Origin of the sequence: Cellulomonas endometrii (assembly GCF_949769265.1) — a bacterium.
Taxonomy (GTDB): Bacteria; Actinomycetota; Actinomycetes; order Actinomycetales; family Cellulomonadaceae; genus Cellulomonas; species Cellulomonas endometrii.
Map to the genome: position 1 here is coordinate 112704 of NZ_CATKPC010000003.1, position 188892 is coordinate 301595.

A 188892-nucleotide genomic window follows, 5' to 3' on the forward strand; every position below is an offset into this window, starting at 1 on the left:
ACGATCCTGCTCGCCGTGGGGGTGCTCGGCGGCACCCTGGCGCTCACCCCGCGGCTCGAGACCAACTTCCTCGACTCGACGGGCCAGGACACCGTCACGGTGACCCAGACGTTCCCCGCGGGCACGTCGCTCGACGCCCAGGACGCGGGCGCGCGCGACGTCGAGCAGCAGCTCGCCGACGTCACCGGCGTGACCACGGTGCAGACGACGGTCGGCTCGGGCGACGGCATGGCCGCGTTCTTCGGCGGCGGGGGCACCCCGACCGCGACCTTCGCCCTCACGCTCGGGGCCGACGCCGACGCGGCCGCCGTCCAGGACGCGGTCCGGGACGAGGTCGCCGCCACCGGGGGCAGCACCCTCAGCGTGTCCGGCGGCGACGCGGCCTACGGCAGCTCCACGGTCGACGTGATCGTGCAGGCGCCCGACAGCGAGACGCTCACGGAGCTCACCACCGAGGTGGAGCAGGCCGTGCGCGACACCGAGGGCACCACCGACGTCACGAACAACCTGGCCGCCGCCCAGCCCACCGTGCGGGTCGCGGTGGACCGCGAGGCCGTCGCCGCGGCGGGGCTCTCCGAGACGCAGGTCGCCGGGACCCTGGCGCAGCTGCTCAGCCCGCAGCCCGTCGGGCAGCTCGACCTCGGGGACGGCCCGGTCGACGTGGTGGTCCGCACCGGCGCGGCGCCGGCCACGGTCGACGAGCTCCGCGCGGTCGTGCTGCCGACCGCCACGGGCCTCGTGCCGCTGACGTCGGTCGCGTCGGTCGACGTCGTGGACGTGCCCACGTCGGTGACCCGCATCGACGGGCAGCGCGCCGCGACCGTCTCGGCCACCCCCGCCGGTCAGGACCTCGGCACGCTCACGGCCGACCTGCAGGCCGCGGTCGACGGCGTGGACGTCCCGTCGGGCGCGTCGGTCACCATCGGCGGCGTGTCGTCCGACCAGCAGGACGCGTTCGCGGACCTCGGGCTCGCGCTGCTCATCGCCATCGCGATCGTCTACGTGGTCATGGTGGCGACGTTCCGGTCGCTGCGGCAGCCGATCGTCCTGCTGGTGTCCGTGCCGTTCGCGGCGACCGGCGCGCTGCTCGGCCTGCTCGTGACGTCCACCGCCCTGGGCGTCCCCGCGCTGATCGGCGTGCTCATGCTGATCGGCATCGTCGTCACCAACGCGATCGTGCTGATCGATCTGGTGAACCAGTACCGGCGCCAGGGCCGGCCGCTCGACGAGGCCGTCGTCGAGGGTGCCCGCAAGCGGCTGCGGCCGATCGTCATGACCGCGCTGGCGACGATCTTCGCGCTCGCGCCGATGGCGTTCGGCCTGACCGGCGGCGGGGTGTTCATCTCGCGCCCGCTGGCCATCGTGGTCATCGGCGGGCTGCTGTCCTCCACGGTGCTGACGCTGGTGCTCGTGCCGGTGCTCTACACGCTGACGGAGCGCCGGGGCGAGCGGAAGCGCCTGGCGTCCCCGGCGGCGGACGGCACGGACGGCACGCCGGCCCCGGCCACCCCGCCCCGCGGCGCCCACGCGGCCGACACCCCGCAGGACGGCCCGCAGGACGACCGCGCCGCGTCGGACGGCACCCCGCGCCGGCACGCCGCCGACCCCGTCTGAGGCGATCGCCCACCGGAACCTTGGTGCGGGCGCGCACGTCCCCAGGTGCGCGCCCGCGGCGTCCGGGCCGCTCGCGCTCCTCAGACCCAGTAGCCCGACGACGACGAGTACGCCCCCTGGTACGTCCCGTGGCGCAGGTGGATGACGTTGCGCTTCAGGTCGTAGGCGAGCAGCCGCCACTGCGGCACGGTCCACCGGCGCAGCACGGCCGCGGCGGCGCGCGCCCGCTCGGCCGGGGGGACCGGGGCGACGGCCGTCTCCGCGAGCATCCGGTACGCCAGGTACCACTGCGGGAACGCGACGCGCCGCCGGAACGCGGGGTCGTAGCTGCGCACCTGCACGATCGGGTCCGCGCCGACGGCCTTGCTGTTCTGGTTGTCGTGCCGGCGGCAGAAGAAGTGCCGCTCCGGGACGACGACCCACTCGCTGCGCAGGGCCGACCGGATGCCGAGGGCGATGTCGCCGCCGAAGTACCGCGGGTGCCCGCCCATGGCCCGCAGGGGCACGGTGCGCTGGACGCCGCCCCACGCGATCGCCTGGTACACCGACCGCCGCAGCAGCAGGTCCACGCGCTCGGCGGGCGTGAGGCCCTGGAAGACGAGGTCCTCGTCGTCCATGTTGCCGACGACCTCGCCGGCGGCGTCGATCAGCGTGACGCGCGGGAAGGCGATGTCGGCCCGCGGGTGCGCGTCGAGGGCGGCTGCGCAGGCGGTGAGGTGTCCCGGGCCGACGACGTCGTCCGACGCGTTCCACATGAACAGCGGGGCGCGCGCGAGCTGCAGGGTGCGGTTGAAGTTGCGCGGCACGCCGCGGTTGACGTCCGAGCGGTAGTACCGGAACCGCGGGTCGGCGTCGGCGAACGACTGCGCGATCTTCGGCGTGGCGTCGGTGGACGCGTTGTCGGAGACGATCACCTCGATGTCCTCGAGGTCCTGGTCGCGCAGGGCGGTCAGCGCCTCCTCGAGGTACAGCGCGCCGTTGTACACGGGGACGCCGACGGAGACGCGGGGCGCGCGGGCGCTCGGCTGCGGCATGGCGGTCCTCCTGGTGCGCGGCACTGCACGGTGGCGCGGCGCCTCGGCCAGGGCCTGACCGATTTGCGGCAATTGTCCGGATGGTACGACCGGCATGTTTCCGGCGCGCGTCGTGACGACGGCGCGTCGCGAGCGCCGGAGCGCGTCAGCCCGCCTGCCCGCTCAGGTGCACCGCCAGCAGCGCGATGTCGTCCTCCGGCGCCTCGCCGGCGGTCGCCCGGGCGAGGACCGCGTCGGCCAGGTGCCGGGCGTCGAGCGTCGCGGGCGCCGTCGCCCGCTCCTGCGCCGCGGGCACGGCCTCCGCCACCATCCCGGCGAGCCGGTCGATGCTCTCCTGCAGGTGCTCCCCACGGCGCTCGACCAGGCCGTCCGTGAACAGCAGCACGGTCGAGCCCCGCGGCACCACCACCTCGGCGTCCGACCGCGGGCTGCCCGACGTGACGCCCAGCACCAGCTCCGGGGTCCCGCCGCGCAGCTCCCGCACGGTCCCGTCCGGCTCGACCAGCAGCGGCGGCAGGTGTCCGGCGTTCGTCCAGCGCAGCGTGGTCACGCCGGCGACCCGCTGCGCGTCCGACTGCTCCAGGCGCATCACCAGCGCGGTCGCCATGGCGTCCACGCGCAGCGTCTCGAGGGTCGTGTCGAGGCCCGCCAGCACCTCGGCGGGCGTCCCGGAGGTCGTGACGGCGATCCCGCGCAGCAGCGTGCGCACCTGGCTCATCGCGGCGGCCGCGTGCCGGTCGTGGCCCATGACGTCGCCGATGACCAGCAGCGTCGAGCCGTCGGGCTGCAGGAAGGCGTCGTACCAGTCGCCGCCGACCTGCGCGGCCTCGGCGGCCGGGACGTACCGGACGACCACGTCGAGGTCGTCGGGCTCGGCCGGCGCGGACAGCAGGGCCCGCTGCAGGGTCTCGGCCATGCGGCGCTGGCTCTCGTACAGCCGCGCGTTGTCGAGCGCGACGCCCGCCCGGTCGGCGACCTGCATGAGCAGCGCCAGGTCCTCCGGCCCGAGGTCGGCGTGCCCGTCGTCCAGGAACAGGGTGATCGCCCCGACGGTGCGTCCGCGGGCGCGCATCGGCACGGCGTACCCGGTCCGCGGCGCGAGGCCGCGCAGCAGGTCGCGGGCCTCCCCCGTCAGCACGGCGGCGATCTTCTCGGTCGCGTCGGGGACGACGACGAGCTCGCCGGTGCGCAGCGCGCGGTGCAGGAACGACGTCGGCGCGAGCGCCCCGAGCCGCAGCTGCGCGTACCGGGCGACCGTGGGGCGCAGCCGCGGCTCGGCGTGCCAGCCCGCGATGTCCCGCAGGTGCCGCTGCTCGTCCCACAGCGTCACCACGCTCCACGACCCGAAGCCCCGCACGAGGTGCCGGGCCAGCCGGCCGACCGCGTACTCGGTGTCGAGCGTCGCGCTCAGGTCCTCGCTGACGGTGGCGAGCAGCGCCAGGCGCTCGGACGCGACCTCCGCCGCCTCGCGGGCCGCCTCGCGCTGCTCCTCGGCGCGCCGTCGGCCGGTGATGTCGTGGAAGTACACGGACAGGCCGTCGGCCCCGGGGAAGGCCCGGACCTCGTACCAGCCGTCGAGCGGCGGCGGGTAGTACGCCTCGAACGCGCGCGGCTCCCCGGACTCCGCGGCTCCGCGGTAGTGCTCCTCGAACAGGGAGCCCACCGACAGCGGGAACAGCTCCCAGATCACCCCGCCGAGCATCTCGGCCCGCGTGCTGCCCAGGACGCGCTCGGCCTCCGCGTTGACGTAGGTGAACCGCCACGCGTCGTCGAGCAGGAAGAACGCCGTGGTCATCGTCTCCAGCACGCGGGAGATCCGGGCGTCCGCCTCGCGCTCGGCCGTCGTGTCGTAGGCCGCGCCCAGGACGCGCACCGCCGTGCCGTCCGGGCCGGGCAGCGCCATGCCCCGGGCCTTCACCCAGCGGGTCGCCGCGTCGGGGTGCACCACGCGGTACTCGGCGGTGTACTCCGAGCACGCGGCGATCGCGTCCTGGAGCGCCTCGTGGACGCGGCCGCGGTCGTCGGGGTGCACCAGCGCGTCGAACGCCTCGATGCTGCGCGCGAACTCCCCCGGCGCCACCCCGAACAGGGCGTGCAGCTGGTCGTCCCACTCCAGCAGCCCGGTCTGCAGGTCCCAGTCGAAGCTGCCGACGCCGCCGGCGGTGATCGCGAGCTGCCACCGCACGCGGTCGGCCTCGTACTCCACCGACAGCGCGGACAGCTCGAGCTCGGCGACCGCCGACGCGGCGAGGTCGGTCAGGACGAGGACGTCGTCCGTCGACCACGCGCGGACCTGCTCGTCGAACACGCACAGCGCCCCGACGACGTGCCCGTCCTTGCCGACCAGCGGCACGCCCAGGTACGCGCGGACCCGGCCGTCGCTGACGGCGCCGAGGTCGCGCAGCCGGTCGTCGGCGGTGGCGTCCGGCACGACCAGCGGCGAGCCGAGCTCGGCGGTCACGGTGCACACCGAGTCGGACAGGGGGCTGCGGGTGCCGGTCGACCCGGTCACCGACCCGGCGGCCGCGCCGACGGTCTGGACGTCGCTGAGCAGCGACACCTGCGAGGCCGGCGCGGCCAGCAACCGGGACGCGAGCTGCGCGAGCCGCTCGAGGGCGGGGTTGCCGACCGACGACAGCAGGCGCTGCACCGCCGCAGCACGCTGGTCGTCCGGGGTCAGCGGCATCGCGGGGCCCTCCGAGGGGTCGTCCGGCAACGGTCCCCTCCCATTCCGACGCGACCTGTCAGCGAAGCATAGGCGAGCGCGGACCGGGCACCCGGCGCGTTCGGCCGCGCCGGGTGCCCGGTTGCGTCACACCCCGGCGGGCTCGGGCCGACGGGCCTCGTCCGGGCCCGTCTCGCCCGGACCTGCCGCGCCCGGACCCGCGGCCGGCTCCCCGGGCGCGAGCCGGGTCCGGTCGTCGGCCATGAGCATCCGCGCGACCACCGTGACGACGACGATCACCACGGCCATCACGACGTAGGCGCTGGAGAAGCCGATGCCCTCGTACGCGAACCCGAACACCGAGGCGAAGATCGCGACGCCGATCTGCTTGGCGAAGTTGAAGCCGAGCATGTACGCGGTCGCGGAGATCCGGACGTCGAACATCCGGGTGATGTACTTCATGACCGACACCAGCAGGAACGGCATCTCGATCGCGGCGAGCAGGCGCCACGCGATGAGCAGCCACTCGTGCGTGAAGAACGCGGAACCCAGGACGCGCACGAGCAGGACCGCCGCGAAGACCATGAGGCCCTTGCGCGCGCCGATCTTGTTGACGATGAACGGCGCCGCCACCATGAACGCGGCCTCGGCGAAGATCTGCACCGCGACCACGCGGGAGAACAGCACCTCGGCGTCGCCGCTCGTCACGAAGGTGGCGAAGTAGTTCGGGAACTGCTGGTCGAACACGTCGTAGAGGGCGGCGGTCCCGAACATCAGGACGACGAAGCCGAGGAAGTTCCGGTCCCGCAGCAGCGCCACGACGGTGGCCCGCGACACCTTGGTGCCGCCCTGCGCGTCCGCGCCGCCGTCGGCCTCCGCGCCGGCGCGCTCGCCCTCGTGGGGCACCCGCGCGACGAACAGCAGCGTGCCGAGCACGATGGCGGAGACCGACCCGGCCCACCAGATGCTGCTCGGGTTCGCGGCCCAGAGGAACCCGCCCACGAGCGCGGCGGTGCCGCCGGCCAGCGAGCCGAACAGGCGGGCGTGGCCGTACTCGAACCGGTTGGCGCGGCTGGCGCGCTCGTTGAAGGCCTCCACGACGCCCACGCCGGAGTTCAGGCACAGGCTGAGGAAGATGCCGCCCACCACGGCGGCGAGGAACTCGTTGACACCGCTCAGCGGCAGGAACACGAAGGTGAAGAACGGCCCCATGAACGCCGCGCAGAGCACCACGAAGAAGAACAGGTACTTCTTGAACCCGAGGCGGTCCTGCAGGTAGCCGTAGACCGGCTGCAGCACCAGCGCCGTGATCGCCGAGACGGTGCTGACGAGGCCGATGGCGGTCGTGCCCATGCCCGCCTCGTTCTTCAGCCACAGCGGCAGGAACGTGAACGCGAGCTGCCAGATGGCGAAGTAGAAGAAGTACAGGCCGCCGTAGTTCCAGAACACCCCCCGCTTGAGCTGCTCCAGCGCGCGGCGCTGCTGGACGGGTGCGGTCGTGCTGCTCATCGTGCGTCTCCGGACGGGCTGAGGACCTCGGTCGAGGTCGGGGTGGGGCGGGTGTCGGGCACGGGGGTGCCCCAGACGGGTCGGCCGTCGGCGTCGAACGGCAGGACCTGCGCGCGGGCGTGCCGGTTGGGGTCCCACAGCGGGTCGCCGGTGATCTCGGTGTAGGTCCGCGCGTGGTACACGAGCACCGGGGTGCCGTCGGGCAGCTCGGTGAACGAGTTGTGGCCCGGCCCGTACTGGCCCGCGGACGGGTCCGACACGAACACGGGGTCGGGGCTCTTCGTCCACGACGCCGGGTCGAGCAGGTCGCTGCCGAGCTCGGCCGTGAGCACGCCCATGGCGTAGTCGATGCCGGTCGCCGCGCCCGAGTAGGTGAGGTACACCCGCCCGTCGCGCACCAGCACCGAGGGGCCCTCGTTGACCCAGAAGCCCTTGACCTCCCAGTCGAACTCCGGGCGGGACAGCAGCACCGCCGGGGTCGCGAGGGTCCAGGGGTTCGCCATGCGGGCGATGTACAGGTTCGAGTGCCCGCGGACGTCGAACGCCTGCTGCGCCCACACCAGGTACTGCTCGCCGTCGACGACGACGCTGGTGGCGTCCAGCGCGAAGGACTCCCAGCCGGTGTCGACCTGCCCGCGCTCGACCCACTCCCCCTCGAACGGGTCGTCGGCCTCGTTCTCCAGCACGAAGACGCGGTGGTTGAACGTCTCGGCCGTCCCGGGCACGTCGACGGTGCCGTGGTCGTTCGGCGCGGCGGCGAAGTAGACGTACCACTTCCCGTCGACGCGGTGGATCTCGGGCGCCCAGATCAGGTGCGACATCGGGCCCTCGGCGTGCCGCTCCCAGATGGTCACCTCGGGCGCCGCCTGCAGGTCCTCGAGCCGCTCCGCGCGCCGCAGGACGACCCGGTCGTACAGCGGGTGCGAGCCCGTGAAGTAGTACTGCCCGTCGTGGCGCAGCACGCACGGGTCCGCCCGCTGCAGCACGATCGGGTTGACGTCGACGCTGTCCGTCACTGTTCTCTCCTCGTCGAGACCCGGGCGGGGCCCGGGACGCTTCTTCATCGTTGTATGTTAACGCTCACACAGCGTAACCCCCGCCGCGGAGGCACCCGCCGGGACTCACGTCCCCGGCCGGCCGCCGGAGCGACGTCGGCCCGTGACCGGGACCGGTGGGCGGCGCGGTGAGCGGCGCGGTGAGCGGCGCGGTGAGCGGCGCACGGGCCGCTCGCGCCGGTAGCCTCACCAGCGACCTCGCACGACCGCCGACCCGCTCCGGAGCCGCACGATGCCCGTCCCCGTCGTCCCCGACGAGCCCGCCGTGCCGGCGCCCGCACCCGCACCCGGCGGCCGCTGGGCACCCGGCGCCCGCGACTCCCGCATCCCGCCGCGCTGGCTGCCCCGCGCGCTGGTGATGGGGGTGGTCGCCGTGTTCGCCGGACTCCTCGTCTGGCGCGCCGCGTCGATGCTCGGCAACGTGCTGACGATCATCGTGATCTCCTGGTTCGTCGCCCTCGCGATGGAGCCGATGATCCTGTGGCTCGGCCGCCGCGGGATGCGCCGCACCCTCGCCACCGGCCTCACCATGATCGGCTCGCTCGTCATCGGCATCGGCATCCTCGCCCTGCTGGGCGGGCTGTTCGTCAGCCAGCTCGTGGAGCTCGTGCAGTCGATCCCCGGGTACTACGCCGACCTCCGGGCGTTCCTCGGCGACCGGTTCGACATCGAGCTGCCCCGCACCGACGAGCTGCTGAGCAACGCCGGGGACTACGTCGGGGACATCGCCCCCGGCATCGTCGGCGTCGGCACGTCCATCGCCGGCGGGCTGTTCACCGCGACCGCCGTCCTCCTCGTCGTCTACTACATGGCGAGCGCGGGCCCGAAGTTCCGCGCCGCCGTGTGCCGGTACCTCGCCCCGCACCGGCAGCGCGAGGTGCTGCGGCTGTGGGAGGTCTCGCAGGACAAGGTCGCGGGGTTCATCACCTCGCGCATCGTGCTCGCCGCGATCTCCACCGCGACCACGTGGCTGTTCCTGCAGCTGCTGGGCATCCCGTACGCCCTGCCGCTCGCCACGTTCACGGGCCTGGTCTCGCAGTTCATCCCGACCGTCGGCACCTACATCGGCGGCGCGCTGCCCGTGCTGGTCGCGCTGTCGGTGTCCCCGCTGCGCGCGCTGGCCGTCCTCGCGTTCATCATCGCGTACCAGCAGGTCGAGAACCTGTTCCTCACCCCCAAGGTCTCGCAGCGGTCGCTCGCCCTGAACCCCGCCGTGGCGTTCCTGTCCGTGCTCGCGTTCGGTGCGGTGTTCGGCGCGTTGGGGGCGTTCCTGTCGCTGCCGGTCGCCGCGACGATCCAGGCCGTCATGTCGACGTACCTGCGGCGGCACGAGCTGGTCGACTCCACGCTGCTGCAGGAGGAGGAGACCGGGCGCCGCAGGAACGGGGACTCCGGCCACCCGGCGGAGCAGGGGCAGGGCGAGCTGCGTCCCCCGGTCGCGCCGCCCGCCGAGCCCGCCTAGCGTCGACGGCGAGCGGCGCCGCACCCGGGCGCCGGGACCCGATGGGAGGCCGCATGACCGACTCGACCAGCGACTGGATCCCCGACTCCCCCGGCGACGACCCGGACGTGCCCGACGCGGAGCCCGAGCTGCGCCTGGGCGGCGTGGACCGCGGGGACGACGTGGCGCAGGACCTCCAGGAGAACCTGGAGCCGGGCGCGCTCAGCCAGGACCCGGACCCGGTCGAGCCCCCGGACTGACCCCCTCGCCGCACCCGGGTGGACGACTCGGCGCGACACGCCGCCGGCGTGTCCGTCCGGACGTTCCACCCGGGCGGGGCGTCGGAGCGGGCGTCGGGAGCGGGCGTCAGCGGTAGAAGACGTCCTCGACGACCGCGCGGGCGCGGCGGGACGCGCGCAGCCACGCGTCCTCCAGGTCCTGACCGGACCCGGACGGGTAGCCCACGACAGCGGCCAGCCCGGCGACGACCCGGCGGTCGTGCGGGAGCACGTCCGCTCCCCCGGTCCGGCCGGTCCACAGCACCAGCGCGTCGCGCAGCCGCGAGGCCAGGTCCCACGCCTCGACCAGGACCTCCGCGTCGTCCGCGGCGAGCACCCCCGCCTCGCGGGCCGCGGCGAGGGCGTCGAGCGTCGAGGTGGTGCGCAGCGCCGGGACGGCGTGCGCGTGCTGCAGCTGCAGCAGCTGCGCCGTCCACTCGACGTCGGCGATCCCCCCGCGCCCGAGCTTGAGGTGGCGGGTCGGGTCGACGCCGCGCGGCAGCCGCTCGGACTCCACGCGCGCCTTGATCCGCCGGACCTCCCGCGCGCCCGCGACGTCCAGCCCGCCGGCCGGGTACCGCAGCGGGTCGACGAGCTCCACGAACCGCTCCCCGAGCGCCTCGTCGCCCGCGACCGGCCGGGCCCGCAGCAGCGCCTGGCTCTCCCACACCAGCGACCAGCGGGCGTAGTACTCGGCGTACGCGTCGAAGGACCGCACCAGCGGGCCGCTGCGCCCCTCGGGCCGCAGGTCGGCGTCGACCTCGAGGGCCGGCTCCGGCCCCACCGACCCGAGCAGCGACCGGAGCCGGGTGGCGACCCCGGTCGCGAAGTCCTGGGCGAGCACGTGGGGGACGCCGGGCAGCGGGTCGTGCACGAACAGCACGTCGGCGTCCGAGGTGTAGCCCATCTCCCGCCCGCCCAGGCGGCCCATCGCGACGACGAGCATCGCCGTCGGGTCCGCGTCCAGCCGCCGGGCGACCCGCTCCTCCCGCACGGCGACGCGCAGCGCGCCCGCGAGCAGCACGTCGGCGGTCGCCGTCAGGCTGCGCGACGCCCGGGTCCCGGTGACCACGCCCAGCACGTCGGCGACGGCGGTGCGGGCCAGCTCGCGGCGGCGCAGCGCCCGCAGCGCGGTGACGGCCGGGACCGGCTCGGTCGCCCGGGTGAGGATCGCGTCCGCCTCGGCGGCGAGCCGCTGCTGGCTGCGCGGCTCGAGCTCCGCGTCGTCGTCCAGCCACACGACGGACTCCGGGGACCGGGCGAGCTGGTCGGCCACGTACCGCGAGGTCGACAGCGCCCGGGCCAGCCGCTCCGCCGCCGTGCCGGAGTCCCGCAGCATCTTGAGGTACCAGTGGGTGCCGCCGAGCGTCTCGGACAGCCGCCGGAACGCGAGCAGCCCGCCGTCCGGGTCCGGCCCGTCGGCGAACCAGCCCAGCATGACCGGCAGGAGCTGGCGCTGGATCGCCGCCCGCCGGGACACGCCCTCGGTCAGGGCGGCGATGTGCCGCACGGCGCCCGCGGGGTCGCGGTACCCGATGGCGGCCAGCCGGTTGCGGGCCTCCTCCGGCGCGAGGCTCACCTCGGCGGCCGAGAGCTGGGCGGTGGCCGGCAGCAGCGGCCGGTAGAACAGCTCCTCGTGCAGGTGCCGCACGTCGCGCCGCACCTGCCGCCAGCGCTCCAGCAGCCCCTCGGCTCCCTCGGACCGCATCCCGACCGACCGTGCGAGCCGCCGCAGGTCCGCCTCGGCGGTCGGCATGAGGTGCGTGCGGCGCAGCCGGTACAGCTGGATGCGGTGCTCCAGCGCCCGCAGGAACCGGTAGCAGACCGCGAGCTGCGCGGCGTGCTCCCGCCCGACGTACCCGCCCGCCGACAGGGCCGCCAGCGCCGTGAGCGTGTTGCCGCTGCGGATCTCCGGGTCCGACCGGCCGTGCACGAGCTGCAGCAGCTGGACGGTGAACTCGACGTCCCGCAGCCCCCCGACCCCGAGCTTGATCTGCCGGTCCGCCTCGGCCGGCGGGACGTTCTTCTCGACCCGCCGGCGCATCGCCTGGGAGTCCTCGACGAAGTTGTCCCGGCGCACCGCCTGCCACACCATCGGGTTCGTCAGCTCGACGTACGCGCGGCCGAGCTCGCGGTCGCCGGCCAGCGGGCGGGCCTTGAGCAGCGCCTGGAACTCCCAGGTCCGGGCCCACCGCTCGTAGTACGTCCGGTGCGAGTCGAGCGTCCGGACCAGCGGGCCGTCCTTGCCCTCCGGGCGCAGCGCGGCGTCCACCGGCCAGAGCGCGGGCTCCCCGGACGGCCCGCCGCACGCGCGGGCGAGCGCCGTCGCCAGCCGGGTGCCCGCGGCCAGCGCCTCGGCCTCGTCGACCCCCTCGGCCGGTTCGGCGACGTAGACGACGTCGACGTCGCTGACGTAGTTGAGCTCCCGCCCGCCGGTCTTGCCCATGCCGATGACCGCCAGGCGCACCGACGCGCCGTGGTCGTCCAGGTCGGCGCGGGCCAGCGCGAGGCCCGACTCCAGGGCCGCCGACGCCAGGTCCGCGAGCGCCGCCGCGACCCCCGGCAGGCGGGTGAGCGGCTCGCCGGACGTCAGGTCGGTCGCCGCGATCCGCAGCAGCCGGCGCCGGTACGCGCGGCGCATGGCGTCGACCCCGTCCGTGCCGGTGACCGTCGCGACCGGTGCGGGGGACGTGGGGTCGGCACCGACCGCGGTCAGCAGCTCGGCGCGCACCGCCTCGACCGGCACCCCCGTCCCCGGGGCGTCGTCCAGCACGGTGTCCAGGTGCTCGGGGTGCGCGCACAGGTCGTCGCCGAGCGCCACGGACGCGCCCAGCACCGCGAGCAGCCGGTGCCGCGCGGGCCCGTCCTCCGCGAGCGTCGCCGCCAGCCGCCGCGCGCGCGCCGGGTCGCGGTCCACCGAGCCGGCGATCTTCGCGAGCGACAGCAGCGCCTGGTCGGGGTCGGCGGAGTCCGCGAGCGCCGGGAGCAGCGCCTCCGGGCCCGCGCCGTCCCGGTCCCCGACCAGCGCGACGAGCGCCCCGTCGGCGAGCATCCGCTCCGCGCGCGCGACGTCCGCGAACCCGGCGCGGGTCAGCCGACCCGCGAGCGTGCCGCCCCGACCGACCGACGTGCTCATGGCGCGGCGCCTCAGAGCATCGGGAGGAACCGGCGCAGCTCGTACGGCGTCACCTGCGCCCGGTACTCCTCCCACTCCTTGCGCTTGTTCTTCAGCACGAAGTCGAAGACGTGCTCGCCGAGGGTCTCCGCGACGAGCTCGGAGCGCTCCATCACGGCGATGGCGTTCTCCAGCGTGGCCGGCAGCGGCTCGATGCCGAGCGCGCGGCGCTCGGCGTCGGTCAGCTCCCACACGTCGTCGTCGGCGCCCTCGGGCAGCTCGTAGCCCTCCTCGACGCCCTTGAGGCCCGCGGCCAGCAGCACCGCGAACGCCAGGTACGGGTTGGTGGCCGAGTCGACGCCCCGGTACTCGATGCGCGAGGAGTTCGACTTGCCGGGCTTGTACATCGGCACCCGCACGAGGGCGGACCGGTTGTTGTGGCCCCAGCAGATGTAGCTCGGCGCCTCGGAGCCGCCCCACAGCCGCTTGTAGGAGTTGGTGAACTGGTTCGTCACCGCGGTGATCTCCGCGGCGTGCCGCAGCAGGCCGGCGATGAACGAGCGCGCCGTCTTCGACAGGTCCAGGTGGCCGCCCGGCTCGTGGAACGCGTTGCGGTCGCCCTCGAACAGCGACAGGTGGGTGTGCATGCCGGAGCCGGGCTGGTCGGCCAGCGGCTTCGGCATGAACGAGGCGAACACGCCCTGCTCGAGCGCGACCTCCTTCACCACCGTGCGGAAGGTCATGATGTTGTCGGCCGTGGTCAGCGCGTCGGCGTACCGCAGGTCGATCTCGTTCTGGCCCGGGCCGGCCTCGTGGTGGGAGAACTCCACCGAGATGCCCATCGACTCCAGCATCGTGATGGCCGCGCGCCGGAAGTCGTGCGCCGTGCCGCGCGGCACGTGGTCGAAGTAGCCGCCCTGGTCGACGGGCACGAGCGGCTGCGACGGGTCGGCCGGGGCCTCGAACAGGTAGAACTCGACCTCGGGGTGCGTGTAGAAGGTGAACCCCGCGTCGCTCGCGCGGGCCAGCGCGCGCTTGAGCACGTTGCGCGAGTCCGCCAGCGACGGCTCGCCCTCGGGCGTGAGGATGTCGCAGAACATCCGCGCCGTGCCGTGCCGCTCCCCGCGCCACGGCAGCACCTGGAACGTCGTCGGGTCGGGCTTGGCGATCATGTCCGCCTCGTACACCCGGGTGAGGCCCTCGATCGACGAGCCGTCGAACCCGATCCCCTCCGCGAACGCGGACTCCAGCTCGGCAGGCGCGACGGCCACCGACTTGAGGGTCCCGAGCACGTCGGTGAACCAGAGCCGGATGAAACGGATGTCGCGCTCCTCCACCGTGCGGAGGACGAACTCCTGCTGCCTGTCCATGCGGTACATCCTGCCTGATCGCCGGACGCGCGGTGGCACGGCACGCGCCGCTCGCCCGGCTCTTCCGGCACGAATAGGCTCGCGGGCATGTCCGACCAGCACGACTCCCCCGCCGCGCCCGCCGACCAGGCCGGCCCGCTGCGCGTCGCCCTCGCCCAGATCGACACCTGCGTCGGCGACATCGCCGGCAACACGGCGGCGGTCCTCGACTGGGCCCGCCGGGCCGCCGACGCCGGCGCCGACCTGGTGGCGTTCCCCGAGATGACCGTCACCGGCTACCCCATCGAGGACCTCGCGCTGCGGGCGTCGTTCCGCCGGGGCGCCGAGCGCGGGCTGGCCGACCTGGCCGCGGCGCTGGACGAGGCGGGCCTCGGGGGGCTGACCGTCGTGGTCGGCACCGTCGGCGAGCGGACCACCCGCGAGCACGACGGCGCGCCCGCACGGCCGACCAACCAGGCCGTCGTGCTCCGCGGCGGGCTCGTGCAGCAGCGGTACGACAAGCACCACCTGCCGAACTACGGCGTGTTCGACGAGTTCCGCATCTTCGCGCCCGGCGGGGAGCCCACGGTCGTCGACGTCGCCGGGCGCCGCGTCGGCATCCTCATCTGCGAGGACATCTGGCAGGACGGCCCGGTCGCGGAGCTGTCCGACGACGACCTCGACCTGCTGCTCGTCATCAACGGCTCCCCCTTCGAGGAGGGCAAGGGGCACATCCGCACCGAGCTCGCCGCCCGCCGGTCCGCCGAGGTCGCCGCGCCCGTCGCCTACGTCAACATGGTCGGCGGCCAGGACGACCTGGTGTTCGACGGCGGCTCGTTCGTCATCGGGCCGGACGGGACCGTGCTGGCGTCCGCGCCGCAGTTCGTCGAGCACCTGCTGGTGTGGGACGTCCCCGTGCGCGGCGCCGCCCTGGAGCGCGGGCGGCTCAGCCCGCCGCTCGACCCGGACGAGGAGATCTACCGGGCGCTGGTCACCGGCCTGGCGGGGTACGTCCGCAAGAACGGGTTCCGGTCCGTCGTGCTCGGCATGTCCGGCGGCATCGACTCCGCGCTCGTCGCGGCCGTCGCGGCGGACGCCATCGGCGGGGACAAGGTCGTCGGCGTCTCGATGCCGTCGCGCTGGTCCTCCGACCACAGCAAGGACGACGCCGCCGACCTCGCCCGGCGCGTGGGCGCGGACTACCGGGTGCAGGCCATCAAGCCGATGGTCGACGCGTTCGAGGGCGAGATGGCGCTCGACGGCGTGGCCGCGGAGAACCTGCAGGCGCGGGTCCGCGGCGTCATCCTCATGGCCCTGTCCAACGCCGAGGGCCACCTCGTGCTCGCGACCGGCAACAAGACCGAGCTGGCCGTCGGGTACTCGACGATCTACGGCGACGCGGTCGGCGGGTACGCGCCCCTCAAGGACGTCGACAAGTCCCGCGTGTGGGCGCTCGCGCGCTGGCGGAACAACCACGCGGTCGACGCCGGCGAGGTCCCCCCGATCCCGGAGAACTCGATCACCAAGCCGCCCTCGGCCGAGCTCCGGCCCGGCCAGGTCGACCAGGACTCCCTGCCGCCGTACGACCTGCTGGACCAGGTGCTCGACGCCTACGTCGAGCACGCGGAGGGCCGCGCCGAGCTGCTCGCGCGCGGGTTCGACCCGGAGATCGTCGACAAGGTGCTCTCGCTGGTGGACCGCGCCGAGTGGAAGCGCCGGCAGTACCCCCTCGGCCCGAAGGTCACGGCCCTGGCGTTCGGGCGGGACCGTAGGCTGCCGATCACCACGCGCTGGCGCGAGCCGGTCGACACCACCGCCTCGGCGGAGGCCACCGAGCGCGCGACCGGCACGACCACCGACCCCGTGGAGCAGCACTGATGTCCGAGCAGACCCCCGCCCCCGTCCGGCGGGTCCGCGTGCACCACCTCGCCGAGGCCAAGCAGCGCGGCGAGAAGCTGACGATGCTGACCGCGTACGACTTCGTGACGGCCCGCATCTTCGACGAGGCCGGCATCGACCTGCTGCTCGTCGGCGACTCCATCGGCAACACCATGCTCGGCCACACCTCGCCGATCCCGGTGACGGTGGACGAGATGATCCCGCCGACCCGGGCCGTGGTCCGGGCCACCCGGCGGGCGCTCGTCGTCGCGGACCTGCCGTTCGGCTCGTACGAGTCCGGCCCCGGGCAGGCGCTGGCCACCGCGGTGCGGTACCTCAAGGAGGCCGGCGCCCACGCCGTGAAGTTCGAGGGCGGCGTCCGCGTCGCCCCGCAGATCCGGGCCCTGACCGACGCGGGCATCCCCGTCGTCGCCCACCTCGGGTTCACACCGCAGTCGGAGAACGCCCTCGGCGGGCACCGCGTCCAGGGCCGCGGCGACGAGGCCGCCGAGCGCCTGGCGGCCGACGCCGTCGCCGTGCAGGAGGCTGGCGCGGTCGCGGTCGTCCTCGAGATGGTGCCGGCGCCCGTCGCCGCCCGGGTCACCGAGATCCTGCACATCCCGACCATCGGCATCGGCGCCGGCGCGGACTGCGACGGCCAGGTGCTCGTGTGGACCGACATGGCGGGGATGAGCGACTGGTCCCCGCGGTTCGCGAAGCAGTTCGCGGCCGTCGGCGCGCTGCTCGGCGAGGCCGCGCGGTCCTACGCCGCCGAGGTCCGCGGCGGGCAGTTCCCGGACGCCGACCACTCGTTCCTCAGCTGACCGGCCCGGCGTCGGGCGGGTCGCGGGTGGCCGGCGTGCGGGCGGCCGGCGTGCGGCTGCTCGCCGGCGTGCTGCTCGGCCTGGGGGCCGGGGGGCTGCTGGTCCTGGTCCGCCCCGACCTCGTCGGCCTCGCGGGGACCGAGCCGGTCGCGCAGCTCGTGGCCCTCCGGGGCGTGCAGGCGCTGGCGCTGGCGGCCGGGACGCTCGTGCTCGCGGCCGTCGGCGGCGTGCTGCTGCGGGCCGCCCGCGGGACCGACGGCCGGACGCGGGCGCGGCGTCGCCGCGGGGCCACCGTCGTGCTCGCGTGCGCCGCGGTCCTCGGGCTCGCCGCCGCCGGCCACGTGGCGGTCCTGGCCGCCCGGGGGGTCGACGGCTCCGGCCCGGGCGAGCGGGCGGAGGCCGACCTCGTCGTCCTGTCGTTCAACACCTTCGACGCGGTGACCGCCGCCGAGATCGCCGAGCTGGTCGCCGCCCAGGACGCCGACGTGGCCGTCCTGCCGGAGACGAGCGGCGACACCGCGCGCGCCGCCGCCCGGGCGCTCACGAGCTCCGGCCGTCCGACGACGGCGCTCGCCGCCGACGCCGCCGGCACCCGCGTGGAGGGCACCGCGCTGCTGGTCCGTGCCGGCCTCGGGGCGTTCGACCAGGTCACCGAGGGACTGCCGGCCACGGACCTGGGCACGTTCGCCGCCGTCCCCGCCGTCGCGGGCAGCGGGGACGTCACCGCACCCACCGCGCCGACGCTGGTGGCGGCGCACCTGCGCGCACCCTCGGCGCGGGCGTCGATGCCCGAGTGGCGCGCGCACACCGCTGCGATCGCCGCCGTCTGCGGGGACGCCCCGGGGGTCGTGGTCGCCGGCGACCTCAACGCCACGCTGGACCACCCCGGACTGCGCGACCTCGGTCCGTGCGTGGACGCCGCGGAGCAGGCGGGGGCCGCGGGCCTGGGCACCTGGCCCGCGCAGGCGCCGCCGGCGCTCGGGGCGCCGATCGACCACGTGCTCGTCGACGGCCGCGCGTGGCGGGTCACGGGGTTCGCCGTGCTGCGGGGGGTGGGGGGCGGGGCCCCCCGGCCGGGGGTCGCCCCCCCCGCCCGCCGCTGACCCGCCGCGGAGCCGCCGCCGACCCGCCGCCGATCCGCCCGCGCCCAGGAGACCCGCGCGCGCCACGCACCCGGATCGCGCCGTCCGGCGCCCCTGCTCCCCTACCCTCGACCCCATGCGCCGACTCCCCGCCGCCGACCAGCCGCGGGCGGCGCACCCCGGCGACGGCCCGGCGTCCGCGTCCGCTCGGGTCGCGGAGCCCGGTGACCCCGGGGCCCCGCGACCCGCCCGCCGCCCGCCCGCGAGGACCGCGCCGCTGCGCCTGACGCGGCGGGGTGTCGTCGTCCTCGGGACGGCAGCGGCCGTGCTGCTCGGGCTGGTCGTCGCGCTGGTCGTCCTGGTCGTCCGCCTGGTCGGCGGGCCGGCGCCCGCGGCGGACCCGGTCGCCCCGCCGCCCGTCGTCACCTGCGTCCCCGACCCGACGACCACGCAGAACTGCTGGCCCGCCATCACGGAGGGCACGGACTCGCGGCTGGAGGTCTCCCCCTGGGTGACGGGGCGGCTCCTCGCCGGTGACGTGCGCACGGTGCTCGACCACGTCGCCGCACGCTTCGACGCCGAGGTGGAGCCGGTCGACGTCGACAGCTCGTGGGGGTGGGCGTACCGCTCGGTCCGCGGCGAGGGCGGCAGCGACGGCGCTGACGGCACCGAGGGCGAGGGCGACGACGGCACCGCGGAGGTGGTCGGCGGCGCCGAGCTGTCCAACCACGCGTCCGGCACCTCCATCGACCTGAACGCCACCGAGCACCCCCTGGGCGCCACCGACACGTTCACGGACGACCAGGTCGCGGCCGTGCGGGCGATCCTGGCCGAGGTGGCGCCGGTGGTGGCGTGGGGCGGGGACTTCGGCGGCCGGGCGGACGAGATGCACTTCGAGATCGTCGGGGACGCCGAGGCCGTGGCGGAGGTCGCGGCGCGGCTGCGCGGCGAGCCGGCGGCGGGCTGACCCTCAGCGCTCCTGGCGGTCCTCCTCGTCCCACGCCTCGCTGCGGGCGCGGGCGCGGTCCAGCGCGTGCTGCGCCGCCTCCCGCGTCGGGTACGGACCCATCAGGTGCGTCCACGACGACTGCTTGCCCTGCTCGACCTGGCCGGTCCGGGTGTTGTAGTAGAACTCCTCGGCCACGACGCCCTCCCGGTGCGGTGCTCCGCCCCGCGGGTCATCGCGCGGGGCTCCTGGTTCGTACACTGCCAGGTATGACGTCCGTCCACGCGCCGAGGCCGGCGCTCGTGCCGGGCACGATCGGTCCCCGTCGGCCCGTGCCCGGCCACCCCCGCCCCCGGACGGGGCCGCCCCGCCCCGGCGCCGTTCACCGGCAGCGACGTGGTCGCCCCGGAGACGGTCGAGCGCATCAGGATCGCCGCGCGGATCGCCGCCCAGGCGCTGGAGGAGGTCGGCCGGCACGTCGCCCCCGGGGTCACGACGGACGAGCTCGACCGCATCGGGCACGAGTTCCTGCTCGACCACCGCGCCTACCCCTCGACGCTGGGCTACCGCGGCTTCCCCAAGTCCGTCTGCACCTCCGTCAACGAGGTGGTCTGCCACGGCATCCCCGACTCGACCGTCCTCGAGGACGGGGACATCGTCAACGTCGACATCACGGCGTTCATCGGCGGGGTGCACGGCGACAACAACGCGACGTTCCTCGTCGGCGACGTCGACGAGGAGTCCCGGCTGCTCGTCGAGCGGACGCGGGAGGCGCTGCACCGGGCCATCAAGGTCGTCGCGCCGGGCCGGGAGATCAACGTCATCGGCCGGGTCATCGAGAAGTACGCCGCGCGGTTCGGCTACGGCGTCGTGCGGGACTACACCGGCCACGGCGTCGGTGAGGCGTTCCACTCCGGCCTGGTCGTCCCCCACTACGACGCCGCCCCCCAGTACGACCGGGTGATCGAGCCCGGCATGGTGTTCACCATCGAGCCGATGCTCAACCTCGGCACCGCCGACTGGACGACCTGGGACGACGGGTGGACGGTTGTCACCGCCGACCTGCGCCGCAGCGCCCAGTTCGAGCACACCTTGCTCGTCACCGACACCGGAGCGGAGATCCTGACCCTGCCATGAGCCACCACACCTCCACCGACGCCCCCCGCGCGTTCGGCATCGACATCGGCGGATCCGGCATCAAGGGCGCGCCGGTCGACCTGGCCACCGGCGAGTTCGCCGCCGACCGCGTCCGCATCCCGACCCCGCAGCCGGCGACCCCCGCGGCGGTCGCGGCGACCGTGGCGGAGCTGGTCCGGTCGTTCGACCTGCCGGACGACACCCCGATCGGTGTCACGTTCCCCGCCGTCGTGCAGCACGGCGTCGCGCGGTCCGCCGCGAACGTCGACGTGTCGTGGATCGGCACCAACATCGAGCACGTCATCGGTGACGCCGTCGGGCGCCGCGTCCTCGCGGTGAACGACGCCGACGCGGCCGGGTACGCGGAGACGCTGTACGGCGCGGCGCGGTCGACGTCCGGGGTCACGTTCATCTGCACGCTCGGCACCGGCATCGGGACGGCGATCGTCGTCGACGGCGTCCTCGTCCCGAACCTCGAGCTCGGGCACCTGGAGATCGACGGGCACGACGCCGAGACGCGCGCCGCGGACTCGGCCCGCGAGCGCGAGGACCTGGACTTCGAGCAGTGGGCCGCCCGGCTGCAGCGGTACTTCGGCGTCATCGAGGACCTGTTCTGGCCGGACCTCATCGTCGTGGGCGGTGGCGTCAGCAAGCACCACGAGAAGTTCCTGCCGCTGCTGCACCTGCGCGCCCCGATCGTCCCGGCGCAGCTGCGCAACGCCGCGGGCATCGTCGGCGCCGCCGCGCTGGCGGCCCGGCAGGGCGAGCCCGTCGCGGGGGTCAAGCCGGCCTGATCTCGCTGGCGGCCGGGGTCCGCCGGCCCTACCGTCGGGGCATGGGACTCGTGATGAGCCAGCTGTGCGTCGACGCCCAGGACCCCCGCGCGCTCGCGGAGTGGTGGTCGCAGGTCCTGGGGTGGCCGGTCGTCGAGGACGACGGCGAGCTGGCCGTCGAGCCGCCGGACGGCACGGGCCTGTCGTTGCTGTTCGTCGAGGTGCCGGAGCGCAAGCAGGTCAAGAACCGCCTGCACCTCGACCTGCGGCCGCCGGACGGGTCGGACCAGGCCACCGAGCTGTCGAGGCTGCGGGAGCTCGGCGCGGTGCCGGTCGACGTCGGCCAGGGCCCGGAGGTCACGTGGCACGTCCTGGCCGACCCCGAGGGCAACGAGTTCTGCCTGCTGCGCAGCACGCCGTCGCAGCTGGCGGCTCTCCTGGCGGCGGAGCAGGACGGCGCGACCGCGTGACCTGCGCTGCGGATGCGGCGCCGCACCCGCGGGCATAGCGTCGGGAGCGACCCGTTCGAGAAGGAGGACGCATGGGACTCGACGACAAGATCGAGAACGCGACCGAGAAGCTGTCCGGCAAGGCCAAGGAGGGCGCCGGCCGCGCGACGGACGACGAGCGCCTCGAGGCCGAGGGCCGCGGCGACCAGTCGAAGGCCGACCTCAAGGACGCCGGCGAGAAGATCAAGGACGCGTTCAAGCACTGACGTCCGACCACCGCGCACGCCCTGCCCCGGGTCCTCCGGGGCAGGGCGTCGTGCTGTCCCGGCCGGGACCGCGCAGAGCCCGGGTCCCCCGATCGGGTGCACACGGACCTGCGGGAACGCACCGGACCGTCGTAGCGTGGCGGGACCCGAGGTGCGAAGGAGCTCATCGATGTGCGAGGACCCGACGGAGGAGCAGGCGGTGCCCCCCGCCCGGCCGGAGCGCGGCGGGCTGGAGCACGCCGACCCGCCGGAGGTCGCCCGCCGGCAGCTCCCGCGCCAGCGGGGGTCGCTGGAGGATCTGCCGGACGACGCCGACGGGGAGCGCTAGTCCGGCGGTGGCAGGGCCCGCACCGGGGCCTGGAACTGCGGCTCGCCGTGGGCGGTCGGGACCGCCTTCCACTCCCCCGACTGCGCCAGGCCGACGACGTCCAGGTGCACCTGCGCGATGTCCGCCAGCGGCAGCGGGAAGTCCGGGGCCGTCGTGCGGCTCTCGGCCAGCGGCGCGCCGTGGACCCCGAGCAGCGTGAGCGTCCAGGTGACCGCGCCGGGCCCGGCGGCGACGGGCGAGTGCACGACCACGAAGCGGGCGCGCGCCGCCTCGGCGCCGCTCAGCGCGGCGATCCGAGGAAGCCGTCGGCGCGTCATCCACCTGCCCCCCCGTGCGTCCCCCGAGCCGTCTGCTCCGGCCCCGACCAGCGTCGCCGGTGCCCCACCACGTCAGTCGGGACGTTCGTCCCTCGCGGATAGGCCGATCAGGCTAGTGGGCCGAACGGGGCAGCGGGGCCCGCATCAGGCAGGCGCGCCGGGCTCCAGGCGCTTCTCGAGCAGCACCACGTCGCGCCAGCGGCCGGCGAGCGGCCCGTGCGTCATGCGGGCGAGCCGCTCCCGGGTCCCGACGACCCGGAACCCCGCGGCGGCGTGCAGGGCGAGGCTCGGACCGTTCTCCGGGAACACCACCGACTGCACGGTCCAGATGCCGCCGCGGACAGCGGAGGACAGCAGGGCGTCCAGGAGGACCCGGCCGACGCCGCGACCGCGAGCGCCGGCGGACACGTACAGCGACGCCTCGACGACCCCCGCGTACACGGCGCGCGCCGAGACCGGCGACACCGCGGCCCAGCCGAGCAGCGTGCCGTCGTCGTCCAGCGCGACGAGCCGGTGCGCGCGCAGGTGGCCGGCGTCGAACCGCTCCCAGGTGGGCGCCTCGCTCTCGAACGTCGCGTGCCCCGTGGCGATGCCCGCGGCGTACACGGCCAGGACGTCGCGCGCGTGCGCGGCGGACATCGGGACCACGCGCACCGTTCCCGCCGTCGTCGTCATGCCCGGGCGCGTTCGGTCGACATGCCGCCATCCTGACGCACCGGGCGTGCGTGGGCGAGAGCGGCCGCGGTCACCGGTCGTGCGGCTCCGCGTCGCCCACCAGCTCGGCCATCGGGGCCGCGCACGTGTCGCCGCGCCACGCCTCCAGGCCCTCGCGCACCGCGAACCCGGCGATGGCGAGCGCGGCCACCGGGTCGGCCCACCACCAGCCGAGGGCCCCGTTCAGCACGAGCCCGAGCAGGAGCACGCCGGAGAGCCACGCGCACAGCAGGGTCTGCCGGGAGTCCGCGACGGCGGACGCGGAGCCGAGCTCCCGGCCGGTGCGCCGCTCGACCCACGACAGCACGGGCATGACCACCAAACTCACGGCGGCCAGCACGACCCCGACGGTCGACGCCTCGGGCACCGTCCCGTCCAGCAGCGTCCGCACCGCGTCGACCGTCACGAACGCCGCCAGACCGAGGAACGACACCGCGATCACCCGCACGGCCACCGGCTCCCGGGCCTCCGGGTCGCGGCCCGCGAACTGCCACGCGACGGCCGCTGCGGACAGCACCTCCACCACCGAGTCCAGCCCGAACGCGACCAGCGCGCCCGACGAGCTGATCCGCCCGGCGACGAGCGCCACGACCGCCTCGACGACGTTGTAGGCGATGGTCGCGGCCACGACCAGGCGGATGCGCCGCTGAAGCACAGTGCGGCGCGTCACCTCCGGACGGGTTCCCATCAGCAGGCGCAGTCCGGGCCGCAGCAGGCGGGGTCGACCGCCAGCACGAGCGTCAGCAGGTCTCCCAGCGCCGGGCCGAGCTCCGGGTCGGCCAGCCGGTACCAGGTGCGGCGCCCCTCGGGCACCGCGTCGACGAGCCCGCACCCGCGCAGGCAGGCCAGCTGGTTCGACATCACCTGCCGCGAGACGCCGAGCGCGTCGGCGAGGTCGGACGGGCACGCCGGGGCCTCACGCAGGGCGAGCAGGATGCGCGCGCGGGTGCCGTCGGCCAGCGCGTGCCCGAGCCGCGCGAGCGCCGCGGTGTGCGTGAGCGTGACCGTCTCCATGACGGCGACAGTACACGCATCGCTGTACCGTCCGCCGCCGTGGCGGACTTCACCCCCGCTCCCGCTGAGCGTGTCGCGCGCCGGCGTCGCACACTGCCGCCGTGAACCTCGCGCAGACCGTCCCGGGTGGCATGTCCCGGCTGCGCGCCGCCGTCCCGCTGCTGAACGCGCACGCCGTCCCGCCGGGGGTGCACCACGACGTCGACCGCCCGATCCCCGTCACCGTGACCCTGCGCTGGGCCTCCGGCACGGAGCGGCTGGACACCGTGGCCGTCGAGTGGACCGCGACCCTGGTCCGGGTGCGGATCATGGACCTGCGGGTGATGACCGGAGCGGTGTGGGTGCCGGCGTCGGACGTGCGCCGCCGGGTAGGCGACGGCTGACCGCGGGCGCCTGGGGGCTACCGGCGCCTGTCCGGGTCGGCCGTCGGGCGGTAGGCGACACCCAGGCCGCCGGCGATCGCCCCGAGCAGCGACGACACGACGCCGCACGTCGCGAGGATCCGCTGCAGGTCGGTCGTCTCGAGCCAGATCGGCGCGAGCCCGCTGACCAGGAGCACCGCCCACGACGTGATCAGCAGCGTGACGTACGCCACCGTGCGGACGCGGGGCGGGATCGACGGCGCGTCCGCACGACCCGCCGGCGACGTGGCTCCCGGCCGATCACCGGGCGCCTGGTGACCGGGCGGCCCCACGGCGGACGCCACCACCGACGTGCCCGCCTCGGAGACGAGCAGGACGTGCCGCGGCCGGCCGTTCGACGCAGCGGCGACGGCCGCCCCTCCCGACGCGACGGTGTCGGACATCGCGCCACCTCCCCTGGTGCGCACGGGCTTGCCGGCTCACGCGATCATCCCACCGGGGGTCGCGGGGCCTCGGGCGCGCCGCGGCCGGGGTGCTCAGGTGCGGATGAGCTGGCCGGTACGCCGGGTTCTGTCCCCGCGCGCGGTTGCCCCCGCGCGGGTGGCGGCCATCCATCTACGACGTACGTTGCCGCACGCCTCCAGCGGCCTACCCGGGAGCTCGGGCGGGCAGCCCTCGAACGCTCCCTGTCTGGCCTTGCTCCGGGTGGGGTTTACCGAGCCGCGCCGGTCGCCCGGCACGCTGGTGGTCTCTTACACCACCGTTTCACCCTTACCCTCGCCGGCCCGGAGGCCGGTGAGGGCGGTCTGCTTTCTGTGGCACTGTCCCGCGGGTCACCCCGGGTGGGTGTTACCCACCACCCTGCCCTACGGAGCCCGGACGTTCCTCGGCGAGCCCGAGGGCTCGACGCGGCCGCCTGGCCAGCTCATCCGCGCCTGTGAGCCTACCGCCCGCCGGCCGCCGTCTCGACCCGGGCGCTGGCTCGCGTGGCGCACGGCACGCCGTGCGTGCGCGGCTCCCATCGGCCGCGCCGCCTACGATGCACGCCGTGCTCATCCTGCTGCCGCCCTCCGAGGGCAAGACCGCGCCGTCCCGCGGTGCGGCCCTGGACCTCGCCGCGCTGTCCGCACCGGACCTCACGCCGATGCGCGAGAAGGTGCTCGACGCGCTGGTCGCTGCCAGCGCCTGGCCGGACGCGGTGGACGTGCTGGGCGTCGGGGCGGGCATCGCCGCGGAGGTCGCCCGCAACGTCGACCTGCGCACCGCCCCCGCGGCCGAGGCCCGCCGCGTGTACACCGGCGTGCTGTACGCCGCGGCCGGGCTCGACCGGCTGACCCCGGCCGGTCGGCGGAGGGCCGCGGAGTCGGTGCGCGTCGTGTCGGGGCTGTGGGGCCTGGTGGCGCCGGAGGACCGCATCCCGGCCTACCGCCTGTCGATGGGCGTCGACCTGCCCGGCACCGGCCCGCTCGCGGCGGCGTGGCGCGACGCCCTCGCCGCGGAGCTGGATCCCCGCGCACTCGCCGGCGACCTGGTCGTGGACTGCCGGTCCGCGACCTACCTGGCGGCGTGGCGCCCGCCCCGCGCCGCGCACGGGACGTGGGTGCAGGTCCGGGTGCTGCGGGAGCTCGACGGCACCCGGTCGGTCGTGTCGCACCACGCCAAGCACACCCGCGGCGTGCTCACCCGGCACCTGGTGTCGCGCCGCGGCAGGGAGCCGCGCACGCCGCAGGAGCTGGCGCGCGTCGCGGCCGAGCTCGTCGGGACGGAGCTGCTCACCGTCGAGCTCGACGCACCGACGGGGCGGGGCGCGACCCTGTCGCTGGTCGTCGCCTGACGGGCCGGGCCTCAGCCCCGCCCGGTCCAGCCCTCGCTCGGCGCCCCGGCGACGGCGACCTCGTCGCGCTTGTCCTCGAACAGCCGGATGATGCTCACCGACGCCGGGGCGACGCGCAGCTGGCTCCACGAGCCGGGCTGGGCGCCCATCGTGCGGCCGAGCGCCGCGCGGATCGACACGGCGTGCGAGACCACCACGACGGTGCGGGCGGTGCCCGCGGCGAGCAGCCGGTCGAGGGCCGCGCCGATGCGCTCCCCCACGTCGGCGATCGACTCGCCGCCGCCCTCGGGCCGGACGTCGGCGCGCGTGTGCCAGGGCTCCAGCTCGCCGGGCCAGCGCTGCTCGATCTCCTCGGCGGTCAGGCCCTGCCAGGCGCCGAAGTCGGCCTCCTTGAACGCCTCCTCGACGCGGGGCGTCAGGCCGAGGCGCTCGCCGATGATCGCCGCGGTCTCCCGGGTGCGGACCATCGGGGACGCGATCAGCTCGGTCGGGTAGTCGACGTCGCCCCACAGGTCGTGCCCGACCCGGCGGACGAGCTCCCCGGCGGCGGCGGCCTGCTCGCGACCCCGCTCGTTGAGCGACGGGCCGGGCTCGGAGGAGCCGGAGTACCCGCGCGAGACGGTCATCTCGGTCTCGCCGTGGCGGACGAGGATGACGGTCACGGGCTGCTGGTCGTCGAACCGGACGCCCGCCCCGGACGGCCGCGGCCTGCGCGCGGGGGGTGCCGGCGTCCCGGCCTCGGGCTCCAGCGGGGCTGACGTGCTGTCCGGGCCCGGGCCGTCGGCGACCATCAGTAGGCGTCCTCTCCCCGGACCAGGATCCGCCCGGAGTCCTCGCAGTAGACGATCTCATCCTCGGGGGTGGCCTTGATCTTCGCCAGCTCGGTGGCCGGGACGGGCAGGCCGCTGCCCTCGGAGCGCCCGTGCCGGAGCGCCGCGATCGCGACCCCGCCGAGGCGGCCGCGCAGCCGGTCGTAGAGCTGGATCAGCCGGTCCTCGAGCGGCGCGGCCATCGCCTCGCGCTCGGCCCGGACCTGCTCGGCCCGCTTCTCGATGACCGCGAGCTCGGCGTCCCGCTCGGCGATGATCGCGGCGCGGTCGTTCAGCAGCGCGGCGTGCGCGGTGGTCAGCTCGCCGAGCGCCCCCTCGTGCGCCTCCAGCCGCTCCATGGCCTCGAGCTCGACGTCCTCGAGGTCGGCCTGGCGGCGCGCCAGCGAGGCGAGCTCGCTCTGCAGGGCCTGCAGGTCCTTCGCGGACCCGGTGCCGGAGTCGAGCCGCGCCTGGTCACGGGCGGCGCGGTCGCGGACCTGCTGGACGTCGGCCTCGGCCTTGGTGACCTCGCGACGGATGTCCCCGACGGCGGTCCGGGACGCGGCGATCGCGGTGTCCAGGTCGGCGATCCGGCCGTCGAGCTCGGCGATCCGCGCGTGCTGCGGCAGCGAGGTCCGCTTGTGCGCGAGCTGGTCCAGCTTGGTGTCGAGGGCCTGCAGGTCGAGCAGCCGCTTCTGGTCCTGCGGGGTCGCCTTGGTCACGGGTGGTGTCCTTCGGGGTCGGAGGGCGCCGCGATGCGGCCGGTCCACGGATCGGTGCGCAGGGTGCTGACGCGGGTCTCCACCGTAGTGCCGTGCGCGGCGAGGTCGGCGCGCAGGTCCCGCTCCGCCCCGGCCAGCCACGGCCACTCGGACGCGAAGTGCGCCGCGTCGACCAGGTAGGGCGGGCTGGCCGCGGCTCCGCGGGCCTCGAACTCGGCGCGCTCGCGCAGCTCGGAGGCGGGGTGGTGCCGCAGGTCGGCGGTCAGGTAGACGTCCGCGCCGGAGGACCGGACCGCGTCGAACAGGGAGTCGCCGGCGCCGCCGACGACCGCGACGGTCCGGACGGTCGCGTCGGGCGGCCCGGCGTACCGGATGCCCTGCACGGTCGGCGGCAGGGCGGCGGCGACCCGCTCGGCGAACGCGTGCAGGGTCGCGGGCTCCGCCAGGTGCCCGACGCGGCCGGTCCCTGTGGGGCCGTCCCAGCGCGCGAGCTCGAGCACGTCGAACGCGGGCTCCTCGTACGGGTGCGCGGACCGCATCGCGGCGACGACGGCGGCGCGCAGCCGCCGGGGCGCGACCATCTCGACGCGGGCCTCCACCACGTGCGCGGCCTCGCCCGCGCGCCCGATCGTCGGGTCCGCGGCCTCCGACGGCGTGAACGTGCCCTCGCCGGTGCTGGTCCAGGCGCACCGGCTGTACTCGCCGACCGCGCCGGCGCCGGCCGCGGCGAGCGCGTCGACCAGCCGCTCCGCGTCCCCGGCCGGGACGAACACCACGTGCTTGTCGAGGGCCTCGGCCGGCGCGGGCACCAGCGGCCGCAGGTCCTGCAGGCCGACCAGGCGGGCGAGCTCCTCGGCCACGCCGCCCTCGGCCGCGTCGGCGTTGGTGTGCGCGGTGTACAGGGCGACGCCCGCCCGCACGAGCCGGTGCAGGAGCGCGCCCTTGGCGTCGGTCGCGGCCACGGAGTGCACGCCCCGCAGCAGCAACGGGTGGTGCACCACGACGAGGTCCGCGCCCCAGGCGACGGCCTCCTCGGCGACGGCGGTCACCGGGTCGACGGCGAGCAGCACGCGCCGCACGGGCTGCGCGGGGTCGCCGGTGACCAGGCCGACACGGTCCCACGACTCGGCGGTGCGGGGCGGGTAGCGGCGGTCGAGCAGCCGCACCACGTCGGCGAGGGTCGCGACCGGGTCGGACGTCGGGTGGCTCACGCGGACGAACCTACCCGCGGGCGCCCCCGCGCCGCCTCACGGCAGGAGCATCGACTTGATCGCCCGGCGCTCGTCCATCGCGGCGTAGGCCTCGGCGACCTCGGCCAGCGGCAGCACCAGGTCGAACACCCGCCCCGGCCGGATCGCCCCGGACCACACCTCGGGCGCGAGCTCCTCGATGTAGGCCCGCACCGGCGCGACGCCGCCCACGACGCCGACGTTCGTGCCGAACATCTGCCGGACCGGCAGCTCCGGCCCGCCGGCGGGGACGCCGACGAACCCGACGCGGCCGCCGGGGCGGGCCGTGTCGAGGGCCTGCTGCATCGACTCCTTGGTCCCGACGCACTCGAGCACGTGGTCCGGGCCGATGCCGCCGAGCAGGTCGCGCACGGCCGCGGCGCCCTCGTCGCCCCGCTCCGCGACGACGTCGGTCGCGCCGAACTCGCGGGCCAGCGCCTGGCGGGACGCGTGCCGCGACATGGCGACGACGCGCTCGGCGCCGAGCCGGTGCGCGGCGATCACGGCGCACAGCCCGACCGCGCCGTCCCCGACGACCGCGACCGTCGAGCCGGGCCGCACCCCCGCGGACAGCGCCGCGTGGTGCCCCGTCCCCATGACGTCGGTCAGGGTGAGGACGCCCGGCAGCAGGTCCGCGTCCGGGGTGTCCGGCATGGCGACGAGCGTGCCGTCGGCCAGCGGGACGCGGACGTACTCGCCCTGACCCGCGTCGGTGAAGACCCCCTCGGCGTCGTCCCCGCCCCAGCCGCTGCCCCGCTCGCACGACGTGTGCACGCCGTTGCGGCAGTGCCGGCACGTGTTGTCCTGCACGGTGAACGGCGCGACGACGAACTGGCCCGGGCGCACGGTGCGCACGTCGGAGCCGACCTCCTCGACGACGCCGACGAACTCGTGCCCGATGCGGCGCGGCTCCTGAGTCGGCCGCACGCCGCGGTAGGGCCACAGGTCGGAGCCGCAGACGCACGACGCGACGACCCGGACGACGGCGTCGGTCGGGCGCTGGATCGTGGGGTCCGGGACCTCCTCGAGGCGGACGTCGTGGGGGCCGTGGATGAGGGTCGCTCGCACGGGGGCAGCCTACGACGCAGGTCAGGCGCCGCGACCCGGCCGGCCGCTCCCCTGGTCACGGCCGCGGCCGACCCGCAGACTGGGGCGCATGTGTGGCCGATACGCCCAGACCCGCGCCGCGGACCAGATCGAGCGGGATCTCGCCGTCGACCGGATCCTCGGCGAGCACCGGGGACCCTCGTGGAACGTCGCGCCGACGCAGGACGTGCCGGTGGTGCTGGAGCGCGTCGAGGAGGACGGCCCGCAGCGCCAGCTCCGCACCGCCCGCTGGGGCCTGGTCCCGTCGTGGGCCAAGGACGTGTCGATCGGCTCCCGCATGATCAACGCCCGGTCCGAGACGGTGCTCGACAAGCCGGCGTTCCGGAAGGCGGCCGCGAGGCGCCGGGCCCTCGTGCCCATGGACGGGTACTACGAGTGGCAGGCCACCGAGCGGGGCCCGAAGACGCCGTACTTCCTGCACGGGCCGGAGCCGCTGGCCGCCGCGGGGCTGTACGAGCTCTGGCGTGACCACAGCCGCGCCGACGACGACCCCGCGCGCTGGCTGTGGACCGTCACGATCATCACGCGCCCCGCGACCGACGCGCTCGGCCACATCCACGACCGCTGCCCGGTGCTGCTCCCCCGCCCGCTGTGGGACGAGTGGCTGGACCCGGCGATCACGGCGGCGGACGAGGTCGGCGCGATGCTGGTGAACGTCCCGGAGCCGCACCTCACCCCGCGCGAGGTGGGCCGCGCCGTCGGCAACGTCGCCAACGACGGCCCCGAGCTCGTCGAGCCCGTGGCGCCGGAGCCGACGGCCTGAGCGCCCCGCTCGCCGGGCCGCGTCAGCTGCGGTAGCGGCTCACCATCGGGCAGTCGAACGGGTCGCGCGCCGCGAGGCCCACCTCGTTGAGGTACCGCACGACGATCCGGTACGACTCGAGCAGCGTCGTCTCCGTGTACGGGACCCCGTGGGTCGCGCAGTGCTCCCGGACGATCTCCCGGGCCCGCGCGAGGTGCGGGCGCGGCATGCTCGGGAACAGGTGGTGCTCGATCTGGTAGCTGAGCCCGCCGAGCAGCATGCTCATCGGCGTCCCGCCGGAGATGTTCCGCGAGGTCAGCACCTGCTTGGACAGGAAGTCGAGCTTGCTGTCGGCCGGGATGATGGGCATGCCCTTGTGGTTGGGGGCGAACGACGCGCCCATGTAGACGCCGAACACGGCGAGCTGCACCCCGAGGAACGCCGCCGCGAGCCCCAGGGGCAGGAACCACACGACCACGGCGACGTTCGCGGTGAGCCGCAGCGCCAGCACCACGAGCTCGGTGACGCGCTCGCGCGGGTTGCGGTCGTCGGTGCGGGCGATCGACGACCTGATCGAGGTCACGTGCAGGTTCAGGCCCTCGAGCAGCAGCAGCGGGAAGAACGCCCAGCCCTGCACCCGGGCGAACGCGGCGCGCCAGCCCGTGCGGGTGGCGGCGGCGTCCGGGTGGAACGCCAGGGCCTCCATGTCGATGTCCGGGTCCTTGCCGACCTTGTTCGGGTTGGCGTGGTGCTTGTTGTGCTTCGACACCCACCAGGTGTGGCTGACGCCGACGACGCCGTTCGCCAGGACGCGACCGAGCCGGTCGTTCGCGGGGCCGGACCGGAACACCTGCCGGTGCGAGGCCTCGTGCGCGACGAACGCGAACTGCGTCAGCAGCACGCCCAGACCCGCCGCGACCAGCAGCTGGAACCACGAGTCGCCCAGCAGCACGAACGCCACCCCGAGCCCGGCGAGCAGCACGCCGAGCACGACGAGCAGCGTCACGTAGAAGCCGCGGGTGCGCTCCAGCAGCCCCGCCTCCCTGATCTGGGCCGACAGCGTCTGGTAGCTGCCGGTCGCGGCCTCCTGGCCGCGACGAGTCCGGGTGGTCAGGGGTGTGGTGCTCACAGGCGCTCCGGGTGTCGGGTGTCGGCCGGGCCAGCCGATCAGGGGCGAGCGGACGCTCGACGTGCGGACGCCGACACAGTACGTCGGCTGCCTGTTCCACGCGCGTGCGGGCGCGCGCGTCGCGGCGCGTGGTGCGTCACGTGAAGTCGGGCTCCCATCCTCGGGCTGTCCTTGCTAGGCTGTTCCTCGTAGTCGCAGTGTTTCGCTGTGGTCTCTCCCGCGGGTTCGCCCGCGCGGCGCTCTCAGGAGCGGCGGACCACGACCCACCGTGAATACCGGTCCTGGGTCGTCTGGGGTCGCACCAAACCTGAAGGAGTACACATGGCCACCGGAACTGTGAAGTGGTTCAACGCCGAGAAGGGCTTCGGCTTCATCGCGCCCGACGGCGACGGCCCGGACGTCTTCGCCCACTACTCGGCGATCACGACCAGCGGCTACCGCTCCCTCGACGAGGGCCAGAAGGTCCAGTTCGAGGTGACGCAGGGCCCCAAGGGTCCGCAGGCGTCGGAGATCACGCCGCTCTGATCTGAGCGCCGTACCGACAAGAGCCCCCCGCGACCTGGTCGCGGGGGGCTCTTGCGTGTCCGGATGCTGCGTGCCCGGATGCTGCGGGTCCGGCGGCGCCGGGTCCGGGGCTCTGCCCCGGACCCGGCCGGTCAGACGTTGCGGTACTGACGGACCATCGGGCAGTCGAACGGGTCGCGCGCCGCGAGCCCGACCTCGTTGAGGTACCGCACCACGATCCGGTACGAGTGCAGGAGGGTCGTCTCCGTGTAGGGGACGCCGTTCTCCGCGCAGTGCGCGCGGACCAGCCGGCGGGCGCGCAGCAGGTGCGGGCGCGGCATCGACGGGAACAGGTGGTGCTCGATCTGGTAGTTGAGCCCGCCCATGAGCATGCTCATCCACGTCCCGCCGGAGATGTTGCGGGACGTCAGCACCTGCTTGGACAGGAAGTCCAGCCGGCTGTCGGCCGGGATGATCGCCATGCCCTTGTGGTTCGGGGCGAACGACGCCCCCATGTACACGCCGAACACGGCGAGCTGCACCCCGAGGAACGCCGCCGCGAGGCCCAGCGGCAGGAACCACACCACCACGGCGACGTACACCGACAGCCGCACGGCCAGCACCACGAGCTCGATGACGTTCGCGCGGCTGATCCGCCGGCTGCCGGGCTCCCGCTCCAGCAGCGACCGGATCGACGTGGCGTGCAGGTTGAGGCCCTCGAGCGTCAGCAGCGGGAAGAACGCCCAGCCCTGCACGCGCGTCAGCGCCGCGAGGAACCCCGTGCGGGTCGCGGCGGACTCCGGCAGGAACGAGATCGTGTCCATCTCGATGTCCGGGTCCTTGCCGACCTTGTTCGGGTTGGCGTGGTGCCGGCTGTGCTTGGTCATCCACCACGAGTGGCTGATGCCCACCACGCCGTTCGCCAGCACGCGCCCGAGCCGGTCGTTCGCCGGGCCCGACCGGAACACCTGCCGGTGCGACGCCTCGTGCGCGACGAACGCGAACTGGGTCAGCACCACCCCGAGCGCCCCCGCGATCAGCAGCTGGAACCACGAGTCCCCCAGCAGCACGAACCCGGCGACCAGCCCACCGAGCGCGACCCCGAGGGCGACGAGCAGCCCGATGTAGAACGTGGGCGTGCGCTCCAGCAGGCCGGCCTCGCGGATGCTGGCGGACAGCGCGTGGTAGGAGCCGGTCGCGGCCTCCTGCCGGCGCGGGCGCGCGGCGGGGGCGACGGTCGAGGTGGTACTGGTCACTGGCACGCTCCGGGGCGTCGACGTCGACTTCCCAGCCGGGGGTGTGAGCGGGCGCTCGCCGTGCAGATGCCCCCACCCTACGGTGCCGTAGGTTCGCGTGCGGGGTGAACACGCACATGCACAGGTTGCGCGCAGGATCTCCCCGGGACGTCGGTCCGGGTCGGAGCGCTCCCCGGCGTGAGGGGATGGGCGCATGACCGGCGTCGACCTCCTCTGGATCCCGCTCGGCGCGGGCGGGTCGCCGATCGTGCGCCTCAGCGGCCGGCTCTACGAGGGCCTCGCCGCCCGCCGCGGACGGCGACCACCGTGCGGGCTCGTGCACGCGGCCCTGGAGGTGCGGCCCGGGGGGCCGGCCGTGACGGTCGAGGTCACGCCCGTGTGGGGGCAGCCGGCCGGGCCGCGCGGCGTCGTCACCACCGGTCCGGTCGGTGCGCCGGTGCTGGGACGGTCGCGGTTCTTCCGCTACGAGGTGCGTTGCTGGGCGGGCGGCACCATCCCGGACGCGGCGTGGGCCGTCGAGCGCTCGGTCGTCGCCAACGACGCCCCGACGGCCCTGCGGCTGCTCGACGCGGCGCCCGGGCTCCCCCGGCACACCTGGGGACGGGATCCCGGGGCGGCGGGCGACATGTGGACGTCGAACTCGGTGGTCGCGTGGCTGCTCGCGCGAGCCGGGGTCGACACCGCGCGGTGCGGACCGCCGGCGGGGTGCCGCGCGCCCGGGTGGGACGCGGGGGTGGCCGCCGCCCACCGAGGCCCGTGAGCACCGGGGTGCCCGGGCGGCCCGTCAGGGCGTGACGTCGACCGACAGCACGCGGTCGTCCTCCGGCCCCGGCGTCCCGCGGCCGTCGGTGTTGCTCGTGACGAACCACAGCCGACCGTCGGGCGCGACGGTCACGTCCCGCAGCCGCCCGTACTCCCCCGGGTACCGATCCGTCGACGCGCCGAGGTCGGCGACGGGCACCGCCCGCAGCCGGCTCCCCCGGAGGTTCGCGAGGTACAGCGTGCCGTCGAGGTGGGTCATCCCCGACGGGCTCGCCTCGTCCGGGGTCCACTGCTGCACCGGGTCGGTGAAGCCGTCCCGGCGGGCGACGCCCTCCACGACCGGCCACCCGTAGTTGCCGCCGGGGGTGATGACGTTCAGCTCGTCCCAGGTGTCCTGGCCGAACTCGGTGGCGTACATGGTGCCGCGGTCGTCCCACGCCAGCCCCTGCGGGTTGCGGTGCCCGTAGCTCCAGACCGGCGACGCCCGGAACGGGTTGTCGGCGGGGACGTCCCCGTCGGGTGTCAGCCGGAGGATCTTGCCCGCCAGCGACTGGAGGTCCTGCGCCTGCTCGCGCCTGCCGGCGTCGCCGACGGTGACGTACAGCATGCCGTCGGGCCCGAACGCCAGGCGCCCGCCGTCGTGGTGACGCGCGGCGGGCATGCCCTCGATCACCGTGGTCGGCTCCCCCAGCGCGAGCGCACCCGCCTGCCCCGACACGTCGTAGCGCTGGACGCGGTTGCCGTCCTCGGCCGTGGAGTACACGTAGAGCCGGTCGCGCCCGTCGACCGCCAGGCCCAGCAGGCCCGCCTCCCCACCGGGGCGCACACCCGCGACGACCCCGACCTCGCGGGTGGAGCCGTCCGCGGTCAGCTCGACGATGCGTGCGCTGTCCCGCTCGGCGACCAGGGGCGTGCCGCCGACGAAGACGACCGACCACGGGGCGTCCAGGCCGGACGCGACGGTCCGGGGCGCGGGGCCGGACGACGCGGTCGCGACACCCGGGGTCGGCGTCGGCCCGGGGCTGGTGCATGCGGCCAGCACGGACGCGACGACGACGGCGACCAGCGCGGCGGCGGGACCGGTCCTCCTCACGCGACGCCCCCTCCCGCACACCGGCCCCGCGGCGGAGCGGCTCAGCGGCTCCGCCGCGGGGTGAGCTCGACCTGCCTGCGCGCCCCGTCGGCGGTGGCCACCCCGGCAGCGTCCCAGGCCGCCGGAGGTGACGCCAGGTGGGGCCGGCGCCCGCCCCGACCCGCGGCGGACGGACTACGACGTGGGCCTGCTGAACAGGTTCACCAGGTTCCCGTCCGGGTCCCGGAACAGCGCGGACCGGTTCCCCCACGGCATGGTCGACGGCGGCAGGACGACGTCGTGGAGCTCCGGCTGGAGCCGCGCGAACTCCGCGTCGACGTCGGCGACCTCCAACTCGACGACGACGGAGCGGTTCGCCGCCGGGGAGACCGCGCCGCCGAGCATCGCGACCGTCGCCGGGGCGGCGATCGCGAGAGTCGCCCCGGGGCCGGTGAACTGCGCGAAGACAGGTGCCGGGCGCGTGGCGACCTGCCCCGTGACGCGCTCGTAGAACGCGGCGAGCCGGTCGACGTCGTCGGTGATGATGCGGATGGATGCGAACGACACAGGGGCCTCCGGGTGCTGGTGCGGGATCGACCCCACCAGCCTCGACCCGCGCCGCGACACCGTCCTGTCGGTGTTTGCGCGGGACCTCGTCAGGACGCGTCGTCGACGACGGGCCGGAGCGTCCCCAAGGGGATGTCGAGGTCCTCCCACCGGAGCTCACGCGGCTGCGGGTGCTCGTCGGTCAGCTCGACGGACACCATCCGGTCGCCACGGAACGCCCGGACGCCGCCACGGAGCCGGCACCAGGCGACGAGATACCAGTCACCGCCCTTGCCGATCGACCCGAGCGGTTCCACCTCGCGCAGCGTCTCGGCGCCGTCCCGGTCCCGGTACACCAGACGCACGACCCGGTCGCCTCGGAGCGCGGCCCCGAACGCCGCCGGCACCTGGGCGCCGTCCTCCGGTTCGAGCAGGCGCACACGCCCGGCCACAGCGGTCGCACGCCCGGCGTCGCCAGCCGGCATCACCGCCAGGAGCTTCCGGAGCGCCGACCCGGCCGACCGCCGGAACGGTCCCCGTCCCAGCGCGCCGAGGCCGACGACCACGGCCAGGGCCTCGTCGGGCGTGAACGACATCGGACCGAGCGTCGCGGCCGGGTCGAGCGTGTACCCACCGGCGCGGCCGGTGTCCGCCCAGATCGGCACGCCCGCCTGCTGCAGCGCGGACAGGTCCCGCTCGACCGTCCGGACGGAGACCTCGAACCGCCCGGCGAGCCAGCGCGCGCTCCGGCGACGCGGCGACGCGGCACGCAGCTCCTCGACGAGGGCGTACAGGCGGTCGGTCCGGTTCACGACGCGATCATGCCCGCTCGGTGCGTCCGCGCGCCGCTCCGCGTGCGTCACCGGGACGGTGCGGGCCCCGTCACGCCGCGTCCGTCCTCGTCGATCCGGCGTGGCCGGAGCCGCCGCGACGGGCAAGCCGCCCTGCGAGGAGCTGCTCAGCTCGGCTCGGCGAACACGGGCCGCTGGAACCGCCGCTCGTACCGGCGGATGCACCCGGTGCTCCGCGCCAGCTCGTACGCCTCGATGCACTCCGCGTCCGTCTCCGCTGCGGTCCGGTAGCGCTCGTAGTCCGCGAGCGACGGGAACGTGAACAGGGCGAACGCCTCGTCGTTGTCCCCCTCCGCCGGCAGGAAGTAGCCGTGGTGGTCTCCGCCGAGGCGGTTCACCAGCCGGATCCAGCGCTCGGCGTAGTCGGAGAAGACGTCGATCTGCTCGGGGTCGATCTCGTAGCGCAGGTGGATGGTGATCATCGCGCGATCATGGCATCCACCTGCGAGCCGGTCGGCGAGCGGGCCGCCAGATGGGAAGACGACGACCGCGACGCGCGCCCTGCGACGTCAGGCCCGGTGCCCGTCCTGCACCACGCGGGCGATGTGCAGAGCGAGGTACGACACCTCGTCGGGTGTCAACGGTGCCCGCAGCCGCAGCTCGACCAGCTGGGCGAGCCGCTCGGCGGTGTCGACCGCCTCGGGGTAGGTCTGACGGATCGCCTCGCCGACGGAGGAGTGCCGCGCGTCGGCGAGCTGGCGGCGCTGCTCGATCCGGACGAACAGGTAGCGCAGGTGGGTGATGAACCGGCCGACGCTGACCCCGCCGGCGTCGAGCGTGACGTCGTGCGCGCTGGCGACGACGTCGAGGAACTGCTGGATGAGCCCGGTCATCGTGTAGCTGAACGCGAGGTCGCCGGTCGAGACGCCGGCGTTGACGAGGTGCAGGGCCAGCCCGACCGCCTCGGCCACGGGCAGCGGGGTCGGCACCCGGGCGTTGATGGCGGCGACGAGCGCGGAGGCCTGGGCGTGCTCCTGCGCGTACAGGTTGGTGACCTCGGCGAGCAGGGGGTACTCCACGGCCTGGCCGACCTCCGCGCGTCGCAGCGCGAAGCTCACGTGGTCGGCCATCGCGACGATCACCGCCGGTCGGCTCGCGAGCGCCCCCAGGCCGACCTCGACGAGCGCGTCACCGACGAGCTGGACGTGCTCGGGCGGGATGCTCGCCAGCAGCCCCGCCAGGTGGTCGGGGTCCCGGCCGGGGTCGGGCCGGAAGACCCGGACGACCCGGTCGCGGTCGACCTGGTCCCCGGGTCGGCTCTGGAACCCCAGACCGCGGCCCGTGAGGATCACCTCGGTGCCGGACTCGTCGCGCGCGAGGACGAGGTTGTTGTTGAACACGCGGAGGATGTCCACGTCGCTCCTCAGCAGACGGAACCGGGTGGAGGCCGGGGTCCGGGCGGTCGCGCGTGGGCCGCGCCCGGAGGCACGGCCCACGCGGGGCGGTCAGGGCTCGACGTCGATCACGACGGCGCCGGGCACGACGGTACCTGCGGGCCGGGGCGTGACGCTCGCCAGGGTGCGCGCGTTGATCACCGTGACGACGGTGGTCGTGTCGAAACCGGCCGCGCGGACCGCGTCGAGGTCCACGGTCACGAGCCGGTCGCCGGCCGAGACGCGCTGCCCCTTGACGACGGCGAGGTCGAACCCCGTGCCGGCCATCTTGACCGTGTCGATGCCGACGTGGACCAGGACCTCCACGCCGTCGGCCGTCATGAGGCCGAATGCGTGCCCGGTGTCGGCGACGGTGACGAGCTCGCCGGAGACGGGCGCCACGACGACGCCGTCCGTGGGAACCAGACCGACGCCGTCCCCGAGCGCCTTCGAGGCGAACACCGCGTCGTCGACCTCGTCGAGCGGGACGATCGACCCGGCGACGGGCGCGAGCACCGCGCTGGTGGGTCCGGCGTCCGGGGTCCGGGGTGCGCCGGGTCCCGAGGCCGCCTCCCGCGCGAGGTCGGCCTCGGCCTGAGCCCGCTCCGCCAGGGCCTCGGCGCGCTGCTCCGGCGTGCGGTAGTCCGAGACGATCACCAGCACCATCGACACGGCGAACGCCGCCGCGACGGCGATGAGGTACACGGGCATCGGGCTGAACACCGGGATGGTCAGCAGCGAGGTGAACGCGAAGGCGTTGGTGTCCACACCGCCGAGGACGCCGATGATGACGCCGCCGACGAGGCAGCCGACGAGCATCCGCGGGTAGATGCGCTTGAAGCGCAGGTGGATGCCGTAGAGCGACGGCTCGGAGATGCCGCCGAGCAGGCCGGCGGCCAGCGCCCCGGTCGCCGTCTGGCGCATCTGCACGTCCTTGTCCCGCACGGCGAGGACGAGCACGCCGGCGGTGGCGCCGAAGCAGGCGAAGTTCCACGCGCCCATGGGGCCCTGGATGAAGTCGTAGCCGAGGGTGTTGAGGTTCACCAGCATCAGCGCGTTCAGGGGCCAGTGCAGGCCGAGCGGGACCAGGAACGGGTAGATCAGCGGGATGACGATCGCGAACACGATCGGCGCGTTGCCGTTGAGCCACGCGAGGCCGTCGCCGAGTCCCGAGCCGAGCCAGATCCCCAGCGGGCCGAGCAGGAACGCCGTCACCGGGATCATCACGACCATCGACAGGAACGGCACGAACACCATCTGGATGTTCTCGGGGAACACCCGCTTGAGCAGCCGGTACACCGGCGCGAGGGCCGCGACCATGATCAGCGGCACGAACACCTGGCCGCCGTAGTCGTTGAGCTGCATCGGCAGGCCGAACACGTCCGCGACGCACGCCGTGGTGCCGAGGGTCGCGTTGGTGGTGCACGCGGTCGTCGCCGCGTCCGTCAGCGAGAGGAAGTTCGGCGTCATCACGGCCGCCATCACCGTGGCGCCCAGCCACGGGTCGACCTGCAGCTTCTTCGCCGCGTTGTACGCGACCATGATCGGCAGGAAGTAGAACACCGCCCGCCACATCGCGTCGACGAACACCCACGTCGCGGGCTTGTCGTCCGCGCGGAAGTCGACGACCCCGATCGCGTCGAGCACCGCGGCGAACGCGATGATCAGAGACGCGCCGAGCAGCACGCCGAGCAGCGGCCGGAACGAGTCCGACAGGTACTCGAAGACGGCGTCGAGCCAGGCGACCTTGCCCCGCGCCTTCGCCCGGGCGGCCGCCTTCACGTCGGCGTCGGACTGCTGGCCGGCCACCACCCCGGCCATCGTGGGCAGGTGCATGATCTGCGTGAACACCGTCTGCACCGCTCCGCCGATCACCACCTGGTAGCGCTCGCCGGACTGCGGGACGGCGCCGATCACGCCGGGGATGGACTCCACGGCTCGCTGGTCGACGACCGAGGCGTCACGGAGCTCGAAGCGCAGGCGGGTCGCGCAGTGGGTGAGGCTGAGGACGTTCGACGGCCCTCCGACCGCCCTGATGATCTCCTCGGCCCTGTCGCGCGTCGTCGCGGACGTCATGTGCACTCCTCGTCGAGAGTCGTCGTCCGGGCACAAAAAAGACCTGAGTCGCATTGCTGCGGCTCAGGTCTTGCCCCGCGACGACGGCGGGTAACAACCCTGGGAACTCAGGTTCGAGGAAGGACGCTAGCACCCGCTTTCCCGCGCCCACCCGGGACCAGAGTCCTAGGCATCGGCTGCCCTTGATCGCCTTTCGACCGGCGTCCCCGCCGCGTTTGACCCCGCCCGTTCTGACGCCGTACAACTGGCGCACCAGGGTTGTTACTGAGCGGATCAGGCAAGACCTGAGGCACCGGCAGGAGTCGGACGTCTCAGGTCTTTTTTGTTGCCCTGGCAGCGCCGCCCCGCGTCGGGCGGCGTGACGAGAAGGGACTTCCCATGCCTCAGCGACGAGCAGTTCTGGCGACCACCTCGGGTCTGCATGCCCGCCCCGCCGCGCTCCTGACCCGGCGCGTGGCCGACGGCGGCCACCTCGTGCACATCGCGCGCGAGGGCCAGCCGGGCGTGGACGCGAGCAGCATCCTCCTGGTGATGGGGCTGCGCCTGCAGCACGGCGAGGCGGTCGAGCTGACGTGCGACGCACCGGACGCCGAACCGCTGCTGGACGAGCTGGCGGAGCTCCTCGCGACCGATCTCGACGCGGTGGAGCTGGCATGAGCCCCGCGGTCGAGACGACGGCGGACGCGGTGCTGCGCGGGATCGGGGTCGGTCGCGGAGTCGCGCTCGCGCCGGTCGCGCTCGTCGCACCCCCGCCGGACGTGCCCGCGGACGAGCCGGCGCCGCTCGACCCGGTCGCGGCCGAGGCCCGGGTGCGCGCGGTGCTCGCGGACGTCGGCGCCGACCTGCGGACCCGGTCGGCAGCCACGGGGAACCCCGACCTGCGGGACATGCTGGACGCCGCGGCGACGATGGCGTGCGACCCCGCCCTCGCGGCGGAGGCGGCGCGCCTGGTGCACGCCGGCACCGGCCCCGCGGGTGCCGTCGACCGGGCCGTGGAGGGCTTCGCCGCCGTGTTCGCGGCCGCCGGCGGGGACCTGGCCGAGCGGGCGACGGACCTGCGCAGCGTCCGGCACCGCGCCGTCGCGCGCCTGCTCGGCGTGCCGGAGCCGGGCCTCGCGCCGCTGGACGGCCCCGCCGTCGTGGTGGCGGACGACCTGTCCCCCGCCGACACCGCCGCCCTGGACCTGACGCGCGTCGCCGCGATCGTCACCGAGCGTGGCGGGCCGACCAGCCACACCGCGATCGTCGCCGGGCAGCTCGGGCTCCCGTGCGTCGTCCGGGTCGCCGGCGCGACCACGCTGGCCGCCGGGACGCCGGTGCTCGTCGACGCCGCGGCGGGCACCGTCGAGATCGACCCGCCCTCGTCGGCGGTCGATCTGGTCGTCCGGCGTGCCGAGAACGAGCGCGTGATCGCCGGGTCGACGGGGCCGGGGAGCACGGCCGACGGCCACCGCGTGCCGCTGCTGGCGAACGTCGGCACCCCGGCCGACGCGCGGGCGGCCGCCGGCCGGACCGAAGGGGTCGGGCTGTTCCGCACGGAGGTGCTGTTCCTCGACGCGCGCACCGAGCCGACGCTCGACGAGCAGACCGCCGCCTACGCCGAGGTCATCGACGCCTCCGCAGGCCGCAAGGTCGTCGTCCGCACGCTCGACGCGGGCGCGGACAAGCCGCTGGCGTTCGCGAACCAGACGGTCGAGGAGAACCCGGCACTCGGGGTCCGTGGCTATCGCCTGGTCCGGTCGCTCCCGGGGATCGTCGAGCGGCAGCTGCAGGCGCTCGGCGCTGCCGTCGCCGCGCTGCCGGACGCGCGACGCGACGACGTCTGGGTGATGGCGCCGATGATCGCCACCGCCGCGGAGGCCCGCGACTTCGCGGCTGCCGCACGCGCCGCCGGGATCCGGAAGGTCGGCGTCATGGTCGAGGTCCCCGCCGCCGCGCTCCGTGCCGAGGCGATCCTGGTGGAGGTCGACTTCGTCTCTCTCGGCACCAACGACCTCGCCCAGTACACGATGGCGGCCGACCGGCTGCGCGGGGAGCTCGCCGACCTGCTCGACCCGTGGCAGCCGGCGGTGCTCGCCCTGGTGCACGCCACAGCGCGGGCCGGAGCCGCGACCGGCAGGCCGGTCGGGGTGTGCGGGGAGTCCGCGAACGACCCGCTCATGGCCCTGGTGCTCGCCGGGCTCGGCATCACCAGCCTGTCCATGGCCGCGGGCCGGGTCCCCGCGGTCCGGTACGCGCTGCGCGCGCACACGCTCGAGGAGTGCCGCGCCATGGCGGAGGCGGCGGTCACCGCCCCCGACGCCCTCTCGGCTCGCGGGGCGGTCCGCGCCGCCCTTCGCCCGGAGGTCGCCCGGGTGCTGCTCGGCGAGAGCTGACGCCGCTCCCGGCGCCTCGGGTCGAGGCGCCGGGAGCGGTCAAGGTCGAGAGGTTCCGGGAACCGAGGCCGGTCACCGAGCGAGCGACCGCCCTCGTCGGGCTGCTCACCGTGCTGGCCATGGGCACCGCGTCGCCGTGATGGAGGCCGGGTCCGGGGCAGCCGCGGGCGGCGTCCCTGATCAGCTCGCCGCCGTCCGCGTGATCGCGTCCCGCCGCCCCAGGACCAGCGTCAGCAGCACGGCGGCGAAGGTGACGCCCGCGGCGACAATCCCGAGGGCGCCGTAGCCCGGGCCGCCGATCACCCAGCCCCCGAGCAGGGCACCGATCCCGGTGCCCAGGGAGATGACCGAGGAGTTCAGCGCGACGACCAGCTGCCCGTGCCGCCCGCTGAGGGACAGGAGCACGTTCTGCAGCGGCGAGTTCATCGCCCACGCCGCGAAGCCCCAGAGGGAGAACACGGCGATGACCGCGACCGGGCTGACGGCGGCGGGGGCGAGCAGCACGAGGGCCAGCGTGGACGCCGTCAGCGCGATCGTGATGCTGCGTCCCGGGCCGTAGAGGTCGGCCAGCCACCCGCCCGCGACGTTCCCGGCGACGCCGGCGACGCCGTAGGCGAGGAGCACCCCGCTGAGCAGCACGCCCGCGATCCCGGCGGTCTCCGTGAGCAGGGGCGACGCGTACGTCTGCACCATCATGGCGCCCGCGGTCTCGAGCGACGAGACGGCCAGGGCGACCGCGACGAGGCCGACGGCGGCGCGCCGCCCCGGTCCGGGCCCGGACGCGCCGGATCCGCCGTGCGGGTCGGCGCCCCGCGCCCGCGCGTCCGCGCCTGCGCGAACGAGCGTCAGCACGCTCACCAGCGCGACGGCCGCGAGGCCGGCGACGAGCGCGTAGACCCCGCGGTACCCGAGCAGCGGGCCGAGCAGGTTGCCCGCCGGGGCGCCCAGGACCGTCGCGGTGGTCAGCCCGCCGAAGACGGTCGCGACCGCGCGACCGCTGCCGCCGGGTGGGGCGAGCCTCGCGGCGAGCACCGTCGCGGTCGGGGTGAACCCGCCCGCGGCGACCGCCGACAGGGCGCGCAGGACGGCGACGGCCGTGGGGGTGGTGGCGAGCGCCGTGCCGACGGCCGCGAGCGCGAACAGCGCGAGCGCGGTGCCCATCAGCACCTGGCGAGGGACGCGCCGCACGAGGAGGGTGAGCAGGGGCGTCGAGATCGCGTAGGTGAACCCGTAGACGCTCACCAGCGTCCCGACCTGGCTGACCGAGATGCCGAGGTCGGCCGACACGGTGGGGACGAGGCCGGCCATCACGTACGACCCGAACCCGATGGCGAACGTGCCGGTGGCGAGCGGCCAGAGCCGGGCGCGCCGCGCCGGGCCGTCGACCGCGACGGCGGGGTCGGCGACGCCGGCGGTCACGCGGGCACCGGCGTGCGGGTCCGCGGCCCGGTGCCCGTCAGCGCGGCCGCAGCAGCGCCGCCGGTGGGCGGCGGACCGTCGAGCGCTGTCCACGCGCCGGGGCCGGCGACCGTGAGCACGCGCGCCGCCACGTCGATCGCGGCGGCGTCGGCGGACGGCCGGGTCAGCACGGTGACGCCGACGCGCTCGCCCGGGACGCCGGGGTCGACCGGGACGGCGACCGCCGCGTACCCGAACAGGTTGCAGAAGTTGGTGAAGGTCCCGAGCCGCGCGTTGACCGCGACCGGTTCCGCCGCGACCTCGGCGAGCGTCGGGTGGTGGGTCGTGGTGGGCAGCAGCAGGGCGTCGACGTCGGCCAGCGCGCGCTCCGCCTCGGCCCGGAGCTCGGCGAGCCGGACGAGGTCCGCGGCGTACCGGTGGGCGGGCAGGGTGCCGGCCGCCCGGATGATGCCGGCGACGACGGGGTCGAGCCCCGCGGGTCCTGCGTCGACGAGGTGCCCGACGGCGGCGTACCGCTCGGCGACGAACGCGCCGTCGTACAGCAGGCGCGCGGCGGCGAGGAACGGCGTCAGGTCGATCTCCCGGATCGCGTGCCCGGCGGCGCGCAGCGCCAGGACGTGTGCGTCGAACGCCTCGCGCCAGAGCGGGCTCAGCGCGGCGAGGTCGGCGGCGCGCGGGACCGCGAGGACCGCGTGCTCCGGGGCGGCGCGGGGCGCGTCGTCCGGCACCGGGCGGGCCAGGGCGTCGAGGCCGTCCGGCCCGGACATCAGCGCGACCGCTCGCGCCGCCAGCGTGAGGTCGCGGGCGAGGACGCTCACGCAGTCCAGCGACCGGCACGCCGGCAGCACGCCGGTGGTCGGCACCAGGCCGGGGGTGGGCTTCACACCGACGACGCCCTGGAGGGCGGCGGGCACCCGGCCGGAGCCCGCGGTGTCGGTGCCGAGGGCCAGGTCGACGATCCCGAGCGCGACCGCGACGGCCGACCCGGACGACGAGCCGCCCGAGATCCGGTCGAGGTGGTCGGCCGACCGGACCGGTCCGTACGGGCTGCGCGTGCCGACCAGGCCGGTCGCGAACTGGTCGAGGTTCGTCTTGCCCAGCACCACCGCGCCGGCGTCGCGGAGGCGGGCGACGGCGGTCGCGTCGGCGTCCGGTGTCCAGGCGACGCCCGGGCACGCCGCGGTGGTGGGCAGGCCGGCGACGTCGATGTTGTCCTTGACGGCGAGCAGCCGGCCGGCCAGCGGCAGGTCCTCGCCCGCCGCCGCCCGTGCCGCCTGCGCCCGGACGTCCGCCTCGACGTCCGCCCGGGGGCGCAGGTGGATCCACACCTCGGGCCGGTCGACCTCGGCGATCCGCGCGTAGGCGCGCTCCACGGCGGCCAGTCCCGCGGGGAGCACGCTCACGCCGCTCCCCCGGCGGCCGCCGCGGGCTCGGTGACGACCATCCGCACGGGCGTCGGGTCGAACCCGTTGCACGGGTTGTTGACCTGCGGGCAGTTCGACACCAGCACCAGCACGTCGCGCTCGGCCCGGAGCGTCAGGGAGAGCCCGGGCGAGGAGATGCCGTCGACGATGCCGAGCGAGCCGTCGGCCTCCACCGGGACGTTCATGTACCAGTTGATGTTGCTGACCAGGTCCCGCTTCCCGAGGCCCCAGCGGGCGCCCTCGGCGAGGAAGTTCTCGACGCAGGCGTGCTGGTGGACGGTGTGGTGCCCGTACCGCAGCGAGTTCGACTCCTTGCTGCACGCGCCGCCGATGGTGTCGTGGCGGCCGACCTCGTCGTGCACGAGCGTCATGAGGGCGTCCCCGGTGCCGGCCCGCAGGACGGAGCCCTGGACGAGGTAGACGTTGCGCTGCGCCGCGATCGTGTCCGGTGCGGAGTACCGGACGGACGTGTCGTGCGCGTCGTACACCAGGCAGTCGACCGCCTGGTTGCCCTCCAGGTCGACGATCGTCAGCTCCTGGCCCGCGCGGACCACCGCGGACCACGGCGACCGGCGCGGGACGACCTGGTCGAGCACGACGGCGGCGCCGGAGAGCCGCGCGGGCAGCGGCTCGGCGGCCGGGGTGGGGCTGGTGGGAGCGATTGTCATGGTCACAGTCCCCTCGCGCGGGCGTAGTCGGTGGTGGTGGCGAAGGCGCGCGCCGCCTCGGGCGTGGCGGCGGCCTCGGGGGCGTCGGGACCGGCCGGGGCCCCGCGCCAGGCCCGCAGCCGCAGGGGCGTCGACACGTACTCCGCGCGGGGGTCGACCGGGTGCGGCACGTTCGCGAGCAGCACCACGCAGGGCAGCTCCAGCCGCAGCCGCACCCGCGCGCCCGCGCCGACGGACCCGGTGAACTCCGTGGTGCCGTCGCCGGCGATGCGCACCCCCTGGAAGAACGACAGGCTCGGCGGCACGTCGCGCGCGTCGAGCCCGTTCTTCAGCGCGGCGAGCAGGAGCAGCTCCCGCCCCGCGGGGGTCCCGCCCTGCGGCGAGCCGTCGCCGTACCGGGCCTCGTTCGCGGCCTTCGAGGACGTCCCGGCGAAGGTGTCGTGGTGACCCGAGGTGTCCTCGACCACCGTGGCCAGCACGCGGCCACGGTCGGACAGCAGCATCGAGCTGGCGCCGAGGTACGCCTGCCACTGGATCTTGACCGTGTCGGCGACGTTGAGGCGCTCGTCGGGCTGCGCGGCGTTCACCAGCACGAGGTGGGCGCACGCGTCGCCCTCGAGGTCGGTCAGCTCGAGCACGGAGCCGCGGGCGAGCGTCAGGGTGGTGTAGTTCCCGCCGGCGACGGTCTCCGCGTGCAGCCGGTCGGCGGACGCGACGCCGGCGGGCCAGTCGGGCGCGCCGGCGGCCGGCGCGATCGGCATGGTGGCGACGACCGTGCCGCCCTGGGCGCGCGCGTGGTCGCGGGCTCCCAGCGGCGAGGCGGTGGAGATGCTGGTCATCGGGTCCTCCTCAGACGGCCTGGGCGGTGGTGGCGAGCGCGCGCTGCACCTCGGGGTTCGGGGTGGCGGTGGCCAGCCACTCCTGCACCTCGTCCGCCGTGACCAGCGCGTCGCGCTGCAGGTAGTGGATGGCGCGCAGCGCGGCGTCGTGCGCCTCCTGCGTCGAGCCGCCGACCCCGTCGGTGACGACCCGCACCCGGTAGTCGTGCTGGTGGGCGTCGACCGCGGTGTAGTGGATGCACACGTCGGTCAGACCGCCGACGAGGATGACGGTCTCGGCCTGGTACGCCTTGAGCACGATCTCCAGCTCCGTGCCGAAGAACGCGGAGTACCGGCGCTTGCGGATGAGGAACTCCTCCGGCTGCGGGACCAGGCCGGGCGCGAGCTCGGTCTCGGCCCAGCCCTCCACGCAGTGCGGGCCCTCGGCGCCGTCCAGCTCACGGCCGATGTCGATGAGCGAGGGCTTGTGCACCTCCTGGATCCACACGACCGGGACGCCCTGCTCGCGGCACGCCGCGATGAGCGCACGCACCCGCGGCGCCCGCTCGGTGCGGCCGGGCATGTAGGGGATCTCGGTGCGGGACTCGGCGCGTTCGACGTCGCCGCCCTGGATGTCGACGACGATGAGCACGGCGTTGCCGGTGACGTTCATGCGAGTGGTTCCTTCCGGTGGTGCGGGACGGGGGCGACGCCGCTCAGGCGAGGGCGATGCGCCGGTCGGCGGCGGCCTGGAGGCAGTCGACGACCGTGTTGAGCAGGATGTAGACGACGCCGAGCAGCAGCGCGACGCCCGCGATGGCGGGGAAGTCGGAGGCCGCGACGGACTTGTCGAGGTAGGAGCCGACGCCCGGCCAGTCGAAGATCTTCTCGACGACCACCAGGCCGGCCAGGAGCATCCCGGCCTGGATGCCCGCCATCGAGAGGGTCGGGCCCAGGGAGTTGCGCACGGCGTGCCGGACGAGGATCTGCCGCTCGCTCATGCCCGCGGCCCGGGCGGTGCGGGCGTGGTCCGCGCTCATGTTGGCCTTCAGCCCGTCGACCAGCACGCGCCCGATGGCCACGGCCGGGGACACGGCCGCGCACAGGGCCGGGAGCACGAGGTGCGTGACCGCGTCGCCGGCCACGTCGAGGCGGCCGGCCAGCAGCCCGTCGAGGACGAGGAACCCGGTCGGCCCGGCGGGCGCGTCGCGCAGGCCGGTGCGACCGCCCGACGGCATCCAGCCGAGGTTCCCGTAGAAGACCAGCAGGGCGACCATCCCGAGCAGGAAGGTCGGGGCGGCGGCACCGCTGAGCAGGACGACCCGCACGACGCCGGCCCCCCGCCACGCGAGCGTGGTGAGCGCGGCGAACGCGACGCCCAGCAGCAGCGCGATGCCGAGCACCCACGCGGCGAGCTCCAGACTCGCCGGCAGCACCTGGGCGAGGTTGTCGGCGACCGGCGTCCGGCTGCGCAACGAGTTCTGCAGGTCGCCGTGCAGCAGCCCCTCCAGGTACGTGAGGTAGCGCTGCACGAGCGGCTCGTCCAGGCCGAGGCGCTCACGGGCGGACGCGACGGCGTCTGCCGAGGCGTTCGCACCGACGTACGCCTTGGCGGGGTCCACGCCGCTGACCTCCTGCAGGCCGAACAGGGCCATCGTCAGCGCGAGCAGGACCGCGAGGGTGGCGGCGACCCGCTTCACCACGAACATCACCACGTCAGGACCTCCGTCCAGGGGAGAGCACGGGCAGGCTGCGTCAGCGGGGCGGTCATCCACGCCCCCGGAGCAGGTCGCGGACGCCGTCGCCGGCGAGGTTGGCCGCCAGGGCGATGACCAGCACCGCGAGCCCGGGGAAGATCGGCACCCACCACGCCTGCAGCAGGTACGCCATGCCCTGCGCGGCCATCGCCCCGAGCTCGGGGGCCGGCGCGGGGGACGACAGGCCGATGAACGACAGCCCGGACAGGGCGACGACCAGGCCGCCGACGTCGAGGCTCGCGGCGACGACGATCGTCGACCGCACGCCGGGCAGCAGGTGCCGGGTGACGCGCTGACCCCACGGCGTGCCGGCCAGGCGCGCCGCCTCGAGGTGCGGGCGGGCGGCCAGGGCGCGGACCTCGCCGCGCACGAGGCGCGCGTACAGGGGCCACCAGACGACGGCGACGCCGACCAGCGCGCTGGTGAAGCTCGCGCCCAGAGCAGCGGCCACCGCCATCGCGATCACCAGGCCCGGCAGGGCGAGGAACAGGTCGGTCGTCCGCATCAGCAGCGAGTCGACCCAGCCCGGCAGGGCGCCGGCGAGCAGACCCACCAGCCCGCCGATCAGCACGCCCGACGTGATGACGACCGCCGCGGCCAGCAGGCTCGAGCGCATCCCGTAGAGCAGGCGCGACAGGACGTCATAGCCCAGCGCGTCCGTCCCGAGCAGGTGGCCGGGGCTTCCCGGCGCCAGGAACGCCTCCCCGCTGCGCAGCACCGGGGAGTGGGGCGCCAGCACCGGGGCGGCGAGCGCGACGAGCACGATGACGGCCAGGAGGCCGACGGCGAGCAGGTCCACCCCCAGGGCGCGGTGCCGGACGGCGGTCACCCGCGCCCAGCGGCGCGCGGCCCGGCCGGTGCCGCCACCCGCGGTGACGGTGAGATCGGCGGTGGTCACTTCACGGCTCCGATCGACGAGACGGCGGCGACCCGGTCACGGCGGTGCTGCGGGCCGGGGATCGCGCTGAGCAGCGTCCGCGTGTACGCGTGCTGCGGGCGGGAGCAGACGTCGTCGGTCGCTCCCAGCTCGACGATCCGCCCCTCGCGCATGACGGCGACGCGGTCCGCGACGATGCGTGCGGCCGCGAGGTCGTGCGTGACGAACAGCACCGACATCCCGAGCTCGCGGCGCAGCCGCCCGATGAGGTTGAGGACCGTGGCCGCGAGCGACACGTCCAGCGCGCTGGTCGGCTCGTCGCAGAGCAGGACGGTCGGCGGCACGATCACCGCGCGTGCCAGAGCGACCCGCTGCCGCTGGCCGCCCGACAGCTGGTCCCCGCGGGCACGGGCGGTCTCCGGCGGCAGCCCGACCGTCCGCAGCGCGTCGAGGACGCGGTCGTGGCGCTCCGCCCGGGACATGCCGGTGACGTGCGCGCGCAGCCGCTCGTCGAGCATCGTGCCGACCCGCAGCCACGGGGTCAGCGAGGACCCGGCGTCCTGGAACACCATCTGGGGCCGCGCGCCCTCGGCGAGGCTCACCTCACCGGACGTGGTGGTCTCCAGCCCGGCGACGACGCGCAGCAGCGTGGACTTCCCGCAGCCGCTCTCCCCCACCAGCGCGACGGACTCGCCGGACCGGACCTCGAGGTCGACGCCGCGCAGCGCCGGCAGCACCCGGCGGCGCCACGGCGGCCCGCTGCGGAACTCGCGGTGCACGTCCCGGACCGAGACCGCGACGCCGTCCCGCAGGACGACCGGAGGCCAGACGTCGGGCAGGCGCGCCGCGGCGGCACCGGGTGCGAGGTCGAGCACGCCGTCCGCGCCGACCGCGAGCCCGTCGTCGGGGACTGTCCGCTCGGTCGGCTCGGCCGGCCCGACGGCAGCCTCCACCGGCATCGCGGCGAGCGGACGGTCGCGCGGGGTCGACAGGTCGATCCGCGAGCGCAGCAGGTTCTTGGTGTACGGGTGCGTGGGGTTGCTGAAGACCTCGTCCACGCCCGCGGTCTCGACGATCCGGCCGTGCTGCATGACGGCGATCCGGTCGCACACCTGCGCGGCGACACCGAGGTCGTGGGTGACGAACACGATCGAGCAGCCGATCTCCTCGCGGAGCGTGAGCAGCAGGTCGAGGATCTGCGCCTGCACCGTGACGTCCAGCGCCGTGGTCGGCTCGTCCGCCAGGATCAGCGACGGGCGGCGCGCCACCGCCAGGGCGATCATGACGCGCTGGCGCAGCCCGCCCGAGAGCTGGTGCGGGTACGCCCTGAGCCGGTCCGCGGCCCGAGGGATGCCGACGTCCTCCAGCAGCGACAGCGCGTGCGCCCGGTCGCGGGTGACCTCACCGAGCTGGCGGCCGATCGGCATCGTCGGGTCGAGCGAGGTCATCGGGTCCTGGAACACCGCACCGACGTGCGCGCGGCGGGCGGCGCGGCGCACCGGGTCCGGGGCGTGCACCATGTCGACCCCGGCCAGGTCGATCGCGCCGGAGACCACGGGGCGCGCGGTCGCGGGCAGCAGGCCCATGACCGACAGCCCGAGCACGCTCTTGCCCGAGCCCGAGCCGCCGACCAGGCCGACGACCTCGCCCCGCCCGACGGTCAGGTCGACGCCGCGGACGGCGTGCACCTCTTCCCCGTCGCGGGTGAGGCGCACGTCCAGCGCGTCGACGCGCAGCACCGGGTCCGTGGGGGCGTCGCCCATGGCGGTCTCCTTCGCTGAAGAGGGTGGAGGGTGGCCCGGAGCGGGGTCGTCAGGGAGCGACCCCGCCCCGGGGTCGGGTGGGGCCGGGTCAGCCCCGGCCGAGGGCGGCGAAGTGCAGCACGTCGTACTCGAGGACGTTCTGCGCGTCCTGGGTGCCCGTGACGTCCGGCGTCGTCAGCAGCGTCGTGTTGAGCGAGCCGATCGAGTACCAGTACCGCGTCGCGTTGATCGCCTCGGCGGCCGCGGCGTAGGCGGACACGTCCTCGCTGGCACGGGCGGCGTCGAGCAGCTCGGGCAGGCCCGGCACCTCGGCGCCGAACAGGTCGAGGCCGCCGGAGGGCGTGTAGATGATGCTGGCCCAGGCGTCGGGGTGGCCGGCGTCGGGGAAGACCGAGAACACCGCCAGGTCGGGGCCGTCGGCGCCCTCGTCCGCGATGCCGTAGATGGTGCCGGCGGAGTACGCGACGGCCTCGGCGGGGATGCCGGCCGTGCTCAGCCGCGAGCCGAGCTCCTCCGCGACCGCCTTGCCGTCGGCGCTGGAGCCGGCGTACGCGATCCGGACCGTGCCCGAGTCCGGCGCACCCAGGTCGTCCCACGCGGCCTCGTCGTAGGTGATGCCCTGGTCGTCGATGCTCGGGTCGACCATCCCCTGCGGGAAGAGCTGGTCGGTCGGCACCTCGAGGCTGCCCATGGCCTCCTCGATGATCGACTCCTTGTCGATCCCCGCGAACAGGGCCTCGCGGTCCTCGACGTCCGCGAGCCAGGACGAACCCGGGTTCACGTAGATCATCTGCGTCGTGAAGTTCGCGAAGGTGCTGGTCGTCACGTCCTCGCTGTCCGCGAACGACTCGAACGACGTCTTGTTGAGGTTGCCCAGGATCGCGTCGATCTCGCCGCGCTCCAGCTGGAGCTGCGCGGAGGACGCGTTCTCGGCGACCTGGAGCTCGACGGACGTGAGCTCCGGGGCGTCGCCCCAGTAGCCGTCGTACGCGGTGAGCTCGTACCGCTCGCCCATCTCCACCGCGGTCAGCTCGTACGGGCCGGTGCCGGCGTCGTGCGTGGTCAGGTAGGTCTGCGCGACGTCGTCGCCCGCCTGCTCCTCGAGGACCGTCGGGCTGATGAGCTTCACGCCGAACGGCGAGGCCAGGTAGTCCAGGAAGGCGGCGTTCGGCGCCGCCAGCGTCACGACGGCGGTGAGGTCGTCGGGGGTCTCGACCGAGACCACGTCGCCGACCATGTACGCCGGGCCGGCGTCGACCTGCGTGCGGCGCTCGAACGACGCGGCGACCGCCGCGGAGGTGAGCGCGGTGCCGTCGTGGAACGTGACGTCCGGGCGCAGCGTGAACGTGTACGTGAGGCCGTCCTCGGAGACGGTCCACTCCTCCGCCAGCTCGGGGACGATCGTCGGCGTCTCGGTGCCGTCCTCGTAGGCCACCAGGCCCTCGTACGTGTTCTCGATGACGTTCAGGCCCGGTCCGTCGTAGTTGACGTCGGGGTCCGGTGGCGTGGTGTAGCCGGTGAGCATCACCGCGGTGAACGTGTCGTCACCCGACCCGTCGCCGGCCACCGTCCCGCTCTGACCGCAGGCGGTCAGGGCGAGGAGGCCGGCGAGTGCGGTGGTCGCGGTGGCGGCGACGCGGGGGCGGCGGGCGGACCGCGTCGTGCGGCGGGCGGTGCTCGGGCTCATGCTCGGTGCCTCTCGGTCGGGGGCCGTGCGTCGCGCTCGCTGAGGGGGCGGCGACGTCGAGGAGGTGCGGTTCCGCGGCGGGGATCCGCGGGAGTGGAGCGGCCGACTGATTTCCTGTCGGTGACCGAAAACTAGCGACGCGGCGTTGCGGACGGGTTGCCGCGTGTTGCGCGGACGTAAAATCTGTCGGTGACAGGTAATGCGCTAGCCTGACCGCTCCCGACCCGTGAGGAGCCCGAGGTGACCGACCTCCTGCTGCGCGACGTGCGCCTGATCGACGGCACGGGCGCGGACCCCCGCCCCCACGTCGACGTCCTGGTCGCCGACGGCCTGATCGCCGCGGTCGCCCCGACCGGCACGCTGGCCGACGCCGCGGCCGGGACCGAGCGGCTCGCGGTGGTCGAGGGCGACGGGCTCACCCTGCTGCCCGGGTTCCTGGACTGCCACGTGCACGTCAGCACCCAGCCGGGCGGCGACGCGCTGTCCTCGGTGCTCGCGCCGGAGTCGCTGCTCACGCTGCGGTCGGTCCCGCACCTGGCCCGCACGCTCGACGCCGGCGTCACGACCGCGCGCGACCTGGCCGGCGCCGACTCCGGCTTCCGGGACGCCCTGGAGCAGGGGCTGGTGCGCGGCCCGCGGCTGCAGGTCGCGATCCGGATCCTGTCGATCACCGGCGGGCACGGCGACTGGCGCACCATCGAGGGCGTCCCGCTCGACACCGGCCCCGGCGCCGGCGCGGTCGCCGACTCCCCCGCGGAGTTCGTCCGCGCGGTGCGCGAGGTGCTGCGGCAGGGCGCCGACTGGGTGAAGGTCGCCGCGACCGGCGGCATGGGCAGCCCCCGCAGCCACCCGGAGTCGGGCGGCCTGTCCGAGGCCGAGCTGCGCGCCGTCGTGGAGGAGGCGGACCGGCACGGCGGCGTCGGCGTCGCGGCCCACGCCCAGGGAGCCGCCGGCATCGCCGCCGCCGTCCGGGCCGGCGTGCGCAGCATCGAGCACGGCTACCTCGTCGACGACGCCACGATCGACCTCATGGGCGAGCGGGGCACGTACCTGGTGCCGACCCTGTCGACCCTGACGCGGCCCCTCGCCGACGGGCTCGCCCCGTGGGTCGCCGCCAAGCGCCGCGCGCTGCGCGACACGGCGCAGGAGCGGCTGCACGCGGCGATCACCGCCGGCGTCCCGGTCGCGCTCGGCACCGACGCCGGCATCGCGCCGCACGGCACCAACCTCACCGAGCTCGCCCTCCTCGTCGAGCACGGCCTCTCCCCCGCCGCCGCCCTCGTCGCCGGCACCTCCGGCGCCGCGCGGCTGCTCGGCCTCCACGACCAGGTCGGCACCGTGGCCCCGGGCCGCCGCGCGGATCTGGTGGCCGTCGACGTCGACCCGCTGACCAGCATCGACACGCTCGCCGACCCGCGGCACGTCCGGCTCGTGGTGCAGGATGGGCGCATCGTGAAGGACACGCTCGACGCTGCGTGCGACAGGACGGGGGCCCGCCGTGGCTGAGCAGCTCGACGCCGCCCCGCGACGACGCGGACGCCCCCGCTCCGCCCCGCCCAAGGACGGCTCGCTCAGCACCCGCGACGAGATCCTGGCCGCCGCCGCCGCCCTGTTCGGCTCGCAGGGGTACACCGAGACCACGACGCGGCAGATCGCCGACGCGGTCGGCATCAAGCAGGCGTCGCTGTACTACCACTTCGCCGACAAGAGCCAGATCCTGCGGTCCCTGCTCAAGGGCACCGTCGCGCCCTCGGTCCAGTTCGCCGACTGGCTCCGCAGCGGCCAGGCCGGGGACGTGGACCCGGCCGCCGCGCTCGCCGCGCTCGCGCGCTACGACCTGGACGGGCTGCTCCGCGACCGGTGGAACCTGCACGTCGTCTACCGGCTGCTCGACATCGCCGAGACCGAGTTCACCGAGACCCGCGAGAGCCAGCTCGCCCTGCGCCGCCACTACCGCGAGCTGTCCGCGGCCGTGCTCACCCAGCAGGGCGTCGACGTGACGCAGCTCGCCGACGCCGACCTCGAGCTGGTCTTCGGCCTCGTCGAGGGCATCATCTCCCAGCGGCAGTGGGGCGACGACGGGACCCGGGCGGCCTACGCGGACGCCGTCGTGCGGGGCTGCCTGCGGCTCGTGCACGTGCCGGAGCGGGACATCGCCGACGCGGTCGCCGCGGGGCGGAGCGCCATCGCGCGGTTCCGCGCCGAGCGGCCCGAGGTCTGACGCCCTGCTGCTCCGTCTGGTGGCGCGTTCGTCAAGGGAGCTGGCCTGCTAGGGCGTTGCCCCTGGTCGGACGCGTGTACAGCTGGAGGTGGTGCTGTGCGCAGACTGGACCAAGTTGTCTGGTTCATCTCCTCTCGAGCCCCCGCGACCATGGGAGCTGGGCCGGCGCGTGCAGGGCCCAGCAGGGTCCGGCAGACGGCGGCGAGCTCGGTGGTCACGTAGCCCAGCCTGCGCGTGACTCCGACATGGCCGCTCGGGACAGGATCAGGCGGTCCGGCGTGACGCACCGATCTTCATCAGGGTCCCGACCAGCGCCGCGTCGTCGACCGGGTCCACGGCCATGCCCTTGTGGGCCGCCAGCGGCCGCAGCCGCTCGTGGTCCCCAGGGAGCCCGGCCGGTCCGGCGGCAACGTCGCGCGGACGGTCTCGACGACCGCCGCCTGGCGGTCGTGTCGTGGCCGGCTCGCGGTCCGCTCGCAGCCACCCGGGCCGCCTTCCAGACCGCGGCACGGCCTGGAGGCTTACCACCCGTGCAGCGGTCTGGGCTGCGACGGTCTCGTGCGCGGTCCGGCGGGACAGGTACTGGACCGGCCCCTCAGCTTCACGCAGTGGTCAGGAGAGCCTGCTGCTTCGGAGCCGGGAGGCCACGACCGCAACGGCACCAGTGCCCAAGAGAGCCAGCGCGAGGACGAGCGTCGATCCGCCGAAGACGCCCGTGCGCGCCAGCGCAGCGTCACGAGCAAGCGGTGCCGCGGCGGTCGTGATCTCACCCGTCCCGACGGCCGCAACGGTCTCGCTCCCCACCCCCGGAGCGGCAGCGACCACGCGAACCGGAGCGGACGCCACCGACGGAGCAGACGTCCCCACCGCGTTGGTGGCGGTGATCGTCGCCGTGTAGCGCCCTGCCGCCAGGCCGGTGAAGGTCGCCGTCGTGGTCGGGGCGGGGACGTCGGCCGTGCGGGTGGACCCGGACTGGGACGTGAGTGTCACCCGGTACGCCGTGATCGGCGCTCCCCCGTCCTCGGGCGGCGTCCAGCGGACCGTGACGGCGCGCCCCTGCACGGTCAGGGTCGGCGGGGCGGGGACCGCCGGCGCCGCCGCCGCGGCGACCGGCTGCCGCGGCGCGGAGCTGTTCTCCTGGAACGCGCGGAACACCGGCAGCGCGCGCCCGTCGAAGTCGAACATCGCCGAGTTGCTGACCACGTTCGGCTCACCGACGACCCACCCGACGCCGTCCGCCGGGATCATGACCGGGTCCCACCAGATGTCGCCGAGGACGACTCCGGGCTCGAGCGCCTTGAACCGCGCGAACAGCTCCCGCGTGAAGTTGAGCTGCCCCGCCTTGGTCTGGTCGTACTGGATGCCGCCGTTGTCCGTGAGCTGCCCGGGAACGTCGTCGTGGGTGACCGGCGACCAGTTGACGGCGGTCTCCATCACCATCACGGGCTTGCCGTACCTGTCGTGCATCCGCTCCAGGAAGCCCGCGATGGTCGCCGGGTCCTTCTTCGTCCAGAACGGGTAGTACGAGGCCCCGATGACGTCGTAGTCCACACCGCGGCTGACGAGCTCGTCGTGGTACCACGTGTACTTGCCGTCATCGCCTGCGGCGTCCAGGTGGATGATGACCTGCGCCCCCGGGGTCGTCTCGCGGACCGCACTCGACCCCGCGTTGTAGAACCGGGCGAGGTCCGGCCAGTTGCCGCCGTCGAACTGCCAGGAGCGACCCCAAGGCAGGAGCAGCCCACCGGCGGTCTCATTGCCGAGCGCGACGAACGCCGGTGGCGTCCCCTGGGCGTTCATCCGCTCGAGGAAGTCGGCCGTGTAGTCGTGCACCAGATCCTCGAGCCGGTCCGCCGCTGCGGCGGCGCCGGGTCCGTCGGGGTCCCAGCTGCCGTGCTCGAGGCCCTTCGGATCGGTGGCCTCCACCCACAGCGGGTCGAGCGCGGTGATCTCGTCGCGCCACTCGACCGGGAGGTTCTGCAGCTCGCCGTTGGTCCAGTAGTCGCTGTAGTGGAACGTCAGCTGGATCTGCATGCCGGCGTCGTGGGCACGTTGCGCGAGCCGCAGGACGTCCTCGGGGTCCTGGTAGCCGTCCGCGAGGTAGTACTCCGGGTGCCCGATCTGGTGGTGCTCCGGGCCGGTGTCGTTGTAGAGGCGGAGCCGCGCGAGGTTCACGCCCTGGTCCGCCATGTACTGGATGGGGTCCACCTGGTCGCCGTCAGCGTCGAAGTACCGCCCGCCGGCGTCCTCGATCTGGTGGACGTAGTTCAGGTCGCCCCCGCGGAAGAAGTCCGTAGCCTCCTGGTCCGGGAGGAGCGTGACGTCGTCGATCAGGACGCTCTGGCCGGGTGTCCCGCTCAGGTCGAACGCGACCTCCAGCTGCCCGGTGCTCGACGGGACGCCGCGGACGACCACGGGCAGCCACTCCGTCTGCTCCTGCGGGAACCCGGTGCGCCGCCACGTGTCGTCACCCAGAGCGAGGGACGCGCCGTCGACACCCGGCGTGCGGACGTAGGCGCGGACCGTGTACGCGCCGGGGGCGACCCCGTGGAACACCTGGGACACCCGGACATCGGCCGCCTGGTCCCAGCTGACCTCGAGTGCGCCGGACCCGGTCCTCGCGGTGCTGCCGATGCGTGCGGCGTCCTCGGGTCCGGTGACGGTCCAGGCGGCCAGGTCGCTCGGCTGGTCGAGCTGTCCGCCCAGCAGCACGGCACCGGGTCCGGCAGCTGCCGGTGCCCCAAGGTCGGCGACCGCCGACCCTCCCGCACCGGAGACGAGACTGCCCGCGACCACCGTCGCGGTGAGAAGGCGCGCGACATTCCGCGGTGTCATGATCTTCCCCGTTCGTCGACAACTCTGTCGGGCCGGATTCACCCCTTCGGGTGGCGGCCGGCCGAGTCAACGTCTCACGCCCCGAGGGCGGGGATCAGGCCGCGGAGTTCTTCATCCATCAGCTCAGCAAGAATGTCCATGCTCGGTAGCCGCCGTCATTCCGGGGGCGTTTCCGGTCGAGTGGCACCGCGTTCAGCACGTGACTGCGGAGAGCTCCCAGCTGGTCACGACCCGCTCCCCGGGTTCGAGCACCATCAGGTCACGCCCGGATCGCAGCGCGTCCGGCGGGCAGGTCATCGGCTCGACGGCGAGGCCGGCGCGACGGTCGTCACCCTCCTGCAGGTCGGCGGAGTAGATCTGCAGCCACCGGCAGGTCGAGTCCACGGCGAGCTGGACGCCGTGACCGTCCGGGTCGAGCAGGGTCACCCGTGTCATGCCGTCCGGATCCGGGAGCAACCCGGTGAAGGCGTGGTCGAGGACGGTCGTGCCGATTCGCCGCGCGAGCCGGAAGTCCAGCGCACCACCGGCGTGCTGGGCGACCGCGACGTCACGGACGGGAAGGCGGCGTTCGTCGGCGAGCAGGACCGTCTCGGCGGGGACGTGCAGCGACCAGCCGTCCACCGCACCGCGGCGCGCGGACCCGGCGACCAGGTACGGGTGACCGCCCAGGCCGTACGGCGCGGCTGCCGCGCTCTCGTTCGTGGCGGTGACCCGTTGCATCAGCCCACGCTCGCCCAGGTGCAGCGCGACGTCCAGGCGCACCCGCCACGGGTACCCAGGTTGCGGCTGGATCGTCCCGGTGAGCAGGACGTGGTCGCCGGTGGACTCGACGGGGCGGAAGTCGAGCCAGGCAGCCAGCCCGTGGGAGGCGTTGCGGTGCTCCGGTTCGTTCAGCGGGAGCTCGTGGCTCGCTCCGGCGAACTCGTACCTCCCGTCACCCGTGCGGTTCGGCCACGGTGCCAGAAGTGCCCCGCGCATGGCCGGGCGCACCACGTCCGCGCCGAACGGGACGACGAGGTCGCGACCGCGGTACCGCAGCGAGCGCAGCGTGGCGCCGATGCCGGCGACCTCCGCCTCGTAGCCGTGAGCGCGGATCAGGTACTGGTCGCCGGACAGCGGCTTCATGCTCGATCAGGTCCTCGGGTGTCGGAGCAGCAGGACGCCGGGCCGACCACGCGGCGTGGTCGGCCCGGCACGGGCGTCGGGCGGGCGTCGTCGACCCGGGTCAGTCCTCGACGTCCTCGCGGGCGAAGAGCAGCAGGTCGGGCAGGCTGGTGGCGAAGTAGTCCGTCACGCCGTCGTCCCGCACCGCGACCGGCGGGACGTACTGCGCGCGCGCCTCGCCGAGCGTGGCGGGCGGGTCGGTCACCGGCATGCCGAGAGCCGTCAGGGTCGCGTCCCACGCGGCGACGGCACGACCCTCGCCGCCCTCCCAGGGGTGGAAGGAGCGGGTCACGAGGATCTCGTACGCGCGCTGCGCCTGGCCGGAGTCCACCAGGAGACCGACGTACTCGATCGTGAAGTCGTCCCGGGTGAGCACGAGGTGCTCGACGGGCATCAGGCGCGCGAGACGGGTCGCGGCGTCCTGCCCGAGCCGCACCGCGAGCTGGTCCTGCTCGTAGCGCAGCCGCGCGTCGTCCGCGGCGAGGGCGATGGCCTGCTCGTACCGCTGCCACGCGCGGTCGTCGTCGTGCGCGATGTTGTACGCCGCGAGTCCGGCGTCGCGCAGCAGGACGGGGTGCTCCAGGCCGAGGTCGATGGCCTCCTCCCACTGCGCGAGGGCCTCGGCCCGGCGGCCGTGGGCGTAGAGCAGCGTGCCCAGCAGGTAGCGCGCCGTGGCGTCCCGGTCGTCGGCGGTCGTCGCCCGCCGCAGGACGTCGTGGGCGTCGAGCCCGTACGGGAACGCCCACGTGAGGTCGCCCTCGCGGGCCGCCTGCCGGTGCTGCGCCGCCCGCGACGCCAGCCCCAGCTCGTCCAGCACGGCCGCCGCGGTGTAGTGCGCCAGCGGACGGACGTTGCCTGCCGGCGTGACCGGGGCGGCGACGGCCTGCTCGAGCAGAGCCAGGGAGTCCTCCAGCGCCCCCGCGCGGCGCAGGTCGGTCGCGACGTCCAGGACGATGCCGGCGTCGGTGGGTGCGTCCCGGCCGGCGAGCGAGCGCAGCGTCGCGTCGAGCGGGTCGAGACGCAGCGCCTCGTCCAGCAGCGCATCGGCACGGCGGCCCTCGCCGACCCGTCGCAGCACGATCGCGCGCAGGGCGGTGCGTCGGGTGTCGTGCCCGACCACGCCGTCCAGGGTGTCCAGGACACGCAGGGCGGCACGGTTCTGCCCGCGGCGGGCCAGCGAACGCGCCAGTTCCAGGCCCGCGGCCGGCGCCCAGGTGCCGTCCCAGCCGGCCTTGCCGAATGCCTGCTCGGCCTCGACCGTGCGTCCCAGCCTCGTCAGCGCCAGACCGGCGAGGTAGAACGCCTCGGCGTCGACCGGGTTGGCGTTGCGGCTCGTGAGGCGGCGCAGCGCGGTCCGCGTCAGCTCCAGCGCCGTGTCGTACCGCCCGGCACGATAGGCGCGGTCGGCCAGAGCGAGGTTCGTCCGGACTTCGCCGGGGTCCCGACGCAGGACCTCGTGCCAGTACGGCAGCGGCGAGCGGGTGGGGTGCCGGTACTGGCTGAGGTGCAGGCCGGTCAGGTACAGCTCCTCGACCGACTCGATCGCGTCCGGCGACGGCGGCTCGTCCGCGACCCACGGCTCCTCGTCGGTGGTCTCCGTGGGGGTCCACCGCACGAGCAGCCGGCCGGTGGCGTCGACGAGCTCCGCCGCCAGCTGCTCGTCCGGCGTGACGTCGGCCGTGATCTCCGCGACCGCCCCGGGGACCAGGTCCTCGACCCGGGAGGCGACGACGTCCGCGCCGCGCAGGATCCGCAGGGTCGCGCCGGCGCGCGGGGCCGTCACCGCGAACCGTGCGGCGACCATGTCGCCCCGCTCCACGTGCACCGCGGCGTCCGGCGTCGCCTGGTGCGCCGCGCCGATCCCGGGGATCGGGTACCAGTACTGGGTGAAGACTTTCGTCTCGCCCGGCAGCAGCCACGTGAAGTCGGGCTGGTTGTCGGTGTAGACGCCCGCCATCAGCTCGACGTACGGGCCGTCGGCGTCGGTGAGCTGCGCGTCCCAGGCGTGACCGAAGGGTGCGTTGCCCCACGTCCACTGCTTCTTGCCGGGGGACACGCGGCGCTCCGCCCAGTGCACGAACCCGGCCTGGGCGCCGTGGTCGTAGCCACCGAAGAAGTCCTGCTGGGAGTCGACGATCATGTACGACGTGGGCACGGGGATGTTGCGGTAGAAGTCGATGCGGTCGGCGCCCGGCTCCTTGGCGGCCAGCGCCGCGTAGTCGACGCCGTAGTAGGGCCGGTCCGCGTGCGGGAACGACGTCAGCGCCCGGCGGGCGTGGTCCGCGACGTAGCGGACGTCCTCGGGGAAGAACGACTGGTAGTCGTCGTTCACCCGTGCGGCGACGTTCGCCCACCACAGGAAGGTCTGCCGCTCGCTGGTGCGGTTGTGCAGGCGGACCACCAGCTCGACCACCGAGCTGTCGGGGCGCAGGCGCACGCCGTGCTGCGCCGACATCCGCTCGAACGGGTCGTGGTCGTGGCACCAGACGGTGACGGAGCCGTCGTCGTCGTGCTCGATGGTGGTCTCCACCGGCAGGTAGGTCGCCGGTCGGTGGTGCTGCGGCCAGTTGAACTCGACGCCGCCGCTGATCCACGGGCCGCCGAGGCCGACGAGCGCCGGCTTGATGACGTTGTTGCGGTAGAAGAAGTCGTACCCGGTGGTCTTGTCGTACCCGATGTGGATGCGACCGCCGAGCTCGGGCAGGACCACCACCCGCACGTAGGCGTTCTCCAGGTGCACGGCCTGCCACGGACGCTCGACGCCCTCGTCGGCGACGTGCTCGACGAACGGCAGCGGGTAGATCCTGCCGCTCGACCCCTGGTACACGCGGTGGTCCAGGAACATCGGGTACGCGCTAGGCTCGCCCGCCTCGTAGGTGCGGATCGTCAGCGGCTCGCTCCACGCGACGGCACCGCCGTCGCGCACCGCCGTGGCCAGGTCCGCCGGCGGCTCGGGGAGCGAGATGGCGAACGGCTGCCCACCGTCGGTCACTTCGTCGCTGCCCGGGCTCGACGAGCTCGCCGCAGCGGCGTCGCCCGTCGTCGCGACATCCGCGCGCTCCTCGATGGACATCGTCGACCTCTTCCTTCGCGTCGTTGCACTGGACCGAACCTGACCGGGCGGCGACCTCGGCCGGCGCCCTGCGGCGGGCGACGTGCGCCGCCCTCCCGCACGGTTCTCCTCGAACGTAGGCGCGGGAGCGGACCCGCGACATGGGTCGAGCGACGAACCCCATGGACGAATCGGTGGCGCCACCCTCGCCCACCACCGGGCGGCTCGAGTGCCTGGTTCAGTGGAGCTCTCGACGAGCACCGACCTTGCCCACCCGGCGGAGCGACCCCCGCGCGCGGTCCGGGTGGCCACGGGAAACGCCGCCCGGTACCGGTCGGAGATGGACTATCTCGCGGTGCCGGGCGCTGGACCCGCATGGCGGCCCGCGCCGGGTGCCGGCGGGCGGCCCCGGAGTCCCCTCCAGCAGTGCATGGTCGATCGCACGGTCTTCATGGACGAAGCATGTGGATCGACGTCGCGCCGCTGCCCCGTACTCGCGCGGTTCCTAGAGTCACAGCATGTCTGAGCGAGCAGAACCGACGACGGCGTCGAGACCCCGGAGCACGGACGGCAGGAGGGCGGACGTCGCCTCGTGGCCCCTCGGGCTCACCGGCGTGGGCTACGGAGCGGACTACAACCCCGAGCAGTGGGCCGACGAGGTCCGCGTGGCGGATATCCAGCTCATGGTCGAGGCTGGCGTCTCCATCGTGAGCCTCGCGGTCTTCGCCTGGGCCAGGATCGAGCCGCGCGAGGGCGAGTACGACTGGACCTGGCTGGACGACACGATGGATCGGCTCGCCGCGGCGGGGATCCGCGTGACCCTCGCGACCGCGACCGCGAGCCCGCCGCCGTGGTTGTCCACGAAGCACCCGGAGATCCTCCCGGAGCTGGCCGACGGGACCGTCCTGTGGCCGGGGGGACGCCAGCACTACCGGGTCTCCTCCCCCGTGTACCGGGACTACGTCGTCCGGTTGACGCGGGCGATCGCCCGCCGGTACGGCACGCACCCGGCGCTCGCCATGTGGCACGTCGACAACGAGATCGGCTGCCACGTCCCCCACGACTACTCCGACGACGCCGCCCGGGGTTTCCGCCGCTGGCTCGAGAACCGCTACGGGACGATCGAGGCGCTGAACCACGCGTGGGGCACCGCGTTCTGGTCGCAGCAGTACTCCGACTTCGCGGAGGTCCTGCCACCGCGGACCGCGCCGACCTTCCCCAACCCCACGCACCAGCTCGACTTCCGCCGCTACTCGTCGGACGAGCTGCTGTCGTACTACCAGGACATCCGGGCGGTGCTCGCCGAGGAGACACCGCACGTCCCGTGCACGACCAACTTCATGGTCATGGCCGGCTCGGGCCCGATGGACTACTACGGATGGGCCCCCCACATGGACGTGGTCTCGAACGACCACTACGTGCAGTCCGCCGACCCGCACCCGGAGCGCGACATCGCGTTCTCCGCCGACTCGGTCCGCAGCATGGCGGGCGGAGCGCCGTGGTTGCTGATGGAGCACTCGACCTCGGCGGTGAACTGGCAGGGACACAACCGCTCGCGCACCGCCGCGGAGTCGCACCGGCACTCGCTGGCGCACGTCGCGCACGGTGCGGACGGCGTCATGTTCTTCCAGTGGCGCCAGTCCCAGGCCGGCGCCGAGAAGTACCACTCGGCCATGCTGCCCCACGCCGGCACGGACACCGACGTCTGGCGCGGCGCGGTCCGCCTCGGCGAGATCCTGCGGGCGATCGGGGAGGTGCAGGGCTCCCGGGTCCAGGCGCGCGCTGCCGTGCTGTACGAGTACCCCTCGGTCTGGGCCGCCCGCATGGACTCCCACCCCAGCGACGCGATCGACCCGCGTGCCGAGGCCGCCCGCTACCACCACGCGCTGGCACGGCGCGGCATCACCGCCGACGTCGTCCCGCCGAGCAGCGACCTGTCGGGGTACGACGTGGTCGTCGTGCCCGAGCTGTACCTGGTGTCGGACGCCGACGCCGCGAACGTCGCCGCCGCCGCGCGCCGGGGTGCCACCGTGCTGGTCACGTACTTCTCGGGCATCGTGGACCCGGACGACCGCGTCCGCCTCGGCGGGTACCCGGGGGCGTTCCGGGAACTGCTCGGCGTCCGCACCGAGGAGTTCTGGGCCCTGCAGCCGGGCGAGGAGGTCACGCTCGACGACGGGTCGACCGGGACCGTGTGGTCCGAGCGGCTGCACGCCGCGGACGGCACCGACGCCGTCCGGCGGTTCGCCGGCGGACCGCTGGACGGCGGCCCCGCGGTGACCCGACGCCCCGTCGACGCGGGCACCGCCTGGTACGTCGCCACCCGGCCGTCCGACGAGGCCGTGTGGGACCTCGTCGACGCGATCGTCCGCGAGTCGGGTGTCGAGCCGGTGGCGCCCGACCTCGCCGACGGGCTGGAGGTCACGCGCCGGACGGGTCCGGGAGCGTCGTGGCTCTTCGTCCTCAACCACGCGGACACCGCGCTCGACGTGCGGTGCGCGGGCCTGGAGCTGATCAGCGGCGTCGAGGTCGCCGGGGCGCTGACCGTCCCCGCGGGTGGGGTCGCCGTCGTCCGCGAGCGCGCCGCCGGCTGACCGTCCGGACCCGGGCAACGACAGAGGGGCGAGCCGGTCGGCTCGCCCCTCTGTCGTGCCGGGACCTGCTACTCCTTGAGCGCGCCGGTGGACAGCGACGTGACCAGCGACCGCTGGGTGGCGAGGAAGAAGATCATGAACGGGATCGCCACGATGACCGCCCCGGCGGCGAACGTCGTGAAGTCGCTGTTCCGCTCCGAGACGAAGCTGAACAGGCCGAGCGCCAGCGTCTGCTGCTCCGGGCTGCGCAGGACGAGCTTGGGGAAGATGAAGTCCATCCACGGCGCGGCGAACGTCGTCACCGCCAGGAACAGCAGGATCGGCCGGGCGATCGGCATGACGATGGTCGCGTAGATCCGCAGGTGCGACGCGCCGTCCAGCCGAGCCGCCTCGTCCAGACCCCGGGGGATCGTGTCGAGGTAGCTCTTCACCAGCCAGATGCTGTACGGCAGGTTCCCGCCGAGGTAGACGAGCACGAGCCCCCAGAGGGTGTCCAGCCCGCCGATGCGCATGAGGATCACGTAGATCGCGATCATCCCGACGAACGACGGGAAGATCTGCAGCACGATCATGCTCGTCAGCAGGGAGCCCTTGAACGAGAACGCGAACCGCGAGAACACGTAGGCCGCCAGCGACGCGAACAGCATCGTCCCGACGGCCGTGGCGACCGCGATGACGAACGAGTTCCGGAACCACGTCGCGTACAGCGTCTGCGTGAACAGGTACTGGAAGTTGTCCAGCGTGACCCCGTTCGCGAACGGCATCGGCGACAGGCCCGCGGCCGACCGGCCCGGCGCGAGAGCGGAGCTGACCGTGTAGAGGATGGGCCAGATCACGACGACCGACAGGAGCACGAAGCCGATCACCACGACCGTCCGCCACACGACGACGGAGAGCTTGTCGATCCGCATCACATCTCTCCCTTGAACGACTTGGTGCGGCGGAAGTTGAGGATCGCGAACGGCGCCAGGACCAGGAAGATGAGCACGGCCACGACGGCGCCGTAGTTGTACTGCATCAGCCCGATGGTGATCTGGTAGATCCAGCTCACCAGGATGTCGGTGGCGCCGGCCCCCGACTGCGTGGTGTCGGCGACGTTGGGGCCGCCGTTGGTCAGGAAGAAGACCGCGCCGAAATTGTTGAAGTTCGCTGCGAACGACATGATGATCAGCGGCGCCGTCTGGTACAGCACCAGGGGCAGGATCACGTACCGGAACCGCTGGCGTCCGGTCGCGCCGTCCAGGGCCGCGGCCTCCTCGACGTCCTGCGGGATCGCCGTCATGGCCCCCATGGTCAGCAGCATGAAGTACGGGAAACCGCACCACAGGTTGATCAGGACGACCGAGAACCGGGCGAGCATCGGGTCGGTGAGCCACGGGATCGCCTGGTCGACGATGCCGAGGTTCATCAGCGCCTTGTTCACCGCTCCGAACGCGCCATTGAGCATGTTGCGCCACACCAGCAGCGAGACCACAGCCGGCACCGCGTACGGGAGGATGAAGATCGCCCGGAAGACCGGCTTGATCCTCAGCTTGGTCTCGTGCAGCAGGACCGCCAGGATCATGCCGCCGAAGTAGCAGGTCGACACGGCGAGCACCGCCCACACGACGGTCCAGATGAAGACGCGGACGAGCGCGCCGGTCCACAGCTGGTTCCCGCCGAGCATCTCCCCGAAGTTGTCCAGGCCCACCCAGTCGACGGTGTTGCCGGGCGGGACGTGGTTGGGCGCCGAGTAGTTCGTGAACGCCACGAGTGCGGAGAACACGAGCGGGACGAAGACGAAGAACACGATGAGCAGGACCGTCGGCGCCAGTCCCAGCATCGGGAACGCGCGCGAGCCGATCACCGCGAGCTGGCCGCGCGCGCTGCGCGGACGGTACTGGGCGCCGACCTGGTGGTCGACCAGGGCACTGCGGACCGACACGCGGTACACCGCCGCGAACAGGGCCACCACCGTGATCGCGAGGACCCCGTCGATGAGCATGAACAGGGAGTTGTCCCGCATGGTCACCGGCACGTCGGTCTGCGGCGTCCCGAGGGTGATGACGCCGGCGATCCGGCCGATCAGCAGCGGCAGCGCGGCGAGGAACGCGAGCTCGACCAGGGCGAACGCCGCGCCCTTCACTCGCTGGTTCAGGACGGTGAGATGGGCCAGGCCCATGAACAGGCAGGCGAGCAGCCGCACCCGGCCGCGGCCGGACGTGCCGCCGCCGTCCGACGGTGGTGCGGAGCGCTCGGGCACAGGAGGAGCGATCACAGCCATGGGGGGTCCTTCCTCGGGCCGCGGTCCCCGGGGGCGGTTCAGCCTCCCGGGGACCGCGGCGTCGGCGAGCGGCTAGATCACTGAGCGGTGATGACGTCGGTCGCGGCGGTCAGCTCGGTCTGGATGTCGGCGCCGTTCCAGATGTTCGCCACGGCGGAGTCCATCGCGGTCCAGAACTGCGTCATCTGCGGGATGGAGGGCGTGGCCATCGAGTGCGTGCCCTGCTCGACCAGGCCGAGGGTCGCCTCGCTGTCGATCTCGATGTCGGCCGACGGCACCGAGCCGGTGAGGTCGTACGCCAGCTGCAGCATCTCCGGGCTCGCCAGGAACGCGGCGAAGTCCTGCGCCTCGTCCGGGTGCTCGGTGTACGCCGAGACGAACATCGTGCGCGAGTTGGCGAACGAGCCGGACGGCTCGTCGCTGCCCGCGCGAGCCGGCAGGGTGGCGACGCCGAAGTCGAGGCCGGCGTCCTCGAACACCGGGATGTTCCAGGACCCGGTGATCGTCATCGCGGACTGCCCGGACTCGAACAGCGTGTCGACCGAGGCGGTGTCGAGGTCGTCGGCCGCGACATCCAGGACGTCGCGGAGCGCGAGCATCTCCTGCAGTCCCTCGACGGCCGCCGGGGTGTCGGTGTTGGGCGTCGCCGGGTCATCACCTTCGGGGCCGAACAGCATGTTGTCCGGGTCCGTGAAAACGAACGGCGCGGCGTAGTAGATGTTCGGCGAGAACGCGAATCCGTACTTGCCCGGGTTGCTCGCGTTGAAGCCGGCAGCGAACTCCGCGACCTCCTCCCACGTCGTGGGGGGCTCAGTGACGTAGTCCTTGTTGTAGAACAGCGCGTACGTGTCGATGGTGACGGGGACGCCCCACATGTCGTCCTCGTAGGTGACGCTCCGGACGGCCCCGTCCACGAGCTCGGACTCGAGGGCCTCACGGTCGGACACCGGCAGGATGTGCCCGCCGGTCACGAGGTCCCCGGTGATGTTGCTCGGTCCGGCGAAGACGTCGGGACCGACACCCGCCGGGCCGTCGAGCCCGATCTGGCCCAGGGCGTCGCCGATCTCGACGTTCTTGTACTCGATGGTGACGTTCGGGTGCTCCTCGGCGTACGCCTCGCCGGCCTGCTCGATGAACTCCTGACGGCCCTCGAGGGACTCCCAGACCACGAGGGTCACCGGCTCGTCGCCGCCTCCGGCGGCCTCGCCTCCTCCGCCGCTGGAGCACGCGGTCAGGGCAAGCAGCAGGGTGGCGCACGCCAGCGCGCCCGTTGCGGTTCGCTTCACGATTGTCTCCGTTGTCCTCTCGTGGCAGAGCACGAGGTCGCGCAGGGGGGCCTGCGCCGAAGGTGGGCGACGTCGCCCGCCGACTCGGCTCTGAGCATGGGCCGACGCTAGATCCGGCACGTGGTCGTGCACGATGGCGGAATCGACGCCTTTCATGGACGAACTGCTGATCGGTAGGCGACCTCGCGTGCGAACCGGGGGGAAGAGTGCGTACGGATGTCCCCGGTTGACCCGGCGCTTCGGCGCGGGTTCAATCCCGCCATGGACGAATCAGCGCTGGTAACGCCGCAGTCCGTGCGCGAGGGCTTCGCGGGCCAGCGGATGTTCGTGCTGGCGCGTCCGGTAGTGCGCCAGGCGTTGTCCCGGCCCGTCACCGGGCGGCTGCTGGTGACCGACGCCGGCTTCTTCCCGCACGCCGTGCGGCACGGGCGGTCTCGCCCGGCCGGTGCCGCGCAGCACGTCCTCCTGGTCTGCACCGACGGCGCGGGCTGGTGCACCACGCCCGAGGGCCGGTTTCCCGTCCAGCGCGGGGACGCCGTGCTGCTGCCGGCGAGCGTGACGCATGAGTACGCCGCGTCCCAGGACGACCCCTGGACGCTCTGGTGGCTCCACCTCGCTGGTCCTGACGCTGCCGAGCTCGTGATGGCGGCGCGGGCCGCCGCCGGAGGGCCGGTGTCCCACCTCAGGGACGCCGCCCCTGTCGCGAGCCTGGTGTCGCAGGTCATCGACGCGTTGGACGCCGGGACGAGCGGCGGCCTGGTGCGCGCGACGGGCGCAGCCTGGAACGCCCTGACGCACGTCATCGCGACCGGCCGCCGCGCGCCCGGACCCAGCCTGAGCCCGGTGGAGCGTGCAGTGGAGCACCTCCGTGCCACGGCACCGAGACGCACGTCGGTGCAGTCACTCGCGGCGATGGTGGGCCTGAGCGCGTCGCAGTTCGGGGCGCTCTTCCGTGAGCACGTGGGGGTCTCCCCGCTGCGCTACCAGAGCGATCTGCGCATGGCCCGGGCCCGGGAGCTGCTCGACAGCACGACCATGACCGTCGCCAGCGTCGCGGAGGCGTGCGGGTATGAGGACCCGCTGTACTTCTCGCGGCAATTCACCAAGACGCACGGGCAGTCGCCCAAGGCATTCCGCTCGCGGCTCGTGTGACGCCGGTCAGCCCTTGACCGCCCCGGAGGTCAGTCCGCTGACGAGCTGCTTGCGCAGCGCGAAGAACACGATCAGCGCAGGAACGGCGGCGAGGATCGAGCCTGCCATGACGAGGTCGTACTGCCGGCCCTCGGCGCCGAACAGCGCCTGCAGGCCGAGCGGCACGGTGTAGAAGTCGGGCTCCGCGACGATCACCAGCGGCCAGAGCAGGTTGTTGTACGAGTTCAGGAAGCTCCACACGCCGAGCGCGCCGATCGCCGGGCGCAGCAGAGGAAGCACGACGGACACGAAGATGCGGAACTCGCTGCACCCGTCGATCCGGGCCGCGTCCAGGATCTCGTCCGGCACGGACTGCTCGGTGTACTGGCGCATCATGAAGATGCCGAACGCGGGTGCCACCCACGGGACGATCAGCGCGAAGAACGGGTTCGCGAGGCCGAGCTTCGCCACCAGGATGAACAGCGGCACCACGATCACCGCGAACGGGATCGCGAGCGAGGAGAACATGACGTCGAAGAGGACGTTCTTGCCGCGGAACTCGTACTTCGCGAATCCGAAGCCGGCCATCGAGCACAGGAACACCGTGGCGACCGTGCTGATGACAGCGACGCCGGTGCTCATCAGCATCCAGCGCCAGAACGGCTGCGTCTGCAGGAGCGTCGCGTAGTTGTCGAGCGTCGCTGGATCGGGCACCAGCCGAGGCGGGAACGCGAAGATGTCGCTGCGGTCCTTGAACGACGAGGACAGCGCCCACAGCAGCGGGCCGACGTACACGACGACGAGCAACGACAGGAAGGCGTACACCGCGGCACGCCCCCAGCGGAACCGGGACGGACGTCGCGCGGGACGCACGGTGCGCGCCTGGGCGCGGTCAGAGGCGGTGATGGTGGTCACGAGGTCCTCCCGACGCCGAACGCGCGGGTGCCGATGCGGCCCAGCACGAACACGATGACGAACATGACGACGCCGGCGGCCGCCGCGTAGCCGAGCTCCTGACGCTGGAAGCCGGCTCGGTAGACGAACATCGACACGGACAAGGTCGACTCCCCGGGCCCGCCCTGGGTCAGGAGGAACGGCTCCTCGAAGATCTGCGCCGTATTGACCAGCATCGTCACTGCGATGAACGCCGTCACCGGCCGCAGCTGCGGCAGCGTGACCGAGAAGAACCGGCGCACCGGACCCGCGCCGTCCAGTGCGGCCGCCTCGTGGAGCTCGCGCGGGACGTTCTGCAGCCCGGCCAGGAAGAAGATCGTGAGGTAGCCGGTCCAGCGCCACAGCACCAGGACGACCACCACGACGCGCGCCCACACCGGGTCTGTCAGAAAGGAGATGCCCCCGAACCCGAACACGGCGTCGAGCGCGGCGTTGAAGAGCCCGTACTGACCGTCGAAGATCAGGCCGAACACCAGCGCGATGATGATCGGCGACAGGACGACAGGCATGAAGTAGGTCAGCCGGAAGAAGTCCCGCAGCTTCAGCCCGCGGGCATCCAGGGCGAGGGCGATCAGCAGCGACAGCGGCAGCACCACGATCATCGCGAACGCGGTGTAGAACGCCGTGTTGGCCAGCGCCGCCCCGAAGCTCGCGTCGCGCAGCAGGCGCGTGTAGTTGGCCGCCCCGACGAACTCCGGCGTCCCGAGCCCCGCCCACTCCGTCGTGCTGAGGTACACCCCGGCGACGATGGGGACGAGCATGAACACGGTGAACAGGACGAAGAACGGCGAGATGAACGCATACGGCGCGAGCTGGCGCCGGTCGCGCCGGTGCGGTGGTGCGGCCGCCCGCCGCCGGGCGGGGGCGGGACGGGTCTGGGTGCTCACTGCTGCACCTGCCTCTCGTAGGCGCGGATGCCGGCACGCAGCGCGTCCTCCGCGCTGATCTCACCCTTGACCGCCCGCAGGATCGGGCCGCCGAGGCTGTCCCGCAGGACCGTCAGGCCCGCGGCCTGGTAGAAGGTCGGCAAGTCGGCCGCCGCCGCGGCGTAGACCTCGAACACCCGCTGGTCGCCCAGGTACGGGTCGACGATCTCCTGGAACTCGGGCGCCTGGTACAGGTCCACCAGCGTCGGCATGTACGCACCGGCGAAGTAGCGGGTCAGCTGCCCCTGCTCGGTCAGGTAAGCCCTCTGCAGCAGGTCCAGCGCAGCGTCGGTGAGCGGCTGGTCCTTGAGCACCGCGAACGCGGTCCCGCCGAGGGTCGACGCGATGTGACCGCCGCCCGCGAAGCGCGGGATGGTGCGCGCGCGCCAGAGACCGGCCTGGTCGGGGGCGTTCGCCTGCAGGCCGTAGACCTCGTACCAGTTCGGCATCACGGTGGCGACGAGGTTGCTGTCCTTCAGCGCCGCGGCGACCGCACCGCCGTACGGGTCGGACAGGGACAGCAGCGCGCCGGAGGCGACGCCGGTGGCCATCAGCTCGAGGACCTCGACCGCCTCGTCGGACAGGAGAGTCAGCTGCCCGTCGGCGTCGTACAGGCTCCCGCCACGCTGCAGCAGCAGCTGGGTGAAGCCGTTGACGATGGACCCGTTGTCGCCGTTCGAGACCATGCCGATGGCCTGACCGGTCGAGGCCGCGACCTCCCCACCGATCTCGACGAGCTCCTCCCACGTCCCGATGCCCGCCGGGATGCCCAGGTCGTCGAACACGTCCGCGCGGTAGAACATCACCGAGATGGAGTTGTCGGACTCGATGGCGTACACCCTGCCGTCGACCGTGTACGGCGCGGTCTTCAGCAGGCGGTCGCCGAAGGCGTCGGTGATCGACGTGAGGTCGACGAACAGGTTCTCGGCGATACCGGCGCGCATCACCCGGGGGAACTGGTCGATCACCAGGCCCGCGAGGTTGGGCAGCGGCCGCTGGGCGACCGCCTGGGTGATGAGCCGCGACACGATGTCGGCCGGCGCGATCGACGTGACGTCGACGCCGAACTGCCAGGCGCTGCCGGCGACGATCGCGGCGTCGGTCGCGGCCTCGGTGAAGTAGCTGGCGTACCCCGGGTCGTGCGTCCAGAGCTCGAGCGGTGCAAGCCCGGAGGCCACCGGCTCGGAGCCACCTCCCGGACCGCAGGCCGTCAGCGTCCCGAGGCCCGCGGCACCGACGCCCGCGAGGCCCAGGAGCTTCAGGACGTCGCGTCGGTTGAGGTCCATGCGCGTCACTCCACCGCCAGCTCGACGCGCGCCACGCGCACGACGTCCAGGGAGGCGATCGCGGTGCCGTCGGCGACGTCACGGACGGACGGGTCGACCCACACGCCGGTGGCCTTGCGCCACGGGAACAGCTCCAGCGTCAGACCGTCCCGCACGACCTCGTCGCGCCACGGCGTGAGGTCGACGTCCCAGGGGCGCCCGTACCAGAAGTGGTCGCTCACGACGGTGTCCCCGACGAGCGCCCGGCCGACGTCGCCGGTCCAGGTGATCCGGAGCAGCGCGCGGTCGGCACCGGCGACCGCGTCCGCGGGCACCGGCACCGTGACCCGGGCCGCGGCGGAGAAGTCGGTCGGCGCGCTGAGCCGCCCGAGTGGACCGCCGTGGCGCGGCTCGGGAGCAGCGACAGACTCGGGCGTGATCGACCGCGCCAGGTTCACGGCACCCGCGACCGGGGGGCGCACGGTCCACGTGGTCCAGAGGTCGGTCGTGGTGGGAGCACCCACTTCGGCGCCGGTGGACGACAGCGCCGACGGCGCGGGTAGCAGCGAGACGTCGGCGCTCTCGGCGTCGGGGTGCAGGACGAGTCCGCCCTCGAGCGCGTAGACCGGCGCGTCGGACAGCACCAGGCGGTCTACCCCACCGACCGGCAGCCGGTACAGGCGGTTCGCGGTCGCCTCGTCGACGACGAGCAGCCGAGCCCCGGGCACCTGCACGACGGTCTCGGCGCCGGGCGCAGCCGTCAGCTCCACGAGGGTCCGCCCATGCTCGTGCACGAAGTCCACCGGGCCGTCCACCGCGTGCTCGCCCTCGAGGACGAGCTCGACCGGGACGCCGTCGGTGGCTGCCAGGACGACGATGTCGCCCTGGTCGTCGGTGACCCGCGTGAGCAGCTGGGCGGTGGCGCTGCGCAGCACCAGGTCCTGGCTCAGCGGGTAGCGCACGGGCCACGCCACGGAGACACCCGCGGGGAGGTCGACCGGGCGGCTGGGCACGGTCACCGTCTCGTCCGCCAGCTCGATCTCCAGCTGCACGCCGGGCTGGGGCTCCAGGGGCCGCTTGGCCGGCTGGTAGGTCGTCGCGAACACGTAGCCCCGGTGGGCGTCGGACCGCACGGACCACCGCAGCTCCGCCGGGTCCTCGCTGCCCCCGCCGACGGTGGTGCCCATCGCGGCGATCGCGGCCCCGTCCAGGTCGAGCCACAGGTGCTGGCGGCGCAGCAGATGGTGGTGCGGGCGGATCTGCGCGTGCTCGCCGATCGGCGCGTAGAAGTCGTAGGTGCTGGTCGGCACGTCGTTCGGGTAGCCGGTGGCGTGCGACTCCTGCTCGGTGCCGTGCGCACCGACGCGCTGGGTACCGCCGCTGTACATGTAGTAGCCCTGCCAGATCGACCCGCTGCCGACCTTGGCGAGCGCGAGCGACGCCACGTCCTCCGCCGTCACGAGGGGGCGCCGGTGGTAGGCGACGTGCATGCCGCCACCGAGCTCGCACGTCGCGAACGGCAGCGCGTCGTCGTCCTTCAGCGGGACGGCGTCCGGGTCGAGCACGATGCCGTCGAGCGCCTCGCGCAGGTCCTTGCCCACGGTCAGGTCGTCGCGGACCTCGCTGTACCGGAAGTGGAACGCCGCGAACTCCGGCCAGTCGGTGGTGGTCTCCTCCCAGAACCCGTCCGAGTACGCGCTGTACAGCGGCAGCAGGGTCTCGGGGACCTGCGCGCCGCCCCACCCGGTCGCGGTCCAGATCGGCACCCGCAGGCCGAGGTCCTCGGCGATCGTCCGCAGCGTCGCGAGGTGCTGCGGCTGGTCGTACAGCTCGTTGTCCATCTGCACGCCGATGACGGGGCCGCCCTCGGCGTGGGTCAGGCCCTGCAGCTGCGCGACGGTCTGCGCGTACAGCGCCCGCGCGAGCTCGAGGTACTCCGGGTCGTTCGTCCGGGTGGCGATGCCCCGCTCGACGAGCCAGTCGGGGAAGCCGCCGTACCGCGCCTCGCCGTGCGCCCAGGGGCCCATGCGGACGATCACGTCCAGGCCGTGGCGCTGCGCCACCTGGATGAACGACCGCAGGTCGCGGTTGCCGTCCCAGCGGAACTCGCCGGGGTTCGGCTCGTGCGCCTGCCACATGACGTACGTGGCCACGGAGTTCAGGCCGCCGGCCCGTGCGTGTCCCAGCACCTCCGACCAACGGTCGCGCGGCAGCCGGGAGTAGTGGATCTCCCCGGTGATCGGGAACCACGGCTTCCCGGCACGCTCGATCCACCGGCTGGTCACCTCGATCCGGTCGGCGGTGCCCTCCGGCTCCCCGAGGTCCAGGTGCCCACGACGCGGCTCAGCCGGCGGGGACACGCGCACCCGACGCGTCGAAGTGGTGTCCGTGACAGGAACGTCGGTGTTCATCTCTCTCCTTGCCGGTGCAACGCGAGTGACCCGCCACCCGACCAGAGGTCGGGGCGGGCACGCGGTGCGCGGTGATCGCTCTCGGTGGCCAGGACGGTGAGGGACGACGACGTCGCAGCAATCCGGTACGGCGACGGCGACGCAGGCCACTCAGCGTCGAGCATGCAGCGACGGTATGCGGGCGGCCACGGCCTCAGCGATGGGGGAATCGGGGTCGTCCATGGACGAAATCACGGTCCCCCATGTCAGCCGGCAGATCGGTGCCTAGTCTCGCCGACGACGGAGCCGCCCTGCGCCGCCAGCCACGAGTCCCCGTCCCGGAGGTCGGATCCCGCATGGCCCTCTTCGACATGCCGCTCGCCGACCTGCGCGCGTACCGCCCGCAGGTCGAGGAGCCCACGGACTTCGATGCCTTCTGGGCCGAGACCCTGGAGGAGGCGGCACGGGCGGGCGGCGACGTCGTCGCCGAGCCGTACGACGGCGGACTGCGCGCGGTCGAGGTGCGGGACGTGACCTTCCCCGGCTGGGGCGGTCAGCCGGTCAAGGCGTGGCTCCTGCTTCCGCGGGACCGCTCGGGCCCGCTGCCCGCCGTCGTCGAGTACCTCGGGTACGGCGGTGGCCGCGCGCTGCCGTGGCACTGGCTGACGTGGAGCGTCGCGGGCTACGCCCACCTCGTCATGGACACCCGGGGCCAGGGCGGCAGCGGATCCCATGCCGCGCACACCCCGGACATCGCCCCCGACGGTCACGGGTCGTCCGGCCCGGGCTTCCTCACCCGCGGGATCGAGGACCCCCGCAAGCACTACTACCGGCGACTCATCACCGACGCCGTGCGCGCGGTCGACGCGGTGCAGACCTTCGCGGAGGTCGACCCCTCCCGGGTCGCCGTGGCAGGAACCAGCCAAGGCGGCGGGCTCGCGCTGGCGGTCGCCGGGCTCCGGGACGACGTCGGGGCGCTGCTGGCCGACGTCCCGTTCCTCTGCCACGTCCGGCGTGCCGTGCAGATCACCGACGCCGCGCCGTACTCCGAGGTCGCCACCTGGCTGCGCGGGCACCACACCGAGGAGCAGCGCGCGTTCCGGACCCTGTCGTACCTGGACGGCGTGAACTTCGCCGCGCGCGCTCACTGCCCCGCGTGGTTCACCACCGCGCTCATGGACGTGGTCTGCCCACCGTCGACCGTGTTCGCCGCCGCGAACCGGTACGCGGGTCCGTCGGACGTGCAGGTGTTCACCTACAACGGGCACGAGGGTGGCGGGCTCACCGACCTCCCGCGCAAGATCGAGGTTCTCCACACGGCTTTCACACCCCCGGCCGGGGCACCCTGCACGGGCCGCCCCCCCCCCGTGCCCGCCCGCCCGCCGCGGGCATCCCACCCGTGCGCTGCTCTCGTCCGTCCGTCCGTGGGCCCGGCCGGTCTCGAACCGGCGACCTCCGCGGTGTAAGCGCGGCGCTCTGACCAACTGAGCTACAGGCCCGTGATGCGGTGCGCCAGCCTACCGGTGCGCGTCCCGGCGCCGGCGCCGCGCGCCCGGGCCGGGCGTCACAGCGCGGCGACGGCCTCGCGGTACGCCGCGAACGGCCGCGCCTGCCCGCCGGGGTGCACCAGCGACCAGCGCACGACCCCGCGGTCGTCGAGCAGGAACGACCCGCGGCGCGCGAACCCCTGCGCGTCGTCGAACACCCCGTACGCGCGGGCCGCTGCGCCGTGCGGCCAGAAGTCCGACAGCAGCCCGAACGTGTACCCGTCCTGCTCGGCCCACGCCCGCAGCGCGAACATCGGGTCGCACGAGACCGCCAGCACGCGCACGCCCGCGGCGTCGAGCTCCGGCAGCCCCGCCTGCAGCTCGCCGAGCTCGGCGGTGCAGGTGCGCGAGAACGCGAACGGCACGAACACGAGCAGCGTCGCACCGCCGGCCGGTCCCCCGACGGTGACGGACGCCCCGTGGGCGTCCGGCAGCCGGAGGACGGGTGCCGTGGCCCCGACCGGGAGCGGAGCGCCCGGGTCGGTCGTCATGGCCGAGGGGTCAGCGACCGCGGCCGCGGCTGCCGAGGCGCGTCGCCGACCAGTCCCCCGCGATCGAGAAGGTGCTGGTGGCGTGCAGGCCGGCCGTGGTGGCGGCCTCCTCGATGTCGTCGTGACCGACGTGCCCGTCGCGGCCGGGCTTCGGGGTGAACACCCACATCTGCCCGCCGTCGTCCAGCACGGTCATCGCGTCCATGAGGGTGTCGGCGAGGTCGCCGTCGTCCTCCCGGAACCAGATGACCACGCCGTCCACGACGTCGTCGTAGTCCTCGTCGACCAGCTCGGAGCCGGTGACCTCCGCCAGGCCGGAGCGCAGGTCCTCGTCGACGTCGTCGTCGTAGCCGAACTCCTGGACCACCTGCCCCGAGGTGAACCCGAGACGGCCCGCCCCCTGGGGGGCGTCGCCCGTGCTGGATGCCACGTCCTGACCTGTTCCTTCCGTCCCGGCCGTCCGAGGTCGTGACGGCCTGTGATCACCGAACGGTAGCCCACCGCACACCGGGTGCGCGTGGCAAGTGCGGCGTGGCGCTCACCAGGGTGCTCGGCGCGCGCCCACGCCCCGCGGGACGCCCGGACCCCGGCCGGCGCGACAGTGCCGACATGCGGACGCCCGGGCTCACGATGCGGTCGCGCGCCGGGGCGGAAACAGCCGGTGACGTGCCGCGACGTGACCCGGGACACCCGCGGTGGCCGTGATTGTCACGGACGTCACGCATCCCAGGTGCCGGACTGGGAGACTTTCGCGGTCCGGACGGCGGACAATGGTCCTACTACCCGCTGGGCGGCGTGGCGCACCGAACGTGGCGCGCACGCCGGCGGGCCGAGATGCGCACCGGGGCCGATCGGCCCCCGCGTGGAGAGGCGAGGAGCACTGGTGGCTTCCAAGGACGAGCGCGGGCCGCTCATCAACGGCCTGCTGAGCCAGGTACCGGACGTGGACCCGGAGGAGACCTCCGAGTGGGTCGAGTCCCTCGAGGGGCTGATCGACGACAAGGGCGGCCCCCGTGCGCGGTACGTCCTGCTGAACATGCTCAAGCGTGCCCGGGAGCGGAACGTCGCGATCCCGGCCGACCTGAACACGCCGTACGTCAACACCATCGGCGTGCACGAGGAGCCGTACTTCCCCGGCGACGAGGTCCTGGAGCGCCGCTTCCGGTCCTGGAACCGGTGGAACGCGGCCGTCATGGTCACGCGCGCCCAGCGCCCGGGCGTCGGCGTCGGCGGGCACATCTCCTCCTACGCGTCGGTGGCGACGCTGTACGAGGTGGGCCTCAACCACTTCTTCCGCGGCAAGGACCACCCGGGCGGCGGCGACCAGGTCTACTTCCAGGGCCACGCCTCCCCCGGCGTCTACGCCCGTGCCTACCTCGAGGGCCGCCTGGACGAGCACCAGCTCGACGGGTTCCGCCAGGAGGTCTCGCACCCGGGCGGCGGCCTGCCGTCGTACCCGCACCCGCGGCTCATGCCCGACTTCTGGGAGTTCCCGACCGTCTCGATGGGCCTCGGCCCGGCGTCGGCGATCTACCAGGCCTGGACGAACAAGTACCTCGACCTGCGCGGCATCAAGGACACCAGCCAGCAGGACGTCTGGGCGTTCCTCGGCGACGGCGAGATGGACGAGCCCGAGTCGCGCGGCATGCTCCAGCACGCCGCCCAGCAGGGCCTCGACAACCTGACCTTCGTGGTGAACTGCAACCTGCAGCGCCTCGACGGCCCGGTCCGCGGCAACGGCAAGATCATCCAGGAGCTCGAGGCGCAGTTCCGCGGCGCCGGCTGGAACGTCATCAAGGTGATCTGGGGCCGCGAGTGGGACGCCCTGCTCAACGCGGACAAGGACCGCGCCCTGGTGCACCTGATGAACACCACGCCCGACGGCGACTTCCAGACGTACCGGGCCGAGAACGGCGCGTTCATCCGGGAGAACTTCTTCGGGCGCGACCCGCGCACCAAGCAGCTCGTCGAGAAGATGTCCGACGACGACATCTGGGCGCTCAAGCGCGGCGGCCACGACTACCGGAAGATCTACGCGGCCTACAAGGCGGCGCGGGAGCACACCGGGCAGCCGACCGTCATCCTCGCGCACACCATCAAGGGCTACGGGCTGGGCTCCGGCTTCGCCGGCCGCAACGCCACGCACCAGATGAAGAAGCTCAAGGCCGACGAGCTGAAGACGCTGCGCGACTCGCTGCACATCCCGGTCACGGACGAGCAGATCGACGAGAACCCGTACCTGCCGCCGTACTTCCACCCCGGCCAGGACGACCCGGCTATCCAGTACCTCCAGGAGCGTCGCCGTGCGCTCGGCGGGTACGTGCCGGAGCGCCGCAGCACGCACAAGCCGCTCACCCTCCCCGGTGACAAGGTGTACGAGCTGCTGAAGAAGGGCTCGGGGCACCAGGAGGTCGCCACCACGATGGCGCTGGTGCGGCTGTTCAAGGATCTCGTGAAGGACAAGGAGTTCGGCCACCGCCTGGTGCCGATCATCCCCGACGAGGCCCGCACGTTCGGCCTGGACTCGATCTTCCCGAGCGCGAAGATCTTCAACACGAACGGCCAGAACTACCTCGCCGTCGACCGCGACCTCATGCTCTCCTACAAGGAGTCCGAGTCCGGTCAGATCATGCACACCGGCATCAACGAGGCCGGGTCGGCCGCCGCGTTCCAGGCGGTCGGCACGTCCTACGCCACGCACGGCGAGCCGCTGATCCCGTTCTACTTCTACTACTCGATGTTCGGGTTCCAGCGGACGGGCGACCAGTTCTGGGCGGCCGGCGACCAGATGACCCGCGGGTTCCTGATCGGCGCGACCGCCGGTCGCACCACCCTGACCGGTGAGGGCCTGCAGCACGCCGACGGCCACTCCCCGCTCATCGCGGGCACCATGCCGCACGTCGTGCACTACGACCCGGCGTACGGCTACGAGATCCGGCACATCGTCCGCGACGGCATCCAGCGGATGTTCGGCGACGACGACCGCGACCCGAACGTCATGTACTACCTCACGGTGTACAACGAGCCGATGGTCCAGCCGGCCGAGCCGGAGGACGTCGACGTCGAGGGCATCCTCAAGGGCATCCACCTGATCGCGCCGGCCGAGGGCGACGGGCCGCGCGCCCAGATCCTCGCCTCCGGCGTGGCGGTGCCGTGGGCGCTCGAGGCGCAGCAGCTGCTCGCCGACGACTGGGGCGTCCGCGCCGCGGTGTGGTCGGTCACGAGCTGGAACGAGCTGCGCCGCGAGGCGCTGGCCGCCGACCAGCACGCGTTCCTCAACCCCGGCGAGGAGGCTCGGGTCCCGTACCTGACCGCCAAGCTCCAGGGCGCCGAGGGCCCGTTCGTCGCCACCACCGACTACGACCACCTCGTGGCCGACCAGGTGCGCGAGTGGATCCCGGGCCGGTACGCCACGCTCGGCGCCGACGGGTTCGGGTTCTCCGACACCCGCGCCGCCGCCCGCCGGCACTTCAAGATCGACGGCCCGTCGACGGTGGTCCGCGTCCTGCAGCAGCTCGCCCGCGAGGGCAAGGTCGCGCCGGACGCCCCGGCGCAGGCCATCGAGCGGTACCGGCTGCACGACGTCACCGCCGGCACGTCCGGCAACGCGGGCGGCGAGTCCTGACCCGCTGACCCGCTGACATGCGCCGGGCCCCGCACCTGCTGGTGCGGGGCCCGTGGCGTGTCCGGGGTGCGGGGGTCGTGCCAGGTCAGGCGCCCGCGTGGCGCTCCGACTGCTCGACCAGGCGGGACAGCTCCCGGCGCATCTGCGCGATCTCGTCCTGGTGCGGGTAGAGGTCGAGCGAGGCCAGGTGCTGCTTGGCGTCCATCGGCCGGCCGGCCTCGACGGCGGCGAGCACCAGCTCGCGCCCGGCCTCCGGGTCGTGGTCGCGGGGGTGCCAGTGCCCGGTGCCGAGCGACAGCGCGTCGACCGGCAGCCCGGCCTCCCGCAGCAGGCGCAGGCCGGCGACGAGCGCCGTGCCGGACGGGTCCCGCTCGGCGGCGGTGGTCAGCCGGCGGACGGTGCCCTCGAGGTCGTCGCGCACGGACAGCCGCGCCACCTCGACCAGCGGGTACCAGGCCCGCGGGTTGCCCGCGAGCTCCTCGCCCAGCGACCAGACGGCCAGGTCGGCGGCCCGCTGGCGCTCGGCGTCGTCGGCCTCCGCGGTCAGGGGGTCGTCGTCGGAGCCCGTCACGGCGTGCCGGCGGACGATCTCGGCGAGCGCCGCGAAGGCCTGCTCGTCGTTGGGGTCGTCGCCGAGCCGGGACCTCAGGGCGTCCTCCTGCGGGAGGTCGCCGTGCCGGGACGTACCCGTGGGGCGTCGCGCGCCCACACGGGCCGCGGGCACGGGCCGGCCCAGGAGACGGCGCAGTCGGTGCAGCAGAGCCATGGAACGACACTATCCGGTGACTTCCCCGCGCACTCCCCGAACGGGCCCTGCGCCGCTGCTCGGGGGCGTGCCGCTTTGTCGACTCCCCACAACGGGGCCCCTATGCTCGGCGCATGCCTCAGCCTCGCCGCGAGCCCGCGGCACCCCCGGCACCCCCGACGCCGGCCGCACCGCCCTCGCCCCCCCCGCCCCCGCCCCCGCCGCGCCGGTGCCCGCGCCGGGCGCCGCCGAGGGCGTCTCCCCCGCCCGCACCCGGACGCGGGCCGGCCGGATCGCCACCGCGCCGGACGCCAGCAACGGCGAGACGCTCCGCCGGGTGCGCGAGGGCAGCGGGGTGCTGGCCGCCGCGGCGATGCGCCGGCTCGACGAGGACCTCGACTGGTACCGCGCGCTGCCCGCCGACGACCGCTCCTGGGTCGGGCTGGTCGCCCAGGCGGGCATCACCGCGTTCGTCACGTGGTTCGCCGATCCCTCCAAGCCGCCGCACGGCGTCGGGGAGATCTTCGCGACCGCCCCTCCCGAGCTCACGCGGTCCATCTCCCTGCAGCACACGCTGCAGCTGGTCCGGGTGGTCGTGGACGTCGTGGAGGCGCACAGCGACCGGCTCGCGGCGCCCGGCGGCGAGCGCGACCTGCTCGAGGCGGTGCTCCGGTACTCCCGCGAGGTGGCGTTCTCGGCCGCCGAGGTCTACGCCCGCGCGGCCGAGGTCCGCGGCGCGTGGGACGCCCGGCTCGAGGCCCTGGTGGTCGACGCGCTGCTGCGCGGCGACGTGGACGACTCCCTGCGGTCCCGCGTCGCGGCGCTCGGCTGGAGCGGGCGCGGCAGGACGCTCGTCGTCGTGGGCACGACGGCCTCGCCGCTGGACGACGTCCGCACCTCGGACCTGCGCCGGGCGACCCGCCGCGCCGCCGATGACGCGCTCGTCGGCATCCAGGGCGACCGGCTGGTGGTGTTCCTGGGCGGGACCGGCGACCTGCGGGAGGCGGCGGCGTCGCTGCTCCCGCGCTTCGGACCCGGTCCCGTGGTGCTGGGGCCGACGGGCACCGACCTCGCCGACGCCGCACGGTCGGCCCGGGCCGCGCTCGCCGGGCTGGTCGCGATCTCCGCGTGGCCGCAGGCGCCGCGGCCCGTGCTCGCCGACGACCTGCTGCCCGAGCGCGTGCTGGTCGGGGACGTGACCGCCCGCGCTGCGCTGATCGCGCAGGCGTACGTCCCGCTGCTGGCCAGCACCGGCTCCCTGCTGGAGACGCTGACCGCGTACCTGGCGGCGGGCCGGTCGCTCGAGGCGGCCGCGCGCACCCTGTACGTGCACCCGAACACCGTGCGATACCGCCTGCGCCGCGTCGCGGAGGTCACCGGCTGGGACCCGCTCGACCCCCGCGAGGCGTACGTGCTGCAGCAGGCCCTGGCGGTCGGCCGCCTCGACCACCCCGCCTGACCCGGTCCCGCCGCTACGCCCGCCGGTCGGCGAGGTCGTGACATCCGCACGAGGTCGTCCCGCAGGACTGACGACCTCGTCCCGATGTGACGACCTCACGAGCCGGTCCGGCCGGCCTCGGCGTTGTGGGAGGGGTACAAGTCGGGCATCGGAGCTTGGTGTGCGTCGTGAGCGGGCGCGGCGCCCCCCGGCGGGCAGAGTGGTCGGGTGCTCGCACTCGTCTGCCCCGGACAGGGCGCCCAGACCCCCGGCATGCTCAGCCCCTGGCTCGAGCTCCCCGGCACCGCCGACCGCCTGGCGGCCTTCTCGGAGGCCGCGGGCATCGACCTGACGGCGCACGGGACGACCTCCGACGCCGACACGATCCGGGACACCGCGGTGGCCCAGCCGCTGATCGTCTCCACGTCCCTGCTCGCCCTGCGCGCGCTGGAGGACGAGTCCGGCGGGCCGGTCCCCGTCGGCGCGACCGCCGGCCACTCGGTCGGGGAGTTCGCCGCCGCGGCCGTCGCGGGCGTGTTCGACGACGCCGGCGCCGTGGGCCTCGTGGCCCGGCGCGCCGCTTTCATGGCGGAGGCCGCCGCGGCCGAGCCGACCGGCATGACCGCCGTGCTGGGCGGGGACCCGGACGAGGTCGCCGCGGCGATCGAGGCCGCCGGCCTGTGGCCCGCGAACGTCAACGGCGGCGGCCAGACCGTCGTCGCGGGCTCCACGGAGGCGCTGGCCCGGTTCGCGGAGAACCCGCCTGCCCGCGCCCGCGTCGTGCCGCTGCAGGTCGCCGGCGCCTTCCACACCCCCTACATGCGCAGCGCGCTCGAGGCCTTCGGCGCCGTGGCGGCCGACTGGCCGAGCGCCGCGCCGCGCACGGTGCTGCTGACCAACGCCGACGGCTCCGCCTACGGCGACGGCACGACCGGCGCCGACGTGGTGGCCCGGCTGGTGCAGCAGATCGCCGCCCCGGTGCGGTGGGACCTGTGCCAGGCCACGCTCGCGGAGCTCGGGGTCACCGGGCTGCTGGAGCTCGCGCCCGGTGGTGTGCTCAAGGGCCTCGCCCGGCGTAGCCTGCCCGGGGTGGAGACGGTCGCGATCACCTCGCCGGCCGACCTGCCCGCCGCCCGTGACCTGGTCGCCCGCCACGCGACGTCCCCGTCCGGCGACCCGACCGACGACTCCCGGGAGAACGCCCAGTGACCCGTCCCACCCTGACCCAGGCCACCGGTCCCGCGCACACGCGGATCCTCGGCCTGGGCGCCGCCCGCGGCGAGAACGTCGTGCCGAACGACGACCTCGTCGGCCCGATCGACTCCTCCGACGAGTGGATCCAGCAGCGCACCGGCATCGTCACCCGCACGCGGGCCGGCGCCGACACCGACGTGCTGGACCTCGCCGAGCGCGCCGGCCGCGAGGCGATCGCGAACGCGGGCCTGCAGGGCTCCGACATCGACGCGGTCATCCTCGCGACGGTGACGTACTTCCACCAGACCCCGTCGGGCGCCGCGATCCTCGCGGACCGGCTGGGCGCGACCCCCGCGGCCGCGTTCGACATCTCCGCCGCGTGCGCCGGCTACTGCTACGGCATCGGCCAGGCCGACGCGCTGGTCCGCGCCGGCGCCGCGCGCAACGTGCTGGTCATCGGCGCGGAGAAGATGAGCGACTTCGTCGACCCGACGGACCGCAGCATCTCGTTCCTGCTGGGCGACGGCGCCGGCGCGGTCGTGATCGGCCCGTCCGACACGCCCGGCATCGGCCCGACGGTGTGGGGCTCGGACGGCAGCCAGGCGCAGGCCATCCGCCAGACGCACTCCTGGATCGACGTCCGGGACAACGGCGCCGGCTGGCCGACCCTGCGCCAGGAGGGCCCCAGCGTCTTCAAGTGGGCCGTCTGGCAGATGGCCCCGGTCGCCGAGAAGGCCCTCGCGGCCGCCGGCGTCACCGCGGACCAGATCGACGCGTTCATCCCGCACCAGGCGAACATGCGGATCATCGACCAGATGATCAAGCAGCTGAAGCTGCCGGAGACCGTGGCGGTCGGCCGGGACATCGCGGACACGGGCAACACCTCCGCGGCGTCCATCCCGCTCGCCACCGAGCGGCTGCTGCGCGAGGGCCAGGTGTCGAGCGGCGCGCTGGCGCTGCAGATCGGCTTCGGCGCCGGCCTCGTCTACGCGGCCCAGGTCGTCGTGCTGCCCTGACCGGGCGGTCACCCGCAGTACCGTTCATCGACCGACAGACGTCGCCGGGCCCGACGGCCCGGCGCAGCACACAACCAAGGAGACACCGATGGCGCACAGCGAGCAGGAGATCCTGGCCGGCCTGGCCGAGATCGTCAGCGAGGAGACCGGCCTGCCGACCGACTCGGTCCTGCCCGAGAAGTCGTTCACGGACGACCTCGACATCGACTCCCTGTCGATGATGACGATCGTGACCCTGGCCGAGGAGAAGTTCGAGGTCCGCATCCCGGACGACGAGGTCAAGAACTTCGCGACCGTCGGCGACGCGGTGTCGTTCATCTCGAACGCCCAGGCCTGAGACGTACCGACCGGGGTCCGCGTCGCACGCCGGCTCGCGCCGGCATCGTGGGAGCCGTCAGGCTCCCGCGGCGCGGACCCCGGTCGCGTCCCGGACTCCGGGACCGACCGAAGCAGCCGCACCCACACCCCCAGGAGCACTCCGATGAGCACACGAGTCGTCGTCACCGGACTCGGCGCCACGACCCCCCTCGGCGGGGACGTGCCCACCACCTGGCAGGCCGCCCTGGCGGGCACGTCGGGCGCGCGCACGCTGGACAACGACTGGGCGGAGACCTACGGCCTCCCCGTCGACTTCGCCGCGACCCTCGCGGTGCGGCCGGAGGACGTCCTCCCCCGGCCCGAGATCAAGAAGATGGACCCCTCCGCCCAGTACGCGATCATCGCGTCCCGCGAGGCGTGGTCCGACGCCGGCGCCCCGGAGGTCGACAAGGACCGGCTCGGCGTCGTGGTGTCCTCCGGCATCGGCGGCATCTGGACGACCCTCGACGCGTGGGACACCCTGCGCGAGAAGGGCGCCCGCCGCGTCCTGCCGATGACCGTCCCCATGCTCATGCCGAACTCGCCGTCCGCGTACGTCGAGCTGGAGTTCGGCGCCCGCGCCGGGGCGCACGCCCTGGTGTCGGCGTGCGCGTCCGGCGCCGAGGCGATCGGCTACGCGGTCGACATGATCCGCAGCGGCCGCGCCGACATCGTGATCGCCGGCGGCACCGAGGCGACCATCCACCCCATGCCGATGGCCGCGTTCGCGGCGTCGCGCACCCTGTCGACCCGCACCGACGACCCGCAGCGCGCGTCGCGCCCCTACGACCTGGGCCGCGACGGCTTCGTGATCGGCGAGGGCTCCGGCATCGTCGTGCTGGAGTCCGAGGCGCACGCCGCCGCCCGCGGGGCCCGCGTGTACGCGGAGATCGCCGGCGTCGGCCTGTCCTCGGACGGCTACCACATCACCTCGCCGGAGCCGAGCGGCCGCGGGCAGATCGCCGCGATGCGGATGGCCCTCAAGGACGCCGGCGTGGCCACGGGCGACGTGAAGCACGTCAACGCGCACGCGACCTCGACGGTCGTCGGCGACCTCATCGAGGCCCGCGGCGTCCGGGAGACCCTCGGCGCGGACGCGGACGGCGTGGCGCTGTCCGCGACGAAGTCGATGACCGGGCACCTGCTCGGCGGGGCCGGCGCGCTGGAGACGGTGTTCTCGGTGCTGGCGGTGCGTGACCGGACCGCTCCCCCGACGATCAACGTCGAGGACCCGGACCCCGAGCTGGTGCTGGACCTGGTGCGCGACACCCCGCGCGCGCTGCCGACCGGCGACGTCGCGGTGATCAACAACTCGTTCGGCTTCGGCGGGCACAACGTGGCCCTGGTGGTCACGAACGCCTGACGCCCGATCACTGGCACGCACCGCGACGCCAGCACTCGTCAGGTCGCCCTGGTCGCACGCCTGCACACGCGCCCGCTCATGCCTCTGGGGCATGTGGCGGCGGTTCGTCAGCGCTGCGGTCGTGGACGAGCCGATACCGGTCCTGCAACGCCTGGACGAACGCACGACGCCGAGGGCGGCTGATCGGGATGACGGCGCCGTCGACCACGTCGCACCGCAACGAGGCGACCCTGACCACGTGCCGTAGGTTGACCACGCGGCCCTGATGGCACCGATAGAAGCCACGTGCCGGCAGCATCGCTTCGAGCGTCGAGAGCGGACGAGCCACCCGGTGGTCGCCGTCCAGCGTGTGCACGACGACACCACGAGAGACGCTCTCCACATAGGTGATCGCGTCGGTCTCGATCCTGATCGAGCCTCGGCCGTGAGGAAGCGACACGGTGCGCGACTCCAGGCCTCGCGCGAGCTCGGCGACGTGCGCGAGCGTCGCGTCCAGCACGGGCGACGGCACTGGGGTGATCAGGTAGTCGAGCGCCCCGACCGCATAGCCCTCGATGGCCCGCGCTGCCGACTGCGCCGTGAAGACGATCTGCACCGCCTTGTCGAGCCGGCGCACACGCCGCGCGGTGTCGACCCCTCCTGAGGCGGGATCGTCTGCGTCGAGGAACAGCACGTCGTCCTGCGCCCGGTACGAGCACAGCAGCTCGCGTCCGTCGCAGAACCGCCGCACGCTGAGGCGGAGCCCTCGTGCCCGTGCGTGCGCGTCGAGCAGGCGGGCCGTCCGCGCGCTGGATTCTGCGGTGTCGACGATCGCGACACGGAGCGTTGGGGGCATCCGGGGTCCGCGGACTCAGCTGAAGCCGATCACGCGTCGCGCGAGCGCGTACGCGAACCGAGTCGCGCAGGCCCCGGCTCTGCCGGGGAGGTTGGAGACGGCGCCGAGGAGCGACCGACGCAGGCTGTCGTAGAGGTCGGGGCGCTGAGCCTGTACTCCGGACCAGAAGATGCGCCGCTCTCGTAGGTGCCCGTCGGTGCCACCGCGGGCGAGCGTCGCCGAGGTGACCGCGCACAAGCCCTGGACGTAGCGGAGCAGCAGGCCGTGCAGCTCGACGGGCGTGTCACCCCGGAGGACCGAACCGGTGGTCGGCATCGCCGCCAGGGCCAGGTGGCTCACGCGGATCTGCTGGTCCACCCGGCTCACCATCACCGTCGGGTCCACCGACTGCTCTGGTCGGCCGATGGTGTACCGGTACAAGGGGACCGCTAGGTACGACAGGCGCCGCGCCTGGGCCAGCGGGAGCACGACCAGCAGGCTGTCGACGTAGAAGGTGTGCTCCGGGAGGGAGATCCGGTGCTCGCGGAGGAAGGACGTGCGGTAAAGCAGCGCGTGCATCATGAGCACCCTCCGCCGCGGCATGGCCCGGACGTCACGCCAGCCGAAGACCCTCCCCGCAGGCAGCTCTCGCGCGAACGAAGTGGTCCGGGTGCGTCCGGCCAACCGGTCCCGCACGTAGTCGGTCACCAGCACGTCGACTGAGTCGCGCTCGCGCTCGAGGCGCGCGAGGTGCCGCAGGACCTCCCTCAGGGCGATCGGGTCCAGCCGGTCATCGGCGTCCAGGACCTTGACGTACCGGCCGCGAGCGGTCGAGAACCCGGCGTTGATGGCGCCCCCGTGCCCGGCGTTCGCCTGGTGGACGACCCGGACGTTCCAGTGACGCGCAGCCGCATCGTCAGCGATCCGACCGGTGGCGTCGGTCGAGCCGTCATCCACGACGACGACTTCCACGTCCCCGAGATCGACCAGACCGTCGAGGGCTCGCCGAAGGTAGTCCGCGGCGTCGTAGGCGGGGATGACGATCGACAGCAGCGGCGCCATCGCGGTCACCTCAGGCAGTGCGCTCGGTCGCCTCGGAGGAGGTGACCGGGGACGACGGGAAGATGATCTTGTAGACCGGGAAGTAGATGACCATCTGCACCCCGCCGTTCACCACGGTGATCGCGACGTTGTACACCGCTGGGGCCAGATGCTCCTTGAGGAACGGCACGTACAGGCCCATGAGGAAGCTGCACACGACGGTGATGAGCACGAACGCCAGGATGTACCACGCCATCTGGTACCAGATGTTCCCCGTAGATTTGAAGGTGATGTTGCGCTGCATCGGGAAGTTCACGCACTGCGCGACGAACAATGTGATCGCGAAGGCTGCGAAGTAGCCCATGCCCCCGGTCTCGTCGCCCGTCACGGGGTAGTCGAAGACGTACGTGTCGACGGGGCCCAGGCTCAGGTGGATGAGCTGGGCGGGGATCTGCCACCAGTCCGTGGAGCGGTAGAGGACCCCCGGCAGGAAGGTGAGCATCAGGTACTGCAGGACGGTCACGGCGATCGAGAACGCGTAGAACGTCACGAACTGCGCGATCAGGGTGTGGCGCGCGCCGAAGTCGCTCCACCCGGCGTGCAGCGACCGTCGGTCGCGCGTCCGGGCCTCGGCGGTCACGGGCGCACCTCGACGACCGCGCGCCCGTGGCGGATGCCGTCGTCGACGGCGACCTCGACGGTACCGCTCGGGCCCGCCTGGACGACAGCGAGGGCCTCGCCGTAGTAGGTGTCTGTCGTCGTCCCGGTGAAGGACTCGGGGTTGAACGGCGCCGCGCTGCCCAGGCCGAGGAGCGTGCCGCCCGCGACGTCGACTGTCAGGAGTCCGCGCTCCAGCGGCTTGCCGATGCCCTTCGGATCGGCGTAGCGCAGCCGGACGAAGCTCAGGCCACCGGGCTCGACGGAGTCCCGCTCAGGCTCTGCGCGCAGCTCTGTCGTGGCGTCCGCGCTCCGCAACGCGTGCCGGCCGGTCTCCCGTCCGTGCTCGTCGTAGGCGACGGCCTCGACGGTGCCCGGCTCCCACGGAGTGGTGAACCGCGCGACGCAGTCGTCCTGGAGCCGCCGGCGCCCCACGGAGCGCCCGTTGACAAGCAGCTCGACCGCGAACGCCCGTGCGTAGACCTCGACCTGGGCGGGGCGACCTTCGCAGCCGGTCCAGCTCCACGAATCCAGCGCGTCAGACATCTTCCACGCGGACGGCGAGTGCTTCTCCCCGGAGTGGTTGACCGGGCGGACCGCGAGCAACGGTCCCGCTTCCTGCTCCAACGCGACCCGGGTGTACAGGGCCTCGCCGAGCAGCCGGCCCGTGAGGTCGACCCGCCCCGACCCGGCCGTCAGCCAGCCGAAGCCGTCGAACGCGGGCGCGTAGTCCGCGTACTCCCACGCCCCGACGCCTACCTCCCCCAGGTAGTCCATGCCGGCCCACACGAAGTCCCCGATGAGGCGGGGGTTCTTCTTGGCCGCCTCGCGGAACCGGTAGGCGTCCGAGCAGAACGTCTCCGTGCCGAGTATCAGCCGGTGGGGGTACTTCTTCAGGTCGCGCTCGTAGCGCAGGATCCCGTAGTTGTACCCGGCGACGTCCAGTGCGGCGAAAGCGCCGCGGGTCTTGACGTCGCAGGGGTGCAGAGTCGCGCCGCGCTTCATGAAGTCGGCCCCGACGACACCCGCCATGGTGTTGAAGAACTCACTGCCCACGGCCCTGCGCTTGCGCCGGGTCGTCGATCTCGCCTCGCGCGCCGCCTTCTTGTCGCTGTAGACGCCGAGACCGATCGAGCGCAGGAAGTTGAAGAAGATGTTGATCCCACAGGTGACCGGCCGCGTCGGGTCGAGCGCGTGCAGCTGCTCGGTCATCTCGCGCGTGAGCGCGATGCCCCGCGGCTCGGCGGTCTCGCCCACCTCGTTGCCGATCGAGTACATGATCACGCTGGGGTGGTTGACGTCCTTGCGGACCATGTCCTCCAGGTCCAGCCGCCACCACTCGTCGAAGTGCTCGACGTAGTCGTGCTGCGTCTTGTGGACGTACCAGTGGTCAATGTACTCGTCCATCACGAGCACGCCGAGCCGGTCGCACGCGTCCAGCAGCGCCTTCGAGCAGGGGTTGTGCGCGCTGCGCACCGCGTTGTAACCGGTTTCCTTCATGAGTCGGATCTTCCGCTCCTCGGCATCGGCGTAGGCGCGAGCGCCGAGGACCCCGTTGTCGTGGTGCACGCACGCGCCTTGCAGGATCGTGCGCTTCCCGTTGAGAAGGAACCCGTCGTCGCCCCAGGCGAGCGTCCGGATGCCGAAGGTCGTCTCCGCCTCATCCACCCGTCCGTCGCGGGTCAGCCGCACGCGGCAGACGTAGAGCTGCGGGGACTCCGGACTCCACGTGCCCGCTCCGAGGAGCGGCACCTCCAGCTCGAGGTGCCCGTCGGTGGACCCGGTCTCGGCGTGCAGAAGCTCGCCCGGACCCACGGCATCGAGGATCTCCACGGTGAGCGTGCCAGGGGCGCTGGTCTCGACGGCCACGGCGACGCGCGGCGGGTCGATGCTCAGCGTCGTGACCCGCAGCCCGTCCAGCGGGACGTGCGCCCACTCCCCCACCCACAGCGTCACGGGCCGGTAGATCCCGGCACCGGAGTACCACCGGCTGTTCGGCTGGTCGCTGTTGCGGGCGACCACCCGGAGGTCGTGCTCCCGGCCCGCCTGGAGACGGCCGGTGAGGTCGACCGTGAACCCGGTGTAGCCGTAGGGCCGGAACGCGAGGCGGGTGCCGTCGAGCCACACCTCAGCGTTGCGGTAGACGCCCTCGAGCTCGAGCACCACCGTGCCGTCCACTGCACCGTCCGGCGCGGTGAACACCTTGCGGTACTCGTAGTCCCGGCCGTCGAACCAGCCGGCGTTCTTGCCGCTGGCCGCCTCCGCGAACCGCGGCTCGCCGATCATGGCGTCGTGCGGCAGCCTCACGGCTGCGAAGCCCGCGTCACCGCCCCCGGGGACGTCCTCCCCGAGATGTCGCCACGCCCAGTCTGCGTTGAAGTCGATCGCCCTCACTGCCGGCCCTTCTGGTGGTGTCGTGCGACGCCGTCGCCCGCCCGCCGCGCGACGGGAGTGCGCAGCGGGCGGGCGACATGGCGCCCTGATGGCTCGTCCGACCGGCGGTCGCCGGTCCCTCGTCAGGCCGTGGCCACCACTGGTGTCCTGCCCGCGGCCGGACGTACCCGCTTCGCGGCGAATGACTCGACGACCAGCGCCAGCACCGCGACCAGGTAGAGCCCGAGCCCGACGAAGGAGAGGTGCAGCGTCGTCGCCTCCGCCGCCGGGTAGTTGACCGGGATGAAGTACACGTCCGCGGCCAGAGGCACCCGCGCCAGCAGGAACAGGGCCATCCCGGCTGACAGCGCCGCGACCGAGCCGACCAGCAGCAGGTCCCGGACGACGGCGGTGAACCGGTGGCCCGCCGTGAGGTCGAGGACCACGGCGGCCAGCCCGGCAACCGTCAGGACGATCACCAGCGGGTCCAGGGATCGGCCCGCCAGGTACCCGGTCGTCGACGTGACGAGGTAGACCGCCACGCCGCCGACGCCCGCGACCGCCGCCACGAGCTCCGGCACGCTTCGCGTTCGCACGTTCGTTCCCATCTCAGTTCGCTCCCTTGCTGGCCGTGCCGCGGGTGGTGCTCCCAATGCCCAGGTCGGCCTCGGCATCGTCGCCGGTGCGGCGCGACCGCACCGTGGCGACCGTGTACCCGGTGGCGCCGAGCACGATCGCCAGGCCGGCGAGGCCGATCGCGGCGAGGTACGACGCCTTCCACCAGGTCATGACCTCTACCGTCCGGGTGGTCGAGTTGACCCCGTTCATCGCGGCCGAGTTGGCCAGGGCGTACAGGGTGTAGTGGGCGTTCTGCTTGATGGCCCGGAGGATGTCCCGGTCACCGGCCAGGGCGTCGGCGGTCCAGTAGTCGATGCCCTCGATGCCGAACCCGCAGAACGCGGTGGTGCCGGCGAGTAGAGACTCCTTCGGGGCTGCCTTCTTGGACACGCCCGTGAAGTCCGTGACGTTGTAGCCGCGGAATCCCCACTCGTCGCGCAGGATGTCGACCATGACGCCGGTATTGGCGCTCGCAGCGACGGCGCCGATCCGGTTGTACGAGCTCATGATCCCGAGTGCACCGCGCGTGTACGTGTCGGCCTTCGACTCGTCCGCGGCGAACGACACGGGCTTTCCGGCGCCCTCGATGGCCTGCTGCAGGTTGCGCAGCTCGAGCTCACGGGCTTTCTGCTCGGACATGAACACCGCGATGCCGGCCCGGTTGATCTCCTGGTCGTTGAACGCGACGTGCTTGAGGTTGACCAGCGTGCCCTTGGACTGAGCGCCCTGGACGACCGCCGAGCCGATGTACCCCGACAGGACCGGGTCCTCGGAGTAGTACTCGACGCCGCGCGAGTTGTAGGCGTGCCGGTGCAGGTTCATGCCAGGCCCGATCATGATCGGGAGGTTCAGCATGAGCGTGCTCTCACCCAGGACGATCTCCCCGTTGCGGTACGACAGCTCCTTGTTCCAGCTGTAGGCGAGGTTGGTCGGGGCCGGGGCGACGCGGGTGCCGGTCTCGTACTCCGCGGCGTCCTCGAACTCGGCGCCCTGGTACTGCCCCTCGCTCAGGAAGTGCGTGTCCGAGCCGCCCGGGCCGTCGTCCGCCTGCATCTGGAGGAGGCCGACCGACGGGATCGCGGCGATGTTGTGGAACGCGTCCGCCGCGAAGTCGAGGAACTCCTGGACCTCCAGCTGGTCGAGCAGCTCCTCCCAGCGCGGGTCGTCGAACGCGGCGCCCTTGAGGTCGCTCAGCTGCAGGTCGCTCGAGGTGTCCCCGAACACGACGTCCGAGGTGTCCTCGTCGGTCTGCAGCGGGATCAGGTCGTTGCGCAGCAGCCGTGACACCTCGTCGCCCGCCGTCAGACCCACGTAGGTCTCCGGGAACGTGCCGTCCCAGTCGCTGCGGCTCAGGTAGGTGACGGTGCCCGGCTCGAAGACGTTGTAGTCCATCGCCGAGTCGCCCTCGCTGAGGCGGTTGGTGATCTCGGCGCCGGTCGAGCTGACCGAGAACGTGTCGGCGTCGACGTCGCCGCCCCAGGCCCACGTGTAGGTCTTGCCGGCGTCGCCGTCGGCCGTCATGCCGTCGTCGGTGGTCCGGCCCTGCGAGGCGAGCACGTTGTTCAGCGCGTCGTGCACGTCGTCGCCGACCGCGAACGTGTAGTCGCCCGGGTCCACGATGTAGGTGCCTGCTCCCGCGGCGTCGTAGCTGGCGAGGTTCGCCAGGTCGACGTCCATCGTGATCGTCTGGCTCGCGCCCGGTTCGAGGAGCCGGGTCTTCTCGAAGTCCATGAGCTGGATGGCGGACTTCTCGACGCCGTGCTCGCGGTCGTACTCGGTGTACGGGACCGAGGCGTACAGCTGGACGACGCCCTTGCCTGCGACGTCACCGGTGTTCTCGGTGGTCACCGTGACCGCGGCGGTACGCTTGTCGCCCTGCACCACGACGTCTTCGATCGTCTGGGCGAAGGTCGTGTAGCTCAGGCCGTGGCCGAACGGGTACACCACCTCGTTCGCGTAGTCCCAGGTGCCGGCGGAGGTCGCGGGCGTGCCGTCCGGGTTCGCGTACGTCCCCGCAGCCGCCTCTGCTCCCCCGTTGCCGAGCACGATGTCCGCGTACCGCGTCTCGTAGTACCGGTAGCCGGTGTAGATGCCCTCGGCCTGGATGAGGTACGAGTTGACGCTGTCCTCCTCGGCGAACTCGGAGGCGTTCTTCCACGGGAGGTCGCCGTAGTTCGCCATCGCAGGGGCGAGCGCGGAGTTCGTCGCGAACACGTCGCCGAGGTGCGCCGACGGGGAGACGGTGCCGTTCAGCACGTCGGCGAGGCTGAGGAACCCGTAGGCGCCGGGGAAGCCGATCCACATGATGGCGTCGACGTCCGGGTCGTCGGCCAGCTCGGCGATCTCCATCGGGTTGGTGGAGTTCACGAGCACGACCACCGTGTCGAAGTTCGCCTTGGCCTCCTCGACCACCGCGCGCTCCTCGGCGGTGAGGCTGAGGATGTTCCCGGTCGTCGTCGCCACGCCGTCGGCCAGTCCTTCCTCGCCCGGCAGGTAGCCCTGCCCGTTCTCGCCCGCCGCGCGGCCCACGACGACGACCGCCGCGTCGCCGTACTCGGCGTAGTCGGCACGGAAGTCCGGGTTCAGGGCTGCGAGCTCGTCCAGGGTGAGCTCGTGCGCGTCGTCGTACGCCGTGATCTCGGCGTACTCGGGCGTCGTGCCCGAGCCGAACCGCGCTTCCACCCACGCCTTGTCGGCGAAGTACGACTCGTAGGCCTGCAGCACGGACGGGTTGAGCGCGAAGCCCTTCTCCTCGAAGGCGTCGGTGATCTCGACGACCGCGCTGCCGTCCGTGATGCTGCCGCCGGAGCTGCCGTAGACCGGGGCGTAGCTGCGCACCCCGAGCAGCGTGATCTTGGCATCAGGGGCGATCGGCAGCGCGGCGCCGTCGTTCTTCAGCAGGGCGAAGGTCTCCTGCGCCTCCTCCTGCGCAAACGCCTTCAGGCCCTCGTGCGCCTGCTCCGCCGAGGTGAACTCGGACTGGTAGCTCCAGGTGTCGGCCTCGTCCGCCGAGGCGTCGGACACCGTGGTCTGGCTGCGGGGTGCCGAGGGCCTGGTCCACCGCCGAGCGGTACGTCTGCAGGACCTGTCCCGTCACCAGAGAGAGGCTGAGCGCCAGCGCTCCGGTGGCTGTCAGACCGCGCCATCTGTTCGCGGCGTTGAACATCGTTGTCCTCCTTGACTGGGCGACGGTGCGCGGTGGCCGGCACTGGCGGCCGCGTCCGTCGAGGCGCGGGGGGACCGCGCCTCGACGGTGACGCTAGGGCGCGGGGGCCTCAGGAACTGGCGCGCGAGCACGACCGGTCGGTTTTCGGCACCGAACCACCGGGCAGGTCACGCCTTGGTCACGGCGACGGCCGTCAGGAAAGCTGCTCGGCCCCCGGGAGCGGCAGCAGGAGCGTGAGGGCGAAGACGCCGTCGCGCGCCGAGACCGACATGACGCCGTCGTACCGCTCGCAGATCATCCGGATCGACCGCATCCCGAACCCGTGGAACCGGGTGTCCTGCTTGGTGGTCCGGGGCAGGCCGTCCTCGAACGTGCGCTCGCCCTCGTACGCGTTCTCGACGCGGATCGCCACGAGGCCCTTGCGCTCCCGCACGCGCAGCGCGATGTAGCGCCGGTCCGGGTCGGCGACGTCGCCCACCGCCTCGATGGCGTTGTCCAGCGCGTTCCCGAGCAGCGAGTACACGTCCCCCGGCCGCATCCCGGCGAGCAGCCTGCCGTCGACGATCCGGTCGAACGGGATGCCGCGGGTCTCGCAGATCAGCAGCTTCTCCGCCAGCAGGACGTCGAGCGCCTCGTTGCCCGTGCGGGCCGTCGCGTCGTAGATCCCGACCAGACGGCGCAGCTCATCGACCTCGTCCTGCGGGATCCGGTCCCCCAGCAGCGCGATCTGGTGCTTGAGGTCGTGCGTCTTGATGTTGATGAGCTCGATCGTCTCCCGTGAGCTCTCCAGCTGGGTGCGCTGCTGGTGCAGGAGGTGGCGGGTGATCTCCGAGTCCTGCTCGGCCGACCGGCGCCCCACGACCTCGCGGGTCAGCGCGAGCAGGAACACGCAGGTGATGAGGTCCAGCAGGAGGTACACCGCGTCCGCGCCGGCCGGCTCGCCGGGGCGGAGCTCGTCGAACACGAGGGTGAACACGTTGACGCTCAGGAGCATCCCGACCAGCAGCATCAGGAGCGACCCGTGCCGCAGCAGCGCGCCGGCGCGCTCCTGGGTGACCTGACGCACGAACAGCCCGTAACCCGCCGCGAAGAACGGCACCAGGCCCAGCGGGTAGACCACCACGTCGACCCACGCGGCGTCCGGCACTGCCTGCTGCCCCAGCGCGGTCACGATCGACGACCCGCGGAACGCGAAGTGCTGCAGCACCGCGGCGACCACGAGCGTGAACAGCACCTGGGGCGGGCGCAGGCGCCAGCAGGCCGCCACGCCCAACCCGGTGAGCGTGAGGAGCAGCACGAACCGGAGGACGCTCGACCAGATCGCGGCGGGGACGAGCGCGCCCCACACCCACGAAACCGTCACGAGGGCCACGACCACCGCAGCGGACCGGAGGGCGAACCGCGGGCGGCGCGGCAACCGCCACGCCACCAGCACCACCGCGACCAGCAGCTCGGCGAGGAAGCCGTTCGCGTCGAAGAAGGTCATGAACCCGGCGGGCAGCACCTCAGATGACATGGGTCTCGCCCAGGCACGCCGCGAGCTCGTCCATGAAGGAGCGCTTGAAGGCGCGCCCGACGGCGAGCTGCTCGCCGCTGGTCATCGTCAGGGTCGAACCCGCGACCGACCGCACGTGCTTCTGGTTCACCAGGAAGCCCTTGGAGCAGCGCAGGAAGCCCCGGCCCCCCAGGCGTTCCTGCATCTCCTGCAGCGTGCCCTTGCCCCGGACCACGCCGTCCTCGGTCCGCAAGAGCAGACTGTGGCCCCGGACCTCGATGTAGGCGACGTCGCGGAGCAGCACGCGCACCGTGCCGCCCTGCTGCCTCACCACGACGGCCTCTGAGTCGTGGCGGCACAGCCGGACGGCCCGACGCAGCTTCCGCTCGAACTCGGGGAACTGGTACGGCTTGACCAGGTAGTCCAGCGCGTCGACCTCGTAGCCGGTCGCTGCATACTGCGCCGCGTTCGTCACGAAGATCAGCACGACCTCAGCGTCGAGCTCCCGCAGCCGGCGTGCGGCGTCCATGCCGTTCATCGTCGGCATCTCGATGTCCATCAGGATGAGGTCGAAGATCGGGCGGTAGTCCTCCAGGAAGCCGGTGGCCTCCGCGAAGCGGATGACGTGGAAGTGCGTCTCGGTGCGGGAGGTGAACTCGTCCAGGTAGGCGACCGCTCGCTCCGCCGCGACGTCGTCGTCCTCGACCAGCGCGACCGTGAGCATGGACCTCTCCTCGTGGGGACGCCCCACGCTGCCGCGGGGCCCGGCGGGCGCCGGTCCGCGAAGGGTAACCGTGCCGACGGGCCGCGCTGAACCCGAGACTCGGCACCGGCGTTCCAACCCGGGGCTCTGACGAGCCTGGAGCCTGGCCGCCCCACGACCCCACGCTCGCTCGTCCACCGAGCTCGGCTGGCAGAGACCACGCCGCGCCAAGCCCACTCCGTCCGGATTCGCGCGCCCGTTCCTCACGTCCCGCACGACGCATCATCAGGGGCCCGGTCAGTAGCCGCTGAACGCGTCCGTGCGGACGCGGCGCACGCCCGCCCGGCGGAGCAGCGCGCGCGTGTGGTCCACCATCGCCGGCGGGCCCGAGACGTACGCCGCGCGCTGAGTCAGGTCGGGCACGGCCTCCGCCAGCGTCTCCGCCGCGAGGCGCCGCTCCCCCAGGTGCACCCAGCCGCGGGGCAGCCCGTCCCGCTCGGACGTGGGCGACAGCACCAGCACCCGCGCGCCGGTGGCGCTGATCGTGTCGGCGTAGGCGAGGTCGGCGTGGTCGGTGACCGCGTACACGAGGACCACGTCGCGCCGCTCCCCCGCCGCGGCCATCGCCGCCAGGTGGCTCGCGAACGGGGTGACGCCGATCCCGCCGGCGACCAGCAGCAGCGGCTGCTCCGGGTCGCGGGGCAGCACGAAGTCCCCGCCGAGCCCGGTGGCCCGCAGCCGGGTCCCCACCGGCAGCTCGGCGAGCGCCCGCTTGAACGTGCTCGCCCGCTCGGGGACGGTCAGCGCGACGGTCAGCTCGTCCGCGGCGGGCGCCGACGACACGCTGAACACCCGGCGGGTGCCGCGGGCGTCGGGCCGGGGGTGCGGCACGGTCAGCTCCAGGTACTGGCCGGGCAGGAACCGCACGGGCCGGTCCGCGCGGAACGCCAGCTCCACGGTGCGGGGCGTGAGCCGGGTCTGCCGGGTGAGCGTGAGGCGCACGGCGCCGCGCTGCCCCCACGCGAACGCGAGCAGGTTCCCGACGATCAGCGCCGCCTCGGGCGTGCTGTACAGCGGGCCGACGTGGTACGACACCGCGAGCAGCGCCGCGACGACGACCGCCTCGACCAGCTGCTGCCACCGCCGCGGCGGCAGGGTCAGCGGCTCGGTCAGCATCACGCCGCCGAGGAACAGGATCGGGTACGACACCAGCGCGGTCCGCAGCGCGTCGCCGGGTCCCGCCCCCTCGACGACCAGTCGCGCCGAGACCAGCAGCAGCGCCACCACGACGAACGTCCCGACCAGCGCGTACCGCCGGGTCCGGACGACGATCAGCGCGGTGAGCAGCAGCACCGGGACGAGGAGCCACCGGTCGGCCACCCACCACGTGGTCGCGTCCCACCCGGTGAGCCCGACGACGAAGGCCCCGGCGGCGGCCGGGTTCAGCACGTGCCGCCCCCGCCAGGCCAGCACGTACTTCGCCACGTTGGCCACGAGCGCCGCGAGGGCGAGCGTGCCGAGGTACCGCGCCTCGAGCGTCGGCCAGAACAGGAACAGCAGGATGAGGCCGGTGATGACCGCCGACTCGGTGTGCGCCCGGGTGCGGAACGCCAGGGCCAGCAGCCACGCGCTCGCCACCGATGCCGCGACGGCCACGGCGGCGCTGACCAGCAGCGCCCCCGGCTCGACGAAGAGCGCCCCGGTCGCGGACAGCACGAGCGCGACGACCGCCAGCGCGGACAGCCCCAGGGTCAGCAGCCGGTACATCGTCACGCGGCCCAGCCGCTCGTCGAGCCACGCCATCACGCGAACACCTCCCCGTCCAGGTCCAGCGACCAGCGGATGGTCCCGTCGCCGCGCAGGACGACGTACCGGATGCCGAAGCGCGACGCGACGAGGTCGGGCTCGGCGAAGAACAGGGCGGTCGCCGCGAGATCCGCCGCCAGCGCGGTCCCGCCGAGCGCCCAGGTGGCGAGCACGTCCGAGGTCGGCGCGCCGGTGCGGGCGTCGACCACGTGGTGCAGCCCCTCGCCCCAGGCGCGCCGGTTGGTCGCCGACCCGCACAGCGCGGCGTCGGCCAGGCGCAGCACGCCGACGGCCCGGGCCGGGTCCCGCGGGTCCTCGAGCGCGACGCCCAGCGGCGCGCGGGTGGTGCTCCGGAGGTCGCCGCCGGCGTCGACCACGTGCTCGGTGACCCCGTGGGCCGCGAGCACCCCGGACACCAGGTCCACCAGGTAGCCCTTGCCGGCGGCGCCCACGTCGATCAGGGCGGGCTCGTCGAGGGTCAGCGTCCGGCCCGCGCGGTGCGCGACGGTCCGCCACGGCGGCGCCGGCGTGGTCAGGAGGTCCCCGTCGGCATCCCGGCGGGGCCGGAGGGTGTACGCCGCGTCGTACCCGAGCCCCTCGAGCGCGCGGCCGACCAGCGGGTCGACGGCGCCGTCGGTGCAGGCGGCCGCCACGTCGTACGCGTCGAGCAGGGGGGCGGCGTCCTCGGGCAGGTCGTACGTCCCCGCGCCGGACCGGGCGACCTGCGTCACCCAGGAGTCGGCGCGGAACCGGGACCAGTCGCGGTCGAACCGGTCGACCCGGTCCCGCACCGCGGCGAGGACGTCCGCGGGGAGCGGCTCGGGGGTGTCGATCTGCCAGCGGGTGCCGATCGCGTCGAAGGTCGCGCCGGCGTCAGGCCTCGGCATCGGCGCGGATGGAGTCGAGCGCCGCGTTGAAGCCGTCGCCGGTCAGGGACGACCCGGACACCTTGTCCACCGACAGCCCGGCGAGCTCGGCGCCCACGACCTCGTCGGCGATCCCGGACGCGAACTCGCCCTGGAACCGCTCGGCGTTGCCGCCCGTGGCCTGCGGCGTGACCGTCACGTCGGTCACGACGTCGTCGGCCACGGTCAGCTCGACCTGGATCGACTCCTCGCCGCCCGGGGTGCTGTACGAGCCCTCGGCGGTGTAGGTGCCGTCGGTGTAGGTGCCGTCGGTCGCGCCGGCCGTCCCGTCGGTGCCGGCGCCCGCGGTCTCGTCGGCGGTCGACCCGGAGTCCTGGGCGCTCGAGGACTGCGGTGCGTCGTCCTCCGTGGCGGCGTCGGCGCTCCCGCACGCGGCGACCGCCACGACGACGGAGAGGCCGGACAGCAGGCCGAGCGTGCGGCGTCGGATCGAGTGCGCCATGGTCGTGCCCTCCTCGCCCCGGCGGTCGGCCGGGCTGGTTGAATGCGATCGCTCTGGACAGGCACGACGCTAGGGACGGTTCCTGCGAAACGCCTGGGAACGGGCCCTGAACGAGCCTCGACCCGCCTCCATCGTGGTCGATAGGGTCGGTTCGTGCCGACGCTGACGATCGACACCGGCGGCCCCGCGCGGGTCACGGTCCGGACGGACGACGGCAGCTGGCACGCACCCGTGGACGCGGTCCGCGACGGCACCGCGGCGGAGCGCCCCGGCGTCGTCGACATGGATCGCGACCCGCTCGACGCGTCGGGCGTCGTGCCGGGCTACACCGGGCACTTCGTGAGCACGGGGACCGCCGAGGTGGGCGTCCCCCGCGGTCCCTGCGCCGTGCGCGTCGAGCGGGGGCCCGAGCACCTGCCCGTCGAGCGGCTGGTCGACGTGGGCGACAGCGGTGCGTGGGTGCGGGCGGACCCCGAGCGCTGGGTGGACCTCGCGGGCCGGGGCTGGTGGTCCGGCGACCTGCACGTGCACCGGCCGGTGTCCGACGCGGCCGCGCTGCTGCGCGCCGAGGACCTGCACGTCGGCGCCTTCGTCACGCGGTGGACGGGCGCCGCCGACGGTCCCGGCCTGCCCCCGGGCCCGCCCCGCGCCGCGCTGACGGTCGACGGCGACCGGCACGCGGTCGCGCCGGTCACCGAGGACGAGCGCGGCGGCGGCGCGTGGCTCCTGCACGGGGCCGAGATCGGGGCCCTGCCCGGCACGGACGACTGGTGGTTCCCGCCCGGCCGCGACCTCGTGGACCCCGCCCGGCGGGCCGGCGCGTGGTTCGACTGCGAGAAGCTCACCTGGTGGGAGACGCCGGTGATGATGGCGACCGGCGCACCGGACTCGGTCGGCGTGCTCACCAACCACTACCTACCCGGCGGCTTCATGGCCAACGAGGCGTGGGGCCGCCCGCGCGACCGTGCCGCGTACCCCGGCGCCGCCGGCGCGAGCCGGTACCAGCTGGAGCTGTACTACCGGTACCTGGGGTGCGGGCTGCGGCTGCCCGCGTCGGCGGGATCGGCGTCGGGCGTCCTGCCGGCTCCCCCGGGCTACAACAGGGTCTACGTGCAGGCTCCCGGCCCGGTCACCGTGCCGGGGTTCTACGACGGTCTGCGGGCGGGGCGCTCCGTGGTGACGAACGGGCCGGTGCTGACCCTGGCGGTGGGCGACGCGGGGCCCGGTGGCACGGTGCGGCGCGGGCGGGCGCGCGTGCGGGCGACGGCCGCGTCGACGCGACCGGGCCTCGCCGTCGAGGTGCTGGTGGACGGCCGGCCGGCGGCCCGCGCGTCGGGCGCGGTGCTGGACACGACCCTCGACCTGCGGGGCGCGGGCTGGGTCGCGGCGCGGGCGACGACGCCGGACCCGCACACCGTCCGGCTGGCCCACACCAGCCCGGTCTACGTCGAGGGCGACCCGCCGGACGCCGGCGAGCACCGGGCGTTCTTCGCGCGGTGGGTCGACGAGCTGGTCGTCGCCACGCGATCCCGGCCCGCCCCGGGAGGACGGGCCGAGGCGCGGGACGCGCTGCTCGACCTGTACGACCGCGCCGCGCGGTTCTACGGCTGAGCGGCGGGCGGTCAGCCCACCCGGTGCAGCCAGCGCACGGGAGCGCCGGCGCCGGCGTACCGGAACGGCTCCAGCTCGTCGTCCCACGCCTGCCCGAGCGCCAGCCCGAGCTCCTCGCGGACGGCACGGGCGTCGCCCTGCTCCAGCGCGGCGCGGATCCGGTCCTCCGGGACCACGACGTTGCCGTGCACGTCGGTCTGCGCGTGGAAGATGCCGAGCTCCGGGGTGTGGCTCCACCGGGCCCCGTCGCTGCCGTGGCTCGCGTCCTCGGTCACCTCGTAGCGCAGGTGGGTCCACCCGCGCAGGGCGGACGCGAGGCGCGCACCGGTGCCCTGGGCGCCCTGCCACGAGTGCTCGCCCCGCAGCATCCCGGGCGCAGCAGGCTGCTCCGTCCACTCCATCGACACGCGTGAACCCAGCACGTTGCCCGCCGCCCACTCGAGGTGCGGGCAGAGCGCGCGCGGCGCGGAGTGCACGAAAAGAACACCGCGGGTGATCGCACCTGCCATGTCATCCCTCCTGGATCGGCTCGAGGTTCGTCTTCCCCAACGACCTCGTCCCTACCGGGAGCTGACACACGGTCTCGCGGCGTGCAAGGCACAGCATGCCTGATGGGGGCCGCTGCGCACCAGCGCTGCGGCCCCCATCCAGGAAATCGGTCCGGTTTGCCCGGCTCTCAGAGCGTCTCGCGGATCGCCCGCATCGCCTTCTTGCGCACGGTCCGGTCCAGCCGGTCGATGTAGAGGTGGCCGTCCAGGTGGTCGACCTCGTGCTGCAGGCAGCGGGCCATCAGCTCGACGCCCTCGACGACGACCTCCTTGCCGTCCAGGTCGTGGCCGACCACCCGCGCGTACCAGGCGCGCCGCGTGGGGAACCACAGGTCCGGCACGGACAGGCAGCCCTCGTCGCCGTCCTGGAAGTCCTCGGACAGCTCGACGATCGTCGGGTTGAGCACGTAACCCAGCTCGTCGTCGATGTTCCAGGAGAACGCGCGCAGGCCGACGCCGATCTGGTTGGCCGCGAGCCCCGCCCGCCCGTCGTGGTCGACCGTCTCGAGCAGGTCCTCCACCAGGCCACGGACCCGGGCGTCGATCGTGGTCACCGGCTCGCACGGGGTGCGGAGCACCGGGTCGCCCACCACGCGGATCTCTCTCATCGCCATGGGGGCGATTGTTTCACGACCCGGGTGTGATCCGCGGAACGTGGCCAGCGCATGACAGGCGCGCGCGGTCGTCCTATCTTTGTACTGACCAGTCAGTGCGAACCGATCGAGGCGACAGTGTCATCTCCGGAACCCACGCCCCTCCGGGCGGAGCCGCAGCAGCAGACCGGCGCGGACGCGCCCGAGGACGCGGCGCCCGCGCCCGTCCCCACCGCCGTCCGCGCGCGCGGCCTCACCCTCACCGGCTCGCGCGGCCCCGTGTACGGGCCGGTCGACCTCGACCTGCCCGCCGGCACGCTCACCGTCGTGCAGGGCCCCCAGGGCGCCGGCCGGTCCAGCCTGCTCCTCACGCTCGCCGGCCGGATGGTGCCCGACGCCGGCAGCGACCTGACCGTGCTCGGCGAGCCGCTCCCCCGGCGCCGGTCCGCCGTGCAGCGCCGCGCCGCCGTGGCCGGGTTCTCGGGGATCGACGAGCTGGACGACGGCGTGACGGTCGCCGACGTGACCCGCGAGCGGCTCGCCTGGCTGTCGCCCTGGTACCGGCGCACCGGCCGGGTCGACCAGGGCCGGTTCGCCGCCCTGGCCGAGCCCGCGTTCGGCGAGCGGCCCCTGCCGCGCGTGAGCACGGTGATCTGGGACCTCGACGAGGTCGACGTCATGCTGCTCCGCGTCACGCTCGCCCTCGCCCAGCAGCCCGACCTGCTCGTCGTCGACGATCTGGACCAGGTGCACGACTCGCGCCGCCGGCAGACGGTCTGGACCCGGCTCGAGGCGCTCGCCGCCGCCGGCACGACCGTGATCGCGTCCGTCGCGTCGCTCGACGAGGTCGCCCGCATGCGGTGGTGGACGCCGCCGCAGCACGTGAACCTCGCCACCGGCCCGCACGCCGTCCCCGCCGACTGACCCCCTGCTCTTCCTGAGGACCCCCGAGATGCTCTCCTTCCTGTCCACCGGCACCGAGCTGCGCCGGTTCCGCCGCGGCCTGCTGCCGAAGCTCGCCGTCGTCGCGATGCTCGCCGTGCCGCTGCTGTACGGCGCGCTGTACCTGTGGGCCTACTGGGACCCGACCGGCAACCTCGACCGGCTCCCCGTCGCGCTGGTCAACGCGGACGAGGGCAGCACCACCGACGACGGCGACGCCCTGCACGCCGGCGACGACGTCGTCACCGAGCTGCTCGACTCCGGCGCGCTCGACTGGCGCCAGGTCGACGCGACCACCGCCGCGGACGGCGTGCGCGACGGCACCTACTACTTCGCGGTGACCATCCCCGAGGACTTCTCCGCCGACGTCGCGTCCGCCGGCGGTGACGACCCGACCGCCGCGGAGCTCGACGTCACCTACAACGACGCCAACTCCTACCTCGCCTCGACGCTCGGCCGCAGCGCCATGACGCAGATCCGCGCCGCGGTGTCCGAGACCATCGGCGAGCAGGCCGTCGACCAGGTGCTCGTCGGCCTCGGCTCGGCCCGCGACGGCTTCGCCCAGGCGTCCGACGGCGCCCTCACGCTCGCGGCGGCGAGCGGCGACCTGTCCGCCGGCGCCCACCAGGTGGCCGACGGCGCCGCGTCCGCGGCCGACGGCGCGCAGCAGCTCGCCTCGGGCTCCGCCGACCTCGCGGACGGCGCGGGCCGGCTCGACTCGGGTGCGGGGCAGCTGGCGAGCGGGGCGGGCACCCTGTCGTCCGGCGCCGGGTCGGCGGCCGCGGGTGCGGGTGCGCTGGCGACCGCGGCCGGGCAGCTCGCCACCGGTGCGGCGTCTGCCGCCACCAGCGCGCAGACGCTGGCGACCGGCGCCGGTCAGGTCAGCACGGGCGTCGACCAGCTGGCCGGCACCGTCTCGCAGCTGAGCACCGCCGCGCAGGGCCTGCCCGCGCTCCGGTCCCAGCTCGACGCGCTCGCCACGACCGCGGACCCGGCGACGGCCGCGGTGCTCGACCGCATGGTCGGAGCGCTCGACCAGTCGATCGCCGACGCCGGTCTGCCGAGCACGCCGGCCGCCGCGCAGGCGGCGGCGCAGCAGCTGCAGACGCTCGTCGACGGCGCCCACCGGGTCCGCGACGGCTCCGCCGCCCTCTCGTCCGGGCTCGGCACGCTCGCCGGGAAGTCGGGCGAGCTCGCCACCGGCGCGCAGACGCTGTCCTCGGGCACCGCGCAGGTCGCCTCGGGCGCGGCCTCGCTCGCCTCGGCGTCGAGCACGCTGGCCTCCGGCGCGGCGACGCTCGACGACGGCGCGCAGACCCTGGCCGACGGGGCCGGCACGCTCGCGTCCGGCACGTCGACCCTCGCCTCCGGGGCGACTCAGGTCGCCGACGGCGCCGACCAGCTCGGCGACGGCAGCCACGAGCTCGCGGGCTCCCTCGCGGACGGTGCCGGGCAGATCCCCGCCGACGACGACGCGACGCGCACCCAGCGCGCCGACGCGCTCAGCACGCCCGTCCGGATGGACAGCACCGACGTCGCCGCGGCGAACGGGTACGGGGAGGGCTTCGCCCCGTTCTTCATCCCGCTCGCGCTCTTCGTCGGCGGGCTCATCACGTGGCTGCTGCTCCGGCCCCTGCCGCCGCGCGGGCTGGCGACGCCGGCGCGCGGCTGGCGGATCGCCCTCGCCGGGTACCTGCCGGCGCTGCTCATCGGCGTCGGGCAGGTCGTGGTGCTGCTCGCGGTCGTGCACTTCGGCCTCGGGCTGGGGATGTCGACGACCCTCGGCACGCTGGCGTTCACCGTGCTGGTCGCCGCGGCGTTCCTGGCCGTGCAGCAGATGCTCACCGCGGTGCTCGGGTCGGCCGCCGGCAAGGTCGCGATCATCGCGCTGCTCATGCTGCAGCTCACGGCCGCCAGCGGCACCTACCCGGTCGAGACGACGCCGTCGTTCTTCCAGGCCCTGCACCCCGCCCTGCCCATGACCTACGCGATCACGGGCCTGCGCGAGCTGACGACCGGCGGCACCGACGGGCGGCTGTGGTCGTCGGTCGCGGCGCTGCTGGCGTTCCTCGTCGGGTCCCTCGCGATCACGTCCTGGCGGGCGGCGCGGCAGCGCACGTGGACGCTGTCGCGCCTGCACCCCGCCCTGTCGATCTGAGAGGCTGGGACCCATGTCGACGGCCGCCTCCCCCGCCACCGCCCCGGGCGCGCCCGTGGGCACCGGGCGCCGCGACACGCGCCGCGCGATCATCGAGGCGACCGTGGCCCTCATCGCCGACCGTGGCTTCTCGGCCACGTCGGTGGACGACATCGCCGAGCGCGCGGGCGTCGCCAAGGGCAGCGTCTACTACAACTTCGGGTCCAAGGGCGCGCTGTTCGAGACGGTGCTCACCGAGGGGCAGCGCGCCCTCACCGCCGCACTGCGGGGAGCCGCGGCCGGCCGCACCGGCCGGGATGCGGTCGGGGCGCTCGTGCACGAGCTGCTCGCGCAGATCCAGGGGCACCCCGACTTCGCCAAGGTGCTGGTCGCCGAGGTGTTCCGGACCGGGCGGGACTGGCAGGACTCGATCCGTCAGGTGCGGGACGAGGCGTTCGCCGTGTTCGCCGAGGTGGTGGAGGCGTCCTGGCCGCACCGCGACCCGTCCCTGACCGCCGCGGCGATGTTCGGCGCGACGCTGGTGGCCGGCCTGGAGTGGCTCGCGTTCCAGCCGGACCGCCCCGTGGCGGACGTGCGCCGCGCGGTGCTGGCGACGGTCCTCGACCCGCTCTGACCCGGTCCGATCCGGTCCCGGTCGGCGCGGGTTCGCGGCTTGGTCGAGGGTTCGCGGCTTGGTCGAGGGTCCGTGGCGAGGTCGAGGGTCCGCGGCTTGGTCGAGGGTTCGCGGCGAGGTCGAGGGTCCGCGGGGCCAGGTCGAGGGTGTCGATCCCGCGCCGTCGACGCAACCGGTCGACCTCGCGGCCGCGGGGCTACGTGCCTGCGTGCTCGGGCCCCCGGACGCGGAACGGGCCCCCGAGCGTGTGCTCGGGGGCCCGTTCCGGGTGTCTCGGGTGGCTCAGTAGCGGCCGGCCTGCGTCGGGACCGCGCCGAGCAGCTCCATGACCTCGGACTCGAGGAACCGGCGGTGGCCGCCGAGGGTGCGGACCGCGGAGAGCTTGCCCGCCTGGGCCCAGCGGGTGACCGTCTTCGGGTCGACCCGGAACATGACCGCGACCTCACCCGGGGTGAGCAGCGAGGAGGAGGTGGCCTGCGTCGGGAGCTGGGCCTGGAGGGGGAACGTCATGATGACTCCTTGTCGGTTCGGTAGCCCGGCTGGCCCAGAGGGCCCCGTGGCTTTGCGTCCCCGCCTTGCAGCGGGTTTGCCGTTTGTCGCTCAACACCGAGAACTATACAGAAATCGGACAGAACGGCAAGTACCACCAGAGAGCGGACAGATCCGCAGGTCACAGATGTGCGCGTTCACATGGTGGACGGGCCGGCCGGTGCGCGGGCACGTCCACGCCGGTCAGCGCGACTCCGGAGACGATCCGGCACCGTCACCCCCGCCCGCCGGGTCGAAGCGGTACCCCATGCCCGGCTCGGTCAGCAGGTAGCGCGGGGCGGCGGGGTCGGGCTCGAGCTTCTTGCGCAGCTGCGACAGGTACAGCCGCAGGTACCCGGTGTCGGTGACGTGCTCCGAGCCCCAGATGTCGGACAGCAGCGTCTGCCGGGTGACGAGCCGGCCGGCGTTCCGCACGAGGATCTCGAGGATCCGCCACTCCGTCGGGGTGAGCCGCACCGCCTCGCGGGGGGTGCCGTCGCGGGTGACGGTGGTCGCGGAGAGGTCCACCGTGACGTCACCGATCCGGACCAGCGGCTCGGCGTCCTGGCCCGGCACCCGGCGGGTCAGCGCACGGATGCGGGCGAGCAGCTCGTCCACGCCGAACGGCTTGGTCACGTAGTCGTCGGCGCCGGCGTCGAGCGCGTCGACCTTGTCGGCCGAGCCGGTGCGCCCGGACAGCACGAGGATCGGCGCGGTGGTCCAGCCGCGCAGGCCGTGGATGACCTCCACCCCGTCGAGCCGGGGCATGCCGAGGTCGAGGAGGTACAGGTCCGGCTTGTGCTCGATCGCCTGGTTCAGCGCCGCGGTGCCGTCGGTGGCGGTCAGCACCTCGTAGCCGCGGGCGCGCAGGGTGATCCGCAGCGCCCGGAGGATCTGCGGGTCGTCGTCGGCGATGAGGATCTTCACGCGCCCGCCGCCCCCGTCGGCGCCGCCGCCGCGCTGGTGCGCAGGGCGATCACCATGGTCAGTCCCCCGCCGGGCGTGTCCTCGGGCGTGAGCGTCCCGCCCATGCCCTCGGTGAAGCCGCGAGACAGCGCCAGCCCCAGCCCCAGCCCGGTGGCGTTGTCCGTGTCGCCGAGCCGCTGGAACGGCACGAAGAGGTCGGCCCGGCGCTCCGGCGGCACGCCGCGGCCGTGGTCCACCACCCGGATCTCGACCCGGTCGGCGAAGGCGCTGGTCTGCACGCGTGACGGCCTGCCGTGCGGGCTGGCGTGCACCGCGTTGGCCAGCACGTTGACGAGGACGCGGCGGAGCAGCGCGGGGTCGGCCTGCACGGGCGGCAGCGCGGGGTCCAGCTCCAGGTGGACGTCGTCCGGCCCGAGACCGAGCTCGTCCAGCGCCGGGAGGATCACCTCGTCCACGTCGGTCGGCCGGGTCGACACCCCCAGCACCCCGGCCTGCAGGCGGCTGACGTCCAGCAGGTCCGTCACCAGGCTGGTCAGGGTCGCGAGGCTCTCCTGGGCGGTGGCCAGCAGCTCCTCCCGGTCGGCGGACGACCAGTCGACGTCCCGCGAGCGGAGGCTGCCGACGGCGGTGGTCGCGGCGGTGAGCGGCCGGCGCAGGTCGTGGCTGACGGCGGACAGCAGCGCGCTGCGCACCTGGTCGGTCTCCAGCAGCGGGCCGATGGCGTCGGCCGTCCGGGACAGCCGCTGGTGCTCGAGTGCGGCCGCGACCTGGGTGACGACCACGCCCAGCAGCCGGTTGCCGGCGCCGTCGAGGTCGGCCGCGCGGGCGTCGGGGCGGGGCTCTCCGGCGTCGAGGTCGAGCACGGCGTCCTCGTCCACCGCCACCACGGTCGCTCCCGGTCGCACCGTGCCGGACTCCGCGAGCACCTCGTCCCCCGCCCGCAGCCGCACGCCGGCGAGGCCGAACGCCTCGCGTGCGCGGTCGATCAGGCTCGCGAGCGCGTCCTGCCCGCGCAGCACGCCACCCGCGACGGCCAGCATGAGCTCGGACTCGGCGCGCGCCCGCTGCGCCACCCGGCTCCGGCGCGCGGCGACGTCGACGACCGCGCTGACGAGCACCGCGTTCGCGACGTACAGCGCCAGCGCGAGGACGTGCCGCGGCTCCGCCACGGTCACGGTGCGCACCGGCTCGATGAAGAAGTAGTCGAGGCTCAACCCGGACAGCACGGCGGTGAGCAGGGACGGCCAGAACCCGCCCACCAGCGCGACCACCACCACCAGCAGCTGGTACGTCAGCACGTCGCCGACCAGGGACGTCCCGGTCCGCGTCGCCTCCAGCAGCCAGGTGAGCAGCGGGCCCAGCGTCAGGCACAGCACGAGGCCGAGCACGCGGCGCCGGGTCGTCAGCGCCCCGCCGACTCCGGGCAGGGCGAACCGGCCGCCCGCGGCGGCGTGGTTGACGATGTGCACGTCGATGGGACCGGCCTGCCGGATGACGGTCGCGCCGATACCCGGTCCGCTGAGGGCGGCGGCGAGCCGGCTGCGGCGGCTGATGCCGATGACGAGCTGGGTGGCGTCGACGGTCCGCGCGAACTCGACCAGCGTGCGGGGCACGTCGTCCCCCACCACCTGGTGGTAGGTCCCGCCGAGCTGCTCGACCAGCGCGGCCTGCGCCGCCAGGGCGCCGGGGTTCGCGTCCCGCAGGCCGCTCTGGGCGCTGACGTGCACGCCCAGCAGCTCCCCGCCCGCCGACCGCGCCGCGATCCGCGCCCCCCGGCGCAGCAGCGTCTCCCCCTCCGGGCCACCGGTCAGCGCCACCACGACCCGCTCGCGGGCCTCCCACGGAGCGTCGATCGCATGCTCGGCCCGGTAGGTCCGCAACGCCGAGTCCACCTCGTCCGCCAGCCACAGCAGCGCCAGCTCCCGCAGCGCCGTGAGGTTCCCCAGCCGGAAGTAGTTCGACAACGCCGCGTCCACCCGCTCGGCCGGGTACACGTTGCCCTCCGCCAACCGGTCCCGCAGCGACTGCGGCGCCAGGTCCACCAGCTCCACGTCGTCCGCCGCCCGCAGCACCCCGTCCGGCACCGTCTCGCGCTGCGGCACCCCCGTGATCGTGCGCACCACGTCGTTCAGGGACTCGACGTGTTGGACGTTCACCGTGCTCACCACGTGGATCCCCGCGTCCAGCAGCTCCGCGACGTCCTGCCAGCGCTTGGCGTGCCGGGACCCCGGCGCGTTCGTGTGCGCCAGCTCGTCCACCAGCGCCACCTTCGGCCGGCGCGCCAGCACCGCGTCCAGGTCCATCTCCGACAGCCGCACCCCGCGGTGCTCGACCTGCGCCCGCGGCACGACCTCCAGCCCGTCCAGCAGCGCCGCCGTGGCCGCCCGCCCGTGGGTCTCCACCACCGCGACCACCACGTCCTTGCCGTCACGGACCATGTCACGGCCCGCCTCGAGCATCGCGAACGTCTTGCCCACCCCCGGCGCGGCACCCAGCAGCACCCGCAGCCGACCCCGGCTCATCCGTCCATCCCCTCCGAGTCGTCGGCGCCCGGCCCGGCGTCGCCACCGTCGACGTGCCCAAGCGCCGCCCACGTGCCCGGCGCCCAGGTGCCCAGGTGCCAGGTGCCCAGGTGCCCAGGTGCCTGCCGGCGATCGTAGTCGGGACGGGGTGCCCGACCTGGGCACGAGCCTCGGGCAGGCGCCCCGGGCGGGAGCCCGGGCCGGGGACCCCGGGCAGGGGTGGCGGCCACGCGCGGCGCCACCCCCGCCCGTCCAGCGGTCACGTCACGCACCGCTGATCCGGTCCCACGGTCCGGCCTCACCCGGATCGCCGGCAGCGTCGAGCGCCCGCCGCACCCGTGCCCGGTACCCGACGACCACCGCCCCGGCGACCACCAGCACCACCGCGGTGGCGAGCCACCGACCCACGTCGGCGCCCGTGACGGCGAGCGGGGACTCCGGCGCGACCGGCTCGGGAGCGGCGACCGTCAGGGTCTCGGACGGCTCGCCGCAGCGCCCCGCGGACAGCGGCTCGCCGTCCGCGGTGCTGGTGCGCTCGACGAACCCGTACGTGCCCGGCTCGCCCGCGACGTACCGGTCCGTCGCGTACTCGCCCGCGCCCTCCGACAACGCGAGGGGCGCGGACGTCCACACCGGCTCGTCGCACACGAGCTCCTGCCCCGGGGAGGCCGCGAACAGGTCCACGACGGTCACCGCCCCGGCGGGCGGCGTCCCGGTGACGGTCACGACGTCCCACAGCTCGACGCCGGCGACCGGGCGGTCCTGCGCCGCCGTCGCGGTCGTGCGGACCGTGAACCCGTCGGTGACCGTCGTCGTCTCGGACGGGATCCCGCACTCCCCGCGGTGCTTGACCGCACCGTCTCCCCCGATCAGCGTCTCCACCCAGTACACGCGGCCCGGCCGGTCGGGCGCCGGCGTGGTGCCCGACTCGTACAGCCCGGGACGGGCGACCGGCACCGGGTCGGAGACCCAGAGCGACGTCGTGTCGTCGCACCGGGGCGCCGCGGCCGGGTCCTGCGGTCCGAACGCCTCGAACACCAGGTGGTCGCCGTCCGCCGTGGTGCCGGTCACGAGGGCCAGGTCGTGGATCGTCTCGCCCGGCGCGGCCTGCTCCTGCGCCCGGGTGACGACCGTCGGCGGGACGACCACGACCGGGTCGCCCGGCACGTAGAACGCCTCCCGCACGTCGTCGAACCTGCTCACGAACGGCTCCACGCGGTCGTCGCCGGCGAAGGAGTACACGAACACGTAGTAGTCGCCGCCGGGGTGGGTGGCGGTGGCGGGCACCACGATCGGGTCCTCGTAGCCCACCTCGTACACGCCGTTCGCGGCGTCGACCGTGCCGGTCCAGAGCACGGGTGTGCCCGGCGGGACCTCCGCGGTCGTCGGCAGCTGCGCCAGCGGCCCGTGCACCGTGACGGTCGCCTGGCCGAGGTCGGCGCCCCACCGGCCCAGACCGCCGAACTCGCCGTGGTCCTCGGGGTATCCCGTGACCGTGATCCGGTCGAACGCGCGGCCACCGGGCACCACGTTGAACTCGCGGGCCTGCGACTCGTGCTTCAGCTCGAACCGGTTGACCGCCGTCTCGGCCTCCTCGAAGTACGGCGCCGCGAAGTCCTCGCGGATGTACTCGGCGAACGGCCCCGCGTCGGCCTTCCGGATCGTGACGACGGCGGTGTAGAAGCCGTCGCCGGTCGCCCGCACCGTGCCGGGGGTCACGACGCCGCCCGGCCCGTCGGCGACGACGCGCTCGACGCCGGCCACGGGCGCACCCGCTGGCGGCACCGCCGCCTGGGCCTGCGGCTGGAGGAACGGCCCGTACCAGGTGACGTCCGCCGGGACGTCCACGGGGTCGCCGTCCAGGTCCACCCACACGTCGCCGGGCGCCGCGCTGAACTCCAGACGGTCGACCAGGGGGTCGCCGTCCTGCACCCGCACGTCCTGCACGGTGGTCGTGGCCCGCGGCCGGAAGTCCTTCACGACGGGGAACACGGGACCGTCCTCGACGATCTGGCTGGGGTCGTGACCGGGGCGGTTGCCGTAGCTGAGCTGGTCCTGACGGCCGCCGCCCACGTCGAACACCGTGACCGTCGTGCGCCACGCGTCGTCGAACACCACGCGGTAGCTCACGTCCCCGTTGCCGGTGGCGGTCCAGGTCAGGTCCACCGGCGCGCTGCCCGTGGTGCCGCGGAACGTGCTGCCGCCCGAGGCGTCGAGCACCGCCGGGCCCGACAGCGTCACCGTGAACGGCGCTCCGACGACCGGCTGCCCGGCGGCCGACCGCAGCACGATGCCGCGGATGGCGCCGGTGCGACGGCCCTGGCCGGTCACCGTGCCGGCGGTCGCGGCGTAGGGCCCGGCCTCGGCCGCGGCCTGGTTCAGGAGCGCGGCTGCGCGGTCCTTGACGGCCTGCGGTGTCGCGGCGGCGATCAGCAGCTTCACCGACTCGACCACGCCGCCGGCCATGCCGCCGGGGCGCTCCTGGCGCTGGTGCGCCGCGTAGCCGAGGGCCGCCTGGGTGAGGTCGTCGGCGGCGTACCGGTGCCGGGCGAGCGCCGCGGCGAGCGGGGCGTCGTCCACGGCGGTCACCGACAGCGGGACGTCCGACGGCCCCGACGCGGGCAGCCGGGCCTGCAGGCAGTACCCGTGCTCCTCGGCCCCGGACGGTCCGTCGATGGGTCCGAGGTGCACCGGGCCGTAGCCGGCGGGCGTGATGGTGATGCCGGCCGCGGGGATCGCCGCGGTGGCGGGCGGGGGTTCGGGCGCGAGGACCAGGGCGGTGGTCGCCCCGGCCGCGAGCGTCCCGGCCAGCAGAGCGGAGGTCGCTCGGCGGGCGTGCCAAGATGGCCGTGCTTGCATGTCAGGTCTCCAGAGGAACTGTCGAGCGGGCGCGAGGGGTCCGGTGTTCGCGCACCGGACCCCTCTTCTGCGGGGTCTGCGCCGGGGTCAGGTCACGGGCGCCCCCTTCGCCGGGCGGGCCACGCTCAGCAGTCCCACACGTTGCCGTGCTCGTCGCCGCACCAGCCGCCGCCCTCGGTCTCGGTGACGACGGTCCAGCCCTCCGGCAGCGGGTCGCCCGGCGACCAGGTCGTGCCGGGTGCGGTCGGAGTGGCGGGGGCGGTGCGCGAGCCCGGCGCGCTGGGTGGCACGCCGACACGGCCGCGCACGGAGGTCGCACCTCCGGACGACCCGGACGCGCTCCTCCGCCTCGCGGCGGCGGCCTCGGCCGCGATCCGGTCCTGCTCCGCCTGCCAGGTCGCCTCCGCGGCCGCGAGGGCGGCACGGGCGACCGCGAGCGCCTCGGTGTGGGCGGCGGCCTGCGCGGCGGCGCGCCCGAGCGCCTCGACGTCGACCGGGACGGGTGCGTCCCGGTCGGCCGTGGCGGCGTCGATCGCCGCGGCGAGCGCCTGCCGGGGGGCCTCGTCCGGCACCCGGCCCGCCGAGGCGGCGAGCGCCGCCGCACCCTCGTGCAGGGCGGCGTCCAACGCTGCGAGCGCGCCGGCGTGGTCGGCGGTCGCCCGGGCGAGCTCCCACTCCGCCTGCGCCCGCCGCACGGCGCGGGTCGCGGCCGTCAGCAGCCCGGTCCGTTCGACCGCGGCTGCAGCTTGCGCGCGGGCGGACGCCGTGCGCGCCGCCGCCGGGTCGCCCGGCGGAACGGTCGCGGCGGGCAGGGCCACCAGCAGGCCGGCGAGGTCCTCGCGGACGGCGTTGTCGGCGACGCGGTGCGCGGCGGCGGCGAGCGCGTCACGCCCGGCGTACCGGGCGGCGCGGAGCTCGCGCCCGGCGCGACCGAGGTCGGCGAGCGCCGCGGCCGCCTCGCGCTCCGCGGCGGCGGCCGACCGGTGCTGGGCCACCCCGATCCCGGCGACGAGGACCGCCACCGCGACCAGGGCGCCGGTCAGGCGCCGGCTGCGGGTCGTCGGACGTCGGCGGCCGGCCGGGACCGTGTCGCCGGTGTCCCCGGTCGGGGGGAGGTCGTCGGGCAGCGTGCTGGGTGCCGCCCCGGTGGGGGCGGAGGGTGCGCTCATGGGTGGTGCTCCTGGTCGGGGGCGGGTGAGCGCGGCTGAGCTGCCGACTGTAGCGGCCGCCCCCGACCCTGGCGGACTCCGGGACGACGCCCTGTGGACGCACGCCGGCGCGTCGTCCCGGACCGCGCGCCGTCAGCGGCGACGTGCTGGCGGACGCCCCGACGCGACCGGCCTCAGCCCTCCGCCATGGCCCACACCACGTCCTGGGACCCGGGAGGCAGCGTCACCTCGCCCCACGTCCCGATCGCCACGGTGAGGTCGCTCGCCGCGTCCACCGACTCCGGCAGGGCGACCACCGTGGTCGACGGGACGTAGTCGGCGGTGCAGGGGTCGTCCCCCTGCTCCGGGATCGTCACCTCCACCGCGCCGGTCCCGGCGGCCCCGGCCGTGGCGTCCGCGACGTGCGGGCAGGTGCTCGACCCGAACGTCACGACGTACAGCAGGGTGTCGTCGGTGGTGCGCGCCGCGCCGGCGACCGCGTCGGCGGGCTGCTCCCCGGCGCCGGGCGGCAGGCCGAGCGCGGAGGACCCCGCGGTGAGCTCCAGCTCTCCCCCGGCGGTGGCGGTGGCCGTCGTGCCCTCTGTCACCTCGGTGCCCGACGACCCGGGATCGTCGCTGCCGCACGCCACCAGCGCGCCCGCCACGGTGCCGAGCAGCGCGGTGGCAGCCGCCGCCCGCACGACCCGGGCCCGACCGGCGACGGGCTGGGACCTCTGCCATGCGCTCACGGGACCGCTCCGTCCGCCGACTGCCTGGTCCTCGCGAGGCTACCGCCGCGCGGCGCCCGCGCCCAGGCCCCGCGCCCGTACCCATCCGCAACGGGTGATGCCGCGCGTCCGCACCGGCTCCTAGCGTCGAGGCGGGCTCCACCGACAGGCACGACGAGAGGAGAGGTCCCCATGAGCGAGACCCGCAGCACCGCAGCGGTGGGCTTCACCGTCTTCGCCGGGACGGTCATGATCGTGATCGGCGTGCTCCACGCGATCCAGGGCTTCGTCGCCCTGATCAACGACACCTTCTACGTGGTCGGGCAGGAGTGGGTGTTCTCGTTCGACGTGACCACCTGGGGCTGGGCGCACCTGCTGCTGGGCATCGTCGTGGCCCTGGCCGGGGTGTTCGTGTTCACCGGCGCCGTGTGGGCGCGGACGGTCGGCGTGCTCGTCGCGGGGCTCAGCATCGTCGTGAACTTCGCGTGGCTGCCGTACTACCCGGTGTGGGGCCTCGTGGTCATCGCCCTGGACGTCTTCGTGATCTGGGCGCTCACGGCCCACGGACGGGACATCGTGGTGTGACGGGCTGACGGGCCGTCAGGGAACCGACGGGAGGGACGGCTCCCGGCTGCGCGCGTGCGGGTCGCCGAAGAGGGCGCCGAGCGCCGCGCGGCCGGCGAGCGTCGTCGCGCCCTCCACCGTGGCGGCCCCGGCGAACGCGCCCGGGACGATCTCGGTGTGCGGGGCGGACGCCGCGACCTCGGCGCGCACCCAGCGGGCGACGAGCGGGTGCTCGCCGATGGCACCACCGAGGACGACCATCTCCGGGTCGAGCACCGACACGAGCGTCAGCGCGAGCCGGGCGATCTCGACCGAGTGCTCCCGCAGCGCGCGCACCGCGGCGGGGTCGCCGGCGTCGGCGCCGGCGAGCAGCCCGGCGATCCTCGCCGCGGGCGCCCCCTCGCCGTCGCCCGGGCGCCACCGCCGCACGAGGGCGGCCGCCCCCAGGTGCTGCTGCAGCCCGAGCTCCTGCGGCGCCACCCCCGGCGCCCAGGGGAACGGGACGTCCGCGAGCTCCCCCGCGCCGCCCCGGGCACCGTGCACCAGGACGCCGTCGACCACCACGCCCGCACCGATCCGCTCTCCGACCTGGAGCAGCACGACGTCCCGCCTTCCCTGGGCCACGCCCCGGTCGACCTCGGCGAGCACGGCGCAGTTCACGTTGTTCTCGGCGAGCACGCGCACCCCGTGCGGGAGCCTCAGCCGGGCCACGACCTCCTCGGCGGCGAGACCGCCCAGCGACGGCCCCTCGCGACCCGTCAGGCGGTGGTCGGCGCGGACCGGCTTGGGCAGGGCGATCGCGATCGACCGCAGCGGCCCGGCACCGCGGAGCTCGTCGACGAGCTGCGCCACCCCGTCGGCGGCGTCCCGCAGCAGGTCCTCGACGGTGCCCGCGGCGTCGAGGACGCTGCGCCGCTCGGCCAGCGCGCGCTCCCCGAGGCCGCGGGCGGCCAGGCGGATCTGGGTGTTCCCGAGGTCGATCCCCAGCGTCCACCCCGCCGACGGCGCGATCTCGTAGACCGCGGCGGAGCGCCCGGTCGCGCCCGTGCGCGCGGGGAGGCGCCGGACGAGGCCGGCGTCCTCGAGCTCCGCGACGGCGGTGGACACCGTGGGCTTGGACAGACCGAGCCGGCGACCGAGCTCGGGGCGGGTGGCCTCGCCACCCCGGACCAGGGCGAGACCGACCAGGCGGCCGGTCGCGGACAGCGCCCGGCCGGGCGCGGCAGGGGCGTCGTCGAACGCCGACGGCCGCGCGGGCGCGGGGTCCGCGGAGGCGTCCTCGCGGGCGCCCGGAACGGGCCCCTCGGCGGGCGGTCCGACGTCGTCGCGTGCCGGCCCCGCGACCTCGACGACCACACCGGGTGCCAACGTCCGCACCGCGTCGGGCTCCGCGCCCGGCAGGCTCCGGACCTCCAGGCCCGGCAGGCGCACGGTGGTCCGGCGGGCGTGGCGCACCTCGACCACCGTCAGCGCGGGCGGCAGCGGCACGAGCGCACGGTCGGCGTCGGCGAGGTCGGCGAGCGTCCGGGCGGCCGCCCCGAGCAGCACCCCGCCCGGCAGCACGACCTCGAGGAGCCGCGGCCACTCCTCGCGGACGAGCTCGGCGGGGTCGCGGTCGGTGCGGCCGGAGTACACGCCGCGGGCGAGCCGGAGCAGGGTGCCCCGGCGCACCGCCCGGCTCAGGACGGCCGGATCGGTCCCGTCCGCCACGAAGAAGTCGGGCCACGCGCGCCGATTCACCGCACCTCCTTGACCATGAGCCCTTCCTTGACCATACACGAGCGACAACGACCCGCACCGGTCAAGCTTCGTCGCCCGCGACCGTGCCTGCCGCGCGCCGACCCGACGGGCGAGCATCGCGCTCCTTGACCGCGCCGCGCGTGCTCATGCCCGTGCTCCGCCGACCGAGGCGCGGAGGCAGTTGTCCCGACCCCGCTCGGGCCGCTACGGTCCGTGCTTCGTAAGGCAAGTTTACTAACTGAGAGGTGCGAGAGCGATGGCGCCGCACGAGATCCTCCTCCCGTTCCGCGACGGGGTCCGCGCCCAGCCCGCGGCCGTCGCCGGGACGTCCGCCCGGACGCGGGACTGGCTGACGGAGCACCCCGACGTCCTGGACGCCGCCACGGGCAGTGCGCTGCTGGTCGGCATCGGCGCCTCCCACGCGGTCCTCGCCGCGCCCGTCACCGAGCTCCGCCGGGCGGGCGTGCTCGCCGTCCGGTCGACCGGCGAGGACCTGCCCGCCGGCACGGCGCTGCCCGTCGACCTCGCCCTGGCGGTGTCCCAGTCCGGGCGCAGCCCCGAGACCGTCGAGGCGCTCGGCGTCGTCGACCGCGACCGCCGCCTCGCGGTGGTGAACCAGCCGGGCTCGCCGCTGGAGGCCGCGGCCGGTCGCACGCTGGGGCTCGGCGGCCAGGTGGACTCCGGGATGTCGTCGGTCGCCGTCGCCGCGACCGCGGTCGCTCTCGGGATGCTCGTCGAGCGCCGCGTCGCGGGCGCCGTGACGCCGGTGTGGCAGCGGCTTCCCGAGCTGCTGGACGCCGTGCTCGACGACGGGCGCACCCGGGCCGCGGTCGCGGACTTCGCGGCGCGCGCCGCGACGGCCGGCTGCGTCGACGTCGCCGGTCGCCCCGCCAGCGTCGGGGCCGCCGAGCAGGGCGCCCTGCTGCTGCGGGAGGGCCCCAAGGTCGCCTCCCTCGGGACCGGGACGCGCACCTACCTGCACGGGCTCACCGACGCGGTCGGCGGCACGGCCCACGTCCTGGTGGGCGGGGCGCGCGAGGCCGCGCTCGCCGACCAGCTCGCCGCCTACGGGGTGCCGGTCCTGCTGGTCACCGACGAGGACGCGCCGCCGGGCGCCGGCGTGCACGTCGCCGCGGTGCCGTCCCTGCCCCCGCTCGCGGCCGTCGTGACCGAGGTGGCGGTGCTCCAGCTGCTCGCCCTCGACCTCGCGGACGCCCTCGGCACCGACGTCGACGCCGGCACGCTCGCGCGCGTCGACACGAAGCTGCCGGAGACCGGCCAGGACGCGGAGGCGGGCCGGTGACCGCGCTGGTCGCCGGCATCGACGTCGGCGGGACCAAGACGCGCACCGTGGTCGAGACGTCGGCGGGTGAGGTGCTCGTCGACGTGACCGAGGCGACGACCGGCTGGCGTGGCGCGTCCTTCGCGGACAAGGGCGCCCGGACGGCGGCCGCCCTGCTCGAGCGCGTCGCTCCCCTGGGCGGACCGCGCGTCCTCGCCGCGGTGGGCGTCGGCGCCCACGGCTGCGACCTGGTCGAGGAGAGCGAGGAGCTCCAGCGGCACCTCGCCGGTCACCTCCCCGGCGTGCGGTGCGTCGTCGTGAACGACGCCGAGCTGGTCGCCCCGGCGGCCGACCGGCCGACCGCGGTCGGGCTCATCGCCGGCACCGGCTCCGTGGCCGTCGGGCGGACCCCCTCCGGCGACCGGGTGCACGCGGGCGGCTGGGGCTGGCTGGTCGGCGACGAGGGCGGCGCCTCCGGGATCGTCCGCGAGGCCGTGCGCGCCAGCCTGCGGGCCGTCGAGGACGGCTCCGGCGACCCGCTCCCCGCGCTGCTGTGCGGCGCCCTCGGCGTCGACCACGTGCTCGACCTGCCCGGGCAGCTCCTGTCGGGCGACCCCGCCTCGTGGTCCGCCCACGCCGGGCTCGTCTTCGACGCGCAGGCGGCCGGCTCCGCCCTCGCTGCCGGGCTCGTCGACGACGCGGGCGCAGCCCTCGCGGACCTCGTGGCCCGCGTGGTGTCCCGCGGCGCGCTGGGCACCGAGCTGGTCGCCGCCGGTGGCGTCATCACCGCCCAGCCCTCCCTGCGCGCGGCGCTCGACCGCGGCCTGGCCGAGCGCGGCGTCCCCGCGCGCGTCCAGCTGCTGCAGGCCCCGCCCGTCGCAGGAGCCGTGCGCCTGGCGCGCGCGGCCCTGCTCCCGTGACGTCCGTCCCTCCCCTCCCGCACCCACCGAAAGGCCCCGCGATGACGCAGACGGCCCCGCCGGCCACCGCCGACGACACCACCACCACGCCGCCCCGCAGGCGGCGGTTCACCCTGCCGAACACCTACACGATCCTGCTCGGGCTGAGCGTCGTCGTGTGGGCGCTCGGGTTCGTGATCCCGTCCGGCCAGTACGACGTGGTCGACGGCGCCACCGTCCCCGGCTCCTACCACCACGTCGACACCGCGGCCACGTTCGGCGAGCGCCTGATGGACCTCTTCCAGGCACCCGTGAACGGGCTGTACGGCGTCGAGAGCGCGACGTCCGGGGCCGTGGGCCCGAACGAGCAGGGCGGCCTGTTCGGCGCCGCCGGGGTGTTCCTGTTCGTCCTCGCCATCGGCGCGTTCATCGTGACGACCACGCGGACCGGCGCGATCGACGCGGGCATCGGGCGCGTCGCCGGCCGGTTCCGCGGCCGCGGCGCGCTGGTCATCGTCGCCCTGATGGTGCTCATCACCCTCGGCGGCTCGACGTTCGGGCTGGGCGAGGAGACGCTGGGCTTCTACGCGATCCTCGTCCCGCTCCTGCTCAGCCTGGGCTTCGACCGGATGACCGCCGTCGGCGTCGTGCTCGTCGGCTCCGTCGTCGGCAACATGGCCTCGACCGTCAACCCCTTCATGGTGGGCGCCGCGTCCGACGCGGCCGGCATCCCCATCGGCCAGGGCATCGGCCTGCGGGCGCTCATGCTCGTGGTGCTCGGCGGGCTCGCGATCGCGTACGTCGTCCGCTACTCCGTCCGCGTCCGGCGGGACCCGTCCCGCTCCGTCGTCGGGATCAGCCAGGAGGACGCCGAGGTGGCCGCCGGGCTGGACGAGCACGCGCTGTCGATGACCGGGCGCCAGAAGGTCGTCATGGCGCTGTTCGCCGCCACGTTCGTGTTCATGGTGTTCGCCCTCGTGCCCTGGGCGCAGGTCATCTCCGGCCCGGAGGCGGCGTCCTACGCGTGGCAGCTCGACTGGTACTTCCCCGAGCTGACCGCCCTGTTCCTGGTGATGTCCATCGCCGTCGGGCTCGTCGGACGGATGCGCGGCGAGGCGCTCGTGCAGTCGGTGCTGGCCGGGGCGTCCGAGTTCCTCGGCGCGGCGCTCGTCATCGTCCTCGCACGCGGGATCACCGTGATCATGCACAACGCGGTCATCACCGACACCGTGCTGCACTCCCTCGAGGACGCGGTGCAGGGCGCGGGCTCCGGGCTGTTCGGCATCCTGGTGTTCCTGGTGAACATCCCGATGTCGTTCCTCGTCCCGAGCTCGTCGGGGCTCGCGACGCTCTCCATGCCCGTGCTCGCTCCGCTCGCGGACTTCGCCGGCGTCGGACGCGACCTCGTGGTGACGGCGTTCCAGTGCGCCGTCGGCGTCGTGGCGCTCGTGACGCCGACGTCCGCGATCGTCATGGGCGGGCTGTCGCTGGCGAAGGTGCCCTACGGTCGCTACATCCGCTGGGTCCTGCCCCTGGTCGCGATCCTCGTGGCCGGGTCGTTCGCGTTCCTGCTGATCGGCGCGGCGCTCTAGCCGCAGCGTCACGGTGCCCCGGCGTGCTGCACGCCGGGGCACCCGTCGCGCCCGGGGCCTCTCACACCCGCGGCACCTGCACCGCGACGGCGAGCCCCGGCTGGTCGGGGTCGTCGACGATCTCCCGCCCGTCCAGCCACGACCCGATCACGTGGGCGAGCTCCCCAGGGTGCGAGTAGTTCATCGCGTGCGCCGCGCCACGGATCACCACGAGCGTCACGTGCGGCGGGGCGAGCCGGGCCACCTCCATGACCCGCCAGCGCGGCGGCATCATCGGGTCCCGGCTCCCGACCACCGCGAGCGCCGGCACCGACAGCCGCAGCAGCCGCTCCAGCGACGGGTAGCGCACCATCTCGTCGAAGAGCCGGAGCGTGTTCGCGGGCCCGAACCGGAGGTAGTCCGGCACGGCGACGCGCGCCATGGCCGGGCTCTCCCGGGGCCCGTCCTTCGCCAGCTGCGCGAGCCCCCGGGACAGCGGCTGGTTGTACAGCCCGCCGGCCGGGGACGCGAGCACGATCCGCTCGACGCGGTCCGGGGCCACGTGCGCGACCTCGAGGCCGACGGGGCAGCCCATCGAGTTGCCGACCAGGACCACCCGCTCGAGCTCCAGGGCGTCGAGGACGCCCAGCAGCGCCTCGCCGAGCGCCGGGATGCCGAGCGTCGTCCCCCAGCCCTCGCTCCTGCCGTACCCCGGCAGGTCCGGCACCACGTTGGTCGCGCGGTGCGCCAGCAGCCGGGCGGTCGGCATGAGGTACCTGCCGGAGATCGCGAACCCGTGCACGTGCACGACCGGCGTGGCCCCCGGGACGGGGTCGCTGACGCGCACGCGGACCTGGTGGTCGCCGACCCGGACGTCCTGGTCGGCCCAGCCCTCCTCGGCGGCCGAGTCGCGGCCGGGACGACGTCGCGCGGGCATCGGGGCCCCCTCTCGCGGCCCGCCCGGCGGTGGACGGGCGGCCACGGACCCATGCTGCGCGGACCCCGGCCCCCTCGGCCTCATCCGTTCCGGGTGGTGCCGTGCGCCTCCGCGGGGACCGGACGCCGACGCAGAGGACCCCCGGCAGCACGGGGGCTGTCCGGGGGTCCTGGTGCTCCCTCGACTGGACTCGAACCAGTAACCGTCCGATTAACAGTCGGATGCTCTGCCAATTGAGCTACGAGGGATCGCGCGGGAAGAACTCTAGCAGCCCGCCGGGGGTGGTTCCGCCACGTCCGGTACGGGCCGGCTCACCCCCGCAGGCCGGCCGCGGACCGCACCCGCGCCTCGGCCTCGTCCAGCACGGCGGCGACCGCCGGGTCCGACACGTCGACGCGCCCCGACCCGATGACCTGGGTGAACAGGTCGCCGTCCTCGCCCCGCCGCAGCACGACCCGCACGGGGCCCGCGCCCAGGACCGTCACCGTCTCGACGTGCACGACGGAGGACTGCACCCGCTCGCGGAACGTCTGGGCGAACGTGACGGGCACCGGCGGCGCGAGCGGCAGCTCCTGCACGGCACCGGTGACCCAGTGCACGGTGATGGCCGCGGGCTCGGGCGCGAACGACGCCCGGTCGACGTCCGTCCACGGGTGCCGGACCACCTCGGGACCGTCGGCGACGTACAGGGCCCGGCGGGTGGCGGCGAGCCACCGGTCGCCGCTGAGCGCGGCGGTCGCGAGCACGCGGTCGCCCGGCGGGAGGTCCAGCGCGCGGCGCACGTCGTCGGGCAGGACGTGGCGGCGGGAGAAGAGCGGCACGAGGCTCCACGGTAGTCGCCCGCCCGGCGCTCCCGCGCCGCCCGTTCGGTAGCCTGACCCGCGTCGGGGCCAGTAGCTCAGCCGGTCAGAGCAGCGGACTCATAATCCGTCGGTCGTGGGTTCAAGCCCCACCTGGCCCACCTCGTCACCTACGCACCGTCCCGCCGATGCGCCCGCAACCGGGACGCACGTCCCACGACCAGCACTTAGCGGTACGGCAGGGAGCACCCAGATCCGCCGCGGGCGCCACTCAACACGGCGCTCGCCTTGCGAGCGCTCCTGATGCCGTCCCATCCTGGAACGCGGGTCCCGCCGCTCTGCGCGAGCCCCGGGGCCACCTCCTCGCCGGCAGCGGGGACGTGCGCTCGGCAAGTCGAGTGCCTGGAGACGACAGATGAGAACCGCTGTGACCCCTGTGCGCCGCGCCCCGCGCGTGGTCCTCCCCTGCTCGCAGACCGGCGCGGGCCGATGACCGCGACGGGGGCGGCCGCCGGCCGCGACGAGCGCCCCGCCGGCGATCTGGCCGGGGACCGGGCGTTCTTCGGGCACCCGCGCGGGCTGATGACGCTGTTCACCACGGAGCTGTGGGAGCGGTTCAGCTACTACGGGATGCGCGCCATCCTCCTGTACTACCTGACGGACTCCGTCGCCGACGGCGGCCTCGGGATCGACGACCGGACCGGGCTCGCGCTCGTGTCGATCTACGGCACGAGCGTCTACCTGCTCTCGGTCGTGGGCGGCTGGCTCGCGGACCGGGTGATCGGGTCCCGCCGGGCCACCCTGTACGGCGGCGTCATCATCGCCGCCGGCCACGTCGCCCTCGCGCTGCCGAGCGCCGGGACGTCGTACGCGGGGATCGCGCTCGTCGCGCTGGGCACGGGCCTGCTGAAGCCCAACGTGTCGAGCATGGTCGGCGAGCTGTACTCCCGGGACGACCCGCGACGCGACTCCGCCTTCTCCATCTTCTACATGGGCATCAACATCGGGTCGTTCACCGCCCCGTTCCTGGTGGGCGCGGCGCGCGCGTGGGGCGGGTACCACGCGGGCTTCCTGGTCGCGGCGGTCGGCATGGCCGTCGCCCTGGCGTTCTTCGTCGCCGGTGGCAAGTACCTGGGCCGCGCGGGCGGCACGGCGCCGAACCCGGTGCGCCGCGACGAGCGCCCGGCGCTGCTGCGGGGCCTGCTCGTCATCGTGGCCGGCATCGTCGTCGTCGGCGCGATCGCGGCGGTCGTCGCCGGCGGGTTCAACCTCGACACCTTCATCGACACGATGTCGTACCTGGCGTTCATCGCGCCGGTGGCCTACTTCATCGTGATGTACCGCTCCCCCAAGGTCACCGACGCCGAGCGGCCGCGCGTGATCGCGTACATCCCGCTGTTCGTCGCGGCGATGCTGTTCTGGATGATCTTCGAGCAGGCGGCGACCACGCTGGCCGCGTTCGCCGCCGACCGGACGGAGCTCAGCTTCTTCGGGGTGACCATCAGCCCGGAGTTCTTCCAGTCCGTCAACCCCGCCTCGATCATCATCCTCGCGCCGGTGTTCGCCTGGATCTGGACGAAGACGCGGGACCGCCCGCCGACTGCCACGAAGTTCGCGATGGGGCTCGGGCTCGCGGCGGCGTCGTTCCTGGTGATGTCCCTCGCCTCCGCGGCGATCGGCGACGGCAAGGCCCCCGCGTGGGTGCTCGTCGTCGTCTACGTGATCCAGACGCTCGGCGAGCTGTGCCTGTCCCCGGTCGGCCTCGCCGCGACCACCCTGCTCGCCCCCCGCGCCTTCCGCACGCAGGCCATGGCGATCTGGTTCCTGGCCCCCGCGGCCGGGCAGGCGATCACCGCGCAGCTCATCAAGGCCACCGAGGGCACGTCGGACACCCTGTACTTCGGCGGCATCGGTGCCGTGGCGATGGTCTTCGCCGCGGCGCTGCTCGCGCTGTCGCCGTGGGTGACGCGGCACATCCGCCGCGCGGACGAGATGGAGGGCACGGTCAGCGCGGGCGCCTGATCCGGTCCGCTCCCGACGGCGCTCCCGACCGACACGGGGCGCACGGCCTCGGGCCTCGGCGCCCCGGTGTGCGCCGTCCCTGGCGCACCGGCCGTGCAGGCCGCACACTGTGCTCGCCGGGCTCCGCGCCGGCACCGCGACGCCGCGTCCCTCCCCCGCCGAAGGAGCCCCGAGCCCCGTGCTGCGCACCGTGACCTCCCACCTGTCCATGCAGGTGCACGCCCCCGCCGAGCTGGTGCTGGCGGTGACGGTCGCCGAGGGCGCGCACGAGGTCGACGAGCTGCTGCGCGTCACCCGGGACGGCGCCCCGGCCGACGTGGTGGAGGTGAAGGGGCCGCACGGGACCCGCCTGCACCGCGTGGACAGCGGGCCGGGCCTCGTGGAGGTCGACTACCGGGCGACCGTCACCGGCCGGGACGCCGCCCCGGAGGTCACCGACGCGGACCTCATCGAGTACCTGCGCCCGAGCCGGTTCGCCGACTCGGACAGGCTGCTGGCGTTCGCCGGCGACCAGTTCCGCGGGCTGAAGGGCCAGGACCTGCTGGCGGCGGTGGTCGACTGGGTGCACGGGCACCTCGTGTACCTCTCGGGGTCGAGCCAGCCGACCGACGGCGCGACCGACACCCTGCTCAAGAGGCGCGGTGTGTGCCGGGACTTCGCGCACCTCGTCGTCGCGCTGCTGCGGGCGCGCGACGTGCCCGCCCGGCTCGCGGCGGTGTACGCGCCGGGCCTGAGCCCGATGGACTTCCACGCGGTGGTCGAGGCGTACGTCGACGGCGCCTGGCACGTCGTCGACGCGACGCGGCTGGCACCGCGGCAGTCGCTGCTGCGGATCGCCACCGGGCGCGACGCGACGGACACCGCGTTCCTGTCGACGTACCGCGGCGAGGTCACGTTCCAGGAGCTCACGGTGACGGCCACGGTCGACGGCGACCTGCCGCACGACGACGGCACGAAGCCGGCGACGCTCGGCTGACCCTGCCCGCGGAGTGCCGCCGGGAGTGCGCCCCGTAGCCGGGAACGCGCCCGCTGCAGGGGGCGCAGTCCCCGCTACGGGGCGCAGTCTCGACGAGTGGGCGCAGTCGCGGCCACGGGGCGGGCCCCGCCGACGCGCGCGCACGCCCGCCAGCGGGGCGGTCAGGCGTTGCGGGCGATCTGGGTGTTGCTCACCTGCGCGCGGGGGCGGACCACGAGGGTGTCGATGTTCACGTGGTGCGGCCGGGTCAGCGCGAACGTGATGACGTCGGCGACGTCGTCCGCGAGCAGCGGCTCGTAGCCCTCGTAGACCTTCGCGGCGCGGGTGGCGTCGCCGGCGAACCGGACCAGCGAGAACTCCTCGGTCGCGACGTTGCCGGGCGCGATGTCGATGACGCGGACCGGCTCGCCGATGAGCTCGAGGCGCAGCGTGGTGGTGAGCATCCGCTCCGCGTGCTTGACGCCGGTGTAGCCGGCCCCGCCCTCGTAGGGGGCGATCGCGGCGGTCGACGTCACGACCACGACGTCCCCGCGCCCGCTGGCCTTGAGCGCCGGCAGGAGGGCCTTCGTGATGCGCAGGGTGCCCAGCACGTTGAGGTCGTACATCCGCTTCCAGCCCTCGACGTCGGCGTCCTCGACCCGGTCGAGCCCGAACGCGCCGCCCGCGTTGTTCACCAGCGACGTGAGCCCGCCGGTCTCCTGGACGTGCGCGACCAGCCGGGCCACGTCCTCGTCGCTCGTCAGGTCGGCGGGGAACGCCTCGGCGCCGGTCTCCGCGGCGAGCGCCTCCAACCGGTCGGCGCGGCGGGCGACGGCGACGACGTCCCAGCCCTCGGCGCGCAGGCGGCGGACCGTGGCGGCGCCGATCCCGCTGGACGCCCCGGTGACGACGGCGCGGGGCCGGGGGGACGCGGGCGCGGCGGACGTGCTGGAGGACATGCGGGGTCCTTTCGAAGGGGAACGGCGGTGCAGGAACGCACCCTACGACCGCGCGGGCGGGCCGCGAGGTCGTCACTCGTCGGCGAGGTCGTCAGTCCTGCGGGACGACCTCGGGCACGAGTGACGACCTCGCCGACGCGGGCGACGGCGGCCGACGCGGGCAGGTCGGGTCGGCGGGAGGGTCAGAGGGTGGCGTCGAGCGCGGTCAGCACCTCGTCGTACGCCGCGAGCGCCTGGGCGACCTGCGCGTCCGACACGGTGCACGGCGGCACGACGTGGATCCGGTTGTCCTGGACGAACGGCAGCAGCCCGCGCTCGAGCAGCCCGGCCTTCACCGCGGCCATCCCCGCGGCCGGGACGGGCTCGCGGGAGCCGCGGTCGGCGACGAGCTCGAGCGCCCAGAACACCCCGGTGCCCCGGACGTCCCCGACCGAGGGGTGCGCGTCCGCGAGCGCCGCGAGGCCCGGTGCGAGCAGGTCGGTGCCGACCCGGGCGGCGTTCTCGACGATCTTCTCGTCCTCCATGGCCTCGATGGTCGCGACGATCGCCGCCATCGCCAGGGGGTGCCCGGAGTAGGTGAGCCCGCCGGGGAACACGCGGTCGTCGAAGGCCGCGGCGACGGGGTCGGAGATCAGCACCCCGCCAGCGGGCACGTACCCGGAGTTGACGCCCTTGGCGAAGGTGACCAGGTCGGGCACGACGTCGTGCTGGTCGAGCGCGAACCAGGAGCCGGTGCGGCCGAACCCGGCCATCACCTCGTCGAGGACCAGCAGGACGCCGTACCGGTCGGCGAGCGCTCGGACGCCGGCGAGGTAGCCGGGGGGCGGGACGAGCACGCCGCCGGTGCCGACGACGGTCTCCAGCAGGATCGCGGCGACGGACGACGCGCCCTCGGAGACGATGACGCGCTCGAGGTGGTGCAGCGCCCGCTCGCACTCCTGCTCCGGGGTGCTCGCCCAGAACTCGGAGCGGTACAGGTAGGGACCGAAGAAGTGCACGTGCCCGCGGGCGTACTCGTTCGGGACGCGCCGCCAGTCGCCGGTCGCGACCACCGCCGCGCCGGTGTTGCCGTGGTACGAGCGGTAGAACGACAGGACCTTGTCGCGGCCGGTGACCAGGCGGGCCATCCGGATCGCGTTCTCGTTGGCGTCGGCGCCGCCGTTCGTGAAGAAGACCTTGGAGAACCCGTCGGGCGCGTGCCGCAGGATCGCCTCGGCGGCCCGGCCGCGGGGCAGGACGGCGTGCGACGGGGCGACCGTCGTCAGCCGGCCGGCCTGCTCGGCGATGGCCGCGGTGACGCGGGGGTGCTGGTGGCCGATGTTCGTGTTGACGAGCTGGCTGCTGAAGTCGAGCAGGGTGCGGCCGTCGGCCAGGTGCACCTCGCAGCCCTGCGCCCCGTCGACGACCAGCGGCGACAGCGCGCCCTGGGCGGACCACGAGTGGAAGACGTGCGCGCGGTCCAGGTCGTGCGCGAGCCGGCCGTCGGCGTCGAGTGCGGTCATGGTGCGGGTGGCCTTCCGTGGTGGTGGTCGGTGCGGGAGGGGGTGGCGCCCGGGCCGGCGCGCTGCCGGCCCGGGCGCGCGCCCGTCAGTTGCCGCCGGGCTGGAGCTCGACGTCGACCGGCGCGAAGTCCGCCCCCTCGACGTCCTCGCCCTCGGCGGTGAGCTCGTCCAGCGCCTGCTGCACGTACTCGTTGGTGTACGCGGTCTCCGGCGGGTCGGCCGAGATGATGGTCGCGCCGGTCTCGTTGGAGGTCTGCTTCGCCATCTCGACGGTCGAGTCCCAGGCCGCCTCGTCGATGAGCCCGATGCCGCCCGAGGTGGACGGCCAGATGAGCTTGTTGACCTCGTTGGTCATCCAGAGCTGGTGGCTGGTGCCGAGCGTGGAGCCCGCCGCCGTGACGATGTCCGCGGCCTCCTGCGGGTTGTCTCGCGCGTACATCCAGCCCTTGAGCGACGCCTTGATGAACGCCACGGTCGTCTCCGCGTACTCCGGGTCGTCCGCGAGCCGGCCCGCGTCCGCCCAGATGGCGTCCTGCAGCATGGCGGTGCCCTCGTCGTTCCAGTCGATGACCGAGAAGTCGTCGGGCTGGTAGAGCTCGCCGGTCTCCGGGTTCTCGGTCTCCAGCAGCTGCGCGTACTCGTTGTACGTCATGGCCTGCGCGGCGTCGATGTCGCCCGCGAGGAACGCGTTCATGTCGAACGCCTGCTGGACGATCTCGAAGTCCGTCACGCCGGCCTTGTTCAGGCCCGCGAACAGCTCCCACTCGTTGCCGTAGCCCCAGGAGCCGATCTTCTTGCCCTCGAGGTCCGCGACCGAGTCGATGCCGGCGTCCGCGAACGACACCTGCAGGGTCGCGGAGCGCTCGAAGATCTGGGCGACGTCGGTGATGTCCGCGCCCTGCTCGATGGAGCCGAGCACCTTGGGCACCCACGCGATCGCGTAGTCGACCTCGCCGTTGGCCAGGGCGTCCTGCGGGACGATGTCGCCGCCGCTCGGGATGATCTCGACGTCCAGGCCCTCGTCCTCGTAGAACCCCTGGTCCAGGGCCGCGTAGTAGCCGGAGAACTGCGCCTGCGTGAGCCACTGGAGCTGGAGCTTGACCGGCGTGAGCTCGCCGGACCCGCCCGACGACGCCGACTCCTGCGAGCCCGCCTCGTCGTCCGAGCCGCTCGAGCAGCCGGCCAGCGCGAGCGCCGTCACGACCCCGAGCGCGCCTGCGCCCCGCCATGCCCGCCTCGTGTTCCTCATGTCGTCCCCTTCCGTCCTGCCTGTGCTGCGCGTGTGGAGCGTGAACGGCCCTCCTGGCGGCGTCGGCAGGCGGGTGGTGCGACCCGCGGACCCCCGGCCGCGGGACGTGTGGGGGTGGCGCTCAGGTGCGCCGGACCCCGCGGCTCCCCCGCCGCTCGACGGCGAGGGTGACCCCGTAGAACACGAGCCCGACGACGACGCCGCCGAGCACGAACGCCCAGGCGCGGGCGTAGTTGCTGCCCGCCGCGGCCGTCGTGATGAACGAGCCGATGCCGGAGCGCGGGCCGCCGAAGTACTCGGCGACGATCGCGGAGATGACCGCCAGCGACGACGCGAGCCGCAGTCCGGTGAACACGAACGGCAGCGCCGTCGGGACGGTCACCGCGCGGACGGCCTGCCGGGGCGTGGCGGCGTAGGCGCGCATGAGGTCGCGGTGCACCGGTCGCACCTGGCGAAGCCCGCGCAGGGTGTTGACGAACACCGGCACGCCGACTGCGACGGCCACGACGATCTGGCGGCCGGTCTCCACCGACGCCCCGTACATCGTGTAGAGCACGGGCGCGAGGGCCACGACCGGCACGACGGCCAGCCCCGCCACGAGCGGGTTCAGCAGCGCGTCGACGGTCCGCACCGCGGAGGCGAGCACCGCGGCGGCGATCGCCACGACCGCGCCGAGCAGCAGGCCGACGAGCGCGTTCGTGCCGGTCACCAGCGCCGCGGACGCGATCGTCGGCAGGAGCGCGACGAGCTCCCGCGCGATGTCGGCGGGGCTCGGCAGCAGGAACGGCGGGACGTCGCCGAGCGTGACGACCGCCTGCCACGCGGCGACCAGGGCGACGAGCAGGACCACCGGGGCGGCCCGGTGCCCGGCGCGGGACCACCCGGCCCGCGACCGCTCCGCCCGCGACCGCCGCGGCCCGGCGGTGACGGCCCCGCTCACCGGGTCTCCACCCCGCGGCTCGGCACCGCGTCCGCGCCGCCGTGCAGCGCCTCGCGCACGGCCGTGACCGCCGCGAAGTAGCCGGCGTCCTCGCGCAGGTCGTCCCCGCGCTCCCCCGACCGGCCGAGCCGCACGTCGACGACCCCCGCGATCCGGCCGGGCCGGGCGGACATCACCACGACGCGGTCGGACAGGAACACCGCCTCGGGGATCGAGTGCGTGACGAAGACGACCGCCGCCTGCGTCTCGGCGCAGATCCGGACGAGCTCCGACTGCAGCCGCTCCCGGGTCATCTCGTCGAGCGCGCCGAACGGCTCGTCCATCAGCAGCAGGCTGGGCCGCTCGGCCAGGGCCCGGGCGATGGCGACGCGCTGCTGCATGCCGCCCGACAGCTGGTCCGGGAAGCTGTCGGCGAACTCCGTGAGCCCCACCAGCGCGAGCATCTCGTCCGCGCGCTCCCGGCGCGCCCCGCGGCCGACGCCGTGCAGCGACAGCGGGAGCTCGATGTTCGCGCGGACGGTGCGCCACGGCAGCAGGCCCGCCTGCTGGAACGCGATGCCGTAGTCGTGCCCGAGCCGCGCCTGCTCGGCGGACCGGCCGAACACGGTGATCGAGCCCGAGGTCGGCCGGTCGAGGTCCGCGATCAGCCGCAGCAGCGTGGACTTCCCGCAGCCGGACGGACCGATCAGGGACACGAACTCGCCCGCGCCGACGGTGAGGTCGACGTGCTCGAGGGCGGTGACGGCGCCCTGCTGACCGCGGAACACCCGCCCGACGCCCGAGACCTGGACGGCGGTCGCGGTGACGGTCGCCGCGCTCATGCGGTCACCTCCGCGCGGCGGTACCGGCGCAGGGCCGTGCCGAGCAGCGCGACCGCCCCGGAGGCGACCAGGCCGAGCAGCACCGCCCCGAAGATCGGCGCCCACGGCTTGGCGGGGTCGCTGCTGGCGAAGTTGGCGAACTCGAGGATCATGCGTCCGATACCTCCGGGCATCCCGGTCGAGACCTCCGCGACGACGACGCCGAGCACGGCGCTCGTGGCCGCCAGGCGGAGGGCGGGCAGCAGGTGCGGCACGCCGGCAGGCAGCCGCAGGTGGATCAGCTCCTGGGTCCAGGACGCCGCGAACCCCGCGAACAGCTCGCGGTGCAGCGTGTCCGGCGACGTCAGCCCCCGCAGGGCCCCGACCGCCACGGGGAAGAACGCCAGGTACGAGGCGATGACGGCGACCGACATCCACGGCTCCCAGGTGAAGCCGAGCTCGAGCTTGGAGCCCCAGCCCTTGACGAGCGGCGCCAGGGCGATGAGCGGGACGGTCTGGCTGAGGACGACCAGCGGCAGCACCGCGGACTGCGCGACGCGCGACCGCGTCATGACCAGCGCCAGCAGGAACCCGACGACCACCCCGATCACCCAGGAGACCGCGGCGATCCGCAGGCTCGTCCCGCCGGCGCGGAGCACCGCCAGCCAGAGCGGGTCCGCGCCGGGCTGCGCGGTCAGCGGGTCGCCGAGCCGCGCCAGCATGTCGGTCACGTGCGGCATCGCCAGGTCGGAGGTCCGGGGCAGCAGGCGCAGCTCGCCGATGCTCCAGCCGTCCTCCGGGACGACCGCCTTGACGAGCTCCCACAGGACCGCGACGAGGACCAGGGCGGCCAGGCCGAGCGCGACGGGCCGCAGGGCGCGGACCGGCCGGGGCAGCGCGCGGGTGCGGGGCGCGGCGGGGACGGCGGTCGCCTCCGGCGCGTCGCCCACGGTCACCGCGGCCGTCATGCGGTCGCCACGACGTGCTCGGCCATCGCCGGGATGACGCGCTCGCCGTACATGCGCAGGGTCTCGTCCTTGTTGTCGTGCTGCAGGTAGCCCGCGAACTGGGTGACGCCCAGCTCGCGCAGGGCCTTCAGCTTCTCGACGTGCTCCCGCGGGCTGCCGATCAGGCAGAACCGCTCGACGATCTCGTCCGGCACGAACTGCGTGTGCGAGTTCCCGGCGCGGCCGTGCTCGTTGTAGTCGTAGCCCTGACGGTCCGCGATGTAGTCGGTCAGCGCCTTCGGCACGGACGAGCCCTGGCCGTACTTCGACACGATGTCCGCGACGTGGTTGCCGACCATGCCGCCGAACCACCGGCACTGCTCGCGCATGTGGGCCCGCGCCGCCGGGGAGTCGCCGTCGCCGACGTACATCGGGGCGGCGACGCAGAACTTGATCGAGTCGGGGTCCCGGCCCGCGGCCTCGGCGGAGTCCCGGACGGACCGGATCATCCACGCGGCGATGTCCGGGTCCGCGAGCTGCAGGATGAACCCGTCGCCGACCTCGCCGGTGAGCTTCAGGGCCAGCGGCCCGTACGCCGCGACCCACATCTCGAGCTCGCTGCCCCGGCTCCACGGGAACTGCACCTTGCGGCCGTTGTGCTCGACCGCCCGGGAGTTGCCGAGCTCGCGGATCACGTGGATCGCCTCGCGCAGCGTCGCGAGGTTCGACGGCCGGCCGTTCAGGGTCCGCACCGCCGAGTCGCCGCGGCCGATGCCGCACACCGTCCGGTTGCCGTACATCTCGTTCAGCGTGGCGAACGAGGACGCCAGCACCGTCCAGTCCCGGGTGGCCGGGTTGGTCACCATCGGCCCGACCTTGACCCGGCGCGTCGCGGCCAGGATCTGGGAGAACACGACGAACGGCTCCTGCCAGAGCAGGTGCGAGTCGAAGGTCCACACGTAGTCGAACCCGTGGGTCTCCGCCTGGCGGGCCAGGTCGACCACGCGCGACGCGGGCGGGTCGTTCTGCATGACGACGCCGAACTCCATGGCGCGCCTCCTTCCGGGTGTCAGATGAGGTACTGGGACAGGCCGCGCTTGACGTACTGCCCGTGGCCCGCGCGCCCGAGGAACGCGCCGCCGTCGACGACCACCTCGCCGCGGGACAGCACCGTGTCGACGTGGCCGTCGACCTCGAAGCCCTCCCAGGCCGAGTAGTCCATCCGCATGTGGTGCGTCTTCCCGACGCCGATCGACGTGTGGCCCTGCGGGTCGTAGACCACGACGTCGGCGTCCGCACCGGGAGCCAGGACGCCCTTCTTGCCGTACATGCCGAACATCCGGGCCGGGGTCGTGCAGCAGATCTCCACCCAGCGCTCGAGGGTGATCTCCCCGGTCACGACGCCCTGGTAGAGCAGGTCCATCCGGTGCTCGACGGAGCCGATGCCGTTCGGGATCTTCGAGAAGTCCCCGAGCCCCATCTCCTTCTGGTCCTTCATGCAGAACGGGCAGTGGTCGGTGGAGACCAGCTGCAGGTCGTTCGTGCGCAGGCTGTTCCACATCTGGTGCTGGTGGCCCTCGGCCCTCGACCGCAGCGGCGTCGAGCACACGTACTTCGCGCCCTCGAAGTCGCCCCACTCGCTGCTCTGCGCCCCGAGGTGCTCCTCGAGGGACAGGTACAGGTACTGGGGGCAGGTCTCGCCGAACACGTTCTGGCCCTTGTCCCGGGCGAGCGCGATCTGCTCGGCGGCCTGCTTCGCGGAGACGTGCACGACGTACAGCGGCGCGCCGGTCAGGTTGGCCAGCATGATCGCGCGGTGCGTGGCCTCCTCCTCCGCCTGCCACGGGCGGGAGACGCCGTGGTAGTACGGGGTGGTCTCGCCGCGGGCCACGTGCTGCTGCACGAGGGTGTCGATGACCGACCCGTTCTCGGCGTGCATCATGATCATCGCGCCGTTGTCGGAGGCCTTCTGCATGGCCCGCACGATCTGGCCGTCGTCCGACAGGAACACGCCCTTGTAGGCCATGAACAGCTTGAACGACGTGACCCCCTCGGCCACCAGCTCGTCCATGGCGTGCAGCGACGAGTCCTGGACGTCCGACAGGATCTGGTGGAACGCGTAGTCGACCGCGCAGCTCCCGGCGGCCTTCTGGTGCCACAGGGCGTACTGGTCGACCGGGTTCTCGTGCGGGTACTGCACGACGAAGTCGACGATCGTCGTCGTGCCGCCCCACGCCGCGGCGGTCGTGCCGGTCTCGAACGTGTCCGAGGCGGACGTCCCCCCGAACGGCATCTCCATGTGGGTGTGCGCGTCGATCCCGCCCGGGATGACGTACTTGCCCGTCGCGTCGATGACGCGGTCGACCGTGGCGGTCAGGTCGACGCCGAGCGCCGTCGAGCCCGGCTGCAGCAGCGCGACGATCGTCTCGCCGTCGATCAGCACGTCCGCGGCGCCACGACCCGTGGCGTTGACGACCGTGCCGCCGGTGATGAGCGTCTTCATGCGGGGTCCTCCTGGCGGGCCGGCGGGATCAGGGAGCGACGATCGGGCCGTACGCGTCCGGGCGGCGGTCGCGGAAGAACTGCCACCGCTCGCGCACCGTGCGGATCTGGTCCAGGTCCAGGTCGCGGATCAGCAGCTGGTTGTCGGTCTGCGACCCGACCTCGCCGACGTAGTTCCCGTCCGGGCCGACCGCGTAGGACGAGCCGTAGAAGTTCACCGCCTCGTCGCCGTACTCGTTGTCCTCGAGGCCCACGCGGTTGTTCGCGATGACGAAGTAGCCGTTCGCGACGGCGGCCGCGGGCTGCTCGATCTCCCAGAGCTTGTTCGAGATGCCGGGGGCGGTGGCGTTCGGGTTGAACACGATCTCCGCGCCGTTCAGCGCCAGGACGCGCCAGCCCTCCGGGAAGTGCCGGTCGTAGCAGATGTTCACGCCGATCTTGCCGACCGCGGTCTCGAACACCGGGTACCCCAGGTTGCCGGGGCGGAAGTAGAACTTCTCCCAGAACTTGGGCAGGTGCGGGATGTGGTGCTTGCGGTAGGTGCCCAGCAGCGTGCCGTCCGCGTCGATGACCGCCGCGGTGTTGTACAGCACGCCCGGCTGGTCCTCCTCGTAGATCGGCAGCACGATCACGATGCCGAGCTCCTGGGCGAGGGCGGAGAACCGCTCGGTCGTCGGACCGGGGATCGTCTCGGCGTACTCGTAGTAGTCGGTGTCCTGCGTGATGCCGAAGTACGGGCCGTAGAACAGCTCCTGGAACCCGATCACCTGCGCCCCGGCGGACGCGGCCTCGCGCGTCCAGTCCTCGTGCAGCTTGATCATCGACTCCTTGTCGCCCGTCCAGGTGGCCTGGGTGAAGGCGACGCGCACGACTGCCATGAAGTACCTCCGCTGCTGTGGATGACCCGCTGAGGAATGTGACTGTGGGGGTTGAACATTTCTGCGCGGTTTCTGGGCGTTTCGGTCGCGAGAACGCTCGTGACGGGGCTGTAAACACTGCGCACCGAGGCCGTCGGGTGGCGCGGGCGGCGCCGCGGGCGGGGGCACGATGTGCGGCATGGACGTGGCCCAGCACGTGGAGGACCGCAGTCCCCGGGGGATCGCGGCCGCCGTCTCGCGCCTGGTGCGCAGCGGTGAGCTGCGGCCCGGCGACCGCCTGCCCACCGTGCGGCGGCTGGCCGCGGACCTCGGCGTGAGCCCGGCGACCGTGAGCGGGGCGTGGCAGGCGCTCGCCGCCGTCGGCCTGGTCACGTCCCGCGGGCGCGCGGGCACGGTCGTGCTGCCGGAGCCCGCGTCCTGGCTGCCGCCGCGGTACCGCGACATGGCGTCGGGCGGCCGCGTCGAGGCGGTGGGCGCGACGGCCGAGGCCACGGTCGCCGTCGCGGTGCCGAGCCCCCGCCCCGCGCTCCGGCTCGACCTGTCCACCGGCACGCCCGACCCCGAGCTGCTGCCCCCGCTGCAGCGCGCGCTCGGCCGGATCGCCGCGAGCACCCCGGCCGCCGGGACCGGCACGTACCTCGGCACCCCGGTCATCGAGCCGCTGGAGCGCCTGCTGCGCGCGTCGTGGCCGTTCACGCCGCAGCGGGTCACGGTGGTCGACGGCGCGGTGGACGCGATGAGCCGCACCCTGGAGCAGCTCGCGGGGTTCGGGGACCGGGTGATCGTCGAGGACCCGTCGTTCCCGCCGGTGTTCGACCTGTGCGACCAGCTCGGCCTCGAGCGCGTGCCCGTCCCGCTCGACCGGCACGGCCTGCGGCCGGACGCCCTGGAGGCGGCGCTGCGCACCGGCGCGGAGGTGATCGTGCTCCAGCCGCGCGCGCACAACCCGACCGGCGTGTCCATGTCGTCCACCCGCGCCCGGGAGCTCGCCGCGGTGATCCGCCGGCACCTGGCCGCCACCCCGGGCGCCGACCTGCACGTCATCGAGGACGACCACTCCGGCGAGATCGCGTCCTCCGCCGACGTCTCGCTCGGCACGCACCTGCCCGACCGAGTCGTGCACGTCCGGTCGTACTCGAAGTCCCACGGCCCGGACCTGCGCATCGCGGCCGTCGGCGGGCCCGCCGCGGTGCTGGACCGCGTGATCGCCCGGCGGATGCTCGGGCCCGGGTGGACCAGCCGGCTGCTGCAGCACCTGCTGGCCGACCTGCTGGTCGACGGGGAGGCGCTGGCGGCCGTCGCACAGGCCCGGCGCACCTACTACGCGCGGCAGCGGGCGCTCAGCACCGCGCTCGCCGAGCACGGCGTCGTCGTCCAGCCCGGCGACGGGATCAACGTGTGGGTGCCCGTCGCCGACGAGGCGACGGCGCTCGTGCGGCTGGAGGCCGCGGGCATCCGGGTCGCGCGCGGCCGCCCGTTCCGCGCGGCGCCCCCGCCGGAGGGCGGCGCGGGGCACGTCCGCGTCACGGTCGGCGCCCTGACGGGCACCCCCGACGCGATCACCCGCACCGCCCGCGCGCTGGCCCTCGCCGCCGCCCCCTGACCCGCCCGGGCCCGCACGCACGCCCCCACGCACCCGCCCCCTCCCGCGTCCCGCACCCGCCGAGACTGCAGCAGGCGGGCGGTTCGCCGGCCTGAAGCCCCGCCTCCTGCAGTCTCGGTGCCGCCGGGCGCGGGGGAGGGGCGGCCGCGCGGGCGGGGGCGAGGAAGGGGCGGGCGGGCGCGGGCGGCGCGAGGGCGGGCGCGCGCGGGGCGGGCGGCAGGACGGGTGCGGCGGGGCGGGCGTGGGTGGGTCCCGGACCAGGCCGGATGTGGCCTGGACGTCGCCGCCCGCGCATGGACGGCGCAGCCACCGGGCGCGACGTGCACCCCCCTCCCGGCTCGCAGCAGCGGACTGCTCCGCGGCGCGGCCGTCCCCCAGCGTCCACCGTCGGACCGCGGCTCCCCGCACACCGGCGCCGCGGCCGCACCGACCGACGACGTCGCCGCGGTCCCCGCGCGCGCCGCCGTGGGCCGCACCGTCAGGAGTCCTCCGTGCGCAGCAGCACCACCCGCCGTCTCGTCCTCGCCGTCCCCGCCGCGCTGACCGTGCTCGCGCTGGCCGCGTGCGGCGGCGGCAGCGACCCGTCCGCCGACCCCACCAGCGCCCCGGCCACCGCGAGCACCGCCGCGTTCCAGCCCGTCACGCTCGACAACTGCGGCACGGAGGTCACCGTCGAGGCGCCGCCCGAGCGGGTCGTCGCGATCAAGTCGACGTCCATCGAGATGCTGCTCGCGCTCGGACTCGAGGACCGCCTGGTGGGCACCGCGTTCGCCGACGGACCGGTCCCGCAGGAGTACGCCGACGCCTACGACGCCGTGCCGGTGCTGTCGGACCAGGTGCCTGGGCAGGAGGCGCTGCTGGAGGCCCAGCCGGACTTCGTGTACGCGGGCTGGGAGTCGAACTTCTCCGACGACGGCGTCGGCGAGCGCGCGGCTCTCCAGGACCTGGGCATCGGTACGTACGTGTCCCCCGCCGCGTGCAAGGAGGAGGGCTACATGCCCGACCCGCTGACGTTCGACGGGCTGTTCGACGAGATCCGCGAGATCGCGTCGGTGTTCGGTGTGGAGGACCGCGCGGAGGAGGTCGTCGCGGAGCAGCAGGAGCTGCTGGGCTCCGTCGAGGCCCCGGCGCAGGAGACGACGGCGCTCTGGTACTCCTCCGGCTCCGACACCCCGTACGTCGGGGCGGGCATCGGCGCGCCGCAGATGATGATGGACGCCGCCGGGCTGACCAACATCTTCGCGGACGTGCACGACACCTGGACGTCGGCCGGCTGGGAGCAGGTCGTCGCGGCCGACCCGGACGTCATCGTGCTGGTCGACGCGACGTGGAACACCGCCGAGTCGAAGATCGCGATGCTCGAGGGGAACCCGGCCACCAGCCGGCTCACCGCGGTGCAGGAGCACCGGTACCTCACGGTGCCGTTCCCGGCGGCCGAGGCCGGCGTGCGGAACGCGCAGGCCGTCGTCGACCTGTCCGAGCAGCTCGCGGCGCTGGACGGCTGACCGGGGCGCCGATGACCACGACCCCGCCCCGCAGCGGTCCCGCCCGCACCGCGCCGGACCGCACCGCCACCGCCCCCCGCGCGCCGTGGCGCCCGCCCCTCGTGGCGACGCTCGCGCTCGGGCTCGCGCTGCTGGCCGGCACGGTGCTCGTCTGCGTCACGGTCGGCCCGGCGGACATCGCGGTGCCGGACGTCGCCCGCAGCATCCTCGGGCACCTGGGCCTGGGCCCGGCAGCGGGGGCGGACGGCGGCGTACCGGTGCTGACCGACGCGATCGTGTGGGACCTGCGGCTGCCGCGGGTGCTGACGGGTGCGGCCGTCGGTGCGGGGCTCGCGATCGCGGGGGCGGTCATGCAGAGCCTCACCCGCAACCCGCTCGCCGACCCGTACCTGCTGGGGCTGTCCTCCGGGGCGTCGCTCGGGGCGGTCGCGGTGCTGATCGTCGGCGTCGGCCTCCTGCTGCCGGTGGCCGCGTTCGCCGGGGCGCTCGCCGCGCTCGTCGCGACGCTCAGCCTCGCGCGCGTCGGCGGCGTCCTCACCCCCGGCCGGGCGGTGCTGGCGGGCCTGGCGGTGTCGCAGCTCGCGGCGGCCGGCACGTCGTTCGTCATCTTCTGGTCGGCGAAGGGCGACTCCTACCGGGAGATCCTGAACTGGCTGCTCGGCTCGCTGGCCGGGTCGACGTGGCAGTCCGTGGTGATCGCCGGCGGCGCGCTCGTCGTGGTCGGGGCGGCGCTCGTCGCGTCGTCGGTGCGGCTCGACGCGTTCGCGTTCGGCGACACCGCGGCCGCGGCGCTCGGCATCGACGTCGACCGCACGCGGTGGGTGCTCATGACGCTGGTCGCGCTGCTCACCGGGGCGATGGTCGCGGTCAGCGGGTCGATCGGGTTCGTCGGCCTGGTGCTCCCCCACGCCGTGTCCGCGCTCACCGGGCCCGCGCACCGCCGGCTGCTGCCGGTCGCGGCCGTCACGGGCGCGATCTTCCTGGTGTGGGCCGACACCGGCGCGCGGACCCTGTTCGACCCGCGGGAGCTGCCCGTCGGGATCGTCACGTCGCTCATCGGGGTGCCGGTGTTCGCGGTGCTGCTGCGCCGCGGGAGGGGCAGCGCATGGACCTGACCATCGCGGGCGTCGGCACCCGGCTCGGCGGCCGGTGGGTGGTCGACGGCGTCGACGCGACCCCGCCCGCCGGGGCGCTGACCGGGCTGCTCGGCCCCAACGGCGCCGGCAAGACCACCCTGCTGCGGCTCGTCGCCGGGCTGCTCGACCCCGAGGCCGGTGCCGTCCTGGTCGACGACGTGCCGGTGCACACCGTCCCCCGCCGGGAGCGTGCGCGGCGCATCGCCCTGCTGGAGCAGGAGTCGTCCTCGACCGTCCCGCTGACCGTCCGGGAGGTCGTCGCGCTCGGCCGCATCCCCTACCGGACCCTGTGGGGCACGGACGCGGACGACGCCGCGGTGGACCGCGCGCTGGTGTCCGCCGACGCCGCACACCTCGCGGACCGCGCGTGGTCGGCGCTCTCCGGCGGCGAGCGGCAGCGCGTGCACATCGCCCGGGCGCTCGCGCAGGAGCCGGAGCTGCTGCTGCTGGACGAGCCGACCAACCACCTCGACGTGAGCGCCCAGCTCTCGCTGCTGTCGTTCGTCCGCGACCTCGGCCGGACGACCGTCGCGGCCCTGCACGACCTCAACCTCGCGGCGGCGTACTGCGCGCACGTGCTCGTGCTGTCCCAGGGCCGGCTGGTGGCGGCGGGCGACCCGCGCGAGGTGCTGACCGAGTCCCTGGTGCGCGACGTCTACGGCGTCGACTGCGCCGTGCTGACGCACCCGCGGACGGGGCGGCCGGTGATCGCGTTCGGCGACGCCGCCCCCACGCCGTCCGGCACCCCCGACCGCACGCCGGTCACCGAAGGAGCACGATGAGGATCACCGTCCTGTCCGGCGGCGTCGGCGGCGCCCGGTTCACCCGCGGCCTGCTGGCCCTGCTCCGCGACCGGCTGCCCGACGGGCGTGGCGGCACGACCGCCGAGGTCACGGTCGTCGCGAACACCGGCGACGACATGTGGCTGCACGGCGTCCGCGTCTGCCCCGACCTCGACACGCTGATGTACACCCTCGGCGGCGCCGTCCACGAGGACCAGGGCTGGGGCCGGCGCGAGGAGTCGGGCCACGTGAGCGCCGACCTGGCCGCGTACGACGTCGGCTGGGAGTGGTTCACGCTCGGCGACCTGGACCTCGCGACCCACCTGGCCCGCACGCAGTGGCTGCGCGAGGGCATGACGCTGTCCGGTGCGACCGAGCGGCTGGCGCGGCGCTGGGACCTCGCCGGGCAGGGGGTGCGGCTGCTGCCGATGTCCGACGAGCCGGTCGAGACGCACGTGCGGGTCGCGGACGCCGACGGCACCGAGCGGCTGGTCCACTTCGAGGAGTGGTGGGTCCGGCACCGCGCCGCACTGCCCGCGCTCGGGTTCGTGCAGGTCGGTCTGGAGTCGGCCGCGCCGGCGCCCGGGGTGCTGGACGCGCTGACCACGGCGGACGTGGTGATCGTGCCGCCCTCCAACCCCGTGGTGTCGGTGGGGACGATCCTCGCGGTGCCCGGGATCCGCGCCGCGCTGACCGCGACCTCCGCGCCGGTCGTCGGCGTGTCCCCGATCGTCGGCGGCGCCCCGGTGCGCGGCATGGCGGCCGAGTGCCTCGCGACGATCGGCGTCGAGGCCACCGCCGAGGCCGTCGCCCGGCACTACGGCCGCCGCGCGGACGCCTCGCGCACCGCCGGCGACCCCGGCGTGCTCGACGCCTGGCTGGTCGACACCGTCGACGCCCACGCGGCCGAGAAGCTCGCCGTCGACGGCTGGCGCGCCGCGGCCACCGGCACGCTCATGACGGACGTGCCCGCGACGGCGCGGATCGCGGCGGAGGCGCTGGCGCTCGTCGGCCTCTGACAGCCGCTCCGCACAGGGTCAGCCGAGCGGCCCCAGCCGCCGCAGCAGCGCCCCGGTCCGCCCGCCGACGCCCCGCTCCAGGAGCGCGGTCAGGTCCTCCGGCACGTCCACGTCGTGCCGCAGCGTGGAGCCCGCGGGCAGGTCGACGACCACGTGCCCGAGCCGCTGGTGCGCCGCCGCCGACCCGCCGCCGAACGCCGGCTGCAGCCGCTCGCCGGTGCGGGCGGTGAGCAGCGTGGTGCCGGTCCCCTCGGCGTCGGGGACCACCGCGAGCGGGTGCGCCTCGGCCGCCGCGAGCGCCGCGTCGAGCTCCGCGGGGTCCAGCCCGGGCAGGTCCCCGAGCAGCACCCCCACGTGCGCGGTCGGCGCCTCGGCGCGGGCGGCGGCCACCCCGGCGGACACGGCCCGGTCCAGCGAGGCCCAGCCGCCCCGCGCGTCGTCGGCGGCGGCCGGCGGCTCGGGCAGCACCCGCGCCCGCCGCAGCGCCCCGGCGCCCCCGCCCACCTCGGGGTCGGCGGTCACGACCAGCACCCGAGCGACCCGCGGCGCCGCCAGGACCGCCTCGACGGTGTCCAGCGCCATCGCGCGGACCAGCGCGGCGCGGGCGCCCGGCTCGAGCACGTCGGCGAGGCGGGTCTTGCCGCGACGCGCGTCCTTGACGGGGACGACCAGGACCCAGCGACCGAGCAGCACGCAGGCACCTTACGCGCGGCACCGGTCGCCAGCGGGCCGGCGTCCGGCGGTCAGTCCCCGCGCCTCCCCCGGTCGAGCGCCGCGTCGATCTCCGCGCGCCGCTCGCGCACCAGCGCGTCGAACGCCTCGGGCGGCAGCGGGTGGTCCGCGGTGCACCGGATCCCGCCCTTCGTGGCGTCGAAGCCCTCCAGCGTCGCCAGCACGCTCGCGGTGACGTCGGAGCTGAAGGGGTACGCCGTGCAGCCGCGGTCCCCCACGACGACGCTCACGAGCGGCCGCCCCCGGTACCGGAAGGCCGCGAGCCCGTAGCTCGTGCCCTCCTCGACGTCGGGCACCAGCGCCCGCGCCCGGTCCAGCAGTCCGGCCACCACGTCGTGCTCGGGCCCGCGCAGCGAGCTCACGTACTCCGCGACCTCTCCCACGGCTGCTCCCCTCCGGTGCGTCCGTCGATCCTGGCACCGGAAGCGTGCCGCACGACACCCCCCGATCACCCGGTCCAGCCCTCGACAGCGCGCACCCGCGGCCGATGGGGTGAGGTGCAGCGCCCGGCAGCGTGCCCGGCGGCGGAGGGGGGTGACCGGCATGAGCGTGCGACAGCGCGTGATGTCCGTGCTGACCCTCACCGGCTGCCTCGTCGGCCTGGTCGCGATCCCCGCCGGCTGGGGCGCCCACGAGCCGGCGCGCTTCTGCCGGACGGCCGCCGAGTGCCCGGACCTGCGCTGGCCCGCGGCGTCGACCGTGCCGCTCGGCACCGTCGGGCTGGACCCGGTCACCGCGGCGCCCGTCGCCCCGTGACCCCCCGCGGGCGCGGTGCGAGGATGGCCCCATGACGCTCTGGCTCACCGGCGACCCCGACGCGGACCGCCTGCTCGACTCCGACCCGTTCGCGCTGCTCGTCGGGATGCTGCTCGACCACAGCATCCGTTAACCATGAGGTTCTGAATCTCGCCCGGTGGGTGGGGTCGATCCTCTAGTGTCTGGCCATGAGTGTGCCGAGCGCCTACCTGACGAGCACGAAGAACACGGCTGACATCCTGAGCGCCATCCAAAAGGCCGCCGTACCCGAGACCTTCACTTACGAGTTCTTGAAGCAGCTAGGGTACGCCAGCTCCTCCGACCGACCAATGATTCCGGTGATGAAATCCATCGGGCTCTTGGATGCTGGCGGCCGACCCACAGCTCGTTATCGCGAGTACAAGGACTCCACACTCGCGAGGCAGGTGCTTGCCTCCGGCTTGCGCGAGGCATATCGAGATCTGTTCGCCATCGATACGGACGCGCAGCACCGCTCCCTGACTGACCTGAACGGCATGTTCGCGCGACTCTCCGACAAGGGATCGTCGGTCACGCAGAAAATGGCGGCCACTTTCAAGACGCTTGCCGACCTGGCCGACTTCTCAACCGCCGCTGAACCACTTCCCAGCGAGGAGGCGCCTCAGCCTAGTGAGGCCACCACGCCTTCCGAGTCCACGCGCGTCAATGGCTCAGCCGCTGACACCACGGGACCCGCGCACATTTCATTGCGTCACGATGTCCATGTCCACCTGCCGTTGTCCACAGATGTCGCTGTCTATGATGCGATATTCAGGAGCTTGAAGGCGAACCTCACGTGAGTCAGTTCGAAGCCGAGGTTCAAGCATTCTTGTTCCGCGCTATGGCGACGAACCGCAGCGTGGGGGTTCCAAGCAGCAGTAGCTCCTCCGACCGCGCAACTCAGAGCCCGATCGAACAGTTCTCGCCGACTGCTCGCGCCCAGGCGGAAGCTATGGGCCAGGTCTACGAGCTATTGTATTGCCTTGAGAACTCCATTCGCGAACTCGTAGAAGTGACGCTTAGGGAAGCATTCGGCGCCGAAGAGTGGTGGACTCACGGCGTAGATTCGACTATACGAAAGAGCGCCGAACGACGCCAGGTAGATGATCAGAAGGCGCGCTGGCACGGCCCGCGAGGCGACTCTCTTCTCTCGTACGTCGATTTCCCCCAGTACGGGGATATCATTGCAAGTCAGTGGCAGCACTTTGAGCCTCTGCTTGGCGATCAAGCGTGGGTGAACTACTACTTCGCGGAGCTGAACCGAACCCGGCGCGCATTGGCTCACACCGGAACCCTGACCGACGCCGACGTTGAGCGAATGGAGGTCCGCGTACGGGATTGGCTACGAGTCGTCGGCTGACTACGCTCACGCCGCGCCGGTCGTGCCATGCTGGAAGCATGACGCTCTGGCTCACCGGCGACCCCGACGCGGACCGACTGCTCGACTCCGACCCGTTCGCGCTGCTCGTCGGGATGCTGCTCGACCAGCAGGTCACGATGGAGTCGGCGTTCGCCGGGCCGGCGAAGATCGCCGCGCGCATGGACGGGTTCGACGTCCGCCGGATCGCCGAGGCGGACCCCGAGGAGTTCGCCGCCCTGTGCGCCACGCCGCCGGCGGTCCACCGGTTCCCCGGCTCGATGGCCGCCCGCATCCAGGCCGTCGCCCGCGCGGTCGCCGACGAGTACGACGGCGACGTCACCCGCCTGTGGACCGACGGCGACCCCGACGGCGCGACCGTCCTGAAGCGGCTCAAGGCGCTGCCCGGGTTCGGCGACCAGAAGGCCCGCATCTTCCTGGCGCTGCTCGGCAAGCAGCGGGGCGTCGAGCCCGCCGGGTGGCGGGAGGCCGCGGGCGCCTACGGGGACGACGTCCCGCGCTCGATCGCCGACGTCCGCGACGCCGTGTCGCTCGGGAAGGTGCGCGAGACGAAGAAGGCCGCGAAGGCCGCCGCCCGCGCGACCGCCTGATCTTCCCGGTCCGTTCGACCCCGGACCGGGCCCGCCCTGGTGAAGACTGCAGCCATGCCGCACCAGGTCCGGGTCCACGGCCGCGACGTCGTCGTCGAGCGCCCCTTCGGCTCGAGGCCGCGGCTGACGGTCGACGGCGTCGAGCTGCCGCGGGACCGTCTCGGGCGCTACGTGCTCACCGACGACGCCGGGGACGCGCGGGTCGTCGACACCTCGCTCGACTGGAAGCAGCTGGCACCGGTCCTGCGGGTCGGGGAGGAGAAGGTCCTGACCGCCCCGCCCCTGCCGCGCGGGGCGTGGTGGCTGCTGGCGCCCGTCGTGGCGCTGGTGCTCATCGGCGGTGCCCTCGGCGCCGCGCTGGGCATGGGTGCGGCCGTGCTCGCCGCCTCCCACCTGCGGCGGTCCCCGGCCGGCTGGCCCCGGTGGGTCGGGGCGGGGGCGATCGTGCTGCTCGCGTTCGTCGTCCACTGGTGCGTGGTCGCTGTCCTGCGGGACGTCATCTGACGTCACCCGCCCGGCGCAGCCGTCCCGCTCGGCCCGCGTGGGACGATCGGGCGCATGATCGTGGTGACCAGCAACGAGATCCCCGGCTACCGCATCCAGGCGGTGCTCGGCGAGGTGATGGGCCTGACGGTGCGCTCGACGAACATCGGCGCGAACGTCACGGCCGGGTTCCGGTCCATCGGCGGCGGCGAGATCCCGGAGTACACGAAGATCATGTACGAGAGCCGCCACGAGGTGATGCGCCGCATGAACGAGGAGGCGACGCGCCGCGGGGCGAACGCCATCGTCGCGATGCGGTTCGACACCGACTCGATCGGTCAGTTCAGCGAGGTCTGCGCGTACGGCACCGCGGTGATCGCCGAGCCGATCCCGGCCGGCGAGCCGGGGGCGACCGGCCAGTCGGCGCAGATGGCGGCGGAGCAGCCGCCCCGCTGACGCCCCCGCGGGCGCGCGGCCCCGCGGCTCAGCCGGTGAGCCCGTCCGGCAGCGGGAGGTTCACGAGGCGCAGCAGCCGCACCACCGTCTCCTCGACGAAGGTGTCGTCCGGCTCGCGGCCCTCGAGGGCCATCAGCCGCCGGACCTCGCCGGGCTGCACGTCGTCGACGCCCACGAGCTCCGCCCACGCGGCGAAGCCCTCGGCCTCGGCGTCGATGTCGACCGGGTCGCTCTCGGCCGGGTCGTCGAAGAAGTCGCGGGGCTGGAACCCGAGGTAGAACCGGCCGGCGCTGGTCGGCGACGGCGCGTAGTCGACCACGGCGATGTCACCGTGCTGGACCTCGACGGTCAGGCTCGGGGTCGCCGTCGGGTCTCCGCCCCACGTGCCCCCGCTGTACCGGTACGTCGCGCTGTCGCTCACTCCAGTCCTCCTTCGGTCCTGCCCTGCTCGCGCCCGGCGTCGCCGCCTGTCGCGTCCTTCCAGCCCCGGGCGTACGCCTCGGCGGTGCCCTCCGCGAACATGTCGTCCGGTCCCACGCGCACGAGCGCCCGCGCCCCGGGACCGTCCTCGTCGGTGACGGCGTGCGCCATCCCCCGGACCACGGCGAGCGGACGGCCGGTCGCCTTCCCCTTGACGAGCTCGGCGGCTGCGGCGATCTCGTCCGCGAGCGCCGCGACGCTGACCTGCAGCGTGCGGCCGTGGGTGTCCGTCGACCCGCGCAGGTCGTCGAGCACCCGCACCCCCGCGGCACCGATGGCGATGTCGGTCTGCCCCTGCCGCCAGGGTCGCCCGGCGGTGTCGGTGACCAGCACGCCCACCCGCACGCCGAACCGTGCCTGGACCGCGGACCGCAGCGCCCGGGCGGTGGCGTCCGGGTCGTGCGGCAGCAGCAGCACGGTCCCGTCGGGGGTGTTGGACGCGTCGACGCCGGCGGCGGCCATGACGAGCCCCAGCCGGTTCTCGACGATCCGCGTCACGCCCCCCGGGTGCTCCCGGGTCGCGACGACGCGCACGGTCTCGGCGGTGATCGCCGACTCGCGGTCCGCGGCCTGCACGACCCGCCCCTCGGCCTTGGAGACGATCTTGCTGGTCACGACCAGCACGTCGCCGTCGGCCAGCGCGGTCGCGGGCCGGGCGGCGGCGTCGGCCGCGAGCGCGTCCCCGAGCAGGACCGCCAGGTCGTCGCCGGGCTCGACCTCGCCGATGCCCGGGACGCCCCACGCGGTCAGGACGTCCGCCGCACCCGACCCGGGCCCGTCGGACACCGTCAGCGCACCAGCTTCGGGAGCACGTCGCGGCCGAACACGTCGATCCACTCGCGCTGGTTGCGGCCCACGTTGTGCAGGTACACCCGGTCGAAGCCGAGGTCGACGTACTTCTGGATCTCGGCGCGGTGCACGTCGGGGTCGGCGGAGATGACCATACGGCCCTCGAAGTCCTCCGGGCGGACGAGCTTGGCCATCTGCGCGAAGTCGAACGGCGAGCGGATGTCGCCCTTCGGGAACTTCATGCCGCCGTTCGGCCACTCGGTCATGGCGTTCTCCATGGCGTGCTCGTCGGTCTCCGCCCACGACAGGTGCAGCTGCAGCACCTTCGGCAGGTCCTCGGGGTTCCGGCCGGACTCGCGGACGCCCTCGTCGAACTTCCCGAACAGCCCGCTGATCTTCTCGAGCGGCGCACCGACGGTGATGAGCCCGTCCGCGTGCTTGCCGGCGCGCTTGGCGGTGACGGGGCCCGCCGTGGCGACCAGGATCTCCGGGGCGACCTCGGGCATGGTCCACAGGCGCGTGCTCTCGAGCTTGTAGAACTGCCCGGCGTGCTTGACGTCCTTGCCGGCGAGCGAGGCCGAGAACAGCTTCTTGATGATCTCGATGGCCTCGAACATCCGGTTGATGCGCTCCGGCGCCTCCGGCCAGTAGCTCGCGGTGATGTGCTCGTTCAGCGCCTCGCCGGAGCCCAGGCCGAGCCAGTGCCGGCCCGGGTACATCGCGGCGAGCGTGGCGGACGCCTGCGCGACCATCGCGGGGTGCCAGCGGAACGTCGGCGCCGTGACCCCCGGGCCCATGTCGCCGGTGGTGCGCTCGCCGAGCGCGGCCAGCACGTTCCACACGAACGCGGACTGCCCCTGCTGCGGCACCCACGGCTGGTAGTGGTCGGCCGCCATGGTGCCCAGGAAGCCCCGGCTCTCCGCGTAGGCGGACAGCTCGACGGCCTCCGTCGGATGGAACTGCTCCAGCATCGCCGCGTACCCGACCTGCAGGCCCTCGGCCACCACACCCTGTGCCACTGACGCTCTCCCCAGTCCGGCCCGCGCCCGCGGACCCTCTCGCAGCGTAACCAGGCGGTGTGTCGCCCGGATTCCCGGCGCGGGTCGGCGCGGTGTCGCCGCCCGCGCCGGTGTCAGGAGGCGCGGACCACGTTGACGAGCAGGCCCTGCTGCGCGAGCCGCGCGGCAACGGCCTCGCTCACCTCGGCGAACACGGACTCGGAGCGCTGCAGCCCGAACGCGCCGCCCATCCCGCCGGCCCCGGACTCCCGGAAGAACCGCGCGACCGGGGCGCCCTGGTGGTCGAAGAACTGCACCGCGTACACCAGCCGCTGGCTCTTGCGCCCCGCCAGCGCCCCGAGCAGGGCGGTCGCGGCCACGCTGCCGCGGGCGACGGTCCAGGTGCCGTTCGGCTCGGTCGTCACGGTGAAGCCGTGCTCGGCCAGCGCGGCGGCGAGCGCGGTGCGCGCGGCTTCGGGAGACCCGGTCAGGAAGTAGTCGGCGCAGGCCACGGTGGTCCTCTCGAGATGGGGGCCCACGGGCGGGCCGCGCGCGACGTTAGCGCAGCCGTGGCGTCGGCGTCAGCCCTGCTCAGCGCGGCGAGGTGCCGAGGATCGCGTTCGTGAGCGCGGCGATCGGCTCGGCGGCCGACTGGGGGTTCGCGACCAGGGTGATGTCGACGTCGCCGAGCCCCGGCAGGCCGGTCCCCGCGGGGAGCTGGACCAGGTCGTCCGGGATCAGGCTCTGCGGCAGCACGGCGATCCCGATGCCGGCCCGCAGCGCCGCGAGGACCCCGTTCACCTCGACCGTCTTGCAGGTGATGCGCCAGGGCCGGCCCGCGTCGGTGAGCGCGGCGACGGCCGCCTGCCGGGTGAGCGACGTGCCCTGGTAGGTGATGAGCGGGACCGGGGTGTCCGGGTCGACCGTCGTGCCCGGCAGCGCCACCCAGACCAGCCGGTCCCGCCGGACGAGCTGCCCCTCGGCCTGGCCCGCGGCCTCCTTGATGAACACGAGGTCGAGCTGGCCGGCCCGCAGGCGCCGGTGCAGGGCGCCGCTCTGGGCGACCGTGAGCTCGAGGTTGATCCGCGGGTGCAGGCGGCGGAAGTCCCGGAGCACGCGGGGCAGCTGGGCGAGCGCGAGGTCGTCGGCCGCCCCGAACCGGAGCCGCCCGTGCATCGCGGAGCCCGTGAAGTACCGCTGGGCCTCGTCGTGCGCCGCCAGGATGGTCCGGGCGAACGACGCCATCGCCTGCCCGTCGTCGGTGAGCTGCACGCCGCGGGTGTCCCGGTCGAGCAGCCGGCGCCCCGCGGCGTCCTCGAGCTTGCGGACGTGCTGGCTGACCGTGGGCTGCGACAGACCGAGCCGTGCAGCGGCCCGCGTGAAGTTCAACGTCTCGGAAACAGCGAGGAAAGTCCGGAGCTGGTCGGGGTCAAACATGCCGGTCCTCCGATTTGTCCGGATCGTCTCTGACCTGCGACGACGCGTCGCGATCATTACACAACATGATCACACTGATAGCCGTCATGACGTCGAAAAATGAGGCGGTGCGACGTATCGTAGAGGCAACCGACGATTCGGCGGACCCGTCACGAACGCGTCCGCACCCGTTCCGCACGACACCAGCCTCTCCCCCTCAGCAAGGAACACCTGTGTCACCGGCTCGACGCCCGTCCCTGTCCCCGACCCGTACCCGCCGCCCCGCCCGGCCCGCCGGACCCGCCCGCGTCTCCCGGACGCTGCACCGCCCCCGGCTCGCGCTGCACCGCCGGCCCTCGCCCGCCGCCAGCCCGACGGACGCGACCGCCGACGCCCCCGCCCCCCGGGCGCGGAACGCCACGCTCGCTGCGCTCGGCGTCCGGAACTTCCGCCTCTACGTCGGCTCGCAGGTGCTCACGAACACCGGCGGCTGGGCCGCCCGCGTCGCGCAGGACTGGCTGGTGCTCAGCCTCACCGGCTCCGCCGCCCTGGTCGGCCTCACCGTCACCCTGCAGTTCGTGCCGATGCTCCTGCTCGGGCTCGTCGGGGGCGTCGTGGCCGACCGGTACCCGCGCCGCCGGGTGCTGATGGTCACCCAGACGATCTTCGGCCTCTCGACGCTCGCGATCGGCGTGCTCGCGCTGTCCGGGCACGTGCAGGCCTGGCACGTGCTGGTGGCCGCGTTCGTCAGCGGGCTGGCGACGGTCTTCGACAACCCCGCGCGGCAGGCGTTCGTGCACGAGATCGCCGGCCCGCAGCACCTGCGGCAGGCCATCAGCGTGAACTCCGCCGTGTTCCAGCTCGGCGGGCTGGTCGGCCCCGCGGTCGCCGGCGGCCTGATCAGCGCGGTCGGCGAGGGCTGGACGTTCCTGCTGAACGCCACCGCGTGCTTCGTCGCCGTGCTGCTGCTCGCCGTGATGCGCGCCTCCGAGCTCACCGCGGCCCCGGTCGTCGCCCGGGCGAAGGGGCAGCTGCGCGAGGGCCTGGCGTACGTGCGCCGCAGCCCCCGCATCCTGTGGTCGGTCGTCCTGGTCGGCTTCGTCGCGGTGACCGGCGTCAACATGGCGACCGTGCTCGCGTCGTACACCGACCAGGTGTTCCGCACCGACGCCGGCGGGTACGCGCTGCTCACGTCGATGCTCGCGGTCGGCGCGCTCACCGGGGCCCTGCTCTCCACGCGCCGGCGCAGCAGCCGCATCACGCACCTGGTGCTGCTCGCGGGCGGGATCGGCGTCCTGCAGGTGCTCGCCGCGTTCGCGCCCGGCAAGCCGGTGTTCATCGCGGTGCTCGTCGCGATGGGCGTCGTCACCCTGCTGTACCTGACCGGGTCCAACACGCTGGTGCAGACCACCGTCGCCCCGCACGTCCGCGGCCGCGTCATGGCCCTGTACGTGCTGGTGCTGCTCGGGGCGCAGGCCGTGTCGGGCACGCTGATCGGCTGGGTGTGCGAGCACCTGGGCGCCCGCGCCGGCATGGTGGCGTGCGGCGTCGGCCCGCTGCTCGGTGCCCTCGTGGTCGGGGTGGCGCTCGCCCGCCGCAGCGACTCCGGCGTGCGCGGCACGGTGCGCCGGTTCACCTCCCGCGAGACCCTGCGCCACGACGCCCGCGAGGCCGTCGCCGCCTGACGCGCGCCCGCCCGGTCTCCTCGGGTGGACGGTTCGGACGGACACGCCGGGAGCGTGTCGGCTCGAACGGTCCAGCCGTGCTCCGGGGGGCGGCCCGCGCTCCGGGCCGGGGATGATGACGGGCGTGCCCGCGCCCGCGTCCCCTCCCCTGCTGCTCGTCGGCCACGCCGTCGTCCGGCCCGGGCTCGCGCGGCGGCTGACGGCCGACGAACGGCTCCGCGTCGACCGCGCCGCGCCCGCCCACCGGGACGCGGTCGCCACCGCGCTCCTGCTCGCGCGGTGGTTCCTCGCCGACGCGTGCGGCGTGGCGGCCGACACGGTCCGGATCCGGCGACGCTGCCCCCGGTGCGGCAGCACCGACCACGGCGTCCCGTGGGCGGCCCGCGCGGACGGCGGTCCCGTCCCGCACCTGTCCACGAGCCGCTCCGGCGACCGGGTCGCCGTCGCGCTGTCCGACGCCGGCCCGGTCGGGATCGACGTCGAACGCCGCGACGCCGACCCCGGCCGCGCCCTCGCCGCCGTCGTCCTCGCGCCCGGGGAGGCGCGCGCCGCGGGACCGGGCGGGCTGCTGCGGACGTGGGTCCGCAAGGAGGCCGTGCTCAAGGCCGCCGGCACCGGGCTGGCGGTCGACCCCCGCGCGGTGGTGCTCGCCGACGGCGTCCCGCGGCCCACGGTGCGGACCACCGCCGCCGAGCTCGACCCCCCGGCCGGTGCCCGCTGGTGGCTCACCGACCTCGACCTGGGCGATGACCACCTCGCCGCCCTGGCCTGCACGACGCCCGGGTCCGCCGCCCCGGAGGTGCGGGTCGCGGCGGTCGACCTGACGGACGCGTCCAGCGCGGCGTGAGGTCGTCACACCGGCACGAGGTCGTCCCGCAGGAGTGACGACCTCGTGCAGGACTGACGACCTCGTGCAGGACTGACGACCTCGGCGGGCGGGGCCGCGGCGCAGCGGGCGGCGGGCGGCGGCAGAGCCCAGCGGCGCGGCGGTCAGCCCTCGGCCAGGAGCACCCGCCGCGCGCCGCCGCGCAGCCGCGACGCGACCGACGCCCCGGGCAGCGCCGGCAGCGCCGGGCGCGCGAGCCAGGCGTCGAGCGGGCCCGTGACGTCCGCGCCGGTCACGTCCCGCACGCAGCCCACGAGCAGCGGCGTCGTCACCGTGCCGTGCCGGTACCGCTGCGTCCACGCGCGCAGCACGTCGAAGAACTGCCCGTCGCCGAGCGTGCGCCGCAGCACGTGCAGCGTCAGCGCCCCGCGCTTGTACAGCCGGTCGTCGAACATGTCCTCACGGCCCGGGTCGCCGATCACCAGGTCCTGCGGGAGACCGGAGAGCCGGTCGTGCACGGCGCGGGCCTGCGCGTCGGCGGAACGGCCCCCGGCCTCCTCCTCCCACAGCCACTCGGCGTAGGCGGCGAACCCCTCGTGCAGCCAGATGTCCCGCCACGTCGCGGCCGTCAGGCTGTTGCCGAACCACTGGTGCGCGAGCTCGTGGGCGACGAGCCGCTCGGAGCCGCGCCGCCCGTCGGCGTGGTTGGCGCCGAACACGGACAGGCCGTGCGCCTCGAGCGGGATCTCCAGCTCGTCGTCGGTGACCACCACGTCGTAGCGGCCGAACGGGTAGGGCCCGAACCGGTCGGCGAACAGCGCCATCATCTGCGGCTGCCGGGCGAAGTCGTGCGCCTGCGCGGATCGCAGCCGCGCGGGGGCGACCACCTGCTGCGGCACGGGGCCGTCCGCGAGCGTCGTCCGCTCGTACCGGCCGATCTGCACGGTGGCGAGGTAGGGCGCGGTCGGCTCGACCTGCTCGAACTCCCACCGGACCCGGCTGGCGCGCGCGGTGCGGGACCGCAGCGCGCCGTTGCACACCACCTCGTACCCGGTCTCGGTGGTGACGACGATCCGGAACGGGGCCTTGGCGGACGGACGGTCGTCGCACGGGAACCAGGACGGGGCGCCGTCCGGCTGGCCGGCGACGATCACGCCGTCGGTCAGCTCCTCCCAGCCGACCTCGCCCCACGGACCACGCCGCGGGCCGGGCCGGCCGCCGTACTGCACCTCGACGACCAGCGAGGTACCGGTGGGCACGGGCCGGGCCAGCCGGATCTCGAGGCGCCCGGAGCGGTGCGACCAGCGTCCGGGCCGCCGGCCGTCCACGAGCACGCCTGTGACGGTGAGCCCGACGAGGTCCAGGGAGACCCGGTCCCGGTCGCCGTCGGCGGTCGCGTGCACCCGGGCTCGCGCGTCCAGCCGGTTGCTTGCGACGCGGTAGTCGAGCTCGAGGTCGTACCGCGTGACGCGGAGCCCGCCCGGCACCCGGTCGGGCAGGTACGGGTCGGGCAGGTACGGGTCCCGCAGGTCCGGGTCCGCGGCGTCGGCCCGGCCGCTCACGCGGTCACCGGCGCGACCGGGTTGCCGGTCCAGCGGCTGCCCGCGGGGATCGCCTCGCCGCGCAGGACCAGCGACGCCGGGCCCACGGCCGCGCCGGTCCCGAGGCTCGCGGCGGGCAGGATCACGCCGTGCGGGCCGATGCCCGCGCCGGGGTCCAGGCGGACCGTGTCGATGCTCATCACCCGATCATGGAACAGATGCGTCTGGAGCACGCACCCGCGGCTGACCGTGGCGCCGTCGCCGAGGGTGACGAGGTCCGCCTCGGGCAGCCAGTAGGTCTCGCACCAGACCCCCCGGCCGATGCGCGCGCCGAGTGTGCGGAGCCAGACGTTCATCGCCGGGGAGCCGACCGCTGCGGGCCCCAGCCACGGCACGGCGACGCGCTCCAGGAAGGTGTCGGCGAGCTCGTTGCGCCAGACGAACGCGCTCCACAGGGGCTGCTCCCCCGCGCGCAGCCGCCCGACGAGCAGCCACTTGGCCGCGACCGCCACGGCGCAGGCGACGACGGCGGCCGCGAGCACCACGACCGGGGACGCGAGCGCCGCGACACCCAGGCCGGACGACTCCGCCACGACCTGGAGGGCGAGCAGCGCACCGACCCCGATCCCGAACGCGACGATCACCGGCACCAGCCGGCACGCCTCGACGACCGCGCGGGCGACGCGCAGGCGCAGCGGCGGGTCGAACGTCCGGCTCGTGTCGGACTCCCCGGGGGTGCGGCGCAGCGGCTCGGGCGGCGACCCCAGCCACGACGTGCCGGGCTTCGCGCGCTCCGGCGTCGCGGACAGCACCGCGACCAGGCCCCGCTTCGGCACGGCGCGGCCGGGCGCGATCATCCCGGAGTTGCCGAGGAACGCCCTCTTCCCGACCTTCGCGTGCTCGACGCGCAGCCACCCGCGGCCGAGCTCGTAGGAGCCGATCAGCGTGTCGTCGGCCAGGAACGCCCCGTCGCCGACCGTGGTCAGCGACGGGAGCATGAGCACGGTCGACGCCTCGACGTCCCGCCCGACCCGGGCGCCGAGCGCCCGGAGCCAGGCCGGCGTGAGCGTGCTGGCGTACAGCGGGAACAGCGCGGAGCGGGCGTCGTCCATCAGGCGCTGCGTCGCCCAGATCTGCCACCCCGTGCGGCTGCGCACCGGGTGGTACCCCTCGGCCAGCCCCGTGCCGAGCAGCCGCACCCCGGCGAGCGTGGCGAGCGCGAGCACCGCGAACGACACCAGCGCCGCGACCGGCACGGCCCGCGCGGCGTCGTCCCACGCGGCGCCCCACGACCCCGCGCCGCGCAGCCCGGCGCCGACGACGAGCAGCCCGCACGCGGCGGCGGCCACGGGCAGCGCCGCGAGCGCGCCGGCGGTGAGCCCGTAGACCGCGACCCAGCGGCGGCCCCGCGGGGCCCGACCCCCGGGCCAGAGCGCGACCGCCGGTCCCTCGAACGTCGCGGGCGACCCGGCCCAGAGCTCGCCCGGCGCGACGCTCGCGAGCACGGCGGAGCCCGGGGCCACCTGCGCGCCCTGGCCGATCCGCACGCCCGGGCCGATCGTGCTGCGGGTGCCGACCGTGGCGCGCTTGTCGATCCGGACGCGCCCCACGTGCAGCACGTCGCCGTCGAGCCAGTGCCCGCGCAGGTCGACCTCGGGCTCGACGGCGCACCGGTCGCCGAGGGTGAGCATGCCGGTGACGGGCGGCGGGGTGTGCAGGTCGACGTCCTCGCCGACCTTCGCCCCGAGCGCCCGGGCGTACGTGGCGGTCCACGGCGCGCAGGACAGGTTCTCCGCACCGGCGGCCGCCGCCCAGCTCTCCGCGAACCACAGCCGCAGGTGCACGGACCCGCCGCGGGGGTACCGGCCGGGACGGAGCCCGCGCAGCACGGTCCGCGCGACCAGCACGGTGCTGCCCATCCGGCCGAGCGGGCTGATCAGCACCAGCCAGCCCAGCGCGAGCCACCACCAGGCGTGCGGCGCGGGCTCGAGCCACGGCACCAGGCCCGTCACGGCCAGCAGCTGCTCCGCGGCGAGCAGCCACGTGAGCCAGCGCAGCCCGACGAGCGCGGCGAGCGGCACCCCGAGCAGGGTCTGCGCGAGCTGCGCGCGCCGCGGCGTCGGCACGACCTCGCGGTGCTCGACGGGCGCCGCCGGCTCGAGCTCGTCGAGCCGGCGCGCCAGGTCGCCGAGGCGCGGGTACTCGTAGACGTCGGCGACCGTCACGGTGCCGAACCGTTCGCGCAGCGCGGAGACCAGCTGCGCCGCGACGAGCGACCCGCCGCCGCTGGCGAAGAAGTCCTCGTCGGGCCCGGACACCGGGGCCCCGAGGGCGGCCGTCCACCGCTCGGCCACCCAGGCGGCGGTCGCGGTGAGGCCGGTCGACCCCCCGGTCCCGGCCGCGACCGGGGCGGCCCCGGGCAGCGGCCACGGCAGCGCGTCCCGGTCGACCTTGCCGGACCCCCGGGTGGGCAGGGCGTCCACCACGGCCAGCTGCGGGACCAGGGCCGCGGGCAGCACCGCCCGGAGCCGGGTGCGCGCCTCGGCCAGGTCGATCGTGCCGCCGTCCGCGGGCACCAGGTACCCGGCGAGCACGGCCGTGCCCGCGGGCGTGCGCCGCACCGCCGCCGCGGCACCGGCCACGCCGGGCAGCGCCCCGAGCGCCGCGTCGACCTCGCCGAGCTCGATGCGGCGGCCGCCGATCTTCACCTGGTCGTCCGCGCGGCCGACGAACAGCAGCCCCGCGCGGTCGAGCCGGACCACGTCGCCGCTGCGGTAGGCCCGCTCCCACCCGAGCCCGGGGGCGGGCGCGTACTTCTGCGCGTCCTTGACCGGGTCCAGATACCGGGCCAGGCCGACGCCGCCGATGATCAGCTCGCCGGTCTCGCCCTCGGCGACCGGGGTGCCGTCCTCCCCGACGACGGCCAGGTCCCAGCCGTCCAGCGCGAGCCCGATCCGGACCGGCCCCTCGCCGGTCAGCCGCGCGGCGCACGCGACGACCGTCGCCTCCGTCGGCCCGTACGTGTTCCACACCTCGCGCCCGGGGGTCGCGAGCCGCGCCGCCAGCTCGGGCGGGCACGCCTCGCCGCCGAAGATCAGCAGCCGCACGCCGCCGAGCTCCTCCGGGCGCCACAGCCCGGCGAGCGTCGGGACCGTGGAGATCACCGTGATGCCCTGCGCGACGAGCCACGGCCCGAGGTCCATCCCGGTGCGCACCAGGGCCCGGGGCGCGGGCACCAGGCAGGCGCCGTGCCGCCACGCGAGCCACATCTCCTCGCAGCTCGCGTCGAACGCCACGGACAGCCCCGCGAGCACCCGGTCCCCCGGCCCGAGCGGGGCGTCGGGCAGGAACAGCCGGGCCTCGGCGTCCACGAACGCCGCCGCCGAGCGGTGCGTGACCGCCACGCCCTTGGGCGCGCCCGTCGAGCCGGAGGTGAAGATGATCCAGGCGTCGTCGGTGAGCGCCGGCCCCGCGGGCACGCCGCGAGCCCCCGCCCGGCGCCCGCGCGCCACCAGCCCCGGCAGGTCGCCCTCCCCGAGCACCCGCTGCACGCCCGCCTCCGCGAACACCGTCCGCGCGCGCTCGTCGGGGTCGTCGACGTCGACCGGCACGTACGCCGCCCCGGCGGCCAGCACGGCGAGCACCGCGGTGTACAGCTCCGCGGTCCCGGACGGGACGCGCACGCCCACGCGCGAGCCGGGACCGACGCCCTCGGCCGCCAGGCCCGCCGCGGCGGACCGGACCGCGACGTCGAGCTCGCGGTACGTCAGCACGGTGCTGCCGTCGTCGAGCGCGGGTGCGTCGGCGTGCGCGGCGACGGTCGCCGCCAGCAGGTCGAGGAGCGTGCGCGGCTCCGGCGCGAGGCCGGACCGCAGCAGCCCGTCTGGTTCGCCCACGTGGTCCTCCCGGTCGCGCGCGCCGCTCGGCACACGCGTCGAGGACTGTCGCACACGGACGTCGCCGCTGCGCCCGCGCGCCGTGCCCGTTCACCGACGCGCCGTCCGCCGTTCGCCCGCACGTCACCCGCCGCGGTCCCGCGTCGGGGCAGCGCACGTTTTCTGGGAGGATGTCTGACCATGACCGACCTGTCCTCGTCCCAGCCGTCCGCTGCCCCGACGCCCGCCTCCGCGCCGGCCGTACGCGCGGCGCGCGAGGTACCGGACAAGGTGTCGCTCGACGGCGTCGAGGCCCGCTGGGACTCCGCCTGGACCGAGCAGGGCACGTACACCTTCGACCGCAGCCGGACCCGCGAGCAGGTGTACTCGATCGACACCCCGCCGCCCACGGTGTCCGGCTCGCTGCACGTCGGGCACGTCTTCTCCTACACGCACACCGACGTCGTCGCCCGCTACCGCCGGATGCGCGGCGCCGAGGTGTTCTACCCGATGGGGTGGGACGACAACGGCCTGCCGACCGAGCGCCGCGTGCAGAACTACTTCGGCGTGCGCTGCGACCCGTCGCTGCCCTACGACCCGGACTTCGAGCCGCCGCACGTCGGCGGCGAGGGCAAGAGCGTCAAGGCCGCGGACCAGGTGCCGATCAGCCGCCGGAACTTCGTCGAGCTGTGCGAGCGGCTCACCGTCGAGGACGAGCAGCAGTTCGAGGCGCTGTGGCGCCGGCTCGGCCTGTCCGTCGACTGGGCGATGACGTACCAGACCATCTCCGCCGAGGCCCGCGCCGTCGCGCAGCAGGCGTTCCTGCGGAACCTCTCCCGCGGCGAGGCGTACCAGGCGGAGGCGCCGGGCCTGTGGGACGTGACGTTCCAGACCGCCGTCGCCCAGGCCGAGCTGGAGGCGCGCCCCTACCCCGGCGCGTTCCACCGCGTCGCGTTCCACGGAGCGGGCGGCGAGCCGGTGCACATCGAGACCACCCGCCCGGAGCTGCTGCCCGCCTGCGTCGCGCTGATCGCGCACCCGGACGACGAGCGCTACCAGCACCTGTTCGGCACCACCGTGACCAGCCCGCTGTTCGGCGTCGAGGTGCCCGTGCTCGCGCACCCGGCCGCCGAGCCGGACAAGGGCGCGGGCATCGCGATGTGCTGCACCTTCGGCGACCTGACCGACGTGCAGTGGTGGCGCGAGCTGCAGCTGCCGACCCGCTCCGTCATCGGCCGCGACGGCCGCCTGCTGCGCGAGATCCCGGAGTGGATCACCGCGCCCGAGGGCCGCGCGACCTACGAGCAGGTCGCCGGGAAGACGACCTTCTCCGCCCGCGAGGCCGTCGTGGCCGGGCTGCGCGAGACCGGCGACCTCGACGGCGAGCCGACGAAGACCGACCGCATGGCGAACTTCTTCGAGAAGGGCGACAAGCCGCTCGAGATCGTCACGTCCCGCCAGTGGTACATCCGCAACGGCGGCCGCGACGAGGACCTGCGGTCCGCCCTGCTCGCCCGCGGCAAGGAGCTCGGGTTCCACCCCGACTTCATGCGCGTGCGGTACGAGAACTGGGTCGGCGGCCTCAACGGCGACTGGCTGGTGTCGCGCCAGCGGTTCTTCGGCGTGCCGTTCCCGGTCTGGTACCCGGTCACCGCCGAGGGCGAGGTCGACCACGACCACCCGATCCTCCCCACCGAGGACCAGCTGCCGGTCGACCCGTCCTCCGACGTCCCGGCCGGCTTCACCGCCGAGCAGCGGGGCGTGGCCGGGGGCTTCGTGGGCGACCCCGACATCATGGACACCTGGGCCACGTCGTCCCTGTCGCCGCAGATCGCGGGCGGCTGGCGGTCCGACCCCGACCTGTTCGAGCGGGTGTTCCCGATGGACCTGCGCCCCCAGGGCCAGGACATCATCCGGACCTGGCTGTTCTCGACCGTGGTCCGCTCGCACCTGGAGCACGGCACGCTGCCCTGGAAGGACGCCGCGATCTCGGGGTGGATCCTCGACCCCGACCGCAAGAAGATGTCGAAGTCCAAGGGCAACGTCGTCACGCCGATGGGGCTGCTGGAGGAGCACGGCTCGGACGCGGTCCGGTACTGGGCGGCCTCCGCGCGGCTCGGCACCGACGCGGCGTTCGAGGTCGGCCAGATGAAGATCGGCCGCCGCCTGGCGATCAAGGTGCTGAACGCGTCGAAGTTCGCGCTGTCGTTCGGCTCCCCGCAGCAGGGCGGCTCCGCGCTCGACCCGGCGCTGGTGACCGAGGCCCTCGACCGGGCGATGCTCGCCGGCCTGGCCGACGTGGTCGACCGGGCCACCGCGGCGCTGGAGGCGTACGACCACACCCGCGCGCTGGAGCTCACCGAGACGTTCTTCTGGACGTTCTGCGACGACTACCTGGAGCTGGTCAAGGACCGCGCGTACGGGGCCGGTGCCGCGGACGCGGACGTCACCGGCGAGACGGCCTCGGCCCGCGCGGCGCTGAACATCGCGCTCGACGTGCTGCTGCGGCTGTTCGCCCCGGTGCTGCCGTTCGCCACCGAGGAGGTCTGGTCCTGGTGGCGCGAGGGCTCGGTGCACCGCGCGCCGTGGCCGGTCGCGGAGCCGCTGCGCGCGGCGGCGGGCGACGGTGACCCGGCGGTCGTCGCGGCCGCGGGCGCCGCGCTGGCGGCCCTGCGCAAGGTGAAGTCCGAGGCGAAGGTGTCGATGCGCACGGAGATCCTCAGCGCCCGCCTGGAGGTGCCGGCCGCGCTGCTGCCGGGCGTCCGGGTCGCGCTGGGCGACGTCCGCGCGGCGGGCCGGGCGACCGGCACGCTCCACGTCGTCGAGGGCGCGGACGGCCCCGACGCCGCGGTGGGCGCGCCCGGCGCCCAGCTCCTGCCGGCGGGGCCAGCGCACCCGCCGCCTGAGCCCGCCCTCCGGGCGGGCGGGCGGCGCCGACCGGTGCGCCCGCCCGCTCCGACGGGCGCCGCGAGTGAACCGTGGGACGCTGGGAACCTCGTCCCACGACGCGGTTATGCATACGTATCGTCGCTCTTGTATAGTCTTGCAGCCGGTCTTCCCCCACGAGGAGTTCTCCCCCATGCGCACCCGCCACCTCGCCGTCCTGCCCGCCGCGCTCGCGGCGTCCCTGCTGCTCGCCTCCTGCGGCGGCGACGCCGGCTCCGGCGAGGGCACCGAGGGCGGCGTCGCGCTCGTCACCGAGGGATCGCTCACCGTCTGCACCAACCCGCCGTACGAGCCGTTCGAGTACGAGGAGGACGGCGAGGTCGTCGGCCTCGACATCGACATCGTGCGCGAGGTCGCGGACGACCTGGGCGTCGAGCTCGTCACCAAGGTCACGCCCTTCGAGGGCATCCAGTCCGGCGCGGACCTGAACACCGACAACTGCGACATCGTCGCCTCGGGCATCACCATCACCGAGGAGCGCCAGGCGAAGATCGACTTCTCCGACCCGTACTTCGACGCCGACCAGGGCCTCCTCGTCCCCGAGGGCTCGGACCTGGACAGCGTCGAGTCGCTCGAGGGCAAGACCGTCGGCGTCCAGCAGGCCACCACCGGTGAGACCTGGGCGCAGGAGAACGGCCTGCAGACCGTGCAGTTCGAGGACCTCGGCCTCCAGATCCAGGCGCTCAAGACCGGCCAGGTCGACGCCGCCGTCAACGACATCGCGGTGCTCGGCCCGTTCGTCTCCGAGGGCTTCGAGATCGGCGCGAACTTCTCCACCGGCGAGCAGTACGGCCTCGGCGTGAAGAAGGGCAACACCGCGCTGCTCGACGCCGTGAACGCCACGCTCGAGCGCATCCGCGAGGACGGCACGTACGACGAGCTGTACACCCAGCACATCGGCACGGCCCCGGCCGACTCCGCGTCGGCGTCGGCGTCGGCGTCGGCCGAGCCGAGCCCGTCGGACAGCTGACGTGACGACGACCTCCGCCCCGACGTCCGGGACGATGCCCGCGTCCCGGCGCCGGTGGAGCCCGCGCCGCCGGGCCCAGGTCTTCCGCGTCGCCCAGTACGCGCTGGTCGTCGTCGTGCTCGCGGCCCTGGCGGCGGTGGTCGACTGGGAGAACGTCGGCACGAACTTCTTCAACGTCGAGGCCGCGAAGGACATCGCGCCGCAGCTGCCCCAGGCGTTCCTCAACACCCTGAAGTACACGTTCGCCGGTTTCGCGGTGGGCCTGTCGCTCGGCACCGTGCTCGCGCTCATGCGGCTGTCGGCCGTCGCGCTGTACCGGTGGGTCGCGGTGGTCTACATCGAGTTCTTCCGCGGCATCCCGGCGCTGCTGGTGGTCATCTCCTTCGGGTACGCGGTGCCGATCGCGTTCGGCGCGAACATCGGCTCGGTCACGACCAAGGCGGCGCTCGCGCTCGGCCTGGTCTCCGCGGCGTACATCGCGGAGACCCTGCGCGCGGGCCTGCAGGCCGTGCCGCGCGGCCAGGTCGAGGCGGCGCGATCGCTGGGCATGTCCCACGGCCGCACGCTGCGCACCGTCGTCGTCCCGCAGGCGTTCCGCATCGTGCTGCCGCCGATGACCAACGAGTTCATCCTGCTGACCAAGGACACCTCGCTGGTGTTCCTGCTCGGCCTCACGATGAGCCAGTACGACCTCACGAAGATCGGCCGCGACGCGCTGAACAGCGCCACCGGCGGCCTGACGCCGCTGTTCCTCATCGGCGCCTGCTACCTGCTCATCACCCTCCCGCTCGGCCAGCTGGCCCGGTACCTGGAGAAGCGCACCGGCGCGAGGAGCCGCTCATGACCACGCCCCCCTCCCCCGGCGTCCCGGGCGTCGCCCCCGTCGTCCGCGTCTCCGGCCTGCGCAAGTCGTTCGGCGAGCGCGAGGTCCTGCGCGGCATCGACCTCGACGTGCACGCCGGCGAGGTCGTCTGCGTGATCGGCCCGTCCGGGTCCGGCAAGTCGACCCTGCTGCGCTGCGTGAACCTGCTGGAGCAGCCGACGGCCGGCCGGATCGACGTCCTGGGCGTCGACGTGACGGACCCGGACGTCGACATCGACCGGGTGCGCACCCACGTCGGCATGGTGTTCCAGCAGTTCAACCTGTTCAGCCACCGCACCGTGCTGGACAACTGCACGGTGGCCCAGCGCCAGGTGCTGCGCCGCTCCCGTGAGGAGGCGGAGCAGGTCGCCCGCGCGAACCTCGAGCGGGTCGGCCTCGGCGACCGCGGCGACGCCCTGCCGGCCCAGCTCTCGGGCGGCCAGCAGCAGCGCGTCGCCATCGCCCGCGCGCTGTCGATGGACCCGCAGCTCATGCTGTTCGACGAGCCGACGTCCGCGCTGGACCCCGAGCTCGTCGGCGACGTCCTCGGCGTGATGCGGGACCTGGCCGACGGCGGCATGACGATGATCGTCGTGACGCACGAGATGGCGTTCGCCCGCGAGGTCGGCGACCGCGTCGTCTTCATGGACGAGGGCCAGATCGTCGAGCAGGGCCCCGCGGACGCCGTCATCGGCGCGCCGCGCGAGACCCGCACCCAGGCGTTCCTGCAGCGGGTGCTCGACCCGACGCACACCGGCGCCGCCTGAGCCGTCGCGCGCGGGGGCGTGCGGCTGCGCGCGGTCCCGGACGGGGCCGCCACCTGCCGTTAGAGTGGCGGACGGCTCCGCCGGTGCAGACGACGCCCGGCGCGCGCCCGTGGCCCACCGCCCGTCGACCAGGAGCACCCATGCGCGAGTTCAGCGCCGACACGCCCGTCCCGCACGACCCGACGCTCAACGTCCCCGGGCTGCTCCTGCAGCGCCTCGCGGCGAACCCGTCGAGCGTGCTGATCGAGCGGTCGACCGGCCTCGGCGGGTCGTGGCAGCCGGTGACCGTCGGCGAGTTCGTCCGGGAGGTCACCGCGCTGGCGAAGGGCCTCGTGGCGCAGGGCGTGCAGCCCGGCGACCGCGTGGCGATCATGTCCCGCACCCGGTACGAGTGGACGCTGACCGACTTCGCCGTGTGGTTCGCCGGCGGCGTCGGGGTGCCGGTGTACGAGACCTCGTCCGCCGAGCAGGTCGAGTGGATCCTGTCGAACTCCGGCGCCTCGCTCGTCGTGGTTGAGACCGCCGCGCACGCCGCCGTCGTCGCGCACGTGCGCGCGGCGGTCCCCGCCCTGCGCGAGGTCGTCGTCATCGACGAGGGCGGCCTGGCGGGGCTGGTCGCCGCCGGTGCCGGCGTCGACGAGGCCGAGATCGAGCGCCGCCGGTCCCTCGCGACCGCCGGGGACCTCGCGACGATCATCTACACGTCCGGCACGACCGGCCGGCCCAAGGGCGTCGAGCTGAGCCACGGCAACTTCGTGGACAACGCCCGCAACGGCGTCGCCTCGCTCGCCGAGGTGTGCGCCACGCCCGGGTCCCGGACGCTGCTGTTCATGCCGCTCGCGCACGTGTTCGCGCGGTTCATCCAGATGGTCGCGATCGCCGCCGGCTCCCCCATCGGGCACACCCCCGACACCCGGAACCTGCTCGCCGACCTGGCGTCGTTCAAGCCGACGTACATCCTCGCGGTGCCCCGCGTGTTCGAGAAGGTCTACAACTCCGCCGAGCAGAAGGCCGGCCACGGCGCGAAGCTCAAGCTGTTCCGCTGGGCCGCGAAGGTCTCCATCACGTACTCGCGCGCCCTGGAGACCCCCGAGGGCCCGTCGGCGCAGCTCCGGGCCGCGCACGCCCTCGCGACTGCGCTCGTGCTGCGCAAGCTCCGCGACGCGATGGGCGGCAGCCTGCGGTACGCGGTGTCGGGCGGCGCCCCGCTCGGCGAGCGGCTCGGGCACTACTTCCGCGGACTCGGCCTCGTCGTCCTGGAGGGCTACGGCCTGACGGAGACCACCGCGCCGGCCAGCGTGAACCGCCCCGGGCTGATCAAGATCGGCACCGTCGGCCCCGCCTACCCCGGCGGGACGCTGCGGGTCGACGACGACGGCAACGTCTTCGTCACGGGCCCGCACGTGTTCCGCGGGTACCACGACAACCCCGGGGCGACCGCCGAGGTGCTGGACGCCGACGGCTGGTTCGCGACCGGCGACATCGGCACCCTGGACGACGACGGCTACCTGCGGCTGACCGGCCGCGCGAAGGAGCTCATCGTCACCGCCGGCGGCAAGAACGTGGCACCCGCCGTGCTCGAGGACCGGTTCCGCGGGCACCCGCTGGTCAGCCAGGTCGTCGTGGTCGGGGACGGCCGGCCGTTCATCGGCGCGCTCGTCACCCTCGACACGGACATGCTGCCCGGCTGGCTGTCGATGCACGGCCTGCCCCCGATGGACGTCCGCGCCGCCGGGAAGCACCCCGAGGTCCTGGCCGCGCTCGACCGGGCCGCGGCGCGCGCCAACGAGGCCGTCTCCCGCGCGGAGTCCATCCGCAAGGTGCGCGTCCTGGACGAGGACTTCACCGAGGCCAACGGCTACCTGACCCCCTCCCTGAAGGTGAAGCGCGCGCTGGTGCTCAAGGACTTCGCCGCGGACGTCGAGGAGCTCTACGTCGACACCCGCGGCGCCGCCCACGCCTGACGGGCCCCTGACCTCGCGGTGTGCGGCGTCCCGGCCGGGGTGCGCTACAGTCGCTCGTCGTGAGGTAAGGCTTGCCTCACGCCCTGCGGCGGGTGGCCGCGTCCGGCGGAGGAACCTGTGGTCGCGAACGTCCTGATCGGCCTGCGTGAGGGCCTCGAGGCCTCGCTGGTCGTCGGCATCCTGCTCGCCTACCTGGTCCGCTCCGGCCGCCGGGACCTCGTGCCCGCGCTGTGGGCCGGCGTCGCCACGGCGATCGGCATCGCGCTGGTCACGGGCGCCGTCCTCACGTTCGGCCCCAAGGGCCTGACGTTCGAGGCGCAGGAGGCCATCGGCGGCACGCTGTCGCTGGTCGCCGCCGGGCTGCTCACCTGGATGATCCTGTGGATGGCCCGGACGGCCCGGCACATGAAGGCCGACCTGGAGGGCCGCCTGGACGCCGCGTTCGTCGCCGGGCCGCGCGCCGTGTTCGTCGTCGCGCTGCTCGCGGTCGGCCGCGAGGGCCTGGAGACCGCGCTGTTCCTGTGGGCCGGCGCGCAGACCTCCACCTCGGTCATGGGGCCGCTCGTGGGCGCGCTCATCGGGATCGCCGTCGCGGTGGTGCTGGGCTGGGCCGTGTACCGCGGCGCGGTGCGGCTGAACCTGCGCCGGTTCTTCGCGTGGACCGGGGCCCTGCTCGTCGTGGTGGCCGCCGGCGTCGTCGCGTACGGCGTCCACGACCTGCAGGAGGCCGGCATCCTGCCCGGGCTCGGTGCGGTCGCCTACGACATCTCCGGCGTCATCGCGCCGTCCGGCTGGCTCGGCACGCTGCTCGCCGGCCTCGTCACCTTCACACCGGCCCCGACGTGGCTGCAGGTCGTGTCGTGGTCCGTCTACCTCGTCGCCGTCGGCGTGCTCTACGTCCGCCAGGTGTGGGGCCCCGGGTCCCGCCCGGCCGCACGCCCCAGCGCGGCCCGCGCGCCCGCCCAGGCCTGACGACGCGCGCCGCCTCCCCCGGCGCCGCTGTCCCGGACCCCGCCCCGGACCTGGACCCACCAGCCCCTGCACCGCCAGCCCCGCCGCTCGCCCGGCGCCCCGGTCGCCCCGCGACCCCCGACCCCGGAGAGAACCCATGACCCGCACCCGCCGTGCCCTGCCCCTCGCCGCGCTGGCGGCCCTGACGCTGCCGCTGGCCGCGTGCGTCGACAACGACGCGCCCGCCGCCGCGGACGCCATCACCGTCGACTCCTCGGCGAGCGCCTGCGACGTCTCGGCGTCCGAGGCGCCGTCCGGGAACGTCACCTTCACCGTCACGAACAGCGGCGACGACGTGACCGAGTTCTACCTGCTGGCCGACGACCGGCTCCGCGTGGTGTCCGAGGTGGAGAACATCGGCCCCGGCCTGACCCGCGACCTCGTCGTGCAGGTCGCGCCTGGCGACTACTACACGGCCTGCAAGCCCGGGATGGTCGGCGACGGGCTCGTCTCCGCGTTCACGGTCACGGACTCGGGCGCCGAGGTCGGGCCCACGGGCGCCGTCGCGGACCAGCTCGCCGACGCCGAGGCGGACTACGTCGCGTACGTGAAGGACCAGGTCGGCTCGCTCGTCACCGGCACCCAGGAGTTCGCCGACGCGTACGCCGCGGGCGACGACGACACCGCGCGCTCGCTGTACGCCGCGGTGCGCGTGCACTGGGAGCGGGTCGAGCCGGTCGCGGAGTCGTTCGGCGACCTGGACCCGCTGCTCGACGCCCGCGAGGCCGACCTCGCCGAGGGCGACGAGTGGAGCGGCTGGCACTACGTCGAGAAGGACCTCTGGCAGCCGGCCCCCGACGCGAACGGCGGCGAGACCTACGTCCCCCTGACGCCCGAGCAGCGCCGGGCCGCCGCCGACCGCCTCGTCGAGCTGACCGCGGAGCTCGAGTCACGCGTGACCGCCGACGACTTCACCTTCGAGGCGTTCCAGATCTCCAACGGCGCCAAGGAGCTGCTGGACGAGGTCGCCACGGGCAAGGTCACCGGCGAGGAGGAGATCTGGTCGCACACCGACCTGTGGGACTTCCGCGCGAACGTCGACGGCGCCGAGGTCGCGCTCGGCGTGCTGCGCGACGTCGCGCAGGAGCAGGACCCGGACCTGGTCGCGGACCTCGACGAGCGGTTCGCCGACCTGGACGCCCTGCTCGCCCAGCACGGCTCCGTCGACACCGGCTTCGTCGCCTACACCGACCTGACCGCCGACCAGGTCGCCGAGCTCGCCGCCGCGGTGGACGCCGTGAGCGAGCCGCTGTCCCGGCTCACCGCGACGGTGACCGATGCCGCCTGAGGACGAGTCCGCCACCGCCCCGGAGCCGCGCGGCCGCGGCATCAGCCGCCGCGCGCTGCTCCGGGGCGGCGGTGCCGTCGCCGGCGTGGCGGCCGCCGCGGGCGCCGGGGCGTTCGCCGGGCGGGCCACCGCGCCCGACGCCGCGGCGGCCGCCGAGGCCCGCACGTACCCGTTCACGGGCGCGCACCAGGCCGGGGTCGTCACCCCGGCGCAGGACCGGCTGTACCTGGCCGCGTTCGACCTCACCACCACCGACCGCTCTGCGCTGGTCGACCTGCTGCGCACCTGGACGACGACGGCGGCGCGGCTGACCCGGGGCCTCGGCGCCGGGCCGGTCGGCTTCGACCGCGGCAGCTACGACGCGCCGCCGGACGACACGGGCGAGGCCGCGGACCTGCCGCCGGCCGGGCTGACGCTCACCTTCGGGTTCGGGCGGTCGCTGTTCGTCGGCGCCGACGGGGAGTCGGACCCGTTCGGGCTCGCCGGCCGGCTGCCCGGGGCCCTGGCGCCGCTGCCGCACTTCCCCGGGGACGACCTGGACCCCGCCCGCAGCGACGGCGACCTGGTGGTGCAGGCGTGCAGCGACGACGCCCAGGTGGCGTTCCACGCGGTGCGGAACCTGTCCCGGGCGGCGTTCGGCACAGCCCGGATCCGGTGGGCGCAGCTCGGCTACGGCCGGACGTCGTCGACCTCCACGGCCCAGGCCACCCCGCGCAACCTGTTCGGCTTCAAGGACGGCACCGCGAACATCATGGCCGAGGAGTCCGCCGCCCTCGAGCAGCACGTGTGGGTGCAGGACGCCGACGCCCGCGCCGACGCCGCGGCGGGCACGGACTCGTCGTGGATGGTCGGCGGGACCTACCTCACGGGGCGCCGCATCCGGATGACGATCGAGACCTGGGACCGCTCGTCGCTGCGCGAGCAGGAGCGCGTGATCGGGCGGACCAAGGGCGTCGGCGCGCCGCTGTCCGGCGGCGAGGAGCACACCGAGCCGGACTTCGACCGCACCGGGTCGGACGGGTCCCCCCTGATCGACACGGCCTCCCACGTGCGCCTCGCGCACCCGACCGCGCACGGCGGCGCCCGGATGCTGCGCCGCGGGTACACGTTCACCGACGGGAACGACGCCCTGGGGCGGCTCGACGCCGGGCTGTACTTCATCGCGTTCACCCGCGACCCGCGGGAGCAGTTCGTGCCCGTCCAGCAGGCGCTCGCCGCGCAGGACCTCATGTCCGAGTACGTCCAGCACACGGCGTCGGCCCAGTTCGCGGTCCCGCCCGGCGTCCCGCGGGTCGCGGACGACGGGACGCTCGTGGACGGGTTCATCGGCTCGACGCTGCTGGGCTGACCCGGGCCGACGCTCGTCCGGTTCACCCGTTCGCGCGGCCTTTCACCCCGAGTTCCCGGGACGCCGCGCACAGCCCGCTCATAGGTTCGGCGCGCGCGAGGCGAGCGGCCTCGCGCGTCGATCCGACCCTCGGAGCCACCGGTGTCCTACCCGCAGCAGCCCTCCCCCGTCCCGCCGCCCGCGCCCGAGGGCTACGGCGCCGTGCCGCAGCAGCCCGCCTACGGCTACGCGCCGCCCGTGCCCGGTCAGGCGCCCTGGGCCGCCGGCCAGGAGTCCGACAAGTCGTTCGTCGCGACCTGGCTCCTGTCGGCGTTCGTCGGCACGCTGGGCGTCGACCGCTTCTACCTCGGCAAGATCGGCACGGGCATCGCGAAGCTGCTGACGATCGGCGGCCTCGGCGTGTGGTCGCTCGTCGACCTGATCCTGGTCCTCACCGGCGCGCAGAAGGACAAGCAGGGCCGGCGGCTCGCGGGCTACGACCAGCACAAGAAGCTCGCCTGGATCGTCACCGGCGCCCTCGTGGTGCTCGGCATCATCGGCAACATCGTCAGCGGCGCCCTGTTCGCCGTGGGCACGTCGGCCGCGCTGGACGAGGCCGCCGACCAGGCCGTCGTGGACCTGCAGGAGTCCGTCGACGAGGCCGCTCCCGCCGACGAGGTCGTGGCCGACGAGCCGGCGGCGGACGCGCCGGCCACCGCCGCGCAGTGGGCGGACGCGGGCTTCGGCACCTTCGACGTCGTCTCGCAGTCCGGCACCGGCGACACCGTCATCACGCTGCCGGAGGGCGTGGTCTACGGCGCCGTGCACGCCACCCACCAGGGCCAGGCGAACTTCGTGCTCACGGTGCTCGACGTCGACAACGCCCCCACCGAGCTCCTGGTCAACACGATCGGCGCGTACGACGGCACGACCGGCCTCGGCATGACCGCCTACGCGGAGCCGAAGGCGATCCAGGTGCAGGCCGACGGCGCGTGGACGCTGACGATCTCGCCGATCGCCTCCGCCCCGGCGCTGCCGGCCGCGGGCCACGGGGACGGCCTGTTCCTGTACGAGGGGCCGGCGGCGAACCTCGCGCTGACCCACGCCGGCCAGATGAACTTCGTCGTCTACGAGATGACGGGCGACCTGTTCTCGGCCGGCCTGCTCGTGAACGAGATCGGCCCGTACACGGGCACCGTCCCGGTGAGCGCGGGCCCGACGGTCGTCGTCGTGACCGCCGACGGCGACTGGACGACCGCCGCGGCCTGAGGCCGCCTCGGGCGAACGCCGCAGGGGGCGCCCCCGCACGCACGTGCGGAGGCGCCCCCTGCGGCGCGTGCGGGGTCAGACCACGTCGTGCAGGCGCCCCTGGTCCGCGGACTGCGTCGGCAGGGCCTCGCTCGGCGTCGACCCGTCGTTCCAGCGCAGCAGGGCGCCGATGCCGTCGACCACCTCGACCTGCCCGTCCGGGGCGATGGTGAGGCCGGCGTCCTGGCCGAGCGCGGCGCGCAGCAGCGCCACGTCCGCCGGCATCTGGCGGGCGCCCTCGGTGACGCCGATCCCGGCGAGGTCGGCCTCGCTGCTCGCGATCTGCAGCGGCTCCGGGCCGACCCACAGCCGCCGGTCCGCGAGCGGCGACCCCGGCAGCGTCACGTCCTCGTGCAGCACGAGCTCGCGCACCTGCCCCCGCTGGAGCACCGTGACGACGTCGTCCACCGACGTGACGGCCGCGGCCCCCCGGCCCAGCTCCCCGCGGTACGCCTCCAGCACGCCCTCGCGACGGCGCTGCCGGAACGCCTCCAGCGCCTCGACGACCCGCTGGTGGAAGACCTCCTGGTTGACGCCGTCGGCGCGCGAGCCGCCCGGCACCTCGACGATCAGGTCCTTCGTGCGGGCGCCGACGGCGTGGCACAGCAGCGGCACCGCCCGCACGTCCCCCGTGACGAGCACGACCTCCGGCTTGCGCGCGATGACCTGCCGGTCCAGGTCCGCCGCGACGGTCTCCGCGTTCCGCTCCCAGGAGTCCTCCGCGCGCATCTGCACCCGCCGGCTCCGCCAGCCGTCGCCGGTCTCCTTGACCTTGCGGAGGACGTCGTGGTCGCCCTCGACCGTCTCCTTCTCGGCGTCCCGCAGGCCCGAGCCGTCCGACCACGTGAAGTCCGCGCCCTGCCGGTCGATCTCCACGAGCAGGAACCGCGTGGCCTGGTCCGACACGCGCACCGCCGGCATCAGGTTCGGCACGTCGCCGAGCTCGGCGGTGGACTGCGCGGGCGGCTCCTTCAGCACCCGGTCGACCACCACGCCCCCGGCGTCGGCGACCACGACCCGGCCGTGCGGGCCGGCCACGCCGGTCGGGCGCGTGACGCGCTGCTCGATCTCGTCGAGTACCCCCTGCTGCGCACCCGAGCGCTCCAGCTCCCGGCGCAACGACCGCCAGCGACCGGCCACCTCCTCGTCGCCGGACGCGTCCGCGCGGGTGGCGTCGAGGTGGACCGTGATGAAGGGGGCGGGACGTCCGAGCAGGGGCTTGAGCCAGTGCAGTTCCACGAGGCGACCTCCGAGGGGTGCGCTTGTCGGCCACGCCGGCGCACGCCCTCGGGCCACGCCGGCCGACCGGTCCTGACCCCTCCCACCCTCTGACAGCACGGCCTCCCGCGCCACCCCGGAGGGTGACGCGCGCCGGTTCAGCCGGCGGTGGCGCCGCTCTGCCCGTCGGGCCCCGCGGCGATGGCCTCGTGGTGCCGGATGACCTCCTCCACGATGAACGCGAGGAACTTCTCCGCGAACACCGGGTCCAGGTCCGCCTGGTGCGCCAGGTCCCGCAGGCGGGCGACCTGCTGCGCCTCACGCCCCGGGTCGGACGCCGGCAGGCCGAGGCGCGCCTTGAGCACCCCGACCTGCTGCGTCGCCTTGAACCGCTCCGCGAGCAGGTGGATCAGCGCCGCGTCGATGTTGTCGATGCTGCCGCGCAGGCGCGCGAGCTCCGGCGGGGGCGTCGGTGCGGCCGCCGTCGAGGGCGCGGGCGTCGAGGCGGGGTCGGGCGGTGTCGTCACGCCCCCGATCGTAGGGGCCGCGAGTGCCGCTCAGGCGCTCTTCTCGCGCGGCGTGCGCTTCGCCGGCGCCTGCCGCGGCACCAGGGTCGGGTTGACGTTCTCGAGCACGACGCCCCGGTTGACGACGACCTTCTCGACGTCGTCGCGGCTCGGCACCTCGAACATCACCTGCTGGAGGACCTCCTCCATGATGGCCCGCAGGCCGCGGGCACCGGTGCCGCGCAGCAGCGCCTGGTCCGCGATGGCCTCGACCGCGTCGTCCGTGAACTCCAGCTCGACGCCGTCGATCTCGAACATGCGCTGGTACTGCTTGACCAGGGCGTTGCGGGGCTCGGTGAGGATCCGCACGAGCGCCGACTGGTCCAGCGGGGACACGGTCGTGATGACCGGCACGCGGCCGATGAACTCCGGGATGAGCCCGAACTTCAGCAGGTCCTCCGGCATGACGTCGCCGTACACGTCGCGGTCGTCCGCGGTGTGCAGCGGGGCGCCGAAGCCGATGCCCCGGCGGCCGGCGCGCGAGGTGATGATCTCGTCCAGGCCCGCGAACGCGCCCGCGACGATGAACAGCACGTTCGTCGTGTCGATCTGGATGAACTCCTGGTGCGGGTGCTTGCGCCCGCCCTGCGGCGGCACCGACGCCGTGGTGCCCTCGAGGATCTTCAGCAGCGCCTGCTGCACGCCCTCGCCGGACACGTCGCGCGTGATCGACGGGTTCTCGCTCTTGCGGGCGATCTTGTCGATCTCGTCGATGTAGATGATCCCGGTCTCGGCCTTCTTCACGTCGAAGTCGGCGGCCTGGATGAGCTTGAGCAGGATGTTCTCGACGTCCTCGCCCACGTAGCCGGCCTCGGTGAGGGCCGTGGCGTCCGCGATGGCGAACGGGACGTTGAGCATCTTCGCCAGCGTCTGCGCGAGGTACGTCTTGCCGCAGCCCGTGGGGCCGATCAGCAGGATGTTGGACTTCGCGATCTCGACGGCGTCCTCGGACCGGTCGGCGCCGACCGTCGGGGTCGCCTCACCCGCCTGGATGCGCTTGTAGTGGTTGTAGACCGCCACGGCGAGCGACCGCTTCGCGGGCTCCTGCCCGACGATGTACTGCTCGAGGAACGCGAAGATCTCCTTCGGCTTGGGCAGCTCCACCATGCCGATCTCGGTGGCCTCCGCGCGCTCCTCCTCCATGATCTCGTTGCACAGCTCGATGCACTCGTCGCAGATGTAGACCCCTGGCCCCGCGATGAGCTTCTTGACCTGCTTCTGCGACTTGCCGCAGAACGAGCACTTGAGAAGGTCCGCGCCGTCCCCGATGCGAGCCACGTGCGTCCCCTTCCCTCGGTGCGACCGTCGGCGGTCGCGTCGTCGCTGAGTCCTCAGCTCGGGCGGTCCGGCCGGAGCCGGCCGCCCATCGGTCCATTGCACACCACGCCGGGCGCGGTGTCGCCCCTCCACGCCCCGGAGCCGGGCGTGTCGTCCGGACGGGCCGTTCCCCGGGCCCGCTGCACGGCGGCAGCGGGCCCCGGGACGGGTGTCAGGCCGACGGCTCGACGGTCGTGGCGACGACACCCTTGCGGCTGGCGAGCACCTGGTCCACCAGACCGTACTCGTGCGCCTGCGCCGCGGTGAGGATCTTGTCGCGCTCGATGTCCTGCCGCACCCTGTCGATCGGCTGGCCGGTGTGGTGCGCGAGGGTTTCCTCGAGCCACTCACGCATCCGGATCAGCTCGTTCGCGTGGATCTCGATGTCGGACGCCTGCGCGTAGCCGCCGCCCTCCATCGCGGGCTGGTGGATCAGCACGCGGGCGTTCGGCAGCGCCAGGCGCTTGCCCGGGGTGCCGGCGGCCAGCAGGACCGCCGCGGCCGAGGCCGCCTGGCCCAGGCACACCGTCTGGATCTGCGGCTTGATGTACTGCATCGTGTCGTAGATCGCGGTCAGCGCGGTGAACGAGCCACCGGGCGAGTTGATGTACAGCGTGATGACGCCGTCGGGGTCGGTCGACTCCAGGACCAGCAGCTGGGCCATGATGTCGTCCGCGGAGGCGTCGTCCACCTGCACGCCGAGGAAGATGATGCGGTCCTCGAACAGCTTGGTGTACGGGTCCTGCCGCTTGAAGCCGTAGGCCGTGCGCTCCTCGAACTGGGGCAGCACGTACCGGGCGCTCGGCGCCGGGGTTGCTGCGCCCCAGCCGCCGGCGAGGCGCCCGGCCCGGGCGATGAACTGCGACTCGGTGCTCACTGAGCTCTCCTTCAGGTCTCGGGTGTCGTGGGGCGGACGGCGCGGCTCAGCCGGCCTGCATGCCGCCGTCGCCGGTCACGGCACCGGCGTGGGTCACGACCTTGTCGACGAACCCGTACTCCAGCGCCTCGGGGGCGGTGAACCAGCGGTCGCGGTCCGAGTCGGCGGTGATCTGCTCCACCGACTTGCCGGTCTGCTCGGCGATCAGGCCCGCCAGCACGGTCTTCATGTGCAGGATGAGCTGGGCGTTGATCCGCACGTCGGTGGCGGTGCCGCCGATGCCGCCGGACGGCTGGTGCATCATCACGCGGGCGTGCGGGGTCGCGTAGCGCTTGCCCTTGGCGCCCGAGGAGAGCAGGAACTGCCCCATCGACGCCGCCATGCCCATCGCCACGGTGGCGACGTCCGGCTGGATGAACTGCATCGTGTCGTAGATCGCCATGCCCGCGGTGATGGAGCCGCCGGGCGAGTTGATGTACAGGAAGATGTCCTTGTCCGGGTCCTCGGCGGCCAGCAGCATCATCTGCGCGCAGATGGCGTTGGCGTTCTCGTCCCGGACCTCCGACCCCAGCCAGATGATGCGCTCCCGCAGGAGCCGGTTGTAGATGCTGTCGTTGAGGCCGAGTCCGCCGGACTCTGCCCGGGCGATGGCCGGCGTCTGGTCGTTCACGAAGGCTCCCTCGTCAGGCTTGTGCTCTGCCCGCGCCGGTGACCCCGGGGCGGGCCGTGCTGTTGCAGCGACCCTAACGCCCGGCCCACCTGCGGTTCGTCCCGCCCCGCGCCCGTTTCGCTGTCGGCGCACGGGGGCGGGCGCCGCGCGGCGCCGCCGGGATGCACGGGGGCCCCGCACCGGCGCGCGGTGCGGGGCCCTCGTCGAGCGGGTCAGGCCTTGGCGTCGTCCTCGGTCGCCTCGGGGGCCTCGGCGGCCTCCGTGGGCTCCTCGGCGTCGGCACCGTCGGCCGCGGCCGTCTGCACGGCGTCCTCGAGGGCCGACTGCGCGGCGTCCTCCTCGTCGGTGCCGATGAACTCGGACAGGTCCACCGGGGCACCGGCACCGTCGACGACGGCCACGCGGCGCAGCGCGACGGCCAGCGCCTTCGAGCGCGCGACCTCCGCCACCATGGCCGGGATCTGGCCCTGCTGGTCGATGGTCTGGATGAAGGTGTTCGGGTCCATGCCGTACTGGCGCGACGCGCTCACCAGGTAGTCGACGAGCTCGCCCTGGTTGACCTTGACCTCGAGGTTCTCGGCCAGGGTGTCCAGGAGGATCTGGTTGCGCAGCGCGGTGGTGGCCTGCTCGGCGACCTCGGCGCGGTGCACGTCGTCCTCCAGGCGGCCCTCGGACTCGAGGTGGCGGTGCACCTCGGCCTCGACGGCGCCCTGCGGGACCGGGATCTCGACCTGCTCGAGCAGCTGCTCCAGCAGGACGTCGCGGGCCTGGACGGCCTGGTTCTGCGCCTTGATCTTCGACGCCTGCTCGCGCAGGTCCGCCATCAGCTCGTCGATCGTGTCGAACTCCGAGGCCATCTGGGCGAAGTCGTCGTCGGCCTCGGGCAGCTCGCGCTCCTTGACGGAGCTCGCGGTCACCGTGACCTGCGCGACCTCGCCGGCGTGGTCGCCGCCGACCAGGGTCGTCTCGAAGGTCGTGGTCTCGCCGGCCGACAGGCCGGTCAGCGCCTCGTCCAGGCCCTCGAGCATGTTGCCCGAGCCGATCTGGTAGGAGACGCCGGAGACGGTGTCGACCTCCTCGTCGGCGATCTTCGCGACCAGGTCGATCACGGCGAAGTCCTTCTCGGCCGCCGGGCGGTCGACGCCGACCAGGGTGCCGAAGCGCTCGCGCAGCGCGTCCAGGCGGCCCTGCACGTCCTCGTCCGTGACCTCGGGGCCCTCGACCGTGACGGACAGGCCGTCCAGCGCGGGGACCTCGATCTCGGGGCGGACCTCGACCTCGGCCGTGAAGACCAGGTCGCCGTCCGTGTCGCCCGCCACCAGGCCGGGGACCTTGGTGACGTCGACCTCGGGCTGGCCGAGCGGGCGCAGCTTGTTCTCGCGGACGGCCTCGGCGTAGAAGCCGGACAGGCCCTCGTTGACGGCGTGCTCCATCACCGCGGGGCGGCCGACGCGCTGGTCGATGATCCGCGGCGGGACCTTGCCCTTGCGGAAGCCGGGGATCGTCACCTGCTCCGCGATGTGCGCGTAGGCGTGATCGATGCTCGGCTTGAGCTCGTCGTACGGAACCTCGACGGTCAGCCTGACCTTGGTGGGCTCCAGGGTCTCGACGGCGCTCTTCACTTCAGTGGTCTCCAACTGCTCGGACGGTCTGCGCCGGGGGTCCGGCGTGGGGAGCTCGGGCGCACCGGCGAGGCGGATCCTCGCTCCCCCGTGGGCGGCACGCTTCGGCGCGTGCGGGCATGACTGGACGCGCGCACCGGCCGGACGATCGTACGCCACGGGCGCACGCCGCCGCGAAACCGGACGGCCGGCGCGGGTCGCCCACCCCGGCCGAGGTCGTCAGTCGTGCACGAGGTCGTCAGGTCTGCGGGACGACCTCGTGACGGTGTGACGACCTCGGCGGACGGCGGCGCCGGGCGCGCTCCCGTCAGCGGCGGCGGCGCCAGGCGCACCACGCGCCGGTCGACCACAGCGACCACGCCACGAGGAGCGCCTGGAACGGCAGCCGGGCCAGCCGCTTGGCGTCCGAGTCCAGCCCGAAGGCGTCGGTGCGCGTGACGTACTGCGAGACGTTGCCGGGGAAGATCGCGACGAAGAACGCCGCGGCGAGCCAGCCGACCGCCGTCCGGTACCGCCGCGGGGCGGCCGCGAGGGCCGTGCCCAGCGCGATCTCGACGACGCCCGAGCCGAGCACCACCGCGTCCTCGTCCACCGGCACCCACCCCGGCACCTGCGCCTGGAACTCCTCGCGCGCGAAGGTCAGGTGGCTGGTGCCCGCGAACACCAGCACGGCGCCGAGTGCGATCCGGCCGGCCGTCCGCTGGGGGCTGCGTACCGGCCGCCCCTCGGGCCCCTCGGGGGTGCCGGGCTCTGCGCGTGCCATGGCGGGCTCCTCAGGTAGACGATCTCGTCTACCCATCACACCACACCGGCGCGCCGCTCACACCCGCGCGCGCACCAGCCCGTCGAGCCGCTCGACCGACTCGCCCCAGCCCGACGGCCGGTCGTGCGCCACCCAGGACCTCTCGGCGACGAGGTGCAGCACCTCGTGCACGCCCAGGCGCGCCTGCTCGTCCGGCCCCAGGGCCCCGTACCCCGCGACGAGCACCTCCGCGTCCCCCGGGACGTGCTGGCGCACGTGCGACAGCGTCAGCGCGAGGTCCGCCATCGGGTCGTCCCACCCCGCCCGCTCCAGGTCGACGACGCCGGACAGCCGCGCGGCGTCGTCGTCGGACACGAGCACGTTCCCGTCGACCAGGTCGCCGTGGCACAGCACCGGCGCCTCGCACGCCCGGAACGCGTGGCGGTGGTCGTGCACCAGCACCCGGACCCGGTCCCCGAGGTCCGCCGCGCCACCGACCCGGCGGTGCTCGGCCAGCAGCTCGCCGGTGCGGGCCTGCACCCGGTCCCAGGCGGTCGGCCACCCCGGGCCCTCGCCGGTCAGGTCCCCGAACCAGGGACCCGGGACGCCGTGCACCCGCCGCAGCGCCCGCCCGACCTCGGCGGTGAGGTCGGAGGTCGTCGTCGCGTCCAGCCGGGCCCGGCGATCGGCCCACCGGACGCCGTCGAGTCGGGTCATGAGCAGGTACCCGCCGCCGCCCGGTGCGCTGCCGTGCGCGACGACCGCCGGGACGGGGACCTCGGGGACGCCGGCGAGCAGCCCCAGCGCCGCGACCTCTGCCGGCAGCCGGTCCGCGACGGCCGGCGGGAGCAGCTTGAGCACGTAGCGGTCGCCGGCCGGGCCGGACGCACCGACCACGTGGCCGACCGCGCCCTGCACGGACGGCGCCCAGGTGTCGGGGGCCAGGCCGGGCACCAGGTCGGCGAGCAGACGGAGGACGGGGCGGAGCTCGGCGGCGTCGACGGGCATGCGCGCGGTCCTCGGACGGGAGAAGCGGAGTCGGGATGGACGGATTCGAACCGACGACCTTCCGCTCCCAAAGCGGACGCGCTACCAACCTGCGCCACATCCCGTTGCGGGGGCGAGTCTAGTGCGCGGGGTCCGGTGCAGGACCCGGTACCCTGGTCCGGCGGCTCGTCCTGGCGGGCCTGCGCGGATGTAGCTCAATGGTAGAGCCCCAGTCTTCCAAACTGGCTACGCGGGTTCGATTCCCGTCATCCGCTCCCCCGCTCGGCCGAGCCACGCGAGCATCCCGTGCGCCGCGGCGACACCCGTGCTGAAGGACGCCTGCAGCAGGTACCCGCCGGTCGGCGCCTCCCAGTCGAGCATCTCCCCCGCGACGAACGTTCCGGGCAGCGCCCGCAGCATCAGCGCGTCGTCGACCTCGGACCAGCGGATGCCGCCCGCGCTGGAGATCGCCTTGTCGATGGGCATCGTCGCGGTGACCACCACGGGCACCGCCTTCACCAGCGCCGCCACGGCGGCGGGGTCGTCGGGCACCGCGTTGCCGGTCGCCTCGCGCAGCAGGGCGATCGCGACTCGGTCCAGGCCGATCGACCGCTGCAGCCAGCTCGACCGGGAGTCCCGGGGCCGGCGACGCGCCAGCCGCTCGGCCAGCCGGGCGGCGCTCAGGTCGGGGCGCAGGTCCACCTCCAGGACGCACCGGCCGTCGGCGTCGAGCGCGGCGCGGACCGCGGCACCGCTCGCGTAGACCGGGCCGCCCTCGATGCCGGTCCGGGTCACCATCGCGTCCCCGCGGACCGGCGCCGCGCCCTGCCCGCGGACGGTCAGGGCGACGCTCTTGAGCGGCACGCCCTGGAACCGGTCGGCGAACCCGGGGGTCCAGCCGACGCGCATCCCGACGTTGGCGGCCCGCAGCGGCGCGACCGCCACCCCGCGGCCGGCGAACGCGTCGATCCAGCTGCCGTCGGCACCGAGCCGCGGCCACGACGCGCCGCCGAGCGCGAACAGCACGGCGTCGTGCCGCGCCTCCCGCTCGGTGCCGTCGGTGGGGCCACCGACGGCCGTCAGCCGCAGGCCCGCGCCGTCGGCGGTCCAGCCGGTCCAGCGCTGCCGCTTCTCGAGGCGCACCCCGAGCTCGTCGAGCCGGGTCAGCCAGGCGCGGACCAGCGGCGTCGCCCGGAACGACTGCGGGAAGACGCGTCCGCTCGACCCGACGAACGTCGGCTCCCCCAGGTCCGCGCACCACGCGCGCAGGTCCGCGGGGGTGAACGCGTCGATCATCGGGGCCAGGCGGTCGGCCGAGGCGCCGTAGCGGGCGAGCATCCGCTCCCGGTCCTCGGAGTGCGTGATGTTGAGGCCGCCGTGCCCGGCGAGCAGCAGCTTGCGGCTGACCGACGGCATCCGGTCGTAGACCGTGACGGCCACGCCCGACCGGGCCAGCACCTCCGCGGCGACCAGCCCCGCAGGACCGCCGCCGACCACTCCCGCCGTCCGCACCGGCCGACGGTAGCCCACGCGGCCCCCTCGCCGTGCCTAGGCTGCGCGCATGGCCACCGTCCTCCTCGTCCGCCACGGCCGCACCACCGCGAACGCCGACGGCGTCCTGGCGGGGCGCACCCCCGGGGTCCTGCTCGACGCGACCGGGCGCGATCAGGCGGCGCGGACCGCCCAGCGGCTCGCCGTCGTCCCGCTGGTCGCCGTGGTCAGCAGCCCGCTCGAGCGCTGCCGCGAGACCGCGCAGGCGATCGTCGAGCGGCAGGACGCCGCCCCGCGGACCCCGGTGGACGACCGGCTCACCGAGTGCGACTACGGCGCGTGGCAGGGCCGGACGCTGCGTGACCTGGCCGCCGAGCCGCTGTGGGCGACGGTGCAGACGCAGCCGAGCGCGGCGGTCTTCCCGGGCGGCGAGTCGCTCGCCGCGATGCAGGCCCGCGCCGTGGCGGCCGTCCGGGAGCTCGACGCCGCGGTCGAGGCCGAGCACGGGCCGGGGGCGGTGTGGGCCGCGGTCACCCACGGGGACATCGTCAAGGCCGTGCTCGCGGACGCCCTCGGGATGCACCTGGACCTGTTCCAGCGACTCAGCGCGGGCCCGGCCTCGGTGTCGGTCGTGCGGTACGGGCCCGCCCGGCCGGACGTCGTCGCCACGAACACGGACGCCGGGGACCTGTCGTGGCTGCGCGCCGCGGCCCCCGCGGGGGACGCGCCCGTCGGCGGCGGGGCCGGGCACGAGGGGTCTCGCGCCGCTGTCGGCGACCGCTCCTAGCATGGGGGCATGGCGACTCTCCTCCACGAGCACGACTGGCCCGACCGCGTCGTCATCGGCACCGTCGGGCGCCCCGGCGCCCGCACCTTCTACCTGCAGGCCCGCACGGGGCGCCGGCTGACCTCCATCGCGATGGAGAAGGAGTGGGCCGCGTCCCTCGCGGAGAAGATCGACGAGGTGCTCGACGACCTGATGTCGGAGGACGGGAACCGGTTCAGCGTGCCCGCCACCGCGCTCCCCGAGCTGGTCGACGACGGCCCGGTCGAGCAGCCCGTCGAGGAGGACTTCCGGCTCGGGCAGATGCGCCTGCACTTCGACCGGTCCACCGCGCAGGTCGTCGTGGAGGCGTACCCCCTCCTGGTGGTCGAGTCCGAGGAGGAGGCCGCCCGGCTCGTGGAGGAGGACCCGGAGCCCGAGGAGGCCCTGGTGCTGCGCATGCCGGTCGGGACCGCGCGGGCGTTCGCCGAGCGCGCGCGCCGGGTGGTCCGGGCGGGCCGGCCGACGTGCCCGCGCTGCGGCGAGCCGATGGACCCGGACGGCCACGACTGCGCGGCGCCCGAGACCTGGTGACCACCCCGGACCCGGCGGGGGACCCCGACGGCGACGCCCTCGACGGCCCGCTCGAGGTCGTCGGCCGCATCACCGTCGCGTCCAACGCGACGTTCCTCGCCCGGATCGGCGACGTCCAGGTCGTCTACAAGCCCGTCGGGGGCGAGAAGCCGCTGTGGGACTTCCCGGACGGCACGCTCGCGCACCGCGAGGCGGCGGCGTACCTGGTGTCGGAGGCCGGCGACTGGGGCGTGGTCCCGCACACCTGGCTCCGGGACGGCCCGCTCGGCCCGGGCATGGTGCAGCTCTGGCAGGAGCCGGACCCGGACCAGGACCCCGTCGACGTCGTGCCCACCGCGGACGTGCCGGCGGAGGGCTGGCGCGCCGTGCTCGAGGGCGGTGACGAGGACGGCGACCCCGTGACGCTCGTGCACGAGGACTCCGCGGCGCTGCGCCGGATGGCCCTGTTCGACGTGGTCGTCAACAACGCCGACCGCAAGGGCGGCCACGTGCTGCCGCTGCCGGACGGGCGGCGCCTCGGCGTGGACCACGGGGTGACGTTCCACGTCGAGCCGAGGCTCCGCACCGTGCTGTGGGGCTGGGTCGGCGAGGAGCTGCACGACGACGAGCGCGCCGTGGTCGCGCGGGTGCGCGGCGCGCTCGACGCGGGCCTCGGGGAGCGGCTGCGGCCCCTGCTGGCGGAGCCGGAGCTCGCGGCCCTGCGCGCCCGGTGCGAGCGGCTCCTCACCGAGGCGCGGTTCCCCGGCCCCGAGGGCGAGATGCCGGCCGTGCCCTGGCCGCTGTTCTGACGGGCACCCCCGGACGACCCGCGCCGGTCACCCGGCGCCCGCGTCAGGCGCCCGTCCGGGACAGGGTGACGTCCAGCCACCCGACGACCTCGTCCAGGTACCGGGTCCGCGCCGGCAGCGGGGACAGCGCCAGGTCGTGCGCTCCCCCGCCGATCTCCTCGTACGTCACGTCGGGACCCAGCCGGGGCGCGAGGCGCCGCATGTCGGCGACCTCCAGCACGGAGTCGGTGGTGAGCAGGCCGTCGTGCCAGCGGTCGTCGGGGCCGCTCGCGTCGGACGCCAGCACGAGCACCGGCACGTCGATGTCCAGGCCCCGCGCGACCTCGGTGTGGCCGCGGCGCACGGCCCGCACGAAGCCGGCGCGCACGGGGAAGCCCTCGTGCGGCTTCCAGGCGAGGTCGTAGGTCCACTCGCCGCCGCCGTCGGCGTGCAGGGCGCGGCCGTAGTGCTCCCCGATGCGGGAGACGATCACCCCCGGCGCCACCCGGCCGACCACGTGGTGCAGCAGGGGGGCGAGGACCCGGCGCTCCGGCCACGACCCCCGCACGGCGAGCCACGGGCTGTTGAGCACCACCGCGTCCACGCGACCGCGGCCCCGCCGATGGTGCGCCCAGAGCGCCGCGACCAGCCCGCCGGTCGAGTGGCCGAGCAGGACGACGCGGTCGTGCTCGGCGCGGACCAGGCGGACGGCCGCGTCGATCTCCTCCGCGTAGACCGCGAGCTCGCGCGTGTCGTTGGGCTCCCGCCCGGGGCGGATCGAGCGGCCGTAGTCGCGGAGGTCGAGGGCGTACAGGTCGTAGCCGCGCTCGGCGAGGGCGTCCCCGACGTGGGTCTGGAAGAAGTAGTCGACGAACCCGTGCACGTAGAGCACGGCGGGACGGGTGCGGTCCGCGCCGGCGTCCCGCCGGTGGACGAGCGTGGCGACGGGGTCGCCCTGGGCGTCCGGCACGAGGTGCAGGGTGCGCTGCACCCAGTCGCCGCCGAGCACGTCGGGAACCGCGTCGTCCACCCTCATGACCGGCATCGTCCCACCGCCGGGCATCTTTGTGGGGCTCGGAGCGTTGGGGCTACTGTCAGGCCTGTCGGCCCTGACGCCGACCTGACGGGGAAGGGAGCCGGGCATGCGCGTCATCGCGCCGAGCACCGCGGGCTCCTCGCCGCGCCCGCGGAGCACCGCTCGCGCCGCCGCACCCGTCGCGCTCGTGCCCGCGAGCACCTGTCGCTGTCGCTAGAGCGGTGGCCGCTCCGCCGCGCGCCGGCGGAGGCCCGACCCGGGGCACCCGCTGCCGGGCCATCGCTCGCCCTCGACCCGCGGCCGGACCCCTCCGCGCCGCGCGGCACCACTGACCCCCTGCACCACCCTCTTGTCGGAACCACAGGACGGACGGACCCGGACATGGCACGCATCTACGACGACGCGACGCAGCTCATCGGCAACACCCCGCTGGTGCGGATCAACAAGCTGACCGAGGGCGTCGACGCGACGGTCGTCGGCAAGCTCGAGTTCTACAACCCCGCCAGCTCGGTGAAGGACCGCATCGGCGTCGCCATCGTGGACGCCGCCGAGGCGTCCGGCGAGCTGCAGCCCGGCGGGACGATCGTCGAGGCCACCAGCGGCAACACCGGCATCGCGCTGGCGTTCGTCGGCGCGGCCCGCGGCTACGACGTCGTGCTGACCATGCCGGAGTCGATGTCCAAGGAGCGCCGCGCGCTGCTGCGGGCCTACGGCGCCGAGCTGATCCTCACGCCGGCGTCCGAGGGCATGAAGGGCGCGGTGAACCGGGCGAACGAGATCGTCGCGGAGCGTCCCGGCGCCGTCCTGGCCCGGCAGTTCGCGAACGAGGCCAACCCCGCGATCCACCGCCGCACCACCGCCGAGGAGATCTGGGCGGACACCGACGGCGCCGTCGACATCCTGGTCGCGGGCATCGGCACCGGCGGAACGATCACGGGCGTCGGTCAGGTGCTCAAGGAGCGCAAGCCCGGCGTGCAGATCGTGGGCGTCGAGCCGGCCGAGTCGCCGATCCTCAACGGGGGCCAGCCCGGGCCGCACAAGATCCAGGGCATCGGCGCCAACTTCGTGCCGGAGATCCTCGACACGAGCGTCTACGACGAGATCATCGACGTCGACGCCGACACCGCCGTGGCCGTCGCGCGCCGCGCCGCGAAGGAGGAGGGCCTGCTCGTCGGGATCTCCTCGGGTGCCGCGCTGCACGCCGCGATCGAGCTCGGCAAGCGCCCCGAGAACGCCGGGAAGCTGATCGTCGTGATCATCCCGTCCTTCGGCGAGCGCTACCTGTCCTCCATCCTGTACGCCGACCTCCTGGACTGATCGCGATGACCTCGACCACCCGACTGCCGCGCCCGGGCGGCGCGCCCCGCCCCGAGGGGCAGGGCGTGCCGACCGCCGCGCGCGCGGCGTCCGACCCGCGCACCGCTGCGGGCGACCTGGGCGCGCACTGGCGGCGCGCCCGGCGGTTCGCCCGCACCCTGCGCGAGGACCTGGACGCCGCGCAGCGCCGGGACCCGGCCGCGCGGTCGAGGCTCGAGGTCGCGCTCGCCTACCCCGGCCTGCACGCCGTGTGGGTGCACCGGGTGGCGCACCGCATGTGGCGGGAGCCGGGCCTGCGCCTGCCGGCCCGGCTCCTGTCGCAGGTGTCCCGCGCGGTCACCGGGGTGGAGATCCACCCCGGCGCGACCGTCGGGCGCCGGCTGTTCATCGACCACGGCATGGGCGTGGTGGTCGGCGAGACCGCGGTCATCGGCGACGACGTCGTGCTGTTCCACGGCGCGACCCTCGGCGGCAAGACGATGACGCGGGGCAAGCGGCACCCCACCGTCGGCGACGGCGTGGTGGTCGGCGCGGGCGCGAAGGTGCTCGGGCCGGTGTGGATCGGCGACGGCGCGCAGATCGGCGCGAACGCCGTCGTGCTCACGGACGTGCCCGCGGGTGCGGTCGCCGTCGGCGTCCCCGCGACGATCCGCCAGAAGCCCGCCGCCGCTCCCCCGGAGCCCGAGGTCGACGACCCCGCCATCTACATCTGACGCCGGTCAGGCGACGGGGCCGCCCTCCCACGGGCGCGCCGTGATCTCCGGCCGGCCGGTCCACGCCTCGCTGAGCATCGGCGAGGAGATCAGCATGTCCGCGGTCGCGACGTTCGCCGCCATCGGGACGTTCCACACGGCGGCGATCCGCAGCAGCGCCTTGACGTCCGGGTCGTGCGGCTGGGGCTCCAGCGGGTCCCAGAAGAAGATCAGCATGTCGATGACGCCCTCGGCGATCTTCGCGCCGATCTGCTGGTCGCCGCCGACCGGGCCGGACAGCAGCCGCGTGACGGGCAGGCCGAGCTCGTACTGCAGCATCGTGCCGGTGGTGCCGGTCGCGTAGAGGTGGTGCCGGGAGAGGGTGCCCCGGTTGAACTCCGCCCAGCGCAGCAGCTCGACCTTCTTGTTGTCGTGGGCCACGAGGGCGATGTGGTGGGCTGCGCCGGGCATGTCGGGGTCCTTCCGTGGTGGTGCGGGCGCGGGAGGGTGCGCCGTGGGCACACCTTAGGGCGCGCGCGTTGCCGGTCGGTGAACCACCGACGCGCCGCCCCGGGCGCCGTCGGCGCCCGTCCGTGCGCGCAACTTGTTCTAGTTGTCATCAAACAACTAGGCTGGCCGCATGCTGCTGCGCATCGACCCCACCTCGGCGGAGCCGCTGTTCGCCCAGCTGTCCGCGCAGGTCCGCGGAGCGGTGCTGAGCGGCGACCTCGCACCCGGGTCGCGGCTGCCCGCGGCCCGCACGCTCGCGGCGTCGCTCGACATCAACCTGCACACCGTCCTGCGCGCGTACCAGGACCTGCGGGACGAGGGGCTGCTCGAGCTGCGCCGGGGCCGGGGCGCCGTCGTGGCGGAGCGCGGCACCACCGACCTGGCACCGGTGCACGACGCGGTGGCCACCCTGGTCGCCGCCGCGCGCACCGCCGGGCTCGCCCCGGACACGACCCTCGGCCTCGTGAAGGCCGCGCTCACCTCGCAGGAGGAACGATGACCACGCTCACCACCCCGACGCACGGCGTACCGCACCGGACCGCCAGCACCGTCCTGGGCCTCGTCCCCGCCGCCGTGGCGCTGGCCGCGACCGTCGCCCTGGCCGCGGCGTGGCGCGACGACCTGCCCGATCCCGTCGCGACGCACTTCGGCCCCGACGGAGCCGACGGGTACACCGCGCTCGCACCGTTCGTCGGGCTGGCGGTCGCCCTGTTCGGCGTCCTCGCGGCCGGCGCCTGGCTCCTCGCCGTGCACAGCGGCCGCGACGCGATGACCCGGCGGATCGCCACGGGGCTCGCCTCCGGCATCGGGGTCTTCGGCGCGGCCCTCACCACCGGCACGCTCGCCGTGCAGCGGGGCCTCGACGACGCGGCGGCGGCCCCCGACATCGACTCCGTGATCCTGGTCGCGCTCCTGTGCGGGCTGACCGTCGGGGCCCTGTGCGCGTGGGCCACCCCCGGCGACCCGCACCAGCCGGTGACCGACACCGGCCCGCTCGACGGGCCGCGGATCGCCCTCGGGGAGCACGAGCGCGCGGCGTGGACCGGGCGCGTGGTGAGCCGGGTCGCCCTGGCGCTCGGGGGCGGGGCGGCCGTCGTGGTCACCGGGGTCGTCGTCGTCTGGCACATTCCCGCGCTGATCGTGCTCGTCGCGGTGCTCGTCGCCCTCGTGCTCACCAGCGCCGTCATCGTGGTCGCCGTGGACGCCCGCGGGCTCACCGCCCGCTCCGCGCTGGGCTGGCCCCGGTTCCACGTGCCCCTGGACGAGGTCGTCTCCGTGCGGGTGCGCCAGGTCCGGCCGCTGCGCGAGTTCGGCGGCTGGGGCTTCCGCACCACGCTGGGCGGCACCGTCGGCTACGTGGTCCGCACGGGCGAGGCGATCGAGGTCGCGCGGAGCAACGGCCGCTCGTTCGTCGTCACCGTCGACGACGCCGCCACGGGTGCGGCGCTGCTCACCACGCTCGCCGACCGGGCACGGCGCCGGCCCGGGAGCTGACGGGACCCGCTCGCGCCGGACCTCCCGCGCAGGGCAGCATGGCCCGCGTGCGCGCTCACCGGCGAGCGCGCGGTGAAGGAGGCACGATGCGGCTCGGCTACCACACCGGCTACTGGTCGGCGGGTCCCCCACCCGGCGCCGCGGAGGCGGTGCAGACCGCGGACCGGCTCGGGCTCGACTCGGTGTGGACCGCGGAGGCGTACGGGTCCGACGCCTTCACGCCGCTCGCGTGGTGGGGCGCGACGACGTCGCGGGTCCGGCTCGGGACCGCGGTCGCGCAGATCGCCGCGCGCACGCCGACCGCCACCGCGATGGCCGCGCTGACCCTCGACCACCTGTCCGGCGGGCGGTTCACGCTCGGGCTGGGGGTGTCCGGACCGCAGGTCGTCGAGGGCTGGTACGGCCTGCCCTATCCCCGACCCCTGGCCCGGACCCGCGAGTTCGTCGCGATCGTCCGGGACGTCCTGCGCCGCGAGGCGCCGGTGCGGGCCGACGGGGCGTTCTACCGGCTGCCGCTGCCCGCGCAGGAGGGCTCGGGGCTCGGCAAGGCGCTGCGGTCCACCGTGCACCCGCTGCGGGCGGACCTGCCGATCCACCTGGCCGCCGAGGGACCGAAGAACATCGCCCTGGCCGCCGAGATCGCCGACGGGTGGCTCCCGCTGTTCTGCACCCCCCGGCTCGACGACGAGTTCCGGGGGCTGCTCGCGGAGGGGTTCGCGCGCCGGGCCGCGGGGACGCGCCCCGTGGAGGAGTTCGAGGTGACCGCGACCGTGCCCGTCGTGCTCGGCCCGGACGTGGAGCGCGCCGCCGACGCGGTGCGGCCGTTCGTCGCGCTGTACGCGGGCGGGATGGGGGCGAAGGGCGCGAACTTCCACGCGAACGCCTTGGTCCGGCTCGGGTACGCCGACGCGTGCGCGGAGATCCAGGCGCACTACGCCGCCGGGGACCGGGCACGCGCCGCCGCGGCCGTCCCGACGGAGCTGGTGCGGGACGTCGCGCTGGTCGGCACCCCGGACGACGTGCGGGCGCAGGCGGCGGCATGGCGGGACACGGGCGTCACGACGCCGCTGGTCTAGGCCCCGCCGGGGCAGCGGCCCCAGATCGCGGCGCTCCTGGGCGGCGCGGTCTGGGCCAGCAGCGGGGTGA

At 74.3% G+C, this 188892-nt stretch carries 165 protein-coding genes, 5 tRNA genes, 1 other RNA gene, 3 pseudogenes and 1 riboswitch (1 of these 175 cut by a window edge); of the genes and pseudogenes, 73 read left to right on the forward strand and 101 right to left on the reverse strand.

Annotation, left to right across the window (positions count from 1 at the left end; all coding sequences use genetic code 11):
* A protein-coding gene (locus QNH85_RS05045; protein ID WP_282945092.1) for an efflux RND transporter permease subunit crosses the window boundary here: on the forward strand, positions 1-1614 show its 3' portion. It extends 1611 nt beyond the left edge of the window; 1614 of the gene's 3225 nt are visible here — the last part of the coding sequence; its start codon lies off the left edge, out of view; its stop codon occupies positions 1612-1614.
* Positions 1615-1694: 80 nt separating this feature from the next.
* Here QNH85_RS05045 and QNH85_RS05050 read toward each other — a convergent pair whose 3' ends face one another.
* The 4 genes from QNH85_RS05050 to QNH85_RS05065 all read right to left on the reverse strand — a co-directional run bounded on the left by QNH85_RS05050 (position 1695) and on the right by QNH85_RS05065 (position 7886).
* Entirely contained in the window at positions 1695-2648 is a 954-nt protein-coding gene (locus QNH85_RS05050) for a glycosyltransferase family 2 protein (RefSeq protein WP_282945094.1), read from the reverse strand.
* A gap of 145 nt (positions 2649-2793) precedes the next feature.
* Positions 2794-5334 carry a SpoIIE family protein phosphatase gene (locus QNH85_RS05055; protein WP_282945096.1) on the reverse strand — a complete coding sequence of 847 codons (2541 nt, stop codon included), beginning with the start codon at positions 5332-5334 and terminating at the stop codon, positions 2794-2796.
* A 126-nt stretch (positions 5335-5460) separates the two neighbouring features.
* The gene (locus QNH85_RS05060; protein ID WP_282945097.1) at positions 5461-6822 is read right to left on the reverse strand and encodes an oligosaccharide MFS transporter; all 1362 of its coding nucleotides are present in this window, start codon (positions 6820-6822) and stop codon (positions 5461-5463) included.
* Positions 6819-7886, reverse strand: coding sequence for a glycoside hydrolase family 43 protein (locus QNH85_RS05065; protein WP_282945099.1), 1068 nt, complete (start codon positions 7884-7886; stop codon positions 6819-6821). Before QNH85_RS05065 ends, QNH85_RS05060 begins: the two co-directional genes overlap by 4 nt.
* A gap of 223 nt (positions 7887-8109) precedes the next feature.
* Between QNH85_RS05065 and QNH85_RS05070 the strand changes: the two genes are divergently transcribed.
* Together QNH85_RS05070 and QNH85_RS05075 are read left to right on the forward strand one after the other, a co-directional pair.
* The gene (locus QNH85_RS05070) at positions 8110-9339 is read left to right on the forward strand and encodes an AI-2E family transporter (protein WP_282945101.1); all 1230 of its coding nucleotides are present in this window, start codon (positions 8110-8112) and stop codon (positions 9337-9339) included.
* 53 nt (positions 9340-9392) lie between these two features.
* Positions 9393-9578 (forward strand): hypothetical protein, encoded by a 186-nt coding sequence (locus tag QNH85_RS05075; RefSeq protein WP_282945102.1) that lies wholly within the window; start codon positions 9393-9395, stop codon positions 9576-9578.
* Between the two features lie 106 nt (positions 9579-9684).
* Here QNH85_RS05075 and QNH85_RS05080 read toward each other — a convergent pair whose 3' ends face one another.
* Together QNH85_RS05080 and glnA are read right to left on the reverse strand one after the other, a co-directional pair.
* Complete coding sequence (locus QNH85_RS05080) at positions 9685-12732, reverse strand: bifunctional [glutamine synthetase] adenylyltransferase/[glutamine synthetase]-adenylyl-L-tyrosine phosphorylase (protein WP_282945103.1); 3048 nt, start codon at positions 12730-12732, stop codon at positions 9685-9687.
* 11 nt (positions 12733-12743) lie between these two features.
* Entirely contained in the window at positions 12744-14081 is a 1338-nt protein-coding gene (gene glnA / locus QNH85_RS05085) for a type I glutamate--ammonia ligase (protein ID WP_213282981.1), read from the reverse strand.
* Between the two features lie 87 nt (positions 14082-14168).
* Here glnA and QNH85_RS05090 point away from each other — a divergent pair, with 87 nt between their 5' ends.
* From QNH85_RS05090 to QNH85_RS05105, 4 genes are all read left to right on the forward strand, one after another.
* Positions 14169-15938: an NAD+ synthase gene (locus QNH85_RS05090; protein WP_282945104.1), complete on the forward strand. Its 1770-nt coding sequence runs from the start codon at positions 14169-14171 to the stop codon at positions 15936-15938.
* On the forward strand, positions 15938-16762 hold the full coding sequence (panB, locus tag QNH85_RS05095) for a 3-methyl-2-oxobutanoate hydroxymethyltransferase (RefSeq protein WP_213282983.1): 825 nt from the start codon (positions 15938-15940) through the stop codon (positions 16760-16762). Before QNH85_RS05090 ends, panB begins: the two co-directional genes overlap by 1 nt.
* Before the next feature lie 26 nt (positions 16763-16788).
* Positions 16789-17865, forward strand: coding sequence for an endonuclease/exonuclease/phosphatase family protein (locus tag QNH85_RS05100; protein ID WP_282945105.1), 1077 nt, complete (start codon positions 16789-16791; stop codon positions 17863-17865).
* 115 nt (positions 17866-17980) lie between these two features.
* Positions 17981-18811, forward strand: coding sequence for a M15 family metallopeptidase (locus QNH85_RS05105; protein ID WP_282945107.1), 831 nt, complete (start codon positions 17981-17983; stop codon positions 18809-18811).
* 3 nt (positions 18812-18814) lie between these two features.
* Here QNH85_RS05105 and QNH85_RS05110 read toward each other — a convergent pair whose 3' ends face one another.
* Positions 18815-18988 (reverse strand): SPOR domain-containing protein, encoded by a 174-nt coding sequence (locus QNH85_RS05110; RefSeq protein WP_282945109.1) that lies wholly within the window; start codon positions 18986-18988, stop codon positions 18815-18817.
* A 71-nt stretch (positions 18989-19059) separates the two neighbouring features.
* Here QNH85_RS05110 and map point away from each other — a divergent pair.
* The 5 genes and pseudogenes from map to QNH85_RS05135 all read left to right on the forward strand — a co-directional run bounded on the left by map (position 19060) and on the right by QNH85_RS05135 (position 21743).
* Positions 19060-19927, forward strand: a pseudogene (gene map / locus QNH85_RS05115) (type I methionyl aminopeptidase).
* Complete coding sequence (gene ppgK, locus QNH85_RS05120) at positions 19924-20721, forward strand: polyphosphate--glucose phosphotransferase (RefSeq protein ID WP_282945111.1); 798 nt, start codon at positions 19924-19926, stop codon at positions 20719-20721. Before map ends, ppgK begins: the two are co-directional and overlap by 4 nt.
* A 41-nt stretch (positions 20722-20762) precedes the next feature.
* On the forward strand, positions 20763-21170 hold the full coding sequence (locus QNH85_RS05125; RefSeq protein ID WP_282945112.1) for a VOC family protein: 408 nt from the start codon (positions 20763-20765) through the stop codon (positions 21168-21170).
* Between the two features lie 71 nt (positions 21171-21241).
* Complete coding sequence (locus tag QNH85_RS05130; RefSeq protein ID WP_213282988.1) at positions 21242-21415, forward strand: CsbD family protein; 174 nt, start codon at positions 21242-21244, stop codon at positions 21413-21415.
* Between the two features lie 169 nt (positions 21416-21584).
* Positions 21585-21743: a hypothetical protein gene (locus QNH85_RS05135; protein ID WP_282945114.1), complete on the forward strand. Its 159-nt coding sequence runs from the start codon at positions 21585-21587 to the stop codon at positions 21741-21743.
* Here the strand turns inward: QNH85_RS05135 and QNH85_RS05140 are convergent.
* From QNH85_RS05140 to QNH85_RS05155, 4 genes are all read right to left on the reverse strand, one after another.
* Positions 21740-22060: a hypothetical protein gene (locus QNH85_RS05140; RefSeq protein ID WP_213282990.1), complete on the reverse strand. Its 321-nt coding sequence runs from the start codon at positions 22058-22060 to the stop codon at positions 21740-21742. The two genes, QNH85_RS05135 and QNH85_RS05140, sit on opposite strands and share 4 nt — an antisense overlap.
* Before the next feature lie 144 nt (positions 22061-22204).
* Positions 22205-22735: a GNAT family N-acetyltransferase gene (locus QNH85_RS05145; RefSeq protein WP_282945115.1), complete on the reverse strand. Its 531-nt coding sequence runs from the start codon at positions 22733-22735 to the stop codon at positions 22205-22207.
* Positions 22736-22805: 70 nt separating this feature from the next.
* Positions 22806-23462 (reverse strand): cation efflux transmembrane domain-containing protein, encoded by a 657-nt coding sequence (locus tag QNH85_RS05150; protein ID WP_282945116.1) that lies wholly within the window; start codon positions 23460-23462, stop codon positions 22806-22808.
* Positions 23462-23788, reverse strand: coding sequence for an ArsR/SmtB family transcription factor (locus tag QNH85_RS05155; protein WP_282945118.1), 327 nt, complete (start codon positions 23786-23788; stop codon positions 23462-23464). The genes QNH85_RS05150 and QNH85_RS05155 overlap by 1 nt, the downstream gene beginning before the upstream one ends.
* A gap of 101 nt (positions 23789-23889) precedes the next feature.
* Between QNH85_RS05155 and QNH85_RS05160 the strand changes: the two genes are divergently transcribed.
* Complete coding sequence (locus QNH85_RS05160; protein ID WP_282945119.1) at positions 23890-24171, forward strand: hypothetical protein; 282 nt, start codon at positions 23890-23892, stop codon at positions 24169-24171.
* Positions 24172-24188: 17 nt separating this feature from the next.
* Here the strand turns inward: QNH85_RS05160 and QNH85_RS05165 are convergent, their stop codons facing one another.
* Both QNH85_RS05165 and rnpB read right to left on the reverse strand, forming a co-directional pair.
* Entirely contained in the window at positions 24189-24593 is a 405-nt protein-coding gene (locus QNH85_RS05165; RefSeq protein ID WP_282945121.1) for a hypothetical protein, read from the reverse strand.
* Between the two features lie 100 nt (positions 24594-24693).
* Positions 24694-25078: RNase P RNA component class A (gene rnpB, locus QNH85_RS05170), an RNA gene on the reverse strand.
* A 120-nt stretch (positions 25079-25198) separates the two neighbouring features.
* Between rnpB and QNH85_RS05175 the strand changes: the two genes are divergently transcribed.
* Positions 25199-25984 (forward strand): YaaA family protein, encoded by a 786-nt coding sequence (locus tag QNH85_RS05175; protein ID WP_282945123.1) that lies wholly within the window; start codon positions 25199-25201, stop codon positions 25982-25984.
* An 11-nt stretch (positions 25985-25995) separates the two neighbouring features.
* Here the strand turns inward: QNH85_RS05175 and QNH85_RS05180 are convergent, their stop codons facing one another.
* Genes QNH85_RS05180 through QNH85_RS05195 form a run of 4 tightly spaced genes read right to left on the reverse strand, consistent with a single transcriptional unit; the run spans position 25996 to position 29812 of the window.
* Positions 25996-26775 (reverse strand): histidine phosphatase family protein, encoded by a 780-nt coding sequence (locus QNH85_RS05180; protein ID WP_282945125.1) that lies wholly within the window; start codon positions 26773-26775, stop codon positions 25996-25998.
* On the reverse strand, positions 26775-27515 hold the full coding sequence (locus QNH85_RS05185; RefSeq protein WP_282945126.1) for a zinc ribbon domain-containing protein: 741 nt from the start codon (positions 27513-27515) through the stop codon (positions 26775-26777). The genes QNH85_RS05180 and QNH85_RS05185 overlap by 1 nt, the downstream gene beginning before the upstream one ends.
* Positions 27512-28726: a Nif3-like dinuclear metal center hexameric protein gene (locus QNH85_RS05190; protein ID WP_282945128.1), complete on the reverse strand. Its 1215-nt coding sequence runs from the start codon at positions 28724-28726 to the stop codon at positions 27512-27514. Before QNH85_RS05190 ends, QNH85_RS05185 begins: the two co-directional genes overlap by 4 nt.
* Before the next feature lie 36 nt (positions 28727-28762).
* Positions 28763-29812: a zinc-dependent alcohol dehydrogenase family protein gene (locus tag QNH85_RS05195; protein ID WP_282945130.1), complete on the reverse strand. Its 1050-nt coding sequence runs from the start codon at positions 29810-29812 to the stop codon at positions 28763-28765.
* An 88-nt stretch (positions 29813-29900) separates the two neighbouring features.
* Between QNH85_RS05195 and QNH85_RS05200 the strand changes: the two genes are divergently transcribed.
* The gene (locus tag QNH85_RS05200; RefSeq protein ID WP_282945132.1) at positions 29901-30614 is read left to right on the forward strand and encodes an SOS response-associated peptidase; all 714 of its coding nucleotides are present in this window, start codon (positions 29901-29903) and stop codon (positions 30612-30614) included.
* Positions 30615-30636: 22 nt separating this feature from the next.
* Here the strand turns inward: QNH85_RS05200 and QNH85_RS05205 are convergent, their stop codons facing one another.
* Positions 30637-31722 carry a fatty acid desaturase family protein gene (locus QNH85_RS05205; protein WP_282945133.1) on the reverse strand — a complete coding sequence of 362 codons (1086 nt, stop codon included), beginning with the start codon at positions 31720-31722 and terminating at the stop codon, positions 30637-30639.
* A 321-nt stretch (positions 31723-32043) separates the two neighbouring features.
* On the opposite strand from QNH85_RS05205, the gene QNH85_RS05210 reads away from it, so the two are divergent.
* Positions 32044-32247, forward strand: a complete 204-nt coding sequence (locus tag QNH85_RS05210; RefSeq protein WP_213283010.1) for a cold-shock protein — start codon at positions 32044-32046, stop codon at positions 32245-32247.
* A 131-nt stretch (positions 32248-32378) separates the two neighbouring features.
* Here the strand turns inward: QNH85_RS05210 and QNH85_RS05215 are convergent, their stop codons facing one another.
* Positions 32379-33482, reverse strand: coding sequence for a fatty acid desaturase family protein (locus QNH85_RS05215; RefSeq protein WP_249669324.1), 1104 nt, complete (start codon positions 33480-33482; stop codon positions 32379-32381).
* Between the two features lie 193 nt (positions 33483-33675).
* On the opposite strand from QNH85_RS05215, the gene QNH85_RS05220 reads away from it, so the two are divergent.
* Positions 33676-34242: a hypothetical protein gene (locus QNH85_RS05220; protein ID WP_282945137.1), complete on the forward strand. Its 567-nt coding sequence runs from the start codon at positions 33676-33678 to the stop codon at positions 34240-34242.
* Positions 34243-34266: 24 nt separating this feature from the next.
* Here QNH85_RS05220 and QNH85_RS05225 read toward each other — a convergent pair whose 3' ends face one another.
* The 6 genes from QNH85_RS05225 to QNH85_RS05250 form a co-directional block, all read right to left on the reverse strand.
* Positions 34267-35337, reverse strand: a complete 1071-nt coding sequence (locus tag QNH85_RS05225) for a PQQ-dependent sugar dehydrogenase (RefSeq protein ID WP_282945139.1) — start codon at positions 35335-35337, stop codon at positions 34267-34269.
* Positions 35338-35511: 174 nt separating this feature from the next.
* Positions 35512-35883, reverse strand: coding sequence for a VOC family protein (locus QNH85_RS05230; RefSeq protein WP_282945141.1), 372 nt, complete (start codon positions 35881-35883; stop codon positions 35512-35514).
* An 89-nt stretch (positions 35884-35972) separates the two neighbouring features.
* Positions 35973-36674 carry a helix-turn-helix transcriptional regulator gene (locus QNH85_RS05235; RefSeq protein WP_282945142.1) on the reverse strand — a complete coding sequence of 234 codons (702 nt, stop codon included), beginning with the start codon at positions 36672-36674 and terminating at the stop codon, positions 35973-35975.
* Between the two features lie 146 nt (positions 36675-36820).
* Positions 36821-37135: an NIPSNAP family protein gene (locus QNH85_RS05240; protein ID WP_282945144.1), complete on the reverse strand. Its 315-nt coding sequence runs from the start codon at positions 37133-37135 to the stop codon at positions 36821-36823.
* Positions 37136-37222: 87 nt separating this feature from the next.
* Positions 37223-38068, reverse strand: a complete 846-nt coding sequence (locus QNH85_RS05245) for a PRD domain-containing protein (protein WP_282945146.1) — start codon at positions 38066-38068, stop codon at positions 37223-37225.
* A gap of 90 nt (positions 38069-38158) precedes the next feature.
* Positions 38159-40162: a glucose PTS transporter subunit IIA gene (locus tag QNH85_RS05250; protein WP_282945148.1), complete on the reverse strand. Its 2004-nt coding sequence runs from the start codon at positions 40160-40162 to the stop codon at positions 38159-38161.
* 378 nt (positions 40163-40540) lie between these two features.
* On the opposite strand from QNH85_RS05250, the gene QNH85_RS05255 reads away from it, so the two are divergent.
* Together QNH85_RS05255 and QNH85_RS05260 are read left to right on the forward strand one after the other, a co-directional pair.
* Positions 40541-40819, forward strand: coding sequence for an HPr family phosphocarrier protein (locus QNH85_RS05255; RefSeq protein WP_282945150.1), 279 nt, complete (start codon positions 40541-40543; stop codon positions 40817-40819).
* Complete coding sequence (locus QNH85_RS05260; protein ID WP_282945152.1) at positions 40816-42537, forward strand: phosphoenolpyruvate--protein phosphotransferase; 1722 nt, start codon at positions 40816-40818, stop codon at positions 42535-42537. Before QNH85_RS05255 ends, QNH85_RS05260 begins: the two co-directional genes overlap by 4 nt.
* A gap of 180 nt (positions 42538-42717) precedes the next feature.
* On the opposite strand, the gene QNH85_RS05265 is transcribed toward QNH85_RS05260, so the two are convergent.
* The 9 genes from QNH85_RS05265 to QNH85_RS05305 form a co-directional block, all read right to left on the reverse strand.
* Positions 42718-43956: an MFS transporter gene (locus tag QNH85_RS05265; RefSeq protein ID WP_282945154.1), complete on the reverse strand. Its 1239-nt coding sequence runs from the start codon at positions 43954-43956 to the stop codon at positions 42718-42720.
* Entirely contained in the window at positions 43953-45359 is a 1407-nt protein-coding gene (locus QNH85_RS05270) for an allophanate hydrolase (RefSeq protein WP_282945156.1), read from the reverse strand. Before QNH85_RS05270 ends, QNH85_RS05265 begins: the two co-directional genes overlap by 4 nt.
* Positions 45356-46048, reverse strand: a complete 693-nt coding sequence (locus QNH85_RS05275; protein WP_282945157.1) for an urea amidolyase associated protein UAAP2 — start codon at positions 46046-46048, stop codon at positions 45356-45358. The genes QNH85_RS05270 and QNH85_RS05275 overlap by 4 nt, the downstream gene beginning before the upstream one ends.
* A 2-nt stretch (positions 46049-46050) precedes the next feature.
* Entirely contained in the window at positions 46051-46887 is an 837-nt protein-coding gene (locus QNH85_RS05280; RefSeq protein ID WP_282945158.1) for an urea amidolyase associated protein UAAP1, read from the reverse strand.
* A gap of 10 nt (positions 46888-46897) precedes the next feature.
* Positions 46898-47539, reverse strand: coding sequence for a cysteine hydrolase family protein (locus tag QNH85_RS05285; RefSeq protein ID WP_282945159.1), 642 nt, complete (start codon positions 47537-47539; stop codon positions 46898-46900).
* A 43-nt stretch (positions 47540-47582) separates the two neighbouring features.
* Complete coding sequence (locus tag QNH85_RS05290; protein WP_282945308.1) at positions 47583-48575, reverse strand: ABC transporter permease; 993 nt, start codon at positions 48573-48575, stop codon at positions 47583-47585.
* 58 nt (positions 48576-48633) lie between these two features.
* Complete coding sequence (locus QNH85_RS05295; protein WP_282945160.1) at positions 48634-49521, reverse strand: ABC transporter permease; 888 nt, start codon at positions 49519-49521, stop codon at positions 48634-48636.
* A complete protein-coding gene (locus QNH85_RS05300) occupies positions 49518-51263 on the reverse strand; it encodes an ATP-binding cassette domain-containing protein (RefSeq protein WP_282945161.1) in 1746 nt (581 codons plus the stop codon). Before QNH85_RS05300 ends, QNH85_RS05295 begins: the two co-directional genes overlap by 4 nt.
* Before the next feature lie 88 nt (positions 51264-51351).
* Positions 51352-52950 (reverse strand): ABC transporter substrate-binding protein, encoded by a 1599-nt coding sequence (locus QNH85_RS05305; protein ID WP_282945163.1) that lies wholly within the window; start codon positions 52948-52950, stop codon positions 51352-51354.
* A gap of 240 nt (positions 52951-53190) precedes the next feature.
* Here QNH85_RS05305 and QNH85_RS05310 point away from each other — a divergent pair, with 240 nt between their 5' ends.
* On the forward strand, positions 53191-54456 hold the full coding sequence (locus QNH85_RS05310) for a metal-dependent hydrolase family protein (RefSeq protein ID WP_282945165.1): 1266 nt from the start codon (positions 53191-53193) through the stop codon (positions 54454-54456).
* Positions 54449-55171 carry a TetR/AcrR family transcriptional regulator gene (locus QNH85_RS05315; protein ID WP_282945167.1) on the forward strand — a complete coding sequence of 241 codons (723 nt, stop codon included), beginning with the start codon at positions 54449-54451 and terminating at the stop codon, positions 55169-55171. The genes QNH85_RS05310 and QNH85_RS05315 overlap by 8 nt, the downstream gene beginning before the upstream one ends.
* A 612-nt stretch (positions 55172-55783) precedes the next feature.
* Here the strand turns inward: QNH85_RS05315 and QNH85_RS05320 are convergent.
* From QNH85_RS05320 to QNH85_RS05330, 3 genes are all read right to left on the reverse strand, one after another.
* Positions 55784-57883 carry a glycosyl hydrolase 53 family protein gene (locus tag QNH85_RS05320; RefSeq protein ID WP_282945169.1) on the reverse strand — a complete coding sequence of 700 codons (2100 nt, stop codon included), beginning with the start codon at positions 57881-57883 and terminating at the stop codon, positions 55784-55786.
* Positions 57884-58198: 315 nt separating this feature from the next.
* Positions 58199-59131: an aldose 1-epimerase family protein gene (locus QNH85_RS05325; protein WP_282945170.1), complete on the reverse strand. Its 933-nt coding sequence runs from the start codon at positions 59129-59131 to the stop codon at positions 58199-58201.
* A 100-nt stretch (positions 59132-59231) separates the two neighbouring features.
* Positions 59232-62243, reverse strand: coding sequence for a DUF5107 domain-containing protein (locus QNH85_RS05330; protein WP_282945171.1), 3012 nt, complete (start codon positions 62241-62243; stop codon positions 59232-59234).
* A 497-nt stretch (positions 62244-62740) separates the two neighbouring features.
* Here QNH85_RS05330 and QNH85_RS05335 point away from each other — a divergent pair, with 497 nt between their 5' ends.
* Entirely contained in the window at positions 62741-64816 is a 2076-nt protein-coding gene (locus QNH85_RS05335; protein ID WP_282945172.1) for a beta-galactosidase, read from the forward strand.
* A 68-nt stretch (positions 64817-64884) separates the two neighbouring features.
* Here the strand turns inward: QNH85_RS05335 and QNH85_RS05340 are convergent, their stop codons facing one another.
* The 3 genes from QNH85_RS05340 to QNH85_RS05350 all read right to left on the reverse strand — a co-directional run bounded on the left by QNH85_RS05340 (position 64885) and on the right by QNH85_RS05350 (position 68365).
* Complete coding sequence (locus tag QNH85_RS05340) at positions 64885-65727, reverse strand: sugar ABC transporter permease (protein ID WP_282945173.1); 843 nt, start codon at positions 65725-65727, stop codon at positions 64885-64887.
* Positions 65727-67079 carry a carbohydrate ABC transporter permease gene (locus tag QNH85_RS05345; RefSeq protein WP_282945175.1) on the reverse strand — a complete coding sequence of 451 codons (1353 nt, stop codon included), beginning with the start codon at positions 67077-67079 and terminating at the stop codon, positions 65727-65729. Before QNH85_RS05345 ends, QNH85_RS05340 begins: the two co-directional genes overlap by 1 nt.
* Positions 67080-67156: 77 nt before the next feature.
* Entirely contained in the window at positions 67157-68365 is a 1209-nt protein-coding gene (locus QNH85_RS05350; RefSeq protein WP_282945177.1) for a sugar ABC transporter substrate-binding protein, read from the reverse strand.
* Between the two features lie 261 nt (positions 68366-68626).
* Here QNH85_RS05350 and QNH85_RS05355 point away from each other — a divergent pair, with 261 nt between their 5' ends.
* Positions 68627-69517: a helix-turn-helix domain-containing protein gene (locus tag QNH85_RS05355; protein WP_282945179.1), complete on the forward strand. Its 891-nt coding sequence runs from the start codon at positions 68627-68629 to the stop codon at positions 69515-69517.
* Positions 69518-69523: 6 nt separating this feature from the next.
* Here QNH85_RS05355 and QNH85_RS05360 read toward each other — a convergent pair whose 3' ends face one another.
* From QNH85_RS05360 to QNH85_RS05375, 4 genes are read right to left on the reverse strand one after another with little or no spacing between them, the layout of a single operon-like run.
* Positions 69524-70411 (reverse strand): carbohydrate ABC transporter permease, encoded by an 888-nt coding sequence (locus tag QNH85_RS05360; RefSeq protein ID WP_282945181.1) that lies wholly within the window; start codon positions 70409-70411, stop codon positions 69524-69526.
* On the reverse strand, positions 70408-71337 hold the full coding sequence (locus QNH85_RS05365) for a carbohydrate ABC transporter permease (RefSeq protein ID WP_282945182.1): 930 nt from the start codon (positions 71335-71337) through the stop codon (positions 70408-70410). The genes QNH85_RS05360 and QNH85_RS05365 overlap by 4 nt, the downstream gene beginning before the upstream one ends.
* Positions 71334-72662 carry an ABC transporter substrate-binding protein gene (locus QNH85_RS05370; RefSeq protein ID WP_282945184.1) on the reverse strand — a complete coding sequence of 443 codons (1329 nt, stop codon included), beginning with the start codon at positions 72660-72662 and terminating at the stop codon, positions 71334-71336. Before QNH85_RS05370 ends, QNH85_RS05365 begins: the two co-directional genes overlap by 4 nt.
* 5 nt (positions 72663-72667) lie before the next feature.
* Complete coding sequence (locus tag QNH85_RS05375; protein WP_282945186.1) at positions 72668-75052, reverse strand: beta-galactosidase; 2385 nt, start codon at positions 75050-75052, stop codon at positions 72668-72670.
* A 350-nt stretch (positions 75053-75402) separates the two neighbouring features.
* Between QNH85_RS05375 and QNH85_RS05380 the strand changes: the two genes are divergently transcribed.
* The gene (locus tag QNH85_RS05380; RefSeq protein WP_346016294.1) at positions 75403-76497 is read left to right on the forward strand and encodes an acetylxylan esterase; all 1095 of its coding nucleotides are present in this window, start codon (positions 75403-75405) and stop codon (positions 76495-76497) included.
* Here the strand turns inward: QNH85_RS05380 and QNH85_RS05385 are convergent.
* The 3 genes from QNH85_RS05385 to QNH85_RS05395 all read right to left on the reverse strand — a co-directional run bounded on the left by QNH85_RS05385 (position 76457) and on the right by QNH85_RS05395 (position 77499).
* Positions 76457-76530: transfer RNA gene (locus QNH85_RS05385), tRNA-Val, on the reverse strand. The genes QNH85_RS05380 and QNH85_RS05385 overlap by 41 nt on opposite strands.
* Positions 76531-76595: 65 nt before the next feature.
* A complete protein-coding gene (locus QNH85_RS05390) occupies positions 76596-77069 on the reverse strand; it encodes a redoxin domain-containing protein (protein WP_282945188.1) in 474 nt (157 codons plus the stop codon).
* Between the two features lie 10 nt (positions 77070-77079).
* Complete coding sequence (locus QNH85_RS05395; RefSeq protein WP_213283033.1) at positions 77080-77499, reverse strand: DUF3052 domain-containing protein; 420 nt, start codon at positions 77497-77499, stop codon at positions 77080-77082.
* A gap of 453 nt (positions 77500-77952) precedes the next feature.
* On the opposite strand from QNH85_RS05395, the gene aceE reads away from it, so the two are divergent.
* Entirely contained in the window at positions 77953-80694 is a 2742-nt protein-coding gene (aceE, locus tag QNH85_RS05400) for a pyruvate dehydrogenase (acetyl-transferring), homodimeric type (RefSeq protein WP_282945190.1), read from the forward strand.
* Between the two features lie 85 nt (positions 80695-80779).
* Here the strand turns inward: aceE and QNH85_RS05405 are convergent, their stop codons facing one another.
* Entirely contained in the window at positions 80780-81460 is a 681-nt protein-coding gene (locus QNH85_RS05405) for a hypothetical protein (RefSeq protein WP_282945192.1), read from the reverse strand.
* 208 nt (positions 81461-81668) lie between these two features.
* On the opposite strand from QNH85_RS05405, the gene QNH85_RS05410 reads away from it, so the two are divergent.
* The 5 genes from QNH85_RS05410 to QNH85_RS05430 all read left to right on the forward strand — a co-directional run bounded on the left by QNH85_RS05410 (position 81669) and on the right by QNH85_RS05430 (position 86807).
* Positions 81669-82898, forward strand: coding sequence for a PucR family transcriptional regulator (locus QNH85_RS05410; RefSeq protein WP_428830361.1), 1230 nt, complete (start codon positions 81669-81671; stop codon positions 82896-82898).
* A 207-nt stretch (positions 82899-83105) separates the two neighbouring features.
* Entirely contained in the window at positions 83106-84086 is a 981-nt protein-coding gene (locus QNH85_RS05415) for an ACP S-malonyltransferase (RefSeq protein ID WP_282945194.1), read from the forward strand.
* Complete coding sequence (locus tag QNH85_RS05420; RefSeq protein WP_282945196.1) at positions 84083-85087, forward strand: beta-ketoacyl-ACP synthase III; 1005 nt, start codon at positions 84083-84085, stop codon at positions 85085-85087. The genes QNH85_RS05415 and QNH85_RS05420 overlap by 4 nt, the downstream gene beginning before the upstream one ends.
* A gap of 88 nt (positions 85088-85175) precedes the next feature.
* Complete coding sequence (locus QNH85_RS05425) at positions 85176-85424, forward strand: acyl carrier protein (RefSeq protein ID WP_282945198.1); 249 nt, start codon at positions 85176-85178, stop codon at positions 85422-85424.
* Positions 85425-85568: 144 nt separating this feature from the next.
* Positions 85569-86807, forward strand: a complete 1239-nt coding sequence (locus tag QNH85_RS05430; protein ID WP_282945199.1) for a beta-ketoacyl-[acyl-carrier-protein] synthase family protein — start codon at positions 85569-85571, stop codon at positions 86805-86807.
* 76 nt (positions 86808-86883) lie between these two features.
* On the opposite strand, the gene QNH85_RS05435 is transcribed toward QNH85_RS05430, so the two are convergent.
* The 11 genes from QNH85_RS05435 to QNH85_RS05485 form a co-directional block, all read right to left on the reverse strand.
* Positions 86884-87642 (reverse strand): LytR/AlgR family response regulator transcription factor, encoded by a 759-nt coding sequence (locus QNH85_RS05435; RefSeq protein ID WP_282945201.1) that lies wholly within the window; start codon positions 87640-87642, stop codon positions 86884-86886.
* Positions 87643-87657: 15 nt separating this feature from the next.
* On the reverse strand, positions 87658-88683 hold the full coding sequence (locus tag QNH85_RS05440) for a glycosyltransferase family 2 protein (RefSeq protein ID WP_282945202.1): 1026 nt from the start codon (positions 88681-88683) through the stop codon (positions 87658-87660).
* Between the two features lie 10 nt (positions 88684-88693).
* Positions 88694-89302 carry a hypothetical protein gene (locus tag QNH85_RS05445; protein ID WP_282945204.1) on the reverse strand — a complete coding sequence of 203 codons (609 nt, stop codon included), beginning with the start codon at positions 89300-89302 and terminating at the stop codon, positions 88694-88696.
* The gene (locus QNH85_RS05450; RefSeq protein WP_282945205.1) at positions 89299-91626 is read right to left on the reverse strand and encodes a glycoside hydrolase family 2 TIM barrel-domain containing protein; all 2328 of its coding nucleotides are present in this window, start codon (positions 91624-91626) and stop codon (positions 89299-89301) included. Before QNH85_RS05450 ends, QNH85_RS05445 begins: the two co-directional genes overlap by 4 nt.
* A 209-nt stretch (positions 91627-91835) precedes the next feature.
* Entirely contained in the window at positions 91836-92288 is a 453-nt protein-coding gene (locus QNH85_RS05455; RefSeq protein ID WP_282945206.1) for a hypothetical protein, read from the reverse strand.
* A gap of 13 nt (positions 92289-92301) precedes the next feature.
* On the reverse strand, positions 92302-95334 hold the full coding sequence (locus QNH85_RS05460; RefSeq protein ID WP_282945208.1) for a glycoside hydrolase family 3 C-terminal domain-containing protein: 3033 nt from the start codon (positions 95332-95334) through the stop codon (positions 92302-92304).
* Between the two features lie 335 nt (positions 95335-95669).
* Positions 95670-96992, reverse strand: a complete 1323-nt coding sequence (locus QNH85_RS05465) for an ATP-binding protein (RefSeq protein ID WP_282945210.1) — start codon at positions 96990-96992, stop codon at positions 95670-95672.
* Positions 96982-97695: a LytR/AlgR family response regulator transcription factor gene (locus QNH85_RS05470; protein ID WP_282945212.1), complete on the reverse strand. Its 714-nt coding sequence runs from the start codon at positions 97693-97695 to the stop codon at positions 96982-96984. The genes QNH85_RS05465 and QNH85_RS05470 overlap by 11 nt, the downstream gene beginning before the upstream one ends.
* A gap of 276 nt (positions 97696-97971) precedes the next feature.
* Positions 97972-99477: a ferredoxin--NADP reductase gene (locus QNH85_RS05475; protein WP_282945214.1), complete on the reverse strand. Its 1506-nt coding sequence runs from the start codon at positions 99475-99477 to the stop codon at positions 97972-97974.
* Positions 99477-100367, reverse strand: coding sequence for an FAD:protein FMN transferase (locus QNH85_RS05480; protein WP_282945215.1), 891 nt, complete (start codon positions 100365-100367; stop codon positions 99477-99479). The genes QNH85_RS05475 and QNH85_RS05480 overlap by 1 nt, the downstream gene beginning before the upstream one ends.
* Positions 100354-100848, reverse strand: a complete 495-nt coding sequence (locus QNH85_RS05485) for a hypothetical protein (RefSeq protein WP_282945216.1) — start codon at positions 100846-100848, stop codon at positions 100354-100356. The genes QNH85_RS05480 and QNH85_RS05485 overlap by 14 nt, the downstream gene beginning before the upstream one ends.
* Before the next feature lie 153 nt (positions 100849-101001).
* Between QNH85_RS05485 and QNH85_RS05490 the strand changes: the two genes are divergently transcribed.
* Positions 101002-102459 (forward strand): CehA/McbA family metallohydrolase, encoded by a 1458-nt coding sequence (locus QNH85_RS05490; RefSeq protein WP_282945217.1) that lies wholly within the window; start codon positions 101002-101004, stop codon positions 102457-102459.
* A gap of 11 nt (positions 102460-102470) precedes the next feature.
* On the opposite strand, the gene QNH85_RS05495 is transcribed toward QNH85_RS05490, so the two are convergent.
* Positions 102471-102968, reverse strand: a complete 498-nt coding sequence (locus QNH85_RS05495) for a DUF3145 domain-containing protein (protein WP_282945219.1) — start codon at positions 102966-102968, stop codon at positions 102471-102473.
* 167 nt (positions 102969-103135) lie between these two features.
* Complete coding sequence (gene def / locus QNH85_RS05500; protein ID WP_213283043.1) at positions 103136-103621, reverse strand: peptide deformylase; 486 nt, start codon at positions 103619-103621, stop codon at positions 103136-103138.
* 117 nt (positions 103622-103738) lie between these two features.
* On the opposite strand from def, the gene QNH85_RS05505 reads away from it, so the two are divergent.
* From QNH85_RS05505 to QNH85_RS05515, 3 genes are read left to right on the forward strand one after another with little or no spacing between them, the layout of a single operon-like run.
* Positions 103739-104524 (forward strand): ATP-binding cassette domain-containing protein, encoded by a 786-nt coding sequence (locus tag QNH85_RS05505; RefSeq protein WP_282945221.1) that lies wholly within the window; start codon positions 103739-103741, stop codon positions 104522-104524.
* A gap of 28 nt (positions 104525-104552) precedes the next feature.
* Positions 104553-106700 carry a YhgE/Pip domain-containing protein gene (locus tag QNH85_RS05510; protein ID WP_282945223.1) on the forward strand — a complete coding sequence of 716 codons (2148 nt, stop codon included), beginning with the start codon at positions 104553-104555 and terminating at the stop codon, positions 106698-106700.
* A gap of 13 nt (positions 106701-106713) precedes the next feature.
* A complete protein-coding gene (locus tag QNH85_RS05515) occupies positions 106714-107313 on the forward strand; it encodes a TetR/AcrR family transcriptional regulator (RefSeq protein ID WP_282945224.1) in 600 nt (199 codons plus the stop codon).
* A 282-nt stretch (positions 107314-107595) separates the two neighbouring features.
* On the opposite strand, the gene QNH85_RS05520 is transcribed toward QNH85_RS05515, so the two are convergent.
* The 6 genes from QNH85_RS05520 to QNH85_RS05545 all read right to left on the reverse strand — a co-directional run bounded on the left by QNH85_RS05520 (position 107596) and on the right by QNH85_RS05545 (position 116046).
* Positions 107596-107823, reverse strand: a complete 228-nt coding sequence (locus QNH85_RS05520) for a BldC family transcriptional regulator (protein WP_213283047.1) — start codon at positions 107821-107823, stop codon at positions 107596-107598.
* A gap of 16 nt (positions 107824-107839) precedes the next feature.
* Positions 107840-107914, reverse strand: a riboswitch (cyclic di-GMP riboswitch).
* A 131-nt stretch (positions 107915-108045) separates the two neighbouring features.
* Positions 108046-108768: a response regulator gene (locus tag QNH85_RS05525; RefSeq protein WP_282945227.1), complete on the reverse strand. Its 723-nt coding sequence runs from the start codon at positions 108766-108768 to the stop codon at positions 108046-108048.
* A complete protein-coding gene (locus QNH85_RS05530) occupies positions 108765-111290 on the reverse strand; it encodes a DUF4118 domain-containing protein (protein ID WP_282945228.1) in 2526 nt (841 codons plus the stop codon). The genes QNH85_RS05525 and QNH85_RS05530 overlap by 4 nt, the downstream gene beginning before the upstream one ends.
* 264 nt (positions 111291-111554) lie before the next feature.
* On the reverse strand, positions 111555-114149 hold the full coding sequence (locus QNH85_RS05535; RefSeq protein ID WP_282945230.1) for a hypothetical protein: 2595 nt from the start codon (positions 114147-114149) through the stop codon (positions 111555-111557).
* Between the two features lie 125 nt (positions 114150-114274).
* The gene (locus QNH85_RS05540) at positions 114275-115318 is read right to left on the reverse strand and encodes a hypothetical protein (RefSeq protein ID WP_282945232.1); all 1044 of its coding nucleotides are present in this window, start codon (positions 115316-115318) and stop codon (positions 114275-114277) included.
* 173 nt (positions 115319-115491) lie between these two features.
* Complete coding sequence (locus tag QNH85_RS05545; protein ID WP_282945234.1) at positions 115492-116046, reverse strand: hypothetical protein; 555 nt, start codon at positions 116044-116046, stop codon at positions 115492-115494.
* A 171-nt stretch (positions 116047-116217) separates the two neighbouring features.
* On the opposite strand from QNH85_RS05545, the gene QNH85_RS05550 reads away from it, so the two are divergent.
* Positions 116218-116610, forward strand: a complete 393-nt coding sequence (locus QNH85_RS05550) for a DUF7144 family membrane protein (RefSeq protein ID WP_213283056.1) — start codon at positions 116218-116220, stop codon at positions 116608-116610.
* Between the two features lie 15 nt (positions 116611-116625).
* Here the strand turns inward: QNH85_RS05550 and QNH85_RS05555 are convergent, their stop codons facing one another.
* Complete coding sequence (locus tag QNH85_RS05555; RefSeq protein WP_282945235.1) at positions 116626-118329, reverse strand: ROK family protein; 1704 nt, start codon at positions 118327-118329, stop codon at positions 116626-116628.
* A 256-nt stretch (positions 118330-118585) separates the two neighbouring features.
* On the opposite strand from QNH85_RS05555, the gene QNH85_RS05560 reads away from it, so the two are divergent.
* From QNH85_RS05560 to QNH85_RS05570, 3 genes are read left to right on the forward strand one after another with little or no spacing between them, the layout of a single operon-like run.
* Entirely contained in the window at positions 118586-119632 is a 1047-nt protein-coding gene (locus QNH85_RS05560; protein WP_282945237.1) for a hypothetical protein, read from the forward strand.
* On the forward strand, positions 119629-120531 hold the full coding sequence (locus tag QNH85_RS05565) for an N-acetylglucosamine kinase (RefSeq protein WP_282945238.1): 903 nt from the start codon (positions 119629-119631) through the stop codon (positions 120529-120531). Before QNH85_RS05560 ends, QNH85_RS05565 begins: the two co-directional genes overlap by 4 nt.
* Positions 120532-120572: 41 nt before the next feature.
* On the forward strand, positions 120573-122102 hold the full coding sequence (locus QNH85_RS05570; RefSeq protein WP_282945239.1) for a YfcC family protein: 1530 nt from the start codon (positions 120573-120575) through the stop codon (positions 122100-122102).
* Positions 122103-122163: 61 nt separating this feature from the next.
* Here the strand turns inward: QNH85_RS05570 and QNH85_RS05575 are convergent, their stop codons facing one another.
* The 3 genes from QNH85_RS05575 to QNH85_RS05585 all read right to left on the reverse strand — a co-directional run bounded on the left by QNH85_RS05575 (position 122164) and on the right by QNH85_RS05585 (position 123839).
* Positions 122164-123018, reverse strand: coding sequence for an alpha/beta fold hydrolase (locus QNH85_RS05575; RefSeq protein ID WP_282945241.1), 855 nt, complete (start codon positions 123016-123018; stop codon positions 122164-122166).
* 175 nt (positions 123019-123193) lie between these two features.
* Positions 123194-123266, reverse strand: a tRNA-Asn gene (locus QNH85_RS05580).
* 63 nt (positions 123267-123329) lie between these two features.
* Positions 123330-123839 carry a hypothetical protein gene (locus QNH85_RS05585; protein ID WP_282945243.1) on the reverse strand — a complete coding sequence of 170 codons (510 nt, stop codon included), beginning with the start codon at positions 123837-123839 and terminating at the stop codon, positions 123330-123332.
* Between the two features lie 66 nt (positions 123840-123905).
* Between QNH85_RS05585 and QNH85_RS05590 the strand changes: the two genes are divergently transcribed.
* The 3 genes from QNH85_RS05590 to QNH85_RS05600 all read left to right on the forward strand — a co-directional run bounded on the left by QNH85_RS05590 (position 123906) and on the right by QNH85_RS05600 (position 126816).
* A tRNA-Ile gene (locus tag QNH85_RS05590) sits at positions 123906-123979 on the forward strand.
* Between the two features lie 328 nt (positions 123980-124307).
* Positions 124308-125840 carry a peptide MFS transporter gene (locus QNH85_RS05595; RefSeq protein WP_282945244.1) on the forward strand — a complete coding sequence of 511 codons (1533 nt, stop codon included), beginning with the start codon at positions 124308-124310 and terminating at the stop codon, positions 125838-125840.
* Between the two features lie 178 nt (positions 125841-126018).
* Positions 126019-126816, forward strand: coding sequence for a transglutaminase-like domain-containing protein (locus QNH85_RS05600; RefSeq protein WP_282945246.1), 798 nt, complete (start codon positions 126019-126021; stop codon positions 126814-126816).
* A gap of 161 nt (positions 126817-126977) precedes the next feature.
* Here the strand turns inward: QNH85_RS05600 and QNH85_RS05605 are convergent, their stop codons facing one another.
* From QNH85_RS05605 to QNH85_RS05645, 9 genes are all read right to left on the reverse strand, one after another.
* On the reverse strand, positions 126978-127754 hold the full coding sequence (locus tag QNH85_RS05605; RefSeq protein WP_282945248.1) for an SDR family oxidoreductase: 777 nt from the start codon (positions 127752-127754) through the stop codon (positions 126978-126980).
* 182 nt (positions 127755-127936) lie between these two features.
* Positions 127937-129256, reverse strand: a complete 1320-nt coding sequence (locus tag QNH85_RS05610; RefSeq protein ID WP_282945250.1) for an aspartate aminotransferase family protein — start codon at positions 129254-129256, stop codon at positions 127937-127939.
* A gap of 85 nt (positions 129257-129341) precedes the next feature.
* Complete coding sequence (locus QNH85_RS05615) at positions 129342-130505, reverse strand: ABC transporter substrate-binding protein (protein ID WP_282945251.1); 1164 nt, start codon at positions 130503-130505, stop codon at positions 129342-129344.
* Between the two features lie 121 nt (positions 130506-130626).
* Complete coding sequence (locus tag QNH85_RS05620; RefSeq protein WP_282945252.1) at positions 130627-131445, reverse strand: ABC transporter permease; 819 nt, start codon at positions 131443-131445, stop codon at positions 130627-130629.
* A complete protein-coding gene (locus QNH85_RS05625) occupies positions 131442-132266 on the reverse strand; it encodes an ABC transporter ATP-binding protein (protein ID WP_282945253.1) in 825 nt (274 codons plus the stop codon). Before QNH85_RS05625 ends, QNH85_RS05620 begins: the two co-directional genes overlap by 4 nt.
* Positions 132263-133213 carry an ABC transporter permease gene (locus tag QNH85_RS05630; RefSeq protein WP_282945254.1) on the reverse strand — a complete coding sequence of 317 codons (951 nt, stop codon included), beginning with the start codon at positions 133211-133213 and terminating at the stop codon, positions 132263-132265. The genes QNH85_RS05625 and QNH85_RS05630 overlap by 4 nt, the downstream gene beginning before the upstream one ends.
* A complete protein-coding gene (locus QNH85_RS05635) occupies positions 133210-134241 on the reverse strand; it encodes a TIGR03842 family LLM class F420-dependent oxidoreductase (RefSeq protein WP_213283706.1) in 1032 nt (343 codons plus the stop codon). The genes QNH85_RS05630 and QNH85_RS05635 overlap by 4 nt, the downstream gene beginning before the upstream one ends.
* Before the next feature lie 20 nt (positions 134242-134261).
* Complete coding sequence (gene hydA / locus QNH85_RS05640; protein ID WP_282945255.1) at positions 134262-135695, reverse strand: dihydropyrimidinase; 1434 nt, start codon at positions 135693-135695, stop codon at positions 134262-134264.
* 28 nt (positions 135696-135723) lie between these two features.
* A complete protein-coding gene (locus tag QNH85_RS05645; protein WP_282945256.1) occupies positions 135724-136572 on the reverse strand; it encodes a nitrilase-related carbon-nitrogen hydrolase in 849 nt (282 codons plus the stop codon).
* Between the two features lie 178 nt (positions 136573-136750).
* On the opposite strand from QNH85_RS05645, the gene QNH85_RS05650 reads away from it, so the two are divergent.
* From QNH85_RS05650 to cofD, 5 genes are all read left to right on the forward strand, one after another.
* A complete protein-coding gene (locus QNH85_RS05650; protein ID WP_282945257.1) occupies positions 136751-138175 on the forward strand; it encodes an aminotransferase-like domain-containing protein in 1425 nt (474 codons plus the stop codon).
* Between the two features lie 491 nt (positions 138176-138666).
* Positions 138667-139680 carry a putative F420-0 ABC transporter substrate-binding protein gene (locus QNH85_RS05655; RefSeq protein ID WP_282945258.1) on the forward strand — a complete coding sequence of 338 codons (1014 nt, stop codon included), beginning with the start codon at positions 138667-138669 and terminating at the stop codon, positions 139678-139680.
* 11 nt (positions 139681-139691) lie between these two features.
* On the forward strand, positions 139692-140795 hold the full coding sequence (locus tag QNH85_RS05660) for a putative F420-0 ABC transporter permease subunit (RefSeq protein ID WP_282945259.1): 1104 nt from the start codon (positions 139692-139694) through the stop codon (positions 140793-140795).
* Positions 140786-141598 (forward strand): putative F420-0 ABC transporter ATP-binding protein, encoded by an 813-nt coding sequence (locus QNH85_RS05665; protein WP_282945260.1) that lies wholly within the window; start codon positions 140786-140788, stop codon positions 141596-141598. Before QNH85_RS05660 ends, QNH85_RS05665 begins: the two co-directional genes overlap by 10 nt.
* Complete coding sequence (cofD, locus tag QNH85_RS05670) at positions 141595-142617, forward strand: 2-phospho-L-lactate transferase (RefSeq protein WP_282945261.1); 1023 nt, start codon at positions 141595-141597, stop codon at positions 142615-142617. Before QNH85_RS05665 ends, cofD begins: the two co-directional genes overlap by 4 nt.
* An 18-nt stretch (positions 142618-142635) precedes the next feature.
* Here the strand turns inward: cofD and cofC are convergent, their stop codons facing one another.
* The gene (gene cofC / locus QNH85_RS05675) at positions 142636-143310 is read right to left on the reverse strand and encodes a 2-phospho-L-lactate guanylyltransferase (RefSeq protein WP_282945262.1); all 675 of its coding nucleotides are present in this window, start codon (positions 143308-143310) and stop codon (positions 142636-142638) included.
* Between the two features lie 50 nt (positions 143311-143360).
* Positions 143361-143732, reverse strand: a complete 372-nt coding sequence (locus QNH85_RS05680) for an iron chaperone (RefSeq protein ID WP_282945263.1) — start codon at positions 143730-143732, stop codon at positions 143361-143363.
* A 160-nt stretch (positions 143733-143892) separates the two neighbouring features.
* Here QNH85_RS05680 and QNH85_RS05685 point away from each other — a divergent pair, with 160 nt between their 5' ends.
* The 7 genes and pseudogenes from QNH85_RS05685 (at position 143893) to QNH85_RS05715 (ending at position 147030) form a co-directional block, all read left to right on the forward strand.
* Positions 143893-144105, forward strand: coding sequence for a hypothetical protein (locus tag QNH85_RS05685; protein WP_282945264.1), 213 nt, complete (start codon positions 143893-143895; stop codon positions 144103-144105).
* Between the two features lie 31 nt (positions 144106-144136).
* Positions 144137-144232 (forward strand): annotated as a pseudogene (locus tag QNH85_RS05690) (HhH-GPD-type base excision DNA repair protein); the annotation flags it as partial.
* Positions 144233-144293: 61 nt separating this feature from the next.
* A complete protein-coding gene (locus QNH85_RS05695; protein WP_282945265.1) occupies positions 144294-144923 on the forward strand; it encodes a DUF5343 domain-containing protein in 630 nt (209 codons plus the stop codon).
* Positions 144920-145483, forward strand: coding sequence for a Swt1 family HEPN domain-containing protein (locus QNH85_RS05700; RefSeq protein WP_282945266.1), 564 nt, complete (start codon positions 144920-144922; stop codon positions 145481-145483). Before QNH85_RS05695 ends, QNH85_RS05700 begins: the two co-directional genes overlap by 4 nt.
* Before the next feature lie 38 nt (positions 145484-145521).
* Entirely contained in the window at positions 145522-146091 is a 570-nt protein-coding gene (locus QNH85_RS05705) for an HhH-GPD-type base excision DNA repair protein (RefSeq protein WP_282945267.1), read from the forward strand.
* A gap of 54 nt (positions 146092-146145) precedes the next feature.
* Positions 146146-146595: a hypothetical protein gene (locus QNH85_RS05710; protein ID WP_282945268.1), complete on the forward strand. Its 450-nt coding sequence runs from the start codon at positions 146146-146148 to the stop codon at positions 146593-146595.
* 54 nt (positions 146596-146649) lie between these two features.
* Complete coding sequence (locus tag QNH85_RS05715; protein ID WP_213283719.1) at positions 146650-147030, forward strand: YbjQ family protein; 381 nt, start codon at positions 146650-146652, stop codon at positions 147028-147030.
* A gap of 28 nt (positions 147031-147058) precedes the next feature.
* Here QNH85_RS05715 and QNH85_RS05720 read toward each other — a convergent pair whose 3' ends face one another.
* The 5 genes from QNH85_RS05720 to QNH85_RS05740 form a co-directional block, all read right to left on the reverse strand.
* Complete coding sequence (locus tag QNH85_RS05720; protein WP_282945269.1) at positions 147059-147451, reverse strand: hypothetical protein; 393 nt, start codon at positions 147449-147451, stop codon at positions 147059-147061.
* Positions 147448-148296: a coenzyme F420-0:L-glutamate ligase gene (locus tag QNH85_RS05725; protein WP_282945270.1), complete on the reverse strand. Its 849-nt coding sequence runs from the start codon at positions 148294-148296 to the stop codon at positions 147448-147450. Before QNH85_RS05725 ends, QNH85_RS05720 begins: the two co-directional genes overlap by 4 nt.
* 2 nt (positions 148297-148298) lie before the next feature.
* A complete protein-coding gene (locus tag QNH85_RS05730; protein WP_282945271.1) occupies positions 148299-149318 on the reverse strand; it encodes a TIGR03557 family F420-dependent LLM class oxidoreductase in 1020 nt (339 codons plus the stop codon).
* Positions 149319-149431: 113 nt separating this feature from the next.
* Complete coding sequence (locus tag QNH85_RS05735; RefSeq protein WP_282945272.1) at positions 149432-149809, reverse strand: hypothetical protein; 378 nt, start codon at positions 149807-149809, stop codon at positions 149432-149434.
* Between the two features lie 79 nt (positions 149810-149888).
* Complete coding sequence (locus tag QNH85_RS05740; protein WP_213283723.1) at positions 149889-150734, reverse strand: LysR family transcriptional regulator; 846 nt, start codon at positions 150732-150734, stop codon at positions 149889-149891.
* Between the two features lie 212 nt (positions 150735-150946).
* Between QNH85_RS05740 and QNH85_RS05745 the strand changes: the two genes are divergently transcribed.
* A complete protein-coding gene (locus QNH85_RS05745; RefSeq protein WP_282945273.1) occupies positions 150947-152398 on the forward strand; it encodes an MFS transporter in 1452 nt (483 codons plus the stop codon).
* A gap of 124 nt (positions 152399-152522) precedes the next feature.
* A complete protein-coding gene (locus QNH85_RS05750) occupies positions 152523-153245 on the forward strand; it encodes a 4'-phosphopantetheinyl transferase family protein (RefSeq protein ID WP_282945274.1) in 723 nt (240 codons plus the stop codon).
* A gap of 143 nt (positions 153246-153388) precedes the next feature.
* On the opposite strand, the gene QNH85_RS05755 is transcribed toward QNH85_RS05750, so the two are convergent.
* The gene (locus QNH85_RS05755) at positions 153389-154786 is read right to left on the reverse strand and encodes a M1 family metallopeptidase (RefSeq protein WP_282945275.1); all 1398 of its coding nucleotides are present in this window, start codon (positions 154784-154786) and stop codon (positions 153389-153391) included.
* Complete coding sequence (locus QNH85_RS05760) at positions 154783-158661, reverse strand: Pls/PosA family non-ribosomal peptide synthetase (protein ID WP_282945276.1); 3879 nt, start codon at positions 158659-158661, stop codon at positions 154783-154785. Before QNH85_RS05760 ends, QNH85_RS05755 begins: the two co-directional genes overlap by 4 nt.
* A 180-nt stretch (positions 158662-158841) precedes the next feature.
* On the opposite strand from QNH85_RS05760, the pseudogene valS reads away from it, so the two are divergent.
* The 9 genes and pseudogenes from valS to QNH85_RS05805 all read left to right on the forward strand — a co-directional run.
* Positions 158842-161496: pseudogene (gene valS / locus QNH85_RS05765) on the forward strand (valine--tRNA ligase); the annotation flags it as partial.
* 223 nt (positions 161497-161719) lie between these two features.
* Positions 161720-162556: a transporter substrate-binding domain-containing protein gene (locus tag QNH85_RS05770; RefSeq protein WP_282945277.1), complete on the forward strand. Its 837-nt coding sequence runs from the start codon at positions 161720-161722 to the stop codon at positions 162554-162556.
* 34 nt (positions 162557-162590) lie between these two features.
* Entirely contained in the window at positions 162591-163400 is an 810-nt protein-coding gene (locus QNH85_RS05775; protein WP_282945310.1) for an amino acid ABC transporter permease, read from the forward strand.
* Positions 163397-164185 (forward strand): amino acid ABC transporter ATP-binding protein, encoded by a 789-nt coding sequence (locus QNH85_RS05780; protein WP_282945278.1) that lies wholly within the window; start codon positions 163397-163399, stop codon positions 164183-164185. Before QNH85_RS05775 ends, QNH85_RS05780 begins: the two co-directional genes overlap by 4 nt.
* Positions 164186-164325: 140 nt before the next feature.
* Complete coding sequence (locus tag QNH85_RS05785; RefSeq protein ID WP_282945279.1) at positions 164326-166149, forward strand: AMP-dependent synthetase/ligase; 1824 nt, start codon at positions 164326-164328, stop codon at positions 166147-166149.
* 117 nt (positions 166150-166266) lie between these two features.
* On the forward strand, positions 166267-167121 hold the full coding sequence (gene efeU / locus QNH85_RS05790; protein WP_282945280.1) for an iron uptake transporter permease EfeU: 855 nt from the start codon (positions 166267-166269) through the stop codon (positions 167119-167121).
* 136 nt (positions 167122-167257) lie between these two features.
* Positions 167258-168448, forward strand: coding sequence for an iron uptake system protein EfeO (efeO, locus tag QNH85_RS05795; protein ID WP_282945281.1), 1191 nt, complete (start codon positions 167258-167260; stop codon positions 168446-168448).
* On the forward strand, positions 168438-169796 hold the full coding sequence (gene efeB / locus QNH85_RS05800; RefSeq protein ID WP_282945282.1) for an iron uptake transporter deferrochelatase/peroxidase subunit: 1359 nt from the start codon (positions 168438-168440) through the stop codon (positions 169794-169796). Before efeO ends, efeB begins: the two co-directional genes overlap by 11 nt.
* A 141-nt stretch (positions 169797-169937) precedes the next feature.
* The gene (locus tag QNH85_RS05805; protein WP_282945283.1) at positions 169938-171044 is read left to right on the forward strand and encodes a TM2 domain-containing protein; all 1107 of its coding nucleotides are present in this window, start codon (positions 169938-169940) and stop codon (positions 171042-171044) included.
* Between the two features lie 75 nt (positions 171045-171119).
* On the opposite strand, the gene QNH85_RS05810 is transcribed toward QNH85_RS05805, so the two are convergent.
* The 9 genes from QNH85_RS05810 to QNH85_RS05850 form a co-directional block, all read right to left on the reverse strand.
* Positions 171120-172322, reverse strand: coding sequence for a baeRF2 domain-containing protein (locus QNH85_RS05810; protein WP_282945284.1), 1203 nt, complete (start codon positions 172320-172322; stop codon positions 171120-171122).
* Positions 172323-172459: 137 nt separating this feature from the next.
* Positions 172460-172828, reverse strand: a complete 369-nt coding sequence (locus QNH85_RS05815; protein ID WP_282945285.1) for a chorismate mutase — start codon at positions 172826-172828, stop codon at positions 172460-172462.
* 30 nt (positions 172829-172858) lie between these two features.
* Positions 172859-174145 carry an ATP-dependent Clp protease ATP-binding subunit ClpX gene (gene clpX, locus QNH85_RS05820; protein ID WP_213281849.1) on the reverse strand — a complete coding sequence of 429 codons (1287 nt, stop codon included), beginning with the start codon at positions 174143-174145 and terminating at the stop codon, positions 172859-172861.
* A 211-nt stretch (positions 174146-174356) separates the two neighbouring features.
* Positions 174357-175061: an ATP-dependent Clp protease proteolytic subunit gene (locus QNH85_RS05825; protein WP_282945286.1), complete on the reverse strand. Its 705-nt coding sequence runs from the start codon at positions 175059-175061 to the stop codon at positions 174357-174359.
* 46 nt (positions 175062-175107) lie between these two features.
* The gene (locus tag QNH85_RS05830; protein WP_213281848.1) at positions 175108-175731 is read right to left on the reverse strand and encodes an ATP-dependent Clp protease proteolytic subunit; all 624 of its coding nucleotides are present in this window, start codon (positions 175729-175731) and stop codon (positions 175108-175110) included.
* A 212-nt stretch (positions 175732-175943) separates the two neighbouring features.
* Positions 175944-177353 carry a trigger factor gene (gene tig, locus QNH85_RS05835; protein WP_282945311.1) on the reverse strand — a complete coding sequence of 470 codons (1410 nt, stop codon included), beginning with the start codon at positions 177351-177353 and terminating at the stop codon, positions 175944-175946.
* A gap of 307 nt (positions 177354-177660) precedes the next feature.
* A complete protein-coding gene (locus QNH85_RS05840) occupies positions 177661-178116 on the reverse strand; it encodes a DoxX family protein (protein WP_282945287.1) in 456 nt (151 codons plus the stop codon).
* 57 nt (positions 178117-178173) lie between these two features.
* The gene (locus QNH85_RS05845; RefSeq protein ID WP_282945288.1) at positions 178174-179103 is read right to left on the reverse strand and encodes a phosphotransferase family protein; all 930 of its coding nucleotides are present in this window, start codon (positions 179101-179103) and stop codon (positions 178174-178176) included.
* Positions 179104-179133: 30 nt separating this feature from the next.
* Positions 179134-179207 (reverse strand) — tRNA-Pro (locus QNH85_RS05850).
* Positions 179208-179286: 79 nt separating this feature from the next.
* On the opposite strand from QNH85_RS05850, the gene QNH85_RS05855 reads away from it, so the two are divergent.
* Positions 179287-179357 (forward strand) — tRNA-Gly (locus QNH85_RS05855).
* On the opposite strand, the gene QNH85_RS05860 is transcribed toward QNH85_RS05855, so the two are convergent.
* Complete coding sequence (locus tag QNH85_RS05860; protein WP_282945289.1) at positions 179329-180594, reverse strand: BaiN/RdsA family NAD(P)/FAD-dependent oxidoreductase; 1266 nt, start codon at positions 180592-180594, stop codon at positions 179329-179331. The two genes, QNH85_RS05855 and QNH85_RS05860, sit on opposite strands and share 29 nt — an antisense overlap.
* A 49-nt stretch (positions 180595-180643) precedes the next feature.
* On the opposite strand from QNH85_RS05860, the gene QNH85_RS05865 reads away from it, so the two are divergent.
* Genes QNH85_RS05865 through QNH85_RS05875 form a run of 3 tightly spaced genes read left to right on the forward strand, consistent with a single transcriptional unit; the run spans position 180644 to position 182718 of the window.
* The gene (locus tag QNH85_RS05865) at positions 180644-181360 is read left to right on the forward strand and encodes an MSMEG_4193 family putative phosphomutase (RefSeq protein ID WP_282945290.1); all 717 of its coding nucleotides are present in this window, start codon (positions 180644-180646) and stop codon (positions 181358-181360) included.
* A 9-nt stretch (positions 181361-181369) separates the two neighbouring features.
* Positions 181370-181930: a DUF3090 domain-containing protein gene (locus tag QNH85_RS05870; RefSeq protein ID WP_282945291.1), complete on the forward strand. Its 561-nt coding sequence runs from the start codon at positions 181370-181372 to the stop codon at positions 181928-181930.
* Positions 181927-182718 carry an SCO1664 family protein gene (locus QNH85_RS05875; RefSeq protein WP_282945292.1) on the forward strand — a complete coding sequence of 264 codons (792 nt, stop codon included), beginning with the start codon at positions 181927-181929 and terminating at the stop codon, positions 182716-182718. Before QNH85_RS05870 ends, QNH85_RS05875 begins: the two co-directional genes overlap by 4 nt.
* Positions 182719-182761: 43 nt before the next feature.
* On the opposite strand, the gene QNH85_RS05880 is transcribed toward QNH85_RS05875, so the two are convergent.
* On the reverse strand, positions 182762-183733 hold the full coding sequence (locus tag QNH85_RS05880; protein ID WP_282945293.1) for an alpha/beta hydrolase: 972 nt from the start codon (positions 183731-183733) through the stop codon (positions 182762-182764).
* 381 nt (positions 183734-184114) lie between these two features.
* Between QNH85_RS05880 and cysK the strand changes: the two genes are divergently transcribed.
* Complete coding sequence (cysK, locus tag QNH85_RS05885) at positions 184115-185050, forward strand: cysteine synthase A (protein WP_282945294.1); 936 nt, start codon at positions 184115-184117, stop codon at positions 185048-185050.
* 5 nt (positions 185051-185055) lie between these two features.
* Positions 185056-185763, forward strand: coding sequence for a serine O-acetyltransferase EpsC (epsC, locus tag QNH85_RS05890; RefSeq protein ID WP_282945295.1), 708 nt, complete (start codon positions 185056-185058; stop codon positions 185761-185763).
* A gap of 6 nt (positions 185764-185769) precedes the next feature.
* Here epsC and QNH85_RS05895 read toward each other — a convergent pair whose 3' ends face one another.
* The gene (locus QNH85_RS05895) at positions 185770-186213 is read right to left on the reverse strand and encodes a methylglyoxal synthase (protein WP_282945296.1); all 444 of its coding nucleotides are present in this window, start codon (positions 186211-186213) and stop codon (positions 185770-185772) included.
* A gap of 169 nt (positions 186214-186382) precedes the next feature.
* On the opposite strand from QNH85_RS05895, the gene QNH85_RS05900 reads away from it, so the two are divergent.
* From QNH85_RS05900 to QNH85_RS05910, 3 genes are all read left to right on the forward strand, one after another.
* On the forward strand, positions 186383-186751 hold the full coding sequence (locus QNH85_RS05900) for a GntR family transcriptional regulator (RefSeq protein ID WP_282945297.1): 369 nt from the start codon (positions 186383-186385) through the stop codon (positions 186749-186751).
* Positions 186748-187746: a DUF1648 domain-containing protein gene (locus tag QNH85_RS05905; protein ID WP_282945298.1), complete on the forward strand. Its 999-nt coding sequence runs from the start codon at positions 186748-186750 to the stop codon at positions 187744-187746. Before QNH85_RS05900 ends, QNH85_RS05905 begins: the two co-directional genes overlap by 4 nt.
* A gap of 86 nt (positions 187747-187832) precedes the next feature.
* Positions 187833-188822 (forward strand): LLM class F420-dependent oxidoreductase, encoded by a 990-nt coding sequence (locus QNH85_RS05910; RefSeq protein WP_282945299.1) that lies wholly within the window; start codon positions 187833-187835, stop codon positions 188820-188822.
* Positions 188823-188892 lie beyond the last annotated feature (70 nt).

Excerpts from the sequence above, each read along its gene's own strand:
- QNH85_RS05050 (WP_282945094.1), bottom strand. The coding sequence starts at position 2,648 with ATGCCGCAGCCGAGCGCCCGCGCGCCCCGCGTCTCCGTCGGCGTCCCC.
- QNH85_RS05055 (WP_282945096.1), bottom strand. The coding sequence starts at position 5,334 with ATGCCGCTGACCCCGGACGACCAGCGTGCTGCGGCGGTGCAGCGCCTG.
- QNH85_RS05060 (WP_282945097.1), bottom strand. The coding sequence starts at position 6,822 with ATGAGCAGCACGACCGCACCCGTCCAGCAGCGCCGCGCGCTGGAGCAG.
- QNH85_RS05065 (WP_282945099.1), bottom strand. The coding sequence starts at position 7,886 with ATGAAGAAGCGTCCCGGGCCCCGCCCGGGTCTCGACGAGGAGAGAACA.
- QNH85_RS05070 (WP_282945101.1), top strand. The coding sequence starts at position 8,110 with ATGCCCGTCCCCGTCGTCCCCGACGAGCCCGCCGTGCCGGCGCCCGCA.
- QNH85_RS05075 (WP_282945102.1), top strand. The coding sequence starts at position 9,393 with ATGACCGACTCGACCAGCGACTGGATCCCCGACTCCCCCGGCGACGAC.
- QNH85_RS05080 (WP_282945103.1), bottom strand. The coding sequence starts at position 12,732 with ATGAGCACGTCGGTCGGTCGGGGCGGCACGCTCGCGGGTCGGCTGACC.
- glnA (WP_213282981.1), bottom strand. The coding sequence starts at position 14,081 with ATGGACAGGCAGCAGGAGTTCGTCCTCCGCACGGTGGAGGAGCGCGAC.
- QNH85_RS05090 (WP_282945104.1), top strand. The coding sequence starts at position 14,169 with ATGTCCGACCAGCACGACTCCCCCGCCGCGCCCGCCGACCAGGCCGGC.
- panB (WP_213282983.1), top strand. The coding sequence starts at position 15,938 with ATGTCCGAGCAGACCCCCGCCCCCGTCCGGCGGGTCCGCGTGCACCAC.
- QNH85_RS05105 (WP_282945107.1), top strand. The coding sequence starts at position 17,981 with ATGCGCCGACTCCCCGCCGCCGACCAGCCGCGGGCGGCGCACCCCGGC.
- ppgK (WP_282945111.1), top strand. The coding sequence starts at position 19,924 with ATGAGCCACCACACCTCCACCGACGCCCCCCGCGCGTTCGGCATCGAC.
- QNH85_RS05125 (WP_282945112.1), top strand. The coding sequence starts at position 20,763 with ATGGGACTCGTGATGAGCCAGCTGTGCGTCGACGCCCAGGACCCCCGC.
- QNH85_RS05130 (WP_213282988.1), top strand. The coding sequence starts at position 21,242 with ATGGGACTCGACGACAAGATCGAGAACGCGACCGAGAAGCTGTCCGGC.
- QNH85_RS05135 (WP_282945114.1), top strand. The coding sequence starts at position 21,585 with ATGTGCGAGGACCCGACGGAGGAGCAGGCGGTGCCCCCCGCCCGGCCG.
- QNH85_RS05140 (WP_213282990.1), bottom strand. The coding sequence starts at position 22,060 with ATGACGCGCCGACGGCTTCCTCGGATCGCCGCGCTGAGCGGCGCCGAG.
- QNH85_RS05145 (WP_282945115.1), bottom strand. The coding sequence starts at position 22,735 with ATGACGACGACGGCGGGAACGGTGCGCGTGGTCCCGATGTCCGCCGCG.
- QNH85_RS05150 (WP_282945116.1), bottom strand. The coding sequence starts at position 23,462 with ATGGGAACCCGTCCGGAGGTGACGCGCCGCACTGTGCTTCAGCGGCGC.
- QNH85_RS05155 (WP_282945118.1), bottom strand. The coding sequence starts at position 23,788 with ATGGAGACGGTCACGCTCACGCACACCGCGGCGCTCGCGCGGCTCGGG.
- QNH85_RS05165 (WP_282945121.1), bottom strand. The coding sequence starts at position 24,593 with ATGTCCGACACCGTCGCGTCGGGAGGGGCGGCCGTCGCCGCTGCGTCG.
- QNH85_RS05180 (WP_282945125.1), bottom strand. The coding sequence starts at position 26,775 with ATGGTCGCCGACGGCCCGGGCCCGGACAGCACGTCAGCCCCGCTGGAG.
- QNH85_RS05200 (WP_282945132.1), top strand. The coding sequence starts at position 29,901 with ATGTGTGGCCGATACGCCCAGACCCGCGCCGCGGACCAGATCGAGCGG.
- QNH85_RS05210 (WP_213283010.1), top strand. The coding sequence starts at position 32,044 with ATGGCCACCGGAACTGTGAAGTGGTTCAACGCCGAGAAGGGCTTCGGC.
- QNH85_RS05220 (WP_282945137.1), top strand. The coding sequence starts at position 33,676 with ATGACCGGCGTCGACCTCCTCTGGATCCCGCTCGGCGCGGGCGGGTCG.
- QNH85_RS05240 (WP_282945144.1), bottom strand. The coding sequence starts at position 37,135 with ATGATCACCATCCACCTGCGCTACGAGATCGACCCCGAGCAGATCGAC.
- QNH85_RS05250 (WP_282945148.1), bottom strand. The coding sequence starts at position 40,162 with ATGACGTCCGCGACGACGCGCGACAGGGCCGAGGAGATCATCAGGGCG.
- QNH85_RS05255 (WP_282945150.1), top strand. The coding sequence starts at position 40,541 with ATGCCTCAGCGACGAGCAGTTCTGGCGACCACCTCGGGTCTGCATGCC.
- QNH85_RS05260 (WP_282945152.1), top strand. The coding sequence starts at position 40,816 with ATGAGCCCCGCGGTCGAGACGACGGCGGACGCGGTGCTGCGCGGGATC.
- QNH85_RS05275 (WP_282945157.1), bottom strand. The coding sequence starts at position 46,048 with ATGACAATCGCTCCCACCAGCCCCACCCCGGCCGCCGAGCCGCTGCCC.
- QNH85_RS05280 (WP_282945158.1), bottom strand. The coding sequence starts at position 46,887 with ATGACCAGCATCTCCACCGCCTCGCCGCTGGGAGCCCGCGACCACGCG.
- QNH85_RS05285 (WP_282945159.1), bottom strand. The coding sequence starts at position 47,539 with ATGAACGTCACCGGCAACGCCGTGCTCATCGTCGTCGACATCCAGGGC.
- QNH85_RS05290 (WP_282945308.1), bottom strand. The coding sequence starts at position 48,575 with ATGTTCGTGGTGAAGCGGGTCGCCGCCACCCTCGCGGTCCTGCTCGCG.
- QNH85_RS05300 (WP_282945161.1), bottom strand. The coding sequence starts at position 51,263 with ATGGGCGACGCCCCCACGGACCCGGTGCTGCGCGTCGACGCGCTGGAC.
- QNH85_RS05305 (WP_282945163.1), bottom strand. The coding sequence starts at position 52,950 with ATGAGCCCGAGCACCGCCCGCCGCACGACGCGGTCCGCCCGCCGCCCC.
- QNH85_RS05325 (WP_282945170.1), bottom strand. The coding sequence starts at position 59,131 with ATGAAGCCGCTGTCCGGCGACCAGTACCTGATCCGCGCTCACGGCTAC.
- QNH85_RS05330 (WP_282945171.1), bottom strand. The coding sequence starts at position 62,243 with ATGTCCATCGAGGAGCGCGCGGATGTCGCGACGACGGGCGACGCCGCT.
- QNH85_RS05335 (WP_282945172.1), top strand. The coding sequence starts at position 62,741 with ATGTCTGAGCGAGCAGAACCGACGACGGCGTCGAGACCCCGGAGCACG.
- QNH85_RS05340 (WP_282945173.1), bottom strand. The coding sequence starts at position 65,727 with ATGCGGATCGACAAGCTCTCCGTCGTCGTGTGGCGGACGGTCGTGGTG.
- QNH85_RS05345 (WP_282945175.1), bottom strand. The coding sequence starts at position 67,079 with ATGGCTGTGATCGCTCCTCCTGTGCCCGAGCGCTCCGCACCACCGTCG.
- QNH85_RS05355 (WP_282945179.1), top strand. The coding sequence starts at position 68,627 with ATGGACGAATCAGCGCTGGTAACGCCGCAGTCCGTGCGCGAGGGCTTC.
- QNH85_RS05370 (WP_282945184.1), bottom strand. The coding sequence starts at position 72,662 with ATGGACCTCAACCGACGCGACGTCCTGAAGCTCCTGGGCCTCGCGGGC.
- QNH85_RS05375 (WP_282945186.1), bottom strand. The coding sequence starts at position 75,052 with ATGAACACCGACGTTCCTGTCACGGACACCACTTCGACGCGTCGGGTG.
- QNH85_RS05380 (WP_346016294.1), top strand. The coding sequence starts at position 75,403 with ATGCCGCTCGCCGACCTGCGCGCGTACCGCCCGCAGGTCGAGGAGCCC.
- QNH85_RS05390 (WP_282945188.1), bottom strand. The coding sequence starts at position 77,069 with ATGACGACCGACCCGGGCGCTCCGCTCCCGGTCGGGGCCACGGCACCC.
- QNH85_RS05405 (WP_282945192.1), bottom strand. The coding sequence starts at position 81,460 with ATGGCTCTGCTGCACCGACTGCGCCGTCTCCTGGGCCGGCCCGTGCCC.
- QNH85_RS05425 (WP_282945198.1), top strand. The coding sequence starts at position 85,176 with ATGGCGCACAGCGAGCAGGAGATCCTGGCCGGCCTGGCCGAGATCGTC.
- QNH85_RS05430 (WP_282945199.1), top strand. The coding sequence starts at position 85,569 with ATGAGCACACGAGTCGTCGTCACCGGACTCGGCGCCACGACCCCCCTC.
- QNH85_RS05435 (WP_282945201.1), bottom strand. The coding sequence starts at position 87,642 with ATGCCCCCAACGCTCCGTGTCGCGATCGTCGACACCGCAGAATCCAGC.
- QNH85_RS05440 (WP_282945202.1), bottom strand. The coding sequence starts at position 88,683 with ATGGCGCCGCTGCTGTCGATCGTCATCCCCGCCTACGACGCCGCGGAC.
- QNH85_RS05465 (WP_282945210.1), bottom strand. The coding sequence starts at position 96,992 with ATGTCATCTGAGGTGCTGCCCGCCGGGTTCATGACCTTCTTCGACGCG.
- QNH85_RS05470 (WP_282945212.1), bottom strand. The coding sequence starts at position 97,695 with ATGCTCACGGTCGCGCTGGTCGAGGACGACGACGTCGCGGCGGAGCGA.
- QNH85_RS05475 (WP_282945214.1), bottom strand. The coding sequence starts at position 99,477 with ATGGCGTGGCTCGACGAGCGGCTGGGCCGCGTGACGATGTACCGGCTG.
- QNH85_RS05480 (WP_282945215.1), bottom strand. The coding sequence starts at position 100,367 with ATGCCGAGGCCTGACGCCGGCGCGACCTTCGACGCGATCGGCACCCGC.
- QNH85_RS05485 (WP_282945216.1), bottom strand. The coding sequence starts at position 100,848 with ATGGCGCACTCGATCCGACGCCGCACGCTCGGCCTGCTGTCCGGCCTC.
- QNH85_RS05495 (WP_282945219.1), bottom strand. The coding sequence starts at position 102,968 with ATGGCAGGTGCGATCACCCGCGGTGTTCTTTTCGTGCACTCCGCGCCG.
- def (WP_213283043.1), bottom strand. The coding sequence starts at position 103,621 with ATGGCGATGAGAGAGATCCGCGTGGTGGGCGACCCGGTGCTCCGCACC.
- QNH85_RS05510 (WP_282945223.1), top strand. The coding sequence starts at position 104,553 with ATGCTCTCCTTCCTGTCCACCGGCACCGAGCTGCGCCGGTTCCGCCGC.
- QNH85_RS05515 (WP_282945224.1), top strand. The coding sequence starts at position 106,714 with ATGTCGACGGCCGCCTCCCCCGCCACCGCCCCGGGCGCGCCCGTGGGC.
- QNH85_RS05520 (WP_213283047.1), bottom strand. The coding sequence starts at position 107,823 with ATGACGTTCCCCCTCCAGGCCCAGCTCCCGACGCAGGCCACCTCCTCC.
- QNH85_RS05530 (WP_282945228.1), bottom strand. The coding sequence starts at position 111,290 with ATGAGCCGGGGTCGGCTGCGGGTGCTGCTGGGTGCCGCGCCGGGGGTG.
- QNH85_RS05535 (WP_282945230.1), bottom strand. The coding sequence starts at position 114,149 with ATGCAAGCACGGCCATCTTGGCACGCCCGCCGAGCGACCTCCGCTCTG.
- QNH85_RS05540 (WP_282945232.1), bottom strand. The coding sequence starts at position 115,318 with ATGAGCGCACCCTCCGCCCCCACCGGGGCGGCACCCAGCACGCTGCCC.
- QNH85_RS05550 (WP_213283056.1), top strand. The coding sequence starts at position 116,218 with ATGAGCGAGACCCGCAGCACCGCAGCGGTGGGCTTCACCGTCTTCGCC.
- QNH85_RS05560 (WP_282945237.1), top strand. The coding sequence starts at position 118,586 with ATGGCGCCGCACGAGATCCTCCTCCCGTTCCGCGACGGGGTCCGCGCC.
- QNH85_RS05570 (WP_282945239.1), top strand. The coding sequence starts at position 120,573 with ATGACGCAGACGGCCCCGCCGGCCACCGCCGACGACACCACCACCACG.
- QNH85_RS05575 (WP_282945241.1), bottom strand. The coding sequence starts at position 123,018 with ATGCCCGCGCGACGTCGTCCCGGCCGCGACTCGGCCGCCGAGGAGGGC.
- QNH85_RS05595 (WP_282945244.1), top strand. The coding sequence starts at position 124,308 with ATGACCGCGACGGGGGCGGCCGCCGGCCGCGACGAGCGCCCCGCCGGC.
- QNH85_RS05605 (WP_282945248.1), bottom strand. The coding sequence starts at position 127,754 with ATGTCCTCCAGCACGTCCGCCGCGCCCGCGTCCCCCCGGCCCCGCGCC.
- QNH85_RS05610 (WP_282945250.1), bottom strand. The coding sequence starts at position 129,256 with ATGACCGCACTCGACGCCGACGGCCGGCTCGCGCACGACCTGGACCGC.
- QNH85_RS05615 (WP_282945251.1), bottom strand. The coding sequence starts at position 130,505 with ATGAGGAACACGAGGCGGGCATGGCGGGGCGCAGGCGCGCTCGGGGTC.
- QNH85_RS05625 (WP_282945253.1), bottom strand. The coding sequence starts at position 132,266 with ATGAGCGCGGCGACCGTCACCGCGACCGCCGTCCAGGTCTCGGGCGTC.
- QNH85_RS05630 (WP_282945254.1), bottom strand. The coding sequence starts at position 133,213 with ATGACGGCCGCGGTGACCGTGGGCGACGCGCCGGAGGCGACCGCCGTC.
- QNH85_RS05635 (WP_213283706.1), bottom strand. The coding sequence starts at position 134,241 with ATGGAGTTCGGCGTCGTCATGCAGAACGACCCGCCCGCGTCGCGCGTG.
- hydA (WP_282945255.1), bottom strand. The coding sequence starts at position 135,695 with ATGAAGACGCTCATCACCGGCGGCACGGTCGTCAACGCCACGGGTCGT.
- QNH85_RS05645 (WP_282945256.1), bottom strand. The coding sequence starts at position 136,572 with ATGGCAGTCGTGCGCGTCGCCTTCACCCAGGCCACCTGGACGGGCGAC.
- QNH85_RS05650 (WP_282945257.1), top strand. The coding sequence starts at position 136,751 with ATGGACGTGGCCCAGCACGTGGAGGACCGCAGTCCCCGGGGGATCGCG.
- QNH85_RS05660 (WP_282945259.1), top strand. The coding sequence starts at position 139,692 with ATGACCACGACCCCGCCCCGCAGCGGTCCCGCCCGCACCGCGCCGGAC.
- QNH85_RS05665 (WP_282945260.1), top strand. The coding sequence starts at position 140,786 with ATGGACCTGACCATCGCGGGCGTCGGCACCCGGCTCGGCGGCCGGTGG.
- cofD (WP_282945261.1), top strand. The coding sequence starts at position 141,595 with ATGAGGATCACCGTCCTGTCCGGCGGCGTCGGCGGCGCCCGGTTCACC.
- QNH85_RS05685 (WP_282945264.1), top strand. The coding sequence starts at position 143,893 with ATGAGCGTGCGACAGCGCGTGATGTCCGTGCTGACCCTCACCGGCTGC.
- QNH85_RS05695 (WP_282945265.1), top strand. The coding sequence starts at position 144,294 with ATGAGTGTGCCGAGCGCCTACCTGACGAGCACGAAGAACACGGCTGAC.
- QNH85_RS05705 (WP_282945267.1), top strand. The coding sequence starts at position 145,522 with ATGACGCTCTGGCTCACCGGCGACCCCGACGCGGACCGACTGCTCGAC.
- QNH85_RS05710 (WP_282945268.1), top strand. The coding sequence starts at position 146,146 with ATGCCGCACCAGGTCCGGGTCCACGGCCGCGACGTCGTCGTCGAGCGC.
- QNH85_RS05715 (WP_213283719.1), top strand. The coding sequence starts at position 146,650 with ATGATCGTGGTGACCAGCAACGAGATCCCCGGCTACCGCATCCAGGCG.
- QNH85_RS05740 (WP_213283723.1), bottom strand. The coding sequence starts at position 150,734 with ATGTTTGACCCCGACCAGCTCCGGACTTTCCTCGCTGTTTCCGAGACG.
- QNH85_RS05770 (WP_282945277.1), top strand. The coding sequence starts at position 161,720 with ATGCGCACCCGCCACCTCGCCGTCCTGCCCGCCGCGCTCGCGGCGTCC.
- QNH85_RS05775 (WP_282945310.1), top strand. The coding sequence starts at position 162,591 with ATGCCCGCGTCCCGGCGCCGGTGGAGCCCGCGCCGCCGGGCCCAGGTC.
- QNH85_RS05780 (WP_282945278.1), top strand. The coding sequence starts at position 163,397 with ATGACCACGCCCCCCTCCCCCGGCGTCCCGGGCGTCGCCCCCGTCGTC.
- QNH85_RS05785 (WP_282945279.1), top strand. The coding sequence starts at position 164,326 with ATGCGCGAGTTCAGCGCCGACACGCCCGTCCCGCACGACCCGACGCTC.
- efeO (WP_282945281.1), top strand. The coding sequence starts at position 167,258 with ATGACCCGCACCCGCCGTGCCCTGCCCCTCGCCGCGCTGGCGGCCCTG.
- efeB (WP_282945282.1), top strand. The coding sequence starts at position 168,438 with ATGCCGCCTGAGGACGAGTCCGCCACCGCCCCGGAGCCGCGCGGCCGC.
- QNH85_RS05840 (WP_282945287.1), bottom strand. The coding sequence starts at position 178,116 with ATGGCACGCGCAGAGCCCGGCACCCCCGAGGGGCCCGAGGGGCGGCCG.
- QNH85_RS05845 (WP_282945288.1), bottom strand. The coding sequence starts at position 179,103 with ATGCCCGTCGACGCCGCCGAGCTCCGCCCCGTCCTCCGTCTGCTCGCC.
- QNH85_RS05865 (WP_282945290.1), top strand. The coding sequence starts at position 180,644 with ATGGCCACCGTCCTCCTCGTCCGCCACGGCCGCACCACCGCGAACGCC.
- QNH85_RS05870 (WP_282945291.1), top strand. The coding sequence starts at position 181,370 with ATGGCGACTCTCCTCCACGAGCACGACTGGCCCGACCGCGTCGTCATC.
- QNH85_RS05880 (WP_282945293.1), bottom strand. The coding sequence starts at position 183,733 with ATGAGGGTGGACGACGCGGTTCCCGACGTGCTCGGCGGCGACTGGGTG.
- cysK (WP_282945294.1), top strand. The coding sequence starts at position 184,115 with ATGGCACGCATCTACGACGACGCGACGCAGCTCATCGGCAACACCCCG.
- epsC (WP_282945295.1), top strand. The coding sequence starts at position 185,056 with ATGACCTCGACCACCCGACTGCCGCGCCCGGGCGGCGCGCCCCGCCCC.
- QNH85_RS05895 (WP_282945296.1), bottom strand. The coding sequence starts at position 186,213 with ATGCCCGGCGCAGCCCACCACATCGCCCTCGTGGCCCACGACAACAAG.
- QNH85_RS05900 (WP_282945297.1), top strand. The coding sequence starts at position 186,383 with ATGCTGCTGCGCATCGACCCCACCTCGGCGGAGCCGCTGTTCGCCCAG.
- QNH85_RS05905 (WP_282945298.1), top strand. The coding sequence starts at position 186,748 with ATGACCACGCTCACCACCCCGACGCACGGCGTACCGCACCGGACCGCC.
- QNH85_RS05910 (WP_282945299.1), top strand. The coding sequence starts at position 187,833 with ATGCGGCTCGGCTACCACACCGGCTACTGGTCGGCGGGTCCCCCACCC.